This window comes from Halobacillus andaensis, from assembly GCF_014636475.1.
Classification (GTDB): domain Bacteria; phylum Bacillota; class Bacilli; order Bacillales; family Halobacillaceae; genus Halobacillus_A; species Halobacillus_A andaensis.
This window is the reverse complement of the sequence record NZ_BMEL01000003.1, coordinates 344,595-575,280: the sequence shown is the minus strand read 5'-3', so window position 1 is coordinate 575,280 and position 230,686 is coordinate 344,595. Positions and strand designations below refer to the sequence as shown.

The following is a 230,686-nucleotide window of genomic DNA, read 5'->3' as shown; positions in this document are numbered from 1 at the left end:
CCATGTTTATTATTATCCCGGTGGCGATTGCCGTTGGTTTATCCTTTACGTATTTCAATACCATCGAATTTCCATCCTTCATAGGGCTGGCCAACTATGTCAATATCATTACTCAGGATAATACGTTCATGCAGTATGTCTTACCGAATACGCTGATCTTTTCCTTAATTGTAGGTCCTGGAGGATATATACTCGCTTTCTTATTAGCGTGGATGTTAGCTCAGATCTCAAAAGGTCCCCGTACGATTTTAGCTTTAATCCTTTTTTCGCCTTCAATGACCGCAGGTGTCGCTATGGGAGTTGTTTGGAAAATTATTTTCAGCGGGGATCAGACAGGTTATTTAAACAATCTATTAATCTCGATGGGGTTTATTACCGAGCCGATTCAGTTCCTTCAGTCTCCTCAATACTTAATGGTCATTATGATTCTAGTAACGTTATGGGGGAGCATGGGGGTAGGATTTCTTGCCATGCTGTCCGGGGTGCTGAATATTGATAAAGAAATCTATGAAGCGGCATATATAGACGGCATTCGAAATCGATTTCAAGAAATCATCTACATTACGATTCCTTCGATGAAGCCGCAAATGCTTTTTGGTGCCGTTATGGCGGTGGTAACCACGTTCCAGGCAGGCGCGATCGGGGTGGAGCTTTCCGGACAGAACCCTACCCCGCAAAATGCCGGACAGTTAATTGTCAATCACTTAGAGGATTTCGGGTTCATTCGATATGAAATGGGCTATGCGGCTGCATTGTCTGTACTGCTGCTGCTCTTCATTTATGGATTCTCACGAGTGGCTATGAAGCTATTTGCAGAAAAGGATTAATGGCTTACTAACTTACTAGGGGTGTGAACATGGCATCTTTTCATGGCACGAAAATCAATCCAGATAAGTTCCATAAAAGTCAATTGAAGTTTTATATCTTTCTTATACCGATGGCTTTGTTAATGCTCATTCCCATCGTATATATTTTCTCCCATGCATTTAAACCGATTGATGAGCTTTTTGCTTATCCGCCGCGTTTCTTTGTGCAGAAACCGACGCTGCAAAACTTCTACGATTTAGTAGGGAATACCAACGCCACCGGTGTACCGATGACGAGGTATCTTTTCAACAGTGTAGTCGTTACCGTCATTGTCGTTTTCTTAACCGTACTTATCAGCACCATGGCTGGATATGTATTTTCAAAAAAACAATTTAAATTTAAGAAAACGATATTTGAAATTAATACACTGGCTTTAATGTTTGTTCCAGCAGCCGTGGTCATTCCGCGCTATTTGCTAATTGATGAAGTGGGATTGCTTGATACATTTTTCGCCCACATTTTTCCGCTATTAGCTATGCCGGTCGGGCTGTTTCTCGTCAAACAATTCATTGACCAAATCCCAGATGAATTAATAGAAGCCGCAAAAATTGATGGAGCCAATGATTTTCTTATCTTCTTTAAAATCATCGTTCCTCTAGTGAAACCAGCCATTGCGACGATTTCTATTCTTGCTTTCCAGGCGGTATGGAACAATGCAGAAACGTCAACTTTATTTGTTGATGATGAAAACTTAAAGACATTTGCCTTTTTCATGTCCACGTTAGCCGCAGATACGGAAGGGAACTCTGTCGCAGGTCAAGGGATGGCAGCAGCTGCCTCATTGATTATGTTCGTGCCTAACTTGATTATATTCATCTTTATGCAGAGCAAAGTTATGAACACGATGGCACACTCTGGAATTAAGTAACGATTAGGAGGAAGGGAAATGAGGGGATTTATTACTGCTGTCATCTGCATTTGGTTAACCATATTGTTTCCCGCACTTTCCTCTGCTTCGGTTTCTGTTCCTTACCAGACAGAAACATTAACAGCTGATGGAAATGTTATTGAAACACAAACAGCCTACGCACCAATTGGGTTATTTGCTAAAGGGACGGAGATGATCAATCCTGAAGATATTTATATCAATCAGCAGGATCAAATCTATATGGCAGATTCAGGCACTTCAACGGTAACAAAATTTGATGAAGAGGGAAATGTTTTAGAGGTTTATGGTGAAGACGTGCTAAACCAGCCTTTAGGGGTTTACGCAAAAGAGAATGGGGATGTATACGTAGCCGACTATGGCAGTGAAAAAGTTTTGAAGTTCCAGGAAGATGGGGAACTCATTGAAGAATATGAAAGGCCGGATTCACCGTTGTTTGGAGCCAGTGCACCATTTAAACCGGAAAAAGTATCGGTAGACACACGCGGCAATATTTACATCATTGGTGAGAGTGCGACGAACGGCATTATTCAATTAAGTGAGGATGGCGCTTTTCTAGGATATTATGGAGCGAATACACTGGCACCATCAGTCGGCACGTTTCTTAATGACATGATAACGACGCAGCGTCAAAGGGCGAACCTCTTCATGAAAGAGCCGCCAGCCCCAGGAAATATATCCATAGATGATCAAGGGCTGGTGTATACAATTACCTCCGGAACAACATGGGAAGCTATTCGAAAGTTGAATATTGAAGGGGGAAATATATTACCTCCTGCGATGACAGAAGAAACGAACTTAGTCGACGTTGCGGTAGGATCGATTGGAAATATCTATACCGTTGGCAATGACGGCATTATTTATGAATATGACAGCTCGGGCAATTTACTGTTTTCCTTCGGTGGAAAAACGAACGCAAACAATCGTCTAGGGTTAACGATGCAGCCCTCCAGTATTGAAGTCGATGACGTAGGAAGGCTGTACGTAACGGATCGCGAGCAAGGGAACATTCAAGTGTATGAGCCGACAGAATTTACGACCGTGCTCCATCAAGGGTTAGCTCTTTTTGAAGAAGGCTATTACGTGCAGAGTGAAGATTACTGGAACGAAATCCTCCGGTTGAATTCCTCGTTCGGACTGGCCCATACAGCTAAAGGAGAAGCACTTTATAAACAGCAGGAATATGACGAAGCATTAGAAGAATTCGAACTAGCCAATGATAAAGATGGCTATTCTAACGCCTTCTGGGAGATTCGGTATCGCTGGATGGAAAATCATTTAGCCGGAGCTTTTATGATCATCATCGCGTTCTTTGTTTTTAGATACACGGTGAAATTTACGGATAAAAAGAAGAATATTCTCCAGCCTGTCAGAGACATTACGTCAAAAATCAAGCGCCAAAAGCTGGTCAATGAGCTGCTCTTTTTAACTCGGTTTATTAAAAGGCCGATCGATAGCATCTATTATTTGAAAAATGGAGAACGTGCTTCGATTTTATCAGCAAGTATCTTGTATCTCATTCTCGTTGTTGAATACTTACTAAGGATTTACTGGACAGGTTTTCTTTTCACAGATCGTGTATTAGAAAATGTAAACGTATTCTTTGAAGCCGGAGCTGTGCTTCTCCCTCTATTCTTGTTTATCGTCGTCAATTACTTAGTCAGTACGATTACAGACGGGGAAGGCAGGTTCAGGCACGTTTATATCGGAACGATTTATTCGTTAGCTCCGATTATACTATTCATACTTCCGATTACGCTGATTTCCAATGTTCTTACCTTTAATGAAGCGTTCATTTATACGTTCTCTATGCAGGTCATCATCGTTTGGTCAATCGTCATTTTATTTACGACGATCAAAGAAATTCACGATTATTCCTTCTGGGGAACGATACGGAACCTTCTCGTTACTCTGTTTGGCATGATCCTTACTATATTAGTGTTCTTTGTTCTTTATATATTGTTTGATCAATTGTATGACTTTGTCAGCTCGATCATTGAGGAGGTGATGTTACGTGTCTAAAAAGTGGAAGTGGATCATCCTCATATTGGTCTTACTGTTTCCTGTGCAGGCGATTGCAAATACGCTTTCTGACAGTGACCCTGATACAGATGTAAAAGAAGAGGAAGAGAAACGAGCGGATGAAATGCTGCGCTATCAGTCGAATCAATTCACTAAGCCCGAGAATGAGGAAGGGGCGGTAGAAGAGACGACGTTATCTGATGGCTATGAGCAGGTGGCGGAGAACGATCATCTGGCTCTATATGTAGAGGAGGAATCTCTTGCCCTGCAAATAGAGAATAAACAGACCGGGTATATATGGAATTCCGGTCTAACCAAAGATAAAGAATACAACCTAAATGAGACATGGTCAAACATGGCTCACTCAGCGGTCACGATCGATTACATTGATGGAGAAGATAAAACTTCTTCTGAAAGTATTCTTTCCAATGAATCACAAGTGTCCGTCACCGAGCAGGAAGATGGCTTTTCTGCCTCTATCGCATTTGAGGAAGCGGGCATTGCCATGCAGCTCGATGTTCGTTTAGATGACGACTCCATTGAGGTTCACGTCCCCCAAAGCGAAATCGAGGAGGAAGACAAAAAGCTTGCAACGATGCGTGTCTATCCATTTTTAGGGGCCACTGAAGGCACGGACATGGACGGCTATACTTTTATTCCTGATGGAAGCGGAGCACTTATGCGTTTTGATGAAAAGCAGCCATCCTCCATGGCGCCCTATCAAAGTGCCATCTATGGTGAGGATGAAGGGTTTAAACGAAGTGCTTCATCCGAAGAGGAGGTTCGCGTGAACGCTGCTCAGAAGATTACGATGCCGGTCTATGGAATGACGAATGGAGTGGATCAAAATGGTTACGTCACGATGATTGACGAAGGACAAACTTTTGCAGATATCATCGCCTATCCCTCCGGCATTGCTACTGATTTTCATTGGGTTACGGCTCAGTATAATTACCGCTATCAATATTATCAGCCGACGAGTCAGGATATGAGCGGATACAACGTGTATCAAGATGAAATGAATGCGTTTGACGTGAAGGAACGCATCACTTTCCTTCACGAGGAGGATGCGAACTACGTAGGGATGGCGAAAGCCTACCAGCATTATCTGCTGGATCGCGGCATGCTGTCGACAGGGGAAGATCAAGTCGATGTCCGGCTCGAATTTTTAGGTGGAGAAGCGAAAAGCGGGCTGCTGCGGGACTCCGTGCAGACGATGACAGAAGTGACGGATTTACCTGATTACGTGGATCGTCTGAATCAGCAGGGCGTTGACGATCTGCATGTCATTTATCGCGGCTGGACGGAAGGCGGCTATACCGGCACCCTGCCGGAGAAATTCCCGTTTGAGAATAAATTAGGAAGTGCCGGAGATTTTGAGCAGGTAAATGATTTCTTCGAAGAGAAAGAAATCCCTTTATCCTATTACACCGATTATACAAAAGCTTTCGAAGGAGCGTCTGGTTACTCAGGACAGAAGGACGTTGCAAGGAAAATCAATGCCGAAACGATTACAAGCGAGGGAGAAGCAGAGAACTTCTATTCTTTAAGCCCGTCGAAATCATTGGAAATGGCAGAAGAGGATCTTAATGAATATGAAGAGCGGGGGATGTCTCATCTAGCGGTGGACTCGAGCGCGAATATGCTGTTCTCAGACTTTACCAGCGATTCCCTTCGTCCGCAGGTAATCCAGATCTATCAGGAACTGTTTGAAACGTTAGAGACAAGTGTTGATTCTCTTTCTTTATACCAGCCGAATGACTACATGATAGCTCATGCGGACCGTTACCTGGATATCCCACTGTACTCGTCAAATTATAGTTTTGTAACGGATACCGTGCCGTTTCTGCAGATTGTATTAAAAGGCCATGTTCCTTATTACGCTTCCTTCTCAAACTTTCATAACAGCCCGGAGGACGAGCTTCTTCGTATGATTGAATATGGTGCTAATCCATCATTCTACTTAACGACAGCGGCTTCTCACCAGTTAATGCATACAGCATCAGAGGATCTATATACCTCACAGTTTGATAACTGGGAAAGCGAGATTATTGAGCAATATGAAACCTTAAAGGAAAGCTTAGGGAAAATGGAAGGAGAAACGATCACTTATCGTACCGTCCATGACTCTGATTTGGTGGAGGTTGGTTATTCCAACGGGAAAGCTATTTTGGTTAATTACAAGAATAAAGAAGTAAATAGAGAAGGAACGGAAGTGGAAGCCAAAGGCTATAAGGTAATCGACCGGGGGAATCAGTCATGAAACAACTATCATTAAAAAAGAAAAATAGTTTAATAGGTTTCACGTTTTTATCTCCCTGGATTATAGGGTTCCTTGTCTTTACGGCTTTTCCATTGTTTTATTCCTTATTCTTAAGTTTTCAAAAAGTAAAAATCACCCCGAATGGAATACAAACCGAGTATATTAACTTTGAGAACTATATCTATGCTTTTACCGTTGACTCGCAGTTCACGCAGGTTTTGCTCAGATTCCTACGCGAGCTCGTCATCTCCACACCGATCATTATTGTATTTTCACTTATCATTGCTTTGTTATTGAACCAGCCGATACGGATGAAAGGTTTCTTCCGAACGATTTTCTTTCTTCCCGTCATCATTGCCAGCGGACCTGTGATCACTGATTTAATGGAGCAGGACGTTACATCCATTCCATCGATTGAAGAATATGCGATTTTCGCAGCGTTATTATCGAGTACGGATGGATTTATTAACACGATTCTTCTGTACTTAATGGATAACCTGATTATCATTCTATGGTATTCAGGTGTACAAATATTAATCTTCTTAGCCGCTTTGCAGAAAACGGATCGGCAAATCTATGAAGCTGCTAAAATCGACGGGGCATCAAATTGGGAATGTTTCTGGAAGGTAACACTGCCTACGCTGTATCCGATGATTATTGTAAATTTGATCTATACAGTCGTTACGTATTCTATTTTTGCCTTAAACCCTGTGGTTGATCATATCCAGGGCAACATGTTCGAGATCTCTACAGGATTTGGCTATGCTTCAGCCCTGTCATGGTTATACTTTCTCGTCATTGCGATTGTATTAGCTCTCAGTGTGGGGCTCATGGCTGTAAGAGGAAACAAAAAGTACGGGTAAAGGGAGGAGGGATTATGCTGAATACGAAGCTGTCTCATGTTCAGAAAAGAAAATTAGACGATTACTCCACCAAAGCGAAAAGTTTTCTATTAGGGGTACAAGGGAATAATGGCTTTTTATTTAAGTTTTGTGTGTACGGGCTTTTAATCGTCATTGGATTTGTCTACTTATTCCCGATTATTTATATGAGTTCTTATAGTTTCAAATCATTGGAGGATTTATTGAATCCTTTAATCAGCTGGATACCATCCACCTTTTATGCAGAAAATTATGAGGTAGCCTACCGGGTACTGGACTTATTTCCTACCCTGGCGGAAACGTTGTATGTCACCGTCATTCCGTCACTTGCGCAGACGGCTGTAGCGGCAGTTATTGGCTATGGTTTTGCCAGGTTTGACTTTCCTTTTAAAAAAATAATGTTTGGGCTGGTGTTAATTACATTTATTATACCGCCGCAGGTTCTCTTAATCCCGCGGTATGTATTCTTTAATGAGCTTGAGCTGATTGGAAGTATTTTATCGTTTTTACTTCCGGCTTTGTTCGGCCAAGGATTAAACAGTGCGATTTTTATTCTGATCTTTTATCAGTTTTTCCGGATGATGCCTAAAGCTTTAGAAGAAGCCGCTCATTTAGACGGAGCAGGGAACTTCCGTATCTTTGTAACCATTGCTATTCCGATGGCGGTTCCGGCTATCATCATTTCATTCTTGTTTTCGTTTGTATGGTATTGGAATGAAACAGCTCTCGCCAGTTTGTATTTCGGTAATGAACTGACCACGCTGCCCATTGAATTAGGGAAGTTCAACGCGACCTTTGATCAAATGTATACGGGCGATACAGAGGCAGATAACATCAATGAAGGAATTAGTATGGCAGGCACGATGCTATCCATTCTTCCTTTACTGATCGTGTATTTCTTTACGCAGCGCTGGTTCGTCGAAGGGGTTGATCGATCAGGAATTACGGGTGAATAATCCGTATTCCTGTTTTGATCGCTCACTGCTTATAAGGTTAAAATTTTTTGTTCGTTGATTGAAACGTTTCAATGATTCGTAATCAAATGGATATATTTTTTACTGGAGGTATGAAAAGTGATGCTAACAAAAGATTCTACGATTAAATTGACTGCAGGGGATTATAGTTTTTCATTTTTAACAAGTGGGGACGTCTTAGAAGCTACTTATCAATCAATCATGATCAACCAATTAGTGGCCAACCCTGTTGATGGATCGTTAAACAACCTTTATTTACGTGTCCATCAAGAAAATCATATCAACGCCTACCCATTATTAGGTGTACATTCACAAAGTGAAGTGGCCTTCGGAGAGAACCATGTGATATGGAAAGGAACGGTCGATGGCATCAGCTATAACGTTACGTTCCATTTGACTGAGCAAGGGGTTTGGTTTTGGGATGTCGTTGTGGAAGGCCAGGAAGCGGTAATTGATGTGGTGTATGGGCAGGATATCGGAATAGCGGAAACAGGTGCGCTGAGAAATAACGAAGCCTACATATCTCAATATATTGACCATCAGATCTTTGAGCATGACCAGCGAGGGTATGTTGTCTGTTCACGTCAGAACCAGGAGCAATCGACCGGATTTCCGTATTTGCAGCAGGGTTCTTTAACTCGCGCCGCAGGCTATTCCACAGACGGCTTTCAATTCTTTGGCCAATCGTATAAAGAAACGAATCAGCCGGCCGTATTAGCTGAACGCTCACTTGCTAATGAAGTCTATCAATATGAGTTTGCCTTTACGGCTTTGCAATCAGAAAAAGTAAAATTAGCAGGACAAGAACAATTTATCTTTTATGGCTATTTCGAGGAAAACCATGAAACGGCAGTCACCGAACTAGCGTATGAGGAGCTCATTAATAAGGCCTGGAATCAAGTAGAAGCGTTGGAATATCCAGTGGAAGAGAAGGCTGGCAAAATAGGAAAAGCCCCAGGCATCGGGGAAACATTAAATGGGGAATCCATGTCGTTTGAGGAAATTGAGGAGCTCTACCCTAACCGCCATCAAGAAGAATGGAGCGGAGACACCCTGCTGTCGTTTTTCACAGACCGTCATGAGCATGTGGTCTTAAAGGAAAAAGAAAGGATCGTTGAGCGGCCGCATGGTCACATTATCATGTCTGGGAAAAACGATCGGTTAAAGGAGAATACAATTACGTCGACTTCCTGGATGTATGGAATTTTCAACGCTCAGCTTGTTGTAGGAAATACTAATTTTAATAAGCTTATGACAAATGCCCGAAACGCTCTTAATGTGTTGAAAACATCCGGGCAGCGCATCTATGTGGAAATCGACGGCTCCTATCAATTATTAACCATGCCTACCTTATATGAAATGGGGTTCAACTACGCTCGCTGGTACTATAAAACAGGGAATGAGACGTTTGTTGTAACGAGCTATACAACGGTAGATACTCCAGAAGTTCGGCTGCATGTAGAAGCCACAAGTGGAGAGAATTACCGCTTCTTAGTGACAAATCAAATCGTCATGCATCCGAATGAATATGAAGTGCCTTTTTACGTCAGCCAAAACGACCAAGGGTTTACCATTACAGCAGATAAAGCATCTATGAACGCCGGCATTTACCCGAATTTAACGTATAAGATTCAAATGGAAGGGGCTTCTTTTCAGTTAGCTGATGAACAAAAGCTTGCCACTAACGTAAAACCAGGTGCCGCCTCGCTGGTTGTCTGTGAACTGGATGATTCGAGTGAATGGGGAATGACGATCCAAGGATTGCTTCATGGAGAAGAGATCGAGGTAGAGAACCGTACGATGGATGAAGAAATCGAGCGTTATCGCACGTATTATCATAAGGTGATGAATGGATTTAAGCTTTCTGAGAAAGGAACCGTGACGGAGGAGTTAAATAAAGTGAATGCACTCGCCTGGTGGTACACCCACAATATGCTTGTTCACTTTTCTGTCCCTCATGGGCTCGAACAATACAGCGGGGCAGCGTGGGGAACACGTGACGTCTGCCAGGGACCAATGGAATATTTCATGGCGACACAAAATTATGAATCGGCTAAAGAAATTTTAAAAACGGTCTATACGCATCAATTTGAGGAAGACGGCAATTGGCCGCAATGGTTTATGTTTGATAAGTATTCTCATATCCAGGCGGGGGAGAGCCACGGCGACGTGATCGTCTGGCCGTTGAAAGCATTAAGTGATTATTTAGCAGCAACGAAAGATTTTGCCATTTTGCAGGAAAAGGTTCCTTATACGAAACGGGACGACGGCTTTGCCCTTACAGAAGAAACGGCAACAATTTACGACCATGCCAAAAAAGAAATCAACTATATAAAAGAAAACTTTTTACATGATACGTTTTTATCCTCTTATGGAGATGGAGACTGGGATGATACCCTGCAGCCAGCTAATGCTCAGTTGAAGCAATATATGGTCAGCAGCTGGACGGTAGCTTTAACCTATCAGGTGGTTTCTGCGCTGTCGGACGTATTGGCGTCATTTGATGATCATCACGCCTCTGAACTGGCCGCCCTGGCTTCTGGCATTGAAGGAGATTATAAGAAATATATGCTGCAATCGGAGGTTCTGCCTGGTTTCGTTTATATGGAGCAACCAGGGGAAGCAGAAATGATGCTTCATCCACAGGATACAAAAACAGGAATTGATTATCGATTACTGCCGATGCAGCGCAGTATCATTAGTGAATTACTCACAGCTGAACAAGCCGAGCAGCATTATCAAATCATTAAAGAAAAACTGTATTGTCCTGATGGGGTCCGTTTGATGAATCGTCCTGCGCACTACGACGGCGGAGTCAGCACCCATTTCAAACGAGCGGAGCAAGCATCAAACTTTGGCCGTGAAATTGGGCTCCAATATGTTCATGCTCATATTCGTTTCGTAGAAGCTATGGCCAAGCTTGGAAAAGAGGAGGAAGTATGGCAAGGGCTGCAAATGATTAATCCAATTGGCATTCAGAATGTCGTTCCAAATGCAGAAATTAGACAAAGTAATGCTTACTTCAGCAGCTCGGACGGAAAATTCAATACGCGTTATGAGGCCGAAGAGAAATTTGATCAATTACGCGACGGTTCTGTGCCGGTAAAAGGCGGATGGCGTATTTATTCAAGCGGCCCCGGGATTTATATGAATCAGCTCATCTCCAATTGTTTAGGGATTCGTCAAGAAGCCGGCGATCTCGTCATTGATCCAGTGCTCACAGAAGATTTTGACGGGTTGACCTTCGATTATCAAATCAATGATCAAGCAGTCACGTTTGTTTATTCCCTCGGCAAAGGAGAAAAGAAAGTGTTTATCAATAACCAGGCGGTTGAAAATGCTGAAATTGTTAAAAACGCCTATCGCGAAGGCGGCTTTCGAATCAGCCAACAGGAAGTAGAACGACTGTGCAGCGCAGAAACGAATGTGATTGAAATTTTTCTCCCTTAAGAGAGGAAATAGCTCCTTAAACGTTGAGAGATAACGCCTTAACCGGATAGATAGCGCCCTAACTGAAGAAGATAGCGCCCTAACTGAAGAAGATAACGCCCGTATGAAAAAAAGCGCCTTAACGCTGCGTGAGCCTAATTTTTACAAAAAGGAGAGAGACTCCATTGATTGAAATCACTGATAAACAAATCTTCATCGACGGCAAACCGCAAATCATTATGTGTGGAGAAATTCATTACTACCGGATCGATCGATCGGAATGGCAGGATCGCATCGATAAGCTGAAAGACGCTGGATGTAATGCTGCAGCCTCTTATGTTCCCTGGCTTTGTCATGAGGAAGTGGAAGGGAAGATTGATTTAGAGGGAAACACACGTCCTGAATTAGATTTGGCTGGATTCATCGATCTGTGCGCAGAAAATGATCTCTATTTTTTCCTGCGCCCCGGCCCTTTTATCATGGCGGAAATGAAAAATGAAGGCATCCCTTACTGGGTGATCGATAAGCATCCTGAAATCGTGCCGGTCACGTGGGATGGTAAGCAAACGTTAGCGAAAACTCTGGATTATTCAGCTCCTTCTTTTTTAGAAGAAACAAAAAAATGGTATGCGGCCGTTATGGAAGTTGCAGCGCCGAGGCTGCAGCCTAACAGAGGAAATATCATCGGCGTTCAGCTGGATAATGAAGTGGGGATGCTCTCCTGGGTCAGTAATTGTCCAGACTTAACCGACAACGTCGTTGATGATTTCGTCGGTTGGCTGCAAGAGCGCTATGACGAAGAGACGCTGAAGGATCGTTACCCATTTATTCTTGAAGGAAATTATTCTGCCATACGCTCTCCAGAAGACAACTATGCAGCCCAGCTGCACTTTGACCTTGGTTATTATATGAGGCACAGATTTGCCAAGTATATCGATACGTTAAGAAGTTATGCAGAAGAATTTGGTGTAAGGGATGTACCGTTTATCGTTAACATTCACGGAACGGGCGGAGGACGGGGCTTTACGTATCCGATCGGAATCAGCCAGCTGTATGAATCGTATACGCAAGGTCCGGGATATTTATCGGGCTCAGACATTTATTTCGGTGATTTAAATATGGAGAGCTTCCAGGACCTCTATTTAATTAATGGTTTTATGGATGCTGTACACCGGCCGGAACAGCCGCTTACTTCTGTAGAATTCAACTGTGGGGACGGGAATTTCGGCAACAATTTCAGCGGCCGTCTTGACCCTTCTGCCGCTGACTTTAAAGCACGAATGTGCATTGCTCAAGGGAACCGGCTGATTAATTATTATTTATTAACTGGAGGGAAAAATTATCGATTGAGTGACCAGCGGGATGATGGCAATGACAGGATTGCCTCGACAGGAGAACGACATGGGTTTGCCGCTCCAATCAGTCCTGAAGGAGAGCTGAACTATACGTATCCAAGGATGGCGCGTTCGATTCAAACCATCATGGCGGTTTCTGATAAGCTCGCTGTAATGAATGAGGAAAGAGATGATGTGGCGTTTGCATTTATTCCTGACTATTACATGACGGAAGCCTGTTATCCAAATAGTACGAGGATGAAAGAAATATATCAAAACTTAGAGGCTAATCGATCGACTGCCGCATGGGAAAATATGGCGCGTGCCATGCTGTTGAAAGGTTTTAGGTATGGAGCCGCTGATATTCAAAACAAGCCGATTGATCCCGTAGAAACTCCCGTTTTAGCGGTCCCATCTGCTTGTTATATGGCGAGAGAGGTGCAGGAAAAACTGGTTTCATACTTAAGCGACGGAGGCGGTGTGCTGTTGTACGGGGAAGTGCCACTCTATGATATGGAAGGAAACCCTTGTCATCTTCTCGCTGATGCGATGGGAGTTCGCTCCACCGGTAGGCGTCTGGCTGGGCCAGCTTATGATTTATCCGTCTATGCCGATGGGTGGGCACAAGATAGAGCTGAAATACGTGTCCATAAAGCGCAGATTTTTGAAACAGGAGCTCAAGCGGAACCGCTTTTTCGAGTATATGGTACAGATGAAACGTGCGGCTTTGATACAAAAGTGGGACGGGGAAGAGCGATCGTCATAGCGACCCCGTACACGTGTGATCTTGATTTATTTACTAAAGCCTTAGAAAAGCTTGGCGCTAAGGCAGGCTTGAAAAACGATAGTAAGTATCACGGTGTCTTTATGACGTCTACTGCAACCGAACAGGGAGAAAGGTTTCTTCATCTCCTAAATTTAGATGGATTTGATAAAGAGATGCATCTCTACGAAAATGACGTGAAGCTTTTTGATGGCCGTAAGCTTGAATTGCAAGCGAAAGAAGGAATCATGCTTCCTATCAATCTAACGGTTGGAGAGGTAACGATCCATTATGCGACAGCAGAAATAAGAAACGTTCAATCAGATGCCATTCACTTTCGTCTGACTCAATCAGAGGATGTTATGGCCTTAAAAACGGATCGCCAAGTTGCCCCGAGTGAAGATTATACGGTCCAGCAGGAAGAAGATATGACGTACGTATTCTCAAAGAAACATGCCAAAGTAGATGATCAATTAACTGTCATTCTTCAATAAATCATAAATAGAAAGGGAAGATAACTATGAAAATCCTATACCTTGATATTGATTCCTTACGTCCCGATCACCTGGGTGCGTATGGCTACCATCGCAACACATCTCCTAACATCGACAGCATTGCTGAGAAGGGTGTAAGATTTACGAATTATTATGCTTCCGATGCGCCATGTGCACCTTCGAGAAACGCGCTGTTCAATTCCAGGTTCGGTATCCATACGGGCTCCATTAACCATGGCGGGCTGGATGCGGATGTACGGCCGATTGGCGCGGATCGTCCTTTCAATCATCACCATAGTCCTTACCAGGCATGGGTGGAAGAGCTTCGTTTTAAAGGGCATCATACAGCGATGATCAGTCCTTTCCCAGGCCGTCATGCGAAGTGGAATGTGTTAGAAGGATTTCTCGAAATGCATGATACTGGTAAGCATGCGGGAGAAACAGCCGGTGACGTATCAAAGGAAGCTTTACGCTGGATTAAAGGGAAAGCGACGGAAAAAGAAGACTGGTTCCTCTACTTGAATTTCTGGGATCCACACACACCTTATCGAACACCGGAAGAGTACGGCAACCCGTTTGAACATGATCCAGCCCCAGATTGGCTTACTGATGACATTATTGCGGAGCATCGAGAAAGCTTCGGGCCGATGAGTGCAAGAGAAATTCCAGCCAGACACCAAAGGCCGAATCTTCCAGAAGAAATCGCTTCGGTTGACGATTTTAAACGCTGGATTGACGGCTATGATACTGCGATCCGACATGTTGATGACCATATTGGCAAGCTCCTTCAGGCACTTGAAGAAGAAGGATTGCTGGAAGAAACAACGATTATCATATCGGCAGACCATGGGGAAAACCAGGGAGAATTAAATGTGTACGGCGACCACCAGACAGCTGACCATATCACAAGTCGCATTCCTCTGATAATGTCAGGGCCGGATTTAAAGCAGGGCCATGTAGATGACGATTTTCATTATCAAATTGATGTAGGGCCTACATTAATTGAACTAATTGGAGGGGAACAGCGTGAACGCTGGGACGGTACTAGTTTTCTTCCGGCCATCACGAAGGGAGAAGAAGCCGGGCGTCCTTACCTTGTCGTCAGTCAGGCGGCATGGAGCTGCCAGCGAGGGGTTCGTTTTGATCATTGGATGTTAATTCGGACATATCATGATGGATTAAAAGATTTCCCTGACTTAATGTTGTTTGATATAGAGAATGATCCGCACGAAACTAGCAATCTAGTCGATGAAAAACCAGAGATCGTTGGAAAAGGATTAAGGCTTTTAGATGAGTGGGTAGCGGAGCAAATGGCTACCTCTGATTCGCCGACGGATCCGATGTGGAACGTCATTCAAGAAGGCGGTCCCTTCCATACGAGAGGCCATTATCACGGTTACGTAGAAAGGCTGCGTAAGGAAGGAAGAAATCAGGCAGCGGATCGATTGGAGCAACGCCATCAAAAATTTCAAAAAATCTATAATCAAGAACAGTAAGGGAGGAGTGACTTATGCCAAATCAGACCGAGTTATATACCACATTACCTGATCACGTGAAGAAGTTTTTTGATCGTCAGTATGAGAGTGCCTACCGTTTGCTTGATGCGTCCCGTCATCCTAAAACGGGGTTATATGCCGACAGCTACAAAACGTTTGAGGAAAATCCAGAATCCAAATGCTCCATTGCGGCTACAGGAGTGGGATTAATCGGTCTTTGTGTAGCCGACATGGAAGGCTGGGATTCAAAAGCTGGTGAAAAAGCAATCCTTACATTAAACGCGGCTATGGGGAACATCGATGGATGCCAGCCTGCGCGCGATGAGAAGACAGGTTTTTTCGCCCATTTTGTCGATATGGAATCAGGAGAGAACCTGCAATCTGAAATTTCAACGATCGATACGTCTCTATTAGTTGCAGGTGCCCTGTTTGCAGGCCGGCATTTTAAAGAGACATTCCCTGAGATTGAAGGGATGGCCAATGATCTGCTGCAGGAAATCGACTGGAGCATCGTAGTCGCGAATAAAGACAATGGATCTATTCATATGGTCGTAAAAGATGGGCAGGGCACGCTGCCGATTCCCGCCTACAATGAATACGTGCTAGTAGCTCACCTGGCTTTGATGGGGCAGCCTGAAAATAAGGAGATTCAACACTTATGGCATAACAGTTTTTCTGAAAAGAAAATGAAGGAATTACCTCAAGTAAACTATCGAAATCTTACTGTATTAACAGATACGAATGGGAAACATGGACAAGAATCCTTCTTATCTTCGTTCGTTCATCAGTTTCCCTTTTACCTTGTGCCTGAATATGCAGAAAGTCCGGTCTATCGTGAGTTTTATAAAAATGCGTGCCTCGCCGATCAATTAAAATGGAAAGAGCTTGAAGATGTTCCTTCGTACGTATGGGGATATGGCGCAGGTCCAAATGACGGACTGCATGGAGGATACCATGCGGATCAAATCAATAATTCGCCGGGAGATATCGCATCTGCCTATATCGTAGCCGGATTCTTACCGGTCAATCCGGCGGGAATCTATGATTTATATGCTTTGTACCGCCTTCACCTTCCGTTTGATACGTATGAAAACCCGAATGATAAAGATGATGAGAGGAAACTTATGGCTGCTTACCGCTTTGGGCTGCACCGCTATTCGTGGTGGCACTTGGAACAGCCTGATCGCTGGTATCCAACGAAGATTACGTTAATTGATTGGAGCTCGATGTTATATGGGTTGACCGCATATAAACGGGGGATGTCCTTTTTCACCGACCGACTCAATCAATAATAGCGCAAAAAGGATCAACTAGAACGTTAGTTGGTCCTTTATTCATAACGAAAGAGGGTTTGAAAATGGAGATAAAAATCGGTACATTCAATATAAGAGTGGATCTCCCTCAGGATGGAAAAGATTCATGGAAGCATAGAACCGACAAAGCACCTGAGTTGATCCGAAAACATCATCCGCTCGTTATGGGTCTTCAAGAAGCCTTACTTCCGATGATCAAAGATGTAGAAGCTATGATGCCGGACTATCAATGGATCGGGGAAGGAAGAAGAGGTGGCATGTCCGACGAGTTTTGCCCGATTCTTTATAATCATCATAAATTGTTTCATATGGAAAGCGGCCAGTTCTGGCTGTCTGAACAGCCGCATGAGCCCAACAGCATAAGCTGGGAAAGTGATTTTCCGAGGATCTGTACATGGGGGCATTTTCAAGTTAAACATGCGCCTCGTCATGAATTTATTGTGTATAACACTCATCTTGACCATATAAGTGAAGTCGCGAGAGAGAATGGCATTGCTCTTATTTGGGATAGGATGCAAAGTGATGCTGCTAAGAAGAAGGTCCCGGCTATGCTGATGGGTGATTTAAACAGTCGTCCTCATGAGCGGGCCGTGCGTTTTTTACGAGGTGAAGCATCAATTAACGGTTTAACGGCTAAACTTAAAGACTCGTTTACAGCGATAGATGGGTCGCCTGGGCGAACGTTTCATCAATTTAAGGGTGGAATGGACGGCGAACCAATTGATTATATCTTTTGTACACCAGAGGTGAAGGTTTTAAAAACAGAGGTCGATCGACACACAGTGAATGGCCGGTATCCATCTGACCATTATCCAGTGTTTACAACGATCGAACTCTAAAGGAGTTGAAAACGATGCACGAAAAAGGGAAACAAGCCCCCTGCTGTCAAGCAAGCAGAGCTGATATTGAAAGAGAAGGAAAGGAAGATTCAGCGCCCAAGCTTCAGGCTAAAGAGAAAACTGTTCAGCTTAAGGAGCGGATGGTGTACTTGCCTGGTGGAGATTTTTTAATGGGGACAGAGGATAAAGAAGGGTTTCCGTTTGATGGAGAGGGTCCCGTTAGGAAAGTGAAAGTTGATCCATTCTATATAGATGCCCATACGGTAAGTAATGGGGACTTCACTCAATTTGTAAAAGAAACAGGATATCAAACGGAGGCAGAGCAGTTTGGCTGGTCGTTTGTTTTTTATGAATTCATCTCTCCTGACGCTCCATTCAACGTTCAGCAGCTGCCGAATACACCGTGGTGGCTGGCCGTTGAAGGGGCCTATTGGTATCAGCCGGAAGGGCCAGGATCAACGATAGATGACCGATTGGATCATCCAGTGATTCATGTTTCCTGGAATGACGCGGCAGCCTTTAGCAATTGGGCGGGAAAGAGACTGCCCACCGAAGCGGAATGGGAGTTTGCAGCCCGCGGTGGTCTTGAGCAAAAGAAATACCCCTGGGGTGATGAACTGACCCCAAACGGAGAGCATTACTGTAACATTTGGCAGGGCGATTTTCCGCGTGAAAACACAGAGGAAGATGGATTTTTTGGCACAGCCCCAGTACAATCTTTTCCAACGAACGGGTTTGGACTGTATCACATGGCGGGCAACGTCTGGGAATGGTGCTCAGATTGGTTTACAAATACTCCTGATAAAATAATAGATTCAAACCGGTTGAACAGCCAGTCGCCAAAAGTGATGAGAGGCGGCTCTTACCTGTGCCACCACTCCTATTGCAATCGCTATCGAACAGCGGCTCGCAGCTCGAATACGATGGACAGTTCGACAGGAAACATGGGATTCCGGTGCGTCGCAGACATAACTTAATTGTTGGGGGTATATTTTTATTCAGCCTTCTTCTGTACCAGTTGTGGTAAAAGAAAGGCTGAATATTTTTGTGCCTTCAAATCTTTGTTCGATCTAACTACAAACCTTTAATCAGCATCCCATCCATTTCACGTACTTTATCATAAGATTCTACTAGATGATCAGGCACCAGCGTACGCCCATAATCCCAGGCATTCCTCTCAATCTCCGCTTTAAGCTCTTCAATTTCTTCATCTTCCCCGTACATCAGTGTACGTAAGTCATGTTTGTGCTTCTTGAACGTTAAATAATAACCAATTTCATGATAAACAATGAGCTTAACGAAATTTTCTTCGGTTTCCTTCAATTTAATTTTTCCGATATATCCATTCACTTCTAAATAGTTAAACGTGATGGTATTCGTCGATACGTTATAGCTCATAGGGGCAGTTAAGTTGTTGTTAAATTCATAGTTTATATCTAGATTGTGCTCTTGCAATGTATTTTTAATGATTTTTTCGATATGCCATATGTATAACATCTTCTAAATCACTATCCTTTCAAGTATGTTTCATTCAGTATAATCTAAAGACTTTCTTGCTTATACAATATAATGGAATTTTGCGTCAATTCCAAGCAGCATTTCTTGAGTAACTGAACTTTAGAGGGGCTTTTTATGGACTTAGAATAATTATTTTCCCTCCTTAACGAATAGTAAACGATTGGCGTTGGACTAAACCAGCATCTTTATTCAAGAAGATGCTGGTTTTTGTCGTAATAAAATATTGAATAAAAAAGCAATCAGTGATGCTCCTCACTACGGATTCGCCTCCTTCTATTTAGAATAAAGGTGAATAGAAAAATAATGGGAAAGGGGCGAGGATGATGGCTGAACGTCAGTTATCTAGGAGCACGCAGTCGGTCAAAAGTTCGAATGCCGAAGATGAGAATTCCCTAAGAGGCACGTTGGTATCAGTAGGGGTTGTAGGAGCAGTAATCATAATTGTATGGGTATCCGTTTTCTGGCTATATATGTCAAGAGTGTAGGGGAGTGAGGAGCTATGCATCGGTTGGAAGAGATTTGGATGACGTTAAGTATTGGGCTTTTGGTTATATTCATGGTCGTTATTGGTTTTCAAACATTTGCGATGGGAATGGGTCCGCCAAGTCATAAGGAAACCATTGACCCTCAAAAAGTTTCACAAACGGCTCCCTTCGATGACCCTGGAGTTAAGAAAATGGGGGAGAACGAATATGAGGTAGTGATGATCTTGCAGTCGTTTCAATTTACTCCAAGTGATATTGAACTGCCTGTAGGAGCGGAAGTAACTTTTACGATGGCATCACCGGATGTGTCACATGGTTTTCAAGTGGCTGGAACCAACATAAATGCTATGGTCATGCCTGGACATATTCAAAAAATCACGCACACGTTCAATGAGCCAGGCGAGTTTCTTGTACTATGTAATGAATATTGCGGGATTGGCCATCAGATGATGTCAACAACCATCACGGTGCAGTAAGGGGGGAACTTAAATGGAAAATGCATTACGTGAAACGATAAGTCAAAAATCAAGTTTGTTAGGTGTAAATACAGAAGATGCTAAGGTTTCATTATCCTATTTTTCAGTATCATTTGTGTCATTACTTATTGGCGGGGTTTTAGGTTTGCTGCAAGGATTAGAGCGTGCAGGACTTTTACAGCTGCCGCCATGGCTTAATTATTATCAAGTGCTGACCGCTCACGGAATTCTACTACTTCTCGTTTTTTCAACTACTTTTACAATTGGTTATCAATATGCCAACCTTTCTCATTCATTTGGGGGACTGCTGCCTAAAGTTCGAAAACTGGCTTGGATTGGTTTCGCTCTCATGATCGTTGGGACCATCATGGTTGCCGTAATGATCGTCTTAAACGAAGCGTCTGTATTATACACATTTTATCCGCCTTTAGCGGCGCATCCGTTATTTTATGTTGGGTTAGTCTTTCTTGTCTTAGGAATATGGGCTTGTTGTTTTGGGGTTTTTATTAATCATCGTCATTGGAAAAAAATAAACCCAGGGCAGCCTGTTCCGCTGTTAGCATTTTTCGCGATGGGTGTATTCGTCTTATGGTTTTTTGCGAGTCTCGGTGTAACAATTGAAGTTTTGACCCTTATTCCCTGGTCGATGGGGCTGGTGGAAACGACAAACGTGATGGTAGGCCGTACATTATTTTGGTGGTTTGGTCACTCATTAGTGAATATTTGGTATCTTGTAGCTGTTTCTGCATGGTATGTCATCGTACCGAAAATTATCGGGGGAAGGCATTTTAATGAAAAATTGATTCGGCTGGTTGTTATTTTGTTAGTGATCTTAAATATTCCTGGAGGGTTTCACCACCAAATTGTAGATCCGGGAATCTCTCTATCGGTTAAATTTTTACATGTATTTATGAGTTTATCCATTGCTGTACCTTCTTTGATGACTGCATTTGCTATGTTTGCTGTTTTTGAACGTGCTGGAAGAAAACTCGGTGGAAAAGGGGTGCTTGGATGGTTTAAAAAGCTTCCGTGGGGAGATGTTCGGTTCTTAGCCCCTATGATCGCGATGATTGCTTTCATTCCTGGGGGAGCCGGAGGTATTGTGAATACGAGTAATCAATTGAATCAAGTGGTTCATAACACGTTGTGGGTAGTTGGTCATTTTCATGTCACTGTAGGGATGTCAGTTGTTATGACATTTTTCGGGATTTCCTATTGGTTGATTCCTTATTTATCAAAGCGCCAGCTCACACCAAAAATGAATAAAATTGGTGTGATTCAAACGATTATTTGGACCATTGGGATGATCCTTATGGCAGGTTCGCAGCATTTAGTAGGATTACTAGGTGACCCAAGACGGACGTCGTTTACAACATATGGAGATCATCCAACAGCTTTAAGCTGGATCCCCTATGAGTATGTTATGGGAATTGGAGCTACGTTGCTGCTAGTCGGTGTCATTATTCAGGTATATGCAGTATTTAATATGATGTTCTTCGCACCAAAAGGCGAAACTGAATATCCAGTTGCTGAACCTGAGGATGATGCCCGGCCAGTGCCTATGTGGACTGAACGATGGGGGCTTTGGATCGTGTTATTACTCATGGTGGTTGCTATGGCGTATGTCGTACCGATTATGGACTTTGTTCTTCATGCCCCTCCAGGGTCACCACCTATACGAACATGGTAATGGATTTGGGCTTTATCATCATCAGGGGTCTTATTCACAAGAATATAAAACTTGGGAGGTTATCTCAATGAAAAAAGGTATTTTTGCTTTCTTGGTCATCGTGCTTATGTTTACTTTAGCCGCCTGTGGAAGCGGAGACGAGAAAGTAGACGGGGGAGAAGCGGAAGCTGCAGGGGAAACCGTTGATATTAAAGCAAGTAATTGGGAGTTTAATGAAGAAAGTTATATAGCTTCTGCTGGCGAAATCACATTTAATCTTACCAATGAAGAAGGGATGCATGGGATTGAAATTGAAGGTGCCGACATAAATATTGATAATGAAGGCTCAGCTACAGCAACACTTGAGCCGGGCGAGTATACCATCACGTGCAGCATCGTATGCGGCACAGGTCATGAAGAGATGGTATCGACTCTGATTGTGGAATAGCCGTTATCTAGTTAAGCGTCGATAGGAGAGGGGGCTGATGTACTCATCTTTCATTATTGATTTCGATCGTTTAAATCTATAGCAATTCCGAGCACCCATCCAAAAATGATCAAGGTGATTAAAGTGGAGAAGACATTAAACGATCATTCATCTTCAGAAAGTAAACTTATTACGCGATCTGATTTAAAGTCTCTTTTTAAGGCAGTAGTGCTGGTATCTAATGTTCTGCCCGTATTCACTGGACTCTGGCTCGCACTCTTCTACACGGAAGCTTCTTTTAAAGAACACTGGGATGTGTTTTTATTAACGATCATAGGTAGTACCTTCATTATGGCGGGCGCCTTACTCCTTAATAATTGGTATGACGCGGATATAGATGCTGTTATGGAACGAACAAAAGATCGCCCCACAGTTACAGGTAAGGTTTCACTGAAGAACGTTTTGACGATGGGGATTGCTTTAAGTATTCTCGGATTCATTATTCTTTTATTTACAACTCTAGAAGCAGCAATGTATGCATTCGTCGGCTGGTTCACCTATGTGGTCCTATATACAATGTGGTCTAAAAGAAAATATACCCTAAATACATTAATCGGCAGTATTTCTGGAGCCGTGACCCCATTGATTGGATGGGCAGCGATCGAACCAGCCTTTCATATTGTTCCGATTGTCTTGTTTCTTAGTTTGTTTATTTGGCAGATCCCCCATACATTTGCCATAGCTATTAAAAAATGTGAAGAATATAAAGCAGCAGGAGTTGCTATGCTCCCCGTTAAACGTGGATTTGAATATACAAAGGGACACATGCTTGTTTATGTTACGTGTTTATGTCCGTTACCTTTTTTTCTCCCTTCGTTAGGCTGGGTATTTTTCACCATTGCAACTTTACTATCTATTGGATGGATTGTGCTCGCCCTCAAAGGATTCTTTGTTAAAGATGATCTAAAATGGGCCCATTGGATGTTTTTGTATTCTTTAAATTATCTAATGATCTTATTTGGTGCCATGGTCATTGTTACTTTCTTTCATTGAAGTTTTGCCAAAAAGAAGCTCTATAATTGGAGGACACTGAAAAAGTCTTTTCTAATCTAAAAGAGCTGTTAAAGTTTGTAGTTAATCTCACGAATCGCTAGTCGGTGGATGCTTGCCGCGGGCACGGCCTCAGCTAACTTGGTCAAGAAGTTCACTTGACTAAAGTGGATCTTCGGCTCGCGCTCTTCCCGCGACGCACCGGACGTGCTAGTGTCGATGTTGGCCACAGGACGTGGCCGGTTTTAATCGACCAGGCGTCACCACCGAACGCTCATCGTGGCATCAACAGAGATCAATTGAAAAACCCGTCCGTATGTTACAAGGTGCGATGTCTATTTCAGCTAAGTGAAACGAATCGTTAAACTTATGAAGGTAGAGAAGGCGCAAATCTCTTAATAGTTAGAAGAAAAGCGGTCTGTGGGAAATTTAAATTCCCCACAAACCGCTTTTTAAAATTCTACCTTTCATCGACTTTTATTTTTTCAGTGACCTCTATAATTGCAGCTTCTTTTTTTGTGTCATGCCCGGTTGAAGATTTGCGTTGATAGTTGTGTGGAGAGTGAAGGAAATCACTTCCCTAAATGATGTTGATTGTGGGGAGGGAACGAATAGACTCTTGAGGGAAAAACAGGGCTGGCAAGACCCCATATAGCGAAAGCCCGAGAAGAATTGACGTCTTCTCCCGTCGAAGGCGAGGTGTTTACCCTGTCCCTTTTCTCACCCATATAGAAATGGTACCCAGTAAGTCGCATCGGATTTATTAATAGAAATCTTAACATAGCCATTAGTACGTACAATCCAATAATAAAATACTAAGTAGCGTAGTCAACATACGAAGTCTCCTGTGGGAATAGCACGAGTCCGAAGACCCCACAGGAAAGCGGTCTTTGCTTTCCGAGGAGGCTGAGGCCGTGCCCGCTTAAAAGCGAAGGATGTTGACGAAGCGGTGACTGCTAAATGCAGAAGACCCGATCCAATTCGAATGAATAGTTCGGGTCTTTTTTGGATTACTATTTTTTGTCCCAACCTCTTGAATGATTAAAGGAACTAAGACATGTATCTAGGGAAAAGGATATTGTTTTCCAGGTGGATGTGTTGGAAGGTTTCTGCTTCCAATTCCTCTAACCGATTGTACACAAGACGGTAGGTGCCACATGCTCCCTCCGGCGGAGAGTAGTCATTCGTAATCTCGCGGAGTTCCTTTAAGACATCTCCCGCGTGACTATGCTCATCTTCTAAGTCAGCTAATTTGGTCTGAATGATTTGAAGCTGTTCTTCAGTCGGGTTGGTCTCATATTCTATGATCAATGGAAAGTCTTCATTTTCTTCTTTTAACGTGTGCTGTTCAAGCTCTGTTTTTAATTCATTAAAGAGTTTATGGATCACCCGTAAGTGAGGCTGCTTCCCTCCGTGGACCTTCATAACTTTGGTTACAAAAGGACTGAGGTTCGGAAGTTCTTCTTGTAAATAATGATGATGCTTCTGAATAATGTGATCAATCAACTCAGAAGAAGAAGCGGTATCCCAATTGATTTGCTTTTGGTTTAGGGCTTCATTTTCTTCATATAACTTATTTAACCGTTGCAAAACTTCCTCTTTGGGGAGGTTCCTTTTTTCAATGGCTTCACGTAGAGGACGGTTACCGCCACAGCAAAAATCGATGCGGTAGGACTTGAAAAGGTCACTGGATTTAGGGAATTGTTTCACTATATCACTGACAATGCACTGTTCATCAAATGTTTGTACCATTTAATATCCCTCCATGTATTGGTATGTTTTTATAATAGCAGGGAGAGGTTCTTAAATTAGTGATATAGTGCACACATGACTATGAAATAATAAAAAAATGTTAAGGAATCATTTCCTCTTCCAGCTTTTCTTGGTTGATAATGAAAAAACCTTCTTCTGATACTTTAAGTACATCTTTTTTTCTCAGCTGCGTCAAAGTGCGGCTGACCGTTTCTCTTGAAGTACCAATCATATTCGCTAATTCTCGGTTGGTAAACGTGCTAGTCAATTTAAATTCTCCATTTCTATAAGGTTGACCATTCGTACGAGCAAGTCTAATTAACAACATAATCACTTGTTCGAAGGTATTGTGGAGAATTTGCTCCTCTAATCGATCATGGAGGTCGATGATCTTACTCCCTAACACTCTGAATAGTTTAACGCACAATTCAGGATGATTGACTAAGATTTGTTCAAAAGAATGGATAGGTATACAAATCAAACGAGATTTTTTCATGATTTCAGCGTTCGCTGGAGTTAGTCCTCCACGAAAGAAGCCAGCATGAGGAAACATCTCTCCAGATTCTAGCATCGAGACGATTTGTTCTTTACCGTGGATATCCGTTTTATAGATTTTCACTTTGCCAGACTCTATGAAATAAACTCGATCCAATGGTTCATCTTGCATGAAGACAAAAGATCGGGCATTGTAAATTCTCGCCGATGAAATATTGGCTATATGATCGATCTCAACATCCGAAAGTTCTTTGAATAAAGGAACTTTTTTTAAATTCTCTTGGATGATTGGTGGATTCACAGCAGTCACCTCGCTTTCTTTCTCATACTTTTTGGTATATAAGCACAAGCAGGTTCACTCTCTAAATAGTCACCAGTCAGGGCATAGGCTCTAGAGCGTGACCCTCCGCAGACATGTCTAAATTCACAAACTCCACACTTTCCTTTGAAAAGGTCCGGATTCCGCAGTTCTTTGAAAATAGGTGAATAACGATAGATATCGGCAAGCGATTCAGTTCTTACATTTCCAGCTTTAATGGGCAATAGGCCGCTAGGATAGACATCGCCAACGTGAGAAACAAAAACGAACCCATTGCCATCGTTCACACCTTTAGGTGCTCGCCCAAGACCGTCGAAAACGTCTGTTTCACCTGAATTGAGTGCATCTTGATACTCAATCTGTTGATTTTTTTCCTTGTTTTTTCGCATTTTATTCGTAATGACGACTCGTCGATAATGTTGAGCAGCTGTTGTTTTAATATCAAAAGGAACCTGTTGACTTAACCGGTCTAACCATTGAAAAACTTTTTCATGTTCAGAAGAGGAAATCATATCAGAAACCTTTCCTCGTCCTGTCGGAACTAAGAAAAATACACTCCACATCACACAATTTAAAGATTCCACAAGCTTAGCCATCTCTTCAAGTACATCATAGTTATATCTTGAGACGACCGTATTAATTTGTAGAGGCAGTTCTAACTCGTGAAGATAGGTAATCGCATCCATTGTCAAATCGAATGATCCACTGGTCCCCCGAAAGTGATCATGAATAGCAGCTGTAGGGCCATCCAAGCTAAAGGCCCAGCGAGACAATCCTACATCCTTCGCTTTTTGAATGGCTTCCTTTGTAACATTAGGGGTAGCACTAGGAGTCATAGATACACGCAATCCTTTTTGAATCGCGTAGGAGGCGATGTCGTACACGTCAGGTCTCATTAATGGGTCACCCCCTGTAAAAACCAGCATCGGATGATCCATTTCGCAAATAGAGTCAATTAATTGTTTACCTTCTTCAAAATCTAGTTCAAGAGGATGACGGTGATATTGGGCTTCAGCTCGGCAATGCAGACAATGTAACTCGCATGCTCTCGTAAGTTCCCAAATGACGATAAATGGATTCTTGTGGAAATCTATACTATGCATATTCATTCCTCCAGTTTTTTATATTCCTAACGTATAAAAAAATGAATGGGGTGTAAGTGATGTTCGTCACATGAAAGGCAGGTGTAAGTTTGGGGTTTTCTTCATAGCTAAGTTTACGGGTTGTAACATTAGACTATGAAAGGGGGCAGTCATATAATAGAAATATTCACTAGAGTCAGGAGTTTTATCAATGAAGAAAGGTTCGTTATTTCTCTACGCAGCCATCATTAACTTATACATTTTGCTGTTTTACGTCACACTTGAGGTGGAGAGTGACTTCTTACTTAACGTGCTGTCCATCTTAGGGGTCTTATCCCTCGTTTTCTCTCTCTTTTATTTAACCGCGAACAAACGAATATTACCGTTCTTTTTAATCGGATTTGCTTTTTTTATATTACTCATGTCGGATTCATCTCTGTCGGAAGGAATTTTGCAAGGCTTTCGCCAGATGACAAGCTTGATTGCGATCTTGCTCATCGTGCCGATTATCAGCTGGATGTTAGATGAAGAACCTTACATAGAGAAGATTATGTCGTTTGCGGGGGATTTATTAAATACGAGCCGGCGGTTTTACTTTGGAATTATGGTTATTACGCAGATATTATCTTTCTTCCTTCTGTTTGGATCGATTCAGACGGTGTATCAGTTCATTCAGCAGCTTCTTGGGGATCGAAAAGGAGAGGCGTGGGAGAATTTTAAAGGCACGGCACTGCTTCGTGCATTTTCGCTTTGTACGCTGTGGGTTGTTAGTATTCCCAGCTTTGTGTTTATTGTGGACTTTTTAGATGCCTCGTTATGGCTTTCCATGCTTCAAGGAGCGGTGATCTCTCTGTTTGCCGTTATACTTGCCGTTGTTTTTTCATATTTCGAAGAAAAGCATTACAACATTGATATCACTTCTGCCTTGAAGGAAGAAATCGATCAAGCGATCGGAGCTCAAGAAAGAGGCAGACTGAGCCGTGAAGTGATTGAATTTGCCAGCATGTTTGTCTTAATCTTTGGGACGATTTTTTTCCTGCACGGCGTGTTTGGGTTAGAGATTCTTGTGATCATCCCTCCCGTTATACTAAGCTATACGTTTCTTTACTTTGTATTAAAAGGTAGAACAGCTCGTTTAAAGGAAAAAGTAGAGTTTTATTTTACAGGCTATGCCCAAGGAAAAGCCCTGCAGTTCAGTATTCTATTATCCGTAGGTCTTGTGATTGTGGCGTTGAACCTTTCGGGTTGGGGAAAAATGCTGATCGACGGAATTTTAGTTATGGAACAGGCAGTTCCATTCATTAACATCTTAAGTATTTTACCTTTTGTCCCGATCGTGTTGAGCTTCTTCGGCATTGGTCCTCTACCGGTATTAGTCCTTGTTGGCGGGGTTTTGCAAAATGTGGCTTTACCATACCCGCCGGAGCTGCTCGTACTGTCGATCACTTCGGGAAGCGTGATTTCAGCGCTGCTCTCTCCGTTTATTCTTCCTGCGATTGTGTTAAGCAGTGAAAATGGATTGAGCATTTTTAAAAATGGCTTCCAGTTCAATATTTTATATGCAGTGGCTTTTTATTTATTTGTTCAAGCGTACCTGCAGGTGGTTTCAATTGCGCTGTGAGGCGGTTGAATCACCTTTTACACACAATTTCCACATTTAATATTAAATTCACATAAATCAGTGATAAATGCTTTCATGACAGGGGTTGAGGTTTGTTTGAAAGGTGTTGTAAGGGTTATAGAAAAGAATAGAGGTGTTTTACCCGGGGGAAACTGATGTTACAATGACAACCATCATGAATCGGAAAGGGGAATACACCTTGAATAAAAAGTGGTTATTAAGTTTAATCATGGCGGCTTTTGTTATGTTTTTGGCCGCATGTAATAGTGATGAAGACTCAGCTGAAGGTGACAGTGAAGGTGAAGGAGAAGAAACACAGCAGCAGGAAGAAGGAGAAGGTGAAGGAGAAGGTGAACAGCCTGAAATGCCTGAGCCTGACTTAGAAGATGTTCCTGACGTTGTAGCAGAAGTAAATAACGAAGAAATCAATAAAGAAGAGTTTGAATCTGCTTATGAAGGTTCTTTCCAACAAATGGCCATGCAGTCTCAAATGTCCGGACAAGAGCTTGATCAAGATCAGTTAAAGCAGCAGACAGCTGAAAGCCTGGTTGGACAGGAGCTTCTAACTCAGAAAGCAGAAGAAGAAGGCTATGAAGCTTCACAAGAAGAAATGGATAAAACGCTGGAAGAACTAGCTCAGCAAAACCAAATGGAGTCTAAAGATGAATTCTTGGCTGCTCTGGAAGAACAAGGCATGAGCGAAGATGAAGTGATGTCTCAGCTTGAAACGCAAGTGAAAGTTGACCAGCTTGTTGCAAGTGAAGCTGGCGATACTGAGCCAACAGAAGAAGAACTGGAAGAAGCATATGCACAGATGGAAGCCCAGCAAGAGCAAATGGGTGAAGAAGGTGGAGAAATGCCTTCTTATGAAGATGCAAAACCAGATCTTGAAGAGCAAGTGAAAACTCAAAAAGAACAAGAAGCGACTCAAAAGCTAGTCGAAGATCTTCGTGAGGATGCGGACGTAACCGTACACCTGTAATATAATTAAGGATAAAAAACCAGATCCGATTTCGGATCTGGTTTTTTATGCTTTTATAAGGTATAAAAAACGAACATTATATAGTTAATTAGTATTAAAGTTCGGTTTTTGTGTTGATCCTCTTTAAAGTGTTTGCTATAGTGGCACAGTAATTATTTTAATTATCATAACTCGTATATCCTCGGTAATATGGTCTGAGTGTCTCTACCTGGTTCCCACTAAAAGAACTAGACTACGAGTTAAAGTAAACGGCTGGCTGCTGTATTGGCTATAGCTTTATTTACTTTAACTTCAAGTCTAGAAGAGGGACGTTCATTCGTTCCAACTTCTAGACTTTTTATATGGTCGGAGTGAGGGGGATCTGGATTTATAAAATTCTGGGACCAACACCGGGGGTATCCAACAACAAGGAGGAAACAGAATGACGAAAAAGCACGCCTTATTAGCTATCCTTACTGTGCTGATTTTATTCATTTTTGCAGGGTGCAGCTCTTCTACTCAAGGAGAAAGCGAAGCATCTACGAGTGAAAAGCAGCCGATTTTAGTACAAGGGCCAATGCCTATTGAAGCGGAAGAATTTGCCGAACGATTAGATGATGTAGAAGAAGAAAAGTCTGGTAATTTTGTTTTTTACATAGGGACGGTTGATGATTATCCCGTCATTGTAGCAAAAACCGGAAAAGGTATGGAAAATACAGCGGCAGCAACGACGCTGGCGATTGAAAAGTATGACCCGATCGCGATTATTAATCAAGGGACATCTGGCGGCCATGACCCAGAACTAAATGTCTACGATATTGTGTTAGGTGAACGAGTGACGAATATCGGAGCGCTAAAAACAGATGATCGAGATGAAGGAGAAGGCATCGAACCGACCGATTGGATCCCGATGGATTTAATGGCTTCAGAAGGAAGTGCGGGTGAAGATCCTGACGCAGAGAACATCCGTTATTATGATGGTGATAAAGACTTATTGGAAGCGGCTCAAGCCGTGAAAGGTTCGCATGAGGAAGGGAAGGTCGTTGAGGGAACGATTGGTTCCGCCGACCTTTGGAACAACGAAGTGGACCGAATCAATTGGTTTCATGAGAATTACGAGACTTCTGTAGAAGAAATGGAAGGAGCGGCAGGCGCGCAGATGGCTGATGCCTATGACGTACCTTACTTAGGTATTCGCATCCTCTCGAACAATAAAACGAATGACGGGGAATACGACCCTGATACGGCGCAAGCCAATCAAGAGTACGTCTATGAGGTAGTGCGAGAGTATATTTCGTCGATGACAAAATAAACTGAAGGAGGTAGAAACATGGGGAATCGTACACTAACAAACAATATTCTTGGTTTATTGATGGCCGCTTTGATGCTTACAGGCTGTGGGCAGCAAGCAGAAGAAACTACTGCAGAAAAAGAAAACAAGAAAGAAGGCAATACGATTGGCATCATTGGGCCAATGGAAGTGGAGATTGATCTCTTGCGCTCTAATATGGAGGTTGAAGAAACAACAGAAAAAGGCGAATTGACTTTTTATGAGGGAGAACTTGAAGGTCAGGATATCGTCCTCGTTCAATCAGGAATTGGAAAAGTAAATGCTGCCGTAGCGGCGCAAATGCTCATTAGTGAATTTGATGTAGATCAACTCATTAATTCAGGCGTTGCTGGAGGCATTCACCCAGATTTAGGTCTTGGGGATATCGTCATTTCGACTGAAACGGTACACCACGATATGGATGAAACGGCAAAAGGATATGAACCTGGCCAAATTCCCTACATGGATACGAGATTTTTTGAAGCTGATGAAGAGCTGATTGAATTAGCTAGAGAAGGAACGAAGGACTTACCTGACTATGTTGATGTATTTGAAGGACGCATTGCCACAGGAGATCAATTTATCGCCAGCGAAGAAAAGACAGAGTGGATTTACGACACATTTGACGCTTATGTTGTAGAAATGGAAGGTGCCGCTGTGGGACAGGTGGCCTATCTAAATGAAATTCCTTATGTTGTGATTCGTTCCGCTTCTGATGATGCAGGAGAAGAGGCATCCGATATTCAGGAGAATTTTGTGGAAGAAGCTGCTAAAAATTCTAGTGATGTGATTGAAGAGATTCTTCAAAATATGTAGGAAATTTTCGCTCCAGGAAAAGTAGAATACAAGTTTTAACAAGTCTTTTCTTTACCCAATATATCTATTGGGAAAGAAAGGACTTTTTTAAATTCATTGTCTTTTCATCCCCGTGAGATAAAAACAACAAGTACATTTTAATGGTCCGTCTAAACATTAATTGACATTGATAATCATTATCAATTAAGATGTGAGTAAGGAGAGGTGAACTATGACGAATATCATTTTGCTGTTTGCAAGTATGTCAGGGAACACAGAAGAAATGGCTGCAACTATTGAAAATCAACTAAAGTCGAATGGATTCCCTGTTTCCTCGTTCCAGATAGATGTAGATGAGATAGAAGTAGAGGATTTGCTTAAATATGATGCGATTTTATTTGGTACTTATACGTGGGGTGACGGAGATGTACCTTATGAATTAGAAGACTTCTTTGAGGATCTGGGAGAGGTTGATTTAGGAGGAAAAGAAGTCGCGCTATTTGGATCTTGTGACTCCTTGTATCCCATTTATGGCGGGGCCGTAGATAAGTTTGAGAAACAATTTACAGACTGTGGAGCAACGGTTATATTACCTTCATTAAAAGTGGAACTAACACCTAATGAAGAGGATGCGCAAAGCTGTCGTCAATTCGCTGAATCTTTTATTAAACATTTAAAGGATGCGAAAGAGTTGTAAATCATTCTCTCATAAATATTAGAGCTTATGAGAGCCAATTAAGTGAGGTGCCCTGTAGATAGATGGGAAGATGCTGTTACGTTTGTCCATCCTGTATCAAAACTCGGTCTGTTCAGATAGTTTAGGACTACATGTGCTTATGTGGAAAGTATAGAAAGGAATTGACAGACCCACCCACATATCGTACGATACAGCCAAATAGAAAACGTTTACTTAGTTTATTAGAAAAGGGAGAAAGGTTATGAATCCAACCATTAAAGATGTAGCCAATTATGCCAATGTCTCAATTGCTACAGTATCGAGAATCTTAAATAGTACTTCTGCTGGGTATTCAGAGAAGACAAGAGAACTAGTAATGGAGGCTATTGAACAACTGGGATATAAACCGAATGCTGTTGCTCGGGGGTTAAAAAATACCAGGACCCAAACAATTGGGGTACTTTTCCCAGACATTTCTGGAATGGTATCATCTGAGTTGTTGCATGGAATAGAAAAAGTGACTCATAACTTAGGACATAGTGTAATTGTTTGCAATACGGCCTCGCAAGGAAAGAAAACCCTCGATTATTTGAAGCTGTTGAGTGAAAAAAGGGTGGAGGGCATATTATTTGCCAGTGAAGAAATTAAGGATGAGTATTATGAAGCCATAAAAGGAATGAACATCCCTGCCGTATTGGTTTCTACAAAGTCTCACAAACATCCTCTTCCTTATGTGAAAGTCGATGATCGCGATGCTGCGTATACAGCGACATCTTATTTAATAGAAAAAGGACATAAGAATATTGGGATGATCAGCGGAATAAAGCAAGATCCAATTGCTGGCTCTCCGCGCATTGAAGGTTTTCAAGCGGCGATGCGAGACCAGTTAGGAAATGATTCCCCTGTGGTCGTATCAGCTCAAGGTTTTTCTTACGAACATGGGGTGGAAATGTTTGAGAAATTGATAAAAGCTGCCCCTCATACAACGGCAATCTTTGCAGCCAGCGATGAAATGGCTATTGGGGCAATGGCTTCAGCTTATCACATGAATATTAAAGTGCCCGATGATATTTCGGTTGTCGGTTATGACAACCTAAAAATTTCTGAAATGGCCATCCCTCCGCTTACAACTCTTTCTCAGCCTTTAAGGGAAATGGGAGAAAAAGCAACAGAGTTATTGTTTGAAGCATTAACTGATAAGAACTCCACACAAAGTAGTATTATCATGCCTCATCAGATGATTGAGCGTGAATCCGTAAAAGCTATGGCGTAAGCCTTCTTTTACGGTTTTTTTATGTGAAATAGAGTAAACGTTTACTTTGTAGTGGTGAGAATTAGTATCTAAGGACTGGATAGATAGTATTACCTTTATTACCACAAGTAAATAGAGATCATATAATATTATTATAATTTTCAAAAAAGTACTAGACTTCAAAGTTGTAAGCGCTTATAATGACTTTAATTGAGTAAACGTTTACTCAAACCTAAAACTAATTTTGAAGGGAGAGAAAAGATGACGTATTAGGGAGCTGTCTGCTGCCGTTTCTCTTTGGCTTACGGTATGTTTAAAAATGATAAAAGGAGAGATCAAATGATCAAACGTCCACGAAAAGGTAAATCTAAAAATAAGAGCTTAGTAAGTAAACAAGGAGTTTTTTGTGTTCTTTCCACTTTAGCTCTATCGTCCTTACTGGCCACGACTGTTTCTGCTCAAGACAGTGAATTTACTAGAGAGGGATCTGGTCCCATGTATTTTTCAACTTACGAGCACCAGCATGACAAAAATACATACATGCCTGAAGACAGGTTTAAGAAAAATATTGATTGGATGGCAGAAAATTTTCAGCCTTATGGATATGACATGATCGCGACGGATGGATGGATCGAGGGAGCGACGTTATTAAATAAAAATGGTTATGTGGTGAGTCATAACGATAATTGGATGTCGCGCCCACTGAATATGGATGGAAGTGAGGAAGAAGCAGCAGGATTGTTAATCAATGGGGATTTTGAGTCAGGAGGTACAGAGGGCTGGACCATCGATACGGATGCATCCACGGGTGTCGATGCGAACGATGCCTATGATGGGTTAAAACTATATGTCTATGATCCTGAACCCCATACAGCCAAAATCTCGCAAACAGTAGAGGGATTAGAAGATGGCAATTATACCGTTGAAGCTCGGGTGAAGTTTCCAAATGACGTTGACAATTATCTGGATGGTACGAGTTCAGCTAATATGAAATTAACCGATTATGAAGATGTTGCTGATGGCGAGAATGTACCTGAACAGGTCGTTGAATTAAATGATGGATTAGCCAATGAATATGGGGAAGCGCGCTATGGACTTTTTGAAGTTCAGGCCGAAGTAACTAATGGGCAGCTGACAGTAGAATTTAATGTAGATGCAGCAGGAGAGCACAGTTCCTTCCAGTTGGATGACGTGAAATTATACAAGACTGGAGAAAAGCCGGAGGAAGATGGAAGCGAAGAGGAATTTCAGTATCCATCGGAGAAATATCCTGATGGGCATACTTGGGAATTCTGGGGTGACTATATTAATGAGCAGGGCATGGATTTTGGGATCTATTATAATCCGCTATGGGTAAGTCCAGAAGTTGTGAAAAATCCAGATAAATATATCGTAAAAGGAACGGAAGATGATCCAGATGGTCCCACTTATGTCGCAGATTTAATTGATCAGGGGGACCCTGACGACCCGACTGATGGTGATCGCTTTAATGGCGGCCAAGGAAATGAACGTGCTCTTTACTGGATAGACGTGGAACATCCAGATGCTGAAAAATATGTGAAAGGGTATATCGACTTTTTCAAAGAACAAGGCGCTGATTTCTTACGTGTTGACTTTATCTCATGGTATGAAGATGGAATGGATCCGAATCTTGGGAAAGTGGGAGAGCCGCATGGCAGAGACAACTACGAAACGCATTTAAAATGGATGTCTGAAGCAGCCGAAGAGAATGATATGTTCTTAAGTTTAGTTATGCCTCACCTATATAATCATGGAGAACTTGAACAAAAGTATGGAGATATGATTCGAATTAATGAAGATGCATTTGGCGGCGGCTGGGACCATATTAGTGAAAGGCGCCAGGAATGGCAGGAAGGCTGGTCGCAGTGGGCCAACTCTTTCCAAGGTTTTACTGGTTTCTCTGATATCAGCGGACGCTCCAGTATGATCTTAGACGGAGACTTTTTGAAGCTGAATACGTTTGAAGGGGATCATTCGGAAAATGAGAAGAAAACAACTCTATCCCTCTATACGCTCGCAGGATCTCCGATTGCGATCGCTGACCAATATGACACGATTAAAGAAAATTATAAGTACTATCAAAACACCGAATTGATTGAGTTTAATAAAATGGGACTAGCCGGTAAGCCCATCTTTGAAAATGCAGAACATTACGGCGAATCCAATGATAATCGAGACAGCCAGCGCTGGGTAGGTCAGCTTCCAGATGGCTCATGGGCTGTTGGTTTGTTTAACCGTGAGGATGAGAGTCAGACTTTTAATTTTGATTTCAAAGAAGAACTGGGCATAGGGGAAGGTCAAGTACGTGATGTTTGGACGCATGAAGACCTTGGACTCCAGTCTGATTACTCTGTAACGCTAGAACCGCATGATAGTGTTTTCTTAAAAGTCATCCCATCCAAAGTGGATAAAGTCTTTGAAGCGGAAGTGGCTTCTTATACAAAAGATGTGGAATTTTCCAAGGAAACAGCCGGTCATGAAGGATTTGGCTACTTGAGGGATATAGACGAGGAAAAAGAAAGTGTCACTTATGCGATCAGCGTTCCAGAAACAGGCGTCTATAACTTAGACTTGAAGTATGCTGCAGGAGAAGCAAGTGAAGCTGTTGTTAATGTTAGAGAAGAGGAAAGCGGAGACGTTACGGATGCAAAACCTGTGGAACTGAAATCAACAGATGGCAAATGGAAAGAACAAGGAACAGAGGTAGAACTACAAGAGGGGACAAACCTTGTGAAAGTAGATTATGCTTCTGGTAACTTTAATTTAGACTCCTTAACGCTAGGCGAGTCAGTAGATAAAAATTCTTCAATCGTGAGAAATGGGGGCTTCAGCCATGGGTTTGACCATTGGAGCAGAAGCAATATGGTGAACACTTCGATTGAGGATGGAGCTCTGAAAATCAGTGGGGAAGAGGCGTTTTCCTCTGACACTTGGCAGTATGTGGTTCCCAAAACAGGAACATATACACTGACAGCAGACGTAAAACGAAATGGGGCGTTTGAGGATGCCTCCTTATATGTTGAAAACGGAGAAGATACTCGTACGGCTTATATTCCAGAAACAGAAGAAATGGCGGAAGTTTCGATTTCAAACGTCGAAATCTCTGAAGGAGAGGTATTAAAAATTGGAAGTCTGATTAATGGGCAAGAAGGGGCTTCGTTAACTCTGGATAATGTCCAGCTTCATGCTGTAGAAGACCATAATCAGTACTTTGACATCGTCGACAAAAATAAAAACAAAGTAGAAATCACACGAAACAGCCAAGATGCTGGAGGCCTCTCAGCTTATCAAGTTAAATTAGAAGATAAGGCCGAACCAAGAAAGGTTCATGCTGCAGGACAAAAGTATAAAGAAGTAGACACTAAGAATGAACTACAGACGACTCAGGAAACTTATTATTATGATGAGGAAAACAGGACGGTCTGGGTGAATATCCCAAATGAAGAAAGAAAGAAAGTTCAAGTGAAGTTTTAACTCGATTTTAAGAAAATAAGTAAAAGAAAAGCCTTCTCTTCCATCCGGAAAGAGAAGGCTTTTTGTACTTATTGCAGAAGCATGCCCCGTTACTCTTTTAATTATAAGTGTTACGATAAAAGGAACAGAAGAAAGAGGTGTTTATATTGAATAAAATCAAATTAGGCCGCAGTGATTTAGAAGTGGGAGAAATTTCCTTAGGCTGCATGCGCATTAATGGGCTTAATCAAAAGGATGCCGCTCATGTCATTGAGAATGCGATGGAACTCGGCGTTGACTTATTTGACCATGCCGATATTTATGGTAAAGGAAAGTCAGAGGAAGTGTTTGCTGACGCCATCAATATGAATGATGACGTTCGTGAAAAAATGAAGCTGCAAACGAAATGCGGGATTCGTGATGGATATTTTGATTTTTCAAAAGAACATATCCTCGAATCCGTTGAAGGCAGTCTGCGCCGTTTGAAAACAGATTATATCGACAGTTACCTGCTTCACCGCCCTGATGTCTTAATGGAGCCGGAAGAAGTAGCGGAAGCTTTCACTACGTTAAAAGAAAGTGGGAAAGTGCGATATTTTGGTGTGAGTAATCAGAATCCGATGCAGATGGAACTTTTGAAAAAGTATTTAAAAGACGACTTAATTGTTAATCAGCTGCAGTTGAGTGTTGTACATACGCCGATGATCGACTCCGGCTTTAACGTCAACATGATGAATGATCCAGCCGTTGTCCGCGACAGCAATGTACTTGAATATTGCCGTTTGAACGACATTACGATTCAAGCCTGGTCGCCGTTCCAGCACGGGATGATCGAAGGACCGTTTATCGGCAACGATGCCTTTCCTGACGTAAATGCCAAGCTGCAGGAGCTTGCGGAGAAGAAAGATGTTACGGATACAGCTATTGCTACAGCGTGGATATTACGCCACCCGGCCAATATTCAGCCCGTCGTTGGAACAATGAACCCGCAGCGTCTTAAAGACATTGCCGAGGCTTCACACATTGAGCTGACGCGTCAAGAATGGTATGAACTTTACCGCGCAGCAGGAAATGAGCTGCCTTAATAAAGATGACTTTCGTTTTAGGAGGTCACTGAAAAAGTCCTTTCTAATCTATAGGAACTGCCAAAGGTTGTTGTTGAATCCACGAATCGCTTGTCGGTGGATGCTTACCGCGGGCACGGCCTCAGCTAACTTGGTCAAGAAGACCACTTGACCAAGTGGATCTTCGGCTCGCGCTGTTCCCGCGACGCACCGGACGTGCTAGTGTCGATGTTGGCCACAGGACGTGGCCGGTTTTAATCGACCAGGCGTCACCACCGATCGCTCATCATGGAATCAACAGAGTCCTATTTAAAAAGGTTAATTATTTTTTCTTGTACAAGGAGGACTCTACTTTCAAAACAGCGAGAACTTCAACTCGGGTTTCTAAGCAAGATCATTCAAGGTTCGATGGCGTTTTTCCAGTTAATATGAAACGAATCGTTAAACTCATGAAAGAATACAGGGCTTAGAATCTCTTAAAATTAAACAAAACGGTCTGTATGGACATAAAACTCATACAGACCGTTTTTTAAAGCTCATTCCTTTGAACCGTCAGTTTTTCATCGGCCTCCGTTTTAGAAAGTTATTTTTTTGAGGTTCTATTTGGTTTTGTTTTCCTTCTTAATGTCAATTACATAAAGAAGGAGTGGAGGATTATGCCAACGTGCAATAAATGTGGAGCGAAATGGAGTTATCGAAAGACATTAATAAAAATGATGTTTACTTTTGGTACTGTGAAGAAATGCCCATATTGCAATAAACGACAGCATATTAATGCAGCGACTAGAAAAAGAACAGGGAAGGTAAGCTCGTTTGTTGTGATACCTTTACTGTCTCTTCCTGCATTTCTCAATTTATCGCTAAAAATAATTATCATTGGCTCGCTCATAATCTCTCTGCTGTTTTTTATGCTTCTACCCTTTATTATAGAACTCTCTAACCAAGAAGAATCCGATTGGTAATTTTAAAAAAGAGGAATTCAAATCGGTGGTATCGAAATAGTGAGGGAGAGAAGGAGGAGATCACCTATGAAATACATTCGTTTTCGTAAGGACGATGAAATTTATTATGGAGTTGTCAAAGGAAATTCGATCACCCAGCTGGATGGTGATTACATAACAGGCGAAACACGCCCGCTTTCTACTGAATTTGCTTTAGATGAAGTCGAAGTGCTCACACCTGTCGAACCAGGACAGGTGCTCTGCATTGGTTTAAATTATGAGGCACACGCAGAAGAGACGGGTAAGCCGATCCCTGAGGAGCCGATGATGTTTATGGCATCTCCTAGCGCAGTTGTTGCACATGATACGGAGATCGTGCTGCCAAACCTTGAGCATCGTATCGATTATGAGGCAGAGCTTGTTATCGTGATTGGAAAAGAAGCGAAGGACGTGAAGAGAGAAGAAGCGTTATCTTATATCTTTGGTTATACGGTTGGGAACGACGTCTCAAATCGTCACTTACAGAAAAAGGACGGACAATATACACGTGCGAAATCGTTTAGCACCTTTAAACCGTTAGGACCCGTGATTGAGACCGAGCTTGAGCCGAACCGGGCGCCTATTAAACTGACGCTTAACGGAGAAGTGAAGCAGGAGTCCAATACGAACGATTTAATTCACGACATTGAGCAGCTTATTGTAAAAATTACAGAAGTAATGACACTACAGCCGGGTGATGTCATTTACACGGGAACGCCGTCGGGTGTAGGGCCGTTGTCGCCTGGTGATGTAGTGGAAGCTGAAGTCGGAGGTATTGGCGTACTGCGGAATCAGGTGAGAGAGAAATAAGTTATATGAAATAGAGGTTCCCTGCTAGGGAGCCTTTTTTATTTAAAACTCCTTCTTTCATAATTTTATAAATCAACCGATGGTAAATGTATAAGATTATTGTTAGCAGGGGGATATTATGAATTTTTTAGAGAAACTGTTTGGAAAGAAATCGAAAGAGAAAGTGTCTGTCGAAAAAAATACTAAAAAGGAAAGGGCAAAACCTAAGGTTGCTCCTGAAAGGATAGGAGAATTAGGAGAATATAAGATCAACATCCAACTAGACCAGTTTCCACCGAACTATAAGCATTTAAATGATCTTATGTTAGAAAATATGAAAACACACTCAGGGTTTTCTCAAATTGACCATGTCTTACTTACTCCGTATGGCATTTTTGTAATTGAAACAAAGAATTATGCTGGTGAAATTAAAGGAGGAGCACAAGATAAACAATGGAAAGTAAACAAAAAGTTTAATATGATGAATCCCTTTCATCAGAATTACGGACACATGGAAGCTATTAAATCGTGTCTAAATAGTGATAACCCATACTCTTTTGTTTCAATGATTTCTTTTACCCAGAGAGCTGTCTTCAGTATTAGTCCAGAATTAAGGAAAATGACATCCGATGAGTTATGTGTGTATGATACAGAGCTTACTGAATTTATTAAACGGAAAATTCAAGTTATTAAACTTCAAAGCACTGCACCTATTTATAAGGAAGATGAAATTGAATCGATCTATAAGTCATTAACTAATGCGAATGTAACCGATCCTGCTATACGGGAAGGGCATAAGCAGGCTTTACTATCAGCGTCTGCTAAAGAGGACAAGTGTTCAATATGTAATAAACCAGTCTCACGAAAAGTGAAAAAATTTTGTATGTCTAACAAAAAATTTCAAGGGAAAATTTATTGTTTTGACCACCAGAAAAATATTAGTTAAGAGCTTTAACCTGGGACCCACTACCACGTGGGTTCTTTTTTTATGAGAAAACGATAAAAGGAAGCGTTCAAAGTGGTGTGTCGATTCTTGTTTTGGTAGTCTATAAGTAACGGAAACTGCGAATCTACAAACTAGAAAGGAGGGGGAACATGCCAAAGAAATATAAAAAGATGAAACGTAAGAAGAAGTCTCTCTTTAAGCTGGTTCTCCCTCCCTTGCTCGTATTCGGCTCTATTTTCGGGCTGATGTATATTGTGTCGTTCATAAGCGGCGTCACGGGAGATGGAATGACGACCAGCTTCTCCAATGTTCGTGGAGAACTATCACCGCAAGTTTTACAATATGAAGAAGAAGTAACGAAGTATGCGGAAGAAGAAGGGATAGAAGAGCACGTAGATCTGATTCTTGCTTTAATGATGCAGGAATCGGGCGGGAGAGGAAATGATCCGATGCAAGCATCTGAATCCCTTTGTGGGTCTGTCGGCTGTATTGATGATCCTGAGAAGTCTATTGATCAAGGAGTCTCCTATTTTGCCCAAACATTAGAGCGTGCCGATCATGACGTAAAGCTGGCTTTGCAGTCTTACAATTTCGGCGGCGGTTTTATAGATTTCGTGAATAATAATGGAGGAGAATATACGCAGGAACTAGCCATCGATTTTTCAGCGAAGAAGTACGAAGAGTTGAAGCATACGGGAAAGTACAGCTGTGTGCGGGAGGAAGCCTCTCAATATGATGCCTGTTACGGCGATATCTATTATGTCGACGCAGTATTAGGCTATTATGACTCGGTAAAAGGATAATCTAGCAAAAACGAACCCACAACCTAAATGGCCGCGGGTTCGTTTTTATGTTTTATTGACGCGGTTCGACGTAATCAGGATAGTCTGTAATAATACCATCGGCGCCAATTTCTAATAAAAATTGAGCAGATTCACGGTCTCTTACGGTCCAAGGGTGTGTCTCCATGTCAAAGTCATGGATGCGACTAACCAGTTCTGCGTCCATCATATTTTTACTAGGGTTCACGTACTCCGCATAGGAAGCGAATTCTGTTAACTGTTGATCAGAAATCCCATTGGAGCTGTAGCTTAATAGGACGCCGACTGGAACATCTGGAAGAATAGAATGAAAGGTCTGAACGGAATCGTGATCAAAAGATTGAACGATTATTTTATCGTTGTTTGGTTTGTCCAGGTTGCGCTTCTCAAGTTCCTCAGCTATTTTTTCTTCGATCCCAGGGTAGAGGGAAGGGGATTTGACTTCGATCAGAATGCCAGTCTTTCCTCGGTATTCATCTAACACATCCCCAAGTGTAGGGATTCTTTCTCCATGAAACTCTTCACTGAAAAAGCTGCCGGCATCAAGCTTCTGCAGTTCGTCGTATGTAAGGTCACCTACTTTTCCTGTGCCGTCCGTTGTTCGGTCTACCGTCGTATCGTGAATCACCACTAACTCTCCATCTTTACTCATTTGCACATCGAGCTCGAACATATCGGCTTTCATGTCGACGGCTTTTTCAAATGCGGCCATCGTATTTTCTGGTGCATAGCCCGAAGCTCCTCGGTGCGCGATATTCAATACCTGATTCGCATCGTTTATGTTGCTTTCATTGGCAAGAACCTTCTCTTCTGATCCTGCAAATGCCATCATAAACACTCCCAACGTTAGTAAAATAGTGGTCAACTGTTTCATTTTCGTCTCTCCCTTCCGTATTTTCATTTTCTACTATAAGGGAGGAACATTATGGAAGTTTTAATAAGGTGTTTATATTTTATTGAGAAATATTACAAATTAAGGAACTTTCAGCCCACGAAACTTAATATTTTTTATGATAAAAAAACCCTATTGAAATTCGACTTCATTAGGGCTTTCATGAGCTTATTTATGGATAGAATCATAGTGTTTGATTTTTATATTTTTAAAAGTAGCTTCGCCTCCTTCAGAAAAAAGAGTGATTCCTTCGTCTTCGAGTGGAGGAAAGGCTTGATTGGAGTGGGCTACTTTGCCATCATCAATAAACACTTCTACACTCGTTTTATCGACTAATACCTTTAAATGAACTTCTTTTTGATTTTCATCAAAAGGCGCATGGCTTTCTATCAGTTCATGCTCCTCATCAGGCTGGGCTGTTGAGCTGCGATTGACGTAGGAGTACTGATTTTCTGGTGAAATACCGACGTCAATGTGACGTGATTGATCTTCTGACTCACGAAGTCTTAAACCTGTGTTCTGCAGGTCCTCCCAAGAGATATCTGCCTCGAGCTGATAAGCTGCTCCTGTTGCTTCAAGCCTTTCTGATCCATCGACTTCTATCCTTTCAAATGAATCGACAGAGCTTGTTAATCGATCTAGTTCTTCTTTAGGCTGAGACGTCAGGTAATACTTTTCGTTCTCACTTTTCTTAAGTTCAATTTGACGTACAATGGAATCTAATCCGTTAAATCCTTCTGCCATCGTTGGCGTCTCGTCTGCGTACTTCCAGTTGTTCATCCATGCTAATGCATAACGGTGATTAAGCTGATCCTCGCTTTCCCCATCTTCAAAAGTTACACCGCCATACCAGTCAAACCCGTAATCGAGCCATTCGGGTTCTTCATGGTCGGGTAAGAATTCGTCTCCGTTGAAATCGCCGACCCAGTAAGCGTACGTATTCGGCTTATCGATGGCTTTGCCATTCGCACTTACGCCGAGGACCCACTTCACAGATCCATCATCCGCCCGCATCATATAGAGATCCGGACATTCAATTAAGCCGATATCATCGGTTTGAAATCCTCCGGTATAACTCCAATCTTTTAAGTTATCCGATTCATAGAAGCCGACCTTCGTTTCTTCTGCCATAAGCATCACCCATTTTTTACTTTGGTCATCCCAAATAATTTTAGGATCTCTAAAGGCTTCGATTCCAGGGTTCTCTAAAACAGGTTCGTCACTATAAGAAGTGAAGTTTTGTCCGTCATCGGTACTGTACCATAGGTATTGCTCCTGATCGCCATCAGCGGAAGGCTGGGTGACGACAGCCACTACGGCATCTTTGCCAAAACCGGCCGTGTTGTCCGTATCGACGACGACAGATCCGGACCATGGATCGCCATTTTCATTGGTGTATTTAGGGATGGCCACGCCTTCGTCTTCCCAGTGAACTAAATCCTCAGAAGTTGCGTGTCTCCATTCCGTACCATTGCCATCCGGGTAGTCTCCGTTGTAAAGGTAATAGTAATGATACTCCCCGTTAAAATAAATCGGACGCTGAGGATCGTTTTTCCAATGATCGGGTGAAGTGAAATGATAGTTGGCGCGATAAGAATGATCAACAAATTCAGGTTCTTCCGGCTCTTCCTCTTCATCAGCGGGAGTGAGAAGCAGCACAACAGCCCCTGCTATTAGAAAAAGACCTAGGAGTGAGAATACTGCCCAAATTCTGGGGGCCTGGGTAAAAGCTTTTTTCATTGTGTTATTCACCGCTTTCGTTGCTGTACTAAAAAGAAAATGCCAATGAATCATTGGCATTTTCCCTTTTTTTATTCGTCTACTGTAATTTGACCTTGTTCTAGAATGCTATCTTCTACAACTGAAGATTTCTTGCCATTAAGGTCTAACTTAAAGCTTGGAGAGAACGTTGATTTTTCATCTTCAAAATATCCTCTGTTTGTCATGTAGCTTGTTATAACTACTTCGTCAGTATTCTCTTGAGGGATCGCATAGTGTGCGTAGTTCCACGTTACATCATATGGATCCAGGTCCTGGTGAAGGACAATTCCTGTTTTGTTCATTGGCTTAAATTCGCCGTCTAATGAATTCGCTACATAACCAAGCATGTAGATGTCTTCATCATCAATGCCGTCAATTGTCATCTTAGATCCGCGGGCACTTGTGAATAAGTACCACTTGCCGTCTTTTTTGAAAATGTTCGGGCGTTCAATTTCATCCGTTACAGTGTTAGAAGCAATTAGAGGCTCTTTTACTTCTTTTAATGTGTAATCATCGTTAATCTCGATGATCCCGATGGCACCGTTCGCAAGCTCAGCAAAGTCTCTTTGCGGGCTTTCCAAAATCTTGTCTTTTTCGTCCTGGAAGTATTTATTGCTGTCACTGTAATACGCACGGTTGTACAGAGACTCTTCTCCAGAATAGCCGAATTCTGTTCCAGTATTCGCTTCAAACACGAGGTACTTACTGCCATCTTCCTCAATGTAATGAGGGTCTCTAAACGTGTGGTTCTCATTCCAATCAATGTCGCCATTACCGAAGGCTTGCTGTACGTTTTGATAAACGGATCCGTCTCCGCCTTCAAAAATGGACTTATGGTCTTCTACGCCGTCTACATTTAGTGTGCCAGCTTCTGGCTCAGATACATTTACTTGAGCTGTTGTGAGTGTCTGTTTACCGTAAAGCTCTTTATCTACGTTAAATTCTGTGCGATTCGTATAGAATAAGCGAACTTCGCCGTCAGAAGTAAAGGTAGCTGAACCAGACCATTCTTCTGATTGATCTTTTAAGTATTCATCGTCTGCTAAGTATTTATCTTCGTCGTCAAATACACGGCCTGCGTTCTTCCAATCATCAATGGCTTTGTCGTCTGCATCTTTATAGAACATGTAAATGAAGGTGTCGTTAGGGTTATCAGGGTCACCGGCTAATCCGAATAAGATGTGATAACCGTTGTATTCTGCTACAGTTCCGTCTGCGTTCTGAAGCGGCCATGTGTCCCAAACGTCCATCACGATTTCGTTACCGTTCTCATCTGTTTTTGTAGCTGAAGGGATATTATCAATCGTTGATGCATCGAATTCAGGTACAGTAAAGTCTGAATCACCGTGCTGATTAATCATATCGGATACATCGGAGCGTGTGATATGAGAGATGCCATAGTCTTCATTGTGATCCTTGGTATCCTTTGGTGCCGCTTGTGCTAATAGTCCGTCACCTCCTGCTAAAATTGCTGTGCTGAGCGTGACTAATGTTGCTTGTTTGGCCAGCCTTTTAAAATTCATATGCTTCCTCCTCTTGTTTTTTGGTGAAGTCTTTTTCGTCAGCCCCACCGTTGTACAATTAAAAGTATAGGGGAGGGGAGGCTGCTCTGGATATGGAGGATATTGATTGGAATTTCGTCTTGAATTGATATCTAGGAGATTCGTTATGCTTGAGGGAAAAGGGAGAGAGAAAAAAGTCCCGGGAAACGACTCACTGAGCCTCCTCCCAGGACTTTTGATATTCCTGCAGCAATTGATCACGGGTAATCTGATTTTTAATATAGAGCTGTGTAGCGGAACCGAATTCTTCTCTTACGCCGACAGGAAAATCAAACCAGTTCGAAGACATCGTCTGCCCTTCTTCATAATACTGCATGGTTTGCTCGGCAAGCGGGCCTGAATCATCCGACTCGATATGCTTAAAGGCTGGAATAAACTTTAAGCGTTCCGTCATGTACCTCTTTCCTTCTTCAGAAGAAACCATCCAGTTTAGAAATTTCTTTGCTTCTTTTTTCTTTTCGTCGGTCGTTTGTTTGTTGACGACCCAATAGCTCGGTGTGTTAACGACTAAGGCTTCTTTATCAGGATCGTCATTTATAGGAATCGGGAGAATACCTATGCTCATATTCGGGGAGCGCTGATCAATCATCGGCTGTATCCAGTTCCCTTGTAGAATCATCGCAGCTTCTCCCGCCGCAAATGTATTTACTTCCATACTGTAATCCGTGGAAAGCGGCTCATCACTTCCATACTCTAACGTGACATCGATCAATTGGAGGAGTTCCTTAAACTTTGGGTTGTTAGAAATCGTGTCTGTTCCTTCATTTAAGCCTTTTATAAAAGCCGCAGGATCTTCTTGCTGGGCGAAAGCGATATTCATGAAGTGGTCACCCAATTTCCATTCTTCATAATATCCTGTGGCAAACGGGGTAATCCCTGCTTGCTGCAATTTTTCTGAAACGGCTTTTAATTCATTCAGCGTAGAAGGCAAGGAATCAATGCCGGCTTCCTTAAACAATTCTTTGTTATAGATGAATCCGTATCCTTCTAAATTCATCGGCATGCCATAGATGCTGTCATCGAATGTCATAGGAGTCAATGTCTCTTCATAAGCATCGTCTACCCATGGTTGATCAGAAAGGTCTTCTAAATACTCACTCCATACTCTGGCGCTTTCATACCCGGGATTGGTGAAGATGTCAGGTCCATTGCCAGCGGCCATTTGGGCTTTAAGGTCGGAGAAATCATCCATTGCACCACCGACCGTATGGACCTCTATATTTATATTTGGATGTTCCTTTTCATAAGCCTGAACCATTTGCTCAAACGGCGAGGCAATTTCTACTTTCGGATTTCGTACGTTTAATGTAATTTCCTTATCGTCCATTGTGGTTTCTTCTGTCTCTGTTTCTGTCTTTTTCTGGCATGCGGAAAGGGATAGGCTCAGTGCTCCGATTAAACATATAGTTACGATCTCTTTTTTCATTCCGTCACCTGTCCTTTGCGCAAGTTATCTGCTGACGATCTGCCTCTGTTTCCCGTTTCGATATTCAAAAGGGGTTACGCCTACTACCTTTTTAAACAGTTTGGAAAGATACTTCTCATCCTGATAGCCAAGCATTAAAGAGATGGAATAGATGGTTTCTTCTGTTTCTTTTAACCAAATTTTCGCCTGGTCAATTCTTAGCTTCGTCATATATTTAGACAGGGGCAAACCTGTTTCTTGTTTGAACTTCCTTGAAATATGTTCGCGACTGAAGAAGAACAAGTTCGATAGCTTTTCTAAACTCAATTCTTCCATGTAATACTCATCCACGTATGCTACAATGTCCTTCATGCGACGGGCCGCATCCAGTTCATCCAGCCGATGAATCGAACGGTAGTTGTGGTTGTCGAGGTCTGATTGCAGCGACTGAAACGAACTAGCAATATTAGTTAAAGATGTTAGCGGCTCCCCGCTTACGAGACGAACAGGGAGATCAAATTGCTGACCCATCCATTCTTCCACTGTTAACCATTCGTCCTGTATGGTAATGACGAGACAAAGGTTTCGATCATTCTGAAGGGAAAACGCATTGCCTAGTTTTTGATTCACAAGCTTGTCCGCCAGTAATTCTATATAAGGCTCAGCATGATGCATGTGGTAAAAAGAAAGTAATGTCATTTCGTATTGGTCGGCTGCCGGGAGGTAGGGGAGAATGTCGTTTGTTTCATAAGGTTCTCCCATACAAGCGGCTTTCATTAATTGATTCACCCGCAGCTTTTTAACATCTTTGTCAATCGAATGATCAGAAGGGAAGGATTGTTGATCATTTTTCCAGCTTTCCACAGCTTCAGCTAACGTCTTATTAAAGGGAGCCGGTTCAAGCGGCTTCAATAGATAATCAAAACTGCTGCACTTAATCGCTTGGCGCATAAATGAATAGTCATTATACCCTGTGATGAATATAACTTTGCCGGGATAGGAAATGGAATCTAACCACTCAATGATTTCTATTCCGCTCATCCCCGGCATTTTAATATCCGTAAAAATGAGTTCCGGCTTTTCTTTTTCTATAATTGTTTGTGCCTCCTGCCCGTTACTTGCTTCAAAGAGTTCTGTAATGCCGTGCTTATCCCATTGTCCCACGTAGCGTACGACGTCGCGTACATTCATTTCGTCATCAACAATTAGAGCCTTCAAAAATGATTCCTCCTTACTAGTGAACAAATGTCTATTTTAGGGCGGCTAATGAGCACGACCGGATTTTAAAGGAATGGATATCTTAACGAGAAAGCCTTGTCCATGATTCGTATCCACTTCTAATCCGGCACTTTGACCATAGTTAAGAACGAGCCGGTCGTGTATATTTTTCAAACCAATATGCTGAGCGGAATAAGCACCTTCATAAGGGGCGGTATACATGTTGTTTCTTAATGATTGAAGCTCCTCATCCGTTAAACTAGCCCCGTCATTTTCTACGGAGAGGTGTAAGGATTCACTTTTTAATTCACCGCGAATGTTTAAATGAGCCTCATAAAATCCTTCTTCATAACTATGTTTAAAGAAGTTCTCAACGAGCGGCTGAAGAATCATGCTGGGTATGGTCATGTTAAGAATCGTCTCGTTTAGGTTTATGGAATAGTTCACGTTATTGCGAAAACGCTCTTTTTGAAGCATGAGGTAGGATTCTATATAGTTCACTTCATCCCCTACGAGCACCCACTCGTTCGCCTGCATAGAGTAACGCATCATTTTCGATAAGGACGTTACAAGCTGATAGACGTTAGGAGCCTTAGATCTAAGGGCAACAGCACCAATCGATTGCAAGGCATTGAATAAGAAATGAGGATTCACCTGAGATTTTAAGGCTCGGAATTGGTTTTCCTTATTCTCAATTTCCAATTTATATTCACGGTCAATGTGTAGATTGATCCGATCCATCATATCTTTCATATGTTTTTCTAAATAACCAATTTCGTCTTGTCGGCTGTCTTCAAAGGGAACATCCACGTCTCCACCTTCTATAGTGCTTACTTTTTGGGAGAGCCGTTTGATCGGGTGTGTAATTTTGTAAGCAATCATACTGATCATTACCACCCCTAATATCCCTACACCTATCCCGACCAATATGCTGGTATAGGCGGTTTCCCGTACTTCTTGAAATAAGATTTCACTTGGTGTGATCTTCACTAATTTCCATTGGTGGAGAGGGCCGGATAACGTTTTCGATAAGATAATATCATCGCCTGTGCTGTCTTTTGCTGTTTTCATCTGTTGTTGTAAATCAGACGGTACGGACTTCCCAATCAATGCTTGATCGTTTGCATAAATCACATCTTCATTTTCGTCGACGAGTAACACGGTTTCTTCGTTTTCCTGAATCAGGTTGTTCGTTATTTGACCATAGGCCTCCAATTCAATATCCGTGGTAAGAATTCCAAGGAAATCATTGGTAAGCACATCCACTATTTTGTGATGGAATGTCATGACCATCGTGTTGTCTGATTGGGGAACGATCGCTGCGTTATTGTAATTTTCAATGGGATGTGGAGGTTCTATCATGTATTTTGCGTTTGAGTGATACAGTTGCTTTATTGAACCCTGCTGTAGAAAATCTGGTTTTGATTTCCGGGCACTCACCATCCCATTATAAACAGCGAATGATTCTTTACCCTGATCCATATAAAGCCGCACTTGTCTAATTTCATTTCGCATCAGGTAGTAATTCTCTAAGCTGTTTTCTAAGTAAGCTGAATCATCTGCTTCATTGTTAATAATTCGAAATAGATCGGGGTCGCGGTACAAGATATAGGGGAGATTAATTATCTCATCGAAGTATTGTTCAAGTTCTACTGAGCTCTCTTGTATTTGCTCCCGGCTATTTTCAAGTTCATGCTGCTCTACACTATTTTTTGTATAGATGTAAATTAAAAACACCGATAAAAAATAGGGCAGGATGATGAATATAAGCAGCATAAACAATAAACGGCTTTGGATGCTTTTCATTTCAAGGCGTCCCTTTCACTAGAGGACCAATTGGTCAGTCTACATTATAATTCTCTAAACTATAACAAATAGATTAGCACCGTCAATCATACCTGAGCAGGCGGCCTATAGTTGTATTAAACGAAGAGATTCCTATAATGGCACGATTAGCAAACGCTCACACAAAAAAAGTAAACGCTTTACATAATTTAGAAAATGAAGCGAATTGACTATGAAAATAAAACAGATGTCTGGGAAGAAAAAGTTCGTGAACAGGCATTGATGACAGCTGTTTGTCAGAACATGAAGAAGATAGCTCTTCATCTAGCTATGATCAGCTGGAGGGAGGGGGATATTTTTCGATTTCGCTCCCTGCGTGGGAAGAATAAAAAAAGGACCCCGTTTTTGGGATTCCCTTTTTTAGTATGTGGGAGCTGAGGACGAATACATTCGGTCAGTAGTATTAAATGTTCACTATATGTACGTTCACATCATAACGGTTCATGTCTTCACCAAAATGAGCCGGCACTTGATCGTCTACAATACAAAAGTCGATTTCTGATAGGTCAGCCACTTTAGCGAAGTTTACTTTCCCAATTTTACTGTGGTCGGTCATGAGGATGGTGTGCCTGGAGTTCGTAATCATCATTCGTTTAATGCGTGCTTCGGTAAGATTAGGGGTAGTAATGATCCCTTCTTTGAGGTCCAGGCCATTGGTACCGATAAATGCCTTATCAATGCGAATCATATTAAGAGATTGTTCAGCAAAAGGTCCGACCAAGGCTGACGTCTCCCTGCGTAAATTTCCTCCTAACAGCATCACATCTAAACCTGGAATATCTGCTAACTCCTGCATGATAATAATAGAGTTTGTCACGATCGAGAGGTTGGAGAAAGATTTTAGTTCTTTGACAAGTTCATACGTGGTGGTGCCTGAATCTAAAAGAATGGCATCTCCTGGATTAATGAACTCGACGGCTTTTTTAGCAATGGCTTGCTTTTCTGCAATATAATCTTTTTTTCTATCTCCTATCGATGCTTCAAAACTTACAGGCTGTAAGAGAATCGCACCGCCGTGTGTTCTTTTTATACTATCAGTTTCCTCGAGCTCTTTAAGATCCCTTCGGATCGTAGAGTCTGAAACATTAAATTGCTGGCTTAAGTCATGGACGGAGGCCCGTGACATATGACGCAAATATTCAAGAATTTGCGCTTTTCGTTCTTCCATAAACATGAATAGCCGTTCCCCTTTCGTAAACGTTTTCTTTCTCTCATTATAGACCAATCTCGAAATCAAAAGAAAATAAATGATTAAACAAGGAAGGCTCTGAGCGTTTTCATTCATGCAGAGTTGTTTGTCTGTGACTAAAAGTAATCATAAGTAATCATAATTGCTAGGTTTGATAAGGGGGAACAATTATGAATATAACCTAAATTTATTGATTTTTAAGTGCTTTTAACCGTTTTTGTAATTTTTTGAAAACTTATTGACAATTTTTGTATACGCATATATGATCATTAATAAGCAAAAACAATCATAAACAATCTTGAAACTTTTTACGCATAAGAGAAAAGATCTCCTTTTAAAGCAGCTTACATCGATATGCGTAATGGGGGCGGAAAGGAGGAAAACATCACTCATTTATGTAAGCGCATTCAATGATTGCTGGAATTTAATAATGGAGGGGAGATTAAAAGATGAAAATGAAGATGAGCGTAATTGTGATGGGGATCTTTCTGCTTTTTATGGCTGCGTGCAGTAATAATGAAACTTCTGGGGAACAAAATGAAAGCGCTGACAATGGGAGCTCTGAACAAAAGGACCTTAAAATCGGCTTAACGCTAAATAATTTGGCGAATCCATTTTTTGTGTCAATGAGTGAAGCTGCGGAAGAATATGCGGATGAGTTGGGAGCTGAAATCGTCGTTCAGGCGGCAGATGCTGATTTGGCAAAGCAAACCTCTCAAATAGAGGATTTTATAACACAAGGTGTAGATCTTATTCTTCTAAATGCTGTTGATTCTGAAGGGATCGCAGGTGCCGTAGCACAAGCAGACGCCGCGGGAATTCCTGTTGTTTCAGTTGACGTTGGTGCTGACGGAGGGATTGAGGGAACCGTCACATCGGATAACTATCAGGCGGGAGTGCTGGCAGCTGAATATATGATTGAGGATCTAGGAGGACAAGGGAATGTTGTCGTCATCGACGGCCCTCCTGTTACAGCTGTGAAAGACCGGATTGCCGGGTTTGAAGATACAATTGAAGGTACCGATATTGAAGTTATTGCTAAGCAAAATGGAGAGGGAAATCGTGAAAAAGGGCTGCAGGTGATGGAAAGTATTTTACAAGCGAATGAGCCGGGAACGATTGATGCTGTTTTTGCTAATAACGACCCTGTGGCCATTGGTGCAGAGATTGCCCAGCAGCAAGCGGATCGTCAGGATGAATTTTATATTGTCGGTGTCGATGGATCTCCAGATGTTATCGAAGCGATGAGTAAAGAAGGCAGCTCGATTGCGGGAACATCTGCCCAGCATCCAGACGAAATGGTCAAAAAAGCCATGGACGTTGGTATTCAAGTGTTAGACGGTGAATCTGTAGAAGAAGTAATCAAAATCCCAGTAGATTTAGTGACTCAAGACAACTTAGATTCTTATGAAGGCTGGTAAAAAACGTTCGGTCCTTGTGATAGCAAGGGCCGTCATTTCAATCTAAGTAAGGAGTGAAAAATCTATGGTTACGCAGGAAAAAGTAAAGCCGAAAACGGATATCATTCCCCCCATCTTAAGAATGGAAGGGATCAATAAAACTTTCTCAGGCACAACGGTATTAAAAAACGTCAATATCGATCTTTATCCTGGTGAAGTTCACGCTTTAATGGGGGAAAATGGGGCCGGGAAATCGACGTTAATGAAAATTTTGTCTGGTGTCTACGTTCCTGATCAAGAAAGTGGCGCCATCACATATAAACAACAGCAAGTTACATGGAAAGACCCGTTAACTGCTAGAAAGATGGGGGTTGGAGTGATTCACCAGGAACTAAACCTCTCACCCAATCTCACGATTAGTGAAAATATTCTAATGGGGACGAAATACCCTCGAAACAAATTCGGGATGGTGCGCTGGGAGGAAGTACATAAACGGGCTAAGGAAGTTTTAACTTCCATGGGCTCAGACCTGCAGCCAGAAACCTTTGTCTCCACGTTAAGTGTAGCCCAGCAGCAGATGGTGGAAATAGCAAGAGCCCTCTCGTACAAAGCAGAAGTCCTTATTATGGATGAACCGACAGCCTCTTTAACGGATAAAGAAATTGACAGCCTATTTCAAATTATCAAGGACTTAAGAAAACAAGGCGTGGCAATCGTCTATATTTCCCACCGAATGGAAGAAATCTTTAAGATCTCGGACCGCTATACGGTACTGCGCGATGGAGAATGGATTCAAAGTGGACCTATCGATGAAACAAACCCTGATCATTTAGTCAGTTTAATGGTTGGCCGTGATTTAAAAGATCTGTTTCAACGGTTTAAAAGTAATTATATAAAAGAAGAGGGGAGAGACCAGCCTGCCTTAGAGGTGAAGAAATTAAGTGATGCGACTTTCGTAAAGGATCTGTCATTTCAAATCTATCCTGGTGAGATTGTAGGGTTTGCGGGTCTGGTCGGCGCAGGACGTACGGAGCTTGTCCGTTCGATCTTCGGTGTGTCAGACATACAGCAAGGTGAAGTGTGGGTGGAAGGAAAGAAAGTTCAAATCAAATCTCCGATCGATGCGATTAAGCATGGAATTGCCCTCGTGCCGGAAAGCCGTAAAGAACAAGGGTTATTCCTTGATATGTCCGTAAAAGAGAATATTTTGCTGGCTGAATTAAAGAAGTATAAAAAGTACATGAAGATTAAATGGAACTCCTTAAATCGTACAGCTGATGAATATATTAAACGCTTGAATATCAAAACCGCATCACCCGATCAGCCGATCTCTGGCTTAAGTGGTGGGAATCAGCAAAAAGCGGTCATTGCCAGGTGGCTCTCCACGAACCCGAAAGTCCTGCTGCTCGATGAACCCACACGAGGCGTTGATATTGGAGCTAAAACAGAAATTCATAAAATCATCTCTGAACTTGCAGATGAAGGGCTTGCGGTTTTAATGATCTCCTCTGAACTACCTGAAGTGATCGGGGTAAGTGACCGAATTTTTGTCATGCATGAAGGACGGATCACCGGACAGCTTCACAAACAGGAAGCCACTCAAGAACGAATTATGTATTATGCAACGGGAGGGAACTAAAGATGAAATCAACTCTGTCGTCCAATCAGCAGCCAACTGTCCAACCTGGATTTAAGTTTGGACACCATGCTTCGACACTCTGGAACCAGCTTGGAATGATTATCATTCTGCTCCTGCTGTGCATTGTCATGAGCGTCATGGCACCAAACTTTTTAGATTCTGCTAACCTTACCAATATTTTAAAACAAGTTTCTGTAACCGCGATATTAGCCGCAGGTATGACGATCGTTATTTTAACCGGGGGTATCGATTTATCCGTAGGATCGATCGTAGCTCTGTCGGGCGTTGTTTCGGTTATGGCTTCACAAACAGGCATGAACCCGATTTTCGCCATGCTTCTCGGTATTGGAGCAGGCTATCTAGTCGGATTTATCAATGGAATATTTACTGCAAAGATAGGGCTTCCTGCTTTTATTGTCACATTAGCGAGCATGACTTATGTGAGAGGCCTTGCTTATGTCACGAGTGGAGGGTACCCGGTTGTCTTAGAATCGAATACGTTTCGTTTTGTAGGATCTGGCTCTATTCTATCGATTCCTACTCCTATTTACTTGATGATTCTCGTATACTTCGTCATGTTTCTTGTTTTAAAGTACACGATGTTTGGGCGCCACATTTATGCCATTGGCGGTAATGAAGAAGCGGCTCGACTAACAGGAATTAAAGTGAAAAAAACGTTGGTAAATGTATATTCCATCAGTGGTTTACTCGCTGGTTTAGGAGGCGTTGTCCTAGCCGGTCGTCTTTACTCAGGTCAGCCGACTGCTGGGAATATGTATGAACTTGATGCGATTGCAGCGGTTATCTTAGGTGGATCTAAACTAACAGGCGGTGTCGGTAAAATTCAAGGGACAATTATTGGAGTGCTGATTATGGGCGTAATCACCAACGGCTTAACCCTAATGGATGTCAGCTATTACTGGCAGCTTGTTGTGAAAGGTGGCGTCATTCTCTCAGCTGTGTTAATTGACCGGATTCGTTCCTAAAAAATGATAGAGAAGAGGGATTACTATTTGGATGAAGGCTAGATGGAAACGAGAGTTTCCACTGTTGCTCTGTTTGCTCGTTGTGGGGTTGCCGACCACGGTGCTGGCCGATGAATCAGGGTATTATGAAGAGGCGTATCGGAATCAGTTTCATTTTTCTCCAGAAGCAAATTGGATGAATGACCCGAATGGGATGGTTTACTACGAAGGGGAATATCATTTGTTTTACCAGTACCACCCTTATGGCACGACTTGGGGGCCGATGCATTGGGGACATGCTGTAAGTGAAGATCTCGTGAATTGGGAGCATTTGCCGATCGCCTTATCACCTGATGAACTTGGCGATATTTTCTCGGGAAGCGCGGTAATTGACTGGGACAATACGGCAGGATTCGGGGAAGAGGCGATGGTCGCTATTTTTACCCATGCGGGTCCAGAAGGTCAAGTTCAAAGTCTAGCTTACAGTCTTGATAAAGGAAGGACATGGGAAAAGTATGAAGGAAATCCGGTCATGCCGGATCCTCCAGTCGCGGATTGGCGTGATCCCAAAGTCTTCTGGCATGAAGATTCCAGCCAGTGGGTAATGTCACTTGCGGCAAAAGATAAAATTATGTTTTACACTTCTCCTGATTTAAAAGAGTGGGAGTTTGCTAGTGAGTTCGGCCAGGATGGCGGAATTCAATCCAATAGCCTTGATCAAGTCTCATATGCTATGTCTGAACACACAGGTGGTTCTTTTACGTATGAAGGGGACGTAACCCTTAACGAAAAAAATGGCAGAGAAGGATCTGGCGGGTTAGTCTTTCGCTCCGATAAGGAGGGAGACAATGGGTATATTGCTAGCGTTGATGCAAAAAATGACCGGGTAACGTTAAGTAAAATCTTAGACGGTGAGCCGGAAGAACTGGCTAGTGAATCGATGGCACTGAAAACCACTTCAACTTATCACGTAAAAGCAGTTGTCGATGGAAACACAATCGAAATTTTCATCGATGACCAGCTTGTGATCGAGGAGAAAGACGAATCATTTGAGTATGGATTTTATGGTTTATCATCATCAGACTCAACCGCGGCTTTTCGAAATGTCGAATTTGAAAATACATCAAACTTTTTGACCAATTTGTCCAGCTGGAAAGCGGTCACCGGCACGTGGGAAGATTCTTTAGAGGGGAAAACAGGGGCTTCCACAGAGGATGCCTTCACGTTAAGTGATCAAATCGCCGAAAACTTTTTATATGAAGCGGATATTAAAGTTTCAGGAGACGAAGGGGAAGGTGGAGCCGGCTCTCTCGTTTTCAGAGCCGATCAAGAAGCCAAAAACGGTTACTTTGCCAATGTTGATGCGTTACACGATGTTGTGAAGTTAATGAAGATAGAGGATGGAAATATTACCGTGTTAGCTGAAAAATCAATGAGTGTGGACACTGATCAAACGTACCAATTAAAAGTTGATGCGTTTGACGAAAATATTAAAGTGTATGTCGATGATAAGCTTATTCACGACCTCAATGACGGTACCTTTAAAAATGGGCATCTCGGGTTAAATGTTTGGAATTCTAATACCCAATTCCAGAATGTGAACAAGGGAGAAAATATTAGAACGTCTGAGAAGGAGATTGTGAATCATGATTTTGAAACAGGAGATCTGACGGGGTGGCAGTCTGTGAAAGGAAATGCTTTCACAGATGATCATGTCAGTGATGCGACAAGTTATTGGGGTGGACCTTTTGATCCGCAAGGGACGTACCATTTATGGGGTTTTTCCGACCTACATGATGGAGATAACGCCACGGGTGAATTACGTTCTTCTTACTTTGAACTAGGTGGATCGGGAGAAATTAACTTCCTTCTAGGCGGTGGAAATGATAGCAGCAACCGCTACGTCTCCTTAGTCAGAGCCTCGGATGATGAGGAATTAATCCGCCAGGCCAACGCGAAGTTTGAGGATGATGAAACCTATAAACGATATGTGTGGGATGCTTCTGATTATGTAGGAGAAGTTCTTTATATTAAAGCAGTAGATCAGGCTTCTGGCGGCTGGGGGCATATCAATATCGATGATTTTAACGTTTACCATGAAGGCCCTATGCCAGAAGAGGTTGATCAGGTGGCTGAAGAACCCGAAAAAGATGCCATTAAACAAAGCGGAGTAATTGAAGATTGGACGCCGGTGTCGGGGGATTGGATCAATTCGACACACGGTAGCAATGGAGGAATTTGGGAGTGCCCTACATTAGTTGAATTACCTATCGATGGTGATCCCAACAATACGAAGTGGGTGCTGCAGGTGAGTATCAATGACGGAGGCCCGGCTGGTGGGTCTGGTATGCAATACTTTGTTGGTGATTTTGATGGAAAGTCGTTTATCAATGAGAATCCGTCCGACGAAGTACTATGGAGCGATTACGGAGCTGACTATTATGCGGGAGTCGATTGGAGCGGAGTAGAAGGCGATAATGGTGAAAAATATTGGCTTGGCTGGATGAGCAACTGGCAGTATGCGAATGATACGCCAACTTCAAGCTGGAGAAGCTCGATGACTTTGCCGCGTACAATGGAACTCTCGCAAACGGAAGAGGGAACGCGTTTAAAACAAACGCCAGTTTCTTTAAATAGTATTCGAGACAATAGTCAAAAGACTTCCTATACGAATGAAGTCATTTCCGGTGACAGCAGCCTGCTTTCTGAATTCTCAGGAGATACGTATGAAATGGTCGCTGAATTTGATGTTTCTCAAACAAATGCTTCAGAATTTGGCTTTAAAGTCCGTAAGGGGGAAGGGGAAGAATACACTACGGTCGGATACGATTTAGCAGCTGAACAATTATTTGTCGATCGTACAAACTCCGATGATTTTGATTATGGTAGTAACGTAGTAGATTTGCATCAGGGTTCGTTATCCGTTTCAGACGGGAAAATGAAAATGCACGTATTTGTTGACCGCTCAGCCGTTGAAGTGTTTGGTGCGAATGGAGAGACGGTCATCACCGATCAAATTTTTCCAGATCCATTAAGTAAAGGGTTGGAGATTTATAGTGAGGGTGGAGAAGTCTCGTTAACCTCCCTGGAGATTTACCCTTTAAAGAGTATTTGGAAAGATAAGAATCGATTTAAAACAAACTTAACCGGCTGGAAGCCTGTTTCAGGGAAATGGGCAGAGACGATGGAAGGGAAACAAGGGCAAAGCAGTGGAGACGCTTTTGCCTTATCGAATGATGAAGGCGGCGATTTCCGGTATGAAGCAGCCATTAAAGTGATGGATTCCGACTCTCATCCAGATGATCCTGACCAGGATTTAACTGATAACTTAGTAGGAGCAGGCGCTTTAGTTTTTCGTTCCGATTCAACAGCTGAGAACGGGTATGCCATAAACGTTGATGTGAAAAATAATGCGGTTAAACTTATCAAATTTGTAGATGGAAAGGGCAGCGACTTGGTTGCCTACAATGAGGATGGTGATCTAAATCTAAAAGCTAATCAGGATTATCACTTAGAAGTGGTGACCAAAGGAGAGGAGATTAAAGCTTATTTAGACAATAAGCTAGTAATTGATACAAAAGATGCTACTTTTGAAGAAGGCTACTATGGATTGAATGTATGGGATTCAACGGTCACGTTTAACAAAGTGAAAATGAAACCTAATAAAGGTGAAGGGTGATGGAGAGAGGTTTTCCTTTTGGGAAACCTCTTTTTGTATGGAGAAAAGTTTTTTAAAATGCAACCACATTTCGTTATTTATGAAAACATCCAGATAGACAACATAACGATTCCGGCTATATTTTGATAAGATCGATCAATAAACAAGGCTCATTGAAACATTAGACCAGCACTCCAAAAAAGTGCTGGTCTTTTGGTTTTGTTATGAACCAATCTTCCTATATTCTTCAGCGATAGGAAGTTCTTTTACTTGAGTAAACGAACTTATGAGGATCACGAGGGCAACGTTACAGATTAACCCTAAAATTCCTGCGTCGATATCAAGTGGTCTCGTTTCAGCGACCAGCTGGAAATAATAGTTGACGAGAGTTCCGACAATGAGCCCGGTGATGACGGCGGGTGCTGTGACTCGTTTTGAGTAAAGGGCTGCATAAACTCCGGGAGCGAATTGGACGATGGAGCCGTATGCACCAAGCAGCAAGGCGATCAAACCTTGCCCGCCGAATACGGTAATGAAATAGGCGAGCCCGCCAATAATGAAAACTCCGATTCTCATAATGAGAAGAGTGGCTTTCGATGATAAATCTTTTTTTACATTGCGGACAAAGCCGTCGGTGAATTCGAGTGAAGCACTATGCGTGATGGCGTCGGCTGTCGACATGGCAGCGGCTAAGGCCCCGGCGCCTACAAGACCATAGACCCAACCTGGCAGACTAAGTACAGTCGTAATTAAAAACGGAAGAATCTCATCAGGGGATCCAATTTGTGACGAATCAATCACATTTACTGCTGAAAAACCTACAAACAGTAATGGAATTAAGAAAAGGGCGAAGACGGGATAAACGAGTACCGTTTTCTTAATCGTTCGAGCATTGGTGGCGTATGATTTTGAGAAGAGGTGCGGCCACATGAGGAACCCGATGGTAGAAACCAATATCGTTGTCGTATAAGCCATTGGTGACATCGTTGATCCTTCGACGCCGATCTCTAGAAACCCTGGATTGGATTTCGTTAAGTTTGAGAACATTTCGGGAATGCTGCCATGGAGTTGGTTGACAATTGTTAAACCAACGGTCCATGAGATGACGATCATCAGAATACCTTGAAATACATCAGACCAGGCTGCTGCACGTAAACCACCTGTAGCCACATACACAACAACGATTCCGTAAGATAAGAGAGCACCAAGCCAGAATGGAATGCGGCCTTCGGTCATGATATTGAATATGTACGCCATTCCTTTCATTTGTGTAGCCAGGTATTGAATCGAAGCAAGCAGAGTGATGATTCCGATGAGCATAGCGAGAATGCGGCTCGTGTAACGTTTTTGCAGGAAACCAGAAACGGTATAAATGTTATGTTTGCGGCCAATTTTTCCAATCTTCGGCCCAATGATGTACCAGGGAAGAATGGCGAAAGCCGTATATGTAATGATATAAAGTGCAGGAGCTCCTCTAGAAAAAGCCCATCCTGGTGCTCCTAAGAATGAGAAGGCACTAAAGACAGCACCGCCCATTAAGAACCACATAACGAACAATCCTAAATTACCGCCAGCCACTGTAAATTCTTCCAGTGAGCTTTTATCTTGTTTACGTCCTGCCAGTACCCCGATAAGAAGGGCAACAAATAGATAGCCAATCATCATAATCATTGCAATTTGCCATTGTCCCATTTAGTTCACTTCCTCTTCATCTTTGTCTGGATCGATGCGATACAAAAATAAAACGATGATAAAGGTGATGATAATCCAGAAAATCACCCAAAAAATGGAGAAGGGTAATCCTAAAACAAAGGGTGTCGCTCTGTTTCCTAATGAAAACAGAGGATAGACCATGAGTAAAAAGGGAACAAGTAAGGATAAACTATAGATTTTCACAAATTTTTGCTTCGTCATTGCACATCCTCCTTTTGTTTGTGATAGGCGATTTCACCGTTGAGTATCGTCATATCAACGCCAACCTTTAAAAGCTCCTTTGGCGGGCAATCTAAAATGGCGTGATCCAACACGACGAGGTCAGCTAGTTTTCCAGCTTCAATCGTGCCCTTCTGATCTTCTTCAAAGCTTGCGTAAGCTCCCGCCCACGTATAAGCTCGTATGGCTTCCTCTATAGTAATTGCTTGCTCTAGACCTAGAGGTTCTCCGTTTTTGCTCCGGCGATTGACAGCAGCATGTATGCCGATTAGTGGATTTACGCTAGTGATCGGACTGTCTGAACCAATGGCAAAAGGGATTTGCTCATCTGCGAATCTTTTCAACGGAAACATATGATGAACCCTCTGACCGTAATCTTTTACATAGCCATCACCGAATTCATATAGGAAAGCGGGGTTGGATATTGGGATGGCTCTGTTGGCTTTGACTTTTTGTAAAAGGTCGTTCGGTGTAATCCCTGAATGTTCAATTCGGTGTCGGTGATTGTCCTTTGGAAGCATAACGAGAGAATGCTCAATCGTATGTAGCAGCATTTCGACGGCTTGATCCCCCATGGCGTGAGCCGTGATTTGCCAGCCTTGTTGATGAGCTGGACTTAAGCTGTCGTTTAAAGCTTGTTGGTCTAAGTACAGCACACCTGAGTCTTCTGCGTTACTCGTATAAGGCTCTCTTGTTTTACAGGTCGGACCGCTGCTGCTGCCGTCGATAAAAACTTTGGCGGGGCCTATTTTAAAATGTTCATTTCCGAGTCCTGTGATCATCCCGCTTTGGATTCCTTTTTCGACCATAGAGGGTGATTCATGTAATGAACCATATAAGGCATAGACGCGCTGTTTAACTCTATTCTCGTTAACTGCTTTTTGAAGGTAGCGGATGTGCTTCGTTCCATAGCCGCCAGCATCGTGAACGCTTGTAATACCTAGTTTGAGAAAATCGTCAGAAGCGATTCCCAGCCCTTTCATTACTTCTTCTTCTGAGTAGTCAGCCAACTGGAACAGTTCCATGTGTGCGGCCTCTAGCAGCAGTCCTGTCAATTCACCATTTTGTTTGTTGTATGTACCTCCTTGAGGATCGGGTGTAGCAGGGGTGATGCCAGCTAGTTCAAGCGCTTTACTGTTCACGCAGGAAATATGGCCGCAGGTTCTTACGACAATGATCGGGTGGGCCGTGGATACCGCGTCTAAGTCCCACTTCGTTACATGTCTTTCTTCTATTAAATGGTTTTGGTTATAGCCCCAGCCTTTAATCCACTCTCCTTCTGGTGTTTGAGCTGCTGCGTCCTTTAATTTTTGCTGAAGTTCTAGGATACTATCTACAGTTTTGCAGTTCACCCCGAGTTGATTCGTCCCGTACAGTTCAAGGTGGGCATGCGCATCAATGAACCCAGGTAAAAGACTTCGACCCTCTAAATCGATGATTTCGGTCTTGTCGTTTGTCAGTTTCAAAACGTCATAATTTGTACCAACGTGGATAATGTATTGATCCTTAACCGCTACAGCTGCATGTACGCTGTACCCGGCATCTGAGGTGAAGATTTGTCCATTCACAAAAGCTTTCGTAGCTGCCATCATTCTCCCTCCATTTATGACTGAGCAATCTTAACTGCTGTTTGATAGAGTAATTCAACGCCTTTTTGAATATCTTCCATTTCAGCAAATTCCAATGGATTGTGGCTGATGCCTTTTTCGCACCGAACGAAAATCATGCCATAGTCGCTAATGTAGGACATAAACAGTGCATCGTGAAAAGGTCCGCTCATTAAAGTGGGAGAGTGATATCCCAGTTTTTCATCTTCTTCTCTCATGATGTCTTTGATCCAATCTGCACAATAACGTGGGTCACTGCGCGTATCTTCGCTTAACGAGTAGGTGAGGTTTAATTCAGAACATGTACTTTTAATGATCTCGTATAGCCTTGTTTCTAAACGGTTTCTTGCTTCCATGTCTATATCTCGAAGATCAATCGTGAATTCTACTTTTTCAGGAATAATGTTTCTTGAATTTGGGAAGTTTTGCAGGCTGCCGACAGTGCCTACCGTGTTAAGTGTTCCTTCATTTTTAACCAATTCATTAAATTCGCGGATAATGGTAGAAGCTCCAACGAGCGCATCCTGTCTTAGGTTCATAGGAACGGATCCGGCATGGCCCGCAAATCCTTCAAGGGTAACGGTTAACCAAAGAGGGCCGGAAATGGCAGAAACAATGCCTACAGGTTTCTCTTGAGACTCAAGGACAGGACCTTGCTCAATATGAAGCTCGAGGAAGGCTTCGATGTCTCCAGGCTGGTAGACTGGGCTTTGTGTCACATCAGGGGTAACGCCAAACTCTTTAAGAGCTTCTAATCGGCTCATTCCATTTTTATCTTGGCGCTCCAGTTCTCCTTCTTCTAATTGACCAATCAAGGCACGAACTCCGAATACTCCTTTGTTGAAGCGGGAGCCTTCTTCATCAGAAAAGCAAACCACTTCAATCGTTCGGTTAGGAGTGATGCCTTTATCTTTTAAACTATGTATGACTTCTATCGCGCCGAGCGCTCCTGCCGTGCCGTCAAAACGACCACCGTAGGGCTGAGAATCGATATGGGATCCCAGCATAAGATTAGGCTTCTCTTTTTTCTTACCTTCTATTGTTCCAATCAAATTACCGAAACAATCAATCCGAGTTTCTAACCCAGCCTCTTCCATCCATCGTTTAACGAGATCAACGGCTTGCCGGTCTTCTTTCGAGTGAGCGAGCCGCCTCACTCCTGTTTCGCCGATTTTTCCGATTTCAGCCAATGTGTAAATATGTTCTTCCAATCTGCTGCCGTTTATATCCATTGCCATCACCTCTGTCCATTTTTTTACACTATATCAAGTCTAGGTGGGACTTACAATTGACATAATGTAACAAGATATTAGATTATTCTGTATATTTAGTCTATTGTCATAAGAGGTCTGGGAAAATATTCATAGGCTATGAGAACCTATTTAAAATCCGGTCCATTGAATAACTTGAGCTCCGATGAGGAAAAAAGCGCCACCGCTATTCAGATCCCGAAAAGAGGAAGGTAGTATTTCACCCAAGTCTGCCATTTGACGCCTGCTACAGCGAGTGTCGCCATGAATTAGCCGTAAGTAGGAAATAGAATGTTGCCTAATCCATCGACGAATTGATAAGCAAGAATTGCCGTCTGTTTGGTCACTCTAATAATTTCAGCAAGATGAGCCATAATTGGAATCGTCACGAGAGCTTGTCCGCTTCCTGATGGGGCGAGGAAGTTAAATACGAGTTGAACGCCAAGCTTCTTTTGGAACAGGCGGGCTGGCGTTATATTCTATAAAGTGAAAGTTTAGGTTGTGAGAAGTGTAGGGATTTGAAATAATTGTTAGTAACTTATGAATAACTAAAATGGAGAAGGTGATGGATTGAAATGGAAGTTAAGAATACCCATGATGATTTTTGTGTTTGGACTAGTCTCTGGCGTCCATCAATATATCCCCGGTATCATTATCTTTCAAGATAGTTATCTCTTAAGAAGTGTACAGTACATAGGCACTCTTGCTGTGATTATTTATCTTCTTGAAGTATTTAAAATAAATGAGATAAAAGTTCATTTTTCTCTAGGATTATTACTAATCTTAAATGGGTTTTTATTCGATTACGTAACAACTCTATAAAACCTGATGAGAGTTATGGAATAAGAAATTATCCAAACAGTACTTATTTAATAGTAAGAGAAAAGAGTGATGAATATGAAACTTAACAAGATTAAGTAATCAATAATTTTTTAGAAATAATGAAGGTATATATCGTTACTTTGTTCGCTATTATATCAAGCGCTCTATTTTATCCTGCTTCTATGGTGTGTTATTAGAGTGTTTTGTCGATTCAAACGTTCATTTCTTAAAAAAACAGGAAATTCCAAGAGTGTGGAATTTCCTGTTTTTATTTATATTCTTTTTTCAACGAACCGTTTCATGCGATCCATTGCTTCATCCAGCTGTTTAAGAGAGGTCGCGTAGGAGCAGCGGATGTATCCCTCGCCACTTTCTCCAAATACTTCACCTGGTACAACAGCTACCTGTTCTTCTTGCAGCAATTGCTCGGCAAATTCTGCCGAAGATAATCCAGTTGCCTTAATGGATGGGAAGGCGTAGAATGCTCCGCCTGGATTTGGGCACTCTAGTCCCATTTCATTTAAGCTGCTAACAATAAAGTTCCTTCTTTGTTTATAGCTTTCAATCATTTCCTGCACACTTGGCTTTCCATTTTTCATCGCTTCTAACGCTGCATGCTGAGCCATGGTCGGTGCACACATCATCGTGTACTGGTGAATTTTTACCATGGCTGAGATGATTTCCGAGGGTCCTGATGCATAGCCCAGGCGCCAGCCTGTCATGGCAAAAGCTTTTGAAAAACCGCTGATCAAAATCGTGCGTTCTTTCATGTCAGGAATAGCGGCAAAGCTTGTGTAGGCTTCGTCATAGGTCAATTCAGCATAAATCTCATCTGACAATACAAGCAAATCATGCTTCTTAATAACTTCGGCAAGCTGCTCTAATTCCTGACGAGATAAAAACGTACCTGTCGGGTTATTCGGGTTACACAGCATGATCGCTTTTGTTCGTGGAGTAATCGCTTCTTCGATTTGTTCTGGTTTTAATTTAAACTCATTTTCCGGTTTGGTTTGAATGGTAACCGGTGTTCCGCCAGCTAAACTGACAGTCGGGACATAAGCTACAAAGCCTGGTTCAACCACAATGACTTCATCGCCGGGCTCAACAACTGTCCGCAAAGCAAGATCAATCGCCTGACTCGCCCCTACCGTAACAATGACCTGATCATTTGGATCATAGGAGAGCTGAAAACTGTTGTGCAGATAATTACTGATCTCCTCACGTAACTCCAGCATCCCCGCATTTTCCGTATAAGACGTGTATCCTTGTTCAAGCGCATGAAAGCTTTGTTCGATAAAATTCCATGGTGTGACAAAATCAGGCTCGCCTACCCCAAGCGAAATAACATCTTCCATCTGAGCCGCTAAATCAAAAAAACGGCGAATGCCTGAAGGCTTCAGATCAGCAACATGTCTTGAGATATAAGAAGTTTTATTCATGGTGATACCACAATTCTTTTGTCATCGTCATCATCGTCATGCAAAATAATGCCGTCATGCTTGTAGCGTTTTAAAACAAAGTGTGTCGTGGTCGATAGAACAGAATCCAAAGTAGAAAGTTTTTCAGAAATGAAATTGCCGATTTCCGTCATCGTTTTACCTTTTACTGATACGGACAAATCGTAAGCTCCCGACATCAGATAAACAGCTTTGACTTCAGGAAACCGGTAAATACGTTCAGCTACTTTATCAAAACCAACCCCGCGGGCTGGCGTCACTTTCACATCAACCATCGCGGTAACCTCTTCACCATCTAATACTTTAGCCCAGTCGATCAGCGTAGAGTAGCCAAGAATGGCTTTCTTTTCTTCAAGCTGGTTCAGCAGTTCGCGAACCTCTTCTATACTTTTACCCATTAACTTAGCGATTTTTTCAACTTCTAAATTAGCGTTTTTCTCGATTAGCCTTAACAGTTCTATTTCGTTTTCCTTCACTTTAAGCACCTTCTTTTTAAGTTGTACTATGCTCCATTCTACTAGCTTTCTGAAAGAACTAAAACCCTATTTACAGTAGTTCTCCCATCTAATCTATTTATGAATGCTGGTTTATACTAAAATGAAGAAATAGTAGAAATATTTGTTAGTTAATCGAGGTGGATGTCATTAAATTATTTAAACCTGAGAATTGGAAAGAGGTGGCAGTTATTTCTTCTCTATGTTTTTAATATTTTGGATAGGATGACTAGCTGCGTTTGGAAGTGAATTTATCTTTACCCTTAGAGAAAAAAGAGATAACGGTTCATAGCGCCATCTCTTTTCTTTCCTGAATAGGTTGATTTCTTACGTTATTTACATACACGCTAAACAAAGCAAACCCTAATATAATCGTAACGCCAAATAATGAGTGATAGGAAGTGCTGATTCTAGGATCGAAGAATTGAAATGCAAAAGTGAATATAGGTATAAATGATAAGGACATCATGACAAAAAACGTATCAGAATGTTGAATGCCGACTTGCAGGAAATACAATGGGAGGGCAACACCAATGATCGAAACGACTAAAATCCATGCCCAATTAGATGTCAATTGTCCCAGCAGTCCACCTTGCTGTATAGAGAAGATGAGCGACAATACGATGATGGCATAAAACCGATGAGCTAAAATTTTGGAAGTGCTCCATTGGGCTTCACTAAGTTTTTTTGAATAGATCGCAGCTAAAGCGGCAAAGAACCCACATAGTGCAGCGGAAACAAGGCCCGCTGCTGCGAGGGGAATGGAAGAAAAAGCTACGCCCGAGTTCCCTTGCAGCGTTGCGAAGATAAGAAACAGACTTCCAATAAACGCCCCAATCCCTGTAACTACATCCACTTTATTTACAGATTGACGGTAAAAAATTCTCACGATGATTAACGATGACATCGGACCCACACCAATTTCAATTGCTCCAACGATGGCAGGTTCTATGTATTTCAAGGCAAAATAAAAACTCATAAATACACCAGCCGTACTAAGATTAATGCCAATCATATCTTTTAAATTGTTTGTACGCACACGTGATTTCCCTGAATAGTTACTCAACTGTACCGCATGAAAAAATAGAGCAGTAATGAAGAAGCTAATAAAGGTAAAAGTGAAGGGACTTATGTGTTGTACTTGATTTGAATAATAGACATTGCTGCCGGCTGTCAATACCGCTGAAAAGAGTAAAAATAAGGTACCAATAGCCGTGTAGTTTTTAACTCTATTCAATTAATCCCTCCTGCTCTTTTTGTTTTCCTGTAAATGGATATTTTCCAATTCTAAGTACATACATTATAACTGTCAATCTTTTAATGACAATGATTATCGGTAAAATTAGGATTCAATTGAAACTCTTTGGCTGTGGAATCGTACGTACATAATAAATAGTTAATGAATGACTGGTAAAAAAATATAAAGGAGTTTTTTATTATCCCTTACAAAAATAACAACAAACCTTTTAATGATGGAATGGATCACTTATCTAAAATTGAAGGGTACCCAACCCAGAGGGCTGGCTTAAAACAGTTGCCTAAGGGTATTCGTATCATCGGATATTTTATGATTGGAGGCATGGTCTTCATATTTCTAAGTGTCTTCATTGGTATGTTTCTTTAAAGGAAAGGAGGATCGCATTGAAAGCTGTTCAACGTTTGTTTTTTGTAACTATGCTTGTTTTTCTTGTTGGATGCTCCGATGGAAGTGCAGATGACTTAGAACCATTTGATCATTCAGCCCTTGAAGAAGAATTAAATGCAGAATCCTTTCAACCTAAGCTGCCTGCTCAATTGCCTTATGAAGTAGAAGATTATAATTACACTCCAGGTCCGATGAGTCAAAAGGATACATTACTTAATTTTGAATTCATTGGGAAAGGACCTACTATAATCGAATTGATGACGACTAAAGGTGATATTAATTACGGTGACGATGTAGCCACAGAACAGGTTGAGGTAGGTGACACTCAAGGGGAATATGGTGAAAGTAAAGACGAATCTTCTAAGAGATTAGTGTGGAAAGAGGATGATATCAGCTATGAGCTGAAGTATTTCATGGAAGGGTCTGAGAAGAACATAACGAAAGACGAGTTGATTCAATCAGCAGAATCATTTCAATGATTTAGTTGAAAGCTGATGTTAATTCTGGACGCTGCACCAATTACCTATCTAGGAAGGGGGGATAAATTGTATAAGTTCTGTTTGCGAATTCTTACCCTTTTGTTCTTGGTGATGGGGGCTGGCTGCAGTGAATCGAGTTCTCATGAACCTTACATATTGAGTAATGAAAAGATAGAAATTCCAGAAACCTCTCATTCTAAAACTACGGAAGCCTACCAGTTAAACTATAGAAGTGATGGATTAGAAGTGTCGGGTTTTGTTGTAAAACCTAAAGAAATTAATGAGGATCTCCCCTTACTTATTTTTAATAGAGGAGGCAATCAAGAGTATTCAAAAATTGATGAAAGGATGTTATCCGGCTATCTCTCCTATTGGGCAAATAAAGGGTATGTCGTTCTGGCCTCCCAATACAGAGGGAATGATAGAGGAGAGGGAAAGGAAGAGTTCGGCGGCGCCGATATCAATGATGTGTTAAACCTAACTCATGTAGCAGAAGAGCTTGAAGATGTAGATACCAATAATAAAGTGATGCTCGGGACTTCTCGTGGAGGGATGATGACTTATTTAGCCCTTAAGGAAGAGATGGATATTCAAGCAGCCGCTGTTGTGAGTGGGATCTCGGACCTTTTTCTTTTTTACGAAGAACGTGAAGCAGCTATGAAAAGAGGACTGGCTGAATGGGTTGGTGATCCTGACACTGAAAAAGAAGAATACGAAAAGCGTTCTGCTAGTTACTGGTCTGAAAAGCTAAGTTCACCTCTATTCATTCTGCATGGAGATGAAGACGAAAAAGTATCTGTAGAGCATTCCAGGAAGCTTGCTGATCAACTAGAGCCCAGGAGTCAAGATTTCAAATATAAGGAATACGAAGGCGGAGGTCATGGGTTAACGAATTATGCCGAAGAATACACTGAAGAGGTGGACGATTGGTTTAAACGTTATATCAATTAGTATTGCTTGTCTTGAACCGCCACTCTTAAGGATTGAAATGGCAGCATCGTTTGAGGGAGTAGTTATCACGTGTTCTAGGGAAGGGAGAGGAGTATGAAATCTTTTTCTTTACTTGTGCTGGTTTTGATTTCAGGAATTGTACTGCCTCAAGCAAGCTTCGCTACCTCATGGGCGTATTCTTTCGTGGTGTGGGATGGATATACATACGTTATCAGTGAGGAATAGGTTAATGAGGTAGACAGGGAGATTGGTCACGTGACTTCCTATTCAGATATGGAACAATACCGAGGCAACTTTTCTAATGCATATAGAGAAGGCACGAAGTACTTTTCAATTGAAGGGATTAGTACAGAGGAAGCTATCGCTGTGCAAGAAGAGGATGGCAGGTTTATTAAAGCTCATCGAGAAGGTGAGTATACTTACGGTGAGAATGAGTACTGGGATGAAGATTCGGTGTTTGCTAGTTTAATGATTACTGTGCTGGGGTTGTTACTTGTCATTTTTGTTATTGGTTATTTTGTTAAAAAGAGAAACTAGTCTGTAGATTTGTCATCATCACCAGGGAAATGAGGCGAAGCTGATGAATGTTGATCTTATAGAACAATTAAAAGAGCTGGAGGAAAGACATTTAAACCTTGAGGTGCGCCGTTCGTCTGAAGAACTTGATCAAATACTAGCGGATGACTTCTGGGAAATAGGAAGTTCAGGGTATAAAATTGATAAACAAGAATGCCTTGTAGGTGGAGTTGTTTTATCTGATATGACGCTGCATCAATATAAGATTCAGCCATTAGCATCTGATGTGGTCTTAGCTACGTATTTTGTAGAAGATAAAACAAGAAAAAGGAATACACTCCGCAGTTCGATTTGGAAGTTTATCGATGAGAGGTGGCAATTGTATTTCCATCAAGGTACGATCACTGAGCAGCAAGTCGATGATTTATGTTAAAGAGAATTCACTCGCATCGCTCCGTCAAAATACTTCGCTTTCCGTGGGCACGGCCTCAGCTTCCTCAGAAAGCAAAGAGCGCTTTCCTGCGGGATCTTCGGCTCGCGCTGTTCCCACAGGAGTCTTCGCATTTTGACTACGCTAATGATCTGCGATTATACGAATGTTCGTTTTTTGACATCCCTGCTTTACTTATGTCCCAGTCTCTTTCTTTATAGGAATCCATATTTCACTTTTGAAGACTGGAGAGGATAGGTCTTTATGCTCGTTCTACAAAATTTCCGGCCCTACGATTTGTTCAAAAATAGATGACGGAAACCATTCCGAATAAATGTATTTGATCGGTTTTTCAGCATTCTTTCTTTGGCTCATGGTTTTTGACTACTTTAAGGATGGGTCACTTACTTGGTTTGAAAACGCATTGCAGACTTTGTTCATTGTTTTAGTTTATATGTTCTTTCAATGGGGGTAGAAGAGCAAGGAATATAGAAAACTAGTTCATCGAAAGAACATCGCAGGTCGATTCCTTGAAAGAAGGCCCTCTACCTATATGAATCTTCTTTATGTTCTACTGATCGTAATGGATTCGTTCTGGTGTATTTTAATTGCTCGTTTGATTACGGTAAGCTATAAAGTGACGGACCATGAACTAAAACTGACACCTGGCAGAAATTATAACGGCTTGATTTTTGAGTTAAAGGACGGGTAGAAATACTTGGCTCGTCTAGATAGTTGTGGCAATCTCCTTCAAAGAATATAATCTCTAAATCTCAATAAATGTCTTTAGAACCTTTTGGTTGTATGAAGGTCATTTTTTACTAAACTTTTATGAAAAGAGGAAAAAATATGTCCATTTCAACACTTAATCCTATAAAATCTATTTTACAACAGTATCCTACTCTCATTCTCGACGGTGCATTAGCTACGGAAATTGAGTCTCATGGTTATGATTTGGACGATCCTCTTTGGTCAGCTCGTATTTTACTTGATGATCCAGAAGTGATACGTCAGGTGCATTATGATTATTTCAAGGCGGGCGCAGACTGTGCGATTACATCCAGCTACCAGGCAACAATTGATGGGTTTGCAAAACGTGGCATAGAAGAGAAGGAAGCGTTTGAGTTAATGAAAAAAACGGTGGAACTGGCAAGACAGGCAAGAGATGATTTCTGGAAGGGAGGGGAGAGTACGAACCGTCCGAAACCGCTGGTTGCTGGTTCCGTAGGACCGTACGGCGCTTATCTTGCCGATGGTGCTGAATATATAGGGAATTACGGAGTTTCGGATGATTATTTAGCTGAGTTTCATCGTCCAAGAATGCAAGCGTTAGTAGAAGCAGGAGCCGATGTGCTGGCTCTTGAGACGATTCCATCTTTTCAGGAATCGAAGGTACTAGCTTCGTTATTAAAAGAATTTCCAGATACCTATGCTTGGATTTCCTTTACGTTGAAAAATGGAGAAACGATAAGTGACGGAACTAATCTGCAGGATTGCGCGAAGGTATTAAGTGAATATGAACAAGTGGCCGCGATCGGTGTCAATTGTTCGCCTATCCCCGATGCTACCGAAGCCATTAGTGAGATCTGCAAAATGACCGACAAGCCGATCATTATCTATCCTAATTCAGGCGAAACTTATGATGCCGAGACGAACACGTGGCACGGGGAGGAATCCTGTACTCCATTTGATGTTCAATCTGATGTTTGGTATGAGGCGGGGGCACGGATTATTGGAGGGTGCTGCCGTACGTCGCCTCAACACATTGAGTCCATCGCTAAACGGTGGAGATAAACTCTTTCTTTTTTCATGAGGAGTGAATTTTACTTATGATTTGCTGTAATGCAGCCCTCGCCTCAGGAAAATTAAAGATCGGATAAACATGAATCATGTGTTGGGCTTCATGGTAATCGATTTCTTTTCCTTGCTCTTTTGCTTTCTTAACAAATTTTCTTGCGTCAGGTGCTAAAATATCATGGCTGCCCATAAAGATGGAGATCTCACCGAGCCCTGTTACATCTCCATTGATCGGGCTTAATAAATAAAGAGAGCGGTCTGCATCTCCAGCATACATTTTACCTGCTTCAATTACGCCCGTTCTAGTAAGGAACGGGTCATACTTCTCAATTGCTTCTACTTCTGGATTAGATAAGTGTAAATCCAGCCACGGAGAAATGAGAATGATTTTGCCTGGTTGAGGGGCTTGCTTTTCATGTAAAAGCTGAGCAAGTGCCAATGCCAGCCCTCCACCTGCAGAATCACCCATGAATACGAGATTTGAAGGGTCTTCAACTTTGTTTACCACCTGCTCGTATAACGCATAAACAAAGTCAAATGTTTGTTGATACGTATGCTCAGGTGCCAATGGATACAGGGGAATGGTGATGGTGCATCTTAATTTATCAGCCAGTCGACCTAAAAATTTCCAATGCTGCCTCGTGATCTTATGTACATAGCCTCCACCATGGGTATAAAAAATGTGCAGATCATTCTCTGGCTTCAAAGGTTTCATCTCATAATAATAGTGTCCATTCATTTCAACTTTCTTTATAGAGAAATTATCCCTGAGCTTTTGAGGGGGTTCATGATTTAATAAACGCCTTGTCGCAATGCCTTCTTTCAGCATTTCTCCAGATTTTCTCCAAAATATTTTTTTTCCTGCAAGTTTGAGTATGATCTTAAATTGTTTGCTGCGAATACTTTCCATTCTAATTCTCTCCTTCCCTATAAAGAGAGGCTATAATATGCTTACCATTACTATTTATATGTTACTCTTTATGTCTATAGGAATCCTATTTTAAACATTTTCTAAATAAAGTGAAAGGAGCAAGCCCGATGAATTTTTCTGTAAACGAAGCGGTTGAAGTACTCGAAAGAACTCCTCTTGTGTTAAATCAATACCTGTCGGGTTTATCAGCAGGTTGGCTGAAATGCAACGAAGGCGATGATACGTGGAATGCTGCGGAGGTAGTGGAACATCTTATTGAAGCTGAGAGAAACAACTGGATTCCCAGGCTGGAAGTTATGCTTCAAGAAGGTGAACAACACTCGTTTCCTCCTTTTGATCGGTTTGCTCATTTAAAGAGTTCAGCTGAAACTTCAATCGAACAAAAGTTAATAGAATTTAAGACGATTCGAACACAAAACTTAACTAGACTTAGAGAACTTGTGGATCCTGATGTACACCTTGACATGAAGGCATCACATCCTGATTTCGGAAAAGTGAACGTGAGAGAACTGCTTTCTACGTGGGTGGTTCATGATTTAACTCATATCACTCAAATCACACGCGTCATGGCCGAGAGGTATAGAAAAGATGTTGGTCCGTGGGAACAATACTTAGGTATTTTGAATAAATAAGCAGGAAGGTAAGGTTTCTTATATCAAACACAAGTTATTTCCCCGAAGATAATGATCACATATTTAAGATCTTTGATGAAGACATAGAATGCATAAAAGAACAGCAGGTTTCATTCAGGCTCAGTTTTCCTCGAGTAGGAGAGTTGAGCTATTTTGTTTAACCTCCATTATTTATGAATCTTTCAAGGGTCTTGAAAATTTTGGCGTTTATCGATAGCATGAGATAATCTGGTAAACTGTTAAATGAACCGTACATATAGTAGACGAACTAAAGCTGAAGTTTTACGATCTTCCGTTCGCCTATGGATAGGAGGATTATAGTGCGTGGTAAAAATGCTTTTAACCATTTATACATATTTTACTCGTTTATTTTTTTATTAAATGTCGTTCACGTGTTTTGGTCCCATCCTGTGCTTTATTCCATAATTGGCATGCTCGGGGTCGTTATGGTGCTCATTAATTTCCCAAGAGCCGATCGTGTTTTTAAGATTCTGGGCGTCATTCTTTTAGCAGCCGGGACGTTCTTCTTTTTCTCAAGTGAGGCTTCGGTAGGAGAAATACCTGCTTTCTTTGCTGGGAATATTGGGTTGCTTTTCCTTATATCCATGCTTCCGTGGATGAATAGTGTTGTGAAGGCAGGGAGATATAACAAATTATTGCAATCGTTACTTGGAGGTAACGTAAAAGGAATGGGTTCTTTTTACGTGAGAAGTGAAGTAACGATGGTATCTCTGGCTGCATTTTTAAACTTATCTTCAGCGACGATTTCCCAGGAGCTGTTAAAACATCAATTAGAAAAAGTGAAAACCAAAGTGAAGAATAGCTTTATTGCTATGTCTACTCTTAGAGGCTACTCTCTGGCCTTGCTGTGGAGTCCGTTAGAAATTTTATTAGCCACTTCTATATTTATTACAGGAGCTAATTATTTGGTCGTCTTACCTTGGATGATTATGATTGCGCTGCTAGGTTTTGCTTTAGATGCAAGCATCGGAAAAATTCTTTTTCGTAAGCATCAAGTAGAGGGGCATACAGGTGCGAAAAAGGATTTGGGTAAAAACAAGAAGAAATTGACGCAGTTTATTTCGGCGCTGGTTATGTTTTTAGTAGTCGTTGTTTTCTTGGCCAACGTGGTCCAGTTCGACTTCTTATTTGCTGTAACAATTGCGATCTTCCCATTTGCCTTTATGTGGGCAGTTTTAATGAAGCGGAAGAGAAGCTTTATTCAAATTGGGTGGCCGACTTGGAAAAAGCATACGAATCATTTAAATAATTTTATCGTATTGTTATTAGCTTTGTCTTTTCTTACAGAAACGTTAAATGCGTCTCCTTATCTAGAATACTTACAGGATCCCATTGTTGCATTGGAGGGGAGTCCTCTATTCATCATGCTCTTTATTCAGGCAGCCTTTCTTGGGATGACTCTGCTGGGTGTGCATCCGTTAGCAACCATGGGCATCTTTGGCGGTGTAAGTGAGCTGCTCATGGGAGCATTACCTGAAGTAACCTTAACTATATTGTTAGCGAGCTGTGCGATCGCTACCGTTCCTTCGGCTCCTTATGGACTGATTGTCACGATTACGTCCGTTGGCTTAAGAATGAATCCGTATGAAATCGTATTAAAAAACCTGCCGTACAGCTTACTGCTTGGCTTTTTGGGAGTGATGGTGTCTTTACTGACGCTGATGATTTATTAATTACGTCAAAGGCACAGTCTTTGGCTTTCTTCCTATAATGGTACCAGGTACCGAAAAGCTGTAAAAGAGCGAAGCGCCAAGTGTGAATTTCGGTACCTGGTACCCGGTGCGGAGTGTTTTGACGGAGCGATGGTAAAATCCTTACTTGACTCATAAATAATCCGAACTGATTTCAATGAAATCGTTCGGATTATATTATGAGTTATTCCGTTTTGTCTAAGCCTCTTTGATCATTCATTATCTTGTAAGTGCATTATAAGCATTTACAATTCCATGTCCGTAGTATTCATCGTAGCCAGTCTTACCTGTATCAACAGCTGTTTGCTGAAGATGGGTCTGCACCTGACGTGGATTTGGCTTACTGCCTGTTTCTTCATACTGCTGTGCAATGTATGCAGCTGCAGCGCCCGAAACTTGAGGAGCAGCCATGGATGTGCCGCCTTTCCATCCATATCCCTGACCAAATAGAGCTTTCGCTTCAGGACCGCGTCCTGCAGTAAAGTCCATATACGTTGGTACCGTACTTAAGACTAGATATTTACTTGCGGATTCTCCGTCTTCAGGACCGAGGTCTCCGCCCGGAGCACCAAGATTAATGGCTCCGTTTCCGTAATTTGAATAAAAAGCAAGGCGATCTTCAGTACCAAATCCGCCGCCTGTTGCTGAAACTGTAACGACACCAGGTATTTGAGCCGGTACAAAGACTACCGCTCCTTTAGCTTCCCAACCGTCTGTACGACTAGAATTTTGCCAGTCACCGACCTTGGAAGGATTACTAATATCTTGTGCAGAGTTACCCGCAGAAGAAACGACCGTTACTCCTTTATCAATAGCATAGCGGATCGCTCGGTTATACGCGACAATATCAGCTGCTGAATTCCCGCCACTAATACGTTCGCCTGTAGCGGGATCCGTATAAAACCATTGACCTCGAAGACGAGTACCGCCAAGACTCATGTTAATGACATCGGCTCCGTCGTCAGCTGCCGCTATTATAGCATCCGTAATCCATATTTGAGAGGCACCGCCTGATGCTCCAAAAACGCGATAGGATCTCAATGTAACGCCAGGTGCTACACCTTTCATTCGTCCTTCTGCGCCTATCGTTCCAGCTACGTGTGTCCCGTGGCTGTTGTAATCCCATGAATTAGTGGTGTCAGGAACGAAGGTACGCGAACCTTCTTCATCAACATGACCTGCCAGGTCAGGGTGATTGAAATCAAAACCAGAATCGATAACCGCTACCACTACATCTTCACGGGCTTCACGATCCAAGTCATGGCTAGCGCCATCATTTGTTACTTGTTCAATGTCCCATTGCCAGCCGTCTTCCCAAATATTCTCAACAGGGTTTGCTTCTAGACTTGTGGCAAATTCACGATCTACAATATCAAATTCAGGCAAATCAAGTTGTTCCTCAAGCGAAGGGCTTACGCTTTGTACGTCCTTATGTTTCATTAATGCATTCATAAACTTACCGGGTGTATCAGAAGTAGCTTCAATAACTCCGGCCTTAGGTACTTGATATGTAACCTCGCCACCGGCGCTCTCAACAATATCCTCTGCATTTTTCGGTAAATTTTCGGAATTAAATACGACCATGAATAGGGGGCTTTCGTTCTCCGTAACTTCAGCTGCACTGTTTGTCATGTTCAAGTTAAAACTGGAAATAAAAAGAAGCGCCATCAAACCATACAAAAATATTTTCTTCATTCCCTAGCCTCTTTTCCTTATTTTATTAATAAACTAAATAATCCTCCTCTCTACCTATTCGAAGTAAGTGATAACAATTTAATATTTCGTCCTTATTTGGAAAACACCTTCAAAAATGTGAAAATTATGAAAAAATAGAGCAAAAGATATATGGTGGAAGCCAAGGGATTATGTAGAAAGTATGGATATTTGAACGAGCATATGGGTAATTAAGTATGTTTATGTCCAAGTAACATAGAAGATCTGCAATTAGCTGGGCCAAAACGATATTTGTCATCTGAAAAACGAATAAATAACGATCATTCAAAAAATTAATACCATGTAGTGTAGTCAACTTACGAAGACTCCTGCGGGATTTGAGGCCGTGCCCGCGGAAAGCCAAGTATGTTGACGAAGCAGTAATTGCTAAATACAGAAAGGACCGATCAAATTCGAATGGTTCGGGGCTTTCTTGTTGTCTAGGAAACTATAAAATCCCAAGCTGTGGATATATATTTTAAAGAGCGACATCCAGCTCCTGCGCCTTTGTTCGATTACTATCGTTTTGTCCCAACCTCTATTCCTTTCATATATTTAGGACGATGAGGTTACGATCACCATTCTTTAAGTGGTGGGTAATAGAATTTTTTAAAAAACTTTTGATCTCAACTATCGAAAGGGTTTTGTTATTTAAATATAATAAAATCTTAAAAAACATGTTTACCTGAAGTTTTTTTCGGACATAGTCACCTGGATGGTATTTTAAATTAAATATAAATAAAAAACATAGGAGGAGGGCTTGGATGAATAAGAAGAATTTGATTGATTATAAAATTTTTGTTCCATCTATATTAATCATTATTGCGATTAGCATTCCATTCGCTTTATATGAATCACAATCATTAGAGCTCCTTAACTCCACCTTTGATTATATTGTCGAAGTGTTCAGTTGGGGATATCTATGGTATGGGTTAATTCTTGTAGCTGCCGGACTATTTCTATCTTTTTCTAAATATGGTCAGGTGGTATTGGGGGATCCGAAAGAAAAACCACGTTTTAATTTATTTGAATACGCGTCCATTCTTGTAGCGATGGGTGTAGGATCCACGATCATGCGGACTGGAATGCTTGAGTGGACCAATGTCGCGAATGACCCGCCAACTGGCGTAGAAGCTGGATCTGCTGAAGCTCTGTTGTGGGGCAATGCCTACAGTATGTTTTTGTGGGGCTTTCAGGTTTTTGCGATTTTCGTAATGATTGCTCCAGCAATGGGGTACATTTTACACGTACGGAAAAGACCATTAATGAGGATTTCGGAAGCCTCCCGTGTTATTTTTGGTGATAAATTCACCGATGGCATCGGCGGCAAATTTTTGGATATTATTTTTCTTATTAGTATATTAGCTGGTGCAGCTGTGACATTAGGGCTAGGGGCCCCGATCATTACGCACAATTTATCCGCTCTCTTTAATATTGAAGTGACTTTCACCCTGACGTTAATTGTTACGATTATCTGGGTATTCATGTTTTCGATCAGTGCCTACTTAGGTGTTGAGAAAGGGATTAAACGATTAAGTACCTTCAATATGTATTTGGCTGGTATCTTTGCGATTTTTATTTTACTCGCTGGTCCGGGCGTTTTTATTCTCGATTATTTTACGGAAAGCGTCTCTTTCTTACTAACGAATTACCTTGATATTTCCTTAAATACAGAAGCCGTGACACCGGCGGAAACGACACATATTCAAAGTAATACGGTGTTCTGGTTTGCTTATAGTGCAACATGGGCAATGCTTCACAGCGTGTTTGCCGCTAAAATTTCAAGAGGAAGAACAATTAAAGAAATGATTCTAACGTACTTTTTAGCTCCTACTTTAATTTCTTGGATCGCCACAGGAGTGCTGGGTGGTTTAGGTGTGCACCGCTATCTTATGGAAGATATGGCCATTTTAGATTTTGTGCAGAACCAGGAACCGATGGCTGCCATTCCTGAGATCTTATCAACTCTTCCACTTGGTGGAATGGCGATCGTTATCTTTATGGTCGTGGCGTTGATTTTCCTAACGACTACACTTGATTCTACGACGTATACGGTAGCCGCTTATACGAGTACACGAGATATGAGTAAGTTTGAACCACCGAAAACGTTGCGTATTATCATTGCAGCAATTATTACAGGACTGGCTCTTGTACTGATGCGGATTGGAGGGTTGGCCCCACTAGAGGTAATCTCTGGTCTGATGGGCATTCCTGTAATATTTATACAATTTCTTCTCATTTATGCCGCGAAGCGGATGATTGATGAAGATAAGGCGTGGAGATATAATGTTAGAAAAGAATCAGATTAATAAGTGAAACCACTCGCCAGCAGGAATGCTGGCGAGTGGTTTTATTTTGTGAAAGAAACTACTTCCACAAGGAGTAAATAGGGGAGCTGTCGAATACTTGGTGTAGACTTTATTATTATAATAAATACATGATAGAAACAATGGAAAGGGGAGAAGCTATTGATTTACGTTGCGTTGCTTCGTGGGATAAATGTAGGCGGAAAAAATAAAATCGATATGAAGCTGCTTAAACAAACTTTTGAACGAGTTGGGATGACCTCTGTCGTGACCTATATTAATTCAGGGAACATCGTTTTTACTGATCATCAGTTTTCAGAAAACGAATTGCCATTTATCTTGGAAAAGGCTATAGAGGAGGACTTCGGCTTAAGAATCAACGTAGTGATCCGCAGTTTTAATAACTTTAAAAAGGTGATCGCTTCTCTTCCAGAGTCATGGAAAAATGACAAACTAATGAAAAGTGATGTACTGTTTTTATGGGATGATATTGATGACGAGACGGTGTTGGAAGAGCTAGTCATTAAATCAGACATAGATACAGTTAAATATATTGACGGAGCTATTCTATGGTCCGTTGATAGAAACAATGTAACGAAGAGTGGAATGCAGAGACTTGTGGGTTCAAAGGTTTATAAACAAATGACCATTCGAAATGTAAATACGACTCGTAAAATTTATGAATTGATGCAAGCTGTCGAGAAGGAATGAGTATCGATAAATTACTAGTGAATTCTTTGAAGTTTTCAATAGAATGGTCCCCCTTATTTTGACCACCTTTGATTTTCTAGTCCATCTTTTTCAAATAATAGATAAAGCAAAACGTATTTTTCGTTCATCTGCCACATATCCTACTAGTAATAGAATAAAAAGTAGGGAGATGAAGAGGGATGGGGTTCACCTATGGGAAAATGGAGCTGTTCCATGATCTGCAAAAAGTCTTTGCGAAGCATAACGTTCAGTCAATTACCGTATACGAACCGGGTACACTGTTTTTTGTAGAAGCGGATGGATCATTGACCATAAGAGCAAAAGCTACGATCGCTGCGTTTGATACGAAGCCGGGGGATAAGCCTTCTTCAAAATTTAAACTAATTAATGGAGGAAACCAGAAAGAAACGTAATGGATTAGCTAGATTGATAGATTGCCCATGTGAAAATGGTTACGAGAGAAATAGAGTAAGAACATAAAAGCTGCTTCTTTAGGGACCTGCCTAAAAGGCAGCTTTTTATGTTGGCACAGGGAGGGTATAGGTCCATAACCATGGATAGAGGAGGATCATCTTTGAGACAAAAACCAGCATCGCTTTGGAGAGACCATAAACTAGAATCTTTCCCAGCGTTAACCGAGGATGTAGAAACCAATGTAATCGTCATAGGAACGGAGATACCGGCATTACGACGGCTTATTTTTTAGTGAAAGAAGGATATAACGTGGTGCTGCTGGAGGCAGGTAGGGTAATGGAAGGCACGACTGGCTATACAACGGCTAAAATTACTTCCCAACATGGATTAATCTATGACCAGCTCATTCGCACCATAGGAGAAGCTAAAGCGAGACATTACTATCAAGCCAATGAAGACGGTTTACAACTTATCGACGACATTAGGAAAACGAACGACATTGAGTGTGACTTTTCAAAACAAGATGCTTATGTCTATGGAGTCACTGAAGAAGCAAAGCGAGACATTTATAAAGAAGCTGAAGCTTATGAAAAAATTGGAATAAGAGGAGGACTTACGCAAGAAGTGGAATTACCGTTTTCGGTAACTGCTGCGATTAAAATAAAAGACCAGGCTCAGTTCCACCCTGTGAAATACTTGGCGTCGATGCTTCGCTTTCTTAAAGAGAAGAATACGCCTATTTATGAAAATACAAGAGCCGTCGATATAGAAAAGGGATCTCGTCCTCGTGTTATAACGAGAGATGGTCATTTTGTAACATCTGATCACATTGTCATGGCCACTCATTTTCCGTTTAAAGATTTTGATGGATTGTATTTCTCACGACTGCATGTTGAACGATCCTATTCGATTGCGGCTCGCGCAGAGGGTGCGCTCCCTGATGGCATGTATGTAAATGTGGAGGAACCGAAAAGGTCGTTACGTCATTTTGTGAATGAATATGGGGAAAAGCTCTTGCTTGCAGGAGGAGAAGGACACCCCAGCGGTCAAAAGGAGAATACTGACAAATGCTATGAGAAGTTACATGACTATGCGAAAGAGTATTTTCATGGAAACGAGGTCACTCATCGTTGGTCCTCTCAAGATTTAACGACCTTAGATAACATTCCCTATATAGGACCGATCACGAAGAATAATCCGAACATTCACGTTGCCGCTGGATTCGCAAAATGGGGCATGACGAACGGTACGATCGCTGCAAAAGTAATCACTGATTTAATTCGTGGGAAGGCGAGTCCTTATGCTGACCTATTTTCTCCATCACGAAATCTAAGCTTCCAGCACGTCAAAAGCTTTACGAAGGAAAATGCAGACACAGCAAAAGAATACATTAAAGGAAGATTAGATAGGAGAAATAGGAAGCCGGAAGATCTTGCTCCAGGTGAAGGATCTGTGGTCCGTTTGAAAGGAAAAAGAGCGGGTGCCTATAAAGATGAAGCGGGAAAAATAAGTGTGGTCGATACGACATGTACACATATGGGATGCGAATTGAACTGGAATAATGGGGAAAGGTCATGGGATTGTCCCTGTCACGGTTCTAGATTTACTACCGGTGGGGAGGTTATTGAAGGACCCGCGACAAAGCCATTGAAAAAGTTATCGGATTAAAAAATTCAGGTAGTCTTTTGCCCGCTATTACAATAGCAGGCAAGAGGCTGTTTTTTCTTGCAATGTGTTCATTATAATCGACAAACGCAATTAGATAATTGATAATAAAAATATACTATTTGTTTTGTTATTTGAAAGCAGGTGGAGGAATGGTTGAAATTGTTATATGGGTGAGTGCTCTATTATTACTGACGCAGCTTGGGCTTCTTGGTTATTTATTACTATCAAAAGCCCGCCGTTTAAAAATGGAACGTACCATCCAACATCATTATAGTAAGGTGCTCCCAGAGTTTCTTGCTTATTTTCACGGTCAAAAGGAAGAGGCACCTGCCATGTCTATTCCTTTAACTAAGAAGCGGAAAATCATAGAGAGAGTGTTAGATAAGGCGGTCGACCAGGCAGATATGGAGCTGGATATGGATCGAATTCAACGAACAGCCCATCAACATCTTTCTGTAACCTATCACCGTCATTTAAAAAAGGGGAGCTGGTCACAGCGCGTAAATGCTCTTTATTATATTGAAGATTTTGCTATGTTGGACCTTAAAACGGAGGTTTGGAATCATCTTAATCGTTTGGAGCAGAACGATGAGGAATATCGTCAAGCTTTACGCGTATTGGCAGCATTTAACGATGAACGTATGATTCCTTACATTCTCGAACAACGAGATCTTTCTATTGGACTTGTTAAGCAGCTGCTTCGTCGAATGCATTTTGACCTTCATGAACAATTGATTGATATAATGACGGAGAATGAAGAAAGAGTTCCGTATCCTCTTCAAATGGCTTTAATTACATACTGTGGAGAAGTCGGTGACAGGAACCTTATTCCTTTTGTAGAAAGTTTACTTACACACGTTAATAGCGAAGTCCGTTTAAAGGCGATGAGAAGTTTAACGGAATACCGTTATATTTCGGATCCTGTGTTATTATTCAATTTTTTTCATTCTCCATACTGGGAAGAACGGATGTATGCAGCCAGGCTTACAGGGATATTAACGCTGTCTCAGTATAAAGAAGAGCTTATTACACTCGCAGGGGATGAGCAATGGTGGGTACGGTATGCGGCGTGTCATGCTGTAAAACGATTGCCTGATGGGGAGAAACTATTAAACTTTACGTCCCGTGAACACAAAGATTTATACGCTCGAGATATGGCTAAACGTACATTGACGCTGAAGGCAGGTGGGTGAATGTGATTTCAGATTGGATGACTATAGTAGTGAACGTGACGGCAGTCATTGTCATTGTATATATGGTTCTTGTCGCCCTGGTTTATATTTCCCTCTTTATGATCGCCAGTCCCAAGATTAGAAAAGAGAGAGAACTTAACCGTCAGGAGCTGATAGAGGATACGTCCGTAAACACCGATACCTTTCCTGTATCTGTGCTAGTACCTGCTTTCAATGAAGATATAGGAATTATTGATACGGCCAGGTCCATGCTTGGTTTAAATTACCCTCAACATGAAATTATCGTGATTGATGATGGATCGAAAGACACGACAAGTGAAAAAATGATCCAGGAATTTAATATGAAAGAAATCGATCTTGCTATCCGCCAATACTTTCCAACTCAGCGGGTTAAAAGAGCTTTTCAATCAGAAGACCATGCAAACCTATTCCTTGTACAAAAGGAAAATGGCGGGAAAGCTGATGCTTTAAATGCAGGAATTAACTTTTCCAATTATCCTTATTTCTCAGCGATTGATGGTGATTCCATCCTTGATAAAGATGCTTTGCTTAAAACGATGAAACCGATTATTGATTCAAATGGTGAAGTGACCGCAACGGGAGGTACGGTTCGAATCGCGAATGGCTCGACGATTAAGCGCAGTAAAGTTGAAAAAATTGCTCTTGCTAAGGAACCTGTGGTCATTATGCAAATCATTGAATACTTCCGCGCTTTTCTTATTGGGCGGCTCGGACTGAGCCGTATGAATATTCTTTTAATTATTTCTGGAGCTTTCGGGGTCTTTGAGAAAAAGCGGGTGATCAAAGCTGGGGGTTATGATGTCAGCACTGTAGGGGAGGATATGGAATTAATTGTACGTATTCATCGCTCGATTAAACATGAGAAATCGAATCAGCGGATTGAATACATTCAAGATCCGGTGTGCTGGACAGAAGCTCCTTCTACAATATCCTCCTTACGTTTGCAGCGAAAACGCTGGCAGCGAGGACTTGCCGAAACCTTGTGGATGCATAAACGGATGATGTTTAACCCCAAATATAAAGGAGTTGGGTTGTTTTCGATGCCGTATTACTTACTCATTGAACTGCTCAGCTCTATTTTTGAACTCGTCGGGTACGTCATTATTGTATTGGGGTTGGTTTTTTCTTTTGTTTCCCCAGAAGTTACGATCGTTATGACTGTTATGACGGTATTATACGGGTCTCTGTTATCTTCTTTAGCCGTTCTTTTAGAAGAATGGACGTACCACAAGTTCCCGGATTTAAAAAGTCTAGTTATTCTTTTTGCCTGGGCGTTAACAGAAACTTTTTGGTATCGTCCTATGGTCGTTTGGTGGAGGTGCGAAGGAATCATTCAAGTACTTCGTAATAAAAAAGCCGTATGGGGCAATATGAATCGAAAAGGTATTTCCAGTGAAGGAACCTCATAAAAAAACAAGGCTGCCTCGAGCATAAGCAGCCTTGTTTTTTGTTAATTAGATTGTGAAAATAACTCTTGAATGACTTCGTACGATTGTTTAAGCCTCTCTCTATGTTTTGGTAGGTCCCATGGTTCCCAGTTATATGAAGAGGGGGTAGAATTTGAAAACTCATCGATGACTCGACCGTTTTGTACCAGTAGAGGGTGGACGTCAATACCATCAATAGTCATGGAAGCTTCTATGCCATCCTCCCATAGGTCTCCAATGAATTCTTTCTGACTAGGATCTCTTGCATTTAACAGCATCCAAGGAATTCTAATTTCTAAAATGTTCGTTTCTTTCGAATAATAATAATCCGCTAATGAATCATAGTTTCTATAGCTCGGATCCCCAATGCCAAAGCGGAGTTTGCCTGTTTCATACGATTCAAAAGGAATGATTTCTTTCGTATCAGGGCGCATAATTTCTTTGTTAAGAGCTAAACGAATCGGATGGTAGGTTTCAGCTTTGTTTTCTACTTCTGCCTTAGTGGCCTCGATGCCATTTTTTGCGTAGCTATAGAAAAAAGGATCATAATCTCCCGCCACTTCGATCTTAGCTTGTTGATGGTCAGATAAAGTGAGACGATAATCTGCAGCATGCTTGGGAGAGGAAGGGATTGGAATGCCTTTTCCGCTTCTCAAGCTGAAATATACCTCGTAATCATGTTTATGCCAAAATGGCTCATCGAGCTTTGAAAAATGCGTTTTGAGGTAAAGGTATCGCTCATCATGGTCCATCATAACCTTACGCAAAAGCCCCTCATTTTTCTCGAAAAGAGTTTCGCCTTCCTCCCAATCGTCTTTCCCGTTAAGTTTTACCTTATGACGATCAAAGCTTAGTAATCCAAATTGCTGCTCATTGGTTTGAGCATTTGACCAAAAGGGACGACGATCAGGATTATCATAATCCATCGTATTCCAGGTGCGTTTAAACCACTCGTCCTGCCACGTAAAAATAAGACCTCCGAGCATTTCTTCTTGTAGAATATCTTCGTAAAGCCTTTTTACGATGTCTCCCTGCTCGGTTTCTGATATGAAACCTTGATTCCATCCAAAGGGGTTACGGTGAGTTAACCCTCTTGAAGCTGGAATACCAAACTCAGCAATTAATATCGGCATGTCATGAGATTCATTAAGATCATGCAGGTAGCCGGCATAGTTGTTTTTCTCACCTCGATGATCCTTAAATTCGATATATTTTTCTTCTAGGTTTAGAAAATCCGGATAGTATGGATAGACGTGGTAAGAAGCGAACATACCAATAAATTCAGCATCGTTACGTGTCTTAATATGGTTAGGATCAATAGTAGCCAAATCTTCCTGTTCAAGAGGTTCTGCAGGCTGCTCTAAATTATCTGTAGAAACCCAGTTAGTAAAGCTGAGGGGGCGCATACTGTTGTACATGTCCACCTCATAGGACATCAATACATCCAACTGTTGAGCCATCCAGTGTTCCATTGGATTTGCATTTTCGGTATAAGTATAGTCTCCCTCATACTCCTCTATATTTGGGTAATCTTTATCCATTTTATCTACTAAATACGGGTACCATTCAATGCCGATTACCCATCCAATTACATATGGCGAAACATCGTGCTTATATGTACCTGAGGCATGGCCTCTTTCTTCGGGAATGTTGGCTTCTCCATGAATGACGTCGACGATTTTCTTCATTTCTTGTTGAAACGTCTGAGTGATATCTGTATCAAACGCATCTCTTTTTTCTTCTAAAGGCTCTTCGTCTATCCATACTCCGTGGAGAAGATAGATTGGTTCTTCTGCTTTCTTATTGTATTCGGCAAGCGCCTTATAAAACTCAGGAGGATGAAGCGTGTAAATACGAATCGCATTTGCATTCATTTCCCCAATTTGTTTCAACCAGCGTTCATATTCTTCAAGTTGGATGCCGGCCTCACCTGGGAAGGTACCGGGTTTAGCCATTCCCATATTTACGCCTTTAATCGTAATCGATTTCCACTCTCCGTCCTGGTAAACTTCCATTTGATTGTCCTGGATACGGGATGGATAGGAAAGGTTATTCGCATTTGCCTGCTCCACGGTCGTTCCCTCCTTTTTTAAAAACCACCAGATCGCAAATAATGTGATTGAAATCAATAATGATATAAATAAGAATTTTTTGATTTTCCGCATGGCCTGCCCCTCTTTTAAAGGAAAAAATTTCTTGTTGATCTGTTTATTATAATGTTCTCTTTACTTAAAAGGAAGCATAATTACCTAAGCCTTTTGTTGTGGATGTGTACTTTTACCCAATCATTGCTGTTCTAGACGGTTTTTGTAGCAATGCGATATACTTATTTAGTTTAGCAATGTTAAGAGGGGAGAAAGAAAGTTTTGATATGTCAGGGTCGAAGGGTATTTTGAATAATACATTCTCACTATAAATAAGTCTTTAGTAATGCCAATATATAAATATAGTAAGTGTTCATTATACGGAAAGGCAAAACAGACCTCAAATCGGCTGATAAACCTAAAATACTATTAAGTGAAAGACATAAGAACTTTAAGCTATATGCAGTAAAAAAGTAACGAACTATTTTAAGAGATTATTAATTATATTTATATAATATTACAAATGTTCTATTTCCTAAAAAAAGGGTTTAGAAGTGGTGAAAAAAGAGAACGTATGAAAGTGTAATCTAAATTAAAGGAGGATATTTTGAAATGGCTAAGAACAATCAAGGGAAGATGAGCAGAGAAGAAGCAGGTCGCAAAGGCGGAGAAAAAACAAGTAATAAATACAGCCAAGAGCATTTTGAGGACATCGGCCAAAAAGGCGGCGAAACAACCAGTCAAGAATATAGTCAAGAACACTTTGAAAACATAGGCCAAAAGGGCGGAGAAACGACAAGCCAGGAATATAGTCAAAAACACTTTGAGGACATTGGCCAAAAGGGTGGAGAGAAGACAAGCCAAGAATACGACCAAAAACACTTTGAAAATATCGGCCAAAAAGGTGGAGAAACCACTAGTGAAAAATACGGAGAAAAACATTATGAGAAGATCGGAAAAAAAGGCGGCCGTAACTCATAGTAAAGGTTTAAAACCATAACCAATCATTACGACCTCAACACTTTTTAAAAATGTAAGAAATTGATTACTGGCATAAACAATTTCTTAGACCAAATTATAACGGAGGGATTTAATCATGGCAAACAAACAATACAAAACTGGGGAAAAAGCACCAGAGAGCGGTAAATATAAAGTTGATCAACTCGTAAATGGTAAAAAGAGTGAAGACCACGCAGAAATCAACCTAAACGAAGGAGACCAATTTCCGCCTTCCACAACTGAAAGTGAAGCGGCTTATTGGGTAAAATCCTCATAATGTAAAATATCCCCTTTTGATCGTAAATCAAAAGGGGATATTTATGTTATTCCACAGGTGTAGTTCGTATTTACCGATTTATGAGATTTGAATTTGTTTTATTCTGAATAGATTGACAACGGGTGTTTTATATTATAACCTAATTTGTAATCGTTTACATATACAAACGACTTTTTTTATATCGTTTACGTAATCGTTTACGTAAACGATTACTTTAAATGTAAAAAAGGAGGAGAGTTTTATGAATTGGAAAAATTTCAGTAAGGTGTCTTCATTTCTTGTCGTTCTGACAGGGATGACTTTAAGTCCAAACGTTGTTTCGGCGGAAAATGAAGTAGAAGCTGAAATCTCATCATGGTCCTTTGAAGAAGGTGAAGGGGCTGCCACATTGGATGAAGCCTCAGGAATAGAGGATAAAATTGAATACGTTTTTAATGAAGCGGAAGACAAAGATGACAGTAATCCCATGTGGAGAGAGGGCATTAAAAATAATGCTCTGTTATTTGACGGCTATTCTACTTGGATCGAGCGTCCTGCGGATGAATGGGGGGAACTTGGTTCTTCTTTTACAGTGGAAGGATGGGTTGCCCCGAGAAGCTATGAGTGGGGTGGAGATGACAAGGTTTCAGCTATCTTGAGTCAGCTTAATGCAGGTGAAGGCAAGGGTTTTGTATTTGGAATGGGTCGACATGGCAGCCTGGAAATGAAAGCTGCATTTGAGGGAGAAGAAGTACGAGCAACAACAGAATCTTCCCTTGAGAAGCATGAATGGAGTCACGTGGCTGGAGTGATTAGTGATGAACGAGGTGTAATAGAAGTTTACATTAATGGGGAAAAAGAAGCGGAAGCCAGTATACCTGAGGGTAAAACTTTTACCCAGGCAGATCAGCCATTATTGCTTGGAAAACACAGTGATCCTTCCATCGTTAACGGTACGTTTGATGCTAATATGTTTGCGGGGTTGATGGATGAAGTCCAAGTGGAACGAGGGGAGCTCACTCCTGAGGATATTAAAGCATTTTATCAAGATGTCATGGCTTCCTTGCCTTCTGAAGGCTTGCCAGCAGCAGATACGGATTACGATCGCAGCCGCTACGATGGTGATCGTCATCGAGCACAATACCATATGACAGCTCCAGAACACTGGATGAACGAACCACACTCTCCGATTTACTTTGAAGGAAAATATCATTTATTTTACCAACACAATCCTCAAGGACCCTACTGGCGCCAGATTCACTGGGGACATGTCGTAAGTGATGACCTAATGCATTGGGATGATGCCCTAGTTGCTTTAGCACCAGAGAAAGATTCTGTAGCCCCGGATGGTGTATGGTCCGGCGATTCTACCTATGATGAAAACGGAGAACCGGTCCTGTTATTTACAGCAGGAGATGACAGCCGCCATCCTAACCAAAGTGTAGGATTAGCTAGAAGTACCTTTAGCGAAGACGGCGATCCTCTGCTTCCAAACTGGGAAATGGAAGATGAACTTGTTACGGTTCAAGAAGAAGATCTAGAAGTTGAAGAAGGGGAAGTCATGTTTGGTCAGTTCCGTGATCCATTCGTCTGGGAAGAGGACGGTACCTGGTACCAGCTTGTCAGCTCAGGGATAAAAGATGGAGACCAAAACATTGGCGGGACAGCTTTACTCTATTCCTCGGAAAACCTGACAGACTGGGACTATGAAGGACCTTTCTTTACAGGTGACAAAGAAGCATTTCCGGCGACAGGTGACGTATGGGAGCTCCCTGTATTCCTTCCGTTAAAGGATGAGAACGGAGATGATACCGGAAAGTACGCATTCTTTATTAATCCTTGGTTTGAAGAGTACAGTCCACATGATGTGAAATATGTATGGCATTGGATTGGTGAATGGGATAAAGAAAACAACAAATTTGTTCCTGATCATGATGAGCCTCGTTTGTTTGATTATGGAGAGCATCTAACGGGACCGAGCGGTTTTGTCGATGATAAAGATCGCTCCGTACTATTCAGTATTACTCAAGACAGACGTTCTGAACAAGATCATTATGATGCAGGGTGGGCTCATAACGCTGGATTGCCACTTGAATTAACCCTTCAAGAAAATGGCATGCTGGGTATTCAGCCAATTAAGGAAACGGAGAATGTACGTGGTGAAAAACTCATCTCTGAATCAGACACGACAGTTAAAAAGTTGAATCGCCAATTGGAAAAAGTAAATGGTGATACACTTGAAGTGAATTTGACGGTTGACCCGAAAGATGCCGAACAATTTGGTTTGCATTTCAGAGAGTCTACCGATTCGAAAGAAGTAACTTCACTGTTTTATAACGTCAATGAGCAGCAACTAAAAATAGATCGTAACCATTCCAGTTTAGATCCGGATGCTGAGAAAGGGATACACGGAGGAGATGTAGAGTTGAAGGACGGTCTGCTTCATCTGCAGCTGTTTTTAGACCGCTCCATGGTTGAAGCATACGCCAATGACACACATAGCATTACTTCCCGTGTATATCCAACTCTCGGTGATGCAGACGGCATCAGTATGACCGAAGAGGGAGGCAAGGTCTCTATTGAGTCCTTTGAATTGTGGAATATGGGATCCGCATACGGAGAGTTGGTTGAAGCAGACGAACCAGAAAACTCAGATGAGAAGGACAATACGCCTGTCAAAACACTCCCGAACCATGATTTCCAAACGGGTGATCTCTCGGGGTGGATCGTTGAAGAAGGAGAAGCATTTTCGGATGATCATGTAAGAACCGATGAAGATTGGGGATGGGGAGGACCATTTAATCAAGCGGTAAATGCGCATGATCCTGAAGGCTTCCACTATTGGGGCTTTCATGCAGAACACGGCGGTGATGGAGCTGTCGGCGTCATGCGCAGTGAAGACTTTATTCTGGGCGGAGATGGAACCATTGATTTCCTTGTCGGTGGTGGAAACGATGAAGAAAATCTATCTGTGGCTTTAATTAGAAAAAATGACAACCATGAACTTGCGAGGACAACGGGAGGCAATAATGAAGCGTATCGCAGAGTAGAATGGAACATGGAAGAGCATGTCGGCGAAGAATTGTTCCTGCGCGTGACCGACAATGCCACAGGAGGCTTTGGCCACATTAACCTTGATAACGTAAATGTACCTGTTGATTTAGATACAGAATTTGAAGAAGAAGACTTAAGTATAAAACCAGAATCTTCGTCTCACGCGAAAGGGAAAGCAATAGGACACGAGAAAAACCCTAATGATCATCGAGCTAAAGGGAAGGAGTAATTAATAGATGAGATCTGGATGCAGTAGGAAACCCTTCTGCATTCAGGTCTCTTTTTAATTCTTAAGTAGGTGTGCCCGTAATAATCCTCTATAAACCAAATAAGAAAAGTGTAAAGTTAACTAAAACAGGAATAGAGCATCTCTATTTACAAATGATAGGAGGAACAAGGAGTTGATTTTAGTTGAAGCATGCTCAATACTTCGCTGCTAAATTTATTGGATGCCTGGCTCTACTGTTTCTTTTTTTAGGAATAGGGTATGGATTGTCGTTTGGTAACGTCTTCTTAGTTGCATTGGTACTCAGCGCAGTCTCTTATTTTATTGGAGATATGATGATCTTGCGGAAGACGAATAACTTGATGGCTACTCTTTCTGATTTTGTTCTAGCTTTTGTCGTTATTTATTTTATGGTTGATGCGTTGACGGTAGGTGGTGAATTGTTTACAGCTGCTTTGCTTTCGGCGGTAGCCGTAGCGGTGTTTGAATATATTTTCCATAAATATGTGGCGACTAGCGGGATTTACGAAGCTGAAGATAAGACAGAGAGAAAATTAAATCTAAGCACGGAAGCATCTGAAGAATTGTTTCCTTATGATAAGAAAGAAAAAGATAGATAATAAAGGGGATATCCTCCTGGAGTTGGGAGGATTCTTTTTTTTTGGAGGGGTTCCATTGTATTCCAATTCTATTTCCTTTGATAGTATAAAAGTATAGAAAGATAAGGGAAGGGAGTAGTGGGAATGGGGAAAAACAATGAAGTGACCGCGCAGTTGAAAATTGACTATCCCATTATTCAAGCAGGTATGGCAGGAGGGATTACCACACCTGAGTTAGTAGCTGCCGTATCCAATGCAGGCGGGCTTGGAACATTGGGCGCGGGCTATATGAACATTGAGGATTTGAAGCGCAGTCTTCAAGATATTAAACAGCAGACGACCTGTTCTTTTGGTGTAAATATTTTTATCCCAGAGTACCCAGACATCGTCGAAGAAGAGATTGAAAAAGCCAATCATTTACTGGAACCAATTCGTAAGGACCTTCACCTGGATGGAAAACCTCAGCCGGAGCTTTCTCGCTCTCTTTTCGATCATCAATTGGAAGTTGTACTTAAACATCAGGTACCAGTATGCAGCTTTACGTTTGGAGTTCCTTCAAAGGAAGTCATTCGTGATTTAAAGAAAGAAGGCATCATCGTAGTCGGCACGGCTACTACAGTCGAAGAAGCTCTAATAAATGAGGAACGAGGAATGGATATGGTCGTTGCTCAAGGAAGTGAAGCAGGTGGACATAGAGGGACATTCTTAAATACGTATGATTCAGCCATGATTGGAACGATGTCTTTAATTCCTCAAGTTGTTGATCACCTCCGGATTCCAACCATTGCTGCTGGAGGTATTATGGATAGCAGAGGGTTTAAAGCAGCATTTGCTTTAGGTGCGCAAGGTGTTCAGCTTGGTACAGCATTTGTCACTTGTGCTGAGAGCGGTGCCAAGCCCCAGCATAAAGAAGCGATCTTGAAGACCCCTGAGCACGATACCATTATTACAAGAGCATTTAGTGGAAAGCCGGCACGCGGAATTGCGAATCAATTTACAAATGAAATGAGATCACATGAAGAGGATCTGCCTGGTTATCCTCTGCAAAACAGCTTAACGAAAGACATACGGAAAGAAGCGGCTAAACAAAACAAGCCGCAGTACATGTCGCTTTGGTCTGGGCAAAGTCCTCGGTTGAGTCAGAGTATATCAGCCGGCGAGCTGATAGAAAAAATTGTGGAACAAGCAAGCCTTGAGGGATAAACTCTTAAGTTTACATTGTCCCCTTTTCGTTAATTGATTAAAAAAGGAGAGAGGCCAACTGGAAAGAGTAACTCCATTTTTAATGTTTCAAGGAAACGCCGAAGAAGCAATGCATTTCTATACCACACTAATCGAAGGGTCAGAAGTTGTAATGATCAATCAATACGGTCCGAACGAAGTAGGTGAAGAGGGCAGTGTGAAGCAAGCTGTATTTTCATTAAAAGGACAAGAATTTATGTGTATCGATAGTAACGTCCAGCACGAATTTACGTTTACTCCTTCCTTTTCTATATTTTTAACGTGCGACTCTGAAGAGGAAATCACTGATTTGTTTAGTAGTTTAATGGAGGGCGGGGAAGAGCTTATGCCTTTAGCGGATTATTCGTTCAGCAAAAAGTTTGCCTGGGTGGTCGATCAATTTGGGGTATCATGGCAGCTCAACCTTCCGTGACTTTTTAGAGCTTTTTCCTCCTTTAAACGAAGGGAAAGGCTCTTTTTAGTGAGAGAAACAGATTTCCTTAGGGTGAGTCTTTTCTAAGAAGCTTGTACATATAGTGAAGAGAAAATGGAACGTTACCTTTTACTTTTCTCTTCAGGAGGCTTCGAATGGAATGGAATCTGCTGGTTATGATGCTGTGTGCTCTTACGACATGTGCAGGAGCACTCCCTGTCTTTTTTATCCAGGGAATCTCTCATCGACGAATGGATAGTATACTTGCCTATACAGCAGGGATTATGGTGGCTGCGTCAACGTATGGGTTAATCCCTGCATCACTCAAGCTAACGAATCTCTTTGTGCTTTGTTTTGGTGTGCTGGCTGGGGCATTGCTCCTCAATCTATTAGAATACTTTATTCCTCATGTTGATATTGAGCATAATCGAACGGGCGTCCTCGTACCTTCGCAATCCATGATGATGGTCGCCGCTATGACGCTGCATAACATTCCAGAAGGATTATCAGTAGGGGCAAGTCTAGCAAGTGAAGTGGAGAATCTGGGACTTGTAGTTGCACTTTCGATGGGGCTTCAAAACGCCCCGGAAGGCTTTCTTGTCGCATTATTTTTGGTGCACCAAAACGTACATAGAGGAGCAGCTGTATTATTGGCTGGGATCACGGGTGTGATTGAATTCATCGCAAGTCTGATTGGATTTAGTTTAGTAAACGTTGCTTTGTTTCTAGTTCCTTATGGACTGGCGTTTGCTGCCGGAGCGATGCTGTTTATCGTGTACAAAGAGTTGATCCCTGAAACTCATGGGCATGGGTATGAACGATGGGCGACATTTTCTTTTTTGCTGGGGCTCCTTAGTATGATTGGATTAGTGGAATGGTTTCGTTAAGAAGGGCATAAACGGATTCAGACTCAAAATAATCACTTCTCTATGGAATCTACCCATACGTTTTCTTCTTCCTTTTCTTATAATAATCTACTTTACTAAAAAGAACGCATAAAGAATCGAAAAAGCAGGAAGAAATTGACGATTATTGGCTGAAAATAAGATTTCCTGGGAAATATGCTGCCTGGGTTTTCAGATTGATAAATTATACGCTGTTTGTGTTTAAGAAAACTCCAATATTAGGGGTTTTTATTTTGGTGAAAAAGAATTTATAATACTTACAAACGAACAGCAAGGGAGATGAGCTTATCGACTCGAAACCAAGCTTGTACTCAGCTATAGAAAATGAACAGAAACTTAACTTCATATTTAAGTCCATAGAAGGTACAATTGCTGAATTGAAGCAGGGAGAAACAAAATATTTTGACGAAGAGCAAAATAAGGACGACCTTAAAACCTATTATCAAGAAATTGAGTTTGATCATCCGGACGAATTAAGGAAAATCAAAAGACTGGTGCAAGAAACTCATACCAGTCAAGTAAAGTATGATCCCGTTCAATACGTCTACCCATGGGTGGATCTACGTCCAGATTTTCAACTAAGGAATATTTATTCCGGGAAAAACCGAGACGTGAAAGAAGTTATGAAAGAGGATTTCGAAACAACTTTACGGCGTAAAGCGGAAATAGAATCTTCAGATCATGACGTGTGGACGATCATGCGAAAACTTAAATTCAATTGTGAACATGTCGTACCTCAATCTTGGTTTGAAGGGAAAGAACCGATGCGCGGGGACCTTCATCATTTGTTTACGTGCGAGCCAGTGTGTAATTCCATTCGCAGCAATTACCCTTATTATGATTTTAAAGATTACCCAGAGAATCAGGTGGAAGCCAATCGGATTGAAGAGCAGTGCGGAAAAGCGGAGGGTGAAAGGTTTGAGCCCGAACATGGGAAAGGGGCTGTGGCAAGGGCCATGCTATACTTTTTCCTAAGATATCCGGATATAATAGAAACAACCTATAAGAAAAGAGTGGATGTTGAACTATTGTTGAAATGGCATGATCAAGAACCGCCAGATCTCTATGAGCTCCACCGCAACCAAGGAATTTATACCATACAGGAAAATCGCAACCCGTTTATTGATTATCCAAAGCAAATGAGTCGGTTGATTAAACAGGACCTCTCATCCCTTTGCTAAGTCTGCTGGAATTTTTTCCAGCGGACTTTTTTTGTGCGATTGAATAAATCAACTAAGTAACGTGGTTCAACCTTTAGGCGAAAAGAAAAGTGGGCCATTATTTATAGCAGAGGGAAGTGAGGAACACGAGGAAATCCCTGATCTCTACAAGCTGAAAAAGCTTTGCTGACGAAATCAGCAGAGCTTTTTTAATAGCTTATTAAGCAAGTGCGATCGATTCATCCGCCAAAACCTCTTGTACAGCATGAATAGTAAATTTTAACTGAAGTTTTTCTACCTTATCTACTAAAAAAGAAGTATAATAGACTTATAAATGATCGAATTTTCAGTCTTATTGTCAGTTCACTCACTTCTAGACTCTTATACATATGCTAGTTTCTTTAGCATACTAAAAAAGAGGTGAGTATAATGAAAACAAAATGGCTGTTGATTAGTGTTATCTTCTTTCTGTTTCTTGCTTCCTTCCTATCCTTCTCCCCTCAAGCAGAAGCTGCCAGCTCCCAGTTTGTAACGAAAGGAAATACGTCGAGTAAAGTCGTAGCCCTGACCTTTGATGATGGGGCTGATGGAACAAATGTTGAGACCATTCTTCAAACGTTGTCCACTTATAACGTCAAAGCTACTTTCTTTCTCACTGGTGCAGGCACAAACCATCATCCTCAAAAAATTAAACAGATTGCTTCAAAAGGACACGAACTTGGAAACCACTCGTATACTCATCCTGATTTCACAAAGCTGACGTCTGCTCAAATAAAGGACGAGCTTGATCGAACAGAGGCCATCATTCAAAGCACAACGGGGCAATCCACAAAGCCTATTTTTCGAGCGCCTTTTGGCTCGGTTAATTCCTCTGTCCTTACAGCAGTTGGAAATGCCGGCTATACGCACACCATTCACTGGAACATTGATACCGTCGATTGGAAAGGGAATTCAGCTGCTGACATTAGAGGCAGAGTGTTGAATAATATAGTACCTGGATCCATTGTTTTAATGCATACAGGAGCGGGGGCTTCGGGTACGCCGGGAGCCTTGCCGGGTATCATTACAAGCTTGAAGGATCAAGGGTATCAATTTGTTACGGTCTCTGACCTGTTAAGCGGCAAACCTTCCTCTGCATCTGGAACGTATACTGTGAAAGCAGGGGATACGCTTTACAGCCTTGCTCGCAAGTACAATACGACTGTGTCCAAACTCGTCTCAGAAAATCAACTATCGAATGCAAATGTGATTCGTATCGGCCAAGTCCTTAAAATTCCTGGCCAAACGACTGGATCACCTCCAAGCGGTTCCAAGACGTATACGGTAAAAGCTGGAGACACACTTTATAGTATCGCACGATTAAATCAAACGACCGTAAGCGAGCTCGTTTCTATCAATCAATTAAGTAATCCGAGCCTCATCCGCATCGGTCAAGTTCTAGTGCTGCCCGGTGGATCGACGCCTCCTCCAGCACAGACAACCTATACGGTGAAAACGGGAGATACCCTTTATAGCATTGCTCTTCGTTACGGCACCACTGTACAGAAGATCGCAGCAGCTAATAACCTCTCAAACCCAAGCTTAATAAGGGTTGGCCAGCAATTGACCATACCAAACGTTTGAGTATTTAGCTGGGCAGACTTTTGCAGCAGTCTCACTGAGGCCATGCCCACGGAAAGCGGAGTATTTTGACGGAGCGATGGTGTGATTTCTCTTTAACATAAATCATCCGAACTGATTTCTTCAGAATCGTTCGGATGGTTTTATGCTTTATTCGGTTTTGACCCGGCCTCTATTTTTTCTCCTTTCGATTTTTCTTAGAAAATACTTTACAATAAAAGTAAGCGCTTTCACTAAAAAAGTGGAATACCTTACGAGCTGTTCTTTTATGAATGAAAACGAGAGGGGAAGATGACATGGGGGAAGCACACTCAAGAAAAGTAACACAATATCGTGGAACTAAACTGCATACAAAAGGCTGGATCCAAGAAGCAGCGTTGCGTATGCTGAGCAATAACTTACACCCTGATGTAGCGGAGAATCCTGAAGAACTCGTCGTTTATGGCGGCATTGGGAAAGCCGCACGCAATTGGGAATGCTTTGATGCCATCGTTGAATCACTAAAAAACCTTGATGAAGAAGAAACATTACTTATTCAATCAGGTAAGCCGGTTGCCGTATTTCCTTCACACAAGGATGCGCCTAAGGTACTGATTGCAAATTCAAATCTCGTACCTGCATGGGCGAATTGGGATCACTTTCATGAGCTTGATCAAAAAGGGTTGATGATGTATGGCCAAATGACGGCAGGAAGCTGGATTTATATCGGCAGCCAGGGCATTGTGCAAGGGACATATGAAACGTTCGCTGAATGTGCCAAACAGCACTTTCAAGGCAGCTTGAAAGGAACAATCACCTTAACCGCAGGACTTGGCGGCATGGGGGGAGCTCAGCCGCTGGCGGTGACCTTAAACGGAGGAGTATGCATTGCGGTTGAAGTAGATCCACGGCGTATTCAGCGGCGTATCGATACGAAATACTTAGATACTTCCACTGAAAGCTTAGAGGAGGCTATTCGATTAGCGCAAGAAGCAGGTGATCAAGAAAAAGCTCTTTCCATCGGATTGTTTGGAAATGCGGCGGAACTGTTGCCTGAAATGATCGCAAAAGGTTTTATTCCAGACGTATTAACGGATCAAACCTCAGCACACGATCCGCTGAACGGATACGTACCAGTTGGTCTGACGCTTCAGCAAGCCGAGCATCTGCGCCAATCGAATGCGAGTGAGTACACAAAGCAATCCAAACAAAGCATTGCCGCCCACGTTAAAGCGATGCTGCAGATGCAGCAGCACGGTGCCGTAACATTTGATTATGGCAACAACATTCGCCAAGTTGCTAAGGATGAGGGGGTGGCGGATGCCTTTGATTTTCCAGGCTTCGTTCCAGCGTATATTCGTCCGCAGTTTTGTGAAGGAAAAGGACCTTTTCGCTGGGTGGCGCTGTCAGGCGATCCTGAAGATATTTATAAAACGGATGAAGTGATTTTACGTGAGTTTAGCGAGAATAAACATTTGTGTAACTGGATCCGGATGGCACGTGAAAAAATTACCTTTCAAGGACTCCCTGCACGTATTTGCTGGCTTGGGTATGGGGAACGAGCACGATTTGGAAAAATCATTAATGACATGGTGGCAAATGGGGAACTCAGTGCTCCGATCGTAATCGGCCGTGATCATCTTGACTCAGGATCAGTGGCCTCGCCGAATCGCGAGACAGAATCGATGAAAGACGGCAGTGACGCTGTCGCGGACTGGCCGATTTTAAATGCAATGATCAACAGTGTCGGAGGAGCCAGCTGGGTGAGTGTGCACCACGGCGGGGGTGTTGGTATGGGGTATTCCCTGCACGCGGGAATGGTCATTGTGGCCGATGGAACAAAGGATGCCGAGCAGCGATTGGAGCGTGTATTAACGTCTGATCCAGGGATGGGAGTGGCCCGCCATGTCGATGCCGGTTATGACCTTGCTGAGAAGACAGCACGTAACAAAGGAATTCAAATCCCGATGCTTAAAAGGGTGAGGAGGGAGACACGATGACCGAGACCTTACTTATTACAAATGCTGCCCAAGTCGTTACGATGAAGGGACATAAAGATAAACCAGCAACGAAAGATGCCATGTCTGAACTAGACATTATTGAAAATGGAGCCGTTTTTATGGAAAATGGAAAAATTGTGGCCGTAGGTAATGATCAAGAGATTTGTTCAGCCTATAAAGCCGACCATCACATAGATGCCAGTGGGAAAGTTGTGACCCCGGGATTAATCGATCCACACACCCACCTCGTGCACTCAGGAACGAGAGAGAATGAATACGCCATGCGGCTAAAAGGAAAAACGTATATGGAGATTATGGAAGCAGGCGGCGGCATTCACGCCACTACACGTGCCACGCAAGCAGCGACACACGAAGAGCTTTATGAGCAATCGAAGAAACGGCTTGACCAATTTTTGCTGCATGGCGTGACTACTGTGGAAGCGAAAAGCGGCTATGGATTGACGCTTGAGCATGAGTTAAAGCAGCTTGAAGTTGTTCAAAAGCTTCAGCAAGAACATGCCGTCGATCTTATCTCCACTTTTATGGGAGCTCATGCGATACCGATCGCTGAAAAAGAAAAACCTGAACTATTCGTGGAGCGGGTGATACAAGAAATGATTCCAGAAGTGGCGAAAAAGAAATTAGCTTCCTTTAACGATGTATTTTGTGAACGAGGAGTTTTCACGCCTGAACAGTCAAGGAGAATCTTAGAAGCAGGGAAAAAGCACGGTTTAATTCCGAAAATACATGCGGATGAAATAGAGCCGTATGGCGGAGCAGAACTAGCCGCTTCCATTGGCGCCATCTCAGCCGACCATTTGTTAAAAGCATCTGAACAAGGAATCAAAGATTTGGCAGAAACAGGGGTGATCGGTGTGCTGTTGCCCGGCACCGCCTTTTTCTTAATGGCTGAATTTGCCGAGGCGAGGAAAATGATCGATGCTGGAGTAGCCGTCGCGCTGTCCACAGATGCCAATCCAGGTTCTTCACCGACGATTTCATTACCGTTTATTATGAACTTGGGCTGTTTGAAAATGGGGATGACGCCTGAAGAAGTTTTAACAGCGACGACGATCAATGCGGCTTACGCCATTGGTTGTGCAGATGAAGCTGGAAGCCTGGAGGCTGGTAAGAAAGCGGACATTACCATTTTTAACGTCCCGAATTACTTGACTCTTTCGTATCAATATGGAATGAATCATGTAGATACTGTGATAAAAGCAGGAAAGCTCGTAGTTAAGGGAGGACAGCTGCAATGACGGATTACCCTTATCCAATGCTTGATCGTCCTGATATGATTTGGTCGAAGCAGACCAATAAAAAAAGTGATCTAAAGGTGCATGAATGGATTGAAACTTTAGGGGATAAGGTGCCGGATTGGTCAGGGTACGACGTCACGCTATTAGGAGTGCCGTTGTCAAAATCATCGATCAGTACATCGGCTGCGTGTGAAAACCCTGAAGTGATGCGTCGAGCTTGGAAGTCGTTTGAGACGTACAATTTAGATGAAGATTTGGATTTGTCTGTACTGAAGGTGCTGGATCTCGGAAATGTAAAGCAGCACACAACTGATATTCTCCAAACGCATGAGAATATTAAAGAAGCCATGGCTTCCCTACGCACGTACCACCCTCATACTTTGCCTATTATGATGGGAGGGGACCATTCGATTACAGCGATGCTCATTAAAGGCTGGAAGCAGATCCACCCCGACGAACGCATTGGTATTTTGCAGTTTGATACTCATTTTGACTTACGCGATCTAAAAGAACTAGGTCCGGCTAATGGAACACCCATTCGGAACTTAATTGAAAGTGAAACGATCAAGGGGAAACACGTACACAACATTGGTCTGCATGGATTTTTTAATTCGAGAGCATTAAGAGACTATGCTGATAAGCACGGTGTCTGCTATACAACGATGAAAAAAGCAAGAAAACAGGGGATGAATTCGGTCGTCAATGAGGCACTGAAGAAGTTGGAGTCTGAGGTCGATACGATTTATGTAACTGTCGACATGGATGTGCTTGATATCACGCAAAACCCGGCTGCTCCAGCTGCGACGCCTGGAGGAATGTATACCCATGAATTGTTTGATGCTGTTCAAATTGCAGGTGAACACCCAAAGGTGAAAGCGATGGATATCGTTTGTCTGGACCCGCGTAAAGATGTAGGGGACATGGCAGTGAAAAGCGCTGTACACGTTATGCTGTCATTTTTGACGGGTTATTGTAGGAGGAGCGAAGATGAATAAAAAAATAGCCTAGATTCTTTTGTTAAGAACCTAGGCTTCCATCTTTTAGTTGGTTTCATCTGTTAATTTAACGAGAACGTGTGCGATATGCTTACGTTCGTCTTCATTCGCTACATTCCACAGTTCATTCAGCACTTTTTCTTCACGATTTTTAGGTTCTTCATTTTTAGCTAAATAGTCACCAACACGTTTGGCACCTTTTGTTAAACCTTCTTCGCCAAGACCCAGTTTCTCGCCTTTTTGAACTTGGTCGCCTAGATAGTCTTTAAACGTTTGGAAGTTTTGCATAATATCATCTTTTTTATCTTCACTCATTTTCGCTGCCGCTTGCTTAGGATCTTTCTCTGCCATGAGTAACACTCCTTTTAAAAGATTGTGTTCTTCTAGTTCCACTTTAAGCAAATAACTAAACACGATGAAGTTATATTTTAATAATTAATGATGAGAAAAGAAGCGTGATTGGCAGTTAATTTGTTATCTAAATATAAGGTTAAAAGATACGCATTGTTGGAACACGTTCTTCTTAAGCAGTTGACTTTCCGTTGAGAAAACGTTTACAATTTAATTAGAAACGACTGGATAGGTGAAGCTGATGACTCAAAAGATTTCGATTGGAAAGCTAGCGATGCTTGTAGCTTCTTTAACGCCTGAAGAGCTCAAACCGTTTACAGAACAATTAAAGGACGTCGATTACTGCAGTGGAAAATCAGGTTCCATGAACATGCAAAAAGTCATTTCAGCTGTTGAAACATCGGCGAAAAGAAATCATATAATATCAGACGAACTTTATCGCGAAACGCATGCGCTTTATCATGCGATTTTAGAAGCATTAGAAGGGGTTATGCGCGGGCAGATGGCTGCTGGAGAAATGATGAGAACGGTAGGGCTGCGCTTTGCAGTTGTACGTGGATCACCTTATGAAAAGTTTGATGAAGGTGAATGGCTGGCCGTTGCTTTTTATGGGACGATCGGCGCGCCGGTGAAAGGGCTCGAGCATGAGACGTTCGGTCTTGGAATCAACCATATAGGGTAAAAAAAGAAGCTGCCTATAGTCATTAGTTATGAGGAGGCGGCAATGGTATTTCGCATGCCATTGTCGTCTTCTTTTTTATTGGAGAAAGGAGAAACTGACGATGATTGAATTAAACGGTTCCACGTTAACACTCGAGCAAATGAAGGGCATCATATATGAAAATGAACCGATTGAAATAGATACAGACAGCATGGAAAGGGTGAGAAAAAGCAGAGAAGCCGTAGAAGGAATCGTGACTCGAGGAGAAACAGTGTACGGCATTACCACCGGATTCGGGAAGTTCAGTGACGTACTTATCCATAACCACGATGTCGATGCCTTGCAGCTGCATCTTATACGGTCACACGCTTGCGGTCTTGGGGATCCTTTTCCTGAGCAAGTAAGTAAAGCGATGGTGGTTTTACGATTGAATGCATTACTTAAAGGGTTCTCAGGTGTACGTCCATGCGTCGTGGAGCGGCTGAGAGACTTAGCTAATGAAGGGGTCATTCCTGTGGTGCCAAGTCAAGGATCATTAGGAGCTTCAGGTGACTTAGCACCGCTGTCCCACCTCGCTTTAGTGCTTATCGGGGAAGGCGAGGTCCATTATAAGGGGAAGATTAAATCGACGGAGCAGGTGTATCAGCAGCTGGGTTACACCCCTCTTACACTAAAAGCAAAGGAAGGGCTTGCGCTTATTAACGGCACTCAAGCAATGACAGCCATGGGCGTTATTAACTATATCGAAGCGGAGAGGATACTCTGTCAAAGTGACTGGATTGCTGCTATGACGCTAGAAGCGTTAGAAGGTATTATTGACGCTTTTCACCCAGAGATCCATAAAGTACGCGGCTATCGGGAGCAAATGGAAGTGGCTGAGAGAATACGAATTCTAACGAGCGATAGCAAGCTGACGACTCACCAAGGGGAAAAGCGAGTGCAGGATGCCTATTCACTGCGGTGCATTCCTCAAGTCCACGGAGCATCACGACAAAGCGTAGCGTATGTCAAAGACAAACTTGAAATCGAAATCAATGCAGCCACCGATAACCCGCTTATTTTGGAAGATGGAAATGTCGTTGTCTCAGGAGGCAATTTTCACGGACAGCCAATTGCTTTAGCGATGGACTTCTTAAAAATAGCCATAGCTGAAATGGCGAACATCTCCGAGCGCCGGATTGAACGACTCGTAAACCCTCAACTCAACAGCCTGCCTGCATTCTTAAGTCCAAATCCAGGGCTGCAGTCGGGTGCAATGATTATGCAGTACGCAGCGGCTTCTCTCGTATCGGAAAATAAAACACTTGCTCATCCAGCGAGTGTCGATTCGATCCCGTCTTCCGCCAATCAGGAGGATCACGTCAGCATGGGGACGACTGGTGCCCGACATGCTTATCAAATCATTTTAAACGCGCAAAAAGTGCTGGCCATCGAGTTCATTTGTGCCATGCAGGCGCTGGAATATCGAGGAGAAGCTTTAGCCTCCTCTGCTGCTCAAAAACTGTTGGCTAGAGGCAGGGAAGTGGTACCGAGTATCACGGAGGATCGAATATTCTCAAAAGATATTGAAGCTCTTTCAAAGTGGCTGACGAGTGATCCGTTTGATTGGTCCTTAAAACGAATAGTGGGGCACACCGAGTATAAAACCTAAATGGTTTTGTGCTCTTTTTTCGTTATATCGAGGACATACATCTTATTCAATAAGGTGTAAAATGAACACTTGTGAAAATTAAGAAAATTTGGAATAATTATTTATAGTAAAAGTCTGAAATGTTGAATCTTAATGACCCATTATAATTGAAAATAAACGGGCGCAGTTGGTCTTATAAAAAGTATTAAATTACTTGGGAGGAGAATTATTATGGAATTTACTTTTCGTTCTTCGTTTACTTTAAAAGATTTCATTGCGGAAAATAATCACTTATTTGAAATAAAATTATTATCAGAAGCAGTAAACGTGAAACATAAAATAGAGGAAATCCTGCAAATTGGTAATATCGATCTCGTGAATAATGCGAATCAACTAGTTGTTTACATTATAGATGGAAATGATGAAGAACTTAAAAAATTTGCGAAACAAGAGGGGATCGCGTGGGCTACGCATTCCATAGCTTTATCATTCAAATTGGAGTGGGTACAGGCTATTCGAAGAACATTCTGGAATTTTATTGAGAGGTATTATGAACGAACAAATAATTTTAAAATGGCGGACTTTTTTCAGTTGGAGCAAGAAATAAATAATCGAGTAGATGAATTCTTAAATACATTCTTTTTAAGTTACTCTACATACAAAGATTCATTGATTAAGTCTCAAAGAGAATTGGTTGAAAATTTATCGGTGCCTATTATCCCTATAACCCCATTAATTTGTATATTGCCTTTGATTGGTTCTATTGATTCATTTCGAGCAGGGATTATTAATGAGAAGGTTCTGACAGAGGTTGCGGATTTAAGGATTCAAACGTTGATTATGGATTTATCCGGTATTGCAAAAATGGAAAGTGAAATTATTGTAGAGTTAATGAAAATTATTGATGGCACTGCCATGATGGGATGTCAGACGGTGATTACAGGAATAAGAAAGGAAATTGTAAGCGAGATGACGAAATCAGGAATAATGTTTAACCAAAAAACGAAAGCATTAGGGACGTTGCAACAAGCATTAAATGAATACTTTGTAAGCGAGGGAAATGCATAAATTGAATAAAATTAAAAAAAGCTCAGAGGCTGCTCTGAGCTTTTTTAATTAAGTACTCTCCATTAAAAGTTCTTAGAAAGTGATACCCTGAGAACAAGAATTAAAAAAGTCAACAGGTTAACATTTTTTGTTTTTCTAATGGTTATCCCTCCCAATGAACTTTGATTAATTTAAATGTAGCATTTTAAATACACCTTTTATAGTTTCATGTAAGAAAATGTGACACGGAATTTTTACTGCCTCGTCGATTGGGTTATTAACAAACACAATTCGCCACTTCTCTCTTTCATATTAGTGCACAATCAAAAAGGAGCCTGATCCCCAAGCTCCTTTTTAAAATCGTGGTTTTCTAAAGCCGCACGTAAATATTCGCTGTGTCCTCATGTAATGCAGCATCTTATGAGCATGCCGGCCTTCCCTCGAATATGGGGTTTGTAATTCTTCTAATCGTCGAATGAATGCTTGGTCGCACGCACAGTAATCTCGATAGGTTAAATAACATTTGTCGTGTGCTTTGCAGGCTGCATCGACTGCATTAATCGGTCTGCCAGGTCCGCTGAATCCTGGGCCACACCAGTTGTAGCCCGGAAAGAGGCAAAACGGGGAACGTCTTCTGCGGTTAGCATAGTTACGCATGTTACCCTCTTCTTTCAATCGTTGCATGAGGTTTTAACCCTCTTTTATATGATATGGCATCTAAATAGCTTTGCTTAGTCTATTAACTATACAGTTATAGAAATGGAGAAATTTGCACTGAGCTGTACTGTTTCTTTTCGTCGTGAATAAATATGGAAAGAAGTGGATGAGCAGTTGTGGAAAGGAGGAACGACATGCTGTTTTTGCTAAAGCTGTTTAATTTAGCAAGTTTTATTTACTTAATCATTGCCTCTGTTTTTATCGCTGATTTTTCAAGCAGGGGATGGTCAGAAGGTGTGTACGTCATGCCTGCGCCTTATGCGTTCTCGATTTGGGGGCTTATTTATGTGCTCTTGTTTATTTTTATTCTCAAATCTTTTTTTGCTAATGAAGAAGAAAATGCGGTTATCGAAGGAATAGGTCTTTGGTTTCCGATTAGTATGATCCTGTCCGGCACCACTGTCATTGTTGGAACGACGCCTTCAATTTTGTTTATCGCTTTATCTCTGCTTACGCTGTGTATCGTCTATATGATGATTCAACAGCTTTCGTTATCTTCAACCAAATATCGCTGGCCTTTTTCTTTTTATCTTGGGTGGACCTCTGTAGCAACAATTGTCGATGCATTTGTCGTATTAAAAGCAAATCAGGTTGATGAATTATTTTCGATTGGGGAGCTTGGCTGGTCTGTTATTATGCTGACGATTGGTGGATTGCTCGCGATTGGGTTAAAGACTTTATCTTCCCACTCGTGTTTGTTTGGGGATATATCGGTATTTGTATTGAACAAACCGTTCCGCTTATTGAATTTACAACAGCAGGATTTGTGATTATGATTTCGCTTATTTTATTAATCGGATGTGTTACAGTGTATCGTCGATCGGATATGTGAAAAATGATGGTAGAGTATCTATTCATGTGTAATTCGGCTTCACTTACTGAAAATTTAAAATGAATTCGTGTCATTTTTTCGGAATCTATTGACAATTCATCGAATTCAGCATAACATATTTACCATTCATGACTTTACATTAATTGCATATGAGCTTTCTTATTTTGAGAGGTGGAGGGACTGGCCCTTTGAAACCTCGGCAACGGGTCTATGTTGTAGGTAATAGATACTGTGCCAATTCCAGCAGAGGCATGAAGCGTCTGAAAGATAAGAAGAATGGTGATTACGATCAAACCCTCTCTTCTTATTTTTAAAGAAGCGGGGGTTTTTTGCTAGTGTTTGAGAGGAGGAAGTCGTTTAAGGTTCAATATTTTTTTATGCTCAAATCCGAGTAAACAGCTATGATTACAATGTGAAATGGAGTGAGGTGGAAATGTTGCAGTTAAAGGAAAAGAACAGTCCTTTTAATCAGGAGCAAGCAGATCAATTGAATCGGCTGCTTCCTACCTTAACGGAAAATCAAAGAATTTGGCTGAGTGGATATTTGGCTGTACCACTAAGTGGTCCAGATGCAGCTGTGCAAGATTTTCCGCAAGCATCTGAAACGAACGGTGCAGCAGTGGCAAGTCAAACAAGAGATGTAACGATCTTGTATGGTTCTCATACGGGTAATTGTCAGTCGCTTGCTGAAGACTTTTCACAAAAGCTAGAACAGAAACAATTTAACGTGACGGTATCTTCAATGGATGATTTTAAGCCGAAAGCATTAAAGAAAGTAGAAGATTTATTGATCGTAACGAGCACTCACGGAGATGGAGATCCCCCGGACAATGCGCTATCTTTATATGATTTCCTCCATAGCAAAAGAGCTCCGAAGCTAGAAGGTGTTCGATTCTCTGTGCTTTCACTTGGGGACAGCTCGTATGAATTTTTCTGTCAAACGGGTAAGGAATTTGATCACCGTCTGGAAGAATTAGGAGCTGAGCGATTGGCTGCACGTGTCGATTGCGATTTAGACTTTGAAGAGCCGGCTGAAGAGTGGTTTCAGGCGACGTTAACAGAGCTTGATACAGGGCATGGATCTGGTGGTTCTGTCGCAGCAGACGATCCAGCTGACTCATTAGCAGAGACTTCTACTGTCTATTCAAGAACGAATCCGTTCCAAGCAGAAATTTTAGAAAATATTAATCTTAATGGCCGTGGTTCTAATAAAGAAACGCGTCACCTGGAGCTTGATCTTGAAGGTTCCGGTTTGCAGTATGAGCCTGGGGACAGCTTAGGCATCTTTCCGCAAAACGACCCAGTCCTCGTTGATCAATTGATTCAAGCGATGGGATGGAATCCAGAAGAAACAGTGACGATTAACAAGCAAGGGGAAATTCGTTCTGTACGTGAAGCTCTAACGACTCACTTCGAGATTACAAGTTTAACGAAGCCTTTGTTAGAAAAAGCTGCTTTCCTTTCCTCTAATGAAGCACTTAAGAAGCTTATCAAACCTGAGAGTTCACAAGAATTAAGAGAATATATTGAAGGACGCGATCTCATTGATCTTGTACAAGATTTTGGACCATGGGAGGGATCTGTTCACGATTTCATTACGATTCTTCGTAAAATTCCTGTTCGCCTTTATTCCATCGCAAGCAGTTCCGAGGCGAATCCTGATGAAGTCCATTTAACGATTGGAGCCGTGAGATACGATGCTCATGGACGTCCACGATCTGGGGTGTGTTCCGTCCAGTGTGCAGAGCGCTCTGAACCAGGAGATACTCTACCGGTCTTTATTCAGCGAAATCAAAATTTCAAACTTCCTGAAAATCCAGAAACCCCTGTCGTGATGATAGGAGCCGGTACAGGTGTGGCGCCGTATCGTGCTTTTCTTGAAGAGAGAGAAGAGGCGGAGGCGAGCGGAGAGTCATGGCTTTTCTTTGGTGATCAGCATTTTGTTACTGACTTTCTCTATCAGACGGAATGGCAGCAATGGTTAAAAGAAGGCGTACTGACGAAAATGGATGTCGCTTTTTCTAGAGATACGGATGAAAAAGTGTATGTTCAGCACCGCATGCTTGAACACAGCAAAGAATTATATGAATGGCTGCAAGGCGGAGCACACGTATATGTATGTGGGGATGAACAATATATGGCTAAAGACGTTCAAGATACACTGCTTACGATTCTTAAACAAGAAGGCCAACTGACTGATGAACAGGCTGACCAATACCTGGCTGACATGCGTAAAGCCAAACGTTATCAGCGTGATGTGTATTAAGAGGAAAGGGGAGAAATCATGACGAACAATAGATTTCCTGAACAGCATGGTCCACCTAGTGAAATGGAAAAAATTAAAGAAGAGAGTGATTACTTAAGAGGATCACTTGTAGAAAGCTTTGAAGAACGGCTGAGTGCTGGTATTCCCGATGAGCAGACGAAGCTTCTGAAGTTTCACGGAAGCTATATGCAGGATGACCGGGATGTACGAAACGAACGAAAACAGCAGAAATTGGAGCCGAATTATCAGTTTATGATTCGCGTTCGATTAGCCGGAGGGGTGGCCACACCCGAGCAATGGTTAACGATGGATGACCTTGCGAATACACACGGAAATGGCACTCTTAAATTAACGACACGGCAGACCTTCCAGCTGCACGGAATTTTAAAATGGAATATGAAAAAGACGATCCAGGCGATGGATGCATCTTTAATGGATACGATTGCTGCCTGTGGGGATGTAAACCGAAATGTAATGTGTAATGCCAATCCGTACCAATCCGATATACATGCCGAAGTGTACGAATGGTCCAAGCAAATTAGTGACCATTTACTTCCAAAAACGAGAGCCTATCACGAGATTTGGTTAGATGAAGAAAAAGTACTCGACAGTCGAGAAGAAGAAACCGAACCGGTTTACGGACCGCTTTATTTACCGAGAAAATTTAAGATTGGCGTTGCTGTTCCACCCTCTAATGATGTGGATATTTTCTCCCAAGATCTTGGGTTTATTGCTATTTTGGAGGATGGCATACTGCAAGGTTTCAACATCGCTGTAGGCGGCGGCATGGGCATGACGCACGGGGATACAAATACATATCCTCAGCTGTCGCGAGTAGTTGGTTTTTGTAAACCAGAGCAGACGTTAGATGTGGCTGAGAAAATTCTTACCATTCAACGCGATTACGGAAACCGTTCAGAGAGGAAAAATGCCCGCTTTAAATATACGGTCGACCGCAAAGGGCTCGACTGGATAAAAGACGAACTCAATGCTCGTTTAGGCTGGGAGATTGAAGAGGAACGCCCGTACACATTCGATCATAACGGCGACCGTTACGGATGGATAAAAGGGGATGACAAGTGGCATCTCACGCTGTTTATCCAAAACGGACGCGTCAAAGACACGGACGATTATCCACTAATGACGGGTTTGCGTGAAATTGCAAAAGTACACAAGGGAGATTTCAGACTCACACCAAACCAGAACTTGATCATCTCAAATGTCGCTGAGGAAGATAAGAATCAAATTGATGAGCTCGTCAGCCAGTATGGGTTGACCGACGGTAAGCATAACTCTGCATTAAGAAGAAATTCAATGGCTTGCGTTGCTTTTCCAACTTGTGGATTAGCTATGGCTGAGGCTGAACGGTATTTACCTACGTTAATTGATAAGGTGGAAAATATCCTCGATGAAGCCGGGCTTCGAGACGAAGAAATTGTGATACGTATGTCCGGGTGCCCGAATGGGTGCTCTCGTCCTGCCTTAGGAGAGATTGGGTTTATCGGCAAAGCACCAGGCAAATACAATATGTATTTAGGGGCTGGATTTAGAGGCGATCGACTCAACAAGTTGTACCGAGAAAACATCGGTGAAGAAGAAATTTTACAAGAGCTGACTCCTATTCTTCAAAATTACGCTAAAGACCGTACCGAGAACGAACATTTCGGTGACTACGTCATTCGAGCTGGATACGTAAACGCCGTTCATTCAGGTGTAGAATTTCATAGCTAGTGACGAGAGGTTGGGACAAAACTGAATAAAGCATAAAATCATCCGAACGATTTCTGTAGAAATCAGTTCGGATGATTTATGTTAAAGAGAAATCACACCTTCGCTCCGTCAAAATACTCCTCACCGGGTACCAGGTACCGAAATTCACACTTGGCACTTCGATCTTTTACAGCTTTTCGGTACCTGGTACCCTTATTAGGTTCCTTATTGTGAAGCAGGCATTTTATGTTTTTTTCTCAAGATTCCAACAGCCAACACTAGTATAATGAGACAGTAAAGTGAAAACCAATAAAAGGTCCAGCTCGTTGTTACAAAATTACTAAAGTCCATCACGGTTTTGTGAAGGTGATTGCTCATGGCCCATACGAGTATGCCGATAGGAATAATATACACCTTATACGTAGTAGATTTTGAAAGATGTTTTAGTCCTAACATCCCAACAAGAAAACATGCCGTAATTTTAACAAACAACCCAAGAAGCCAGGCAACAGCCAGTAAGATTTCTATTCTCTCAAACACGGTGAAAAATTCAATATCTCTCATCACAGAAAACGTAGGGTAGGTTTCCCGTGCCACTAAATAAGCTCCTTCATCTCCAATAATTAGAAATACAGTTACTGCTAATGTCATTCCCCCTATCGTAATTCCTGACAAGTAGACAATCCTCAGCTTTTCTTTCTTTTCAACAAATTGAAGAAAAGCCGATAGTAATAAAATTTCAATAAAGGGGAAGCCGAGCGTGACGTAGGCTCCTTGGAAAACCTCTAACGGAGGAGTATGAAAAAAAGGCTTGAGTTCAAAAAAGTTAAATTCTCTAAGGATTAGAAGTAGAGAACCCATGGTAAACAATACAACAAAGGGAAATAACATTTCATTTAATAAAAAAATAACTTTCACTCCTAAGGCAGCGGCATAAGCGACCGCAATGAGAGTGAGGACCTGATAGATCCAAGGGTGTGAGTATGGAACCACACTTGATACCATAAAGTTACTTAAGTTTCGTACTACCATAGCTGCAAGGTGCAAAGCGTAAAAAATGATAAGCAAATTCACCAAGGTACCTATCCATTTTCCTGCTATACGATCCATTAATTCAAAGAGTGAAGGGTAGTTATACTTTTTAAACATAAACAAGTAGAGGGCCATCAATAATAAACCGATCACTAATGCAAGCAGCATAGATAACCATCCATCTTGCTTCGCCGCCACAACTGTAATAGCCGGTGCCATTAAAATGGAACTAAAAATGAGAAAATTAATAACGACGGCTATAAATTGGTATCTTGATAATTGAGTATTCATTATGGACCTCCGAATAGACCGTAGTAAATCGGCTCATAGATTGCTTTTAACCAAGAAGTGACAGGGAAGATAGGGAGGTCATATAAATACCCTATTGCATATCCCACAGAGAAAAACCAAACGATAACGATAACGACTTTTTCTTTAAGTGTTCGGTTAGCTTTCTTCATTATTACCCACTCTTGCGCCAGGAGATTCTAAATAAACATCGACCTCTGTGGTGATCTCCATCTGGGCATATAGGCTTTCCCAGTCATCTTTGGCCTTTTCCCATTGGTTCGGCTGGTTTTTAAATAAATAATTTTTAATACCGAAATAGTCAAGGTTGAGATCTTGTGCATTCTCAACAGAAGTTTGTAAATCCTCTTCTAAGTTTGTATTTATAATGTCCTGAAGCTCGGTTACTCCTTTATCCGTTGATAGATCAATTTTACAAGTCATACCCTGGAGGTTAAAATGTCCCCTCACCTGAATCATATAAGTCAATTGGTCTCCTTCAATTTTTGGTTTTGCTTTAATATCCATCTCTTTTAAAAGAAAGCCGATTGTACCTTTACTGTCACGACAAGGAACGGTGTAGTTTTTAACTGTTTCTGATTCTCCATTGATCATTACCCAGGCCACTGAATCTTTATAGGAAAGCCAATCTACTAAATAATCTTTATCAAATAGAGCTAAACCTGTTAAACGTAAGGCATTCTTATTTCCCTCAATTTCATTTAACGATTCTGTATTTGAAGAATCTGTTTCTTTAGTGACTCTTTCAACTCCCGTGATAACAGCGTCACGATCATCCCCGTATCTCCATCTAATGAAGTCCTCCAATTCAATTCCGTCTTTTAAACCAATCGTACTTCCGGGGACTTCTACCAGCCTTTTGATATTTTGAATAGAAGAATTATCTAAGGGAGGAAACGTGTTTAAAATATCGGATGCTGTCGTTTCCTTAGCGATAAAAAGCATGTAGCTGTCTCGAATTTCATAATGCCGCTCCAGAAAATCGCTAATCTCATGCAATCCATTTTCTCGCGCGTAGTCCTCGCCTACGACGAGCGAAGAAATATGAGGGAAAAACAATTTTCTGGAAAGTAAGTTATTTGCATTAAATACAGCTGCTACAACATCTTCTCCTTCGCTTTCAAAGGTATAGGAGGTGGCCTGGCTAGCGCCGCCGCCACCTGATTCCCCGCCTGCTTGAGCTTGAGGGTTAGTTGCTTGGAATGTAACTTTTACATTTTGATCGTCGCCTTGATCAATGCCAATCCCAGTTAGTATAAGCAGTTCGTCTAGTTCCTCTTGACCGCTGCATCCTCCTAAAAAGATCAAGGAAAAAAAGAATAAGGCGTAAAAGTTTTTCATAGGTTAAGCCTCCTGCTTCCATCTTTTTTTACGTTTTGACCACCACATCGGAAAACGCACAACAGTATCCTTCTGCTTTTTCATTGAAAAAGGGGCGAAAGGTGACATGTAAGGTTCTCCAAGTGATCTCAATGAAACAAGGTGGATACACAAAATCAGGGTGAAGATCAGTATGCCAAAAATTCCAGCCGTAGCTGCAAAGAGCATGAGCACAAAGCGCATGATTCGAGCAGAGCCCGCGATGGAGTAATAAGGATTCGCAAAGCTGGCGATCGCTGTTAAAGATACAACGATGACAATGGCAGGAGATACGAGACCGGCAGTCACCGCAGCTTCTCCAATAACGATCGCTCCTACAATTGAAACGGCGGGACCGATCGGACGCGGCATTCGTATACCCGCCTCTCGTAAAATTTCAAATACAGTCTCCATAATTAACGCTTCTACGATCGCAGGAAATGGGAGTCCTTCTCGCTGAGCCGCTAAACTAATTAACAAGTCTGTCGGGATCAGTTCCTGGTGAAAAGTCGTTAGAGCTACATAAGTAGCCGGTAAAGCAAATGCAATCCAAAAAGCGATAAAGCGAATCATACGCAGAAAAGTAGACAGGTCGAATCGATTGTAATAATCTTCAGCTGTTTGGAAATAAGAAATAAAGGTAGCCGGGCCGATTAAAGCAAACGGGCTGCCTTCCATCATAATGGCTAATTTACCTTCCGTAAGAGCTGCGCTGACCACATCCGGCCTTTCCGTGTCAATTAAAGTGGGAAAGGGTGAATATCCTTTATCCTCAATCAGCTCTTCCAGCATCCCTGTTTCAAATATTTCTGAAGCTTTGGCATTCGTAATACGGCTGCACGCCACATTTAGTGCGGACTCATTCACAAGTCCTTCAATATAGATGACCATAACCATCGTTTGCGTCATCTCGCCTACTATGAACGATTTAAATCGCAATCGTGGATTTGTAATCCTTCTGCGAATCAACGTGGAATTAACGGCAAGAGCCTCTACAAATCCTTCTCTCGGTCCTCGAACCATGGTTTGTGAGCTTGGTTCTTCTATAGATCTTGTTTCCCAATGCTGATCAGATATCAAAAAAGCTTCTGTTCCCTTTTTTATAAAAAGAATCGTACTTCCACGTAGTAAAGCAGTAAGCATGATAGAAAAATCAGAAGTAGTATTCAATTTTTTTGGGACTTGAATGTGCTGCGAAAAATCTCTAGCGCCACTTGAAGAATCATTTTCTTTAAACCAATCCATTAAGGAAGGAATGACCGTTCTCTCTAAGTCCTCTGTACTAATAAGTCCATCGATGTAGCATAAAGCAAAAGCTGTACGCTTAAATTTATATTCTTTATAAACTAAGTCGAAGGGATCTCCAAGACAATGCTTAATTTGCTCAATATTTTGCTCGACATCTTCTGTGATCGTCAAAGTCGTATCAGTTTGGTTAGTAGGGGAGACGTTCTTCGAGTTTTTCCGCCACATAATTAAACTCCTCGCTACTTTTTTAACCATCCTTTCCTATTTTGAGAGTTTTATACGTTTATAGGGGAGGAGCTGAGTATATAAAAAATTCGCACGTAAGAGATTGTCGCTGCTAAGTATAATACTATATTTACATGTGAAAATCGTTTATTCCTTAAGAGAAAGGGGTAAGTTAATTTCTCAGGAGGAACGATCATGAAAAAAACATTAGTATATACAGCGAGCTTCATTGTCATCATTATAATTGGTGTCGGTTTGGTCAGTTGGAACCAAAGCAAAAATGCTTCATCGGATGAAACGGAAAAAATGATCGCTCTCGGCGATTCTTTAACGTATGGAATTGGTGATGAGTCAGGCCATGGTTATGTAGAAAACATGGAAAAGCTTTTAAAAGAGAATAAAGAAGCCGACATTAAGGTAGAAAACTATGGGATTCCTGATCAGCAGACGGATGGCTTGCTGAAGCAAGTCAACCAAACGGATGTGAAAAGTGATTTAGGAAATGCTGATTATTTCATTTTGTTTATTGGTACGAATGATTTAATCGAAAGTAATGGCGGCGATTTAACTGAAATCAATGAGGAGAAGATTGAAGTTGGAAAAGCGGACTATGAACAAAACTTAGAGGAGATTATAGAGGTCATTCGAGGGGAGAATGAAGACGCTCCAATCTTATTCCTTGGACTTTATAATCCATATCCTGACTCTGAAGAGATTGAGGAAGAAGTTGTTGAATGGAATGACAACAGCCAGACAATAGTCGATGATTACGATAGAATCAAATTTATTTCCACGAATGATCTTTTTAAAGAAAAGTCGAGTGAATATTTCAGTGATGCCCTTCACCCGAATAAAAAAGGCTATGATTTAATTACAGAAAAAATTGTAGAAGAATATGACTTCTAATAAAAAAAGCCGCATTCCTATAAACAGAGGAATGCGGCTTTATCCATTATCGGTTTAATGAGATTTTCGCTTCGCGTTGCTGGAAATCAGTATCTTGATAATACGTATTTTTTACTAATAAGTTTGGTCCTAAGCACTTAGCTGCTGGACAGTGGCAATTTAAGGCATTGGCTGTGTTTGTACTCATCCATTTTGTGAAAGCATCAGGAAGGGAAGTGTCTTGAATTTTACCTAAAGAGGGTTCATCCCCGAAGTCGGTCACAATGATTTCGCCGGAAAAAATGTTTACGTTTAATCTTGAACGCCCATCCGGATCATTACGTACGGTTACATTCTCAGCTTCATCTAGACGCTTTAACATATCTAAATCTGCTTGCGTAGAGTTACAAGGATAAAATGGAAGAGTGCCAAACAGCATCCATACATTTGGATCGCGGTGATTTAGCAGCCGATTGATGCCGTCGCGCATTTCTTCTAGGCTTAACGTTTCAAGGTTACTCGCAAAATCAACTGGATACATCGGATGAATCTCATGTCTGGCACAGCCCATTTCAAGGACGTGATCGTGAATCTTTTCTAAATGGGGGAATGTGCGTTTATTCAGCATTGTTTCTGCTGAGACCATCACACCTGCTTTTGAGAGAGCCTGGCTGTTTTCTACCAGCCGTTCAAAATACTTGGCACGGTTTTCAAAGGAAGGCTTACGATCCATAAGTGCAAATCCTGTTTCTGCAAATTCATCAACAGTGCCCCAGTTATGAGAGATATGTAAGACATCTAAATAAGGAATGATTTCTTCATAGCGTGTGTAGGGCAGGGTTAAGTTTGAGTTGATTTGAGTCCGGACTCCGCGTTCATGTGCGTATTTTAGCAACGGCACAACATACTGTTTGACCGATTTCTTCGAAAGCATGGGTTCTCCACCCGTAATACTAAGCGTGCGCAAGTGCTTGATTTCATCTAATCGCTTCGTTAAAAGCTCAATCGGTAAAGCATCGGGATCTTTATTTTGCAATGTATAGCCGACGGCACAGTGAGCGCAGCGCATGTTGCACAAATACGTCGTTGTAAATTCGACGTTTGATAATGTCATTTCGCCATGTTCTTCAACGTCCATATAAGCTTCCCAAGGATCATAGGAAGGGGAAAGTGCTTTTAATTGCGTGGTGTCCATGATGATAAAACTTCCTTTCTACCAATAGCGTACGTTCATTGTAGCATGTTGAACACGGGGTAAGGTAAAGAAATCAAAGGAGAAGATCAATCAATATCTTGAAATTGAGATAAATAAAAGGTAGGATAAAATAAGAAGAAATGGTCAGGATATTTCCGATTGGAGGAATGAGTGATGAATGAATTAAAAGGTCTGCACCACGTTACTGCCATTACGAGCAGTGCTGAGAAGAATTATGAGTTTTTCACGTACGTATTAGGGATGCGTCTCGTTAAAAAAACCGTCAATCAAGATGACATACAAACGTATCATTTATTTTTTGCTGATGATAAAGGAAGTGCCGGAACGGATATGACGTTCTTTGACTTCCCGGGTATTCCAAAAGGTTCTCATGGTACGAATGAAATTGCTAAAACTTCGTTTAGAGTTCCGAGTGATCAAGCGCTGGACTACTGGGTGAACCGTCTGGATCGTTATGATGTTAAACATAAGGGGATTCAAGAACGTTTCGGTAAAAAAGTGATCCCGTTCGTTGATTTTGATGATCAATCCTACGAGTTGGTATCTGATGAGCATGATCATGGAGTGACTACGGGTACTCCATGGCAAAAAGGACCGGTACCTTTAGAATATGCAATTACAGGGTTAGGGCCGCTTCACGTTCGTGTAGATAACTTTGATTATTTTAAAGAAATGCTGGAGAAAGTTCTTCTTTTTAAGGAAATTGAAGAAGAAGGAGCTTTACACCTATTTGAAATGGGAGAAGGGGGCAATGGAGCTCAGGTAGTCGTTGAGTACAACCCGATTTTACCTCAAGCGAGACAGGGATATGGAACCGTTCATCATGCGGCTTTTCGAGTGGAAGATCGCCATGCTTTAGACGAGTGGATCGACCGCATGCCTCGATTTGGATTTAGAACGTCTGGCTACGTAAACCGTCATTACTTTGAATCGCTGTATGTAAATGTTGCTCCGCAAATCTTATTTGAGTTTGCTACTGATGGTCCAGGTTTTATGGGAGATGAACCTTATGAAACCTTAGGAGAAAAATTATCCCTGCCGCCGTTGCTCGAGCCCAAACGTGAACAGATTGAACAAGCTGTCCGTCCAATAGATACGGTTAGAAGTACAAAAGAATTTAAAAAAGAGTAAAACAAAGATTCTTTTCTCTAGACAAAATGAAGGAACCGTGTGATCGCGTGTTTACATTCGTCCAAGCTTTTTCAACAGCCTAAAGAGCCCCTCTGTATAGTAGAGGGGCTTTCTTCAGATTGTGGAGAACCCCTTGGTTTTCCGCAAGCTTTTTTTCTTGCCGATTGGAGTGAAGGAACCTTCAGTCCCCTGAAAAAGTCCTTTCTAATTTAAAAGAGCTGTTAACGTTTGTAGTTGAATCTCACGAATCGCTAGTCGGTGGCTAAAGAACGATATAAAATTGAAGCGAAGACTAGCGTCAGTTTAGAAAATACTTTCCACACATACCCCTTTTATTAAAATTCTACCTTTCATAAAACTTCAGTTGCCTTAGAACCATTCCCTTTATACGCCCGAGCGTATGAGCTTCCTCGCAAACCCCACGCTCGGCGATCTCGGCTCACTCGTTCTTCCGCAGGAGTGGAAGGGTCCTCACTCCTTGAAACGTCCCTTAAGTCGGAAAACTCTCGTCCACATAGATCACCCTAACGAGTTAGAGGGCCATCTTTTTCATATTTTTACAGCCAGCCCTCATCAACGTCTGTTCCTAAAAAGCGACTAGAGAAAGTGACGTACAAGCCGCGCTACTTTGGAGGGCTTTCATTATACGATGGGGAACAGAAAGCGAAGTATTTGGACGGAGCGATGGTGTAAATTCTTTCTTGAATATAAATAATCCGAACTGATTTCAATCGAATCGTTCGGATTATTTTATGCTTTATTCAGTTTTGTCCCGGCCTCTTCTTAATATAATTATTTTCCGAAATAATCTATCGTACCTTGAGTAATGGCATTAGCAACTTGAGATTGATAGCTTTCAGTTTGTACGAGTGCTGCTTCTTCAGGGTTGGATAGGAAGCCTAATTCAAGTAAAACAGCAGGAGCGTTGTTATCCTTAACCACACGGAAATCCTGGTTGTAGATCCCGTCATTTTGACGGTCCGTATGATTGGCAAGCTGGTCTTGCAATGATCGTGCCCATGGGAGGTCCTTTCCACTATCATAATAGTAGCTGCTGATCCCTTTGGCACTAGAGTAAATACTGGAATTATAGTGAAGACTTATGAAAGCATCCGTTTCGTAAGAATGACTAATGTCAACTCTTTCATCTAACGTTAAGTACTGATCACCTGACCTTGTCATCGTAACCTTAGCTCCAGCCTCACTTAACTCGTCGTATGTACGCTGAGCTGTACTTAAATTAACATTCTTCTCATAGGAGTTGTCTACACCTATGGCTCCAGGATCAGATCCTCCGTGACCGGGATCAAGTGTAATATGTACGCCTTCTAAAGGAGAGTTAGAAGCCACTAAAAAATCGGATGAAACCCATCCTGTATAGCCGTTATACTCAATTCTAGACCAATTCGAGCGTTCCTCGTAGACTGTAACAGTGGCCCCATCTTCTAAAGCCCCGATAATGGCAGAATCAATATCTGGTGCACTTCTAACGTGCAAGGACGTAGCATCAACCTGGTAATCTTTCGTATCTGCACTAGCTGCAGAGGGCATCACACTTAGAAGGATAAGCGTACCTGCCACGACCATAAGCGCCATCAATAATTTACTTTTTTCTTGAAATGGTAATGCAAGAATAACGTCTCACCTCTCTTAAAAAAATCAAACAAATCTAGTATTCTATGATTCAGTTTCATACCATCATACCAATGCTGGAGAGGATTTCAATGTTTTCTACAATAAACGAAACGATGTGCTAACAAAACAGGATATTTATGGAATTTCATCATGAATTCTAAATAGCATCAGGGACTTTTATCGGAGAGAAAATAGAAGGAATTCTTAGGGAATCTAGTGTTTTAACTTGACTCTTTCTTGTTAAATACATATAGTAGATTGAACAAGGGGAGTAGCGACCGCTGCATGCGGCTTTTGAATCGTCAATACGGTATGCTTAATACCTGGTTCAAAAGGCTATCAACGGTAAGTAGTACGCGAGACCTTGGTACACATTCTGTGCCAGGGTCTCTTTTTTATGCTCTGGTCTGAAAGGAGAAGCAGTGTGATTTACATTATATTTTTACTTGCTGCCGCAGTTGTTGTCTTAGCAGCTATTAAATTGAACAAATTTGGGGATATCATTAGCCAAAAGTCCGTCTTAAGCGGTGCGGCTGTTGGAACTTTTTTAATTGCCGGAGCGACATCGTTACCTGAGCTCACAACGAGTTTGACCGCCGTTTATATTGATAACCCGGATATCGCAGTTGGAAATATGATTGGAAGCAACGTCTTTAATCTATTAATCTTAGCGGTGGTAGACATGATCTATCGCAAGCGCCGTCTCTTTCAGCGTGTCGGGTACAGGGAGCATGTGCCTTCAGCTATAGTCGGTTTGCTTTTTATGCTTATCATAATTACAGCGCTTCTTATTCCAGGCTCGATTGAATGGTTTGGCGTAGGTATTGAAATGTTCGTGATGGTTGGAGTTTATATCGTGGTCGTGAAATTCCTTTCTAACGAGGGAGAGGAAAGTGCGGCTGACATAGAGGTACCTGTGAAAGACTATAGTTTGCGTCAGGCGGTTATTCGGTTTGTTTTGCTTGCCCTGGTTGTATTTGGGGCAGGAAGTGTGCTCTCGATTGCGGGTGATCAACTCGCTCAAGTCTCGGGAATGGATTCAAGTTTTGTAGGAAGTTTTCTAATTGCTGCGTCCACTTCCTTACCTGAACTGGTGACTGTGCTTGCTGCTTTTAAAGTGGCTAATTATGGCATGGCTATTGGATCGATTCTAGGAAGCAATATGTTTAATATGCAGCTCCTCGTGGTGACGGACTTCCTTTATCGTGACAGAGCCATTTTAGAGGCAGCAGGGAGTTCCCATATTTTTATGGCGCTGCTCGTCGTATTTATGACGGTCATGATCATTTATTTATTGCTGAGACCGAGGATTTCAAGCTCTTGGCGTTATGCGGCCCCATCGTTTGTCATCAGCGTGGTGTATGTCGTCGTCTCATTTATGTTGTTTTAAGGAAGAGGTACCGGATGCGGTACCTCTTTTTTAGATAGTATTTATCTTTTAAAATACTTTTTGAAGCTAACAAATAATATTAGGCCAGAGGTTTCTCACCTTCTTTTTCTTATGTTCATTTCAATGAATAATCTCTTTCCCATTTTAATAGGATGGGTCTGAAGGGGTAAAAGAGGGAGATGATGATTTGAATGTCCTCGTAACTGGCGGTGCAGGGTTTATCGGCAGATGGGTTGTTAAAAAGCTGCTTGATGACGGCCATAATTTATGGGTGCTTGATAACTTATCGAATGGAAGAATTGAAAACGTAGATGAATTCTTAAGTCGAAAGAATTTCAAGGAATTTATTCAAGGAGATATAAAAGATGCTTCTTTATTAGAGGATTTATTCTTAAAAAAATTTGATTGTTGTTATCACTTAGGCGCGAGCATAAATGTGCAGGATAGTATCGACGATCCTAAGACTGCATTTAAGAACGAAACGATCGGGACGTTTAACGTACTTGAAGAGTGCAAAAGACACCGCGTCAAAATTGTATTTACGAGTACGTGTATGGTATATGATAGCGCTACGACCCCTGCAGGCATTAAAGAAACGGATGCGATTAAACCAGCATCTCCTTATGCAGGAGCAAAAATGGCTGCAGAAAACATGGTGCTTTCCTATTTTTTCACTTATGGACTGCCTGCCGTGGTCGTTCGCCCTTTTAATACGTATGGGCCTTTTCAGAAAGCAGGGCGAGAAGGCGGGGTTGTCGCGATTTTCATTAAAAACAAGCTGGAAGGCAAACCACTTCAAATCTATGGAGATGGAACACAAACACGTGATTTATTGTACGTGGAAGATTGTGCGAATTTTGTTGTAGAATCCGGCTACTCTGATAAGGCTAATGGTGAAATTCTTAATGCTGGACTCGGGCGGGATATCCCAATTAATGATTTAGCCAGCTTAATTGTCAAAGACGTGACTAAAATTCAACACGTAAAGCACATTCACTCGCAAAGTGAAATAAAAAAATTGCTTTGTAATTATGATAAAGCTATGAAACTACTAAGATGGAAGCCTGTTTTTAGTATAGAAGGTGGCATCAAACGCACGGAAGATTGGATGAAATCTACGAATCTGAGTTAATGAGGAGTTCATTATGAGCAAAAAACTAGCCATTCAAGGAGGAAAACCGGTTCGGGAGACTTATCTTCCTTATGGAAGCCAATCAGTTGATGATGAAGATGTAAAAAAAGTTGTTCAAGTACTAAAAAGTGACTTTCTAACGACAGGTCCAGAAATCTATAAGTTTGAGCAAAAAATAAGTGATTACGTTGGGGCTAATTATTGTGTAGCTTTTGCAAATGGAACGGCAGCACTTCATGCCGCTTGTTTTGCTGCTGGTGTCAAAAAGAATGATGAAGTGATCACGAGTCCGATGGCCTTCCTCGCAAGTGCAAACTGCGCACTCTACTTAGACGCTATGCCTGTATTTGCAGATATTGACCCAAATACGTATACGATCTCTCCTTCATCGATTCAATCTTTGATTACGGATAAAACGAAAGCGATCATTCCGGTTGATTTTACAGGGCAGCCTGCTGCGTATGATGATATCCTTGCGATTGCTAAAGCCCATGGCATCCCAGTGATCGAAGATGCATCACACGCGCTTGGGGCTCGTTATAAAAGCAGGGACGTGGGTGCACTTAGTGATATGACCATGTTTAGCTTTCATCCTGTAAACCATGTAACTACAGGAGAAGGCGGCGTAATTACGACAAACCGAAAAGATTACTACGAGAAGCTCGTTCGCTTTCGAAATCATGGGATAGCGGGTTGTGAATCCGGGGTATTCGTAGGTACTTCTCATGGTCCTTGGTACTATGAAATGCAAAGCTTAGGTTTTAACTATCGGATGACAGACCTGCAAGCTGCTTTAGGTCACAGCCAGCTTAATAAACTCGATCAGTTTATAGCGAAAAGGAAGAAGTACGCAGCAATGTATACGAAAGCTTTTCAAGACGTCCATGAAGTAATCACCCCAATGCTTAAAACGGGGTGTGATTCAAGCTGGCACCTCTATATCCTGCGACTCAAAATGGAGCGACTGTCAGGGACGCGTAAGCAAGTGTTCGAGGCGTTACAAAAAGAGAATATTGGTGTGAACGTACATTATATTCCTGTGTACTGGCACCCCTATTATCAGCAATTAGGTTATGAAAAAGGACTTTGCCCAACTGCCGAAGAAGTCTATGAAGAGATTATTACACTTCCGTTGTTTCCTGGCATGACAAAAGCGGATGTCAAAGACGTAATTAAAGCTGTAAAAAAAGTAATCTCTCATTACGCGAGGTGACCCTATGAAGGTGGCTTCATTTTTCAATCGCGCATATCAAAGTTTCTTCCATGTAAACCATTACTAGATTTTCAATCCTTTCCACGGATCTCTCTGTATTCTGTGTGTCGTAAGCCACGAAAAAGGAAGAGCCTCAGCTTCTAGAGGGACCTTCGTTTTCGCTGCATTGTTTTAACGCATGTGAAAGTTTCTTTCATTAGGTAGAATAAAGGGTTCCAGGAAACGACTCCCTTTTCATGGACGAATGGTGTGTCTCCTCAGGATTACGCCTTCCGGGGTCACACCTTATTCGTGTTTCCCATAGAAGTCTCGCCGTTTCCTAAGACCCTTTTACGATAAAAGTATACTAAGGGACAAGCCGTGCCATTGTGATATTAGCAGAGACCAGTGTTTTGATCAAAGGAACGGAAAAAGTGACGATTCCTTCGAGGTGAGCAGACAGGAGAGGTCCAGGAGGTCGCAGACCGAGGAGACTTTCCGTCTTGCCCCGCGGAAAGCGGCGCTTTTCCTGTTCCTTTTCTCCATCCGTCAAAGCTTTTGCAACAGCCTGAGGCTCTTCAAAAATGGAAGAGCCTTTTCAAGTTTAATCTTCTTCATTAATTTCTCCGCACGCGATTCGATCTCCAGCGTCACCAGCTGGCTGTGATTCGTTGTCATCAGCTTCCCCGTGTACTACTAATGCGGTGCCATCTTCATCTAATAACGAATGGTCTTCACCGGAGGCAAGAGTTACTTCTTCCGCTGTAATCTCCTGCTCAACAGAACCATCTTCTTCTACTTCAAGGTTTGGAAGATCACCGGCATGAGGACCGTCTTCAGATTCTGTCCCATGACTTACATTCGTTGGGTTAAAGTGATCGCCCGCCGATTTAAAATCAGGCCCTTCACATAAGCCGCTTTCGTGGATGTGGAAGCCGCGTTCACCCTCAGGTAATTTAGAAGCTTCAAGGTAAATAAGTACTCCACTGTCCTGCTCGATCAATTCAGCTTCTCCAATTTCTTCACCTTCTCCATCCATCATAGACACGGTTACCATCTCGGATTCCCCGTCTTCTTCAGATTCTTCCGTTTCGTCACTGTTAGCTCCTTGTTCAGTAGAAGTTTGGTTATCACCTGTATCAGGAGCGTCTGTCTGTTCATTATCTTCTCCACAAGCTGCGATGAAAAACAATAATGTTATTACTGCCATTAAGTATAGCCATTTCTTCATACGGGGTGTGACCTCCTTATAAAATGCATTTAACTATAGAGGGTTTTTACGTTAAATGCGAATGATAAACAAGAAATAGGAAAATTCATCCTATCCTCCTAATTAAAAGATGCAGGGTAAAGGATTTCTTGTTCGTATGAACTACATTTTATTGCATAAAAGAAAGGATTATTAGTATAATAAGAACAAACGTTCGTATTAAGGGGTGAGTAATATGGAAGGGTGGATAAAAAGAAGTGCAGAAAGAAAAGAGAAAGTGGAGATCATTTATTTATCGGTACAAGGAGAGGTATCTCAAAGGGTGATTCAAGTATTACAAGTGCAATCTGAATACATTATTGCCTTTTGTTACTCTAAAAACCAAGTAAGAACATTTAATAAAGTGAATATATTATCAGCCTTTCCTCGCGGTAATAAAAGATTAAAAGGTGTTTCATAAAAAAAACCACCGAGATTACTAAACCTCGGTGGGTGTGTCAAAAAAATACTTTATTAGTTATTTACCGATAAACATTTGAGTCCAGTAGTTACCGTCCTCAGCATGTCCTACACCAATATGAGTAAAGGATGAGTTCATAATGTTCTCACGGTGACCTTCGCTGTTCATCCAGCCTTGGACAACTTGTTCAGGTGTCGTTTGCCCCATCGCAATGTTTTCACCTGCAGTTGTATAGTCAATTCCATATGCATTCATCATATCAAACGGTGACCCGTGTGTTGGGCTGTCGTGTGAGAAATAGTTGTTTTGCTGCATGTCTAGTGATTTATCTTTAGCTACTCCGCTAAGTTCTACATCTAGCTCAAGTGGTGCTAGTCCTTGTTTGGCACGTTCTTCGTTCGTTAAATCTACGACTTGCTGTTCAAATGCAGATACTTCAGAGCTTGCTTCCGCTTGTTCTGTAGTTTGTTCTTGAGTAGCTTGTTCTTCAGCGGGCTGTTCAGCTGGTGCTGCTTGCTCTTGTGGAGCTTCAGCTGGCTCTTCTGGAGCTTTTTCTTGTTGCTGTTCTGCAGGCTGCTGTTCAGGTGCTTCCTGCTTTGGCTGCTCTTCGGCAGGAGCTTCTGGCTGCTCTTGAGCAGGCTGTTCAACTTGGAACTGCTCTAGAAGAGACTGAATGTCCACTTGTTGAAGGTTATTTGCTTTTAGTGCGTCTTCATTTTGATTAACCCATTGAAGAACGCTTTCTATATTAATGTGTTGTTGGTTTACTTTTACCTCGCTATCTCCTGTAGAAGCTAGAGAAGTAGCTGGAGCTGCCAATACGGAAAGGGCAAGGGCTCCTGAAACAATCAGTGACTTCACTTTCATGTTTGTATTCCTCCTTGAAAAGTTTTGTTTTTTTCAACAACTTCATCCTATCATCCGTTTTGTGTAATATTTATGGTTAAATTTAGAAAAGTATAGCTAAGTCGTCTAAAAAGTAATGCAAAGAGAGAATACTAGAAAAATAGAGTGATTTTTTATTGATATTATAATGATTCCCAAAATCTTCATATGAAACAATCTTTATGGCCAATTGGAATGTGTAAGGTTACACTGATAACAATTGGTAAAACATATCTGTTGACAAGGTCTAAAGAAGGGTAACATTGTTACGTTTATTACACCTATGTTACAAATGTAAGAGTTTTGACCAAATTAGATAGAAATCGAGTAAATGCGATCGTATTTCCCAGGAAATACAGTGTAATTTCACGCCAATTTGTTTAATAAAATCAAGGATACACAATTTTTGTCGTACGACTTTAGATATAGTATAGTTAGAAGTAAGAGTGAGTTTTCAGAAAATAGTGTCATAGAAGCGAGGGATCTAACTAAATGAGTAATCAAACGTTCCTATATCACCCTAAAATTTCAGAAGTCTTAAGAAATATTAATAAGGTAATGATCGGAAAGGATGAGGAAGCGTTATTAAGCGTAGTCGCATTGTTAGCTAAAGGGCATGTACTTTTAGAGGATGTTCCTGGTGTAGGGAAGACAATGCTTGTAAGAACATTAGCCAAATCTCTAGATTGCGACTTTAAACGAATTCAATTTACCCCCGACTTACTGCCTTCTGACGTAACTGGAGTTTCAATATATAACCCAAAAACACTAGAATTTGAATTTCGTCCAGGACCTATTCTCGGAAATATTGTGCTGGCCGATGAAATAAACCGAACCTCTCCAAAAACTCAATCCTCTCTACTAGAGGGAATGGAAGAGACCAATATTACTGTAGATGGTGAAGCTGTACCCCTTCAACGCCCATTTTTTGTTATGGCTACTCAAAATCCAATCGAGTACGAAGGAACATATCCCCTCCCTGAAGCTCAGCTAGATCGTTTCCTATTAAAATTAAAGATGGGCTATCCAACTGATAAGCAGGAAATGGAGATGCTGGCTCGTACCTCAGGGAGTCACCCCATTCATGAAGTAGAAGCAGTTATTACTCGAGATGAGTTGATTGAATTACAGCACCAAGTTGAAGAAGTATATGTAGATTCTACTGTTCATCGGTATATAGTGGACTTAGTAACAGGGACTAGAAAGCATGAAGGGGTTTACCTCGGAGTCAGCCCTCGAGGCTCAATTGCATTAATGAAAGCGGCCAAAGCTTATGCTTTTATTAAAGACCGTGACTATGTTCTCCCTGATGACGTGAAATTCCTGGCGGCGAACGTTTTATCCCATCGCATCATTTTAACGTCTGAAACGAAGTTCGAAGGGACCACCGCTGAAGATATTGTTTCAGACATACTATCGGACATTGTTGTACCTGTACAGAGGAATGTGAGTGAATGAGACAAACCTTTCATTTCACAGCAAGGATCATTATTGTCTCTGTTCTGTTTCTTGTGCTTTTTTCCTACGCCATGTTTCAAGGAGGCTTTGTAAGCTGGTTTTTGTTTTACAGCTTCTTGCCTTTTCTTATTTATATGACGGCTCTAACTTTTTACCGTCTTGATAAATGGAAAGTTACACGCCACCTTTCTAAGCGTGTCGCCACCGCTGGGGAAACAGTGCAAGTAGAGGTTACAATAGATCGTAGATTTCCATTTCCAATATATTATTGTGTAATCGAAGAGTATTTCCCGAACTCTTTAATGACAGAGGATCATAACATTGAAAAATATCGATATATGGATGAGGTTCTACTTAATGAAGAAAGTCGGCAGGTTAAAAAAATAGCCTTTCCTTGGTTTAAGAGGCACATCAGCTATCAATATGAATTGCAGAGAGTTCCAAGAGGAGAACACCATTTGAAAGCCTTACGTGTGAAAACAGGGGACTTCTTCGGTTTTATAAAAAAAGAGTACGTTTATAACTTAGATCATCAATTTCTTGTTTTCCCTTACCAAAGGCCGGTGAGACTTACAGAAAAGGCGTATAGCTTCGAACAAGGAGCGAGTCCTTCCTTTAAATTAAATGAGAAAAATACAACCATCGTTTCTGGAGTTCGAGAATATGTTCCAGGAGATCGGTTTTCTTGGATTGACTGGAAGAACACAGCGAAAAGCAATCAAATGATGACGAAGGAATTTGAACAAGAAAAAAGTGTGGACATCCTGCTTGTTTTAAATGCTGTTCATTGTGAGAAGGCCAGCCCGTTAAGCTTTGAAGGAGCGGTAGAATTTAGTGCTTCCCTGTTAGAAGAGATGCATAAAAATTCGTCACAGCTTGCCTTTATGACGCTTGGCGATGGGAAGAGGTATTTTCCTTTCCAGCAGGACTACAAACATAAAGAAATGATTAATCATCACCTTGCGAAAATAAAAGCGATTGGACAAACCTCGTTTGCCAAACAGTTGGAGAGAGAGCGTTCTCAATTCCCCTCAGGGATTGTTGTTTTGATTGTTAGTCATCAGCTTAATCCCCAGCTGCTTGAAAGCCTGACTCGAATTGCTCAAAAAAGCAAACGTGTTGTGTTTTTTTACGTAAGACCGCAAAAGCAATTGGATTTTCAAGACCGTAAATTAATTAAAAAATTGCGCAATAACCGAGTAGTCGTAAATGTAATGACGGAAGAAGAATTAACTCAACGAGAATTTGAGGTGAATACATAATGAACCTCACGGATAAGCATCAGCGATTCTATCAAGTTGCCATTTATATTTGCGGATTTCTTCTATTTATGGAATGGCTTCGACCGTTAGAAATTATTGCGGACTTTAATAATGTCAGCGTCTTTTTTATCTATGCCGCTTTTTGTTTTTTTATTTCATTTCTCCAAGTGAACTGGGTCATATCTGTTCCATTAAAATTATTAGGGCTTATTTTTATTATCGATGGTCTCTATATGGGAGAGCGTATTTTCGGCAGTAATTGGTTTACTGTTATTTACGACCAGATTATGTACAATATTCAAGTCATCCAAGGACAGCAATGGTGGCAAATGACCCCAATGTTTAGAAGCCTGTTGTTTTTAATTTTACTTTGGTTAATGAGCTACCTCTTATTCTATTGGTTTATTGTAGCTAAACGAATGCTTATCTTCATACTTTTAACCATAATTTATGTAACCGTCGTAGATACATTCACGATCTATGACGGTAAGTGGGCCATTATCCGGACGTTTACATTGTCGATGATCTCTCTTGGACTATCTCATTTTTATAAAGAAATGGAAAAGGAAGAAATATCATTTAAACAGATGTCTTCCTCCTATATTTGGTTTTTTCCTCTTATAGGGATGATTATCTTATCCACTTTGATTGGTTATTCTTCACCTAAGTTAACCCCTCAATGGCCTGATCCAGTTCCTTATCTTACAAGTGCCAATCCTGGAGCTGGTTCAGGAAAGGGAGGAGAAGGTCCCGTCCAAAAAGTCGGTTATGGAGAAAATGATTCGAGACTTGGGGGAGGGTTTATCCAAGATGACACTCCAGTCTTTCAAGCCTTAGCCAATGACGAACAATATTGGCGTATTGAATCAAAAGACACGTACACCGGGAAAGGGTGGGAAGATACCCTGGATGGTGAGACAAGTGCATTGTCTGCCGATGACTTAGAATTTGAAACATTTACAAATGAAGTAGAAACCGAAGAACGCACCTCCTTCTTAAACTTTACGGGAGAAGCAAACTTTAACAAGCTGGTCTATCCTTATGGAGCTCGTTCGCTGGACCAATTCCCGAATAATACTTCCCTGGAGCTTCATACAAATACGGGAGAAATTGACACCATTCGAGATGGAAGCATGACTCAGGTTGAAGAATACATCGTCGAGTACGAGAGGCCCTCTTTTGAGTACAATGAACTTCGTGAAGCAGGTGGAGAGGATCCTGAAAACATTCGTGAACAATATACGCAGCTTCCAGATAATCTGCCGAGTCGTGTGGAAAATCTCGCCAGCCAAATTGTAGAAGAGGACGACAACCGCTACGATAAAGCGAAAGCGGTGGAAGCCTATTTTGCCGCCAATGACTTTGAATATTCCACCGAAGATGTAGAGGTTCCAGAAGATCACGAAGATTACGTGGACCAGTTTCTATTCGATACAAAGCTTGGGTATTGTGATAACTTTTCCACCTCGATGGTTGTCCTTCTGCGCTCACAGGACATCCCGGCCCGCTGGGTGAAAGGCTTTACCGGCGGTGAGCCCACAGATGAATCTCAATCTGTTCAAGGTGAAGATCTCAATGTGTATGAAGTAACGAGCGGAAACGCTCATTCATGGGTAGAAGTTTATTTTCCAGAAATTGGATGGGTTCCCTTTGAACCTACTCAAGGGTTTTCAAACAACACAGACTTTTACTTAGAGGTAGAAAGTGACGATGATAGTGACACAACAACAGATGATGAAAGTGATGACAATTCCGCCTCAGATGAAAATGATCCATCAAATCCGAACCAGAATGCCGAAGAAGAAGAGACAGAAGGTGAAGACGATACAAATGCAGCGGGAGCAAGCAATAATAACAACCAGCTTCCCCAATGGATAGCAGCAGGTATCCTTGTCGGATTAGGAGTTATTCTTTACTTTTCAAGGTTCCGTTTAATGGCTGCTTATCTCGAACGTAAACTGAAAAAAAACCAAGACCGAGACACATTTGAAAGAGCCTATATTTTCCTACTGAAGGTACTCGAAAATAGGGACTTGAAACGTGATTCGAATCAGACGCTTCGCGACTATGCGAATAAGGTCGACGCCCGTTACCAAACGAATGACATGCGCCAGCTAACGACTTACTATGAACGGCTCTTATACCGAAACGAAAGCGATCAAAAGCAAATGAATAAGGTCACAGAATTATGGGAAAATTTAATTAAAAAGACATTGTCTTGATTCCCGTCGTTGCGGTTGATAGAATGAATGAAATTAATCATCAACCTTCATATATCCTCGGTAATATGGACCGAAAGTCTCTACCGGAGCACCGTAAATGCTCTGACTATGAAGGCAGGAATCGTGTAGTGTCTTTTACATGAACTTCTGCCTTCACCGTATTAAAACGGAGGTAGAAGTTCATTTTTATTTTAAGCCGATCGATTTAAAGTGAAGTAAAATAAAGGAGATGAAACCCAAATGGAACAAGTGCAAGGCATGATCCTCGTACTAGACTTTGGCAGTCAATACAACCAATTGATTACACGACGTATCCGTGAATTTGGCGTTTACAGTGAGCTTCGTTCTCACAAGATTTCGGTAGAAGAAATTAAGGAGTTAAACCCTAGCGGTATTATTCTATCGGGGGGACCTAACAGTGTATATGGTGAAAACAGCTTCCGCTGTGATGAAGACTTATTCGAATTAGGCATCCCTGTGCTCGGCATTTGTTATGGCATGCAGCTTATGACTCATCACTTTAATGGAAAAGTGGAACGAGCTCACCAACGTGAATATGGCAAAGCAGACATTGCTGTATCCGAAGATCCTGTGCTTTTCCGTAAAACGCCAAAAGCACAAACCGTATGGATGAGCCATAGTGATAAAGTCATTGAAGCACCTGCAGGCTTTACGGTAGATGCGACAAGCCCATCATGTCCTGTGGCAGCCATTGGGAATAATGATAAACAAATGTATGGGGTGCAGTTCCACCCAGAAGTCCGTCATTCTGAATATGGGAACGATATTTTACGTAGCTTCGTTTTTGACGTATGTGAAGCAACGGATGATTGGACGATGGAACATATCGTCGAAATGGAAGTCGAAAAAATTCGTGAAGAAGTAGGCGACCGCAAAGTACTATGTGCGTTAAGTGGTGGAGTTGATTCTTCCGTAGTAGCTGCTTTAATTCATAAAGCCATTGGTGATCAGCTGACGTGTATTTTTGTGGATCACGGGCTGCTGCGTAAAAACGAAGCCGACGATGTCATGCGCACCCTTGGTGATGGTTTTAATATGAACATCATTAAAGTTGATGCTAAAGAACGTTTTCTCAGCAAGCTGGAAGGGGTCTCTGATCCTGAGAAAAAACGTAAAATCATCGGGAACGAATTCATTTATGTGTTTGATGATGAGGCGGACAAACTGCGAGATATTGATTATTTAGCTCAGGGTACGCTGTATACAGATATCATAGAAAGTGGTACGGATACCGCTCAAACGATTAAGTCGCACCATAACGTAGGTGGACTTCCTGAAGACATGGAATTTCAATTAATTGAACCGCTGAACACGCTGTTTAAAGATGAAGTGCGTGCATTAGGAACAGAGCTGGGCGTCCCTGAACATATTGTGTGGCGTCAGCCATTCCCTGGACCGGGTCTCGCTATTCGAATTTTAGGAGCTGTTTCAGAAGAAAAACTAGAAATTGTTCGCGAATCTGATGCCATATTAAGAGAAGAAATTAAACATGCCGGCCTCGATCGTGACATTTGGCAATACTTCACTGTACTTCCAGACATTCGTTCCGTAGGTGTTATGGGAGATGAGCGTACGTATGACCATACCATCGGAATACGAGCGGTTACCTCCATTGACGGGATGACCTCAGACTGGGCACGCATCCCTTGGGATGTGTTAGAACGTATTTCGACTCGTATTGTTAATGAAGTCAGTCACGTGAACCGAGTCGTGTACGATGTAACGAGTAAGCCGCCAGCAACGATCGAATGGGAATAACGAATATTATAGTTGGACGAATAACTGAACGTTCGGATTTTGGGTTGACGAATCTTGTCGACCTTAGTAAGATGATAAAAGAGAAAAGTGAATAAGCTGTCGTATAATTTTGGGGATATGGCCCATGAGTTTCTACCGGACTACCGTAAATGGTCTGACTACGTCAGGAATAACCACACGTATATTTACGTGCGGTTCATTTCTTTAGTAGATTCGTGTAGAGCACTCTCGGCCGTATAAAGCTGAGGGTGTTTTTTATTGCTCTATAGCCAAGCTAACCCCGGATCCACACGATATTTTCACATAAAAAGGGGAGGAAAGAGACATGAAAAAGTTTTTTAATTTTCAGGAACACGGCACGAATTACCGTACTGAATTCCTGGCAGGGATGACTACCTTTCTTGCGATGGCTTACATTTTGTTTGTGAACCCATCCACACTAGCCCTGACAGGAATTGAAGAACTGCCTGAAGGTGTCACACGAATGGACGAGGGAGCGGTGTTTACCGCAACAGCTATTGCCGCTGCCATCGGTACGTTAATTATGGGGGTACTGGCAAAGTATCCAATAGCTCTTGCACCAGGGATGGGCTTAAACGCTTTTTTCGCTTACACCGTTGTTTTAGGTTATGGTATTCCTTGGGAAACTGCATTATCTGGCGTATTAGCATCCGGACTTATTTTTATTATATTAACGTTAACAGGACTGCGCCAAAAGATTATTAACGCGATACCAGCTAATCTAAAGCTTGCTGTAGGTGCGGGTATCGGACTTTTTATAGCATTTATAGGTTTTCAAAATGCAGGAATCGTTCAAGGAAATGAAGATACTCTTGTAACATTAGGTGATTTAACACAGTCTACAACGATGCTTGCCATCTTTGGTATCGTCGTTTCCGTTATGTTCCTTGCCCTTGGTATTAAAGGCGGTATTTTTTACGGGATGATCTTAACAGCCATTGCAGGGATTGTGACCGGCCTTATCGCACCGCCGGCTGGACTAGGCGATATCGTTGGACCGGCACCAAGCTTGGAACCGACATTTGGAGCAGCATTGACCCACTTTGGCGAAATCTTCACCATTGAAATGCTCGTTGTTATTCTAACGTTCTTATTCGTAGACTTTTTCGATACAGCCGGAACATTAGTTGCGGTTGCTACTCAAGCAGGTTACATGAAAGAGAATAAATTGCCTCGTGCGGGTCGAGCTCTATTTTCAGATTCAGCTGCTACTGTAGCCGGAGCCATTGCAGGAACATCAACAACGACCTCTTACATTGAATCAACAGCAGGCGTAGGAGCAGGAGGAAGAACAGGTTTTGCCTCCGTCGTAACCGCAGGGTTCTTCCTGTTAGCTCTATTCTTTTCACCACTGCTTTCCGTCGTTACAGCAGAAGTGACAGCTCCAGCCCTAATTATTGTCGGCGTGCTCATGGCATCAACCTTAAAGAACATCGACTGGGACCAATTCGAAATCGCCGTCCCTGCTTTCTTTACCATTGCGGCCATGCCATTAACGTACAGCATCGCCACAGGCATTGCGATTGGCTTTATCTTTTACCCAATCACTCTTCTTTTAAAAGGAAGAGGAAAAGAGATTCACCCGATTATGTATGGCTTGTTTATTGTTTTCGTTCTATACTTTATCTTCCTAGCTTAAACGCTGTGCCGCACAGAGGATGGGCCCTCAAGTAGAGGGCCGGCCTCATTCATCTTCAAGGTGGCGGATCTTAACAGGCTTCTGACGCGTCGAGTCAGAAATAAATCGGTGCAATTGAATAATAAGTAATCCATGCTTATACGTAGCTTCCATCTTATCGCTGCGAACAGGGAAAGGCAGGTCGATGGACCGTTCGAATGCTCCTGTTGCAATCTCGGATTTTAACTGATGTCCTCCAGTATGGTGGATATCAATGGTGCCCCTTAATGTAAGCGTGGCATGGTCAACGAGAACATCTACATTCTTCGGATGATTCATACCGGGAATGTTAACGATACAGAGAAGTTCATTATCATATTGATAAACGTTCATTTGGGGAATAGACGGCTTCATAAAGCCTTCGAAATCACCCCAAAAGTCTTGCCCAAAAAATCGGTCGAAGTTCTTTTTCCAATCTTCGAATTGTCTCATGATCCAGCACGACCTCCATTCGACAAAAGTTTTGAAAATATCTTATTGTGTCACTAGGATATGATGGTATATAGTGTATGCAGATTGATCGTTTGGGTGAATGTCCCGAGGCGCACCGTAAACGTGAGCATCTAAATGAATGTGCTTTTTCACGTGGCGGTGGAGGGGCATAGGAGGAATACCCATGCTGGATAATACACTTGTTATGATTGCGATCATCCTAATCGTCAATATTGTCTACGTCTCGTTTTTCACCCTGCGAATGATTTTTACGTTAAAGGGAAAACGCTATTTTGCAGCTTTTATTAGTACATTTGAGATTCTGATTTACATTATCGGTTTAGGGTTAGTACTGGATAACCTTAATAAGATTGAGAATGTGATTGCTTATGCCGTCGGTTATGGGATCGGTGTCATTGTTGGAATGAAGATTGAAGAGAAGCTGGCCATTGGATATACGACAGTGAACGTTATCTCATCGGATCCTGATATTGAGTTCACTAAAATGCTGCGAGATAAAGGATATGGCGTGACAAGCTGGTATGCCTATGGGATGGAAGGCGACCGTTTAGCCATGCAGATTCTTACGCCTCGTAAGTATGAACTTTTACTCTATGAAACAATCAAATCGATTGACCCGAAAGCATTTATTATTGCTTATGAACCGAAACAAATCCATGGCGGTTTCTGGGTGAAGCAAGTGAAGAAGGGAAGGATTCGTAATGCCCAAGAAGAACACCAAGAAGCGCTATGAGGTAGAAAAGAATGAAACGATTGATCAATGTTTGGAACGAATCAAGAAAGATGGATACACACCAATTCGCCGTTCTGAAGAACCTGTGTTTCAAGAAACCACAGAAAACGGGGAAAAAACCTATGAACCTGTAAGCAGAACCATCATTTTTCATGCCGTTAAACTATAAACACGAACAATTTTATTTTATTTAATTTTAAATGTTCGTTATTTGCGTTGACAGAATGAATTAGATATTGCTATGATGAAATCAGAATTGCATATTGGACCTCATATAAGTCGGGAATATGGCCCGAACGTTTCTACCTGGACACCGTAAATGTCCGGACTATGAGGGGAGACCAAGCAGTTGATTCATTTCTGGACACACGTGTGCCTGTTTATCTCCTCTCATACGAGGGGGATGAGCAGGCTTTTTTAATGGATTATTCTAAGAAAAAGAGGGATCGCATGACTCAAATTGGCGTTATCATGGGAAGCATTTCCGATTGGGAAACAATGAAGGAAACGTGCAATGTATTAGAAGAATTACAAATCGACTATGAAAAAGAAATCATATCGGCTCACCGTACACCAGAAGATATGTTTGAGTACGCGGAAGGAGCCAGAAAAAAAGGTCTTAAGGTGATTATTGCCGGAGCAGGTGGAGCGGCCCACTTACCAGGCATGGTCGCTGCGAAAACGACATTGCCTGTGATTGGAGTGCCTGTTCAATCGAAAGCGTTAAGTGGAGTAGATTCCCTTTATTCCATCGCACAGATGCCTGGCGGTGTTCCTGTAGCGACAGTCGCCATAGGAACAGCCGGCGCAAAGAACGCTGGTCTATTAGCTGCTGAGATTATTGGAGCTTTTGATGAAGAGGTGGCTGGACGGCTCAATGACTATCGTAAAGAAATGAAAAATAAAGTCGAAAAAATGAGAGGTGAACTACGTGACCAATAAAGTGATTCGCCCAGGAGACACAATTGGAATTCTTGGCGGTGGACAGCTAGGTCGAATGATGGCCGTCGCCGCTAAGCATATGGGATACCGTATTGCAGTACTTGATCCAACAGAAGATTGTCCGTGTGCGCAAGTCGCAGACCTTCATATTCAAGCTAATTACAATGATTTGGAAGCAGCTGAAAAGTTGAGTGAAGCAAGTGATGTGATCACGTACGAGTTTGAAAACGTAGATTTAGAAGTGGCTAAGCGGTTTGAAGAAGCGGGCAAGCTTCCTCAAGGAGCTTATTCGTTAGAAGTCACACAAAACCGTTCGAAAGAAAAATCGGTTGCTGTCGAAGCAGATCTTCCTGTCGCAGACTATGCGATTGTGCAAACAGTCGACCAACTGCATGAGGCTCTAGAAACGATAGATTTTCCTGCAGTCGTTAAAACAATTAGCGGGGGATATGACGGAAAGGGACAGCTGAAATTTGAATACGAAGAAGATCTCCCTAAAGCTAAAAGTTTTATGAAAGACGGAGGTCAATACATCGTTGAAAAATGGCTGGCTTTTGATCATGAAATCTCTCAAGTGTTTACGAGAGGGATCGATGGAAATATGACTTTCTTTCCAATTGGAGAAAATGTTCATCGTCATCAAATCCTGCATGAAACGCGAGTACCTGCCACTGTTTCTTCTCAAGTGGAAACTAAAGTCCAGGAAGCTGTTACTCGTTTAGCGGAAAAAATGAACATTGTCGGAACGTTCGCCGTGGAAATGTTCGTGAAGGATGAAAATATTTATATTAATGAAATGGCACCTAGACCACATAATTCCGGTCACTATACCATTGAAGCTTGCAGTGTTTCACAGTTCGAACAGCACGTACGGGCGATTTGCGGATTACCGCTCCTGCCTGTATATAGTTTTGCGTCAGCCGTCATGGTTAACGTGCTCGGAAAACATCGAGATATTTTGCTTAGTAAACTAGAAGAATATCAAGGAATACACCTTCATGATTACGGGAAGAAAGATTCACGGATGAACCGGAAAATGGGGCATTTAACAATCATTGGAGATAATTTAGAGGAAATTGATGAAATCATCGCAAACAATAACATTCACATGTGGTAATTAACGAGGAGGAAGACAATGATAGAACGATATACTAGACCTGAAATGGGTGCGATTTGGACAGAGGAAAACCGATATAAGGCGTGGCTGGAAGTAGAATTACTTGCCTGTGAAGCGTGGAGCGAACTTGGAGTTATCCCTAAGGAAGACGTAGAAAAGCTCCGTGAGAAAGCATCGTTTAATGTGGAACGTATTCATGAGATCGAAGCAGAAACACGTCACGATGTCGTTGCATTTACGCGTGCGGTTTCTGAAACTGTAGGCGAGGAACGCAAGTGGGTGCACTACGGGTTAACCTCTACTGACGTTGTTGATACGGCTCTTTCCTATCAGTTAAAGCAAGCGAACGACATCATTCGTAAAGATCTTGTGAACTTCATCGACATTTTAGCTGATAAAGCACTTGAGCATAAACATACCGTGATGATGGGACGTACACACGGTGTTCACGCTGAACCGACAACATTCGGTTTGAAGCTGGCCCTCTATTATGAAGAAATGAAGCGCAACCTTGAACGACTAGATTTAGCCATGAACCATATTGAAGTTGGTAAACTATCAGGCGCAGTTGGAACGTATGCCAATATCGATCCTTTTGTTGAACAATATGTTTGTGAAAAGCTTGGGTTAGAAGCAGCACCTGTTTCTACGCAGACGCTGCAGCGTGATCGTCATGCTCACTACGTTTCAACGCTAGCATTAATTGCGACATCCATTGAGAAAATCGCTGTTGAAATCCGTGGTCTGCAAAAGACGGAAACACGTGAAGTTGAAGAATTTTTCGCAAAGGGTCAAAAAGGATCTTCTGCCATGCCGCATAAGAGAAATCCAATTGGATCAGAGAACATGACTGGCATGGCTCGCGTGCTTCGTGGAGAAATGTTGACAGCGTTTGAAAATGTGCCTCTTTGGCATGAGCGTGATATCTCGCATTCTTCCGCTGAACGTGTGATTCTGCCAGATGCCACAATTGCTCTAAACTACATGCTGAACCGTTTCGGGAATATCGTTAAAAACCTAACCGTCTTCCCAGAGCGCATGCAGGAAAATATGGAAAAGACATACGGATTAATCTTTTCTCAGCGTGTCCTTCTTACATTAATTGATGAAGGGTTTGTACGTGAGGAAGCTTATGACCTTGTTCAGCCAAAAGCTATGGAAGCGTGGGAGCGAGGTATTCCATTCCGCGAACTTATTGAAGCGGATGATCGTATTACTTCAACATTGTCCAATGAACAAATCGAGGCTTGTTTTGATTATAAGCACCACTTAAAACAAGTCGATCGAATTTTTGACCGAATCGGACTGTAATAAAGCTTAAATCCAAATGTGAGGTGATTTTCCAATGAAAGGTTCTCTTTTATATGAAGGGAAAGCGAAGAAAGTGTATCACGTAACCAATGAGCCAGAACAACTAATTTTGTCTTATAAAAATGATGCCACGGCATTCAATGGAAAAAAGAAGGATGAGTTTGAGGGGAAAGGCCGCCTCAATAATTTAATCACCTCAAGGATTTTTGAGTATTTACAACAGCAGCAGCTGCCGTCTCATTTTATAAAAGCTCTCAATGATACTGAGCAGCTCGTTGCGAAAACGACGATCATTCCTTTAGAAGTCGTCGTAAGAAATATTGCTGCCGGGAGCATTACAAGAAGGCTGGGTATTGAAGAAAAATCTGATTTCACCCCCCCGTTAGTTGAGCTTTTCTATAAGAAAGATGAGCTGGATGATCCGATCCTAAATGACCAGCATGCTCTCTATTTAACAGATGTAAACGAAGAAGAATTAGAATCTATTAAACAGAAAGCGTTACAAGTAAACGAGCATTTAAAAGACTTATTTAAGCAGGTGGGCTTAGACCTCGTTGATTTCAAACTAGAATTCGGGCGTTTAGCAGATGGCACCATTGTGCTCGCTGATGAAATCTCTCCTGATACGTGCCGTCTCTGGGATAAAGAAACCGGCGAGAAAATGGATAAGGACGTATTTCGTGAAAGTTTAGGCGATTTAATCACCGTGTATGAAAATATTTTGCAACGACTGGAGGAGAACACATGCGCAAAGTAAAAATTTACATCACTCTTAAAGAAGGCGTACTCGATCCACAAGGAAAGGCTGTCCAAAACTCATTGCATTCTTTGGAATACAACAATGTCTCTGATGTAAGAGTAGGAAAGTACATGGAAGTCATGCTTGAGGACACAAAGGATATTGAGCAGCAAGTAGATAAAATGTGTGACGAGCTGCTTGCTAACCCAGTAATTGAAGATTATTCCTACACGATCGAGGAGGTCGTTTAAGTGAAATTCGCTGTTGTTGTATTTCCAGGCTCGAATTGTGATCGTGATATGTATTTCGCCATAACCGAAGCACTCGGCCAAAATGCGGACCTCGTTTGGTACCAGGAGGCTGACCTATCAAGTTATGATGCGATTCTTTTACCAGGAGGGTTCTCCTATGGTGATTACTTGCGCTCAGGTGCTATTGCTTCTACCTCGCCGGTGATCGAACAGATTCGTGAAGCAGCTGAGGCCGGTAAACCTATTCTTGGCGTTTGTAATGGATTTCAAGTCCTGCTTGAAATGGGGCTGCTTCCAGGAGCAATGCTGCCGAACAAACATTTGAAATTTATGTGCCACTACGAAACGTTGATCGTAGAAAATGCTGAAACAATGTTTACTCATCATTATGACGAGCAGGAGGAAATTGAGATTCCTATCGCTCACGGAGACGGCAACTATTATTGTGATGAGACAACGTACGAGCAGCTTCAAACGAACAAACAAATTGCATTTTCTTATAAAAATAATCCGAACGGCTCTGTAAAGGATATTGCCGGCATAACGAACGAGCAAGGAAATGTACTGGGAATGATGCCGCATCCTGAACGCGCCGTCGATGCTCTAGTTGGAACAACTGACGGGCTTCGTCTATTCCAGTCGATCCTTACGCATTGGAGGGATAAGCATGCCATCAAAGCTTGAGATCAGTCCAGAAAAAATTAAACAACAGCAATTATATAAAGAGATGGGCGTCACGGACGAAGAGTTTGAGTCAATTACGAACATCCTTGGCCGCTTGCCAAATTACACAGAAACGGGTCTCTTCTCCGTGATGTGGTCTGAACACTGCAGCTATAAAAACTCCAAGCCTCTGCTTAGAAAGTTTCCAACGGAAGGCGAGCACGTGCTGCAAGGACCAGGAGAAGGCGCTGGCATTATTGATATTGGTGATGAGCAAGCCGTGGTATTTAAAGTAGAAAGCCACAATCACCCGTCAGCAGTAGAACCATATCAAGGGGCAGCGACAGGAGTGGGAGGAATCTTACGTGATGTCTTTTCCATGGGCGCACGTCCAATCGCATTATTAAATTCCCTTCGTTTTGGCTCACTGAAGCACCCTAGAGTGAAATACCTTTTTGAAGAAGTCGTACACGGGATTGCGGGCTATGGAAACTGTGTAGGTGTCCCGACAGTTGGCGGCGAGGTTCAGTTTGATGATGCCTACAATGGCAACCCGCTTGTTAATGCCATGTGTGTCGGTTTAATCGCTCATAAGGATATTCAAAAGGGGATTGCTGCAGGCATTGGTAACACGGTAATGTATGTAGGAGCAAAAACAGGACGAGATGGCATTCACGGCGCCACTTTTGCTTCCGAGGAATTGACGGAAGAGTCACAGGAAAAACGTCCTTCTGTCCAAGTTGGGGACCCGTTTATGGAAAAGCTTCTCATCGAAGCCTGCTTAGAAGTGATTCACCACGATGCCCTTGTCGGAATTCAAGACATGGGAGCAGCAGGACTGACGTCTTCTGCCAGTGAAATGGCAAGTAAAGCTGGAACAGGCATGGTCATGAACCTGGACTTAGTCCCTCAGCGTGAATTAAATATGACGCCTTACGAAATGATGTTGTCTGAGTCGCAGGAGCGTATGCTTCTGGTAGTAGAAAAAGGCCGTGAAGATGAAATCGCGCAAGTATTTGAAAAGTATGATCTTGAAGCCGTTTCAGTAGGAGAGGTTACGGAAGATCAGCGTTTCCGTCTTACTCATCTAGGTGAAACAGTCGCCGATGTGCCTGTTGATTCCTTAGCGGAAGACGCGCCGGTTTATCATAAACCATCAAGCGTGCCTGCTTATTATAAAGAATATCAAGAGATGGATCGTTATGTACCTCTAGTAGAAAATTATTCAGAAACGTTGAAAGACTTGCTGCAGCAGCCAACGATTGCGAGCAAGGAATGGGTGTACGATCAATACGATTCCATGGTTCAGACGAATACAGTCGTATCCCCGGGGTCCGACGCTGCCGTCTTGCGCGTTCGCGGGACAAATAAGGCGCTTGCAATGACCACTGATTGTAACTCCCGCTATATTTATCTTGATCCAGAAGTCGGGGGGCAGATTGCGGTTGCTGAAGCAGCACGTAACATTGTCTGCTCGGGAGGCCGTCCACTGGGGATTACCGACGGATTAAACTTCGGGTCACCGGAAAATCCGGAAATCTTCTGGCAGATGGAAAAGAGTGTTGAAGGCATGAGTGAAGCGTGCCGCCAATTAAACACTCCTGTCATTAGCGGAAACGTGTCTTTATATAACGAATCATTTGGAGGTCAGGCGATCTATCCTACTCCAGTAGTGGGGATGGTCGGACTTGTAGAAGATACAAAGCACATTACTCAATCTCATATGAAGCAGTCTGGAGATTTGATTTATCTCATAGGTAATACGTTACCTGAATTTGGCGGCAGTGAGCTGCAAGGATTACGCGAAGGCCGTCATTTTGGTCAAGCACCTGTTTTAGATTTGCAAGTAGAAACAAAGCGTCAGCAGCAGCTTTTACAAGCGATTCAACAAGGAATTATTGAGTCTGCCCATGATGTAGCTGAAGGCGGACTAGCCGTCGCTCTTGCAGAGAGTTTATTCGATGCAGGCCTTGGGTGTGACGTAACTATTGATAATGATCTAACAACAGCCCTGTTTTCAGAAACTCAGTCCCGCTTTTTAGTATCTGTTCACCCGGAAAATCAAGAGGCATTTGAACAACTAGTAGAAGATGCGATTCTTCTTGGAGAAGCCACAGGGGATGGGGTGTACCGCATCCGTTCTCAACAAGAAACCGTCGTGGAAGAGCAAACAAACGATTTGAAACAACTTTGGAAAGGAGCTATTCCATGCTTGGTGAAATCAAAGGATTAAATGAAGAGTGCGGTATATTTGGCGTTTTTAATCATCCAGAATCAGCACAGTTAACGTATTACGGTCTTCATGCCCTTCAGCATCGCGGACAGGAAGGTGCAGGGATTGTTACAAGTGACGGCGACCATATGAAGGTGGCGAAAGGTCATGGGTTAATTTCAGAAGTGTTCCCTCAAGAGCGATTAGATGATTTAGAAGGAAATGCTTCGATTGGTCATGTTCGTTATGCGACAGCTGGAGATGGCAGCTACGAAAACATTCAGCCGCTTATGTTCCGCTCCCAAACTGGCGGACTAGCGTTAGCCCATAATGGGAATTTAGTGAATGCGCAGGCGTTAAAAAGCCAGCTGGAAGCTCAGGGATCAATTTTACAAACGACCTCAGATACAGAAGTGGTGGCTCATCTAATTAAGAGGGCAGGTCACTTGCCGATGAATCAAGCGATCAGTCAGGCTCTTTCCATGATTAAAGGCGCTTACGCTTTTCTTATGATGACCGAAGAGAAAATGTATGTGGCAAATGATCCCAGAGGCCTTCGCCCAATCAGCATTGGTTATTTAGGTGACGCTTGGTGTGTCTCCTCTGAGACGTGCGCATTTGACGTAATCGGAGCTACGTACGAGCGTGAAGTGATGCCTGGAGAGCTTTTAATCATTGATAAAAACGGAATTGAATCTCAACGTTTCTCAGCACCGATTCAGCGTACGCTGTGCTCGATGGAATATGTGTATTTCTCCCGTCCTGATAGTAACCTCGATGGGAAGAATGTGCATGCCTCTAGAAAACGAATGGGCAAAACACTTGCAGCTGAAGCACCAGTAGAAGCCGATGTAGTGACTGGTGTTCCGGATTCTAGTATCTCTGCAGCAATTGGCTACGCAGAAGCATCGGGTATTCCTTATGAACTAGGATTGATCAAAAACCGTTACGTCGGCCGTACATTTATTCAGCCTTCTCAAGAACTGCGTGAACAAGGTGTGAAAATGAAGCTTTCCGCAGTTCGAGGGATCGTCGAAGGGAAAAGAGTCGTTATGGTCGATGACTCGATTGTACGAGGAACAACAAGTCGACGCATCGTGAAAATGTTAAAAGAAGCCGGTGCTAAAGAGGTGCACGTTCGAATTGCCTCACCACCCATTCAAAATCCATGCTATTACGGTATCGATACGTCTACCAGCGGAGAATTAATTGCAGCAAACAATACAGTCGAAGAAATCGAAGAACAAATTGGTGCCGACAGCCTATCCTATTTAACTGTAGAAGGGTTAAACGACGCCATTTACCAAGGTGAAGAATCATTAAATCACGGCGGCTGTGCAGCATGTTTCACAGGGAACTACCCGACCGAGATTTACCCAAATACTGTCCCGCCATACGAGAAGGCGTAAGCAGAAGGAGGAACTTCGATGAGCCAATCATACAAAAAAGCCGGTGTAGATGTAGAAGCAGGCTATCAAGCAGTTGACCTTATGAAGAAGCATGTGCAAAGGACGATGCGTCCTGAAGTTATAGGCGGCTTGGGCTCATTTGCCGGTCTATTTGATATCAGTTCCATGACCTACAACCATCCTGTACTCGTAACGGGTACAGATGGGGTAGGCACCAAATTAAAGCTGGCTTTTGAAATGGATCAACACGATACAATCGGTGTCGATGTGGTGGCAATGTGTGTAAACGACATCGTTGCTCAAGGGGCTGATCCTCTGCTATTTCTCGATTACATCGCCTGTGGAAAAAATGAACCAGAGAAAATTGAACAAATCGTTAAAGGAATTGCCGATGGCTGTGAACAATCCCAATGCGCACTCGTGGGCGGGGAGACAGCTGAAATGCCAGGTATGTACGACGAGGACGAATATGATTTAGCTGGATTCGTCGTAGGGATGGCAGATAAAGACCGACTGATTACAGGAGAACAGATTCAGCCTGGAGATGCACTCATTGGATTGCCGTCCAGCGGCGTTCACTCGAACGGTTTCTCACTTGTCCGCCGTATCATTGACGACCAGAAGCTGGACCTGTCTGCCGTTTACCCGGGCTTTACTAAACCCTTAGGCGAAGAACTATTAACTCCAACGAAAATTTACACGAAAGCCATTCAATCCCTTAAGCAAACCGTCACTATTAAAGGCCTGGCGCATGTCACAGGCGGAGGTTTTTACGAGAATATCCCGAGAACATTGCCAGAAGGTCTTGGCGCACGACTAGACCATGACAGCTGGAAGGTGCCGGCGATCTTTGACCTCTTACAAGAAAAAGGGGACTTACCGATTGATGACATGTTAGGGGTATTTAATATGGGAGTCGGTATGATTGCCGTTGTCGCAGAGGAAGAAATTCATTCAACGATTAAGACCTTACAAGACGAAGGGGAAGAAGCCGTATTGATCGGGTATGTCACAGCACAAGAAGGAATTCAATGGTCATGAGTAACAAAATCGCCATCTTTGCTTCAGGAACAGGTACAAATTTTGACGCGATCATGGATGCCATCGACGAAGGTACGCTCGACGCTGAAGTCAGCTTGCTCGTAACTGATAAAATAAACGCCGGAGTCATTGAAAAAGCCCAAAACCGAGACGTCGACACCGTCGTATACAACCCTAAATCATTTACGGACAAAGCAGCTTATGAATCCGCCCTGCTTGCAGATTGCCGAGCAAGAGACGTAGAATGGATCATTCTAGCCGGATACATGCGCCTGATCGGCCCTACATTATTAGAAGCCTATTCAAAGCGCATTGTAAACATCCACCCATCCCTCCTGCCCGCATTTCCTGGCAAGGACGCGATCGGACAAGCTTTAGATAAAAAGGTGAAAGTGACGGGCGTCACCGTTCACTTCGTGGATGATGGAATGGACACCGGTCCGATCATTGCGCAAGAAGCGCTATCCATTACAGAGGAAGACACAAAGGATGAGGTCCGGCGAAAGATCCAAGCCGTGGAGCATAAGCTTTATCCTCGTGTTATCCAATCCCTACTCACCAAGGAGGAAGCAAAATGAAACGTGCATTACTTAGTGTATCTAACAAAAAAGGACTCAGCGAATTCGCTAAACAACTAATCGATCTAGACTATGAATTAGTTTCAACAGGCGGGACGAAACGTGCCATTGAAGAAGCCGGACTTCCTGTGCTTTCGATCTCTGAAATTACCGAGTTTCCTGAAATTATGGATGGAAGAGTGAAGACCCTGCATCCATCTGTTCACGGCGGTTTACTGGCAAAACGAAATAGTAAAGACCACATGAGCCAGCTGGATGAACTCAATATTGAAACGATCGACCTTGTCGCCGTCAATCTTTACCCTTTTAAAGAAACCATCGCAAAGCCTGATGTAACGGAAGAAGACGCGATTGAAAACATTGATATTGGCGGTCCGACAATGCTTCGATCCGCAGCGAAAAGCTTTGCCGATGTGGCTGTCGTCGTTGATCCGGACGATTATGATCGTGTGATCAGCAGTCTTCAGGCAGGCGATCTTTCTTTCGATACGCGTAAGAATCTAGCAGCAAAAGTGTTCCGTCATACGGCGAACTATGATGCTATGATTGCGGAATATTTCTCCGAAGTAACAGAAGAACCTTATCCTGAATCGTACACGGTCACTTATGAGAAGGTGCAAAGCTTACGCTATGGAGAGAACCCACACCAAACGGCTTCCTTCTACAAAAAAGCGAATTACAAAGGAGCTTCTTTAGCCAATGCAGAGCAGCTAAATGGCAAAGAGCTTTCTTATAACAATATTCAAGATGCAAATGCAGCGCTGGACGTCGTACTTGAATTTACAGAACCGGCAGCAGTAGCTGTAAAACATATGAATCCATGCGGAGTGGGAACTGGCGACAATTTGTTTGAAGCGTTTGGAAAAGCGTATGAAGGAGATCCTGTCTCTATTTTCGGAGGAATTGTAGCCTTAAACCGTGAAGTAGACGAGGATACAGCAGCGAAACTTAAAGAGATCTTCTTAGAAATTGTCCTTGCTCCTTCCTTTAGTCAGGAAGCACTAGACATACTTACTCAGAAGAAAAACTTACGTTTATTAAAAGTTGATATGAAGAAACCAGAAACGCAAACGCATAAACTTACTTCAGTGAGCGGCGGTCTGCTCGTTCAAGATACGGATGAAGGATCACTTGAAGATGTAGAATTAGAAGTGGCAACAGAACGCCAGCCTTCAGAACAAGAATTGAAGGATCTTGAGCTGGGCTGGAAAGTCGTTAAACACGTAAAATCCAATGCGATTGTTGTAGCAAAATCAGATCAAACCTTAGGTGTAGGCGCTGGCCAAATGAATCGTGTAGGGGCAGCTCAAATTGCTCTTGAACAAGCAGGGGATCAGGCCCGCGGCGCAATTATGGCTTCTGACGCATTTTTTCCAATGCCGGATACCGTTGAAACAGCTGCTAAAGCAGGAGTAAAAGCGATCATTCAGCCAGGCGGATCGAAGCGTGACCAGGATTCTATTGATGCCTGTAATAAACACGGGATCACGATGGTCTTTACAAAAATGCGTCATTTCAAACACTAATAAGAGGAGGCTGCCAAAATGAAGATTTTAGTCATTGGACGTGGTGGACGTGAGCACAGTCTTGTTCAGAAATTCGCTGAGAGCCCCCAGGTCTCGAAGGTATTTGCTGCTCCGGGGAATGCGGGAATGGAAGAAGAAGCGGAATGTGTTCCTATTTCAGAAACCGAAGGAGGGCAGCTGATCACATTTGCTAAAGAAAATAAGGTTGATGTCACGTTTGTAGGGCCAGAGAATCCTTTGCTGGCCGGGGTCGTTGATCAATTTAAAGAAGCAGGACTGCTCGTATTCGGTCCAACAAAAGCAGCGGCTCTTATCGAAGGAAGCAAGCACTTTGCCAAGCAAATTATGAAGAAATACAACATTCCTACCGCAGATTATGAGGCATTCACAGATGCGGAAGAAGCAAAGGCGTATATCCAGGAAAAAGGTGCTCCTATCGTCGTGAAAGCCGACGGATTAGCAGCTGGTAAGGGTGTGGTCGTAGCAGAAACCGTGGATCAAGCCGTAGAAGCCGTAAATGAAATGTTGTTAGATGGCCGGTTCGGAGACGCGAGCCGGGAAATCGTGGTCGAGGAATTTTTGCAAGGGGAAGAATTTTCTTTAATGGCTTTTGTAAATGGAGAACACGTTTATCCAATGGTAACAGCAAAGGACCACAAGCGAGCATTTGAAGGCGATCAAGGCCCGAACACAGGTGGAATGGGAGCTTTTGCCCCAGCGCAAGACTTACCTGACGGAGCCTATGATTTCGCTGTAGATAACATTCTTCAGCAAGCAGCTTCTGCTTTAGTGGAAGAAGACCGTTCATTTACAGGCATTTTATACGCCGGTCTGATTCAAACGCCTCAAGGCCCTAAGGTGATTGAGTTTAACGCTCGGTTTGGCGATCCGGAAACTCAGGTTGTCCTGCCATTGTTAGAAAATGATCTTGTCCAAGTGATTCTAGACGTACTAGATCAAAAAGATCCTCAGCTTACGTGGAAAAACCAAGCCTGCGCCGGTGTTGTCGTAGCTTCTGCGGGATACCCGGGCAGTTATCAAAAAGGTATTCCGCTGCCAGCATGGTCTAAAGAAAAAGGACTATTTGTTGTTCACGCCGGTACGAAAAAAGTTGAAAAATCTTACGTTTCCGACGGGGGACGAGTGCTGTTATTCGGTAAAACAGCTGGTGATTTAGCTGCAGCCTTGAGCGACGTGAACGATGCGTTGCGCGTTTTTGACGAAACAGATGACTTTTTTTATCGAAAAGATATTGGACAATCAGCTATTGTTTCGTCTAATCAAAACGTAGAGTAATGCAGCTACGGTCCCAATGACCAGGGATATTACGAAGCCAACATCAGTTAAATATTCCATGAAATCCATTTTGTCGACATCCTTTACTAATTAGGACGGGTTCTCCCGTCCTTTTTTATTTGAATTTTTTTCAATTGATAAGGAAATTATGAGTACGAATGGTTTGATTTCCTACAGCGCTTTCATTTTAACTGCGGCGTGTTTTCTTATGCTTAGCGAAGGGAATCCAACCTGTGTTACGATAGAAAAAATGAACTGGGAGGCAGCTCCATGAATGAACAACGCTTTCGCTGGCGCAACCGACAACTTCGCGAACATACAGCTGTTGTAGATGGAAAGCTAGCACCAACAAAATTAATAAAACATACAACATACTTAAACGTTTACCTTAAACAATGGATAAAGGGGCATATTTGGATCTACAATGACCGAATCATTTACTGCGGTCCAGAGCTTCCTCCGCTCACTGAAGGAACCGAAATGATTGATGGAAGTGATTCCTATATCGTGCCAGGTTATATCGAACCGCACGCGCATCCATTTCAGTTATATAATCCCCGTAGTTTGGCTGAATATGCAGCACAAACGGGGACGACCACTTTAATTAATGACAATTTGATGTGGCTGTTTTTAACCGATCAAGAAAAAGCTTTCTCACTCCTTGAAGAGTTTATGAATGTTCCCGCTTCCATGTACTGGTGGGCTCGTTTTGATTCACAATCGACGATACCCGATGAAGAGCAGGAAGAATTTGAGGAGCAAGTGCTTCCATGGCTGCACCACGATGCGGTGATTCAAGGCGGCGAACTGACGGCATGGCCAGAAGTACTATATGGTGGAGATGATCAAATGCTTCACTGGATGCAAGAAACGAAACGTTCACGAAAGCCGATAGAAGGTCATTTGCCGGGAGCTTCATGGAAAACGTTAGTAAAAATGAAACTGCTCGGATTGGATTCAGAACACGAATCGATGACGGCTGAAGAAGTCATCAATCGCCTATCCTTTGGTTATCAAACTGGCTTACGTTACTCTTCCATTCGACCAGACTTACCTGAGATTTTAAAAGGGTTGTTGGCGAAAGGGCATCAGTCGTTTGATCGAATGATGTATACGACGGACGGATCGACGCCTGGATTTTATCGTGAAGGATTGATCAACCCTTGTATAAAACTAGCGCTTGAAGCTGGGGTGAACGATGTGGACGCTTATATGATGGGCTCTTATCAGGCTGCACGTCACTTTGGAATTGAAGATCGCCTGGGAAGCTTAGCTCCAGGAAGAGTGGCCCACCTTAACTTTTTATCTGATCCTAAAGATCCCAATCCTCATGCAGTACTTGCAAAAGGGGAGTGGGTGAGGCGCGAAAATCAACCTGTTACAAGCGAATCGGACTTCCCTTGGGAACAACATGGACTAGCACCTCTTGATTTATCCTGGGACTTAACAGAAGATGACCTTCAATTCTCAATGCCTGTAGGGATGGAGATGGAAAATGAAGTCATTATGAAGCCCTTTGCAATCGATGTTGATGCGTCTGTGGAACGTTTGCCTGAAGATCACAATGAAGCATTTTTAACCTTGCTGGACCGTGACGGGAAATGGAGGGTGAATACGCTCCTTAAAGGATTTACCGATTCGCTAGGCGCATTAGTGAGCTCTTACTCCAATACAGGAGACTTAATTTTAATAGGAAAATCACGGCCTGATATGAAGCTTGCTTTCAAACGCCTAAAGGAAATAGGCGGCGGTATTGTACTCGTAGATAACGGAAAAGTAGTATTTGAACTGCCGTTGTCTCTCTCAGGGGTCATGGCTGATCTTGAAATGGCAGAGCTGATAAAAAAAGAAGAAGAGCTGAAAGAACGATTAAAAACATATGGTTATACATTCGGAGATCCAGTCTATACCTTGCTCTTTTTATCTTCTATGCACTTGCCCTTTATACGAATCACGCCGGTTGGGATTATGGATGTGAAAAATAATGAGGTTCTTTATCCAGCCATCATGCGTTAAGATATAAAGAGTATATAAAACGAGTAAGGGGTAATATGGGAATGAGAAAGTATGTATGGATAGGCCTGGTTTTACTGTTTAGTGTATTAGCGGCCTGCAGTAATGAAGATTCGAAATCAAAAGTGACCGATGACGATCAAACAGAGGAACAATCCGATCAAAGTGTGTATCCTCTCACAGGAGAACAAACGGATGAACGTGTAGACGAGCGTGTCATTGCCGTAATGGTCAATAATCATACGGCGGCCCGTCCGCAATCGGGGTTAAGTAAAGCTGACATCGTTTATGAATTTCTTGCAGAAGGCCAGATCACGAGACTGTTAGCTTTGTATCAGAGCAATTTACCAGAGAACGTAGGTCCGGTCCGTAGTGCAAGATCGTATTATTACGAAGTTGCCGCAGGGTTTGATGCTTTGTATACGTATCACGGGGCTGCAAACTTTATAAATGAAGATATTGAGGAAAGCGGCATTGATTATGCCGACGGCGCTAAGTATGATAATGATAGAGAGCTTTTCAAACGAACAACTGACAGGCAGGTCCCACATAATTCATACTTAATAACAAGCGGTTTGGAACAGCTTCTTCAAAGCAAAGGTTATGCAACCGAAATGGAGATCGATCCATTACCTTTTAGTAATGAAAATCACCATGAAGGCGGTCAAGCGAATGAAGTAACCATTACGTACGGGACAAACGAAACGGTCACGTACACTTATGAAGAAGAAAAAGAACAATACTTGCGAGCAAGCGATGGAGAAGCAAGTGTGGATCAGGAAACGAACGAGCAAGTCGCCCTTGATAACGTATTGATTATACAAACTTCACATGAGGTGATCGATGATGAGGGGCGTCGTGATATCGACCTTACTTCAGGCGGAAAAGGGTACCTCTTGCAAAATGGGGAGCAAATTGATGTAGAATGGAAGAATAAAGATGGGCGGATTTTGCCGTATCAAGATGGTGAACTTGTACCATTTAAACCAGGTCAAACTTGGGTAAACGTCGTCCCTGAAGATCCAGGGATCGTATCTGTTAACGAATAGGGAGGGGAAGCAAGTGCAAATTGATAAACTAAGAGGGAAGACATTGGATCAACTTTTTGAAGCCATCTTGTCCCTTAAAAATGTAGAAGAATGTTATGAGTTTTTCGATGACTTAGCAACAATGAACGAAGTCCAATCACTTGCCCAGCGCCTGGAAGTTGCTAGAATGCTGCGCGAAGGGTTTACGTATCATAAAATCGAAACGGAAACAGGGGCCTCTACGGCCACGATTTCCCGAGTGAAACGCTGCTTGAACTATGGAAATGACGCGTACACGTTAGCTTTAGATCGTGTGCAAGAAAAGAGAACTGAATAGATTGGAGAAGCCGTCCTGATCGTTGGGGCGGCTTTTTGATGGTTTTTCGAAGTTATGGGAAACGATCGTAAACAGAAGAATGCGATCGCAATTGTGATGGTAACGCTCGCAAACGAAATGAATCGCACACATTCTAAAAAACACTCTCACAAATCACTTGTTAACGCTTGTAAGTCTTCATAAAAAATCCCTCTTATCGATTCATGTAAGAAGCAAAAGTTTGCTATAATATATGAATGGATAAAAGGTTTATCGCAATTGAACGGGCATCAAAATTTCAAGAGGTTCTACGCTGAGTCAGCAGATGAAATAAAGAGCACTGGCGGATAAAAGATTCACTTTTATGGAGGAATACATTCTGTGTGTAATGTGAAAGAATGGAGCCACGTTTTTAAGCTCGATCCAAATAAATCAATAGAAGAAGACGATTTATCCGTTCTTTGTGAATCAGGCACGGATGCGATCATTATCGGAGGCACAGATGGAGTAACGTTCGACAATGTATTTGATTTGTCAGAAAGAGTCCAACGCTACACAGTTCCATGTTTGCTGGAGGTTTCAACCATGGAAGCCATCATGCCTGGGTTTGATGGGTATTTAATTCCCAGCGTATTAAACAGTAAAGACAAGAAGTTTATCACAGGTATTCAGCACGAAGCCATTAAGGAATATCAGGATTGGATCCCGTGGAATCAAATGCTGGTAGAAGGCTACTGTGTGCTGAACGAAGAAGCGAAAGTATTTAAAGCGGCCGAATGTGAGCTGCCGTCAAATGAGGACGTTATCGCATATGCCGTCATGGCTGAGCAAATGTTTCACTTTCCGATTTTTTACTTAGAATACAGTGGAACATTTGGGAATGCTGAATTAGTAAAGGAAGTTCGTAAACATTTACAGCAAACCACCCTTTTTTATGGGGGAGGTATTGAGTCTTACGAACAAGCGGTAACCATGAAAGAGCATGCAGATGTTATCGTCGTTGGGAATGTTATATATAAGGACATGCAAGCAGCTCTTCGAACGGTTAAGGCTTGCAGGCAATAATTAGTAAAAGGAAGGTGTCCACATGACACAAGCAATCCACCCTCTAGTGAAAGGGTTGAATGAACAACAGAGAAATGCGGTCACCCATACCGAGGGGCCGCTTCTTATTATGGCCGGAGCGGGAAGTGGAAAAACGAGAGTACTTACTCACCGAATCGCTTATTTACTAGATGAGAGAGAGGTCTCTCCACGAAACGTTTTAGCTATTACATTTACAAACAAAGCAGCACGCGAAATGAAAGAGCGAGTCGAGTCATTAGTAGGCGTCGAAGCTGAAAAGATATGGATGTCTACGTTCCACTCCATGTGTGTGCGTATTCTTAGACGTGATATTGATCGCATCGGCTACGATCGTAACTTTTCTATTTTAGATTCAAGTGATCAGCAATCCGTCATCAAACAAGTGTTAAAAGAATTGAATCTCGATCCAAAAAAATGGGATCCCCGCGCGATGATCGGGGCGATCAGCAACGCTAAGAACGAACTTATTACACCGGAGCAATATGAGCGTGAGGCAAACAGTTTGCATGAAGAGCAAATTGCTCAGATTTATAAAGGATATCAAAAAAAGCTGCGCAAAAATCAGTCGCTGGATTTTGACGACTTAATTATGCAGACTTTAACGCTCTTTGACCGTTTGCCAGAAGTTTTAGAGTATTACCAGCGCCGCTTTCAATATATTCACGTGGACGAGTATCAAGATACGAACCATGCTCAGTATCAGCTCGTTAAGCATCTAGCCAGCCGTTACCAAAATCTATGTGTAGTAGGTGATTCTGACCAATCCATTTACCGTTGGAGAGGGGCAGATATTACGAACATCCTATCCTTTGAGAAAGACTATCCGAACGCAAGAACGATCTTGCTGGAGCAAAATTATCGGTCTACAGAACTCATCTTAAATGCTGCCAACAAAGTAATCGCCAATAACAGCGGACGAAAAGCTAAAAACCTATGGACGGATAATAGCGGCGGTACGAAAATTCAATACAAAGAAGCGGGTACAGAAAGGGAAGAAGCCTTTTATGTGACCGATCAGATTGAAGACCTTGTACGCAGCGGAAGTTTTCAGTATAAAGACGTAGCGATTTTATACCGTACAAATGCGCAATCTCGAACGATTGAAGAAACGTTTGTGAAGTCCGGTGTACCTTATCAAATGGTTGGAGGCACGAAGTTCTACGATCGTAAAGAGATTAAAGATTTACTTGCTTACTTAAGACTGATCGCAAATCCAAACGATGATTTAAGCTTCCAGCGTGTCGTAAATGAACCGAAACGAGGCGTAGGAAAAACAAGCCTGGATAAACTACAAGCATATGCAGCAGCCCAAGATATTTCGCTTTATGAAGCAGCCGCAGAAATCGATTTCGTCGGGGTAAGTGCCAAAGCGGCCAAGTCTGTGATGAACTTTTATCAAATGATCCGAAATTGGACCCAGCAGCAGGAATTTCTGTCAGCGACAGATATGGTCAACGAGGTTATTGAAGTGACAGGTTACGAGGAAATGCTGAAAAACGAGAAAAGTTTAGAAGCGCAGAGCCGTTTAGAAAACATTGAAGAATTCAAGTCAGTGACCAAAAACTTTGAAGATACTGCAGAAGATAAAACATTAATTGCGTTTTTAACGGACTTGGCGTTAATTGCTGATATCGATTCAATGAATGATGATCCAGCGAGTGACGACACGGTTACGTTAATGACCTTGCACTCAGCAAAAGGTCTAGAGTTTCCAGTGGTATTTTTAATAGGGATGGAAGAAAATGTATTCCCGCATACCCGTTCGTTAATGGATGACGATGAAATGGAAGAGGAAAGGCGTCTGGCATATGTAGGTATTACAAGAGCCGAGCGTCAGCTGTACCTTACGCATGCAAAAATGCGTACGTTATACGGGCGCACCAATATGAATCCGATCAGCCGGTTTATCCATGAGATTCCCCAAGATTTATTAGAAGGAAAAGAAGAGAAAGAATCGCTGCCATTCTTCAACCAAAAGCGTGAACCAGGGGCAGCAGCATCTGCAAAACCAGCGCCGAAAAAACGCGCTGTTAAGAAAGAAAAAACGACGTCAGGCGGGGAGAAGGTTTCCTGGCAGCCTGGGGATAAAGCTTCTCATAAAAAATGGGGAGAAGGAACGGTGGTTAAAGTTCAAGGTGAAGGCGAAGATATGGAGCTGGATATCGCCTTCCCAGCGCCAACAGGAATCAAACGATTAATTGCCAGGTTTGCACCGATTACGAAAGTGTAAGGACGTGAGTAGGAAATGAACCGACAGGAAGCACAGCAACGACTAGAATCGTTACGAAATGAAATTCATCAATACAATTATGAATATCATACACTTGACGCCCCTAGTGTATCGGATTATGAATACGATAAAAAAATGCGTGAACTGCTTGATCTAGAATCTAAGTTTCCTGATTTAGTAACAGCAGATTCTCCATCCCAGCGTGTTGGAGCCGAGCCTCTAAGTGCTTTTCAAAAAGTACGCCATAATGTAGCTATGCTTAGCTTAGGCAACGCGTTTGATGAGCAGGAATTGCGTGACTTTGACCGGCGAGTACGTGAAGGAACAGGAGAAGAAGTCACATATGTTTGTGAGCTCAAAATTGACGGACTTGCCGTTTCTTTAACCTATGAAGATGGTGTCCTGGTTCGTGGTGCTACGAGAGGGGATGGAACGGTCGGAGAAGACATCACCGTGAACTTACGTACGATTCGTACCATTCCGCTCCGTCTTCACTCCCCAGAAACAGTAGAAGTGCGCGGGGAAGCTTTTATGCCGAAGAATTCTTTTCTGAAAATGAACGAAGCTCGCGAAGAAAAAGGTGAAGAGCCATTTGCGAATCCACGAAACGCAGCGGCAGGTTCGTTAAGACAGCTCGATCCTAAAGTGGCTGCTAAGCGTAACTTGGATATTTTTCTATACGGAGTCGGTGAATGGCAAGGAGAATCCTCCAACTCACATAGTCAACGTTTAGAACGGATGAAGGAACTAGGGTTAAAAACAAACCCCGAATGGAAGAAGTGTCAATCCATTGATGAGGTAATAGAGTATGTAAATGGCTGGGTTGAACGACGACCTGACTTAGACTATGAGATCGACGGAATTGTTATAAAAGTGGATCGCCTTGATCAGCAGGAGGCACTCGGCTTTACAGCAAAAAGTCCACGCTGGGCTACAGCGTATAAATTCCCGGCTGAAGAAGCTGTGACTAAATTAAACGATATCGAGTTAAGTGTGGGACGAACAGGTGTTGTTACACCAACGGCTATATTAGAACCTGTGAAAGTTGCTGGGACGACGGTGCAACGAGCTTCCCTGCACAACGAAGATTTAATCCGAGAACGCGACATTCGTATTGGGGACACTGTAGTGATTAAAAAAGCAGGAGATATCATTCCTGAAGTCGTCCGAGTACTTATCGAGCAACGAAGCGGAGAAGAAGAGCCTTATGCGATGCCGGAACACTGTCCTGAGTGTGAGAGTACACTGGTTCGACTGGAAGAAGAAGTGGCCTTACGCTGCATTAATCCTAACTGCCAGGCCCAGCTGCGTGAAGGATTAATCCACTTCGTATCGCGTAACGCTATGGATATTGATGGACTTGGAGAGAAAGTAATTGCACAGCTATTCCAAGAAAATTTAATTGCTGCGATTGCGGATTTGTACAAGCTTCAACGAGAAGAACTTCTTCAACTCGAACGAATGGGTGAGAAGTCTGTTGAGAACTTATTAACCGCCATCGAAGCTTCGAAGGACAATTCTTTAGAAAAGCTGTTGTTTGGACTTGGCATTCGATACGTAGGAACGAAAGCTGCTCAAACGTTAGCGCAGGAATTTGAAACGATGGACGCCCTTAGCCAAACCGATGCGGAAACCCTAATGCTCGTACCAGAGATTGGAGAAAAAATGGCCGACTCGATCGCTCGCTATTTTGCAAAGCCGCAAGTTCTTGACCTTATAGAAGACTTAAAACGATTAGGCATTAACATGGAATATAAAGGACCGAAGAAAAGCGAAGGTCCAGAGGATTCACCTTTTAAAGGAAAAACCATAGTCCTTACTGGAAAAATGGAAAACTTTACACGCTCAGAAGCAAAAAATATCGTCCAGGAACTCGGTGGAAAAGTCACCGGAAGTATTAGTAAGAATACAGATTTGCTCATTGCCGGGGAAGATGCAGGTTCAAAATACGATAAAGCAGAGAAGCTTGGGGTAGAGATTTGGAACGAAGAAGAATTTGCGAATGCTTTAACATAATGGGGAGTGGAATAAATGAGGAAGCTACACGCCGTTTGGTTAGCTATGATCCTGATTGTCAGCGCGTGTACACCCGTATACGATAATACAGATGAGGTTGTTCGCGAAACGACGGACGAAGATAGTGATGAAAAAGCGATCATCCCAAACTACGATTTATCAGATGATTCGTATCGGATGATTTTAACAGAAGGCGAGTCGAAAATCTCGGCTGCCCGTGGAGTGACGACCAACCAAATGGGAAACCGTCTTGATATAGCTGAATTTGAAGGCGGCTTGCAGCGCCATTCCAAGGAATATTTCAGCACAGAAGATTATTATTTCCAGCCGGGTCAATTTCTTGATGAGAGCACACTGTTAAGCTGGCTGGGAAGATACGAGGAGCCGGAAGATCCTGATAATCCGGAAGAAACAGGAAATGTTTACGGACTTAACCCAGAACTAGATGAAGATTCTGCCTCAGAAGAAGATTTCCGTGAGAACCCCCGCTACATTTCAAACATAGTGGAGCAAGACTACTTAGTTCGACAAGACGATGATGTCGTGGAAGTGGCAGGATTAACCATTGGAATATCCATGCGTTCGATTTATGACTTTCAAGCAGAAGGCCGCGAGTATTCAGAAAATATTTCAACGAGTGAATCGTTGTCACGAGGACAGGAATATGCGGATAAGATCTTAGAAAGGTTACGGGAACGAGAAGAGCTGCAGGACGTGCCTGTTATGTTTGCCATTTATGAAGAAGAGGAAGATAATGCTGAATCACCAGGTAACTTTTTAAGTAAAGGATATGCTGAAGGGTCTGACAATACGGTAGGCGGCTGGGCAGATATTGATGAAGAATATGTGCTCTTCCCATCGGATGAAGCAGAGGAAGAACATTTTGATGATGCCGAAGTTTTTTCGGATTTCCGATCAGAGGTTTCAGATTACTTCCCGAACTTTGTTGGTATGATAGCAAACGGTTTTTACGTCGATGATGAACTTCATGAAGTGAAAATAGACATCCCTATACAGTTTGACTCACATACAGAGGTCACTGGATTTACTCAATATGTATACAGCCTTGTTATGGAAATGTTTGAAGATCATTATGCTGTAGAAGTGAAAATCAATAGCATGGATCAGCAGGAAAGTTTAATTGTAAAAAAACCTGGGCAGGAAGAACCTTTCGTCCATATTTATGAATAGTTTAAGAAAGCCATGATGGTTTACATCCCGTCGTGGCTTTTTTTAAACCTTTCACGTTTAATTGAAATAATTTGAAGAAACAATAAACATACGATAAAATATTTTGTGGAAGCGCTTAACGTAATAATTTTCAAAAAATAAAGCGTCTAACCCTACAGAATGAGGAGGCGGTTTTACATGGTAGTACCTTACAAACATGAACCATTTACAGACTTTAGTGTGGAGGAAAATCGTAAAGCTCTAGAAGATGCAATTAAGCAGGTCGAAGGAGACTTAGGAAAGGAATATCCTTTAATTATTGGTGGAGAACGGATCATGACGGATGACAAAATAAAAGTGGTCAATCCGGCTAATAAAAAAGAAGTGATTGGATACGTAGCAAAAGCTAATCAAGATCTAGCTGAAAAAGCACACCAAATTGCAGATGATACCTTTAATTGGTGGCGCAAGACAAAAGCACAGTTTCGTGCCGACATTTTGTTCCGTGCAGCAGCCATTGTCCGCCGCCGCAAGCATGAGTTTACCGCTCATCTTGTAAAAGAAGGCGGAAAGCCATGGAAGGAAGCTGATGCAGATACAGCAGAAGCAATTGATTTCTTAGAATACTATGGTCGTCAAATGCTTGAAATCGATAAAGGGGTTGAAATTAACTCTCGTCCAATAGAGAATAACCGATTCCATTACATACCACTTGGCGTGGGCGTGGTTATTTCACCGTGGAACTTCTTATTCGCTATTATGTGTGGAACAACAGTAGCTTCCATGGTCTCAGGAAATACGGTTCTTCTTAAACCAGCCAGCACGACTCCAATCATTGCGTATAAAATGATGGAAGTTTTAGAGGAAGCAGGTCTTCCAGCTGGAGTGATTAACTATATTCCGGGAAGCGGAAAAGAAGTAGGCGACTACCTTGTCGATCATCCCCGTACTCGTTTCGTAAGTTTCACTGGTTCTCGAGAAGTAGGGACACGTATTTTTGAACGTGCAGCCAAGGTACACCCAGGACAGAAATGGCTAAAACGCACGATCATTGAAATGGGTGGAAAAGATACCATCGTTGTGGACAAAGATTCTGATTTAGAATTAGCAGCTGATGCGATTACTTATTCAGCCTTTGGTTTTTCAGGCCAAAAATGCTCCGCCTGTTCACGTGTTGTAGCTCATGAAGATGTTTATGATGAGCTGCTGGATAAAGTGGCAGCTAAAACGAAAGAAAGTGTATCCTATGGTGATCCAACGGCGCACGACACGTATATGGGGCCGGTTATTGATCAGGCAGCTTATGATAAAATTTTAAACTACATTGAAATTGGTAAACAGGAAGGCAAGCTTGTTACAGGAGGAAAAGGAAATGACAGTAAAGGCTGGTTTATTGAGCCGACTGTGTTTGCTGATTTAGCTCCAGACGCCCGTATTATGCAAGAAGAAATTTTCGGCCCTGTGGTCGGCTTTACGAAAGCGAAGACATTTGACGAAGCGATTGATATTGCGAACAATACGGAGTACGGCTTAACAGGCGCTGTCATTACAAACAATCGTCAAAATCAAGAAAAAGCACGTGAAGATTTCCACGTTGGAAATTTATACTTTAACCGCGGCTGTACAGCTGCCATTGTGGGATATCATCCTTTCGGCGGCTTCAATATGTCAGGAACCGATTCAAAAGCAGGAGGACCTGATTACTTGATTCACCATATGCAAGGAAAAACAACTTCCGAAATGTTGTAACTAACGATTAAGAGAGCTGCCTTTATGGCCGCTCTCTTTTTATGATAAAATATGGCCTCGTTGTTTTATATTTTTTGTTGATAAAATCGTAAAGTTTGAAGATAACTATACATAAGGAAGATGCAGCCTTTCGATTTAGGAAAAAAGCCCCTTTACAGAATAAATATAACTGCTGGATGAAATTTTTATTTATAAAATTTAATGAATAGATATCATCTATATCGTAAAAATTTATGCATATGACCTGATAATGTGTATAATTATACACAAAAACGTTAATATTATAATTTTTGCAATGTTCTAACAATTATATTATGATATAGTTGTACCTGTGTTTGGCTTTTTTCACTTCTGTGCCTGATTTGCAGGCATTCTGAATTATTTTAATATTGCATAGAAGTGTATAATACAAAAATTGGAGGTGACATCGTGTTTGAACTAGCTACCGCTGCAGGACAATATTCACTTTCAGGCGCATCATGGTTTTGGCTGTTTGTACCAATGCCAATTTTAATTATTCTATCATTAATCACACTATTTACCGGAAGGAGCGAATAAAAAAACATGGGTTCAGCAACTTTAATTACGTTTATCGTCTATCTCATTGGTATGTTGTTGATTGGTTTTGCCTCATACCGTATAACAAGCGATTTATCTGATTATGTATTAGGTGGTCGTCGATTAACTCCAGGAGTAGCCGCACTTAGTGCCGGAGCATCAGACATGAGTGGCTGGTTACTATTAGGTTTACCGGGTGCTATTTATGCTTCAGGTTTAGCAGAAGCATGGATCGGTGTAGGTTTAGCCATTGGTGCTTACTTAAACTGGCAGTTTGTAGCGCGTCGTCTTCGTGTATTTACCGAAGTCTTTCAGGATGCAATTACTGTTCCAGACTATTTGGAGAATCGTTTTCACGATCACTCTCATATCTTACGTGTCATTTCTGCACTTGTAATTTTAGTATTCTTTACTTTTTACACATCGTCCGGACTAGTAGCCGGCGCTACACTTTTTGAGGCATCGTTTGATTTATCTTACACTCAGGCTTTATGGATTGGTGCAATTGTAACCATTTCTTATACTTTCCTTGGCGGATTCTTAGCCGTTAGTTGGACGGACTTCGTACAAGGTATTTTAATGTTCTTAGCTTTAATCGCCGTTCCAATTGTGGCAGCCCAGGAGCTGGGTGGTTTTAGTGAAGCGATCAATGCAGTAGGTCAAATTGAACCAGGACACCTGCAAATGGTGCAAGGTGTAGGTGCACTAGCCATTATTTCTTCTCTGGCATGGGGACTTGGTTACTTTGGTCAGCCTCACATTGTCGTACGTTTTATGGCTTTGCGTTCACCTAACGACGTGCCAAAAGCACGCTTAATCGGGATTGGGTGGATGGTTATCGGTCTTTACGGTGCCATTTTCACAGGTTTATTTGGACTAGCTTACATGGCAACAAATGAAGTAGAGGGATTAGGCAGCTTTGGTGCTTCACTAGTAAATGAGGGCGGCGTTCAGATGCTCGATAACCCTGAAACGATCTTCATTGCGTTCTCTCAAATCTTGTTCCACCCTATTATTGCAGGTATTTTGTTAGCTGCGATTCTATCCGCTATTATGAGTACAATTGACTCTCAATTGCTCGTATCATCTTCCGCTCTGGCAGAAGACTTTTACAAAGCGATTTTCCGTAAAAATGCTTCTGACCGTGAGCTTGTATGGGTTGGACGTATCGCTGTTGCAGGTATCGCACTTATCGCTCTCCTGCTTGCAGGTAATCCAGATAGTACAGTACTCGAGCTTGTTTCCTATGCTTGGGCAGGATTTGGTGCAGCATTCGGTCCTATCATTGTGCTGTCCCTATTCTGGAAAAACATTACACGTAACGGCGCGCTGGCTGGTATTATCGTTGGAGCGATCACCGTTATCCTTTGGGCTAACTTAAGCGGCGGTATTTTCGACCTTTATGAGCTGCTGCCAGGCTTTATCTTAAGTGGTATTGCTGCGATCTTAGTAAGTTTAGCAGGTACACCACCTAAAGAAGTTATTGCAGAATTTGAAGAAGCAGTTCGTAAATAATAGAACAGAAGGAGATCTCCAGCTCATCGCTGGAGATCTTTTTTTGCTATGATAATAAAGAACATTGCCGGTACCTGGTACCAAAAAGAGGAGGAAAGCCATGATTGTAAAAGAAAGAAGAAAGCCGGACCAGATGCTAGCACTCGAAGCACTGCAGAGAAGGGCGAATTTGAGAAGAGATGAAATTGAAAAAGACCTTTTACTGGCGAGAGCAGGGTTCCGTGGAGAAGAAGCCCTGAATTATCACCTCCAGCAAATACCTCCTCATTCTCATATCCTCCATGATATCCGGTTCGCCGTTGATGAACTTTTCGTACAGCTGGACACCCTGCTCCTAGCAGACAATTTTATAACGATCATCGAAGTGAAGAATTTTACCGGCACTTTAACCTTTGATGAAGAGCGGCATCAGATGATTCGCACGCTCGATGGAAAAGAAGAAGCATTTCTCGACCCTTTGCTGCAAGTGAGAAGGCAAAAAAATTATTTGCGAAAATGGCTCAACGCACATCAATACACTGAACTCCCCATTGAAACCCTCATCGTCATAAGTAAACCCTCTACTATTATTCATACTTCCAACCCCTCCGTCATCCACAGCGCCTATCTTCCTTTTAAAATAAATGAGCTGGAAAGTAAGTATGCGCAGCGAGTGCTAGGGCAAAATGAGTTACTACGTATGGGTGAAGAGCTGAAACAGGCTCACGTACCACGCAAAATTGATTTGCTTCAAAAGTATAAAATAAAGAAAGAAGAACTGCGGGTGGGCGTGCATTGCTCAAGCTGCAGCACTCTGCCTATGTTGAGGGGGTACGGTAAGTGGAAGTGTACTTACTGTGGATATGTTTCGGCGGATGCCCACATAGAGAGCTTGCGGGATTACCGGCTGCTGGTGGAGGAGAGTATTACAAATCGAGAGTTGCGCTGGTTCTTACAAATTGACTCTGAAAGAATAGCAAGGAGCATTATCCAATCGTTGAATCCAGTGGGAAAAACGAAAGGAAGGAGATACAGGCTGGACTTTTTGTAAATGTCAGAATTAATTCATATAATGTCAGAAAAAACGCTAATAATGTCAGAAAAACCAGCCCAAATATCAGGAAAAACGCTCCAAATGTCAGAAAAAACATCTCAAATGTCAGAATCCCTGCGCCCGATTGGCTCAACTAACATTCAGGAAAAACCCCCTGAATGAAGTTTCGCTTTATGTTATGATAGGAAGGGTGTAAAGCTGTACGTTGCGTATGAAAATAGATTTTTGGTATGATCATATATTATGTGAGATCGAATGGAGGTAATGACATGTCCCGAATTAGTAAAGAAGAAGTGAAACACGTGGCTCACTTGGCCCGTCTTTCTATTAAGGAAGAAGAAGCTGATCTTTTCACGAAGCAGCTTGACGATATCATTACGTACGCTGAGCAATTGAATGAACTGGATACTGAAGGCGTAGAGCCGACGACACACGTTCTTGATTTGCAGAATGTCATGCGTAAAGATGAACCGAAGAAATGGATTGAAAAAGAAGATGCATTAAAAAACGCACCAGATCATCAGGATGGACAATTCAAAGTCCCATCCATTTTGGAATAGGGAGGGTATTTCATGTCTTTGTTTGAACATTCTTTACGTGAGTTGAAAGATAAGCTACATAGTAAAGAAATTACTGTAACGGATTTAGTCAATGAATCGTACAATCGAATTGAGGAAGTGGACGATCAAGTCAAAGCCTTCCTTACATTAAATAAAGAAGCTGCCCTAAAACAAGCAGCTGAACTAGATGAAACGCGCGGCGATGATGCGGCTAAGCTTTTTGGTCTGCCAATTGGTGTTAAGGATAACATCGTTACTAAAGGCTTGCGTACCACGGCAGCCAGCCAGTTTCTTGATAACTTCGAGGATCCGCTTTACAATGCGACCGTTGTGAATAAGCTGAACGAAGCGAAATCTGTAACCATCGGTAAGCTGAATATGGACGAGTTTGCCATGGGTTCTTCCAATGAAAACTCCAGCTACTATACGACACGTAACCCATGGAATACTGATTACGTCCCGGGCGGATCCAGCGGTGGATCAGCTGCTTCTGTAGCTGCCGGCGAAGTACCATTTTCACTTGGTTCTGATACAGGTGGTTCCATCCGCCAGCCAGCGGCATTCTGCGGCGTTGTCGGCCTAAAACCTACCTACGGCCGTGTTTCCCGTTTTGGTTTAATTGCATTCGCATCTTCCTTAGACCAAATCGGACCGATTACCCGCTCTGTTGAAGACAACGCGTACCTGCTAGAAACCATCGCAGGCTATGACAATATGGACTCCACTTCCGCGAACGTTGAGGTCCCAAGCTATACAGACGCTCTTACAGGTGATGTAAAAGGGTTGAAAATTGCCGTACCTAAAGAGTATCTCGGCGAAGGTGTAGCACCTGAAGTGAAAGAGGCCGTTCAAGCCGCACTTAAAAAGTATGAAGAGCTTGGAGCGACTTGGGACGAAGTATCCCTGCCTCACTCTAAATACGCCGTAGCGACATACTACCTGATCTCTTCTTCAGAAGCGTCCGCTAACCTTGCCCGCTTTGATGGTGTACGATACGGACAGCGCACGGAGAATGCGGAAACGATGCTTGATATGTTCAAGCGTTCCCGTTCTGAAGGCTTTGGAGACGAAGTGAAGCGACGTATCATGCTTGGAACCTTTGCACTTAGCTCTGGTTACTACGATGCGTATTACAAAAAAGCCCAGCAAGTTCGTACATTAATTAAGAACGACTTCGAAAAAGTTCTTGAAGACTATGACGTCATTGTAGGGCCGACCACGCCTACCCCAGCGTTTAAAGTTGGAGAGATCATTGATGATCCACTAACGATGTATGCGAACGATATCTTAACCATTCCAGTCAACTTAGCTGGTGTGCCAGGAATCTCTGTTCCTTGTGGCTTCTCATCTGATGGATTACCAATCGGCCTGCAAATTATCGGCCGACACTTTGATGAGAGCAGCGTTTATCGTGCTGCTCATGCTTATGAACAGGCGACAGACTTCCATAAACAACGTCCGTCCCTTGGAGGTGCGCGCTAATGAATTTTGAAACAGTGATTGGACTTGAGGTCCACGTTGAATTAAAAACAGCATCTAAAATTTTCAGTCCTTCTCCAAACATGTTTGGGGATTCACCGAATACAAACGTTAACCCGATCGACCTTGGGTACCCGGGAGTTCTTCCTGTTCTGAACGAAGAAGCCGTAAATTACGCAATGAAGGCCGCTATGGCGCTGAATTGTGAGATTGCAACGGACACGAAGTTCGACCGTAAGAACTATTTCTATCCGGACAACCCGAAGGCGTACCAGATTTCTCAGTTTGATCAGCCGATTGGGGAAAATGGCTACATTGATATTGAAGTCGATGGGGTGAAGAAGCGCATCGGTATTACTCGTCTGCACATGGAGGAGGATGCTGGTAAGCTGACGCACAGTGACGATGGCTATTCTCTTGTTGACTTTAACCGTCAAGGTACGCCGTTGGTAGAAATTGTGTCCGAGCCAGACATTCGTTCACCGAAAGAAGCATATGCTTATTTAGAAGCGCTGAAAAATATTATTCAATATACAGGCGTTTCTGATTGTAAGATGGAAGAAGGATCACTGCGTTGTGACGCGAACCTTTCCATCCGTCCAATCGGCCAAGAAGAATTTGGGACAAAGACCGAACTTAAAAACTTAAACTCGTTCTCTTTTGTCCAAAAAGGGTTAGAGTTTGAAGAGAAGCGTCAGGAAAAAGTTCTTCTATCCGGAGGAGAAATTCTTCAGGAAACGCGCCGTTACGATGAGCAAACGAAGGAAACGATCTTAATGCGTGTGAAGGAAGGATCAGATGACTACCGTTACTTCCCAGAACCTGACCTTGTGCCTCTTCACATCGATGAAGCTTGGAAAGACCGTATCTTCAGCCAAATTCCTGAGCTTCCGGATGCTCGTAAGAAACGTTACATTGAAGAGTTGAAGCTGCCAGCGTATGATGCTGAGGTTCTAACAAATAATAAAGAAATGTCCGATTTCTTTGAAGAAACGATTGAAGCCGGCGGCGACATCAAACAGGCTTCGAACTGGCTGATGGGTGAAGTTTCTGCTTATATGAACAAGCATGCTAAAGAGTTTAGCGACCTTGCCTTAACACCTGAAGGACTAGCGAAGCTGACGAAGCTAATTGAAGATGGAACGATTTCATCTAAAATCGCGAAGAAGGTCTTCGGGGATCTCGTTGAAAAAGGCGGCGATCCAGAGAAAATCGTGAAAGACAAAGGCCTTGTTCAAATATCTGACGAAGGTCAGCTGCGCGAAATTATTACAGGCATTCTTGATAACAACCAGCAGTCCATTGAAGATTATAAAAATGGTAAGGATAAGGCGCTTGGTTTCCTTGTAGGTCAAGTGATGAAGGAAACGAAAGGGCAAGCCAATCCGCCAATGGTAAATAAGATTATTTTAGAAGAAATGGATAAACGCTAAATAAAGTACGGCGAGGGTACGGCCCTCTCCGTCCACAATGAGAGCACGCACTCACCGTGCGTGCTTTTCATATGGAATACAAAAATGTTTTCAAATGACGCAAAAAGAGCTATGATGTTATTTGAGCATGATGGATGAGGGGGTCATACTATGCAACGTGCCCGTATTATTTATAATCCGACCTCTGGAAGAGAGATTATAAGGAAAGTTCTTCCCGATATTTTGCAGCGCTTTGAACAAGCTGGCTATGAGACATCAGCTCATGCTACGACTTGTGCAGGCGACGCGACAGAAGCGGCTAAATTAGCTGTGGAGAGAAAATTTGATGTCGTTGTGGCTGCAGGCGGAGATGGAACAATTAATGAAGTAATTAATGGAATAGCGGAGCAGGAGTTTAGACCGAAGCTAGGCATTATTCCCGTGGGAACAACGAATGACTTTGCGCGCGCTCTTTGCGTTCCGCGAAATATTCATAAAGCCGTAGATGTCATTTTAGAAGATTATTCAACGCCCCTTGATATTGGACGCGTGAATGACCATTACTTTATGAACATTGCCGGCGGCGGTAAAATCACCGAAATTTCATATGAAGTGCCTAGCAAACTGAAAACGATGATTGGACAGCTCGCCTATTATTTAAAAGGCATTGAAATGCTTCCTTCCTTAAGGCCGACTTATGTTGAAATGGAATATGATGGACGAATATTTGAAGGTGAGGTCATGCTGTTTCTCGTCTCTAATACGAATTCCGTAGGCGGACTAGAGAAGCTGGCACCTGGAGCAAAAATGGATGACGGTGTTTTTGATTTAATGATCATTGAAAAAATGAACATTGCCGAGTTTGTTCGTTTAGCTACCCTAGCCATTCAAGGAAACCATTTGAATCACCCAAAATTCATTCATACGACAGCGAGCCGTGTGAAGGTTCATACTGAGGAAAAAATGCAGTTAAACATTGATGGAGAGTTTGGCGGGTTACTCCCTGGAGAGTTCGTCAATCTATATCGCCACATGGAATTTTTCGTTCCAGAGGATAAATTTTCATCAAAGCCAGAAGATAATTGTTAACCGTAAACGCTGCCGTTCTAGTGACGGTAGCGTTTTTTGTTATAATAGGAACTACCCAGCTACGAAATGAAAAGGACGGATAATGAATGGCAAAACCAAAGCCGCCTGTACAAAAAAACCAAACGATCGAATTAACTTTTGAAGATCTTACCCATGAAGGAAATGGCGTCGGCAAAGTGGATGGTTATCCTTTGTTCGTACCGTATGGCTTGCCTGGAGAGAAGGCACAAGTCAAAGTTGTGAAAGTGAAAAAGAATTTCGGCTTCGGTAAATTGCTGGAAGTGGAAGAGTCCAGCAACGAACGAGTGGAGCCGCCTTGTGACGTATATTACCAGTGTGGAGGCTGTCAGCTGCAGCATATGAGCTACAGTATGCAGCTTGAGATGAAGCGCAATCAAGTGAAAAACGCGATGAAGAAAGTCGCACACCTGGATCACGTTCCCGTTCATGAAACGGTCGGTATGGCCGATCCTTGGCGCTACCGTAACAAAGTCCAAATTCCCGTCGGGCAAAAAGAAGACGGCCAGCTGATGACAGGCTTTTATCAGAAGCGGAGCCACAACATCATTGATATGGATACATGTTTAATTCAAGACGAAATGAACGACCGCATGGTGGAAACGGTCCGCCGCATCGCGAGCCGACTTGGAATTGATGCGTATGATGAAGAAAACCATCGCGGCGTGCTGCGTCATATTATGGTACGCACCGGACAAACGACGAAGGACATTATGGTCGTCCTCGTCACTCGCACAAAAAAACTTCCTCACCACGAGAAGCTCATCGATGAAATTCGTGACGCTTTCCCGAATGTGAAGTCGATCGTTCATAACATAAATAGCGGTCGCACCAATGTCATTTTAGGAAAAGAAACGAAAGTGCTGTGGGGCGATGAATACATTTACGACACCATCGGCGACGTAAAGTTTATGATCTCGCCAAAGTCTTTTTACCAGGTCAATCCGACCCAGACGAAAAAGCTTTACGACCAGGCACTAGAATATGCCGACCTGCGTGGCGGAGAAACCGTCATCGACGCTTACTGCGGTATTGGCACGATTTCGTTATTCTTAGCTCAAAAAGCGAAGAAGGTGTACGGCGTAGAAGTGGTACCTGAAGCTGTAACCGATGCAAAGAAGAATGCCCGCTTAAATAAAATGGACAACGCCGAATTCTACGTCGGACAAGCCGAAGAAATTATGCCATGGTGGCGCAGCCAGGGCCTGCAGCCGGATGTGATTGTCGTTGACCCGCCAAGAAAAGGTTGCGATGAGGAACTGTTGAAGGCGATGCTGGATATGGGGCCGGAACGTATCGTGTACGTCTCCTGTAATCCATCAACACTTGCGCGTGACTTGCGTGTTCTTGAGGATGGAGGATATGAGACAAAAGAAGTTCAGCCAGTTGATATGTTTCCGCAGACGAATCATGTAGAGTGTGTGGCGTGGTTAAAAAGAAAGTAGTAAATTACGCGACGTTTTTTAATTTTCCCATCACAAAATAAAAAAACACCTTACCCGATGCCTCAGAAGCGAACAATCCGCTTCAAGCATCCAGGTAAGGTGTTTTTCATTATGCGTTATACATCATCAAGTCTCTGTTCGTTTTAAGATCAAAACGATCCGCGTTCATCACTTTAACCCATGCATTCACGAAGTCACGCACAAATTTTTCCTTATTATCATCCTGTGCATATACTTCGGCAAGAGCACGCAGGACAGAGTTTGAACCGAATACGAGGTCTACACGTGTAGCTGTGCGCACGAGCTCACCTGTTTGGCGGTCGCGTCCTTCGTAAAGGTTGTATTCTGACGGCTTCCATTCAATGCCCATGTCAAGCAGGTTGACAAAGAAGTCGTTCGTAAGTGTGCCGACACGGTCTGTGAATACGCCGTGGTTTGTGCCTTTATAGTTTGTCCCAAGTACACGCATCCCGCCGATCAGTGCCGTCATTTCCGGCGCAGAGAGGCCAAGCAGCTGAGCTTTGTCTACTAACAATTCCTCTGGGCTCAGTGTGTAGGCCTTCTTCTCATAGTTTCGGAAACCATCTGCCATCGGCTCTAATACTTCAAAGCTTTCAACATCTGTCTCTTCTTGAGTCGCATCGCCGCGTCCTGGAGCGAATGGAACGATGATGTCAACACCTGCATCTTTTGCAGCTTTTTCTACACCTGCACTTCCGCCGAGGACAATTAAATCAGCGATGCTGACTTTCTTATCGAGATTGCTTTGGATGTCTTCGTAGACAGCAAGTACTTTTTCAAGCTTCTCTGGCTCGTTCACTTCCCAGTTCTTCTGAGGGGCAAGGCGAATGCGGGCGCCATTCGCACCACCACGCATATCGGAGCCGCGGTACGTACTGGCAGAAGCCCATGCTGTTGAAACGAGTTCGCTGACAGACAATCCTGTATTAAGAATCTTCGCTTTCAGCTCTTTAATTTCAGCGTCTGACAATTCATAGTCAACTTCTGGGATCGGATCCTGCCAGATGAGATCTTCTTCTGGAACTTCAGGACCGAGGTATCTTGATTTAGGCCCCATGTCACGGTGAAGAAGCTTAAACCATGCACGCGCGAAGGCATCTGCGAATTCATCCGGGTTTTGATGGTAGCGGCGTGAAATTTTTTCATAATCTGGGTCCATACGTAACGCCATATCGGCTGTTGTCATAAACGTAGGAACGCGGACAGAAGGATCTTCTGCATCTGGTGCTAAATCTTCTTCTTTAGGGTTTACCGGAGCCCACTGATTGGCACCTGCAGCGCTCTTTGTAAGCTCCCATTCGTAGCCGAATAATAAATCATAGTACCCGTTATCCCATACGGTCGGATTCGCTGTCCATGCACCATCTACACCACTCGTGATCGTGTCACGGCCTTTACCGCTTCCGTGCGTGCTGTTCCAGCCTAAGCCTTGTTCTTCAATATCAGCTGCTTCTGGTGCCGCGCCAACCTTATCAGGATCACCGGCACCGTGAGCTTTACCGAATGTGTGACCGCCGGCGATCAAGGCAACGGTTTCTTCATCGTTCATTCCCATGCGGGCAAATGTTTCACGGATGTCCTGTGCACTTGCCAGTGGATCAGGATTTCCGTTTGGACCTTCAGGGTTTACATAGATGAGACCCATCTGGACGGCAGCAAGCGGACTTTCCAGCTCGCGGTCGCCTGAGTAACGGTTGTCCTCAAGCCACTCTTTTTCAGTTCCCCAATAGACATCTTCTTCTGGGTGCCAAACGTCTTCACGTCCTCCGGCAAAACCGAATGTCTTCAAGCCCATGGATTCAAGCGCAACATTCCCAGTCAGTACAAGCAAGTCAGCCCAGGAAATCTTGTTTCCGTACTTTTGCTTGATCGGCCATAGCAGACGGCGCGCTTTATCAAGGTTCGCATTGTCCGGCCAGCTGTTCAGTGGTGCGAAACGCTGTGTACCAGTGGCACCGCCCCCGCGGCCATCGCCTGTACGATACGTACCGGCTGCGTGCCAGGACATACGGATAAATAGTGGGCCATAGTGTCCATAGTCAGCAGGCCACCAGTCCTGACTCGTTGTCATTAACTCATGAAGATCCTGCTTCAGTTCGTAATAGTCCAGCTTTTTAAATTCTTCTTCATAATTGAAGTCTTCACCCATTGGGTTCGTCTTCTTGTCATGTTGATGTAAAATGTGCAGATTCAGCTGGTTTGGCCACCAGTCTTTATTGGTTGTACCAACCTTAGAGGTCGTGATCGCATTTTCTTCCTCCGTTTTTCCGTGTGATACGGGGCACTTTCCGGCCTGGCTTTCATGCATTTCATTCTTGTCCATGTTTCATTCCCCTTTCTTTATGTGAAAAATAAAATAATAATCGCTCTCAGATTATAATTATAATAAATAAGCAATTAAATTGAAAGCGAGATACTCAGTTTCTTGAAATTATTTTCAATTAGGCAGTAGAGAAAATGATAGATTTGCATGAACTTCTAAGAGGTGTGAAAGTTATTGTGGCAGAAATTATGGGTGTCTATCTATTAGTTTAACAAAATTACTGAATTTATAGTATATTTTATCGGTTTTAAAGAATGGTTTCCGAATTTCTGGAGGATGAGGGGCTGCGGATAACTTTGTGAAAGGGGAGAGTTTTTATAAAATATACTAGTTTTATTAGGTTAAAACGGTGAGGGTGAGGATGGAGGATAAGAAACGTTACTACTTTATTAATGCTTAATGAAAAAGGGTAAATAATAATGGAAGCAAACCAAAAATGGGTTTCATTACCTAAAGATATTGGAAGTAAACTTATTAATAACGTTTATTGATCAAATTGCAGCGGTGTATCCACTATCAAAGAATTTGTAATCACTCATCCGGTATCATTCTGGGAGGTAAGTGCAAAAGATGTGAGGGGAGAGTAGCCAGAGTTGTAGAGTTAGATGAGTGAGGAACTTGACCTTCCCTGTTAGTCAGCAATGAGGTAGGTATAGTTGTAATCAACTACAAAGTGGCTGGGACATAAATAAAACCGTGATGTCAAAATGAGAATATTAGTATAAAGTCAGATCATTAGCGTAGTCAAAATACGCAGACTCCTGTGGGAACAGCGCGAGCCGAAGATCCCGCAGGAAAGCGAAGTATTTTGACGGAGCGAGGTGTAAATTCGCTTTAACATAAATAATCCGAACTGATTTCTAGAAAATCGTTCGGATTATTTTATGATTTATTCAGTTTTGTCCCAGCCTGTTCTGCTTCATCAAAAATCATTCACCGAACGCTTCAGGCAGCATCTTAAACCCATCAATTTCAGCGTCTTCTTCAATTTCAATCATTATACAGCGTTTCCCTTTATAATTAACCTGTCTTACATATTCCAGGTCCTGTGGACTGATCGATATATTGGCAATCTTTGTATTAATTTTGATAGACTTTGATTTGTACTTCGGTACGATGCTGCTTGCTTTCAGCTCATACCCTTCGTCATCGGTCACTCTTTGAAAGGCCGTTTTAATTTTTTCTGACTCTACTTTTTCACCGCTTTGTGTCAGAACACGTTCTACGTCTTTATAATCCAGCTTCGGTGCTTCTTCTTCTTCATTTTCTTCAACGACACGATTGATTTCTCCATAGACGTTGGCGAGGGTGGAGGGATTGAGCTGGTCCCCTACGACATCCTTAATGACTTCCTCGAATACCGCTTTGTCTTCCTTCGCGGTCATGATCTCTTCTCCGTTTAATACCTCTTCGATAAACCGATAATCAGGCTCGTTGGCTTTCCCTGCCGCATATAACACATGGTTTACGTCTGAAGCTCCATCGGTGATCGTAGGAAAAAGAAATCCAGACATTGGGTTTTTTAAATCAATAATTGGATCCACTTCAATCTTGTATTTAAATTCTTTTTCCACATAGTCGAACTGTATTTCTTTTTTGGGCTCTTCCGTTTTGTTGATGCTGCAAAGAATAAAGGGATTGGAGTAAACGGCATCCCGTTCACTTTCCTCCGCTTCATCATTGCGGCTTTTCATAGGTTTCAAGTATTCAGCACGAATGAACGTGATAACAACATCCTTTTCGTATGGATGGTCTTTAATCATTTTCTCTGTCATCTGCAGCATCTGTTCCTTCCAATCCTCGACCTCACTGCTTAATAACCCTTTATGTAAAATAAATTGACTGCTGTTCTCGGCGTCACGCTGAAATTTCAGTTCAAATAATTTTTCATCCAGCTGGCCGGACAGTACTTTTTTAAAGTTATTCATGAACAGTTCCTGTTGATCGGTGTCCAGCATTTCGAACGGCTGGCTCTGGTGATGATAAATGTCTGTTGTTTCCTTCATGATATATACGTTAAAGATGTCAGTGATCTTCAGTAAGTCATTATCCACTTTAAGTTGTCTGCGGATGCCGGCTATGTCTTTTTTATCCATTAATTGTCCACTCCTAAAATTCCTGGTTGCTCCCTAAATTAGAGATGTGTTTATTTTATCATATGCTCTATAAAACACCTTTTTATTTATGTGAATTTAAGATTTCTTAGATAGGGACTATTGATGAAAAATTTTATAGATGTTAGGGTCAAATGTGTCAATTAAATAACAAAAATATTACATACGCGAAAGTAGAAGTTTAAGGAGGATAACATGTTAAAACCTAGCTGGATTTTTGTAGCTGCAAGCCTAATTGCTGTCGTTGGAATTGTATTTTGTTTTAAAAAATTTATGAATGACATTCAAAGGAAAATGGATAATAAGACACCGATAAGAGCGGAGGCCATGCAAAAAGAGAACAGCCGCTTTTTCATAAGTGTAGCCATTGTTGAAATTATTCCGGTGATCTTAATTGTGATTGGATTTTTAATGATTGATTCTTTATCTGAGGCTTTGTCAGGGACAGAAGCGGCTTTGCCCCTCCTAATCATTGCGGCTATATTTCTCTTTGGTGTGATTAATATGGTCTTAACCAACAAAGAAACGCTGACCGTTGGAACGGGGCAGAATGAGGAAAAGCAGGCGATTACAACCTTTACCTTTATTGGAATCGCGCTGACGTCAAGTATTCCGATCGTTTCAGTAATTGCTACATTTATGATGACAGCATAAAATCGTTTAAAGCAAAATGATTAAGGAAGAGATAATATGAGGGAGAAACAGGTTGTACTGCCTCTGTTGCAAAGCTATGCAGATGGTAGGACAGGCAGAGAAGAAGTAGTATCGCGGGTAGAAAACGAAACGAGGATTTCTCTTAGACATATGGAGAGATATCGACGGATCTATCACTTGCTTAGCTGGTTTTACGAAGATGTGGATGAAGCGGAGCTTTACGTCTCACGGCAAGGAGTCATTCAAGTACTGTCTGCTTTTTTATCCCATTCTCTAAGTCTATCGGAAATAAAGTTATGGGTGTGGGACGTTAGTCGCTGGCAGATGTCAGGAAATGAAGATGAACAGAATTTATTAATCGAAATCATAGAAATGTTGGATCTTACTTGGCAGATTGCCCCTGAAAAGTTAAATAGAGAAAATTTAGAAATGATAGTCCAAACCTTAGTTAATATACGAAATCCCGTGTTAGGTCTACAAGTCATAATGAAATGGATGTAAATAAAGAACGGTTGGCCCCATAATCGGCACGTTGATACTGCTTGGTGCTTCTGAAGTATTGAAAGGCCAGTTTGGACATGTAGTGTACCGGTTGAGAAGGGGGAAGAAACGGTGGAGAAGCTGGAAAGGATCTATCTTTATTTTTTTATCATCTTGTTATCTGTTGGGTGGATCACAAACCCTTTACTGGAGGAGTTATTGAACTTGGAAATAGGGATCATGGGTTTTATGGGCGTGAGCACATATTTATTAGTTCATTATATTTATCGAAAAGGGAATGCAAAGTCGGGTTTTCATGCTGCAGGGGAGATGGGTGCCAGCTCAGTTCTGGCTATATTACTAGTCATTGGAGTGCTTTATTGGATATAGACTCATTGCTTTGCAACGCATTTCACCTTTTAAACGCCTGTTATGGTAAGGTAGAAGATGACTTCAGTGTAGTGAGGTAATTTAATTATGAGTAACGTAAAAAAAGTGCTCCTTCTTATTTCCGGCTGGCTGTCCTTAGCAATTGGGATCCTTGGCATCGTGCTGCCGTTAATTCCAACCACACCTTTATTGCTTTTAGCTGCCGCATGTTTTTTTCGCAGTTCGGACCGCATGTATTGGTGGCTGCTGGAGAATAAATATTTTGGTCACTATATTAAAGATTATCGCAAACACCGTGGGATCCCACTTAAAGCGAAAATTGTCGGGGTCACGGTTTTATGGGTTTCCATCCTGTATTCTGCGTTGTTTGTCGTTCCTTTATTTTTTGTGAAAATCCTGTTGATTGGTCTTGCCGCCTACTTTACTTGGTTTATTTTATCATTGAACACGATTCGATAAGGGATGATCGTTTGATCATGAGGAGCAGTCAAAATGGCTGCTCTTTTTGTATAGAAAAGAAATCGTTAATAAGTGAAATTCATCACATGATGCTCCTATTTTTAACGATAAACTAAGGGTATCTAGTAAAAAGGCGGTGGAATAATGAAATTACTTTTACCGAAACAACATGGAGCCTGGGCTATGCTGATTGTCCCCTTTCTTTTAGGAGGAGCGGCTGGTCAATTCACACTCCTACATATCCCGTTATTTGCTGGCTGGTTCTTTTTGTACCTTGCGACTCACCCTTTATTGCTTTATATGAAAGGGAGAAAGAAACAATTGCACACCAAATGGGGAATGGCTTATCTTTCTATTGCGGGTTTCTTCTTGCTGATTGTTCTCTTGTTTGAATGGAGGATGGCAGGTTTTGGAGTGGCGATGCTTCCTTTCTTCTTTATTAATATGTATTTTGCAAAGCAAAAGAAAGATCGTGCGTTTACGAATGATATCATAGCCATCTTCGTTTTTTGTATAGGAGGGCTCGCCAGCTACTATTTAGGCAGCCGCGTATTGGATCTTCAAGGTATGTTCGTCATGGGGTTGTGCTTTTTATTTTTCTTAGGGAGTACTTTCTTCATTAAATCGATGATTCGAGAAAAGAAAAACCGTAAGTTCCGTTGGTATTCCTGGGGATACCACGGGGGACTTCTTTTGCTTGCAAGTCTGGTATCTGGAGCTATGTGGGTCATACCATTTATACCGAGTGTTACGCGTGCCATCATGTTCTATGGGAAAAACTTGAAAGTGATGCAAATGGGGATCATTGAAGTCATAAACAGTGTATATTTTCTACTTTCGATCCTGGTGTTGATGACAACCACGGGATAATGAAGGTTACGAAGAAAGACAGAAAAACGCAAGAGTGGGTGCCCCTCACTCTTGCGTTATTTTCTGTTCTTCGATATGACGGCTCAGATCATTGAATTGTCCTACATAATAAATGAGTTCCCCCGCGTCATTCCGTACTTTACTTATGGTTAGCCATTCGAGATATGTTTCTCCGTTTTTTCTTTTGTTCCATATATTCCCTTCCCAATATCCTTGGTCGTTTAGTTGGTCCCAAAGGTTTTCGTAAAAAAGTGGTCCATGATGGCCTGAACGTAAAACGCTTGGCTTTTTCCCGATCACTTCTTCAGGTTCGTACCCAGTCACAGTCGTAAATGCTGGGTTAACCTTTTGAATGACTCCTTGTTTATCTGTAATCATCATGCCTTGGGCGGTACTATTTATAATTTTTGATTCTACTTGCAGTTTGTCTTGATAGAACATCCATAGCACAATAACGAGACTTGCAAGGGATACTTCGGACAAGGCCATAAAGCCTATAGAATAATGACCGGTTATACTGAACACAGTGGTTAATACAAGGGGAGGGAAGAATCCTCCGAGTCCGCCCATGGCGGCTACAAGTCCGTTAACAATACCTGCTTGTTTGGAAAAGTATAATGGGACCAGTTTGAATACCGTACCGTTTCCGATTCCTGCACAAAAGGCGACGGTTAATACACCAACTGTATACAGCTCAATGGTAGGGGAGAAGGATAGTAAGACCCCGGAAAACGTTAATCCGCTGAACACTCCGATAAGGATAATGAATGGATTGAAGCGGTCAGATAACCATCCGCCTACCGGGCGAAACAATGTAGATAAAGCGATAAAGCCAGCTGTTCTCAATCCAGCATCTACAGCCGTTAAGCCGAAATTGTTGGAAAGAAAATCAGGAAGATAAATCGTAAAAGCTACAAATGAGCCAAACGTTATAAAGTAGAAAAGACATAATGCCCATAGGGTTGTATTTTTATAAACCGCTGACAACTGCTGCTTAATTGGGATATTAATTCTTTTCTCTTTTTTGTCTCCGAACGCTAAATTCAGTATTCCGAAAAGGATCAGAAGAATTAAATAAACCCTTACCGTAGTTTCCCATCCTAACGTACTGGCGAGCACAGGAGCTGAGAAAGCCGTGATCGCTGTACCAATGTTGCCGGCCCCGTAAATCCCATTAACAAACCCGTGTTTTTCTGAAGGGTAGTATTTCGGTAAGGAGGTAACTCCAATAGAGAAAGTAGCACCACCAAGTCCTAGTATTAATCCTCCAATGATTAAGTCGATAAAAGAGGCAGCCATGCTAATGTAATACACAGGAAATAAAAGAATGAAGAAACTAATGGAGAACATAAGACGAGCTCCATATTTATTCGTATAATACCCTAGCGGCACCCTTAGTATGGAACCTAAAATCACGGGGACGGCTGTGACTAAGGCTGTTTGTTGATTGGTTAAGTCAATATCCTGTTTAATGCTAGGCATCAATGAAGAAATAAGAACCCAAACCATAAATCCGGCGATAAGACTCGATGTTTGTAAAGGCAGTTGAAGCTTTTCACGCTGCATCACTGATCACTCCTTTTATTCTTTTAAAAAAATAGTATCAGAGAGGCAGCGCTAACCATGTGATGAACGTCACATAGGCTTGGTCGATTTTAAGAATCTTCATAAGTGGTCAGGTGGCGCTCTAATTGAAAATAGGATTGCTTGGCGTTCTCTTGAAGTGAAAGATAAAGGTCCGCGCGAAAATTAGAATGCTTTTCAATTAAGCTTCGAATCATGTTGTGAGGAATAATTAGACAGCGACTTTCGACGAGAGGAATAATTGATAGATTTGCGCGATTAGTGGTAAAGGTTCTATCTAAAAATAAAGCTTCAGAGTGTACCGTTTTGTGAAAGAGTTTATGCTCCATGGCGGGAGTGGTATAAAATAAACGGAGTTCGCCCGTTAAAACAATGACCACACAATCTGGCTTAAGGATATTTTTTATATCTTGTGACGGGGGGAAGACGTGTATTTCAGCACAGGATGCAATAGCTTTTAGTGAGAGATTGGGTAACGAGGCGAATAAAGATAACCTTCTCATTTCTAATAGATCCGTTGATTTCAACATTACTTTCCCTCTCCTTGTTCTTAGCTTTGCTGCTATTGTAAAACATGGAAAGAAAAGGGGGTGTGATACTTTTCACACTTCAGCTCTTAATAAATGAGAAGGTGGAGTACGATCTTACTTAATCGATGGTGCAAATTTCGATGGGGCAGAGGTCACAGCCAATTTCTTCGCGCAGGTAATCGATGTCCTTAATTAGAATTTTTCCTTCACTGTCCATCTCTATTATGGATTTCTTTTTTAAGTCTCCGAGCATGCGGTTGATACTTTCGCGAGTAGAGGCACAAAACTTGGCAAGTTCGTGGTTCGTGAGGTGAATATTAATTAAGATTCCATCTTTCGTTTGTTGGCCATAACTATTAGAAATTCGAATGAGCGTAGAATAAAAAGCACCCTTTTTCCCGTTCATGATGAGATCTCTAATCTTTGACTGGTTAATTCTCAGTTGGTTAGTAATCCACTTCATAAGTTCAAACGTTAAGTTTGCGTTTTTTAAAAGTTCTTTTTCTAAATAATCTTTATTTACGACAAGGACTTCGCTATCTTCGAGGGCGATGGCACTTAACATATACTTGGCATCATCAGCAAAAAGTGTTAATTCTCCGATTAAATCATCTTTTTTCGATATCCTCATGTTTAATTCTCTTCCATCAACCGTCAGCTTACTAATCTGAATAAGTCCTGAATTTACAAGATAAAGGTCGAAAGCTTCTTGTCCTTCTTGGAAAAGGAATTCCCCTTTTCTCACTTTTTTTATTGTACTAATGGACTTTAATAAAGTAGACATATCATCAGACATCATTTCTATATCGCGCTTACGCTGAGATCCTATAGTCATACTTACCTCCTGTAGGTTAAATGTGAGAATCAGTGCATAATATTTATTTCAAATACATCTTTACCGTATCACCATCTATTACCATTTACAACCGTTCACTAAGGAAATTTATGTGAAATAATTTTAAATATGCTGGGCTGGATAAGAGGTAATAAATAGAAACAAAAAAGCAGGGACTCCAATTATGGAGTCCCTCAGTTTGTGGAGAAACCATTGTTTTTCCGCAAGCTTTTTTTGCCGCCAGGAGCGAAGGCCCCTTCCCTTTCCGCGGACGAGCGCCCGAGCTTCCTCGCGAAACCCACGCTCGGCGATCTCGGCACACTCGTTCTTCCGCAGGAGTGGAAGGGGCCTCGCTCCTTGGAATTTCTTTAAGACAGACAAAGACTCTCCTTCCCCTCGCTCCCCCTTGCTAGACGGGAGAGAATCTTTTTCATGTTATGGCAGGCAGCCATCCACCAGCACCTGTTCCTTCATTTTCTCTTTTCCACGTAAACGACAAAAGCGCAGCCCATGCAGTTCTTTTGAATCTGCAAAGCTACGCTCAACCTTATCTTTTTTTAACAAATAAGCGCGGTGAAAAATGAAAGAAATAAGAAAAAAAACAGGGACTACCTAATTGGAGTCCCTGTTTTTTATCAATCATCTGAATTATAATCTTCAATCTGCTTCTGAATTCTGCGATGGCGTTTCCGTTCTTCTTCACGCCTGGCTTCTCTATAGTCTTCACGTATCGATTTCAATAACGACAAACAACTAATGAACAGGACAATGGAAAACGGTAAGGCTCCAATGAGTGAGGCAGTCTGCAGCCCTTCTAGGCCGGCACTTAAAATTAAGATAATGGCTAGTGAAGCAATCAGCGTACCCCAAACGATTTTCACGACAACGGATGGATTTGTATCTCCATTTGAACTCATCATTCCTAGTACGAATGTAGCTGAGTCAGCGGAGGTTACTAAGAATGTGAACAGCAGACAGATAGAAAGGACGGATAAGATCGTTCCTAAAGGCAGGTTCTCCAGCATACTGAAGAGGGCGGTCGCTTCATCCTCTGCCACTGCTCCTGCTATGTCTGTACCTTGGAAGAGGTCCAAGTTGATAGCTGTTCCTCCAAAGATCCCAATCCAGATAAGCCCAATAAAAGGCGGAGCTACCATAACACCGAGTACAAATTCACGTACCGTTCGTCCTTTTGAAATACGAGCGACGAACATCCCTACAAATGGTGCCCATGCAATTGTCCAAGCCCAGTAATAAACAGGCCAGTCTTGTACCCACGTACTATCTGTATATTGGTCGAGCCTTAAGCTTGCTTGGAAGAAGTTTTGAAGATAATCACCTATACCCATCGTGATGGTATCGAGAATAAACCCTGTAGGGCCAATGATTAACACGGCTACCATTAAGACGAGCGCGATGCCTAAGTTGGCGTTACTTAAGTATTTAATTCCCCGGTCAAGCCCGGAAAGAGTAGAAAGCATGAAGAATACAAACATTACAGCGACAATGGCGATTTGTGTAGTTCCGCCTCCAGGGGCGTTAAACACGCTTCCAAGCCCACTGTTTATTTGCAGTACACTTAACCCTAATGTCGTAGCTACACCCATGACAGTCGCGATAATTGCGATAATATCAATTGTGTTTCGAAGCGGTTTTTTACCTGTGCTTCCAATAACGGAGTTCATCGTGTCACTAATTAAGCTTCGCTCATCTTGACGGTAGATAAAGTAGGAAAGAGCAAGGCCTACAAATGTAAAAGAAGCCCACTGGTGAATCCCGTTGTTAAAGAAGGCATTCCACATCGCTTCTCTAGCAGCTTCTGGAGTTTCTGCTTCAATTCCGCTGTTAAAAGGAGGAGGTGTTCCGAAGTGAGTCATTGGTTCAGCGACTCCCCAGAAAACGATACTTACACCAAATCCACAACTGAACAGCATAGCGATCCAGGTAAATAACGGATATTTTGGCTTGATGTCATCTCCGCCAAGACGGATTTTCCCATATTTACTAAAAGCTAAGTAAAAGTTAAAAAGAATTAAAAATAACACAAACACTAAGTAAAACCATCCAAAGGTGTTCGCGATAAAACCATAAATATTCTCCGCTTGTGAGGCCAGGACATCTGGAGCTAAACCTCCCCATAAAGCGAACAAAAAGATAATCGTGAAAGAAATCCAAAAAACCCTATTCATGAATTTCCACTTTTTCTTTGTCTTATCCATGACAAGTCTCCTTTAAATAGTAAAAGTTTTAATAAGCTTTATTTTATAAGGTGCAGCAACGATCTTCGTCCGTATGTATTTAGAGTTACCAGCTCCAATCATTATAGTAGTATGCTAGTACCCATACCCCATTTTAGGAAAGTTCATGTCAAAAGTAAAAAATCGTTTGCTGAAAAACCTCAATTTTTAAAATAAAAGGATATACACATCCCTTTATCATTGCGAATGAGAAGGTCAATTGTTACTCTCGGTTAGACAGTATTTGTTTGGTTCGATAGACTTAGAGTTACATTTGTTCCAGACAATTAGGGGAAGGGGTCTGAATTTGTTTCATAAAATAAATTATTTTAATCGAACGTATCGACAAAAGGAGAATCTTGTCCTCATTCACCAAATGGGGAAGGTTGGATCTACTTCATTGACAAAATCGTTGAAATCATACGGTTTTCTGCCACTTCACATCCATAGTTTTTTCTCGCCGATTTCCTACCAAATGTATAAGAATTATAATGCCATAAACTATTATCGTTCTCCTTTACATAGGTTAAAGTATTTTTTAACGAAGCAACTCGTTTTAAAATTGCTGAAGAGTAGAAAAAAAATGAAGATTATTTCAATTGTGAGAGAGCCCGTTTCAAGAAATTTGTCCATGTACTTCCAGGCTTTTCACGTCCCGTTAATGGATATTAACAGTTCGACCGATAACCGTCAGGAATCAAATACAAACCTTCAAGCTTTTAGAAATGACTTTTTTAATAAGTTTAATCATCACTACGGTGTGAATTGGTTTGATGATGAATTTAAGAAAACGTGGGGCATTGATATCTATGAATATCCTTTTCACAAAGAGGAAGGGTATACAGTGATTGAAAAAGGTAATGTAGAAGTTCTTTTATTGAAGATGGAAAAGTTGAACGATTCAGAGGAAGTAATCAGAGACTTTCTGGAGATGGAAGAGTTTACGCTGAAGAACGAAAACATGGGAGATAAAAAGTGGTATCAATCGGTTTATAGAGAGTTTAAACAGAACATTGAACCTAGTGAAGAATATTTAGATGATCTCTACCGTTCTAAGTATATGGACCACTTTTATACAAAGGAAGAAACAGAAGCGTTCATGGCTAAGTATAGGAATGAAACGCCTTCTTCTAAGGTGACATTACCCTAGGAGGGATTTATCCTCCACATAAATTGTGTACAATATTGGAGATTACTATGAAAAAAGCAGTCGTAATACTAATGGTACTTACCATTGTTTCTAAATTTATTGGATTCTTTAGAGATGTTATTCTCGCTTACTTTTACGGAGCGTCAGGTATAAGTGATGCGTATTTAATCTCAATGACAATTCCTGTTGTGATCTTTGGAGTTATAGCGAAAGGGATCTCTACAGGCTATATACCCATGTACAGCCGTATTGAAGAAGAGAAGGGAAAGCCGCAAGCCATCCGTTATACGAATAATTTAATGAACGTTCTTCTTGTGTTTTGTTCATTAATTGTTGCGGCGGGTTTATTTTTTACAGAGCCGATCGTGAAAGTGTTTGCCAGCGGCTTCGAAGGGGAAACACTGCAAACCGCTGTAGGGTTCACACGAGTGACAATAGTCGGGATCTATTTTACGGTACTTATCCGGATCTTAAGTGCGTATCTCAACTATAAAAGATATTTTGCTGTACCTAATTTGTTAGGTATCCCCATGAGCATCATCGTTATTTTATCCATTATGATCAGTTATCAATTGAATGTTGTGGAGTTGCTGTCGTTCGGGTACGTCGCAGCACTGCTTGTACAGTTTCTCATCTTGCTATTTTTCTCTTATAAAAAAGGGTATCAGTATAAGCCGACGTTTGATATGAAAGATGAACATATTAGGAAGATGCTTGTTTTGGCTGTACCTGTTATTTTAGGATCGATGGTTCATCAAATTAATAGACTGGTAGACCGGACATTAGCATCTCAAATTTCGACTGGGGGAATCTCAGCGCTAAACTATGCCACTACATTAAACGGATTTGTTCATGGTGTATTTGTTACTTCCATTGGAACCGTCATGTATCCGATGATTTCAAAAATGGCGTCTAGAGATAATATAGAAGGATTGAAACATTCCCTCTATCAATCAATTGTTGGAATATCGATTTTGATCGTGCCTGCAACGGTTGGTTCCATGTTATTTGCTGAACCGATTGTCCGAATGTTATTTGATCGAGGAGCTTTTGATGCTCAAGCGGTTACCATGACTTCGACAGCATTTTTCTTTTACTCCATTGGGATGTTAGGGACTGGACTGCGTGTTATCTTATCGAAGGCTTTCTTTTCTTTACAGGACACACGAACACCAATGATTAATGCAGCCATTGCCATGGCCTTAAATATTGTGTTGAACATTATATTATCTCGATATTTAGGTCTTGGAGGATTAGCTTTAGCTACTAGTATATCGGCCATATTCTGTACCATACTGCTTTTCTATAATTTAAGGGCGAAATTAGGTTCTTTGAACTTCAGGAGGATGATTGTTTCCTTCTTAAAGGTAATCGCTGCTTCTATCACGATGGGAATTTTGGCGAAAGTGATTTATCATTCTTTACTATCTGTTATTAATTTTCAAGTGTCTTTAATGATTACGATCATTGCTGCTGGACTTCTATACTTTTTGTTTGTCTATCTATTAAAGATTGAAGGGATAGAGCAAATGACAGCAGGAATTAGACGAAGACTAAAAATTTAATCTGCTCAACGATAGAGCCCCATTTCCTGATGACCAGGAAGTGGGGCTTTGTTTATTTTTCTATAAAAAGAAGAAAGCTGCTGCCTTGGAAAGAGAAGGGAAGAACGTAACCATTTTTCTTGTTCTCAAAGCACAAAAGGATAAGGTTTAAACCTCATGTTAACTTTCATAACATTTAATTAAGTTATCATCCCATTGAACAACGTGTTATTTCGGGGTAATTGGGTATAAATTCCTCTGTATATTTCACTAAATGTTAAGTTTCTTAACATAATAGGTTACATATAAAAGATGTATATGATATATTTAATTTAAATATTCAAACATTTCGCTCAAATCGTAAGTTTAAACCACGAGTGTTTATACATCTGTTGGAGGTTTAACGATGAAAAAGCAAAAGCTTGTAATTATAGGAAATGGCATGGCGGGGATAAGATGTGTGGAAAATATCCTAAGAGAAGATTCAGGGGTTTTTGAAATCTCTATGTTTGGAAGTGAACCTCATACGAGTTACAGCAGGCTGATGCTTTCTTCTGTCTTACAAGGAGAGACATCTTTATCTGATCTTATGATTCGCCCGGACAACTGGTATAAGGAACATAACATTCAGCTTTTCACGGGGGAAACCGTTCTTTATATTGACAAGGTTAGCAAGACGCTCAAGACGGACCGAAACCGTGAAGTCGCCTACGATAAGTTAATACTAGCGACAGGGTCTTCTCCTTTCATGTTACCTATAACAGGCGCAGATAAAGAAGGGGTACTCTCTTTTAGAACGATTGAAGATTGTGAAAGATTAATAAATATGGCTGAAGATTACACGAAAGCGGTTGTTATTGGAGGCGGATTGCTGGGATTAGAGGCAGCCAGGGGGTTATTCAATCTTGGGATGGAAACCGATGTTGTACATATATCGAACCATATTATGGGAAGGCAGTTAGATGAACAAGCTTCTTTAATGCTTCAGGAAGAGTTAGAGGCTCAAGGCATGAACTTTTTGTTAGAAAAAGAGGCGGAAGAGATTCTCGGAAACGAGCGGGTAGAAGGGATTCGATTTAAAGATGGATCAATCGTAAAAGCAGATGTGGTGGTCATGGCGGTCGGCATTAAACCTAACATTCAATTGGCTGAAGTGAGCGGTATTGAAACAAAAAAGGGGATCGTTGTAGATGATCTGCTTAAAACAAGCGTCTCTGATATATATGCAGTAGGAGAGTGTGCTGAACATAAAGGAATGGTTTATGGACTAGTCCAGCCTTTGTATGAACAAGGCGAAGTGTTGGCCAAACATTTATGTGAGCAACAGACAGAGGGTTACAAAGGATCTTTGCTCTACACCCAGCTGAAAATTTCAGGGGTGGATGTATTTTCGGCAGGTCATATCGATTCGGGGTTGGGAAAGAAAGCTATTCATTACCATAATGAAGTGGAATCCGTGTATAAGAAAGTAGTGTTTGATGGGAGTAAGGCAGTAGGTACGGTGATGTTCGGAGATACAAGGGCGGGGCCATTAGTATTGGATGCGATTGTTAAGAATAAAGTACTCTCCTCTCAAGATAAGGTGAAGTTGTTAGAGCACCCGGATCCTAAAGATTCTGCAGTCGCTTCGTACTCGCTGGATAAGCAAATCTGCACATGCAATAGCGTGAGTAAAGGTGCCATTATTCAAGCCGTTCAGCAGAAAAACTTAACGACAGCTGAACAAGTAAAAGAATGTACGAAAGCTTCCAGCTCGTGCGGTGGTTGTAAACCCGTGGTTTCTGAGCTATTAGCTTATATTCAAAGCGAAGACTTTGATCAAAAGATTGCGAGTGAGTCACCCTTTTGTCCCTGCACTACCTTAACGGAAGATGAACTTGTCGAACAGATACAAATTCAAGACTTAACAAATTCGAATGAAGTAATGAAGCAGTTAGGATGGAAAAACTCCAATGGATGTGTGACGTGCCAGCTGGCAATAGACTACTATCTAGGGATGATTCATCCAGATTATGAAGTTGAAAATCAAGACTTACGCGGAGATGAAGAAAACAAGGCTATAGTCCAGCGCGATGGTTATTACGCCGTCGTTCCTCAATTGTATGGCGGGGAAATGACGATTGGCCAATTAAAGAACATTACGAATGCGGCAGAGCGATATTCTATTTCACAAGTTGCTATAGGTAATGATCAAAGAATTCACCTGCTTGGTTTAAAACAAGAAGATGTACCTCACTTTTGCGAAGAATTGAACATACCTCTTTCCTATTCTTACGGAAATCGGATAGAACCCATTCGAACCGACATTGGAAATCATGAATGCCAATGTGACAAACAAGAGGCTTTGCATCTGGCTCAAGTCTTGGAGAAGAAAACAGAGCTTCTGCAAACCCCTTATCGAATGAAAGTTGGGATTTCCTCGTGTGTGCATAATGGAGCGCGGGCGACTACGAAGGATCTTGGAGCTATTCGAGTGGGTGGTAAATGGGAGATTTATATTGGAGGGAACAGCGGCAGAAGAGCTCGAAGCGGTCAATTGCTATGTGTAGTTGAACATAAGGAGCAAGTGGAAAGAATGTTGCTTGGTTGTCTTCAATATTACAGAAAATCAGCTCGCTATTTAGAAAGAACGTGGCACTGGATGGAACGTTTGAGTCTCGTTCATATTAGAGAAGCATTGTTTGACCAGGATCTTTGTGATGACTTGTTACAAAGCTTAGAAGCAGACGTTGCTCAACGACGAGATTGCTTCGTTCCAATATAATCGTTTCATTCTATTATGTGAAAAAGGGTGAGTTCGCTTGACTGAGTTAATGTTGAAATATTTTCGTAGTAAACAACAAGAGGTTCAATCCGAAAAAGTCTATGAATCTCAATGCCCGTTTTGCAGTATGCAGTGCAAAATGCAATTAATAAAACAAAAAGTTGTTTCTCGAACGACGTACAAGACGATAGGGGTGGACAACCCCACGACGCAAGGACGGTTATGTGTAAAAGGAATGAACGCCCATCAGCATGCCTATCATAGGGATCGGATCATGACGCCTTTATTAAAAAAGGAGGGCCAGTTTGTTCCGATTTCGTGGGATGAGGCGATGGAGGTGATCCGCTCTAAATTCTCGAAGATTCAAAAAGAGGACGGGATGGATGCATTATCTGTTTACGGAAGTGCCTCCTTGACAAATGAAGAAGCCTACTTACTAGGGAAATTGGCTAGAGTTGGATTAAAAACGAAGCACATCGATTACAATGGACGGCTTTGTATGGCATCTGCTGCCACGGGTGCAAATCAAAGCTTTGGTGTAGATCGAGGATTTACCAACTCATTGCAAGAAGTGCCGTATACCAGATGTATTATCTTGGCAGGAACGAATATTGCGGAATGTCAACCTACGATTATGCCATATTTTGAGGAAGCGAAAGAAAATGGAGCCTATATTATAGCCATTGATCCAAGGGAAACAGCGACCACAGAGATAGCAGACTTACATTTGCAAAACAAGCCTGGAACAGACGTCACCTTAGCTGCTGCCCTTTTAAAAATTATAGTAGAAGAAAAATTAATAGATGAAGAGTTTCTAGAAGATCGAGTCAACGGTTTTGAAAAAGTGGCTCAGCAATTGGACGCGTTGGATTTAGATGAGTGTGCTGATCGAACAGGAATTCCAAAAAAACAGTTGTACCAAGCTGCTCTCACTTTTGGGCAGGAAGAGTCCGGTATGATTTTTACGGCTCGAGGAATTGAACAGCAGACGAATGGAACAATGGCTGTTCGCGGGTTTATCAATCTATTGCTGGCAACAGGTAAAATAGGAAAGCCGTATTCGGGTTATGGGGCTATCACAGGGCAAGGGAATGGACAAGGCGCGAGAGAACATGGGCAGAAAGCCGACCAGCTCCCTGGATACCGTTCCATTGAAAACATCGACGACCGCACCTACATCGCTCAAGTATGGGGGACAGAGGAAGCAAAGCTTCCAGGCAAAGGCGTCTCAGCATATGAAATGTTTGAGGAAATAGATCGAGGAAGTATTACAGCGATGTTTATTATGTGTTCAAATCCTGTGATCTCTAATCCTAATGCTCATTTTGTCAAACAGTCTCTTGAAAAACTAAAGTTTCTCGTAACGGTTGATCTATTCCTTTCAGAAACAGCTCAGTTAGCTGATTTGGTGCTGCCTGCTTCTTCTTATTTAGAAGATCAGGGCACAATGACGAACGTGGAAGGAAGAGTCACATTGAGAGAAGCGAGTCACCCGCTGCCTGGTGAAGTAAAACACGATTGGGAGATTATGAGTGAGATTGCACGAGTGATGGGGGAAGGAGATAAATTCTCTTATCAATCATCTGAAGATATTTTCGAAGAACTGCGAGTAGCAACTCGAGGAGGAAGAGCAGATTACTATGGCATTACTTATGAAAAGATCAGACAGAATCAAGGAATATTATGGCCGTGTCCGACGATAAACAGTAACGGAACAGAGCGGTTGTTTGAAGAAAAATTTGCTCATACAGACGGAAAAGCCTTAATGGCCCAATTAGAAATTCAATCGGAAGAGAAAAAAGTACAATTGAGTACTCAATTTCCGCTTTACTTAACGACAGGGCGAGTGATGTCTCATTATTTAACAGGAGAGCAAACGAGGAAAAGCCCTTCATTAGCTGCGAGAGAGATTGAATCGTACATGGAGATCCACCCTGATACTGGCGAGCGATATCATTTAAAAGACCGCATGCTCGTTCGAATAACTTCACCGTACGGAAGCATTGTCGTTCGCAGTAGATGGTCGAATCATATTCGGGAGGATACCATATTTGTTCCTTTTCACTGGGGCGGGGAGCAGAATGTGAATCGACTGGTGGCCGACGAATTGGATCCGTTATGCCGAATGCCAGGGTTTAAAGTTACAGCTGTTCATATTGAGCCGGCTGTAAATAGGGAGGAAATTTTATTAGAAAATAGTGGAGCTCTCTATCAAAAGAAGTAGTATTTATCCATTTCTGGAATAAAGAATAGATGGGAAACCAAGGCTGTAAAAATTAATTTGGAGGGATTTGCGACATGGAAAAACAAAAGATCGTGCTGGTTGGTAATGGTATGGCAGGTATTCGAGCGGTAGAGGAAATTTTGAAACTATCTCCTGATCAGTTTGATATCACAGTGTTTGGCAGTGAACCTTATCCGAACTACGACCGCATTCAATTGTCTAAAGTGCTTCAAGGAGATACGGAAATAGCAGATATCACGTTGAATACGTGGGAGTGGTATGAGGAGAATAATATCCTTCTATATCCAGGAGAGACAGTGACGGCTATTGACACAGAAAAGCAAATCGTCTCAACCGATAAAGAACGTCACGTTCCTTACGATAAATTAATTATGGCTACAGGGTCCGTACCATTTATGCTGCCGCTGCCGGGAGCTGATAAAGAAGGGGTTACTGCCTTTCGAGATATTAAAGACTGTGAGGAAATGATTAAATCTTCGCAGAAATACAAAAAAGCAGTAGTTATAGGCGGCGGATTGCTAGGCTTAGAAGCAGCGCGCGGATTGCTGAATCTTGGAATGGAAGTAGATGTTGTTCATCTCGCAGACTTTCTAATGGAAAGACAGTTAGACCGTACTGCTGGTAAGATGCTGCAAAAAGAATTAGAAGATCAAGGGATGAATTTCCTATTAGAAAAACAATCCTCTGAAATCATAGGTGGGGATCGAGTAGAAGGCTTAAGGTTTAATGATGGAGAAGAAGTCGAGGCCGATTTAATTGTGATGGCTGTAGGGATTAAACCAAATGTTAGTTTGGCAAAAGAAAGCGGCATTCCTGTGAATCGAGGAATCGTGGTGGATGATCATTTGGAAACGGAAATTCCTAACGTGTTCGCGGTTGGTGAATGTGCAGAGCATAAAGAGATGGTTTATGGGCTTGTTGCTCCTCTTTATCAACAAGGAAAGGAAATGGCAAAACGCATTTGTAAAGTAGATGGGGAAGGATATCATGGCTCCGTATTATCGACTCAACTGAAAGTATCCGGTGTGGATGTATTCTCTACAGGTAAAATTAATGAAGATGAAGAAACGAAATCAGTGAAAGTGTTCGATGACTGGCGCGGCATTTATCAAAAAGTGCTCGTGGATGACGGGAAGATCACAGGGGCCGTGCTTTTTGGAGATACGAAAGATGGCAATCGCCTATTAACCTTAATCAACAAGGGAGCTTCCATTGAAGAGTATCTGGATCAAGATAAAAAGGAAGAGGCTGGAATCGATCTCATAGCCTCGATGGATGCTGAGGAAATTGTGTGCGGCTGTAATGGTGTGACGAAAGGTTCTATTGTAGAAGCGATTGGAGAGCAAGGATTAACAACGGTGGAACAAGTTAAAGGATGCACCAATGCTTCCAGATCGTGCGGGGGCTGTAAACCGCTTGTTTCAGACTTACTAGAGTACACGTTAGGTGATGAATATGATCAAAATCAAAAAGAGTCTATATGTGCATGTACATCTTTATCAAAAGACGAAGTCATTGAGGAAATTAAAGCTAAAGGATTATCACATATTCGAGAAGTCATGAATGTTCTAGGTTGGAGCACAGAAGAAGGGTGTTCCAAGTGTAAGCCAGCTTTAAATTATTATCTCGGTATGCTGAACCCGACAGAATACAAAGACGAAAAAGAGTCCCGTTACGTCAACGAGAGACTACATGCCAATATCCAAAACGATGGGACCTATTCGGTAGTACCGCGTATGTACGGCGGGGTAACGAATGCAGAAGATTTGCGGAAAATCGCTGATGTGGCTGAAAAGTATGAAGTGAAGCTCATTAAAGTGACAGGAGGCCAGCGGTTAGACCTGTTAGGCGTTCAAAAAGAAGATCTTCCGAGTATTTGGGAAGAGCTTGATATGCCGTCTGGTTCCGCTTATGCAAAAGGTCTGCGTACAGTGAAAACATGTGTAGGAGCAGACTTTTGCCGATTTGGAACTCAGGATTCTATTGGATTAGGGGTGCAGATGGAGAAGAAATTTGAAGGGTTAAACACCCCTCACAAAGTGAAGATGAGTGTCTCAGCATGTCCGCGAAATTGCGCCGAAGGTTCTGTGAAAGACGTAGGAGTTGTTGGACTAGACGGAGAATTTGAAATTTATGTGGGCGGTAATGGAGGAACCCATATGAGGCAGGCGGAGCTTCTTTCTAAAGTGAAAACAGAAGAAGAAGTATTAGATACGACCGCTGCTTTCTTACAGTACTATCGTGAGAGTGCCAATTATTTAGAACGGACCTCTGCCTGGGTGGAACGAGTAGGGCTGGCACATGTACAAGAAGTGCTTTCCAATAAGAAAACTTTTATCGAGTTAAACCAGCGAATGAATGAAGCACTGTCTGTTGTTCAAGCACAAGATCCATGGAAAGAAGCCATTGAAGATGAAACGCTGTTGAGAGACCTTTATAAAAATGTAAAAGTAGCTGCAGGTTCAAACTAATCACTGAGGAGGAACGAAAATGGAAAAAGTTTTAAATAAAATTTTTGTCGCAAAGGTGAATGAACTGCCGGAACAATTAGGAAGAACGATTGAAGCAGGTGGTTTAGAATTAGCTATTTTTAAATTAGCAAGTGGTGACATAAGAGTGATTGAGAATCGTTGTCCTCACAAAGGAGGAGTTCTTGCTGAAGGAATGGTGAGCGGGGAGCATGTATTTTGTCCGATGCATGATTGGAAGATTAGTGTCGTCGATGGAAATGTTCAGGATCCAGATACAGGTTGTGTGAAAACGTTCGATGTAGAAGTGGAGAATGAGAACGTCTACGTTTATATACCAGAAAAATAAAGCCTTGAGGAGGGCGACTATGTCAAAAGTCTATTTAGTTGGTGCAGGCCCGGGAGATCCTGATCTAATTACTATGAAGGCACTAAAGTGTATACAGCAAGCTGATGTGATATTGTACGATCGGCTGGTAAATGAACAATTGTTAGAGCATGCAAAACCTGGTGTCCATTTCGTTTTCTGTGGGAAGCACCCAAAATTTCATATTTTAAAGCAAGAAACCATTAATCATTTATTAGTGAAATATGCGAAGCAAGGAAAAACGGTTACTCGTTTAAAGGGAGGCGACCCGTTTGTCTTTGGAAGAGGAGCAGAAGAAGCTGAGGCTTTAGCTAAGCAAGGGATTTCGTGTGAAGTAGTTCCTGGCATAACGTCAGGAATTGCTGCTCCTGCTTATGCAGATATTCCTGTCACTCATCGCGAATTGGGAAGTTCTTTCGCTGTCATAACAGGTCATCGATGTAAAGGAAAGGACAAAGAAATTGATTGGAAAAGCCTATCTGAAAACATAGATACTTTGGCTATTTATATGGGGGTAAGCAACCTCCCTTATATATGTGACCAATTGTTAAGAAACGAGAAAAAATCAGATACGCCAGTAGCGATTATACAGCAGGGGACTACTGAACACCAACGTGTAGTGACGGGAACACTATCCACTATCGTACATTCCGTGGAAGAATCGGGTATCCAAAATCCTGCCATGATTGTTGTGGGAGAGGTTGTGCGGTTTCGTGACCGCCTCCACCAGCTGCTCGCTGCCAATCAAAAACCTTCACCATTCCGCGCGATGGAAGCTTGAAAATAATGGAGGGATATTATGCAAGCCGTGCTCTATGTTGGTCACGGAAGCCGCGTGAAAGAAGCGGCTGAAGAAGCTGCTTCTTTCATAAAACAAACGATGGAAAAAGTAGATGGTTTTATTCAGGAATACTGCTTCCTTGAACTATCACCTCCTACAATCATGCAAGGAGTGAAGCGTTGCGTAGAAAGAGGTGCCACTCGAATTGCCGTGGTTCCTGTTCTGTTATTGTCAGCAGGCCATGCGAAAAGAGACATCCCTAAGGATTTAGAGAAGGCGCGTCAAACTTATCCAGATGTCACTTTTACGTACGGTCGTCCTTTAGGGGTTCATCCTATGATGGTTGATGTAATCGCACACAAAATTAGTGAGAAGAAACCGCTGACAGGTGATATGAACATTTTACTTGTCGGAAGAGGAAGCAGTGACCCCGATACCTTGGAAGATGTGCAAGCTATTACTCAATTATTAAAAGAAAGGCTAACTGTCCAATCAGTTGATTACTGTTTCTTAGCCGCTGCTCAACCTCGTTTTAATCAAAAAATAGTAGACACAGCCTTGAGCGGAAAGAAAAATGTTATTGTTCTTCCTTATTTATTGTTTACAGGAATCTTAATGAACGAAGTAAAAAGCGCTGTAGCTCAGCTCCCTTTACAAGAAGATCAAACCTTTGTCATATGTGACTATTTAAATGGCCATCCTCATTTAAATCAGTTATTGAAAGATAGGGTGTTAGAAGCTGTACAAGGAAAAGTAGAGCTCATGAAAAAGAATTAACCGTTTAGTCCAATACTTGGGAAGACTTTCGAAGAAGCAGTTCGGTTCCTCCCTTATAGTATAGAGAAAAGGAACAGGTAAAAGAGTCACTTTCCACGGGGCATAACGGAAAGTCTCCTCTGTAACTATTTATAATAATTGTTACACGGAACCATCGTATAATCGATGCCCTGCTGAATTTTCTGATTCCAAAAGGGCACGGCTGTCCCTTGTTTTTGTATTCTTTTATCGAAAAAGGGTTTTAGGAAACGGCGAGACTCCTGTGGGAGAGACGAATAAGGTGTGACCCCGGAAGGCATAAGCCTGAGGAGGCACACCATTCGCCCACGGAAAGTGAGTCGTTTCCTAAAACCCTTTACTCTGCCTAACGCAAGAAATCTTTACATTCTTAAGGAAAATTCTTCTATAAAAAAGTCCAAGCTTAATGGCTTGGACTTTTTTATAGAAGATAACGATTAAGAATTTAATACGTTTACAGGAAGATGTTGGGGGAATCCTTTAATTAAAACATTAATAAGAGGAGGGACCTAACGTGGCAAATCGATATTCCTATTTATCTCGCAATTTGTGGTCAGGCTTTTTATTTGGCGTCGGAATCGTCGCTTTTTTAGATGAAACACTCTTTCATCAATTACTACACTGGCATCATTTCTATGACCAATCGACCACGAATGTGGGTCTCGTTTCAGATGGGTTTTTCCACGCATTCAGCTGGTTTGCGACCATCGCAGGCCTGTTTTTATTTGCTGATTTGAGGAGAAGGCAGGCTCTATGGATGAAGAGGTGGTGGGGAGGTATCTTGCTTGGGGCAGGTGCTTTCCAATTATACGACGGAATTATTCAACATAAATTAATGCGTATTCACCAGATTCGATATGTAGATCATGTGATCATTTACGATATTGTCTGGAATGTTATTGCGCTTATCATGATCATTATTGGGACCGTTCTACTCGTCCAGACACGTCGCAAGGCGAAAGTAGAGACAAAGGTATGAGTCATCATCACGGCGATTCCTCCATAGCTGGAGGAGAATTTCTTTTTACTCAAATTCTACTAGCCTTACCTTTTATAGTTGGACTTGTGGTGTATGGTACAGCTCTCTATATTTCGAAGAAAAAAAAGAGAGAGTGGTCGCTTTCTCGCTCCATATTATGGACGGTTGGGAGTTTGCTGGGCCTGGCTTCAGTCAGCGGCCCCCTTGCTCAATCGGCTCTTACGGACTTCACAGCTCATATGGCGGGTCACTTGCTTTTAGGTATGCTTGCGCCATTACTGATGGTATTAGCTGCGCCGATGACTTTGGTACTAAGAGCTTTGCCTGTAAAAGCAGCAAAGCGTTTGACAAAGCTATTAAGGACTTGGCCTGTACGTATCGTAACCGATCCTCTAGTAGCCTCCTTGCTTAATGTTGGAGGGCTTTGGCTGTTGTACACGACGAATGTATATGCTCTTATGCATCAAAGTTTGTGGCTGCATATTTTCATTCATTTGCATGTGTTTATCGCAGGATATTTATTTACTGTATCCATGATTTACATTGATCCTGTACCGCATAGAAAAAGCTATTTGTATCGAGCGATTGTGTTGATTGCGGCTTTAGCTGGTCACGGCATATTGTCCAAATATATTTATGGGAGCCCTCCTGAAGGTGTACCTGCAGAGCAGGCTGAGGCTGGAGGAATGCTCATGTATTATGGGGGAGATGCTATTGACCTCGTTATCATTTTTATTTTATGTCTGCATTGGTACCGGGCGGCTCGTCCTCGAACGTTAAAAGAAAATACGAATTACCAGACGGTTTAAAAGACTATAATTTTTGCTTAATGTGAAAGACCTGCCTCTAAATAACTATATATTCCAATGATGTAATGTGATAAATTTGACAATATATTAGAATTTTCATTCTTTTTTGACAGAATTGGAGGACTACAGATGCAGAATCACTCTCAGTTAAAAAATTATTGGCAGCGCCTTTGGCAGATGCATGAAGAAGCAAAGGATTTGATGAAGTTTACTGTGACGGGAAGTTCTGATAACCTCCCTGGTCAAAATAGGGATGCAAAGCAAGAAGAGAGTAATCATTCAAACGGGTCCGGCCCCCCCTTTGACACGCGTCAGAAAATCGGGCTGTTTTTAGGTCCTGTTTTGTTTGCGCTTACATTACTATTTTTTGAAGCAGAGGGGCTTTCTCAAAGCGCAGTTGCTATCTTGGCCAGTACATTATGGATCGCTACATGGTGGATTACGGAAGCGATGCCGATTCCTGCTACATCATTGCTCCCTCTTATTTTATTTCCACTTACAGGGGGTCTCGATGGTGGAGAGACAGCATCTTCTTATGGAGATAACACCATCTTTTTGTTTATGGGAGGATTTTTAATTGCCTTATCCATGCAGAAATGGTACTTACATAAGCGCATTGCGCTAGTCATAATTTCGTGGATAGGGACAAGTACAGAGCGTATTGTACTAGGTTTCATGGTGGCCACGGGGTTTTTATCGATGTGGATTTCAAATACAGCGACAGCTATGATGATGGTGCCTATTGGCCTGGCTGTTATCTATCAATCTTCTGAACAACTAAAGAAGCAAGGAGAAGGGACCGTCGATCATTCATCGTTTAATTTTGGAAAAGTCACGATGCTCGGGATTGCTTATAGTGCTTCTATTGGAGGCTTAGCGACGTTAATAGGGACACCTCCAAATACGATTTTTAGAGGCGTTGTTGAAAATCAGTATGGTATTGAAATTTCATTTGCTGGCTGGATGGCCTTTGGCGTGCCGCTCACGATTATTTTTATGGCCATCGCTTGGATTTACTTAGTGAAAATGGCCTACCCAATGAAAATAAAAGAATTGCCCGGCGGAAAAGAAGTCATTTCTAAAGAACGTAAAGCTTTAGGAGCGATGTCTTCTGAAGAGAAAGTCGTCATGACGGTTTTTACCCTAACAGCGCTCGCTTGGATATTACGTTCTTTTGTATTAGTAAATATAAATGAAAATATCGATGATACGATTATTGCCATGATGGCCGCTCTTATTTTATTTCTTATTCCATCAAAAAATCATAGAGGCGATTTCATTTTGGACTGGGAGACGGCCAAAGGGCTGCCCTGGGGCATCCTTTTATTGTTCGGTGCTGGACTGGCGATTGCTTCTGGTTTTGAAGCGTCAGGCTTAGCGGAATGGATTGGGACCCAGCTCACGATTTTAGAAGGGGTTAATTTCATTTTAATTCTGGCTATTGTAACAGCGCTAGTTATCTTCTTAACTGAAATTACTTCTAATACAGCTACGGCAACTATGATGTTCCCTATTATGGCATCTTTAGCTGCTGCCATAAATGTTCACCCTTATAGTCTTATGATTGGAGCTGGCGTTGCAGCAAGTTGTGCTTTTATGCTTCCTGTTGCGACTCCTCCAAACGCTGTTGTATTTGGATCTGGCTATTTACGAATCCCTGATATGGCAAAAGCAGGTATCTTTCTTAACGTGTTCGCAGTTATCCTTGTAACGATCGCCATTTACTTTTACTTGCCTCTCGTCTGGGGAATTGATTTAACCTCTTTTCCAGAACAGTTTAGAAATTAAAGGATGATGATCGTGAAGGATTTCGGTGGAAAAAAAGAAAAGCCTTATACACCTAAAGAACCAGCATTTTGGCGAGTAACGATCGCCTTAATGCTGGCTTCTTTGTTGGTATTTTCAACGCTGTATGTATTTCAGCCGCTGCTTCCTGTATTCGTCGATGAATTTCAAGTCACAGCCACGCAGTCAAGCTTGCTTGTGTCTTCAGCGGTCATATCTATGGTGGTTGGATTATTTATTTTAGGATTTATGGCAGATCGGTATGGGCGTTTACTGCTCATGCACGTTTCTTTAGGAATGACAGTTTTACTCCTATTTGCCATGCCATTCACTCCTTCTTTTGAGGCTTTGGTAGGGCTGCGTTTGCTGCAAGGATTTTTTCTTGCTGGTGTACCCGCTGCAGCCATGGGCTATTTAGGAGAAGAGGTTTCTCCTCAGCACCTTGGCTTGGCTGTAACGTTATATATTTCAAGTAATGCACTTGGAGGAATGGGCGGCCGGGTAGTAGCGGGCTACCTGACGGACGTTTTAGACTGGAACACGACCTTGCTCTTTATGTCTGGATTTGGAATAGTGTCAGCCGGATTGTTTATTTTACTGCTTCCTAAAGAGAGATTTTACGTAAAACAGAACACGCCGTTACGTAAAGATTTGCAAGGCATGCTTGTCCATTTAAAAGATACCCATATGCTCGTCCTCTTCCTCATGGGACTCTTACTTCAAATTGTTTTCACCGCAGTATGGACATATTTGCCATTCTACCTGCAGGCTGAGCCATTTAACTGGCCGCTAACATGGATCTCTTTTACGTACTTTGCCTACGGATTTGGCGTGCTGGCCCCGCCTTTAGCAGGAAGGTTATCTGTGAAAATTGGCTTGCCAAAGGTGATGATCGCAGGATTGTTCGTCTTACTTACTGGTGTGTGGATGACAGCTCTTCCTATGCCCCCTGTAATCTTAATAGGACTTGGTGTGATTTGTATGGGTTTCTTCGTTGCTCATTCCATGGCTGCTGCTTTAGTTAGTAAAACGGCATCACATCATCGAAGCGGGGCTTCAGGGTTTTATTTAATCAGCTATTATATTGGTGTCGCCATAGGAAGCACGGCGATCGGTGCGTTATGGGAACAGTTTATGTGGTGGGGAATTATAGCCACAAGTCTAGTTTTTATAGTTGTGATTGCCTTTATCCCTATGTATAAAAAAATGACGTAATCCCTATCTGCCGTTTCCGACATCTCCTGTCTGCTTGTCCTGCAGGAGGTGTCACTTTTTTTGTTTATTTTTATATAATGAGATGTCCAGGACCATCATTTTCTACAAGCTGAGAGGTCATTTTTGAACTCGCGAAAATTTTTTTAAATTTTTTAAAACCGACTAAAACACTAGGAATAAAAGGGTTTTGAGGGTTGAGAGGCGTTAAATCGCCAAAAAACCCCTTTGACACCTTTATAATCATGCTGTATATTTCCATTTAATCACATAAAAATATTTTTCTTATCCAGAGAGGTGGAGGGACTGGCCCGACGAATCCTCGGCAACAGACTTAAAAAGTACTGTGCTAACTCCAGCAGGCATCATCGCTTGATAGATAAGAAGAGACCGAGATCGGTATTCTCATCCTCTTCTTATATCTGATAAGAAGAGGATTTTCTTTTGGTACTGACTAGAGATACTAGAGGTAGCATGGCCGCTGAATCAGGCGAAGCTGCTTCATTTTTTATCTCTTTATAGGAGGGATACACATTGACTCATGAACAGATAACCTATGAATCGTTTGTCGACGATCCATTTACTGATTTTCAGCCACATGATCAGACGAAAGGTGCATTAACGATATTAGAATGGGCGTACAACTCGTATGACGACATTGTTTACGCATGCAGCTTTGGTGCTGAGGGGATTGTCTTGATTGATTTAATCTCAAGAGTGAAGAAAGATGCTCATATCGTATTTCTTGATACGGATGTCCATTTCCAAGAAACGTATGAGCTGATTGATCGCATAAAAGCGCGATTCCCTGACCTGCAAATCACAATGAAAAAACCGAAGCTGACGCTGCAAGAACAAGCAGAAAAGCACGGCGATCAGCTGTGGAATTCAAACCCTGATCATTGCTGCTACATTCGAAAAATTAAACCGTTAGAAGAAGCATTGAGTGGAGCGACAGCCTGGGTTTCTGGATTAAGACGCGAGCAATCGCTCAGTCGTAGTAAAACTGACTTCGTCAATAAAGACGAGCGCTTTCGTTCCGTAAAAATATGTCCTCTGATTCATTGGACGTGGGAAGATGTTTGGAACCATATTAAAGAAAATAATCTTCCTTACAACGATCTCCACGATCGAGGATATGCAAGCATAGGGTGTATGCCATGTACAACACCATCCGATGATCCTCATGATCGCTCAGGAAGGTGGGAAGGCTTTGGGAAAACAGAGTGTGGCTTACACACGGTTTCAAGTCAGGATAATCAATCATGACGCTCGTCATCTTAAGCCTCATCATTGCCTATTTTTACGCCTTTAATGTTGGGGCGAGCGGCTCGGCCGCTACAATGGGGATTGCTTACGGCGCACGAGTCATCAATAAAAAATGGATCGCCTTACTGTTAAGCGGGATTGGCTGCCTGTTTGGAGCGTTGTGGGGAGGAGAAGTAGTGGAGACGATCGGAAAAGGTCTCATTCCTGAAAGCCTGCTGACGGTTGAAGCTGCTGTTATCATTCTTTTCGTTTCCGCTCTGACGCTGTTTGTAACGAACTTATTAGGAATCCCGCTTTCGACAAGTGAAGTGACAGTCGGTTCGATTGTAGGAGTAAGCATTTCTCTTCAACAGCTTTATTTAAGTAAATTAGTCGATATTATATTGTTTTGGATTTTTGTTCCTTTGGCGGCCTTTCTGCTTACTTTCCTTTTTGGGTTGCTGAAAGAGCATTTGAAACCAAAGAAGTTGAAGTCGAAAAAGCTAACGGCCGTTCTTTCTGTTTTGTTAATCATTACAGGCTTTCTAGAAGCTATTGCGGCTGGCATGAATAATGTCGCTAGTGCAGTCGGTCCTCTTGTGGGAGCGGATGTATTAAATAAAGGAACGGGGTTACTGACAGGTGGCCTGTTTATGGCCCTGGGAGCTTTATTATTAGGCGGCAGAGTTCTAGAAACAAACGGAAAACGTATTTCTCATTTGTCGCTCTCAGATGGAGTCGTTATCTCTGGAACCTCCGGATTTCTAGTCATTGGAGCATCCGTATTAGGAATCCCCATTCCGATGACTCAAGTAACGACCTCAGGCATTGTGGGTGCGGGTGCCACGAAAGACTGGCGCGGAATTTGGAGAAATAAAGTGATTCATAGGATTGCTAAAGTATGGGTCACATCCCCATTAATCTCGCTAGTGATGGCCTTTTGTTTAACAGAGATTTTTCTTATGTCAAAAGTGTCCACGGTCATTATTATATCCAGCGGAATTTTTGCTACACTAGTACTTACGAATTTTGGAAGATCATCTTTAGTAAAAAAAGCACGACAACCACTTAAGGAGGAATTTTAATATGACGAGTCAACCGCATGGAGGAGTTTTAGTCAACCGAATTGTAGATGCAGAAACATTTTCACCAAAGGCAGCTGCGCACGATATTGAATTAGATGACATTGCGATCAGTGATTTGGAGCTTATCGCCAATGGAGCATACAGCCCGCTGGAAGGATTTTTAAAGGAGAAGGATTACCTTTCAGTGGTCCGTGACATGAGGCTGTCGAATGGCGTACCCTGGAGCATCCCAATTACATTGCCCGTTGATGAACGAAAAGCAGAAGAACTGCAAGCAGGCAGCTGGGCAAGTCTTTCAAAGAACGGTGAGATCTACGGTTGGATTGAAGTGGAAGAAATCTATGTATCTCAAAAAGATACGGAAGCTGCAAACGTTTATCAAACAACAGAGTTAGAGCATCCTGGCGTAAAGAAACTGTTTGATCGTCCTGATTATTATGTCGGCGGCCCGATCCATTTAGTGAAACGCCCGCCTCGTAAGCATTCGGAAGTCTACTATCTAGATCCGGAAGAAACCCGCCAGGAATTTGAAGAACTTGGCTGGAAAAAAGTTGTAGGCTTTCAGACTCGTAATCCTGTGCACAGGGCCCATGAGCATATTCAAAAGACAGCGTTGGAAACGGTAGACGGATTATTTTTAAATCCGCTTGTAGGCGAAACAAAGAGTGATGATGTGCCGAGTGACGTAAGATTGAAAAGCTACCACGTGTTACTTGATAATTATTATCCAAAAGACCGAGTGTTTCTTGCTGTATTTAACGCAGCTATGCGGTACGCCGGTCCTAGAGAAGCCATTTTTCACGCCACTGTTCGCAAAAACTTCGGCTGCACTCATTTTATCGTTGGAAGAGACCATGCAGGGGTAGGGGATTATTACGGTACGTACGATGCTCAGAAAATCTTCTCCCATTTTACTGAAGACGAGCTTGGCATCACGCCGCTGTTTTTCGAGCATAGCTTCTATTGCCATACATGCAAAGCCATGGTTTCAAGCAAAACATGCCCGCATGACAAGAGTCAGCATGTCATCCTATCAGGAACAAAAGTAAGAGAAATGCTGCGCAACGGAGAGAAGCCGCCAGAAACATTCAGCCGTCCTGAAGTAGCAGGCATTCTCATTGAAGGATTACAAAAGGTAACGCAATAAAGAAGGGAAGAGTTAGCATGAGTTCTAATATCACGTGGCACGACACGTCTATCACAAAAGAAGATTATCGTAAGAAAAACAAACATTCCAGCGGAGTGATCTGGTTAACAGGACTGTCAGGCTCCGGGAAGTCGACCATTGCAAATATCGTGAATCAGAAGCTTTTTGAAAAAGGGCTGCAAACTTATGTACTGGATGGCGATAACGTACGGCACGGGCTGAACAAGGACCTGGGTTTTGGCGATCGTGATCGTGAAGAAAATATTCGCCGCGTGGGAGAGGTGGCTAAGCTTTTTGCCGACAGCGGTACCATTGTACTCGCCTCCTTTATTTCTCCTTTTCGGTCGGATCGAGATCAGATTCGCGCCAGCTTAACAGAAGGAGAGTTCGTTGAAGTCTACGTGGATTGTCCTTTACAAGAGTGTGAAAAACGCGATCCAAAAGGAATCTATAAAAAAGTAAGAAATGGAGAAATTCCTTCTTTTACAGGGATCGACTCTCCTTATGAAGCGCCACAATCTAGTGAACTCGTGATTCGTACAGAACAAGAATCAGCAAAGGAATCAGCAGATAAAATCATTCAATTTTTGCAAGAAAGAAACTGGATTTAGCAGCTCATCAACGTGGGGGGATAACAATGGCGAAAGTCTATTTAGTAGGAGCAGGACCTGGAGACCCGGGATTAATAACAGTTAAGGGAATGAAGGCAATTGAAAGGGCTGACGTCATTCTCTATGATCGACTCGTCAATGAAGAGCTGCTGGAATATGCTTCAAAGGGAGCCCAACTGATTTTCTGCGGCAAGCAGCCGGACCAGCACACGTTGCGTCAAGAGAACATTAATGAGCTGCTCTGGCAATATGCCAAGAAAAATAAAGTCGTTACACGTTTAAAAGGAGGAGATCCCTTCATTTTTGGTCGTGGAGGAGAAGAAGCGGCGGTCTTAAGTGAAAAAGGAATTGAGTTTGAAATCATACCTGGGATTACGTCGGGCTCAGCAGCCCCCGCTTACGCTGGTATTCCTCTAACACACCGTGAGCTAAGTTCTTCTGTTACTTTTGTATCTGGAGTAAATCCGCAAGAAGACGTTGCAGCCTACTGGACGAATTTAGCCCGCCATAAAGGTACGCTTTGCATTTATATGGGCGTAAAAAAGTTCCCTCATACGTGTGAACAGCTCATCACTCATGGAATGGACCCGGATATGCCCGTGGCTATTATTCATTGGGGGACAACTCAAGAGCAGAAGACCGTGACGGGAACATTAGCTTCCATTCATACGAGGTTACATGAAGTATCGAATCCATCAATGATTGTGATAGGTGAAGTAGTGAGACTACGCGAGAGCTTACAATGGTTTGAGAAAGAGCCTCAGCCCATCATTTCATCTGTCATATAATAAGAGGGAGAATTGGTATGCAAGGAATACTTTACGTTAGTCATGGCACCAGATATGATAAAGGTAAACAGGAAGCGATTGAATTTTTAACTGACATTCAACCCTCTGTTGATGCACCTTTACAGCAAATTTGCTTTCTTGAAATTAGTGAGCCTGATGTTCAAGAAGGAGTACGTAAGTTAATCGATGCAGGAGCGACCTCTATTTCCGTCGTTCCCATTTTACTTTTAACTGCAGGACATGCTTTAAAAGACATTCCAATCGAACTTAAGAAAGTGAAAGAAATTTATCCGTGGCTTGAACTAACTTATGGCGAACCCCTGGGTGTGCAAGAGAGAATCATAGATGTAGCGGTCGATCGCATCGAAGAAGCTTCGTCACTAACAGACGATACGACGATTTTATTAGTTGGAAGAGGAAGTTACGATCCAGCTACGAAGCGTGATATCGAATACATTGCTCAATCGGTAGAGGGACGTTTACATGTTCGTGTTGAAACAGCTTATTTAGCTGCCATAGAGCCTAAGTTTAATGATATCATTGAAGAATGGCCTCGCAGTTCTCGACTGGTGGTCGTTCCTTACTTATGGTTTGATGGTCTGCTTATTCAATCGATGGAGAAAAAAGTATCCAGCCTGCAACAAGATGGTGTGGAAATTTCGCTCTGCCGGCCGCTAGGTGACCATACAAACATGAAACGCGCTCTTATTGATAGAGTAAATGAATCATTTGATTTCCCATTCGTCGTTGTTGAGGCGAAAGACTGACTTCTTTGGAGGCATGCAGATGACAAAGCTTACTGGAAAAACCATTGCAATAGCCGCTGACCGACAAGCTGAATCCATTGAGGAACTTATACGCAAGCAAGGCGGCACGCCAATTACACAATCGATTCAAGGACAAAAAGTACTTAATGAAAAAGAAGCAGAAGAAGATGTAGCGAAGCTCATTAAATCCAAGTTCAACTACGTGATATTAACGACAGGAATAGGCGCAAGAGCACTAGAGGAAGCGGCTGAAAGGCTTGGTCGTCAAGAAGAGTACATTCAAGCTTTGCAAGAAACAAAGCTTGCCATTCGTGGAAGTAAAACGGTGAAGTGGTTAAAGGAAAAAGGGTTGGAGCCAACTATTGTCTCTGACGACGGAACGATGAATGAATTAGTGCAAGAACTTGACCAAGTCAATATAGAAGGCGACTCGTTTTTTCTTCAGCAATACAATAAGAATGAGCCGGCGATTCTTAATAAATTGAACACTTTGCCGATCAATCTTTATCAATCACTGCCTTATCATTACATCGAACCTAAAAAAGAAACAGTACATCATTTAAAGCAATTAATCTTTGAACAAAAGGTGGATGCCGTCGTTTTCACAAGCAAAACGCAAGTGCAAAATCTATTTCAAACGCTGAGTGAGAAGCTGAGTTCTGCTTTTAATCAAGAGGTTACTGCTGTTGCCATAGGAAGCGTCACAGCAGATGAGCTTCGCAGTCATGGAATAACTCATGTGCTTGAGCCTGATAAGCCTAAAATGGGAGCGATGATTATCGCCTTAAGCCGTTATTACCAACAGCATGCATAGAATGAAAGCCCATTCCCTGTCATAAGGGGGATGGGCTTATCTATTGGATCGAATATAATGAAGCATGTCGTTTTGCTTTTGTTGATCAAAAAAATCTTCCTCTACGAGCTGTCGGAGAATTTGCCTTCTTCTAGTCATGGAAAAGGAGGACTGCTTCAATTGCACGCGGGCTTCAAAAAGAAAGTTTACATAGTCCTCATAGCTTTGGTCGTATTGTTCTTCTAAGTCCTTTTTAATTCGAGCGGCTAATATAGGACTCGCCCCAGCTGTGGAAACACTGATGGATAGTCTGCCACGCTGAAAATGGCTTGGAAATTGAACGTTTCCATCTGCTGCCTGTTCTACTGTATTCATGAGCGCGTTTTTAGGAGCTGCCTCAATTACTTGTTGATTAACGAGGGAGTCGTTCGTTGCGGCAATGATCAGAAACGAACCGTTAACATCATCTGGGGAAAAACGCTTTTTCTTCCAGTGAATTTGATCGTTTTCGTAAAGAGAACGTATGCCAGAAGTGACTTCAGGACTGACAACCTCAATCAGCGCATGGCCGCTTAACAAATTATAAATCCTTCGCTCCGCAATTTTCCCCCCGCCAACAACTGTTACATGTTGACCCGCTACATCAACCATTAATGGAATTCCGCTCACTTCTGATCATCCTTTTTTCTTTCAGTGTACCAGAAAAGGTACCAGGTACACATGGTTGCCTTTTGTGTACCTGGTACCTTTTATAAAATAATTTTTTTCGCAATGTCCGTATAGTGACGGGGGGGTGTTCCTTCGAATACGGTGGACCCTTTTTCATCAGGAATGGAAATAGGAATCTTTCCTAGTAATTGGGTATCCAGTGTCTCTGCCAGCGCAGGGCCGCCGCCCTCTCCGAAAATATGGTAGCGTTCGTCTAAATCAGGTGGCGAGAAATAGGACATGTTTTCGATGACACCTAAAATTTTATTTCCGGATTTCTGTGCCATTGTTCCCGCCCTTTCTGCCACGTGGACAGCTGCCGGATGAGGGGTAGTCACAATAATTTCCTGACAGTCAGGCAGTTTTTGGTGCATGTCCAAGGCTACATCCCCTGTTCCAGGAGGTAAGTCAAGAATGGTGTAGTCCGTCTCTCCCCAGAGAACATCATCAAAAAAGTGGTCGAGCACTTTTCCTAACATCGGACCGCGCCACACTACAGGAGCATTTTCATTTACGAGAAAGCCCATCGACATCACTTTTATATCCTGAAATCCGACGGGAATCATTTTGTTATTTAATGTTTTTGGCTTAGCTTCCAGGTTTAAAATCTTTGGAATGCTGAAGCCATAAATATCAAGATCGATAAGAGCCGTCTTTTTCCCCATATGCGCCAATGATAATGCTAAATTCACAGCTACGGTAGACTTTCCGACTCCTCCTTTTCCACTCGCTACGGCAATTACATTTCCTTTTAACAACAAACCCACTCTCCTCTTTTGAAGGTCTGATTTTATTGTATAGAAGCTCACATTTCCAAGCTGTGACAAAGGTCACAGCTTATTTCTATAGAAGAACGCAGATTTCCGTAAGTTCACAAAATGGGAACTAAATTTTTCTCATCCAAACCAAGGAGTGTGAGGAATGTCACAGTCTTAGAAGGAAGAGCTCTATAGAATGAGAGGTACACAACAACAGAAAAAATGTAAAGAGAGAGGAGATCAACATGTCAAAGCTTGAACGATCCTTTTACTCAAAAGTAAGCATGTATTCCTTTTTTGTCGTACTCATTCTCGTTTTATCCATATGGATAGGAACCGGGCAATTCACTCATATAGATCTAATGCTATTTGGTTATTTGATCGCTTCATTTGTGTTTGCCATCGGAATTACGATTCGCATGTGCTCCTGGGCACTGCGTCCAGCCACCCATCAAGTTCTAAAAAGAAGCTTTGCCAATATGAAGAAGAAAACACACGCCAAGCGGAACTTAATTTCCATTTTACGTACCGCCTTTGAGAATATCTTTCTGCAAAAATTTATCTTTAAACGGGGCATCTATAGAGGGATCACCCATTGGTTAATTGCCTGGGGATGTATCGGATCATTTGCGATCACGTTTGGTCTTGTGTTTGGATGGATGCACTTTAAACTAGTGGATCCTCATACGTATCAAATTATTGTGATGGACATTCCGACTCTTAAAATGCCTGCCCACGGCATACTCGCTGAGCTTATTTACAACGGGTTAAATATTACAGCAATGATGGTGCTTATCGGTGTAACGATGGCTTTAATACGAAGGTCGAAAAGCCAGGATGTTAAGGTCACCCAACGAGTAGAATTTGACTTACTGCCTCTCTATGTATTGCTGGCAGTGACAGTAACCGGGTTAGTGTTAACTCTTTCTTATAAGTTCTTAGGAGGTTTCTTACACCCGCAACTTTCTTTAATCCATCAAATTACTGTCGTCATGTTTCTCGTCTATTTTCCATTCGGAAAACTATTTCATTTACCAATTCGCCCGCTGGCAACGGCCGTCCCTATGGATTATCAAGGTCAAATCCAGAGAGACACAAGAGCTTGTAAACGATGCAGCACCCTCTATAGTGATGATGATCAAATCGAAGATGTAAAGGCGATTCTAGGGGTGCAAAGTTTTGACTTACAGTTAGCTGATGGAACATATTTAGCAGATTATTGTCCTGCGTGCCGTCGGCGGTTGCGCGTAATGAAGCAATTAAATATGGAAAATGATAAAGGAAATCCTTATGGTCCGATTCAAACAATGAATGATGTTCAAGTACCCGGCTTTGGAAGAAAAAGATCGGAATCTTACTATGAAGAGAAAAGAGGCGATGAGAATGACTGATTTCATGGTGAAAAAAGGAGTAAAAAACCTCCATCGTGAAGGAGAGAAACTTATAACTACACATTGCAGCTATTGCGGGATGCAATGCGGCATGCATATTCGAGTCAACGAAAAAACCGGAAAAATTGCTGGCGTGGAACCTAGGTACGACTGGCCGGTAACGAACGGAAAGCTTTGTCCAAAGGGAGTTACGGCTTATCAGCAAATTGACCATAAAGAAAGAATTAAACGCCCATTAATTAAGAAGAATGGAAAATTCGTAGAAAGCAGCTGGGAGGAAGCTCTCTCCTTAATAGAAGAGAAATTCACTGAAACTCAAGCGAAACACGGAAAGGATGCTCTATCCGTTTTCGGCGGCGTATCGATGACGAATGAAAAATGTTATTTAGTAGGGAAGTATGCACGTGTAGCCTTAGGTACAAGATTTATAGATTACAATGGGAGATTTTGCATGAGCTCTGCGGCCGGAGGATTTATAAAGACATTCGGAGTAGATCGAGGGTCCACGCTGCCATGGCCGGAGCTTGAACATAGTGACTGTTTCTTAATTGCTGGTTCAAATACAGCAGAATGTCATCCGACAAGTATTCAATGGTTTTGGAAAGCTCGAGATAAAGGGGCGAAAATGATTGTTATTGACCCTCGTGAAACGCCAACGGCTAGAATTGCGGATGTCCACATTGATTTAAAGCCGGGAACGGATTCAGCGCTGGCCAATGGACTGCTTCACCTCATTATCAAAGAGGGCTATGTAGATGAAAAATATGTGGCCGAGCGATGCAATAACTATAAAGAGCTGCAAGAATCAGTTGAAACTTTTACTCCAGAATATACAGCAGAAATTACAGGAGTTGCTGTTGAAAAAATTATAAAGGCTGCTCGAATGTATGGAGCATCTAAACGCTCGGTCGTCATGTTTGCCAGAGGAGTCGAGCAGCAGTCAAAAGGTGTAGATAATGTAACTTTATATACGTCCCTTGCCCTTTTAAGAGGACAAATAGGTAAGTTTGCTTCGGGAGTCGCCACATTCACTGGCCAAGGAAATGGTCAAGGAGGACGGGAGCACGGACAGAAAGCAGATTTATTGCCGGGGTATCGCAAATTAACTGATCCAGAGGCTGTAAAATACATTTCTAACGTGTGGGGTATCGATCCGAAAGATATGCCTAAGCCCGGAGTTTCAGCGTTTGAAATGTTTGATGAAGTACAAAAAGGAAACATTCGAGCCATGCACGTGATCTGTAGTAATCCTGCTGTATCCGCCCCTCATACGGAGTATGTATGGGATTCATTCAAAAAGCTGGATTTCATGGTAGTGAATGACTTCTTTTTATCGGAAACAGCGGAATTTGCAGACGTTGTGCTGCCAGCTACTACATGGGCTGAAGATGAAGGAACCACTACGAATTTAGAAGGCAGAGTGATTCATATACGTAAAGTAACTGAGCCTCGTCATGAATCAAAGCCCGACTGGATGATCCTTAGTGAGATTGCAAAGAGAATGGGGAAAGGCAAGCATTTTCAATACGAAACACCGAAGCAAATCTTCGAGGAACTAAGAATAGCGACGAAAGGCGGCAAAGCTGATTATCATGGCATTACGTACGATCGGATTGACCGGGAAGATGGAGTGTTTTGGCCTTGTCCTGAAGAAGATCACCCAGGTACACCAACAATGTTTAAAGAACGATTTGCTACACCTGATGGGAAAGCGAATTTACCTGTGGTCGCTTGGAAAGAGCCAGGAGAGACACCAACTAAGAAATATCCGCATATTTTAACGACGGGTCGAGTTGTTTACCATTATTTATCTGGAACACAAACGAGAAGAATAGACTTTTTAATGGAACAGTGTCCACTTCCATATGTAGAAATGCATCCTGAAATGGCAAGTCAATATAATATGCAAGAGGGAGAAACGATTCAGTTGACAACTGCCAGAAGCTCGATGAAAACGGAAGTGAAGTTAACGAAGGCCATACGAAAGGATACTCTTTTTATTCCTTATCACTGGGGAAAAGAATTGGCCGTCAATCAACTGACCAATCCATGTTTAGATCCTATATCCAGAATGCCTGAGTTTAAAGTTTGTGCGGTAAAAATTGAAAAAATTTATGAGCAGGAGGGGATCAAATGAATAAAATTATGTACCTTGAGTTTGAACGCTGCATCGGTTGCAGAGCTTGCCAGGCTGCCTGTAGAGAGTGTGGGGATCATGATGCGAAAGAGCGTAACTTCGTAGAATATGTTGATTTTATGGAAAGCAGACAAACGTATCCAATGCTTTGTATGCAATGTAAAGATCCGGCTTGCGCAAGAGTGTGTCCCGCTAATGCAATTCAAATAACGGATGACGGTGTGGTGCTTTCTGCAATGGAAGAGAAGTGCATTGGCTGTCGCAATTGTACATTCGGCTGTCCATTTGGCATCCCGAAGTTCGATTTTGAAGAAAATAAAATGTACAAATGCGATATGTGTTATGACCGTTCTCAGCACGATATTGCTCCAATGTGTGCCTCTGTATGCCCTAGTGAAGCTATCCGTTTTATTGATTTTGACGAGATGCAGGCTTTACGCCGTCAACGTTCACAAATGAACCTGGTAGAAGGGAAAAAACCAACAGAGCAAGACAAGTGGCAGTATGTTCCAGAATTTTTCGGAGTATATACAAGCGATGAATAGAGGAGGTGCCTGATTTGAAAGATAAAAGAAATAAACCCTATACGGAAAGTGATATGGTCAACCTTGTCAATAATGTTAATAGACAAGAAGATTTAAGGTATAACCGCCGCTCTTTTTTAAAAGCAGCGGCTGGGACTTCCATCGCATTAGGATTATCTACTCTTCCATTTTCTGTGAAGGCTATGGTCGACACGTTTGAAGATGAGGAGAACAGACAGGAAATTACGAAGCTGGCCGATCTGCCAAAAGGATCTTCCATTGAATTTCATTATCCGACCGAGGAAGAATCGGCTCTGCTTGTTCATACAAAAGCTGGAGAGTTGAAAGCTTATAACAATGCTTGTACCCATTTAATGTGTCCTGTTTTTTATGAAGAAAAAGATGAAGTACTGCTTTGTCCATGCCATAAAGGATATTTTGACTTAAACAATGGCCATCCCATTGCAGGCCCTCCTCAACGTGAGCTGCCCATGATTGAAGTGGAAGTGAAAAATGGTACGGTTTATGCAGTAGATAGGAAGTATCGTCATGGGTAATAAGATTTGCTGGATCGTCATATTACTGACGTTAGCCATAAATGTAATGTTGCTGCAATGGACGATAAACGCTTACCTTGGTCATGAATTCGAACGTGTCTTTTTATATAGTTTGCTAGCATGCGGGTCTGCTAGTGTGACTCTGATTACAGTACTTATTTGGAGAAAAAAAGAATATCAGTAATAAAAAAAGATAACAGGCTGAGACAAAACTTAATAAAGCATAAAATCATCCGAACGATTTTGCAGAAATCAGTTCGGATGATTTATGTTAAAGAGAATTTATACCAACGCTCCGTCAAAACACTCGCTTTCCGTGGGCAAAGTCTCAGCTTCCTCGGAAAGCAAAGAGCGCTTTCCTGCGGGATCTTCGGCTCGTGCTATTCCCACAGGAGTCTTCGTATTTTGATTACGCTAGTGATCTACGTTTATACGAATGTTTGTTTTTTGACATCACTGCTTTACTTATGTCCCATTCTCTTCTCTATATAAGGTAACAACTGAATTCATTTCTATTTCTAAATAAACTCTCCAGTAGGTTCAATTTGAAGGTTTTTTCCTGTTACTTTTTGCTCTCCAAATGTGGTGAGTATGACACACTCTTTCACTTCAAAATGGGGAGAGCTTTCCTCTTCTGTATACTCAAGTAATATCCCGCGAACCTCACGTACTTCCACTTTTTGTCCTTTCAAGGAGCGGTGTCTTGCTCTTAATAGAAAGTCTTTCCATCTGTGCCATCGTTTTATAAGAAAAGCCGTTTCACCGTTTTCTAGGTAGCCCATAAATGCTTGACTATCGTCGATGCTAGTTTTTAGTACTTCAGAAAGACTGCTAAGGGCATCATGGATCATTTGAAACTCAGCGAGCTCTAAATCCTCGGGAATGGTGAAAAGCAAATGGGATTCTTTCTCTACCCAGACCGCAGTAATAGCTGCACTGCCTTTTCCCATTTCCTTTCTAAATACATAAGATCCATCTGATTTCTTGAAAAAACCCGCTTGATCTAATGAACCGTCTATCGATAACTGCCTGTTTACTGGAATAATAACCTTTAGCAATACGACTCCACCTTTTCAATTTACTGTAATTCTACCAAACAGGGTCTCTTTCACGTGTGATAATGATCACAGATGGTGTACCTGATGGTGTACCAGGTACAGAAAGTGGCATGGAGTGTACCAGGTACGCCGATGAGAAAAATATGTACCAGGTACACCTTAAGTCTTATTCAAATTTACTTCTCCAGGTCGTTATGGGGAAAGGAGAACTCCTTTACGCTATAAAAGAGCTAGTTCATTTACTAGCCTGACAGATCGAGGAGGGGAATCATCATATGTTTTTAGCTTTTAAAGAGCTGAACCAGTCAAAGTTTAAGTACGCGCTTATTGGGATTATTATGACCGCCATTTTGTTTCTTGTCTTTTTTATTAATGGATTGGCCTCTGGACTTTCGACAGCGGACAGCTCCTCACTTCAAAATCTTCCTGCTGACTATGTCGTGATGGACGATGATGCAGAAGGGAATATCATGAAGTCGGAAATTGAAAAGGGGGAAATAAAAAATATTGAGGATGAGATTGATGGCGACCATACATCACCTCTAGCGATTCAAATGTCTTCTATTGAAAAAGAAGAAGAAAAATCAGACGTAGTCTTTTTTGCATTGAATACGGAAGAAGTATCTGGTCCGAAAGTTACTGAAGGTCTTTCAATCAATGAGCTGAGGGGAAATGAAGTGATCATTGATGAAGGAATAAAAAATCAAGGCTATCGGTTAGGGGATTCTTTTACAGATACGAATTTAGAAGAAGAATTTGTAATTGCCGGCTTTACAGAAAAGCAAACCTATAGTCACTTGCCTGTCGTCCATACAAGTTACGACTATTGGGAAGAGCAGGAATACTTTTCTCAAGATGTAATGAACGCCTATTTGTATGAAGGAGAGAAGCAGGATGTCAGCGGGTTTAATACTTTTACAATAGATGAAACCGTTAGCTCAATGCCTGGCTATTCTGAAACTCAAGGATCCTTGCTCATGATGGTAAGTTTCTTATTTTTCATCGCAGCTTTTGTGTCTACTGTCTTTTTCTACGTATTGACGATACAGAAAACTCATCAGTTCGGTATTTTAAAAGCCATTGGAGCTTCAACTGGTTACATTGCAAAAAGTATTGTGCTCCAAGTTATTTTAATTACTTGTATTAGTTTTACCTTCAGTTTGGCAGGTGTATATTTCATGACTCAAATATTGCCTCAAGATATGCCGTTTGAGTTGTCTGTTGAAATCATTTCGTTGACAGGTGTGATCTTTTTAGCACTCAATTTACTAGGTTCATTGGTTTCGATTATTAAAGTGTCAAAAGCGGATCCATTAGAAGCGATAGGGAGGGTGGAATAATGCTGAAAGTCGAACAAATTTCCAAAAAATTCACGGATGGAGATACCTCTGTACAAGTATTAAAAGATGTGTCATTAGAAGTGGAAACAGGTGAACTTGTAGCGATTGTAGGCCCATCTGGCTCAGGGAAGAGCACGCTTTTATCTATAATTGGTGCGTTACTAAGTCCGTCAGATGGACGAGTTTCTATTAATAAGGAAGATATCTCAACCTACTCATCTAAAAATCTGTCAGCTGTAAGATTGAATAAGATTGGTTTCATTTTTCAATCGTCAAATTTAGTACCTTTTCTAACAGTGGAGAATCAACTGCTCCTCGTAAGGGATATGAAAAAGAATCGGGATCGAAAGAGTAAAGAAAGAGCGAGCCAACTTATATATGATCTAGGTCTTAGTCATCGGTCAACAAGTCAAATTAACCAGCTTTCCGGCGGAGAGAAACAGCGAGTTGCGATCGCAAGAGCTTTTATGAATGATCCAGATCTCATTTTAGCAGACGAACCAACGGCAAGCCTGGATTCCGAACGTGGAAGGAAAGTGGTCGAAATGCTATCCAAAGAAGTGAAAGAAAAGAACAAAGCTGCGCTCATGGTAACGCACGATGAACGTATGTTAGAAGTCTGTGATCGAGTATTGTATATAGAAGATGGAAGAATAAAAAGTTAGATTGAGAGAGAGCGTACCAGGTACGCGGAAAGCAAAAACCGGTACCAGGTACACACTCAGTAATATAGTGTACCTGGTACACAAAACATCACAAAAAAAGGATTTTATCGTGGGGGCGTCGAAGAATTAGAGTAATATTTATATTCTTAAAGAATAGAGGGGCTTCCATGCTTAATTCTAAAAGAAATGTTGTTATTGCCCTGTTGCTCGTGTTGCTTTGTATAGGTGTAATTTATCAATGGATGAATACAGGTAAGGAGTTAGAAGCCTCAAAAGACACCATGCATTACGTGAATGTAGAAGATTTTGGAGCTAAAGCAAACGATGAACAAGATGACTCAAAAGCAATTCAAGAAGCTATTGATTATAGTGTTGAGAATAATATAAGTGAAGTTCGATTAAATGGAAACAGAGACTATAATATAGAGCGAAGTATTATTCTGAAAAGTGATATACAAATGAAGCTGGGTACAACGACTAGACTTTTAGTTGAGGGGGATTTTCGCGTCATAGAAATTATGAAAAACGCAGGGATAACTGGTGGGATCATAGAAATTACCGATGATAATTTTAATTCAGAAGTAGTATATCTAAGTGGAAGTCAGAAGTTCTGGTCTTGGGAGAAAACCAGTATAGAAGAATTATCTATTATTAATTCCAGTGGTTCCAACAAAGGCTTAGGTTTAATGCTGCATGCGGAAAAAAGTGATCATCACATCAGCTTTGTTAATTTTATCAATATAAATATTGTAGGGTTTCACACGGGAGTGAAACTTCAAGCTGATAAGCCAGAGAACCAATATAGTTTCGTTAATGGGAACCGCTTTGCGAATTTTACTTTAGATAATTGTGTTCATTTTATAGAATTCCAAAGCTCTATTACGGTCCCAAACGAAGTATCAGGAAACCAATTTACAGGTTTACAGATCCAGCCCAGTGAATCAACAGAGAAAATATTGACTGTTACGGGCTCAGATAATTATTTTGAAGGTATGATATGGGATCCAGAGGAGTATATACAAGATAATCAACTGATCGAATTTACTGAGGAATCGATGAGAAATAAGCTGGAAAGTAATTTAAATGCTAATAAAGTAAATGATTTGGGAGACGCAAATTCCATTCTCGCTCGAAACAATAGTGCCGAGTGAGATTATTTTTTAAGGTTTTGTTCTCTAAAAGAAACATAAAATTAAGTAAAACAGAGTTATTTTAAGAAATTTAAAGATATTGTTCTTTAAATAGAATAAAATCGCGTTTTTTGACGATTTATTAATATTGTCATATCCTTTATAATCTACTTAATATTCTTTATAAAGAACGAAAGATACGTTAAAACAAATGAGAGGTGATTAGAATGAAGGTATTAGTAACTGGTGGAGCAGGTTTTATTGGATCCCATATAGCTGAAGAGTTATTAAAGCAACACTATGAAGTAGTTGTTGTCGATAATTTAATAACTGGAAATCGTGAGAATATACCTCTAGGCGTCACATTCTATCAGGCAGATGTCAGAGAAGATTTAAGTGAAATATTCACTAAAGAAAAGCCTGATTTTGTTATTCATCAAGCTGCTCAAGTTTCTGTAGCCCATTCAATGAACCAACCAATCTATGATAGTGAAGAAAATATTATTTCGACAATCAATTTGTTAGAAGCCAGCGTAAATCATAACATAAAAAAATTTGTATTTGCTTCTTCAGCTGCTCTATATGGAAATCCAGAATATCTAGCTATAGATGAGAAACACGTGGTTAATCCAATTTCCTTCTATGGGTTGTCTAAATTAAACGCAGAATCTTATATTCAATTATTCTCGCGCTTATATGGTCTGTCCTACACCATTTTACGTTACGCCAATGTATATGGCATGAGACAGGATACAAAAGGAGAAGCAGGCGTCGTAGCCATTTTTATTGAGCAAGCTCTCAAAGGCGAAAGTCCTACTATATTTGGCGATGGAGAACAGACGAGAGATTTTGTTTTTGTAAAAGACGTAGCCAAAGCAAATGTTGCTTCCCTTCATAATGGAGACAATGAAGTGATTAATATCAGCAATTGTTCACAAACCTCTGTCTTAGAAATAATCAATAACTTAAGTGAAATTACTGGAAAACCTGTTTCTCCAACTTTCCAGCCAGAGAGACCAGGAGATATTAGGCATAGTTATTTATCAAATTTAAAAGCGCTAAAACTTCTGAATTGGTATCCATCCTATGAATTCTTCCAAGGAATAGAAGAAACGATCGCTTACTATGAAAAAGGACTTATTAAGATATCGTAGGCTGTATTAATTTTAATTAAGAGGTGGAGCAATGATGGAAGAGGGCATGGATATTAAACGCTTTTTTAGAGTTTTGAGACAACGTTTACTTACGATTGCTATAGTTACTCTCTGTGTATTCCTAATTTCAGTTGCAGGAGTTATTTTCATATTAAAACCGTCCTATGAATCAATGGAGAATATTGTAGTAGGAAAGTTAGATAAAGAGAATATGGAGTATGGAAGTACTCAGGAGTTAAACATGCTATTGGCTTCTACTATGGATTTGATAAAAAGTCCAACGGTGCTTAATTCAGTTAAAGCAGATTTTAATTATACTTACGAAGAGCTAGAAGAGAAAATTGTAGTTCAAAACTCAAAGGATTCACAAATCGTTAAAGTAGTAGCAAGGGGAAATGAACCAGAAGAAACCAGGGAGCTGGCTCATCTAGTAGCCTTAACGACCGTCAATAAAATGAACGAACTTCTTAATGTGAAAGATATTATTGTACTTAGCGACCCAGATGATAACCCGCCCGTGGACAAAGTAGGAAGTGTCGAACTAAGCTTGGCGATCGGTATGGCAATAGGCTTACTTCTAGGTGTAGGGGGGGCTTTCTTAAGGGAATATTTTGATGATACGATTCGGAGTTCTCGAGAAATAGAATCACAATTAGGTATTCGCGTATTAGGGGAAGTTACATTCAAAAAAACTTCATCTAAATGGAGTTCTTCCAGGTGGAAGAAAAAAGAAATAGTAAATCAAGATGAGGAAGAGACTCTTAGAAGTCAAAGAGGTGAAATACATGTTCAAGAACACTAAAAAGTTAGGTAAAGCAGCTAAAGAGTCTCGCGCCATTCAAGAAAATTCGGCTTTGACGGAGCAAATAAGGATGATTCATTTTAATTTACAACACACTCTTCTTGAAGATGGAGGGTGCTTGATGGTGACATCAACCGAACGAGAAAAACACCTGTCAGTCATCTCCTCACAATTAGCCGAAGCTTTTGCTGAAGAGGGTTTTAAAGTGTTGCTTGCTGATGTTAACGTAAGTCATCCAACGCTGCATACTTATTATAATATTGAATGTAACTCTGGTTTAGTGAATGCCTTGTTATATGGAGACTGCGTTCTCCAACATATTACTGAAACGGAAATAATGAATTTATCTATCTTACCTGCAGGATGGATTTCAAATAAACCAGCGGGGTTATGGAAGGCTTCACATGTAAAGAGGGTAGTAGAAAGCTGTAAAGAAGAGTTCGATATCGTGATATATAATGCCCCTCCTCTGCTAAATACAGCTGATTCACAAATTCTCCTAAAGTATTGTGACGGTGTCATTGCAGTAGCGGCAGCTAATGCAACAAAAAAAGATCACCTGATTCAATTAAAAGAAGTTGTTTTTAGAGCAGACAACAGATTAAATGGGGTTATTTTAAAAACGAGGTAGCGATGGGAAGAGGGGCTAAAAGCGTGAAAAAGGTAAAAGTGAATATGGAGAAAAACTCAATCGCTCAAAATATCCTTCATTTATTTTATAGTACCGCTCTTTCTAGTACTTTAAATGCGGTAGCACTTATTATATTAGCCTCTTATTTACACTCCTATAATTATGGCTTGTTTAGTGTAGCTTTAGCTTTTGCCATGATTATGGGCTACTTCACCGATGCAGGTCTCAGTGACATTGTCTTAAGAGAAGGGTCTAAAAAAAAAGCTGACGTTTCTATACTGATTTCATCTTATATAAAGTTACGTTTTATTTTACTTGTCTTTACATTCCTGGCAGGCTTCATCATGATCAATCTGTTTAGTAATAATGATGAACTTGTTCGCACCTCTTATTTTCTAACCATTCCGATGGTTACTGGAATAGCCTTGCAAAGCATTGGGACCACATTCTTTCAAATGATTGAGAAGATGCAATATTATGGGTTCATTCGAATTATGTCTGCTTTGTTCCTTGTAAGCACCATATCTTTAGGGATCCTATTTGAACTAGCCCCTGTAACCATTAGTATAATCTACGGATGTTCTTATTTAGCAGCTGGAGTTTTTGGAGTCATATTAGTAACAAGGCGTGTATCCCTTAGATTCAAGGGACCTTTCCATAAGGCACTCTTTCACAATTTAGGAGCGTTTACATTGGGAGGATTGCTCTTTGTACTTCTCCCGCATTTAGGTCCTTTAGTGTTAGAAAAAACGATCTCTTTATCAGAAGTGGGACTGTTTGCTGTTGCTTATCGTATTCCTCAAGCTTTACAACAAATTCCTTTTATCGTAGCAGGGGCTTATTATCCTGTATTATTTCGAGCATTTAATAACAATAGACTTCGGGATCATCTCAACTTTAATTTGGCCCAAATTAAAATTATGGCCCTTATTGGTATGGGAATGACCATTCCTTTTTTTTATATGTCATCCTTCGTTGTTCATTTCCTTTTCGGAGAACAGTGGGCAGAGGCCGCTTTTCCTCTGAAAATTTTGTCCTTGATGTTAACTTTTCAAGCAATAAATATAGCTCTGGCTGACGGTCTAACTACTAGAGGGAAACAAAATACTAGAACGACTATCCAATCCATTTCTATTTTAATAGGCATCATTTTATATGCTGGATTTAGTCGATCATATGGGGTAGTGGGAGCAGCTATCGCAGGAGTGGGCATTGAAGTTTTCTCTTTAATTGGTTTTTTAGTTTGCATCCCGAATAGATGGATAATTGCCAAAAAAGCGATCATTCCGTATACATTGTTTTTTACTTCTAGTCTACTATTAATAGGAAAATGGCTAAGTTCGTATGCTTTATTAGCAAGTTTACTGAATATGCTTCTGTTACTCGTTATCGTTTGGCTGGATCGTGATTTGAGGGTGAAGTGTATCAATTACTTACACACCTTTTTAACGAAAATGAAAGAAAATAGGGAAAACCGGAGGGTTGAAGATGGAATATAGATTAGTTACTCATACTAAACCTCATAAACCCATCGTTTTCTTTCTATTTCTTTTAGTAATGCTTGCTAACTACAATATCTATATCGGTTTTGCCCTTAAACCTTATATGCTGTTTTCTATCTTCTATTTGATTTTTTTTATGAATTATTTTCGCTTCTATAAAATGCAGTTATATGAAATCTTAATGTTATTATTTTATCTTCTTTATTGTTTCACGGGGGTTTTCTCTCTATATCCAGCATCTAGCTTAAGGATATTAATAGGGATCTTTATTTATATAGCATGTTATTTTGTCATGAGGGCTATTTTGGGGAGAACAAATGGAACCATTATAAATCAATCGATTGCTGCTGTAGGAATTCTATTTAACCTCGCAAGCCTTATTTTATATTTTGCAGGGTTAGTCAAGGTTCGTTTCCTTTTTGAAGGAGATCGAATTTATGAATATGGAATGATGCTTGATCGAGATTACCCTAGATTAGTCGGTTTAATGCAAGACCCTAACTTCTTTGTGTTTTATAATACTATATTTTTTGCGTATTACTTAAGTAATACAAAATCTACTATCAACAAACTGGGATTAGCCCTTTGTATCATCACGAATCTTCTTACCTTCTCAAGAGGCGGACTGCTAGTGATGATCATTTTATTAGCTGTGTACATTGTGCTAAACAACCCCATTAAAAATATAAAGTTGATTGTCGGTATTGCTCTTTCTTTAGTTACCACGTTTATCGTTCTAGTAAATATGAACTTCAACCTTTATGAATTACTGTCATCAAGAGTGGAAGCTTCTTCAGAGGATGGGGGGAGCGGGAGGTTAGTACTTTGGGGACGGGCGTGGGATTATTTCACCTCTAATATGTATACGGGTATAGGTGCTTTTAACTTTTCGGACTATAACACGTTTGATTATGGAGATAGTCTCACGGTTCACAATACATTTTTAGACATTTTAGCAGAATCAGGACTCCTTGGAATCTTCTTTTATATGATGTTTATCGCAATAGTATTTGCTCAACTTATTCGTCAAAAAGTTCATCGAACCAATTCTTACTTGTTTCTCACATTCTTAGGCTTCGTTCTTCAAATGGGGTTTTTATCAGTCATTATAAACGACATTTTCTTTTTGTATTTGGCTATCCTTTCGAATCACTTAAATAATCATGTGATTCTTCAGAAAAGTAAAGTGCATCCTGAGTCGATGAGTCCTTTAAGAGGAGGAGTGTATGATGAACGTTTTATTACTGACAGATAAATTAATTATGGGAGGAGCAGAAATATATTTTTGTAAATTAGAAAACTATCTATCTCATAATGAAGCTGCGTTTTTTGCAGCTGCTGGTCAAGGAGAACTTGAACAGCAGATCAAGAATAAAGATCGTTTTTTACCGTTAAGTAGACGGGATCATATTAAGAATCTAAGAGACTTACGTAAGATGATTCTAAAGAACGACATTCATGTTATTCACGCGAATAGTCTCAGAATGGTTCTATATGCTATTTCTCTTCAATCTATGATGAAGGGGCATCGGTTTCATATCATCTATACAAAACATAATGTGACTCGGCTGGAGCAGAGAAACAAGATACTGTTTAACTCTCTTTTGAACAAACATGTAGATCGGATTTTAACAGTAAGTGAGTTTGAGAAAAATAACTTAGAAAAATTGGGTGTTGAGGAAGCCAAGGTTAGGACTGTATATAATGGGGTGGATTTAAATCAATTTGTGTATAGCACCAAGAAACGAACCTCCACCTTTAATGTAGGTATATTAGCGCGATTATCTGAAGAAAAGAATCATGATCTTTTCATGGATATCGCTAATCACTTCCGTAACGATAGCCATTTCCAATTTCATATGGCAGGCGATGGGCCTGAAAAAGAAAGGATTAGAAACCGTATATTATCGGAAGGGTTAAATAATGTAAATATGATGGGAGGAGTAAGTAAGCCTGAAACATTTATTAAAGAAATGGATGTGCTCTTACTGACTTCAAAAAGAGAAATATTCCCCATGGTTATACTTGAAGCTATGGCTTCAGGAACACCAATCATTGCAATTGATAGAGGCGGAATTTCCGAAGCGGTTATTGATCGAAGCACAGGATTCTTAATTAAACAACATGATGTGGTTGAATATAGTCAGAGGATTAAAGAACTAGAGGAAAATGATCTGCTTAGAGAACAAATTTGCTGGAATGCTCGAAAAAGTGCAGAAAAAAACTTTTCACTTGAAAGCATGGTGGAAGAAACGCTGGAAGAGTATTTTAACTGTTACGGCATCGAAAGGAGGAGGACTAAAATTGAAGCTTAAACCATTACGATTTGGTCTTATGTTTGATCAACATTCGATTGACAAGTGGCAGCACAAGATCCTAAAACACGTACTAAGCCTAAAAGACGTACAGCTTGAATTGATTATTTGTCGATGTCGCTCTCCTCATTGCCCAATTCAACGCGAAGTCTCTAAAATTATCAATCTTTGGAATCCTTCCCCTATGACTATAATGAAAGAAGAGATAGCAGATATAAAAAATTTCTCCTTGGATTTTATTTTATATGCAGGTGGACAAAAAAATGTAGAAGATGATATGAAAGATATTGCTAAGTACGGAATATGGACTTTTAAACATCAACTGGAGAAGAAACCATTCGGAATAGAGTTTTCTTATGAAAAGAAGCAAACGAAAGTTGAGTTTATAAAGTTGGAAAGAAACCAAAGCTACAGAGTGTTAAAAAATGGGGTTTATCCTACGATGTTACATTCTTATGCGAATCATTTAGAATTCATCACTGAGGAAGTTGCAGAATGGCCTTCTCAAGTATGTAGAGATATTCTGAATCATCGAGCTCATTATTTTGATAAAAACGAAAAGACCATCTATATGGAAAAACCCCGCATTGGGGTAATTCCAACATTGCAGATTTATAAGAGTGTAGCCAAGAACCGAGTTGGAAAGTGGTTCAACATGCTGTTTCGTTATGAGTATTGGAATGTTGGAGTGATAGAAAGTCCCATTCATATGTTATTGAATAACAAACAACCTAAAATACAATGGCTAATTCCAAAAAAAGATGTTTATTACGCTGATCCATTTGGTTATGAGGATGGGAATAATAATTTGAAGATTTTAATAGAGGAGGTCGATCCTCGAACTGTGAAAGGAAAGTTAAGCGAGGTGAGCTTTCGAAAAGAAGGGGGGAATTTCCATTCACTTCAAGTAGAGCATTCTAAGTTTCAACGGGAGCATCATTTGTCCTATCCTTTTTTGCTTCATTCAGAAGGAAAGATCTACTGTATTCCAGAAGCTTCAGAGGCAAATAAAGTCACCATCTATCAATTGAATACTGTAACTGGAGAATTAGAAAACCCACGTACGATTATCGATGATTTTCCAGCAGTAGATTCGACCTTCATTCATTATAACGACACCTGGTGGTTGTTCTGTACTAAAGCGTCTAGAAACGGAGCTGAAAACAGGGAATTGCACATTTATTATTCCGACGATCTGTTAAAGGGATGGAAACCTCATGCTTTAAATCCGGTGAAGATTGATGTCTCTTCATCTCGGCCGGCTGGGACACCGTTTGTATATAATAAAGAACTCTATAGACCGGCTCAAGATTGCTCGAGTACGTATGGAGGAAGCGTTGTTATTAATAAAATAACTTCATTAACTCAATATTCATTTAAGGAAGAAAGCTGTACCCATATTTTTCCGCAGAAAGATAGCCTGTATCCAGATGGATTTCATACCGTATCATCAATGAACGGTGAACTAATGATGGTTGATGGGAAAAGGATCTCTTATCACGTGTCCCATCTTTTTAAAAAATTTTATAAGGTTAGGATGATATGGGCAAATAGCAAAAAGCTTAAATTGGGATTCCTTCAAAAAAAGTTATAATTTTGCACATTTGTTCTTTATAAAGAATTTAAGTTCATTATATATTTGTTAGCGCCTAGATTATAAAGGATGGTGAAATCTAGTGAGAAGACAACAGACAGACCCATATCTTAGAGTGATTGTAGGATTCCTTGATTTATCTATACTCTGCTTAGGTCTAATCGTATTTAAATGGCTTTACTACGGTCTCACTTCGTCCTCTGGTGCATTGTTTACTATAGAGTGGGTGCTTCTTTCTATAATAGCCGGTTATATAGCTTTCTCACTATTTGATATGTACTCCGACATACATGGAAAGGACCTGAGAAAAACGATTTATAGTGTAGTATTTTCAATGGTTTTCTACCTCATGATTTTCTCTTTCTTGTCTTTATGGATGGCCCCAACCCCCATGCAGAATTCAATCCTTTTAAATGCGGGAGTCGTACAGGCTGCACTTATCATGTTATGGCGTGTAAGTTTGTGGAAGCTTATAAGAGAACATTATGGCATTCGAAAGGTAATAGTAGTAGGGAAAAATTATCCCTTTGTGCATAAAGTTTTAAAAAAATTCATTTCCCATCAACAAGGATTATATGAAGTTACTGACCATATATCTACGTTCGATCCGGCTTCTTCCAAGGTGAGAGAAGCAGATATTTTATTTATAGACACAGAGTTAAACGCGGGAAGTAAAAAGAAAATTATTCACTACTGCTTACAGAATGACAAGGAAGTTTTTGTTATTCCTGATTTTAATGATTTGCTACTAGGAAATGGTGTGTCTCGGCAAATCGATGATGTGTTGATTTATTCTCATAATACAGTGGAGTTAAGTGCATGTGAAAAGTTTATGAAAAGAGCTTTTGATCTAACAATAGCCAGCCTTCTTCTCATTATATCTAGTCCTGTATTCCTATTCCTTTACGTACTGATTCCTTTACATTCAAAAGGACCAGCTTTATACAAACAGGAAAGGTTAGGTTATAAAGCTCAACCATACTACATTTACAAATTTAGAAGTATGGTTCAAGATGCTGAACTTAACACAGGTCCTGTATTAGCTTCCGAAAAAGATCCCAGGATTACAAGTGTAGGAAAAGTAATTAGGGCCATGCGGCTCGATGAATTACCTCAATTACTCAATGTGTTGAAGGGGGAAATGAGTTTAATAGGTCCAAGGCCAGAACGAGATTATTTTGTGGAACAATTTAAAGAAGAAATCCCTGAATATGAGTATCGTTTTAACGTAAAGCCAGGCATTACTGGTTTAGCTCAAATCTACTCCAATTATACAACGGAAGTAGAGAATAAACTTCGATACGATCTTATTTATGCAAGACAGTATACATTGTCCATGGACTTGAAAATATTGTTTCAGACTTTATTAGTAATGGTCAATCATAAGCAGGCCAAAGGCACAAGTAATGAATCTAGCATGGTTAGTCAACAGAAATTGCTCAAAGGAAATATAGATTGAACTGAGTTAAACACAAAGGAGATGAACATTATGGTAAGAAACGATCATGAAATCGTGTCTATTATTACTCCTGCTTTTAACGCCTCCAATTATATACTGGAAACCATTCAATCGGTTAAAGATCAAACATATTCTAACTGGGAAATGATTATTGTAGATGACTGTTCTTCCGATAAAACTGCGGAAATCGTGCGAAAAGAAGTGGAAAGGGATCAGAGAATAAAACTTATTACATTAGTAGATAACAAAGGAGCGGCTACTGCTAGAAATATAGCAATAAAGCTTTCTAAAGGTCCTTATCTTGCTTTTTTAGACAGTGATGATTTATGGCATCCTCACAAGCTTGAAAAGCAAGTGAATTTTATGAAAGAAAAGCAAGCAGGGTTAAGCTTCACATCTTATAGAATCATGCGCGAAAATGGGGAAAAAACAGATGTTGTTTTTCATTCTGCTCCACAAATTGACTATCATGATTTATTAAGAAATACGAAAATTGGTACCTTAACTGTCATGCTGGACAAAAGAATAACAGGTGAAGTCGTGATGCCTTCATATAGAGATTGCTCGGAAGATTACGGTCTTTGGCTATCTATTCTATCCAAAGGGGTTATGGCCTACGGAATGAAAGAAGAGCTTGCAATCTATAGAAAAAGTAAAAATTCCCTTTCAGGAAACAAATGGAGTTCAGCTAAAAAAACATGGAATACGTATAGAAAAGTAAGTAAAGCTAGTATCCCCTCAGCGATTTGGTATTTTGCTAATTACTCTGTTCACGCCTATCGAAAGCATTCTCGAATTACATGATATGACATTAGGGTGGAAAGTAGAAAAGGGGGAGTATAGGTGAATAAAAGAAGGAGGCTTTCTCTTGTACAGATTTCGAGAGCCATAGCTATTCTTTTTGTGTTATTGGGACATGCTAATATCGTTTTTTATTCTGGAATAGGGTATGACTGGTTTCAGATGGGGCAGTGGGAGCGAACAGGGGGAGTAGATTTTTTCTTTATCGTGACAGGATTTATGATTTTCTACCTTTACCATAATAAAGCAGGGGTGAAAGGTGCATCTATTGACTTTATAAAGAAACGTGCAATTCGAATCTACCCTTTATATTGGATCTTCACTCTTCTTGCTTTAGCTGCTGTTTATGTTATCCCAAGTATTGGTGAACCTTACTCTATGGATGTGATTTTAAAGTCTATCTTCACTCTTCCGACAGAACCAGTTTTATCATCAGCTTGGTCACTGAGTCATATCGTGTTTTTTTATTTTTTGTTCAGCACTTACCTTTTTAAACCTAATCTATTTAAACCAATTATTATGTTATGGATCGTCATTACGGCGCTGGTTGAGACAAAATTAATAGTAAATATAGATACTTTTCTATTTAGTTTTAGCAGTTTAGAAATTCTGTTTGGCAGTTTTGTTGCTTATCTATCGTTAAAGCGGAACTTCAAGTACTCTACTCTCTTTATTATAGTGGGGTTTATAGGATATTTAAGTGTTTGGCTCAATAATATTTATCATATAGCAGACATTCATACACCTACATTCTATTGTTTGTCCGCTATGATGATCATGCTAGGGATTGCAGAGAAGGATAAAGTAGAAAGAAGAGTGCCTAAGTTCCTATCTTATTTAGGAGATGCATCTTATTCTATATATATAGCTCATGGCCCTTTTTTACAGCTGTATTTTTTATTCATGCAAAAATATCAGCTTACTTCTAGCGTTCACCCATTTATACTGATGGTTAGTATTCTCGCTTTAACAACGATCTCGTCCTGTATGGTCTATAGCATTATAGAAAGACCGTTAAATCAGTATCTAAGAACCAAGTTATTAACTAAGAAAACAGAAGAAATCAAAATACCTCAAGTCATCGCATTCTCTGGTACCAGGTACAGAAAATAATGTGGTGTGTACCAGGTACGCAGAAGAAAAAAACGGTACCAGGTACACATTCAGTAAGAAAGTGTACCTGGTACCGAAAATGGGTACCGATTAATGCACATTAAAGTAACGTGCTTCTGGGTGGGCGAAGACAATGGCTGTGACGGAGGCTTCAGGTTCCATCATGCATTCTTCTGTTAGTTCTACGCCAATTTGTTCTGGTTCAATTAGTTTAAATAATTTTCTCTGATCCTCTAACTCTGGACAAGCAGGATAGCCAAAGGAGTAACGCTGGCCTTGGTATTTTGCTGAAAAACGCTCTTGCATCGTAAAGTCAGTGGCATCTGGAAATCCCCATTTGTCTCTCATCAGCTGGTGAATATGCTCAGCTAATCCTTCCGCTGTCTCTAGGGCGAGAGCCTGCAGGGCATGACTCTTCAAATATTCCCCTTCTTCTTTGAGTTTAACGGCTTGATCACGAATCCCTTTTCCAGCCGTAACGGAGAAGAAACCGACGTAATCCATTTCTCCGCTGCTCACCGGACGTAAATAATCTGCCAGACAAAGGTATGGGGCACGATTTTGTCTAGGGAACGTAAACCGCTCTAGGATCGTTTTCTGATCTTTTGGATCATAGATAATCACATCATCCCCATCAGATTGAGCCGGGAAGAACTGGTAGAGAGCTGAAGGTTGAATCGTACCTTCTTTTTGAGCTTTCTCAATTAATTCGTCAACCACCTCTTTTAAGTGTAACGCCTTTTCATTTTTTTCCTCTAATAGTTTAGAGAATTTACCTTTTAAGCCTAAATGATGGCTAATTAACATTTGCATATTAATATAAGGCTCGATATGAGCGACGGAATAATTTTTTAGAAGGTGCTGTTTGAAATCGTGAGGCTGAAAAACGGGTACCGTTTTAGAAACGGTAGAGACAGGTTTTTCAGCTACGGCTGTAGAGGCCGGCTGTTTAGCTGCCTGCTCTGCACCTCTAGCAATGGCTTGCTCTTGTTTTTCTTGCTGTTCACGAATTAAAAGCTCTCGATCTTCTTTTTGGCTCAGTCGGTTCGATAGGGAAAGTCCGTCCATTGCATCTTTTGCATAAAATACAGTGCCCTCGTATTGTGGTGCAATTTTTGTATTGGTAAACTTTCTTGAAAGTGCTGCTCCACCAACTAGAATCGGAATGTCAATTTGCTGCTGTTTTAAATCTTGAGCAGTCAGAACCATCTGCTGGGCTGATTTTACGAGCAAACCTGAGAGACCGACAAAGTCCGGGCCTTCGTTTTTAATCTGTTCAATTAATTCAGTAGAAGTTACTTTTATACCTAGATCCACTACTTCAAATCCATTGTTGCTTAAAATGATATCCACGAGGTTTTTCCCGATATCGTGTACATCTCCTTTAACAGTAGCAAGCAGGATTTTTCCTTTTTTATTGGACGTATCATCTTTTTCCATGTGTGGTTCAAGGTGGGCGACAGAAGTCTTCATTACTTCGGCACTCTGTAAAACCTCTGCAACGATTAATTGGTTATCGTTAAATAATCGTCCGACTTCAGCCATACCATCCATTAATGGGCCGTTAATGATTTTTAATGGTGTTTCATACGTCTGTAGAGCTTCATCCAAGTCTGGAATGAGTCCTTCTTTTGTTCCTTCCACAACATAATGAGCGAGTCTTTCAGGTAAGCTCATAGTAGCTGTAGGTACTTTTACTTCTTTTTTCTTTCCGCGGTAAAAAGCTGTGAATTTCGCCAGCGTAGCATCTGTTGTTTGAAAAAGAAGCTCGTTGGCCTGGTCGATTTCTTCTTGTGCAATGGAAGCGAAGCGCTCTAATTTTTCAGTATTAACGATCGCATAGTCGAGCCCGGCTTTTGTACAATGGTAAAGGTAAACGGCATTTAACACTTCTCTTCCCACAGGAGGAAGACCAAATGAAACGTTGCTGACTCCTAAAACAGTTTGACAGTTTGGCAGTTGTTCTTTGATTAAGCGGATCCCTTCTATTGTTGCGTCTGCAGAGCCTATATATTGCTCATCTCCTGTACCAACAGGGAAGACGAGAGGGTCAAAAATAATATCTGATTCATTGAGTCCGTATTCCTCAACTAAAATATCGCGGGAGCGAATGGCGATTTCAAGCTTACGCTCAGCTGTAACGGCCATGCCTACTTCATCAATCGTACCTACAACAACAGCAGCACCATACTGCTGAACTAACGGAAGAATCTCTCTAAAACGATCTTCGCCGTCTTCTAAGTTAATCGAGTTGATGATGACTTTCCCTTGAGAATAGGTGAGGGCCTTTTCAATGACATCCGTATCGGTGGAATCGATAATAAGCGGCACTTTCACCTTGTTAATGACCTGCTTCATAAAGGCTTCCATATCACGTACTTCATCGCGATCTGGATCAGCCAGACAAATATCAATAACTTGCGCGCCTTTTTTTACTTGAGCACGCGCAATTTCTGAAGCTTCTTCAAACTTTTCTTCCGCAATCAGGCGTTTAAACTTACGGGAACCAATCACATTTGTTCGCTCTCCAACTAAAATCGGGCGGTCATTTTTATCCTCGTAAATAAAAGGTTCAATGCCGGAAACCGCATGAGGGTGACTTTCAGGAGCTTTTCTTGGTTCAAAATCTTTTATAGCTTCTACTAGTGCTCTTATGTGATCGGGGGTCGTTCCGCAGCAGCCGCCGACAACGTTCAGCCAGCCTTTCTCAGCGAATCCGGCAATTTTTTCTGCAAGTGATTCTGGTGTTTCGTGATAGTTACCTTCTTCATCAGGCAGCCCGGCATTTGGGTAACAGCTGACAGAGGTTGTGGCGAGGTCTGATAGAGAACGAATGTGATCTCTCATAAATTCTGGACCTGTTGCACAGTTTAGTCCTACAACAGCAGGCTTCATATGTTCAAGGGACAAGTAAAAGGCTTCAATTGTTTGGCCGGCAAGCGTTGTTCCCATAGGTTCAATGGTGCCTGAAACCATAAGCGGTATTTCTTGGCCAAACTCTTTAAAAGCTTTAGATATCCCTAGATAGGCTGCTTTGACATTTAGCATATCCTGGGAAGTTTCAAGTAAAAGAAGGTCAACGCCGCCTTTCAGGAGTCCTCGCGCCTGTTCCTGGTAAGCATTCGTTAAATGTTCAAAAGTTGTGCCGCCTGTAACAGAAAGTGTTTTCGTCGTTGGACCCATGGCACCGGCTACAAATCGAGGACGTTCCTTTGTTGAATGCTTTTCCGCTGCTTTTTTAGCGATTTGTGCTGCTTTACTATTGATTTCTTCAGCTAAGTGACCCAATTCATATTCATCGAGGAC

At 41.7% G+C, this 230,686-nt stretch carries 189 protein-coding genes, 5 pseudogenes and 6 riboswitches (2 of these 200 only partly in view); of the genes and pseudogenes, 148 read left to right on the top strand and 46 right to left on the bottom strand.

Annotated elements, in window-relative coordinates:
• The 12 genes from IEV27_RS14020 to IEV27_RS13965 form a co-directional block, all read left to right on the top strand.
• Positions 1–827: the 3' portion of a carbohydrate ABC transporter permease gene (locus IEV27_RS14020; protein WP_188378114.1), read on the top strand. 61 nt of this gene lie to the left of the window's left edge; only the last 827 of its 888 coding nucleotides appear in the window; the start codon falls outside the window, past its left edge; the stop codon is at positions 825–827.
• A gap of 29 nt (positions 828–856) precedes the next feature.
• Positions 857–1,735 (top strand): carbohydrate ABC transporter permease, encoded by an 879-nt coding sequence (locus IEV27_RS14015; protein ID WP_188378113.1) that lies wholly within the window; start codon positions 857–859, stop codon positions 1,733–1,735.
• An 18-nt stretch (positions 1,736–1,753) separates the two neighbouring features.
• The gene (locus IEV27_RS14010) at positions 1,754–3,775 is read left to right on the top strand and encodes a hypothetical protein (protein WP_188378112.1); all 2,022 of its coding nucleotides are present in this window, start codon (positions 1,754–1,756) and stop codon (positions 3,773–3,775) included.
• Positions 3,768–6,038 carry a DUF5696 domain-containing protein gene (locus tag IEV27_RS14005; RefSeq protein WP_188378111.1) on the top strand — a complete coding sequence of 757 codons (2,271 nt, stop codon included), beginning with the start codon at positions 3,768–3,770 and terminating at the stop codon, positions 6,036–6,038. The genes IEV27_RS14010 and IEV27_RS14005 overlap by 8 nt, the downstream gene beginning before the upstream one ends.
• Positions 6,035–6,901, top strand: coding sequence for a carbohydrate ABC transporter permease (locus IEV27_RS14000; protein WP_188378110.1), 867 nt, complete (start codon positions 6,035–6,037; stop codon positions 6,899–6,901). Before IEV27_RS14005 ends, IEV27_RS14000 begins: the two co-directional genes overlap by 4 nt.
• Before the next feature lie 14 nt (positions 6,902–6,915).
• Positions 6,916–7,875 carry a carbohydrate ABC transporter permease gene (locus IEV27_RS13995; protein ID WP_188378109.1) on the top strand — a complete coding sequence of 320 codons (960 nt, stop codon included), beginning with the start codon at positions 6,916–6,918 and terminating at the stop codon, positions 7,873–7,875.
• Between the two features lie 120 nt (positions 7,876–7,995).
• Positions 7,996–11,343, top strand: coding sequence for a GH36-type glycosyl hydrolase domain-containing protein (locus IEV27_RS13990; RefSeq protein WP_188378270.1), 3,348 nt, complete (start codon positions 7,996–7,998; stop codon positions 11,341–11,343).
• A gap of 164 nt (positions 11,344–11,507) precedes the next feature.
• Entirely contained in the window at positions 11,508–13,913 is a 2,406-nt protein-coding gene (locus IEV27_RS13985) for a beta-galactosidase (RefSeq protein WP_188378108.1), read from the top strand.
• 26 nt (positions 13,914–13,939) lie between these two features.
• On the top strand, positions 13,940–15,409 hold the full coding sequence (locus IEV27_RS13980) for a sulfatase family protein (RefSeq protein ID WP_188378107.1): 1,470 nt from the start codon (positions 13,940–13,942) through the stop codon (positions 15,407–15,409).
• A gap of 14 nt (positions 15,410–15,423) precedes the next feature.
• Positions 15,424–16,701 carry a hypothetical protein gene (locus IEV27_RS13975; protein ID WP_188378106.1) on the top strand — a complete coding sequence of 426 codons (1,278 nt, stop codon included), beginning with the start codon at positions 15,424–15,426 and terminating at the stop codon, positions 16,699–16,701.
• Between the two features lie 65 nt (positions 16,702–16,766).
• On the top strand, positions 16,767–17,561 hold the full coding sequence (locus IEV27_RS13970) for an endonuclease/exonuclease/phosphatase family protein (RefSeq protein ID WP_188378105.1): 795 nt from the start codon (positions 16,767–16,769) through the stop codon (positions 17,559–17,561).
• A gap of 14 nt (positions 17,562–17,575) precedes the next feature.
• A complete protein-coding gene (locus IEV27_RS13965; protein ID WP_188378104.1) occupies positions 17,576–18,538 on the top strand; it encodes a formylglycine-generating enzyme family protein in 963 nt (320 codons plus the stop codon).
• A 97-nt stretch (positions 18,539–18,635) separates the two neighbouring features.
• Here IEV27_RS13965 and IEV27_RS13960 read toward each other — a convergent pair whose 3' ends face one another.
• Positions 18,636–19,058, bottom strand: coding sequence for a hypothetical protein (locus IEV27_RS13960; protein WP_188378103.1), 423 nt, complete (start codon positions 19,056–19,058; stop codon positions 18,636–18,638).
• A gap of 341 nt (positions 19,059–19,399) precedes the next feature.
• Here IEV27_RS13960 and IEV27_RS13955 point away from each other — a divergent pair, with 341 nt between their 5' ends.
• The 5 genes from IEV27_RS13955 to cyoE all read left to right on the top strand — a co-directional run bounded on the left by IEV27_RS13955 (position 19,400) and on the right by cyoE (position 23,189).
• Positions 19,400–19,564: a cytochrome c oxidase subunit 2A gene (locus IEV27_RS13955; RefSeq protein WP_308808327.1), complete on the top strand. Its 165-nt coding sequence runs from the start codon at positions 19,400–19,402 to the stop codon at positions 19,562–19,564.
• Between the two features lie 14 nt (positions 19,565–19,578).
• Positions 19,579–20,040, top strand: coding sequence for a cytochrome c oxidase subunit II (locus IEV27_RS13950; protein ID WP_188378101.1), 462 nt, complete (start codon positions 19,579–19,581; stop codon positions 20,038–20,040).
• Between the two features lie 13 nt (positions 20,041–20,053).
• Positions 20,054–21,730: a cbb3-type cytochrome c oxidase subunit I gene (locus IEV27_RS13945; protein ID WP_188378100.1), complete on the top strand. Its 1,677-nt coding sequence runs from the start codon at positions 20,054–20,056 to the stop codon at positions 21,728–21,730.
• Positions 21,731–21,797: 67 nt separating this feature from the next.
• The gene (locus IEV27_RS13940) at positions 21,798–22,157 is read left to right on the top strand and encodes a cupredoxin domain-containing protein (RefSeq protein WP_188378099.1); all 360 of its coding nucleotides are present in this window, start codon (positions 21,798–21,800) and stop codon (positions 22,155–22,157) included.
• 105 nt (positions 22,158–22,262) lie between these two features.
• Complete coding sequence (gene cyoE, locus IEV27_RS13935) at positions 22,263–23,189, top strand: heme o synthase (RefSeq protein ID WP_188378098.1); 927 nt, start codon at positions 22,263–22,265, stop codon at positions 23,187–23,189.
• A gap of 1,047 nt (positions 23,190–24,236) precedes the next feature.
• On the opposite strand, the gene ric is transcribed toward cyoE, so the two are convergent.
• The 3 genes from ric to IEV27_RS13920 form a co-directional block, all read right to left on the bottom strand.
• The gene (ric, locus tag IEV27_RS13930) at positions 24,237–24,938 is read right to left on the bottom strand and encodes an iron-sulfur cluster repair di-iron protein (RefSeq protein WP_188378097.1); all 702 of its coding nucleotides are present in this window, start codon (positions 24,936–24,938) and stop codon (positions 24,237–24,239) included.
• Between the two features lie 100 nt (positions 24,939–25,038).
• On the bottom strand, positions 25,039–25,734 hold the full coding sequence (locus tag IEV27_RS13925; RefSeq protein WP_188378096.1) for a Crp/Fnr family transcriptional regulator: 696 nt from the start codon (positions 25,732–25,734) through the stop codon (positions 25,039–25,041).
• A 5-nt stretch (positions 25,735–25,739) separates the two neighbouring features.
• On the bottom strand, positions 25,740–26,855 hold the full coding sequence (locus tag IEV27_RS13920) for a TIGR04053 family radical SAM/SPASM domain-containing protein (protein ID WP_188378095.1): 1,116 nt from the start codon (positions 26,853–26,855) through the stop codon (positions 25,740–25,742).
• A gap of 190 nt (positions 26,856–27,045) precedes the next feature.
• Between IEV27_RS13920 and IEV27_RS13915 the strand changes: the two genes are divergently transcribed.
• The 12 genes from IEV27_RS13915 (at position 27,046) to IEV27_RS13860 (ending at position 41,525) form a co-directional block, all read left to right on the top strand.
• Positions 27,046–28,455: a hypothetical protein gene (locus tag IEV27_RS13915; protein WP_188378094.1), complete on the top strand. Its 1,410-nt coding sequence runs from the start codon at positions 27,046–27,048 to the stop codon at positions 28,453–28,455.
• 199 nt (positions 28,456–28,654) lie between these two features.
• Positions 28,655–29,437, top strand: coding sequence for a SurA N-terminal domain-containing protein (locus IEV27_RS13910; protein ID WP_229735342.1), 783 nt, complete (start codon positions 28,655–28,657; stop codon positions 29,435–29,437).
• Between the two features lie 151 nt (positions 29,438–29,588).
• A riboswitch (purine riboswitch) is annotated at positions 29,589–29,692 on the top strand.
• A 166-nt stretch (positions 29,693–29,858) separates the two neighbouring features.
• Entirely contained in the window at positions 29,859–30,728 is an 870-nt protein-coding gene (locus tag IEV27_RS13905; protein WP_188378093.1) for a 5'-methylthioadenosine/S-adenosylhomocysteine nucleosidase, read from the top strand.
• A gap of 18 nt (positions 30,729–30,746) precedes the next feature.
• A complete protein-coding gene (locus IEV27_RS13900) occupies positions 30,747–31,562 on the top strand; it encodes a 5'-methylthioadenosine/adenosylhomocysteine nucleosidase (protein ID WP_188378092.1) in 816 nt (271 codons plus the stop codon).
• A gap of 211 nt (positions 31,563–31,773) precedes the next feature.
• Positions 31,774–32,238, top strand: a complete 465-nt coding sequence (locus IEV27_RS13895) for a flavodoxin (protein ID WP_188378091.1) — start codon at positions 31,774–31,776, stop codon at positions 32,236–32,238.
• 241 nt (positions 32,239–32,479) lie between these two features.
• A complete protein-coding gene (locus tag IEV27_RS13890) occupies positions 32,480–33,490 on the top strand; it encodes a LacI family DNA-binding transcriptional regulator (protein WP_188378090.1) in 1,011 nt (336 codons plus the stop codon).
• Between the two features lie 318 nt (positions 33,491–33,808).
• Positions 33,809–36,964 (top strand): CBM35 domain-containing protein, encoded by a 3,156-nt coding sequence (locus tag IEV27_RS13885; RefSeq protein WP_188378089.1) that lies wholly within the window; start codon positions 33,809–33,811, stop codon positions 36,962–36,964.
• A 146-nt stretch (positions 36,965–37,110) separates the two neighbouring features.
• On the top strand, positions 37,111–38,028 hold the full coding sequence (locus IEV27_RS13880; protein ID WP_188378088.1) for an aldo/keto reductase: 918 nt from the start codon (positions 37,111–37,113) through the stop codon (positions 38,026–38,028).
• Between the two features lie 635 nt (positions 38,029–38,663).
• Positions 38,664–38,969 carry a TIGR04104 family putative zinc finger protein gene (locus IEV27_RS20130; protein WP_188378087.1) on the top strand — a complete coding sequence of 102 codons (306 nt, stop codon included), beginning with the start codon at positions 38,664–38,666 and terminating at the stop codon, positions 38,967–38,969.
• A 66-nt stretch (positions 38,970–39,035) separates the two neighbouring features.
• Positions 39,036–39,797, top strand: coding sequence for a fumarylacetoacetate hydrolase family protein (locus tag IEV27_RS13870; protein ID WP_188378086.1), 762 nt, complete (start codon positions 39,036–39,038; stop codon positions 39,795–39,797).
• Between the two features lie 118 nt (positions 39,798–39,915).
• Positions 39,916–40,722 carry a nuclease-related domain-containing protein gene (locus IEV27_RS13865; protein WP_188378085.1) on the top strand — a complete coding sequence of 269 codons (807 nt, stop codon included), beginning with the start codon at positions 39,916–39,918 and terminating at the stop codon, positions 40,720–40,722.
• A gap of 149 nt (positions 40,723–40,871) precedes the next feature.
• Positions 40,872–41,525 carry a lysozyme family protein gene (locus IEV27_RS13860; RefSeq protein ID WP_188378084.1) on the top strand — a complete coding sequence of 218 codons (654 nt, stop codon included), beginning with the start codon at positions 40,872–40,874 and terminating at the stop codon, positions 41,523–41,525.
• Between the two features lie 52 nt (positions 41,526–41,577).
• Here the strand turns inward: IEV27_RS13860 and IEV27_RS13855 are convergent, their stop codons facing one another.
• The 7 genes from IEV27_RS13855 to IEV27_RS13825 all read right to left on the bottom strand — a co-directional run bounded on the left by IEV27_RS13855 (position 41,578) and on the right by IEV27_RS13825 (position 51,400).
• Positions 41,578–42,417, bottom strand: coding sequence for a glycerophosphodiester phosphodiesterase (locus tag IEV27_RS13855; protein WP_188378083.1), 840 nt, complete (start codon positions 42,415–42,417; stop codon positions 41,578–41,580).
• 186 nt (positions 42,418–42,603) lie between these two features.
• On the bottom strand, positions 42,604–44,175 hold the full coding sequence (gene levB / locus IEV27_RS13850) for a 2,6-beta-fructan 6-levanbiohydrolase (protein WP_188378268.1): 1,572 nt from the start codon (positions 44,173–44,175) through the stop codon (positions 42,604–42,606).
• A gap of 71 nt (positions 44,176–44,246) precedes the next feature.
• The gene (gene sacB, locus IEV27_RS13845; protein WP_188378082.1) at positions 44,247–45,719 is read right to left on the bottom strand and encodes a levansucrase; all 1,473 of its coding nucleotides are present in this window, start codon (positions 45,717–45,719) and stop codon (positions 44,247–44,249) included.
• A 190-nt stretch (positions 45,720–45,909) separates the two neighbouring features.
• Positions 45,910–47,184, bottom strand: coding sequence for an ABC transporter substrate-binding protein (locus IEV27_RS13840; RefSeq protein WP_188378081.1), 1,275 nt, complete (start codon positions 47,182–47,184; stop codon positions 45,910–45,912).
• Between the two features lie 24 nt (positions 47,185–47,208).
• On the bottom strand, positions 47,209–48,381 hold the full coding sequence (locus IEV27_RS13835; protein ID WP_188378080.1) for a response regulator transcription factor: 1,173 nt from the start codon (positions 48,379–48,381) through the stop codon (positions 47,209–47,211).
• Positions 48,382–48,426: 45 nt separating this feature from the next.
• Positions 48,427–50,187, bottom strand: a complete 1,761-nt coding sequence (locus IEV27_RS13830; protein WP_188378079.1) for a cache domain-containing sensor histidine kinase — start codon at positions 50,185–50,187, stop codon at positions 48,427–48,429.
• 442 nt (positions 50,188–50,629) lie between these two features.
• Entirely contained in the window at positions 50,630–51,400 is a 771-nt protein-coding gene (locus tag IEV27_RS13825; RefSeq protein ID WP_188378078.1) for a DeoR/GlpR family DNA-binding transcription regulator, read from the bottom strand.
• Positions 51,401–51,864: 464 nt separating this feature from the next.
• Between IEV27_RS13825 and IEV27_RS13820 the strand changes: the two genes are divergently transcribed.
• From IEV27_RS13820 to IEV27_RS13805, 5 genes and pseudogenes are all read left to right on the top strand, one after another.
• On the top strand, positions 51,865–52,836 hold the full coding sequence (locus IEV27_RS13820) for a substrate-binding domain-containing protein (protein ID WP_188378077.1): 972 nt from the start codon (positions 51,865–51,867) through the stop codon (positions 52,834–52,836).
• A 64-nt stretch (positions 52,837–52,900) separates the two neighbouring features.
• Complete coding sequence (locus IEV27_RS13815) at positions 52,901–54,454, top strand: sugar ABC transporter ATP-binding protein (protein ID WP_188378076.1); 1,554 nt, start codon at positions 52,901–52,903, stop codon at positions 54,452–54,454.
• A gap of 2 nt (positions 54,455–54,456) precedes the next feature.
• Positions 54,457–55,440, top strand: coding sequence for an ABC transporter permease (locus IEV27_RS13810; protein ID WP_188378075.1), 984 nt, complete (start codon positions 54,457–54,459; stop codon positions 55,438–55,440).
• 31 nt (positions 55,441–55,471) lie between these two features.
• A pseudogene (locus IEV27_RS20125) lies at positions 55,472–56,521 on the top strand (glycoside hydrolase family 32 protein); the annotation flags it as partial.
• Positions 56,522–56,551: 30 nt separating this feature from the next.
• Complete coding sequence (locus IEV27_RS13805; protein ID WP_373868110.1) at positions 56,552–59,098, top strand: glycoside hydrolase family 32 protein; 2,547 nt, start codon at positions 56,552–56,554, stop codon at positions 59,096–59,098.
• A gap of 201 nt (positions 59,099–59,299) precedes the next feature.
• Here IEV27_RS13805 and IEV27_RS13800 read toward each other — a convergent pair whose 3' ends face one another.
• The 8 genes from IEV27_RS13800 to IEV27_RS13765 form a co-directional block, all read right to left on the bottom strand.
• Entirely contained in the window at positions 59,300–60,769 is a 1,470-nt protein-coding gene (locus tag IEV27_RS13800) for a sodium:solute symporter family protein (protein ID WP_188378073.1), read from the bottom strand.
• Positions 60,770–60,991, bottom strand: a complete 222-nt coding sequence (locus tag IEV27_RS13795; protein ID WP_188378072.1) for a DUF3311 domain-containing protein — start codon at positions 60,989–60,991, stop codon at positions 60,770–60,772. It lies immediately after the preceding gene.
• Positions 60,988–62,598, bottom strand: coding sequence for an amidohydrolase (locus IEV27_RS13790; RefSeq protein ID WP_188378071.1), 1,611 nt, complete (start codon positions 62,596–62,598; stop codon positions 60,988–60,990). The genes IEV27_RS13795 and IEV27_RS13790 overlap by 4 nt, the downstream gene beginning before the upstream one ends.
• A gap of 14 nt (positions 62,599–62,612) precedes the next feature.
• Positions 62,613–63,848 (bottom strand): M20 family metallo-hydrolase, encoded by a 1,236-nt coding sequence (locus IEV27_RS13785; RefSeq protein WP_188378070.1) that lies wholly within the window; start codon positions 63,846–63,848, stop codon positions 62,613–62,615.
• A 287-nt stretch (positions 63,849–64,135) separates the two neighbouring features.
• The gene (locus tag IEV27_RS20120) at positions 64,136–64,255 is read right to left on the bottom strand and encodes a hypothetical protein (RefSeq protein WP_229735340.1); all 120 of its coding nucleotides are present in this window, start codon (positions 64,253–64,255) and stop codon (positions 64,136–64,138) included.
• Between the two features lie 705 nt (positions 64,256–64,960).
• On the bottom strand, positions 64,961–66,127 hold the full coding sequence (locus tag IEV27_RS13775) for an aminotransferase (protein WP_188378069.1): 1,167 nt from the start codon (positions 66,125–66,127) through the stop codon (positions 64,961–64,963).
• Entirely contained in the window at positions 66,124–66,621 is a 498-nt protein-coding gene (locus IEV27_RS13770) for an Lrp/AsnC family transcriptional regulator (protein WP_188378068.1), read from the bottom strand. Before IEV27_RS13770 ends, IEV27_RS13775 begins: the two co-directional genes overlap by 4 nt.
• Positions 66,622–66,925: 304 nt before the next feature.
• On the bottom strand, positions 66,926–67,876 hold the full coding sequence (locus IEV27_RS13765; RefSeq protein WP_188378067.1) for a DMT family transporter: 951 nt from the start codon (positions 67,874–67,876) through the stop codon (positions 66,926–66,928).
• A gap of 404 nt (positions 67,877–68,280) precedes the next feature.
• Between IEV27_RS13765 and IEV27_RS13760 the strand changes: the two genes are divergently transcribed.
• The 4 genes from IEV27_RS13760 to IEV27_RS13745 all read left to right on the top strand — a co-directional run bounded on the left by IEV27_RS13760 (position 68,281) and on the right by IEV27_RS13745 (position 70,663).
• Entirely contained in the window at positions 68,281–68,763 is a 483-nt protein-coding gene (locus tag IEV27_RS13760; RefSeq protein ID WP_188378066.1) for a hypothetical protein, read from the top strand.
• A gap of 66 nt (positions 68,764–68,829) precedes the next feature.
• Positions 68,830–69,714, top strand: a complete 885-nt coding sequence (locus IEV27_RS13755; RefSeq protein WP_188378065.1) for an alpha/beta hydrolase family protein — start codon at positions 68,830–68,832, stop codon at positions 69,712–69,714.
• Positions 69,715–69,969: 255 nt separating this feature from the next.
• On the top strand, positions 69,970–70,251 hold the full coding sequence (locus tag IEV27_RS13750) for a hypothetical protein (protein ID WP_188378064.1): 282 nt from the start codon (positions 69,970–69,972) through the stop codon (positions 70,249–70,251).
• Between the two features lie 43 nt (positions 70,252–70,294).
• Positions 70,295–70,663: a nuclear transport factor 2 family protein gene (locus tag IEV27_RS13745; protein WP_188378063.1), complete on the top strand. Its 369-nt coding sequence runs from the start codon at positions 70,295–70,297 to the stop codon at positions 70,661–70,663.
• Positions 70,664–70,855: 192 nt separating this feature from the next.
• Here the strand turns inward: IEV27_RS13745 and IEV27_RS13740 are convergent.
• Positions 70,856–70,996, bottom strand: a pseudogene (locus IEV27_RS13740) (AraC family transcriptional regulator); the annotation flags it as partial.
• A gap of 217 nt (positions 70,997–71,213) precedes the next feature.
• On the opposite strand from IEV27_RS13740, the gene IEV27_RS13735 reads away from it, so the two are divergent.
• Both IEV27_RS13735 and mmuM read left to right on the top strand, forming a co-directional pair.
• Entirely contained in the window at positions 71,214–71,372 is a 159-nt protein-coding gene (locus IEV27_RS13735) for a hypothetical protein (RefSeq protein WP_188378062.1), read from the top strand.
• A 137-nt stretch (positions 71,373–71,509) separates the two neighbouring features.
• Entirely contained in the window at positions 71,510–72,454 is a 945-nt protein-coding gene (gene mmuM, locus IEV27_RS13730; protein WP_188378061.1) for a homocysteine S-methyltransferase, read from the top strand.
• 13 nt (positions 72,455–72,467) lie between these two features.
• Here the strand turns inward: mmuM and IEV27_RS13725 are convergent, their stop codons facing one another.
• Entirely contained in the window at positions 72,468–73,367 is a 900-nt protein-coding gene (locus IEV27_RS13725) for an alpha/beta hydrolase fold domain-containing protein (protein WP_188378060.1), read from the bottom strand.
• A gap of 128 nt (positions 73,368–73,495) precedes the next feature.
• On the opposite strand from IEV27_RS13725, the gene IEV27_RS13720 reads away from it, so the two are divergent.
• On the top strand, positions 73,496–74,020 hold the full coding sequence (locus IEV27_RS13720; protein WP_188378059.1) for a DinB family protein: 525 nt from the start codon (positions 73,496–73,498) through the stop codon (positions 74,018–74,020).
• A gap of 320 nt (positions 74,021–74,340) precedes the next feature.
• Positions 74,341–75,714, top strand: coding sequence for a hypothetical protein (locus IEV27_RS13715; RefSeq protein ID WP_229735333.1), 1,374 nt, complete (start codon positions 74,341–74,343; stop codon positions 75,712–75,714).
• Positions 75,715–75,951: 237 nt separating this feature from the next.
• Here the strand turns inward: IEV27_RS13715 and IEV27_RS13710 are convergent, their stop codons facing one another.
• Positions 75,952–77,427: a S8 family serine peptidase gene (locus IEV27_RS13710; RefSeq protein WP_188378057.1), complete on the bottom strand. Its 1,476-nt coding sequence runs from the start codon at positions 77,425–77,427 to the stop codon at positions 75,952–75,954.
• Positions 77,428–78,209: 782 nt separating this feature from the next.
• On the opposite strand from IEV27_RS13710, the gene IEV27_RS13705 reads away from it, so the two are divergent.
• The 6 genes and pseudogenes from IEV27_RS13705 to IEV27_RS13680 all read left to right on the top strand — a co-directional run bounded on the left by IEV27_RS13705 (position 78,210) and on the right by IEV27_RS13680 (position 85,167).
• Positions 78,210–79,754, top strand: a complete 1,545-nt coding sequence (locus IEV27_RS13705) for a BCCT family transporter (RefSeq protein WP_188378056.1) — start codon at positions 78,210–78,212, stop codon at positions 79,752–79,754.
• A gap of 159 nt (positions 79,755–79,913) precedes the next feature.
• Positions 79,914–80,462, top strand: a complete 549-nt coding sequence (locus IEV27_RS13700) for a DUF1697 domain-containing protein (protein ID WP_188378055.1) — start codon at positions 79,914–79,916, stop codon at positions 80,460–80,462.
• Positions 80,463–80,641: 179 nt separating this feature from the next.
• Positions 80,642–80,875 (top strand): hypothetical protein, encoded by a 234-nt coding sequence (locus IEV27_RS13695; RefSeq protein ID WP_188378054.1) that lies wholly within the window; start codon positions 80,642–80,644, stop codon positions 80,873–80,875.
• A 140-nt stretch (positions 80,876–81,015) separates the two neighbouring features.
• Positions 81,016–82,544: pseudogene (locus IEV27_RS13690) on the top strand (FAD-dependent oxidoreductase).
• A gap of 149 nt (positions 82,545–82,693) precedes the next feature.
• A complete protein-coding gene (locus IEV27_RS13685; RefSeq protein ID WP_188378053.1) occupies positions 82,694–83,737 on the top strand; it encodes a HEAT repeat domain-containing protein in 1,044 nt (347 codons plus the stop codon).
• Positions 83,738–83,754: 17 nt separating this feature from the next.
• Positions 83,755–85,167, top strand: coding sequence for a glycosyltransferase family 2 protein (locus IEV27_RS13680; RefSeq protein WP_188378267.1), 1,413 nt, complete (start codon positions 83,755–83,757; stop codon positions 85,165–85,167).
• A gap of 41 nt (positions 85,168–85,208) precedes the next feature.
• Here the strand turns inward: IEV27_RS13680 and IEV27_RS13675 are convergent, their stop codons facing one another.
• Positions 85,209–87,350, bottom strand: a complete 2,142-nt coding sequence (locus IEV27_RS13675; RefSeq protein ID WP_188378052.1) for a hypothetical protein — start codon at positions 87,348–87,350, stop codon at positions 85,209–85,211.
• Positions 87,351–87,881: 531 nt separating this feature from the next.
• Between IEV27_RS13675 and IEV27_RS13670 the strand changes: the two genes are divergently transcribed.
• The 12 genes from IEV27_RS13670 (at position 87,882) to IEV27_RS13615 (ending at position 101,975) form a co-directional block, all read left to right on the top strand.
• Positions 87,882–88,250, top strand: coding sequence for a glucose starvation-inducible protein B (locus IEV27_RS13670; RefSeq protein ID WP_188378051.1), 369 nt, complete (start codon positions 87,882–87,884; stop codon positions 88,248–88,250).
• A 115-nt stretch (positions 88,251–88,365) separates the two neighbouring features.
• Positions 88,366–88,545 carry a YjzC family protein gene (locus tag IEV27_RS13665; protein WP_188378050.1) on the top strand — a complete coding sequence of 60 codons (180 nt, stop codon included), beginning with the start codon at positions 88,366–88,368 and terminating at the stop codon, positions 88,543–88,545.
• A gap of 241 nt (positions 88,546–88,786) precedes the next feature.
• The gene (locus IEV27_RS13660; RefSeq protein ID WP_188378049.1) at positions 88,787–91,807 is read left to right on the top strand and encodes a GH32 C-terminal domain-containing protein; all 3,021 of its coding nucleotides are present in this window, start codon (positions 88,787–88,789) and stop codon (positions 91,805–91,807) included.
• Between the two features lie 182 nt (positions 91,808–91,989).
• Entirely contained in the window at positions 91,990–92,424 is a 435-nt protein-coding gene (locus tag IEV27_RS13655) for a DUF2512 family protein (protein WP_188378048.1), read from the top strand.
• Between the two features lie 123 nt (positions 92,425–92,547).
• On the top strand, positions 92,548–93,606 hold the full coding sequence (locus IEV27_RS13650; RefSeq protein ID WP_188378047.1) for an NAD(P)H-dependent flavin oxidoreductase: 1,059 nt from the start codon (positions 92,548–92,550) through the stop codon (positions 93,604–93,606).
• A 58-nt stretch (positions 93,607–93,664) separates the two neighbouring features.
• Complete coding sequence (locus IEV27_RS13645; protein ID WP_188378266.1) at positions 93,665–94,057, top strand: VOC family protein; 393 nt, start codon at positions 93,665–93,667, stop codon at positions 94,055–94,057.
• Between the two features lie 155 nt (positions 94,058–94,212).
• Entirely contained in the window at positions 94,213–94,944 is a 732-nt protein-coding gene (locus IEV27_RS13640; RefSeq protein ID WP_188378046.1) for a ZIP family metal transporter, read from the top strand.
• A gap of 323 nt (positions 94,945–95,267) precedes the next feature.
• Positions 95,268–96,143 carry an endonuclease I family protein gene (locus IEV27_RS13635; RefSeq protein WP_229735322.1) on the top strand — a complete coding sequence of 292 codons (876 nt, stop codon included), beginning with the start codon at positions 95,268–95,270 and terminating at the stop codon, positions 96,141–96,143.
• 408 nt (positions 96,144–96,551) lie between these two features.
• Positions 96,552–97,745: a LysM peptidoglycan-binding domain-containing protein gene (locus tag IEV27_RS13630; protein WP_188378045.1), complete on the top strand. Its 1,194-nt coding sequence runs from the start codon at positions 96,552–96,554 to the stop codon at positions 97,743–97,745.
• Between the two features lie 293 nt (positions 97,746–98,038).
• On the top strand, positions 98,039–99,721 hold the full coding sequence (gene hutU / locus IEV27_RS13625; RefSeq protein WP_188378044.1) for a urocanate hydratase: 1,683 nt from the start codon (positions 98,039–98,041) through the stop codon (positions 99,719–99,721).
• A complete protein-coding gene (gene hutI / locus IEV27_RS13620) occupies positions 99,718–100,980 on the top strand; it encodes an imidazolonepropionase (protein WP_188378043.1) in 1,263 nt (420 codons plus the stop codon). The genes hutU and hutI overlap by 4 nt, the downstream gene beginning before the upstream one ends.
• Positions 100,977–101,975 carry an agmatinase family protein gene (locus IEV27_RS13615; RefSeq protein WP_188378042.1) on the top strand — a complete coding sequence of 333 codons (999 nt, stop codon included), beginning with the start codon at positions 100,977–100,979 and terminating at the stop codon, positions 101,973–101,975. Before hutI ends, IEV27_RS13615 begins: the two co-directional genes overlap by 4 nt.
• A gap of 45 nt (positions 101,976–102,020) precedes the next feature.
• Here IEV27_RS13615 and IEV27_RS13610 read toward each other — a convergent pair whose 3' ends face one another.
• Positions 102,021–102,326, bottom strand: coding sequence for a DUF3243 domain-containing protein (locus IEV27_RS13610; protein WP_188378041.1), 306 nt, complete (start codon positions 102,324–102,326; stop codon positions 102,021–102,023).
• A gap of 241 nt (positions 102,327–102,567) precedes the next feature.
• Between IEV27_RS13610 and hutP the strand changes: the two genes are divergently transcribed.
• From hutP to IEV27_RS13595, 3 genes are all read left to right on the top strand, one after another.
• Positions 102,568–103,008, top strand: a complete 441-nt coding sequence (gene hutP, locus IEV27_RS13605; protein ID WP_188378040.1) for a histidine utilization transcription antiterminator HutP — start codon at positions 102,568–102,570, stop codon at positions 103,006–103,008.
• 100 nt (positions 103,009–103,108) lie between these two features.
• Positions 103,109–104,638: a histidine ammonia-lyase gene (gene hutH, locus IEV27_RS13600; protein WP_188378039.1), complete on the top strand. Its 1,530-nt coding sequence runs from the start codon at positions 103,109–103,111 to the stop codon at positions 104,636–104,638.
• A gap of 210 nt (positions 104,639–104,848) precedes the next feature.
• Positions 104,849–105,685: an STAS domain-containing protein gene (locus IEV27_RS13595; protein ID WP_188378038.1), complete on the top strand. Its 837-nt coding sequence runs from the start codon at positions 104,849–104,851 to the stop codon at positions 105,683–105,685.
• Positions 105,686–106,018: 333 nt separating this feature from the next.
• Here the strand turns inward: IEV27_RS13595 and IEV27_RS13590 are convergent, their stop codons facing one another.
• On the bottom strand, positions 106,019–106,348 hold the full coding sequence (locus IEV27_RS13590; RefSeq protein ID WP_229735320.1) for a phospholipase: 330 nt from the start codon (positions 106,346–106,348) through the stop codon (positions 106,019–106,021).
• A 167-nt stretch (positions 106,349–106,515) separates the two neighbouring features.
• Here IEV27_RS13590 and IEV27_RS13585 point away from each other — a divergent pair, with 167 nt between their 5' ends.
• From IEV27_RS13585 to cysI, 3 genes are all read left to right on the top strand, one after another.
• Complete coding sequence (locus tag IEV27_RS13585; protein ID WP_188378037.1) at positions 106,516–107,151, top strand: TspO-related membrane protein; 636 nt, start codon at positions 106,516–106,518, stop codon at positions 107,149–107,151.
• A 218-nt stretch (positions 107,152–107,369) separates the two neighbouring features.
• A riboswitch (SAM riboswitch) is annotated at positions 107,370–107,487 on the top strand.
• A gap of 162 nt (positions 107,488–107,649) precedes the next feature.
• Complete coding sequence (locus tag IEV27_RS13580) at positions 107,650–109,479, top strand: assimilatory sulfite reductase (NADPH) flavoprotein subunit (protein WP_188378263.1); 1,830 nt, start codon at positions 107,650–107,652, stop codon at positions 109,477–109,479.
• An 18-nt stretch (positions 109,480–109,497) separates the two neighbouring features.
• Positions 109,498–111,210, top strand: a complete 1,713-nt coding sequence (gene cysI, locus IEV27_RS13575) for an assimilatory sulfite reductase (NADPH) hemoprotein subunit (protein WP_188378036.1) — start codon at positions 109,498–109,500, stop codon at positions 111,208–111,210.
• A 204-nt stretch (positions 111,211–111,414) separates the two neighbouring features.
• On the opposite strand, the gene IEV27_RS13570 is transcribed toward cysI, so the two are convergent.
• From IEV27_RS13570 to IEV27_RS13555, 4 genes are read right to left on the bottom strand one after another with little or no spacing between them, the layout of a single operon-like run.
• Positions 111,415–112,512, bottom strand: a complete 1,098-nt coding sequence (locus IEV27_RS13570; RefSeq protein ID WP_188378035.1) for a GerAB/ArcD/ProY family transporter — start codon at positions 112,510–112,512, stop codon at positions 111,415–111,417.
• Positions 112,512–112,682 carry a hypothetical protein gene (locus tag IEV27_RS13565; RefSeq protein ID WP_188378034.1) on the bottom strand — a complete coding sequence of 57 codons (171 nt, stop codon included), beginning with the start codon at positions 112,680–112,682 and terminating at the stop codon, positions 112,512–112,514. Before IEV27_RS13565 ends, IEV27_RS13570 begins: the two co-directional genes overlap by 1 nt.
• Positions 112,669–113,871 carry a Ger(x)C family spore germination protein gene (locus tag IEV27_RS13560; RefSeq protein WP_188378033.1) on the bottom strand — a complete coding sequence of 401 codons (1,203 nt, stop codon included), beginning with the start codon at positions 113,869–113,871 and terminating at the stop codon, positions 112,669–112,671. The genes IEV27_RS13565 and IEV27_RS13560 overlap by 14 nt, the downstream gene beginning before the upstream one ends.
• A gap of 3 nt (positions 113,872–113,874) precedes the next feature.
• Positions 113,875–115,362 carry a spore germination protein gene (locus IEV27_RS13555; RefSeq protein WP_188378032.1) on the bottom strand — a complete coding sequence of 496 codons (1,488 nt, stop codon included), beginning with the start codon at positions 115,360–115,362 and terminating at the stop codon, positions 113,875–113,877.
• Between the two features lie 195 nt (positions 115,363–115,557).
• Between IEV27_RS13555 and IEV27_RS13550 the strand changes: the two genes are divergently transcribed.
• Positions 115,558–116,268 carry a DUF459 domain-containing protein gene (locus IEV27_RS13550; protein WP_188378031.1) on the top strand — a complete coding sequence of 237 codons (711 nt, stop codon included), beginning with the start codon at positions 115,558–115,560 and terminating at the stop codon, positions 116,266–116,268.
• Positions 116,269–116,314: 46 nt separating this feature from the next.
• Here the strand turns inward: IEV27_RS13550 and yfkAB are convergent, their stop codons facing one another.
• Positions 116,315–117,442 carry a radical SAM/CxCxxxxC motif protein YfkAB gene (yfkAB, locus tag IEV27_RS13545; RefSeq protein WP_188378030.1) on the bottom strand — a complete coding sequence of 376 codons (1,128 nt, stop codon included), beginning with the start codon at positions 117,440–117,442 and terminating at the stop codon, positions 116,315–116,317.
• A gap of 174 nt (positions 117,443–117,616) precedes the next feature.
• On the opposite strand from yfkAB, the gene IEV27_RS13540 reads away from it, so the two are divergent.
• Positions 117,617–118,594, top strand: coding sequence for a ring-cleaving dioxygenase (locus tag IEV27_RS13540; RefSeq protein ID WP_188378029.1), 978 nt, complete (start codon positions 117,617–117,619; stop codon positions 118,592–118,594).
• Positions 118,595–119,386: 792 nt separating this feature from the next.
• On the opposite strand, the gene IEV27_RS13535 is transcribed toward IEV27_RS13540, so the two are convergent.
• Positions 119,387–120,190 (bottom strand): N-acetylmuramoyl-L-alanine amidase, encoded by an 804-nt coding sequence (locus IEV27_RS13535; RefSeq protein WP_188378028.1) that lies wholly within the window; start codon positions 120,188–120,190, stop codon positions 119,387–119,389.
• A 463-nt stretch (positions 120,191–120,653) separates the two neighbouring features.
• Between IEV27_RS13535 and IEV27_RS13530 the strand changes: the two genes are divergently transcribed.
• From IEV27_RS13530 to pseC, 3 genes are all read left to right on the top strand, one after another.
• A complete protein-coding gene (locus tag IEV27_RS13530) occupies positions 120,654–121,619 on the top strand; it encodes a sodium:calcium antiporter (RefSeq protein ID WP_188378027.1) in 966 nt (321 codons plus the stop codon).
• 187 nt (positions 121,620–121,806) lie between these two features.
• Entirely contained in the window at positions 121,807–122,751 is a 945-nt protein-coding gene (locus IEV27_RS13525) for a dTDP-glucose 4,6-dehydratase (RefSeq protein ID WP_188378026.1), read from the top strand.
• A 10-nt stretch (positions 122,752–122,761) separates the two neighbouring features.
• On the top strand, positions 122,762–123,964 hold the full coding sequence (gene pseC, locus IEV27_RS13520; RefSeq protein WP_188378262.1) for a UDP-4-amino-4,6-dideoxy-N-acetyl-beta-L-altrosamine transaminase: 1,203 nt from the start codon (positions 122,762–122,764) through the stop codon (positions 123,962–123,964).
• A gap of 583 nt (positions 123,965–124,547) precedes the next feature.
• On the opposite strand, the gene IEV27_RS13515 is transcribed toward pseC, so the two are convergent.
• Entirely contained in the window at positions 124,548–125,174 is a 627-nt protein-coding gene (locus IEV27_RS13515) for a superoxide dismutase family protein (RefSeq protein ID WP_188378025.1), read from the bottom strand.
• Between the two features lie 214 nt (positions 125,175–125,388).
• Between IEV27_RS13515 and IEV27_RS13510 the strand changes: the two genes are divergently transcribed.
• On the top strand, positions 125,389–125,613 hold the full coding sequence (locus IEV27_RS13510) for a hypothetical protein (RefSeq protein ID WP_188378024.1): 225 nt from the start codon (positions 125,389–125,391) through the stop codon (positions 125,611–125,613).
• Positions 125,614–125,670: 57 nt separating this feature from the next.
• Here the strand turns inward: IEV27_RS13510 and IEV27_RS13505 are convergent, their stop codons facing one another.
• Complete coding sequence (locus tag IEV27_RS13505) at positions 125,671–126,480, bottom strand: CAP domain-containing protein (RefSeq protein ID WP_188378023.1); 810 nt, start codon at positions 126,478–126,480, stop codon at positions 125,671–125,673.
• Positions 126,481–126,990: 510 nt separating this feature from the next.
• Here IEV27_RS13505 and IEV27_RS13500 point away from each other — a divergent pair.
• The 5 genes from IEV27_RS13500 (at position 126,991) to IEV27_RS13480 (ending at position 134,879) form a co-directional block, all read left to right on the top strand.
• Positions 126,991–127,956 (top strand): AAA family ATPase, encoded by a 966-nt coding sequence (locus tag IEV27_RS13500; protein WP_188378022.1) that lies wholly within the window; start codon positions 126,991–126,993, stop codon positions 127,954–127,956.
• Positions 127,953–129,218: a DUF58 domain-containing protein gene (locus IEV27_RS13495; protein ID WP_188378021.1), complete on the top strand. Its 1,266-nt coding sequence runs from the start codon at positions 127,953–127,955 to the stop codon at positions 129,216–129,218. Before IEV27_RS13500 ends, IEV27_RS13495 begins: the two co-directional genes overlap by 4 nt.
• Positions 129,218–131,440: a DUF4129 domain-containing transglutaminase family protein gene (locus IEV27_RS13490; protein ID WP_188378020.1), complete on the top strand. Its 2,223-nt coding sequence runs from the start codon at positions 129,218–129,220 to the stop codon at positions 131,438–131,440. The genes IEV27_RS13495 and IEV27_RS13490 overlap by 1 nt, the downstream gene beginning before the upstream one ends.
• Positions 131,441–131,467: 27 nt before the next feature.
• A riboswitch (purine riboswitch) is annotated at positions 131,468–131,569 on the top strand.
• 111 nt (positions 131,570–131,680) lie between these two features.
• The gene (gene guaA, locus IEV27_RS13485) at positions 131,681–133,219 is read left to right on the top strand and encodes a glutamine-hydrolyzing GMP synthase (RefSeq protein ID WP_188378019.1); all 1,539 of its coding nucleotides are present in this window, start codon (positions 131,681–131,683) and stop codon (positions 133,217–133,219) included.
• Between the two features lie 79 nt (positions 133,220–133,298).
• Positions 133,299–133,400, top strand: a riboswitch (purine riboswitch).
• Between the two features lie 144 nt (positions 133,401–133,544).
• On the top strand, positions 133,545–134,879 hold the full coding sequence (locus IEV27_RS13480) for an NCS2 family permease (protein WP_188378018.1): 1,335 nt from the start codon (positions 133,545–133,547) through the stop codon (positions 134,877–134,879).
• 45 nt (positions 134,880–134,924) lie between these two features.
• Here the strand turns inward: IEV27_RS13480 and IEV27_RS13475 are convergent, their stop codons facing one another.
• Entirely contained in the window at positions 134,925–135,350 is a 426-nt protein-coding gene (locus tag IEV27_RS13475) for an Hsp20/alpha crystallin family protein (protein ID WP_188378017.1), read from the bottom strand.
• Between the two features lie 184 nt (positions 135,351–135,534).
• Between IEV27_RS13475 and IEV27_RS13470 the strand changes: the two genes are divergently transcribed.
• From IEV27_RS13470 to purD, 14 genes are all read left to right on the top strand, one after another.
• Positions 135,535–136,104 carry a DUF2179 domain-containing protein gene (locus IEV27_RS13470; protein WP_188378016.1) on the top strand — a complete coding sequence of 190 codons (570 nt, stop codon included), beginning with the start codon at positions 135,535–135,537 and terminating at the stop codon, positions 136,102–136,104.
• Positions 136,073–136,273 carry an NETI motif-containing protein gene (locus IEV27_RS13465; RefSeq protein ID WP_188378015.1) on the top strand — a complete coding sequence of 67 codons (201 nt, stop codon included), beginning with the start codon at positions 136,073–136,075 and terminating at the stop codon, positions 136,271–136,273. Before IEV27_RS13470 ends, IEV27_RS13465 begins: the two co-directional genes overlap by 32 nt.
• Before the next feature lie 81 nt (positions 136,274–136,354).
• Positions 136,355–136,455, top strand: a riboswitch (purine riboswitch).
• A gap of 99 nt (positions 136,456–136,554) precedes the next feature.
• Positions 136,555–137,046, top strand: coding sequence for a 5-(carboxyamino)imidazole ribonucleotide mutase (gene purE / locus IEV27_RS13460; protein ID WP_188378261.1), 492 nt, complete (start codon positions 136,555–136,557; stop codon positions 137,044–137,046).
• On the top strand, positions 137,036–138,163 hold the full coding sequence (purK, locus tag IEV27_RS13455) for a 5-(carboxyamino)imidazole ribonucleotide synthase (protein WP_188378014.1): 1,128 nt from the start codon (positions 137,036–137,038) through the stop codon (positions 138,161–138,163). The genes purE and purK overlap by 11 nt, the downstream gene beginning before the upstream one ends.
• A gap of 18 nt (positions 138,164–138,181) precedes the next feature.
• Complete coding sequence (gene purB / locus IEV27_RS13450; protein WP_188378013.1) at positions 138,182–139,474, top strand: adenylosuccinate lyase; 1,293 nt, start codon at positions 138,182–138,184, stop codon at positions 139,472–139,474.
• A gap of 34 nt (positions 139,475–139,508) precedes the next feature.
• The gene (gene purC, locus IEV27_RS13445) at positions 139,509–140,231 is read left to right on the top strand and encodes a phosphoribosylaminoimidazolesuccinocarboxamide synthase (RefSeq protein WP_188378012.1); all 723 of its coding nucleotides are present in this window, start codon (positions 139,509–139,511) and stop codon (positions 140,229–140,231) included.
• Positions 140,219–140,464, top strand: coding sequence for a phosphoribosylformylglycinamidine synthase subunit PurS (gene purS, locus IEV27_RS13440; protein ID WP_188378011.1), 246 nt, complete (start codon positions 140,219–140,221; stop codon positions 140,462–140,464). The genes purC and purS overlap by 13 nt, the downstream gene beginning before the upstream one ends.
• On the top strand, positions 140,465–141,148 hold the full coding sequence (gene purQ / locus IEV27_RS13435; protein WP_188378010.1) for a phosphoribosylformylglycinamidine synthase subunit PurQ: 684 nt from the start codon (positions 140,465–140,467) through the stop codon (positions 141,146–141,148).
• Positions 141,132–143,360, top strand: coding sequence for a phosphoribosylformylglycinamidine synthase subunit PurL (gene purL, locus IEV27_RS13430; RefSeq protein WP_188378009.1), 2,229 nt, complete (start codon positions 141,132–141,134; stop codon positions 143,358–143,360). Before purQ ends, purL begins: the two co-directional genes overlap by 17 nt.
• Entirely contained in the window at positions 143,336–144,748 is a 1,413-nt protein-coding gene (purF, locus tag IEV27_RS13425; protein WP_188378008.1) for an amidophosphoribosyltransferase, read from the top strand. Before purL ends, purF begins: the two co-directional genes overlap by 25 nt.
• Before the next feature lie 18 nt (positions 144,749–144,766).
• Positions 144,767–145,789, top strand: coding sequence for a phosphoribosylformylglycinamidine cyclo-ligase (gene purM, locus IEV27_RS13420; RefSeq protein ID WP_188378007.1), 1,023 nt, complete (start codon positions 144,767–144,769; stop codon positions 145,787–145,789).
• Positions 145,786–146,367: a phosphoribosylglycinamide formyltransferase gene (gene purN / locus IEV27_RS13415; RefSeq protein ID WP_188378006.1), complete on the top strand. Its 582-nt coding sequence runs from the start codon at positions 145,786–145,788 to the stop codon at positions 146,365–146,367. The genes purM and purN overlap by 4 nt, the downstream gene beginning before the upstream one ends.
• Positions 146,364–147,893, top strand: a complete 1,530-nt coding sequence (gene purH, locus IEV27_RS13410; protein WP_188378005.1) for a bifunctional phosphoribosylaminoimidazolecarboxamide formyltransferase/IMP cyclohydrolase — start codon at positions 146,364–146,366, stop codon at positions 147,891–147,893. The genes purN and purH overlap by 4 nt, the downstream gene beginning before the upstream one ends.
• 18 nt (positions 147,894–147,911) lie before the next feature.
• The gene (gene purD / locus IEV27_RS13405) at positions 147,912–149,189 is read left to right on the top strand and encodes a phosphoribosylamine--glycine ligase (protein ID WP_188378004.1); all 1,278 of its coding nucleotides are present in this window, start codon (positions 147,912–147,914) and stop codon (positions 149,187–149,189) included.
• Here the strand turns inward: purD and IEV27_RS20115 are convergent.
• Positions 149,154–149,249 carry an EYxxD motif small membrane protein gene (locus IEV27_RS20115; protein ID WP_373868108.1) on the bottom strand — a complete coding sequence of 32 codons (96 nt, stop codon included), beginning with the start codon at positions 149,247–149,249 and terminating at the stop codon, positions 149,154–149,156. The genes purD and IEV27_RS20115 overlap by 36 nt on opposite strands.
• A 210-nt stretch (positions 149,250–149,459) precedes the next feature.
• On the opposite strand from IEV27_RS20115, the gene IEV27_RS13400 reads away from it, so the two are divergent.
• From IEV27_RS13400 to rlmD, 15 genes are all read left to right on the top strand, one after another.
• Entirely contained in the window at positions 149,460–151,205 is a 1,746-nt protein-coding gene (locus IEV27_RS13400; protein WP_188378003.1) for an adenine deaminase C-terminal domain-containing protein, read from the top strand.
• Positions 151,206–151,246: 41 nt separating this feature from the next.
• Positions 151,247–152,251 (top strand): DUF3048 domain-containing protein, encoded by a 1,005-nt coding sequence (locus IEV27_RS13395; RefSeq protein WP_188378002.1) that lies wholly within the window; start codon positions 151,247–151,249, stop codon positions 152,249–152,251.
• A 13-nt stretch (positions 152,252–152,264) separates the two neighbouring features.
• Positions 152,265–152,567 (top strand): YerC/YecD family TrpR-related protein, encoded by a 303-nt coding sequence (locus tag IEV27_RS13390; protein WP_188378001.1) that lies wholly within the window; start codon positions 152,265–152,267, stop codon positions 152,565–152,567.
• Between the two features lie 360 nt (positions 152,568–152,927).
• Complete coding sequence (pcrB, locus tag IEV27_RS13385) at positions 152,928–153,611, top strand: heptaprenylglyceryl phosphate synthase (protein WP_188378000.1); 684 nt, start codon at positions 152,928–152,930, stop codon at positions 153,609–153,611.
• A gap of 22 nt (positions 153,612–153,633) precedes the next feature.
• A complete protein-coding gene (gene pcrA / locus IEV27_RS13380) occupies positions 153,634–155,862 on the top strand; it encodes a DNA helicase PcrA (RefSeq protein ID WP_188377999.1) in 2,229 nt (742 codons plus the stop codon).
• Between the two features lie 15 nt (positions 155,863–155,877).
• On the top strand, positions 155,878–157,878 hold the full coding sequence (ligA, locus tag IEV27_RS13375) for an NAD-dependent DNA ligase LigA (RefSeq protein WP_188377998.1): 2,001 nt from the start codon (positions 155,878–155,880) through the stop codon (positions 157,876–157,878).
• Positions 157,879–157,893: 15 nt separating this feature from the next.
• Positions 157,894–159,069, top strand: coding sequence for a CamS family sex pheromone protein (locus tag IEV27_RS13370; RefSeq protein WP_188377997.1), 1,176 nt, complete (start codon positions 157,894–157,896; stop codon positions 159,067–159,069).
• 177 nt (positions 159,070–159,246) lie between these two features.
• On the top strand, positions 159,247–160,797 hold the full coding sequence (gene pruA, locus IEV27_RS13365; RefSeq protein WP_188377996.1) for an L-glutamate gamma-semialdehyde dehydrogenase: 1,551 nt from the start codon (positions 159,247–159,249) through the stop codon (positions 160,795–160,797).
• 564 nt (positions 160,798–161,361) lie between these two features.
• Positions 161,362–162,870: a sodium/proline symporter PutP gene (gene putP, locus IEV27_RS13360; protein ID WP_188377995.1), complete on the top strand. Its 1,509-nt coding sequence runs from the start codon at positions 161,362–161,364 to the stop codon at positions 162,868–162,870.
• A gap of 100 nt (positions 162,871–162,970) precedes the next feature.
• Entirely contained in the window at positions 162,971–163,900 is a 930-nt protein-coding gene (locus tag IEV27_RS13355; protein WP_188377994.1) for a nuclease-related domain-containing protein, read from the top strand.
• Positions 163,901–164,172: 272 nt separating this feature from the next.
• The gene (gene gatC, locus IEV27_RS13350; RefSeq protein ID WP_188377993.1) at positions 164,173–164,463 is read left to right on the top strand and encodes an Asp-tRNA(Asn)/Glu-tRNA(Gln) amidotransferase subunit GatC; all 291 of its coding nucleotides are present in this window, start codon (positions 164,173–164,175) and stop codon (positions 164,461–164,463) included.
• A gap of 12 nt (positions 164,464–164,475) precedes the next feature.
• Positions 164,476–165,945: an Asp-tRNA(Asn)/Glu-tRNA(Gln) amidotransferase subunit GatA gene (gene gatA, locus IEV27_RS13345; protein WP_188377992.1), complete on the top strand. Its 1,470-nt coding sequence runs from the start codon at positions 164,476–164,478 to the stop codon at positions 165,943–165,945.
• Positions 165,945–167,375 (top strand): Asp-tRNA(Asn)/Glu-tRNA(Gln) amidotransferase subunit GatB, encoded by a 1,431-nt coding sequence (gene gatB, locus IEV27_RS13340; protein ID WP_188377991.1) that lies wholly within the window; start codon positions 165,945–165,947, stop codon positions 167,373–167,375. Before gatA ends, gatB begins: the two co-directional genes overlap by 1 nt.
• 150 nt (positions 167,376–167,525) lie before the next feature.
• Positions 167,526–168,443, top strand: a complete 918-nt coding sequence (locus tag IEV27_RS13335; protein ID WP_188377990.1) for a diacylglycerol kinase — start codon at positions 167,526–167,528, stop codon at positions 168,441–168,443.
• A gap of 86 nt (positions 168,444–168,529) precedes the next feature.
• On the top strand, positions 168,530–169,906 hold the full coding sequence (rlmD, locus tag IEV27_RS13330; RefSeq protein WP_188377989.1) for a 23S rRNA (uracil(1939)-C(5))-methyltransferase RlmD: 1,377 nt from the start codon (positions 168,530–168,532) through the stop codon (positions 169,904–169,906).
• Positions 169,907–170,015: 109 nt separating this feature from the next.
• Here the strand turns inward: rlmD and katG are convergent, their stop codons facing one another.
• Both katG and IEV27_RS13320 read right to left on the bottom strand, forming a co-directional pair.
• The gene (gene katG / locus IEV27_RS13325) at positions 170,016–172,250 is read right to left on the bottom strand and encodes a catalase/peroxidase HPI (RefSeq protein ID WP_188377988.1); all 2,235 of its coding nucleotides are present in this window, start codon (positions 172,248–172,250) and stop codon (positions 170,016–170,018) included.
• Positions 172,251–173,179: 929 nt separating this feature from the next.
• Entirely contained in the window at positions 173,180–174,346 is a 1,167-nt protein-coding gene (locus tag IEV27_RS13320) for a DUF4317 domain-containing protein (RefSeq protein WP_188377987.1), read from the bottom strand.
• Positions 174,347–174,559: 213 nt separating this feature from the next.
• On the opposite strand from IEV27_RS13320, the gene IEV27_RS13315 reads away from it, so the two are divergent.
• From IEV27_RS13315 to IEV27_RS13295, 5 genes are all read left to right on the top strand, one after another.
• Positions 174,560–175,018: a hypothetical protein gene (locus tag IEV27_RS13315; RefSeq protein WP_188377986.1), complete on the top strand. Its 459-nt coding sequence runs from the start codon at positions 174,560–174,562 to the stop codon at positions 175,016–175,018.
• Between the two features lie 36 nt (positions 175,019–175,054).
• Entirely contained in the window at positions 175,055–175,519 is a 465-nt protein-coding gene (locus IEV27_RS13310; protein WP_188377985.1) for a hypothetical protein, read from the top strand.
• A gap of 111 nt (positions 175,520–175,630) precedes the next feature.
• Positions 175,631–175,888, top strand: a complete 258-nt coding sequence (locus IEV27_RS13305) for a hypothetical protein (RefSeq protein ID WP_188377984.1) — start codon at positions 175,631–175,633, stop codon at positions 175,886–175,888.
• A gap of 87 nt (positions 175,889–175,975) precedes the next feature.
• Positions 175,976–176,347, top strand: a complete 372-nt coding sequence (locus IEV27_RS13300; protein WP_188377983.1) for a YbaN family protein — start codon at positions 175,976–175,978, stop codon at positions 176,345–176,347.
• Positions 176,348–176,491: 144 nt separating this feature from the next.
• Complete coding sequence (locus IEV27_RS13295) at positions 176,492–177,217, top strand: YwiC-like family protein (RefSeq protein ID WP_188377982.1); 726 nt, start codon at positions 176,492–176,494, stop codon at positions 177,215–177,217.
• Positions 177,218–177,262: 45 nt separating this feature from the next.
• On the opposite strand, the gene IEV27_RS13290 is transcribed toward IEV27_RS13295, so the two are convergent.
• The 5 genes and pseudogenes from IEV27_RS13290 to IEV27_RS13270 all read right to left on the bottom strand — a co-directional run bounded on the left by IEV27_RS13290 (position 177,263) and on the right by IEV27_RS13270 (position 182,385).
• Entirely contained in the window at positions 177,263–178,783 is a 1,521-nt protein-coding gene (locus tag IEV27_RS13290) for a nitrate/nitrite transporter (RefSeq protein ID WP_188377981.1), read from the bottom strand.
• An 89-nt stretch (positions 178,784–178,872) separates the two neighbouring features.
• Positions 178,873–179,331, bottom strand: a complete 459-nt coding sequence (locus IEV27_RS13285; RefSeq protein WP_188377980.1) for a cyclic nucleotide-binding domain-containing protein — start codon at positions 179,329–179,331, stop codon at positions 178,873–178,875.
• Positions 179,332–179,449: 118 nt separating this feature from the next.
• A complete protein-coding gene (locus IEV27_RS13280; protein WP_188377979.1) occupies positions 179,450–180,166 on the bottom strand; it encodes a Crp/Fnr family transcriptional regulator in 717 nt (238 codons plus the stop codon).
• A gap of 368 nt (positions 180,167–180,534) precedes the next feature.
• Positions 180,535–180,733, bottom strand: a pseudogene (locus tag IEV27_RS19875) (transposase); the annotation flags it as partial.
• A gap of 68 nt (positions 180,734–180,801) precedes the next feature.
• Complete coding sequence (locus tag IEV27_RS13270; RefSeq protein WP_188377977.1) at positions 180,802–182,385, bottom strand: BCCT family transporter; 1,584 nt, start codon at positions 182,383–182,385, stop codon at positions 180,802–180,804.
• Positions 182,386–182,986: 601 nt separating this feature from the next.
• Between IEV27_RS13270 and IEV27_RS13265 the strand changes: the two genes are divergently transcribed.
• The 19 genes from IEV27_RS13265 to IEV27_RS13175 all read left to right on the top strand — a co-directional run bounded on the left by IEV27_RS13265 (position 182,987) and on the right by IEV27_RS13175 (position 205,762).
• Positions 182,987–183,553 (top strand): putative capsular polysaccharide synthesis family protein, encoded by a 567-nt coding sequence (locus tag IEV27_RS13265; protein WP_188377976.1) that lies wholly within the window; start codon positions 182,987–182,989, stop codon positions 183,551–183,553.
• 47 nt (positions 183,554–183,600) lie between these two features.
• The gene (gene murJ, locus IEV27_RS13260; protein ID WP_188377975.1) at positions 183,601–185,118 is read left to right on the top strand and encodes a murein biosynthesis integral membrane protein MurJ; all 1,518 of its coding nucleotides are present in this window, start codon (positions 183,601–183,603) and stop codon (positions 185,116–185,118) included.
• Positions 185,119–185,503: 385 nt separating this feature from the next.
• Positions 185,504–187,861, top strand: coding sequence for a nitrite reductase large subunit NirB (gene nirB, locus IEV27_RS13255; protein WP_188377974.1), 2,358 nt, complete (start codon positions 185,504–185,506; stop codon positions 187,859–187,861).
• A gap of 37 nt (positions 187,862–187,898) precedes the next feature.
• A complete protein-coding gene (gene nasC, locus IEV27_RS13250; RefSeq protein ID WP_188377973.1) occupies positions 187,899–190,085 on the top strand; it encodes an assimilatory nitrate reductase catalytic subunit NasC in 2,187 nt (728 codons plus the stop codon).
• A 74-nt stretch (positions 190,086–190,159) separates the two neighbouring features.
• Positions 190,160–192,577, top strand: a complete 2,418-nt coding sequence (gene nirB, locus IEV27_RS13245) for a nitrite reductase large subunit NirB (protein WP_188377972.1) — start codon at positions 190,160–190,162, stop codon at positions 192,575–192,577.
• 19 nt (positions 192,578–192,596) lie between these two features.
• A complete protein-coding gene (gene nirD, locus IEV27_RS13240; RefSeq protein WP_188377971.1) occupies positions 192,597–192,923 on the top strand; it encodes a nitrite reductase small subunit NirD in 327 nt (108 codons plus the stop codon).
• Positions 192,924–192,942: 19 nt separating this feature from the next.
• Positions 192,943–193,722 (top strand): uroporphyrinogen-III C-methyltransferase, encoded by a 780-nt coding sequence (gene cobA / locus IEV27_RS13235; RefSeq protein WP_188377970.1) that lies wholly within the window; start codon positions 192,943–192,945, stop codon positions 193,720–193,722.
• A gap of 18 nt (positions 193,723–193,740) precedes the next feature.
• The gene (locus tag IEV27_RS13230; protein WP_188377969.1) at positions 193,741–194,499 is read left to right on the top strand and encodes a sirohydrochlorin chelatase; all 759 of its coding nucleotides are present in this window, start codon (positions 193,741–193,743) and stop codon (positions 194,497–194,499) included.
• 532 nt (positions 194,500–195,031) lie between these two features.
• Positions 195,032–195,496, top strand: coding sequence for a DUF2243 domain-containing protein (locus tag IEV27_RS13225; protein WP_188377968.1), 465 nt, complete (start codon positions 195,032–195,034; stop codon positions 195,494–195,496).
• On the top strand, positions 195,493–196,305 hold the full coding sequence (locus tag IEV27_RS13220; RefSeq protein WP_188377967.1) for a cytochrome c oxidase assembly protein: 813 nt from the start codon (positions 195,493–195,495) through the stop codon (positions 196,303–196,305). The genes IEV27_RS13225 and IEV27_RS13220 overlap by 4 nt, the downstream gene beginning before the upstream one ends.
• A 129-nt stretch (positions 196,306–196,434) precedes the next feature.
• Complete coding sequence (locus IEV27_RS13215) at positions 196,435–198,093, top strand: SLC13 family permease (RefSeq protein ID WP_188377966.1); 1,659 nt, start codon at positions 196,435–196,437, stop codon at positions 198,091–198,093.
• A gap of 12 nt (positions 198,094–198,105) precedes the next feature.
• Positions 198,106–199,305: an MFS transporter gene (locus tag IEV27_RS13210; RefSeq protein ID WP_229735318.1), complete on the top strand. Its 1,200-nt coding sequence runs from the start codon at positions 198,106–198,108 to the stop codon at positions 199,303–199,305.
• A gap of 279 nt (positions 199,306–199,584) precedes the next feature.
• Positions 199,585–199,688, top strand: a riboswitch (SAM riboswitch).
• A 148-nt stretch (positions 199,689–199,836) separates the two neighbouring features.
• On the top strand, positions 199,837–200,571 hold the full coding sequence (locus IEV27_RS13205; protein ID WP_188377964.1) for a phosphoadenylyl-sulfate reductase: 735 nt from the start codon (positions 199,837–199,839) through the stop codon (positions 200,569–200,571).
• Positions 200,568–201,635, top strand: a complete 1,068-nt coding sequence (gene cysP / locus IEV27_RS13200; RefSeq protein WP_188377963.1) for a sulfate permease — start codon at positions 200,568–200,570, stop codon at positions 201,633–201,635. Before IEV27_RS13205 ends, cysP begins: the two co-directional genes overlap by 4 nt.
• Before the next feature lies 1 nt (position 201,636).
• Positions 201,637–202,782, top strand: a complete 1,146-nt coding sequence (sat, locus tag IEV27_RS13195; protein WP_188377962.1) for a sulfate adenylyltransferase — start codon at positions 201,637–201,639, stop codon at positions 202,780–202,782.
• Positions 202,783–202,799: 17 nt separating this feature from the next.
• Positions 202,800–203,393 (top strand): adenylyl-sulfate kinase, encoded by a 594-nt coding sequence (gene cysC / locus IEV27_RS13190; protein WP_188377961.1) that lies wholly within the window; start codon positions 202,800–202,802, stop codon positions 203,391–203,393.
• A 26-nt stretch (positions 203,394–203,419) separates the two neighbouring features.
• Positions 203,420–204,181 (top strand): uroporphyrinogen-III C-methyltransferase, encoded by a 762-nt coding sequence (gene cobA, locus IEV27_RS13185; protein ID WP_188377960.1) that lies wholly within the window; start codon positions 203,420–203,422, stop codon positions 204,179–204,181.
• Between the two features lie 17 nt (positions 204,182–204,198).
• Positions 204,199–204,948, top strand: coding sequence for a sirohydrochlorin chelatase (locus tag IEV27_RS13180; RefSeq protein ID WP_188377959.1), 750 nt, complete (start codon positions 204,199–204,201; stop codon positions 204,946–204,948).
• Positions 204,949–204,967: 19 nt separating this feature from the next.
• Complete coding sequence (locus IEV27_RS13175; RefSeq protein WP_188377958.1) at positions 204,968–205,762, top strand: uroporphyrinogen-III synthase; 795 nt, start codon at positions 204,968–204,970, stop codon at positions 205,760–205,762.
• A 36-nt stretch (positions 205,763–205,798) separates the two neighbouring features.
• Here IEV27_RS13175 and IEV27_RS13170 read toward each other — a convergent pair whose 3' ends face one another.
• The gene (locus tag IEV27_RS13170) at positions 205,799–206,410 is read right to left on the bottom strand and encodes an NAD(P)-binding protein (protein ID WP_188377957.1); all 612 of its coding nucleotides are present in this window, start codon (positions 206,408–206,410) and stop codon (positions 205,799–205,801) included.
• Between the two features lie 163 nt (positions 206,411–206,573).
• Positions 206,574–207,189: pseudogene (locus tag IEV27_RS13165) on the bottom strand (Mrp/NBP35 family ATP-binding protein); the annotation flags it as partial.
• Positions 207,190–207,452: 263 nt separating this feature from the next.
• Between IEV27_RS13165 and IEV27_RS13160 the strand changes: the two are divergent.
• From IEV27_RS13160 to IEV27_RS13140, 5 genes are read left to right on the top strand one after another with little or no spacing between them, the layout of a single operon-like run.
• Positions 207,453–208,598: an MFS transporter gene (locus IEV27_RS13160; RefSeq protein WP_188377955.1), complete on the top strand. Its 1,146-nt coding sequence runs from the start codon at positions 207,453–207,455 to the stop codon at positions 208,596–208,598.
• Positions 208,591–210,735: a formate dehydrogenase subunit alpha gene (gene fdhF / locus IEV27_RS13155; protein ID WP_188377954.1), complete on the top strand. Its 2,145-nt coding sequence runs from the start codon at positions 208,591–208,593 to the stop codon at positions 210,733–210,735. The genes IEV27_RS13160 and fdhF overlap by 8 nt, the downstream gene beginning before the upstream one ends.
• Positions 210,732–211,280, top strand: coding sequence for a 4Fe-4S dicluster domain-containing protein (locus IEV27_RS13150; protein ID WP_188377953.1), 549 nt, complete (start codon positions 210,732–210,734; stop codon positions 211,278–211,280). Before fdhF ends, IEV27_RS13150 begins: the two co-directional genes overlap by 4 nt.
• Before the next feature lie 14 nt (positions 211,281–211,294).
• Positions 211,295–211,816 (top strand): Rieske (2Fe-2S) protein, encoded by a 522-nt coding sequence (locus tag IEV27_RS13145; RefSeq protein ID WP_229735316.1) that lies wholly within the window; start codon positions 211,295–211,297, stop codon positions 211,814–211,816.
• The gene (locus IEV27_RS13140) at positions 211,809–212,000 is read left to right on the top strand and encodes a hypothetical protein (protein ID WP_188377952.1); all 192 of its coding nucleotides are present in this window, start codon (positions 211,809–211,811) and stop codon (positions 211,998–212,000) included. The genes IEV27_RS13145 and IEV27_RS13140 overlap by 8 nt, the downstream gene beginning before the upstream one ends.
• Positions 212,001–212,334: 334 nt before the next feature.
• On the opposite strand, the gene IEV27_RS13135 is transcribed toward IEV27_RS13140, so the two are convergent.
• The gene (locus tag IEV27_RS13135; RefSeq protein WP_188377951.1) at positions 212,335–212,874 is read right to left on the bottom strand and encodes a hypothetical protein; all 540 of its coding nucleotides are present in this window, start codon (positions 212,872–212,874) and stop codon (positions 212,335–212,337) included.
• A 275-nt stretch (positions 212,875–213,149) separates the two neighbouring features.
• Here IEV27_RS13135 and IEV27_RS13130 point away from each other — a divergent pair, with 275 nt between their 5' ends.
• The 13 genes from IEV27_RS13130 (at position 213,150) to IEV27_RS13070 (ending at position 227,380) form a co-directional block, all read left to right on the top strand.
• A complete protein-coding gene (locus IEV27_RS13130; RefSeq protein ID WP_188377950.1) occupies positions 213,150–214,214 on the top strand; it encodes an ABC transporter permease in 1,065 nt (354 codons plus the stop codon).
• Positions 214,214–214,879, top strand: coding sequence for an ABC transporter ATP-binding protein (locus IEV27_RS13125; protein ID WP_188377949.1), 666 nt, complete (start codon positions 214,214–214,216; stop codon positions 214,877–214,879). The genes IEV27_RS13130 and IEV27_RS13125 overlap by 1 nt, the downstream gene beginning before the upstream one ends.
• Positions 214,880–215,046: 167 nt before the next feature.
• Positions 215,047–216,030 (top strand): hypothetical protein, encoded by a 984-nt coding sequence (locus tag IEV27_RS13120; RefSeq protein ID WP_188377948.1) that lies wholly within the window; start codon positions 215,047–215,049, stop codon positions 216,028–216,030.
• 206 nt (positions 216,031–216,236) lie between these two features.
• Entirely contained in the window at positions 216,237–217,163 is a 927-nt protein-coding gene (locus IEV27_RS13115) for an NAD-dependent epimerase/dehydratase family protein (protein WP_188377947.1), read from the top strand.
• Positions 217,164–217,197: 34 nt separating this feature from the next.
• On the top strand, positions 217,198–217,965 hold the full coding sequence (locus tag IEV27_RS13110; protein WP_188377946.1) for a YveK family protein: 768 nt from the start codon (positions 217,198–217,200) through the stop codon (positions 217,963–217,965).
• Positions 217,949–218,596: a CpsD/CapB family tyrosine-protein kinase gene (locus tag IEV27_RS13105; RefSeq protein WP_188377945.1), complete on the top strand. Its 648-nt coding sequence runs from the start codon at positions 217,949–217,951 to the stop codon at positions 218,594–218,596. The genes IEV27_RS13110 and IEV27_RS13105 overlap by 17 nt, the downstream gene beginning before the upstream one ends.
• A 23-nt stretch (positions 218,597–218,619) precedes the next feature.
• On the top strand, positions 218,620–220,095 hold the full coding sequence (locus IEV27_RS13100; RefSeq protein ID WP_188377944.1) for an oligosaccharide flippase family protein: 1,476 nt from the start codon (positions 218,620–218,622) through the stop codon (positions 220,093–220,095).
• A gap of 307 nt (positions 220,096–220,402) precedes the next feature.
• Positions 220,403–221,353, top strand: a complete 951-nt coding sequence (locus tag IEV27_RS13095; RefSeq protein ID WP_229735314.1) for an O-antigen ligase family protein — start codon at positions 220,403–220,405, stop codon at positions 221,351–221,353.
• Entirely contained in the window at positions 221,328–222,413 is a 1,086-nt protein-coding gene (locus tag IEV27_RS13090) for a glycosyltransferase family 4 protein (protein ID WP_188377942.1), read from the top strand. The genes IEV27_RS13095 and IEV27_RS13090 overlap by 26 nt, the downstream gene beginning before the upstream one ends.
• Before the next feature lie 19 nt (positions 222,414–222,432).
• Positions 222,433–224,007 (top strand): glucosamine inositolphosphorylceramide transferase family protein, encoded by a 1,575-nt coding sequence (locus tag IEV27_RS13085; protein WP_188377941.1) that lies wholly within the window; start codon positions 222,433–222,435, stop codon positions 224,005–224,007.
• A gap of 82 nt (positions 224,008–224,089) precedes the next feature.
• Entirely contained in the window at positions 224,090–225,466 is a 1,377-nt protein-coding gene (locus IEV27_RS13080) for a sugar transferase (protein ID WP_188377940.1), read from the top strand.
• A 30-nt stretch (positions 225,467–225,496) separates the two neighbouring features.
• Positions 225,497–226,270, top strand: coding sequence for a glycosyltransferase family 2 protein (locus IEV27_RS13075; protein ID WP_229735312.1), 774 nt, complete (start codon positions 225,497–225,499; stop codon positions 226,268–226,270).
• A gap of 39 nt (positions 226,271–226,309) precedes the next feature.
• On the top strand, positions 226,310–227,380 hold the full coding sequence (locus tag IEV27_RS13070; protein WP_188377938.1) for an acyltransferase family protein: 1,071 nt from the start codon (positions 226,310–226,312) through the stop codon (positions 227,378–227,380).
• 90 nt (positions 227,381–227,470) lie between these two features.
• Here the strand turns inward: IEV27_RS13070 and metH are convergent, their stop codons facing one another.
• A protein-coding gene (gene metH, locus IEV27_RS13065) for a methionine synthase (protein ID WP_188377937.1) crosses the window boundary here: on the bottom strand, positions 227,471–230,686 show its 3' portion. The gene runs 240 nt beyond the window's last position; only the last 3,216 of its 3,456 coding nucleotides appear in the window; the start codon falls outside the window, past its right edge; its stop codon occupies positions 227,471–227,473.

Bases quoted from the DNA above. Each gene is read 5' to 3' on its own strand.
- IEV27_RS14015 (WP_188378113.1), top strand. From the start codon at position 857: ATGGCATCTTTTCATGGCACGAAAATCAATCCAGATAAGTTCCATAAA.
- IEV27_RS14010 (WP_188378112.1), top strand. From the start codon at position 1,754: ATGAGGGGATTTATTACTGCTGTCATCTGCATTTGGTTAACCATATTG.
- IEV27_RS14000 (WP_188378110.1), top strand. From the start codon at position 6,035: ATGAAACAACTATCATTAAAAAAGAAAAATAGTTTAATAGGTTTCACG.
- IEV27_RS13995 (WP_188378109.1), top strand. From the start codon at position 6,916: ATGCTGAATACGAAGCTGTCTCATGTTCAGAAAAGAAAATTAGACGAT.
- IEV27_RS13990 (WP_188378270.1), top strand. From the start codon at position 7,996: ATGCTAACAAAAGATTCTACGATTAAATTGACTGCAGGGGATTATAGT.
- IEV27_RS13980 (WP_188378107.1), top strand. From the start codon at position 13,940: ATGAAAATCCTATACCTTGATATTGATTCCTTACGTCCCGATCACCTG.
- IEV27_RS13975 (WP_188378106.1), top strand. From the start codon at position 15,424: ATGCCAAATCAGACCGAGTTATATACCACATTACCTGATCACGTGAAG.
- IEV27_RS13970 (WP_188378105.1), top strand. From the start codon at position 16,767: ATGGAGATAAAAATCGGTACATTCAATATAAGAGTGGATCTCCCTCAG.
- IEV27_RS13965 (WP_188378104.1), top strand. From the start codon at position 17,576: ATGCACGAAAAAGGGAAACAAGCCCCCTGCTGTCAAGCAAGCAGAGCT.
- IEV27_RS13960 (WP_188378103.1), bottom strand. From the start codon at position 19,058: ATGTTATACATATGGCATATCGAAAAAATCATTAAAAATACATTGCAA.
- IEV27_RS13955 (WP_308808327.1), top strand. From the start codon at position 19,400: ATGATGGCTGAACGTCAGTTATCTAGGAGCACGCAGTCGGTCAAAAGT.
- IEV27_RS13950 (WP_188378101.1), top strand. From the start codon at position 19,579: ATGCATCGGTTGGAAGAGATTTGGATGACGTTAAGTATTGGGCTTTTG.
- IEV27_RS13945 (WP_188378100.1), top strand. From the start codon at position 20,054: ATGGAAAATGCATTACGTGAAACGATAAGTCAAAAATCAAGTTTGTTA.
- IEV27_RS13940 (WP_188378099.1), top strand. From the start codon at position 21,798: ATGAAAAAAGGTATTTTTGCTTTCTTGGTCATCGTGCTTATGTTTACT.
- cyoE (WP_188378098.1), top strand. From the start codon at position 22,263: ATGATCAAGGTGATTAAAGTGGAGAAGACATTAAACGATCATTCATCT.
- ric (WP_188378097.1), bottom strand. From the start codon at position 24,938: ATGGTACAAACATTTGATGAACAGTGCATTGTCAGTGATATAGTGAAA.
- IEV27_RS13920 (WP_188378095.1), bottom strand. From the start codon at position 26,855: ATGCATAGTATAGATTTCCACAAGAATCCATTTATCGTCATTTGGGAA.
- IEV27_RS13915 (WP_188378094.1), top strand. From the start codon at position 27,046: ATGAAGAAAGGTTCGTTATTTCTCTACGCAGCCATCATTAACTTATAC.
- IEV27_RS13905 (WP_188378093.1), top strand. From the start codon at position 29,859: ATGACGAAAAAGCACGCCTTATTAGCTATCCTTACTGTGCTGATTTTA.
- IEV27_RS13900 (WP_188378092.1), top strand. From the start codon at position 30,747: ATGGGGAATCGTACACTAACAAACAATATTCTTGGTTTATTGATGGCC.
- IEV27_RS13895 (WP_188378091.1), top strand. From the start codon at position 31,774: ATGACGAATATCATTTTGCTGTTTGCAAGTATGTCAGGGAACACAGAA.
- IEV27_RS13890 (WP_188378090.1), top strand. From the start codon at position 32,480: ATGAATCCAACCATTAAAGATGTAGCCAATTATGCCAATGTCTCAATT.
- IEV27_RS13885 (WP_188378089.1), top strand. From the start codon at position 33,809: ATGATCAAACGTCCACGAAAAGGTAAATCTAAAAATAAGAGCTTAGTA.
- IEV27_RS20130 (WP_188378087.1), top strand. From the start codon at position 38,664: ATGCCAACGTGCAATAAATGTGGAGCGAAATGGAGTTATCGAAAGACA.
- IEV27_RS13870 (WP_188378086.1), top strand. From the start codon at position 39,036: ATGAAATACATTCGTTTTCGTAAGGACGATGAAATTTATTATGGAGTT.
- IEV27_RS13865 (WP_188378085.1), top strand. From the start codon at position 39,916: ATGAATTTTTTAGAGAAACTGTTTGGAAAGAAATCGAAAGAGAAAGTG.
- IEV27_RS13860 (WP_188378084.1), top strand. From the start codon at position 40,872: ATGCCAAAGAAATATAAAAAGATGAAACGTAAGAAGAAGTCTCTCTTT.
- IEV27_RS13855 (WP_188378083.1), bottom strand. From the start codon at position 42,417: ATGAAACAGTTGACCACTATTTTACTAACGTTGGGAGTGTTTATGATG.
- levB (WP_188378268.1), bottom strand. From the start codon at position 44,175: ATGAAAAAAGCTTTTACCCAGGCCCCCAGAATTTGGGCAGTATTCTCA.
- sacB (WP_188378082.1), bottom strand. From the start codon at position 45,719: ATGAATTTTAAAAGGCTGGCCAAACAAGCAACATTAGTCACGCTCAGC.
- IEV27_RS13840 (WP_188378081.1), bottom strand. From the start codon at position 47,184: ATGAAAAAAGAGATCGTAACTATATGTTTAATCGGAGCACTGAGCCTA.
- IEV27_RS13830 (WP_188378079.1), bottom strand. From the start codon at position 50,187: ATGAAAAGCATCCAAAGCCGTTTATTGTTTATGCTGCTTATATTCATC.
- IEV27_RS13825 (WP_188378078.1), bottom strand. From the start codon at position 51,400: ATGTTTATGGAAGAACGAAAAGCGCAAATTCTTGAATATTTGCGTCAT.
- IEV27_RS13820 (WP_188378077.1), top strand. From the start codon at position 51,865: ATGAAAATGAAGATGAGCGTAATTGTGATGGGGATCTTTCTGCTTTTT.
- IEV27_RS13815 (WP_188378076.1), top strand. From the start codon at position 52,901: ATGGTTACGCAGGAAAAAGTAAAGCCGAAAACGGATATCATTCCCCCC.
- IEV27_RS13810 (WP_188378075.1), top strand. From the start codon at position 54,457: ATGAAATCAACTCTGTCGTCCAATCAGCAGCCAACTGTCCAACCTGGA.
- IEV27_RS13800 (WP_188378073.1), bottom strand. From the start codon at position 60,769: ATGGGACAATGGCAAATTGCAATGATTATGATGATTGGCTATCTATTT.
- IEV27_RS13795 (WP_188378072.1), bottom strand. From the start codon at position 60,991: ATGACGAAGCAAAAATTTGTGAAAATCTATAGTTTATCCTTACTTGTT.
- IEV27_RS13790 (WP_188378071.1), bottom strand. From the start codon at position 62,598: ATGGCAGCTACGAAAGCTTTTGTGAATGGACAAATCTTCACCTCAGAT.
- IEV27_RS13785 (WP_188378070.1), bottom strand. From the start codon at position 63,848: ATGGATATAAACGGCAGCAGATTGGAAGAACATATTTACACATTGGCT.
- IEV27_RS13775 (WP_188378069.1), bottom strand. From the start codon at position 66,127: ATGAATAAAACTTCTTATATCTCAAGACATGTTGCTGATCTGAAGCCT.
- IEV27_RS13745 (WP_188378063.1), top strand. From the start codon at position 70,295: ATGAATGTTGATCTTATAGAACAATTAAAAGAGCTGGAGGAAAGACAT.
- IEV27_RS13735 (WP_188378062.1), top strand. From the start codon at position 71,214: ATGAATCTTCTTTATGTTCTACTGATCGTAATGGATTCGTTCTGGTGT.
- mmuM (WP_188378061.1), top strand. From the start codon at position 71,510: ATGTCCATTTCAACACTTAATCCTATAAAATCTATTTTACAACAGTAT.
- IEV27_RS13725 (WP_188378060.1), bottom strand. From the start codon at position 73,367: ATGGAAAGTATTCGCAGCAAACAATTTAAGATCATACTCAAACTTGCA.
- IEV27_RS13720 (WP_188378059.1), top strand. From the start codon at position 73,496: ATGAATTTTTCTGTAAACGAAGCGGTTGAAGTACTCGAAAGAACTCCT.
- IEV27_RS13710 (WP_188378057.1), bottom strand. From the start codon at position 77,427: ATGAAGAAAATATTTTTGTATGGTTTGATGGCGCTTCTTTTTATTTCC.
- IEV27_RS13705 (WP_188378056.1), top strand. From the start codon at position 78,210: ATGAATAAGAAGAATTTGATTGATTATAAAATTTTTGTTCCATCTATA.
- IEV27_RS13695 (WP_188378054.1), top strand. From the start codon at position 80,642: ATGGGGTTCACCTATGGGAAAATGGAGCTGTTCCATGATCTGCAAAAA.
- IEV27_RS13685 (WP_188378053.1), top strand. From the start codon at position 82,694: ATGGTTGAAATTGTTATATGGGTGAGTGCTCTATTATTACTGACGCAG.
- IEV27_RS13680 (WP_188378267.1), top strand. From the start codon at position 83,755: ATGACTATAGTAGTGAACGTGACGGCAGTCATTGTCATTGTATATATG.
- IEV27_RS13675 (WP_188378052.1), bottom strand. From the start codon at position 87,350: ATGCGGAAAATCAAAAAATTCTTATTTATATCATTATTGATTTCAATC.
- IEV27_RS13670 (WP_188378051.1), top strand. From the start codon at position 87,882: ATGGCTAAGAACAATCAAGGGAAGATGAGCAGAGAAGAAGCAGGTCGC.
- IEV27_RS13665 (WP_188378050.1), top strand. From the start codon at position 88,366: ATGGCAAACAAACAATACAAAACTGGGGAAAAAGCACCAGAGAGCGGT.
- IEV27_RS13660 (WP_188378049.1), top strand. From the start codon at position 88,787: ATGAATTGGAAAAATTTCAGTAAGGTGTCTTCATTTCTTGTCGTTCTG.
- IEV27_RS13650 (WP_188378047.1), top strand. From the start codon at position 92,548: ATGGGGAAAAACAATGAAGTGACCGCGCAGTTGAAAATTGACTATCCC.
- IEV27_RS13640 (WP_188378046.1), top strand. From the start codon at position 94,213: ATGGAATGGAATCTGCTGGTTATGATGCTGTGTGCTCTTACGACATGT.
- IEV27_RS13630 (WP_188378045.1), top strand. From the start codon at position 96,552: ATGAAAACAAAATGGCTGTTGATTAGTGTTATCTTCTTTCTGTTTCTT.
- hutU (WP_188378044.1), top strand. From the start codon at position 98,039: ATGGGGGAAGCACACTCAAGAAAAGTAACACAATATCGTGGAACTAAA.
- hutI (WP_188378043.1), top strand. From the start codon at position 99,718: ATGACCGAGACCTTACTTATTACAAATGCTGCCCAAGTCGTTACGATG.
- IEV27_RS13615 (WP_188378042.1), top strand. From the start codon at position 100,977: ATGACGGATTACCCTTATCCAATGCTTGATCGTCCTGATATGATTTGG.
- IEV27_RS13610 (WP_188378041.1), bottom strand. From the start codon at position 102,326: ATGGCAGAGAAAGATCCTAAGCAAGCGGCAGCGAAAATGAGTGAAGAT.
- hutP (WP_188378040.1), top strand. From the start codon at position 102,568: ATGACTCAAAAGATTTCGATTGGAAAGCTAGCGATGCTTGTAGCTTCT.
- hutH (WP_188378039.1), top strand. From the start codon at position 103,109: ATGATTGAATTAAACGGTTCCACGTTAACACTCGAGCAAATGAAGGGC.
- IEV27_RS13595 (WP_188378038.1), top strand. From the start codon at position 104,849: ATGGAATTTACTTTTCGTTCTTCGTTTACTTTAAAAGATTTCATTGCG.
- IEV27_RS13590 (WP_229735320.1), bottom strand. From the start codon at position 106,348: ATGCAACGATTGAAAGAAGAGGGTAACATGCGTAACTATGCTAACCGC.
- IEV27_RS13585 (WP_188378037.1), top strand. From the start codon at position 106,516: ATGCTGTTTTTGCTAAAGCTGTTTAATTTAGCAAGTTTTATTTACTTA.
- cysI (WP_188378036.1), top strand. From the start codon at position 109,498: ATGACGAACAATAGATTTCCTGAACAGCATGGTCCACCTAGTGAAATG.
- IEV27_RS13570 (WP_188378035.1), bottom strand. From the start codon at position 112,512: ATGAATACTCAATTATCAAGATACCAATTTATAGCCGTCGTTATTAAT.
- IEV27_RS13565 (WP_188378034.1), bottom strand. From the start codon at position 112,682: ATGAAGAAAGCTAACCGAACACTTAAAGAAAAAGTCGTTATCGTTATC.
- IEV27_RS13560 (WP_188378033.1), bottom strand. From the start codon at position 113,871: ATGAAAAACTTTTACGCCTTATTCTTTTTTTCCTTGATCTTTTTAGGA.
- IEV27_RS13555 (WP_188378032.1), bottom strand. From the start codon at position 115,362: ATGTGGCGGAAAAACTCGAAGAACGTCTCCCCTACTAACCAAACTGAT.
- IEV27_RS13550 (WP_188378031.1), top strand. From the start codon at position 115,558: ATGAAAAAAACATTAGTATATACAGCGAGCTTCATTGTCATCATTATA.
- yfkAB (WP_188378030.1), bottom strand. From the start codon at position 117,442: ATGGACACCACGCAATTAAAAGCACTTTCCCCTTCCTATGATCCTTGG.
- IEV27_RS13540 (WP_188378029.1), top strand. From the start codon at position 117,617: ATGAATGAATTAAAAGGTCTGCACCACGTTACTGCCATTACGAGCAGT.
- IEV27_RS13535 (WP_188378028.1), bottom strand. From the start codon at position 120,190: ATGGCGCTTATGGTCGTGGCAGGTACGCTTATCCTTCTAAGTGTGATG.
- IEV27_RS13515 (WP_188378025.1), bottom strand. From the start codon at position 125,174: ATGAAGAAATGGCTATACTTAATGGCAGTAATAACATTATTGTTTTTC.
- IEV27_RS13510 (WP_188378024.1), top strand. From the start codon at position 125,389: ATGGAAGGGTGGATAAAAAGAAGTGCAGAAAGAAAAGAGAAAGTGGAG.
- IEV27_RS13505 (WP_188378023.1), bottom strand. From the start codon at position 126,480: ATGAAAGTGAAGTCACTGATTGTTTCAGGAGCCCTTGCCCTTTCCGTA.
- IEV27_RS13500 (WP_188378022.1), top strand. From the start codon at position 126,991: ATGAGTAATCAAACGTTCCTATATCACCCTAAAATTTCAGAAGTCTTA.
- IEV27_RS13495 (WP_188378021.1), top strand. From the start codon at position 127,953: ATGAGACAAACCTTTCATTTCACAGCAAGGATCATTATTGTCTCTGTT.
- IEV27_RS13490 (WP_188378020.1), top strand. From the start codon at position 129,218: ATGAACCTCACGGATAAGCATCAGCGATTCTATCAAGTTGCCATTTAT.
- guaA (WP_188378019.1), top strand. From the start codon at position 131,681: ATGGAACAAGTGCAAGGCATGATCCTCGTACTAGACTTTGGCAGTCAA.
- IEV27_RS13480 (WP_188378018.1), top strand. From the start codon at position 133,545: ATGAAAAAGTTTTTTAATTTTCAGGAACACGGCACGAATTACCGTACT.
- IEV27_RS13475 (WP_188378017.1), bottom strand. From the start codon at position 135,350: ATGAGACAATTCGAAGATTGGAAAAAGAACTTCGACCGATTTTTTGGG.
- IEV27_RS13470 (WP_188378016.1), top strand. From the start codon at position 135,535: ATGCTGGATAATACACTTGTTATGATTGCGATCATCCTAATCGTCAAT.
- IEV27_RS13465 (WP_188378015.1), top strand. From the start codon at position 136,073: ATGCCCAAGAAGAACACCAAGAAGCGCTATGAGGTAGAAAAGAATGAA.
- purE (WP_188378261.1), top strand. From the start codon at position 136,555: ATGACTCAAATTGGCGTTATCATGGGAAGCATTTCCGATTGGGAAACA.
- purB (WP_188378013.1), top strand. From the start codon at position 138,182: ATGATAGAACGATATACTAGACCTGAAATGGGTGCGATTTGGACAGAG.
- purC (WP_188378012.1), top strand. From the start codon at position 139,509: ATGAAAGGTTCTCTTTTATATGAAGGGAAAGCGAAGAAAGTGTATCAC.
- purS (WP_188378011.1), top strand. From the start codon at position 140,219: ATGCGCAAAGTAAAAATTTACATCACTCTTAAAGAAGGCGTACTCGAT.
- purL (WP_188378009.1), top strand. From the start codon at position 141,132: ATGCCATCAAAGCTTGAGATCAGTCCAGAAAAAATTAAACAACAGCAA.
- purF (WP_188378008.1), top strand. From the start codon at position 143,336: ATGCTTGGTGAAATCAAAGGATTAAATGAAGAGTGCGGTATATTTGGC.
- purM (WP_188378007.1), top strand. From the start codon at position 144,767: ATGAGCCAATCATACAAAAAAGCCGGTGTAGATGTAGAAGCAGGCTAT.
- purN (WP_188378006.1), top strand. From the start codon at position 145,786: ATGAGTAACAAAATCGCCATCTTTGCTTCAGGAACAGGTACAAATTTT.
- purH (WP_188378005.1), top strand. From the start codon at position 146,364: ATGAAACGTGCATTACTTAGTGTATCTAACAAAAAAGGACTCAGCGAA.
- purD (WP_188378004.1), top strand. From the start codon at position 147,912: ATGAAGATTTTAGTCATTGGACGTGGTGGACGTGAGCACAGTCTTGTT.
- IEV27_RS20115 (WP_373868108.1), bottom strand. From the start codon at position 149,249: ATGGAATATTTAACTGATGTTGGCTTCGTAATATCCCTGGTCATTGGG.
- IEV27_RS13400 (WP_188378003.1), top strand. From the start codon at position 149,460: ATGAATGAACAACGCTTTCGCTGGCGCAACCGACAACTTCGCGAACAT.
- IEV27_RS13395 (WP_188378002.1), top strand. From the start codon at position 151,247: ATGAGAAAGTATGTATGGATAGGCCTGGTTTTACTGTTTAGTGTATTA.
- pcrA (WP_188377999.1), top strand. From the start codon at position 153,634: ATGACACAAGCAATCCACCCTCTAGTGAAAGGGTTGAATGAACAACAG.
- ligA (WP_188377998.1), top strand. From the start codon at position 155,878: ATGAACCGACAGGAAGCACAGCAACGACTAGAATCGTTACGAAATGAA.
- IEV27_RS13370 (WP_188377997.1), top strand. From the start codon at position 157,894: ATGAGGAAGCTACACGCCGTTTGGTTAGCTATGATCCTGATTGTCAGC.
- pruA (WP_188377996.1), top strand. From the start codon at position 159,247: ATGGTAGTACCTTACAAACATGAACCATTTACAGACTTTAGTGTGGAG.
- putP (WP_188377995.1), top strand. From the start codon at position 161,362: ATGGGTTCAGCAACTTTAATTACGTTTATCGTCTATCTCATTGGTATG.
- IEV27_RS13355 (WP_188377994.1), top strand. From the start codon at position 162,971: ATGATTGTAAAAGAAAGAAGAAAGCCGGACCAGATGCTAGCACTCGAA.
- gatC (WP_188377993.1), top strand. From the start codon at position 164,173: ATGTCCCGAATTAGTAAAGAAGAAGTGAAACACGTGGCTCACTTGGCC.
- gatA (WP_188377992.1), top strand. From the start codon at position 164,476: ATGTCTTTGTTTGAACATTCTTTACGTGAGTTGAAAGATAAGCTACAT.
- gatB (WP_188377991.1), top strand. From the start codon at position 165,945: ATGAATTTTGAAACAGTGATTGGACTTGAGGTCCACGTTGAATTAAAA.
- IEV27_RS13335 (WP_188377990.1), top strand. From the start codon at position 167,526: ATGCAACGTGCCCGTATTATTTATAATCCGACCTCTGGAAGAGAGATT.
- rlmD (WP_188377989.1), top strand. From the start codon at position 168,530: ATGGCAAAACCAAAGCCGCCTGTACAAAAAAACCAAACGATCGAATTA.
- katG (WP_188377988.1), bottom strand. From the start codon at position 172,250: ATGGACAAGAATGAAATGCATGAAAGCCAGGCCGGAAAGTGCCCCGTA.
- IEV27_RS13320 (WP_188377987.1), bottom strand. From the start codon at position 174,346: ATGGATAAAAAAGACATAGCCGGCATCCGCAGACAACTTAAAGTGGAT.
- IEV27_RS13315 (WP_188377986.1), top strand. From the start codon at position 174,560: ATGTTAAAACCTAGCTGGATTTTTGTAGCTGCAAGCCTAATTGCTGTC.
- IEV27_RS13310 (WP_188377985.1), top strand. From the start codon at position 175,055: ATGAGGGAGAAACAGGTTGTACTGCCTCTGTTGCAAAGCTATGCAGAT.
- IEV27_RS13300 (WP_188377983.1), top strand. From the start codon at position 175,976: ATGAGTAACGTAAAAAAAGTGCTCCTTCTTATTTCCGGCTGGCTGTCC.
- IEV27_RS13295 (WP_188377982.1), top strand. From the start codon at position 176,492: ATGAAATTACTTTTACCGAAACAACATGGAGCCTGGGCTATGCTGATT.
- IEV27_RS13290 (WP_188377981.1), bottom strand. From the start codon at position 178,783: ATGCAGCGTGAAAAGCTTCAACTGCCTTTACAAACATCGAGTCTTATC.
- IEV27_RS13285 (WP_188377980.1), bottom strand. From the start codon at position 179,331: ATGTTGAAATCAACGGATCTATTAGAAATGAGAAGGTTATCTTTATTC.
- IEV27_RS13280 (WP_188377979.1), bottom strand. From the start codon at position 180,166: ATGACTATAGGATCTCAGCGTAAGCGCGATATAGAAATGATGTCTGAT.
- IEV27_RS13270 (WP_188377977.1), bottom strand. From the start codon at position 182,385: ATGGATAAGACAAAGAAAAAGTGGAAATTCATGAATAGGGTTTTTTGG.
- IEV27_RS13265 (WP_188377976.1), top strand. From the start codon at position 182,987: ATGAAGATTATTTCAATTGTGAGAGAGCCCGTTTCAAGAAATTTGTCC.
- murJ (WP_188377975.1), top strand. From the start codon at position 183,601: ATGAAAAAAGCAGTCGTAATACTAATGGTACTTACCATTGTTTCTAAA.
- nirB (WP_188377974.1), top strand. From the start codon at position 185,504: ATGAAAAAGCAAAAGCTTGTAATTATAGGAAATGGCATGGCGGGGATA.
- nirB (WP_188377972.1), top strand. From the start codon at position 190,160: ATGGAAAAACAAAAGATCGTGCTGGTTGGTAATGGTATGGCAGGTATT.
- nirD (WP_188377971.1), top strand. From the start codon at position 192,597: ATGGAAAAAGTTTTAAATAAAATTTTTGTCGCAAAGGTGAATGAACTG.
- cobA (WP_188377970.1), top strand. From the start codon at position 192,943: ATGTCAAAAGTCTATTTAGTTGGTGCAGGCCCGGGAGATCCTGATCTA.
- IEV27_RS13230 (WP_188377969.1), top strand. From the start codon at position 193,741: ATGCAAGCCGTGCTCTATGTTGGTCACGGAAGCCGCGTGAAAGAAGCG.
- IEV27_RS13220 (WP_188377967.1), top strand. From the start codon at position 195,493: ATGAGTCATCATCACGGCGATTCCTCCATAGCTGGAGGAGAATTTCTT.
- IEV27_RS13215 (WP_188377966.1), top strand. From the start codon at position 196,435: ATGCAGAATCACTCTCAGTTAAAAAATTATTGGCAGCGCCTTTGGCAG.
- cysP (WP_188377963.1), top strand. From the start codon at position 200,568: ATGACGCTCGTCATCTTAAGCCTCATCATTGCCTATTTTTACGCCTTT.
- sat (WP_188377962.1), top strand. From the start codon at position 201,637: ATGACGAGTCAACCGCATGGAGGAGTTTTAGTCAACCGAATTGTAGAT.
- cysC (WP_188377961.1), top strand. From the start codon at position 202,800: ATGAGTTCTAATATCACGTGGCACGACACGTCTATCACAAAAGAAGAT.
- cobA (WP_188377960.1), top strand. From the start codon at position 203,420: ATGGCGAAAGTCTATTTAGTAGGAGCAGGACCTGGAGACCCGGGATTA.
- IEV27_RS13180 (WP_188377959.1), top strand. From the start codon at position 204,199: ATGCAAGGAATACTTTACGTTAGTCATGGCACCAGATATGATAAAGGT.
- IEV27_RS13175 (WP_188377958.1), top strand. From the start codon at position 204,968: ATGACAAAGCTTACTGGAAAAACCATTGCAATAGCCGCTGACCGACAA.
- IEV27_RS13160 (WP_188377955.1), top strand. From the start codon at position 207,453: ATGTCAAAGCTTGAACGATCCTTTTACTCAAAAGTAAGCATGTATTCC.
- fdhF (WP_188377954.1), top strand. From the start codon at position 208,591: ATGACTGATTTCATGGTGAAAAAAGGAGTAAAAAACCTCCATCGTGAA.
- IEV27_RS13150 (WP_188377953.1), top strand. From the start codon at position 210,732: ATGAATAAAATTATGTACCTTGAGTTTGAACGCTGCATCGGTTGCAGA.
- IEV27_RS13140 (WP_188377952.1), top strand. From the start codon at position 211,809: ATGGGTAATAAGATTTGCTGGATCGTCATATTACTGACGTTAGCCATA.
- IEV27_RS13130 (WP_188377950.1), top strand. From the start codon at position 213,150: ATGTTTTTAGCTTTTAAAGAGCTGAACCAGTCAAAGTTTAAGTACGCG.
- IEV27_RS13125 (WP_188377949.1), top strand. From the start codon at position 214,214: ATGCTGAAAGTCGAACAAATTTCCAAAAAATTCACGGATGGAGATACC.
- IEV27_RS13120 (WP_188377948.1), top strand. From the start codon at position 215,047: ATGCTTAATTCTAAAAGAAATGTTGTTATTGCCCTGTTGCTCGTGTTG.
- IEV27_RS13115 (WP_188377947.1), top strand. From the start codon at position 216,237: ATGAAGGTATTAGTAACTGGTGGAGCAGGTTTTATTGGATCCCATATA.
- IEV27_RS13110 (WP_188377946.1), top strand. From the start codon at position 217,198: ATGGAAGAGGGCATGGATATTAAACGCTTTTTTAGAGTTTTGAGACAA.
- IEV27_RS13105 (WP_188377945.1), top strand. From the start codon at position 217,949: ATGTTCAAGAACACTAAAAAGTTAGGTAAAGCAGCTAAAGAGTCTCGC.
- IEV27_RS13090 (WP_188377942.1), top strand. From the start codon at position 221,328: ATGAACGTTTTATTACTGACAGATAAATTAATTATGGGAGGAGCAGAA.
- IEV27_RS13085 (WP_188377941.1), top strand. From the start codon at position 222,433: ATGTTTGATCAACATTCGATTGACAAGTGGCAGCACAAGATCCTAAAA.
- IEV27_RS13075 (WP_229735312.1), top strand. From the start codon at position 225,497: ATGGTAAGAAACGATCATGAAATCGTGTCTATTATTACTCCTGCTTTT.